Source organism: Desulfobacterales bacterium (assembly GCA_034520365.1).
Taxonomy (GTDB): Bacteria; Desulfobacterota; Desulfobacteria; order Desulfobacterales; family Desulfosalsimonadaceae; genus M55B175.
In genome coordinates, this window is record JAXHNP010000003.1 from 345,189 (window position 1) to 575,874 (window position 230,686).

The following is a 230,686-nucleotide window of genomic DNA, read 5'->3' on the forward strand; positions in this document are numbered from 1 at the left end:
GGCGGATAAGCATCGTAGGGCGGATAAGCGCCAGCGCATCCGCCAATAACCAGCGCATCCGCCAAAAATAATTTGTTCTAACCGCAAAACCCATAACCACGGTCCTGTTAACGGACAATTAGTCGGCACGGTGGCCGACTCTACAACGCATGTGGCCGTAGTACAAACCACCCTACGCTTGAATAAGGTCGGCACGGTGGCCGATGAATAAGGTCGGCACGGTGGCCGACCCTACGCTTCCATACCCCATCGTAGGGCGGATAAGCGTGAGCGCATCCGCCAAAACGTCGATAGGACAGACCACCATGCCTGCCTGAAAACAGATAAAACCCATTCACCGTGACCGTGGGTGGAAAAATCGAGACTGTGGCAAAATCGAGACTTGACAAAGCGCCTTTATGCCGTTACTTATAAACTATAAATTATAGCTTTAACAAAAAAATATTTACATTTCCACACAGGCGGCCAAAAGGTCGTCCCTATATTAGATGTGCTGTTATCGCCGGTATACCAAGATTTTTACGCTAAGGGTACGGGCAATGCAGCTGTTCAACATTTTTAACACGAAAATCGGGGGGTAGCATGAAAAAAACATGTTTCATAATCGCATTAACCTTTATCTCCATATTAATGTTCGGCGAGGGTGCCTTTTCTGCCGACTTAACCGGCGCCAGAATAATCCCTGAAAATCAGGTAATTGTTCAACAGGATGGCAAAACAATCGGAAAGTATACCAAGGAAGCCGCACTGCCGACAGGCGCCGCCATGTCCTGTGAAGGCCGCTGCGGCATCCGGCTGACGGACATATCCATGCTTGCCGAGGATCAAAGCATTTTTGCCATGGGCACGGAGTCAGGCAGCCGCTACATGCACATTAAAAAAGGAAAAATTTATTTTGCATTGTCCAGGCTTGACGGATCATTTGTTTTTGTAACCCCCAAGGGCGCGGTGTCCGCCGACCAGGCGATAAGGAATGCCTCAACCGACTCAGGGATGATCAAGGGATACATCCAGGTTGACGACAAAAACAGCGAAATCGGCATTATCGAGGGCGGCTCCCTTAAAATAGCGACGAAAGACAAGGATGAGCTGCTTGAGCCCGGCCAGAAATTCATTCTGGCCCAGGCGGATGTGGGCACTGGTACACAAGAAGAAGAAGAGGAATCCGACAGGCGCAAAGGCGCCTGGTGGAAGCTCTCCGGGGGAAAAATTGCCGGTTTTACGGTGGCTGGTGTCGCAACCGCCGGTGCACTTATCGGCATCGGCAGCGCAGCCTTTGACGACGACGATGATGAAGCAAGAAGTCCGGCGTTTCCAGAATAAACAACAGTTTCATAGCAAATAACCAACAACGGCGGCCCGCAAAACTTAACTTGTGAGGCCGCCGTTTTCATTCATTAAAATTTAAAGTATTCATCCGATGAATCAGAACATTTTTAAACCCGTCACACTTCTTTTCATCCTGCTCGCTTTTATCATGGTATGCGCCGGATGCGGCAAAAACAAGCCCGCGCCGGAGGAATTAAGCGCCAAGGAATATACTTCCAGCCAGTCCGAAGAAACAGATATGCTGAACACCCAGCTGTTTGCCTCGGCAAAACTCAACCAGGACCGCAGTGAATACCTCCTCGGTCCGGGGGATCTCCTTGAAATCAAGGTATTCGAAGCGGAAAAATTAAACACCACGGTGCGGATAAGCTCCAGGGGCAATGTCTCACTGCCCCTTCTCGGTGAAGTGTCACTGGATGGACTGACTGCCGCGGAAGCCGAAAAAATGATTGAGGACAAGTACATGCAGACCTATATTAAAGATCCGCATGTCAGCATCTTCATAAAGGAGCATTTCATACAGCAGGTTACCATCGTGGGAGAAGTCAAAAATCCCGGCACCTATGACTACAGCTCCAGACAGCGGCTCCTGGATGCCATTGCGCTATCCGGGGGATTAACCGACAAGGCGGGGAACAAAATCCAAGTGAGACGATCCGCTGAGCAGATGGAGGAAACCGGCCAAACGCTTGTTGTTGACCTTTTTAAATTGATAAACGAAGGCAAAACCAACCTGAACGTCAAAATCCGGGGCGGAGATATGATCTATGTGCCGGAAGCCGGCTCCTTTTTCGTGGACGGCGCCGTGCGCCGGCCTGGCAAACACCACATCCGCAGGCCGCTTTCCATAAGAGAGGCAGTCCTGGCTGCCGGTGGCTTTGCCCCCTACGCCGACATAGGGGATCTTATTCTGATTCGGGAAACCGAAACCGGTGAAAAAAAAGAGATAGAGATCAATCTTAAAAAAAATCCAGAAGATTCAGACGAACTGACTGTCAAAAAAAATGATATCATCATGGTAAACGCAAGCTTCTGGGGAAAAATCATGCACGGGTCCGGTATCAATATCGGTGTTCCCGGATTTGGTGTCAGCTACCGCAACCCGTCCCGCTGAAACACAAAGAGCGGCACCGGGAAACCTGCACCCGCGTGCCGCTCCTAAAAAACGATCCCCCTCATCCCGGCCTTCTCCCGCAAGGAGAAGGAGACTGAAGGAATCATCCCATAACCACCTAATCACCTAACCCCATAATCACTTTTAATCTATTTTATCCCTCATCCCAGCCTTCTCCCGCAAGGAGAAGGAGACTGAAGGAATCACCTAATCACCTAACCACTTAACCACCTTCTATTCTTCATCAAACCTGTAAGACAGCTTCCTGATCAAATACGACGTTTGCTGCGGCACCAGCGACATCGTTATCCTGCCCTCGTATTCATGCCAGTTCTGATTTTCCGGCTTCCGCCATTTCAAGGAAAACCGGCCGTCCATTATGACTTTTCTTTCATCCAGATGGCAGGTAAAATGCTTAAGCCTTATCCGGTAATCCACGGCATCCAACACATTGAAATTCCGGCGGTACTGCGGAATCATTTTTTTAAAAGGCTCTTTGTTTTCAATCGCGTTGTCAGTGAAAAACCTTTTAAATGCGTCCAGGTTCATGCTTTCATAAGCCTCGCAGTAATCGCGCAAAAAGGCATTCAACTGCTTTCTCATGTTCGCGGAGTCAAAAGGGGTAAACGGATTTGGCGGGGGGGGGGCCTTAGCGTCTTCCCGGTCGGACGCGCCTAAAGCCGCCATCTCTTCATGGGATTTCTTAACCGGTTCCTCGTTCACCGGCTTTTCAGCATTTTCTTCATCATCTGCGGCCGAGGCTTTTACCGCGGGGAAAACAGTCTGCGGCTTGTCATATCTGCGGTTAAAAACCTTTAAATCCGGCTGGGCCGAGTGTTCCGCCATTGCTGCGGCAAATGCAACATTCGCGTTCTGCCGCGGCTCTTTGGGCTTCTGCTGATCCGAAGGCGAAGGCCGGGGATCATCAAGCGAAGGCCTCTCTGGCGGCTCCACACCTGCTTTTTCACGGCCTGCCGCTTCTGTTCGAGCCGGTTCGGCCGCCTCTTGCTCAGCCCCCTTTCGAGCAGGCACCGCTGTTTCCTCGGTAAAGAATTGGCCGCCGCCCTTAAGTGAGGACTCCTGGAAGCCACGGTCAATTAAAATGCTCAAAAGAATGAGAAACAAGATGAGCCCGGCAAAATAAACAGCCTGGCGGTTAAAAATCCGGGCGGCAGGACCTTTTTCGGGTTGGGACCTGGCCGCATCCTCAGACCAGGACCAGCCGGCTGACTGCTTTCGACTGATATCATACTGCCGGCGCAGGGACTCATCAGACAGCACCTCATAGGCATTCCGGACATTGATAAAATTTTCCGGCTCCCCCTCATGCGTATCCGGATGCGTTTGGCGGGCTTTGTGCCAATAGGCTTTTTTGATTTCATCGCGGCTCGAACCCGAAGAAATACCCAGCACATTATAATAATCAGCCTGAAACCCCTCCTTTTTGCCGGATGAAAGCCCGAGGGCGACCGCCACGGGGCCCAGTTTATGCTGAAGCTTCTCATAGGCACAATTCTGCCTGGCCGCCTCCCTTGCCAGGGCCTTTTCGATTTCCCCGTGTTCCGCATCTTCACTCGGCTCTGCCGAGGTCATGATTGCGCAGTATAGGAGATATCGCCGATTTTCCGCAATTTCCCGGATCAGCCGGGGTGTATCATTGGCCCTGGCGGCAAGGCGGATATATTCCCGAATTGACGTCGCCTGGTCATCCCTCTGCCGTCGGCTGTGTTTTCCCGGAAAGCTCATCCCCGCCTTTTTTCGATCATTTTAACCCTCATCCCAGTTAACCCTCATCCCAGCCTTCTCCCAGAGGGAGAAGGAGACTAAAGGAATCACCAAATCTTTTCTACCCTCATCCCGACCTTCTCCCACAGGGAGAAGGGGACTAAAGGAATCACCTAATCTTTTCTACCCTCATCCCAGCCTTCTCCCAGAGGGAGAAGGAGACTAAAGGAATTTCCCTGTTCCCTGAACCACCTAACCACCTAACCACTTAATCACTTAACCACTTAATCACTTTTCCCCCTAATCACGTTTTTTTCTCCTTCTGATCCCCATAATCATAATAATAAGCCCGGTAGTATTTATAATAGGAGCGGTATCCGTATCTCTGATCCAGGTTTACCTTGTTGACGACACAGCCTAAGATGTTGCCCTGCACATTCTGCATGCCCTTCTTAAAATGGCGAAGTCCGTCGCGGGTAGTCTCCCCGATGGAGGAAACCAGAATCAATCCGCCCACCTTGCGTGATAACACCAGCACATCGGCAAATCCCTGATGCGGCGGTGCATCCAGAATGATCCGGTCAAAGCGTTCGGACAATTTTTTGAGCAACATGGAAAACCGATTCGAGGCCAGGAGTTCCACCGGGTTCGGCGGAATCGGACCGGAAGGAATCAAATAAAGGTTGTCCACGCTGGTTTTAGCGATAAACCTATTGTTGATCACCCCGGCCAGGAAACTCGAAAGCCCGTTGCCGTCGTTGGCAACCGACGCCTTTTGGAAAACCTTATTAAGCCTCGGTTTCCGAAGGTCCGCGTCAATAAGGACAACTTTTTCTCCGGCGCCGGCAAATGTCTGCGCCATATTAGCGGCAATCGTCGTCTTACCTTCGCCGGGGGCCGTGCTTGTAATGGCAATGCATCTGGCATTGGCATCCGAGCCGGAAAGCTGAATCGACACCTTGGATGTGCGAAACGCTTCAGACATTGCGGACCGGGGATTGTTGATAAAAGTCTTTTCCACCGGATACTCATTGCTCTCTTTTACCAATGGAATAACACCAAGTATGGGGAGCTGAAAGCGGTCGGTAATCTGGTCCGGATTGGTGATCGTGTCCGCAAAATACTCCATCACAAAGGCCGCGCCGATACCGCCTATCAGGCCCAGCACGATGGCCAGCAGAAGATTTCTTTTAACATCCGGCTTGGCCGGAAAAATCGGCAGCGACGCCTTGTCCACAACCTGAATGTTGGTCGGCGACACCCCGGCCATGGATTCGATCTCCTTGGCGCGCTCTAAAAGGCTCTGGTAAATGGCCTTGTTGGTCTCAACCTCGCGCTCCATGATCTTATATTGGGTAGCCCGCTGGTTGAGCGCCAGCGCCTCCTGCTTTCTCTCCTCCATTTTTTCCTTCAGCGCTTCAACCCGGCTTTGGGCCGCCAGGTACTCATTTTCAATCGAGTCGATGATAACCTGAATTTCGTTTTGTATCCGCTCCTCGAGGCTTCTCATCCGGCTTCTGATTTGTTTGACATCCGGATACTCGGCGTGAAATGTCTCTTCAAGATGGTCATACTCGGACTGCAGTTCGGCATACTGGGATTTTAAATTTCCGATCAATTCACTTTCGAGTACCTTAGGCAGACTTTCCCGCCCGCCTTTCATGGCCTGCTCATACCTGGCCTTTTTTTGGATAAGCGCCGTTTCGGCCTCGCTCAACGCATTATTGATGTCTTCCAGCTGCTTAAATACGCTGTTCAGACGTGAATCCATGGACACAATCCCCGCCTGGCGGGCGAATTTATTCTGCTGCTCCTCCGCATTTTCAAGGTTTATTTTGGCCTGCTCGATCTGCTTCATCAAATATTCGCGCGCTTTTCTGGAGGATTTGAGCTTCTGGTCCATCTTCCAGTCAACAAACTCCTCCATCACAACGTTTACCGCGTTGCGGGAGAACTCCCGACTGGTGGATCCAAAAGAAATGCTTATCATCGTGGAATTCTTCTGGGTCGAGACACTGAGATGGTTTTTAAAAAAACCTATATACTTCTTTTCGTCTATGGCTTTTGAAATTTTATTTTCGGGGTTCTCCGCGGCATTGGTGGTGCCGAACGGAAGCAGCGACTTGATAAATGATTTTACTTGCTGAAAAATCTTTCCATTCTTCTTCTTTTCAGATTGTTTTAAGTAGCTGGCTATATCCAGGTTTTCAAGCGCGCGGGCGGCCACCACATCGCTTTTAAGCAATGCCACCTGCGTCGAAATGTAAGCCTTGGAGTTCAGGTTTTCCTCCACCACATCATCGAACTTGGTCACCTTCTGGGTGGTCGGACTCACCTGGAGCGTGCCAGAAGCCCTGTAAATCTTATTTTGAGACAATGTAGAAATCAAAGAAGTGGTAAAAACAACCAGCAGCACAAACAGCAGCAGCCATTTACGCCGGAAGACCACGTCAATGTAGTCCCTGATGTTTATTTCCTCGTCATCATAATCGGGAATCGCGTCCCGGTACTCGGCAGCCGGCAGATTCTGATTGCCCGAATATTCGATGATGTCTCCAAAGTTTCCATTTTTCGGCATAATGATTTTGTCCTTATTTTTAAAATCCCCTCTGCCCCCCCTAAGGTGGGGGGAAAGAGGTGTGGCGCTTAACCACCTAACCACCTAATCACTTTATCTATTTTGTCCCTCATCCCAACCTTCTCCCACGGGGAGAAGGAGACTTAAGGGATTCCCTTAATCACATAACCACTTAACCACCTGAACCTTCTTCTTTTATCACCCGAAGATCAAAATCGTCAACAAATAGCTCGCCCCTGATCTTGCTGTCAAACTTGCGGCTCGGCTTCCGGCGCAAGGTAATCTTTACCGCGTGGCAGCCGTCCGGCGCCTTAAAATTAACCACCTGCTGCTGCCAATCCGTATCTGGGTCAACCATGCCGCTCTGCCAGCGCCCCTCGCATGCATAGCCGGAAACCGCTATAAACGGCCGATTGTCTGTCGAGAGCTTTCGACTCTTCCAGTAAAAACTTATCTCGTAGGACGCGCCCGGCTGCACGGGCACCAGCTGACTGACATGGGAGAAATTGATATTTTTTTGGCCATTGAAAACTATGCGCAGCGCATGGCTTCCCCGGAGGGCTTGAGCCGTCGTGCGTTCTATTTCCCACAGCCCCTGCCGGCTCTGCCGGTAACTCCAGCCGAAGACCCGGCCCGAGAGCTCCGATTCAAAGCCCGGGTTAAAAACCCCGTCAACGCCGGAGTGTTCCTGCCATACAGAAACGGCCTTTTCAATTTCACGCTGCCTTAGAAGAAACCGGGCATACGGCTCATAAACAGCCTCCAGAGCCCTTTTTTCTGCTGTGATTTCCTGCCAGATCTGCCATGAGTCCTCGGTCCGCTTCCAGCGCATCAGCCACTCCAGATAATCATCCAGCCGGTCCGAGGATAAAACCGCCACAATCCTGTCAATCTCCGCCTTAAAATGCTGGTCCAGCATCATCAAGGCATCATTTTTGAGCCCGGGCACCCCGATCACCGCATTGATATGCTCAATAAAAATATCTTCAGCACCCAGCTCACTGGCAAGCAGCACCTGATCCCATTTATAGTTCGAAGTGTCGGCTGTCTCACGGTGCACAAACCTCAGGAGGCGAGCCGCCCGGGCTTTGTTTCCAAGCGCGGCTTCAACCTGAGCCAGCTTGAGCCAGGCCTTCATGTTGAGCACATTGCCGTAAGCAGACTGTATAAAATAATCCCTCGCCCGCTTATGCTGATTATTCTGCCAGGCATTCAAACCATAATCATACATCCCGTCACTGAAAGACCGCGCTGGTCCCGGGTTCTTTTTAAACTCATGGGCCTTGTGGTGAACAATCCAGCTTGCCCCGCCGTACCACAGGAGCCAGCCGGATAAAATAAGCAGCCCCAGTATAATGCCGGTTTTCTTTACCAGGGAAGCCATGCGGGTTTTTTCCGCTTACCGTTTTTGGGCCGTCCCACAGGCGCGGGAGAGAGCAGCCGCCTGCCGGCAAGCACCCGGTCCGGATTCTCGTATGCAAGGAGCCGCAGGTTCTCACCGCCGATTCGGTTCTTGAGAACGGTTATTGCCTCAGATATACTGCCCGGCCCCCGGTCCGCGGCATTGTGGCTGTCCGTGGCCAGGCAGTGAACCATGCCATTCTGCGCCAGATAGGAAGCCGCCTCTTCAGGCCCCGGCCCGTAGGCGCCCAGAAACGCATCATAATTACATTGAAACCAGGCGCCGGCCTTTGCCAGCTTCTCATAGAGCCCGGGATGGGCCATCATCTGCTCACACCGCTCCGGATGCGCCACCAGAACCTGGTACCCTCTTGACTGCACTTCAAAAAAAACCTGCTCCCAGCCCAGGGGCAGCCGCTGAAACGGCAGCTCAATTAAAACAAAGGGCCCATCCGCAATGGAAATAATCCGCTTTTCATCCATCAGCCGGCACAAATCCGCGTCCAGCGCGATCTCCATACCCGGGTAAATTTTGAGACCGACGCCCTCATTTTCCAGCCGCCGGTTTAAGGCATCAACCTTTTCATAAACCACCTCCGGCCGAGACATCCAGGCAGTGCCCGGAATAGCATGCGGCGTGGCTGCAACATTGGTAAAACCGGCCTTTACATAGGCTTCCGCCATGGCAAGGCTTTCATCCTCGCTCCCCGGCCCGTCATCAATACCCGGCAGTATGTGGCTATGCAGATCGATCAACATATTTTCCCCAAAAGCAGCCCCATACAATCCCGCACAAAACAACAAAGTAGAGCAGGTTCGCCGGAATCTGGAGGTTAAAATCAAACACGCTGTGAAAGGCCATGGAAACAATCCCGCTTAAAGCCCCGATACCCACCAAAAAACGAAAATCATCCATCCGGCGGCCCGCCTGATAAATTCGCATCACACTTTTCCCAATAAACCACAAAAACCCGGTCATTATCAACACAAATCCCGGCCAGCCGGTCTCGATCAAAAGCTGGAGGTAATCGTTGTGCGCATAATAATATTTTCCGGTAATACCGCTTAGCGAATCGTAAACCGGAAACACGTCCGCGTAATTGTGCAGCCCGATGCCCAGCGGATGATCCTTCACAATCCCGAAGCTCTCCCGCCACAGGGCCACGCGCGACGCCCCGTCGGAGAGCTTCAAAAACCGTTCAAAAATGCTGTCCAGCCCGATGTTCAGACTGTATACGAAAAGCAGACAAAAACCGGCCCCGCCAAAAGCCCACATCCCCGGCCCGATCCGCCGCCTGCCCAATCTTAGCAGAACCAGAAAAACGCAGAACCCGATAAACGCCGCCGTAATCCCGGCCCTGGAGCGCGAAAAAAGAAGCGCCAGTATGATCAAAACCATGGCAAACACCAGGATGAACTGCCGCCCGAACCAGTCTGTTGAAAAAAGCCATTTCAACCGCTTAATCCGGCTGCTGCCCGGCAGCTCACGGGCATGTTTCTTTGCCTGATAGATGATAAGCCCAAGCCCCAGCGGCCACACCATTCCCAGGAAGCCGGCAAAATGATTCCGGTTGATAAACGTCCCCCGGGCACAGTCTTCAGCGCCGACCGCTTTTGACCACAGCACCTCCACGCCGGGTACAAACAGCTGCACCAGCCCGTACAAGGCCTCAGCAAAGGCTACCGCAAGCATAACCCACGCCATCTGCCGCAGAAACCCCTTGTCTTCAAGCCTTCCCTTTAACACAAAAAAGAACAGCAGCACCGCAAACAAAAGTCCGGCCCAGGCAGAAGCGGCCAGCCAATCATAGGAAAGACTCTCCCACCCGACAGACGCCCCCAGCAACCCGCTGCCCGCCTTCAAAAGTCCATACCGCTCCGGGCTCAAAAGCTCAAGCAAAAAACCCGGCAGCGGCACGCACAAAAACACCGAATACACCAGAAAACCGCCCGCAGTTGCCAATACCCACGGCCCCCCGATCCGAACCCTGCCCTGCCAATACGCAATCCCGAACACCCCCATCATCAGAACCGCATACACCGCCCACACCCACGGCTCAATCGCCCCGTAAAGCAGCGGTACCGTTCCAATAATAAAAAACAGCACTATATTTATAATCGACACTGCATTCCCCCCATAGAGCGGATAAGCATCGTAGGGCGGATAAGCGCCAGCGCATCCGCCGAATGACCCATTCCTTATCGTAGGGCGGATAAGCGCCAGCGCATCCGCCAAATGACCCATTCCTTATCGTAGGGCGGATAAGCGCCAGCGCATCCGCCAATTGACCCATTCCCCCGCCCCCTCGTAGGGCGGATAAGCCCCAGCGCATCCGCCAATTGACCCATTCCTTATCGTAGGGCGGATAAGCGCCAGCGCATCCGCCAAATAACCCATTCCCCCGCCCCCTCGTAGGGCGGATAAGCCCCAGCGCATCCGCCAATCACCAGCGCATCCGCCAAACACACATCCGCCAATCACCTTGACTTCCCGCCCCCACCCCTATATCATAACCCCATGAACCCCGAAAACACCAAATCCATTATCAATAGACACCTTGAAGCCCTCCGCCGCTTTAATAAATGGGAAGAAAGCCGCGCTGAAAAAATGGAAGACGCCCCAAACATGGCGGCAGTATTTGAACTATACGAACTGATTCCAAAGGAAGCCCGGCAACGACCGGTAGATGTGAAGGGTATCATGAAAATGCGCAGGGCATTGGCATGCCTGAAATAAAACCCTTTGAAAAAGCCCTCGGCGATATAGCCGCCTTATTTGACAGGCATAAGATCGACTACATGGTTATCGGCGGCCTTGCCAATGCGAAATGGGGCCGGCCGCGGGCCACATTGGATATCGATATCATCGCCTGGGCGCAGGACAGCGAAATTGAAAATCTCATTTCAATTCTTCAGAAAACCTATACCATCCGGGTGGACAAGCCGCTTGAATTCGCAGCAGAAACGCGGGTGCTGCCGATAAAAACCCATGAAGCTCAGCAGATCGATATCATTCTCGGGACACTGCCATTTGAACAGCAAGCAATAAAAAGAGCTGTCAAAGTAAAAATTGGCAATGCAGACATTAACTTTTGCACTGCCGAGGATTTAATCCTGCTCAAAATTATATCCGATCGCCCCCGGGATCTTGAAGATGTGGAGGGTATAATCAAATTCCAAAAAGAAAACCTTGACTACGGATACCTTGAGCCAAGAATCCTTGAACTATCCAACCTCCTGGATCGGCCTGAAATAGCTCAGCAGTGGCAAAATTGGAAAAAGAAACATTCATAAAATCCGATCGGCGGATGGGGTTTTATTGGATCGGCGGATGGGGTCAAGGGCTTGGTGGATGCGCTATCGCTTATCCACCCTACTACAATGCTCCCCGCCCCTCGTAGGGCGGATAAGCGCCAGCGCATCCGCCAAATGACCCACTCCCCGCCCCCTCTGCTATCCATCCATTCTACTCAAACAACCCTGCCCTCCTGATAGCCCTCCTTACTGAACGAAAAACATTTTCAAAAGAAGGCAAAGTAGTCATCTGGGAGCTTAAACGGACTTCCCAAAGCTTCCTATAGCGAGGCTCTTTTTTATCAAAATCATCGGCCAGTGTATCAAAGCTGCGCCCCCGAAACTTAAGCTTATTCATTATTTCAGGCAAAAGCATCGCCAAATCAACATGGTGGTTTGAAACAAGGTACCAAAAATCGTATAAATCACGCGGCTCATTACGCGCCCGGTCTGTAAGGGCCAAAAACTTCTCTACGCAGATTTCGTTCAGGGAATAAGCCCTGATTATATGGCCTTCAACAATGTCTTCATATTCATTATACCCGCTGAGAACCGGGCAATTATTAATCGGAAAGACAAATCTTTCCTTCACAGTAATATCCACCTTGACTTTTTTGGGCGATGAAACCGGAAGAGGGCCTTCATAAGTCAAATAAAAACTATAACTGTTTTGATGCCTTGCCCGATCCTCGCCGCCGAAACCAAAAACTATTCCACTGTCGTTTTTAACCTGAAGATAAACATCTTCAAGGCCTTCAAGAAGGTCCTCAAAAGAGATGCTCTGGGATAAGCTGAAATCCAAATCCTCTGAAAAGCGATAATCAGGGAAATAGCAACGTTTCAAAGCGGTCCCGCCTTTAAATATCAAATATTCTCGAAGGCTTGTTTTCGAAAGGCCAACAAGAAACCAAGCCAGACAATAATCGAGTTCCAGGACTTTTTCAGGGACACGTCTTTGACCTTTACGGGCAAGTCTGTTGGATAATGCCGAGATATTGCGCTGTGGTATCATATCAGGTGCTGACCAGAGAAAACAATTCATCCGGATCAATGTTAAGCCTGAGTCTCCATCTGGCAAGATATCTGCCCTCATCCGGCAGCACAGGATCTAAAATTGCGTAAGAATCTGTGAGCCGCTGCCGCAAACTGTAGATATGATCATCCGAGCCCAAGCCGAATGTCTCCAGCAAAAAGCCAAGCCGACGTATCACCGCGCCAATATCAAGCCTTAAAGCATAGTCGATCAGCCTGACCAGGGCTATCTCATCTTTTTTTATCCAAAGCCCCTTGGCCGCCTCGCTGACCCCTCCGCAGTACTGTGGGAACCTGAGTCCGTCAATAACTGTACGCTCTGGATCACTCACCCGGACCTTTTCTGTTTTTGTCACCCAATGATCCTCAATGCCGAAAAAGTGTTCCGGCTTGCAGCGGACAAAGAAAAATTCAACACCCAAAACAAAGCGGGGGCGTATGGGCTGAGTAACCGATGCATAAATCTTAAACTGGGGCTGGGTAACCATCTGGTGAATATCCATGGCAGAGCCGTGAGAGATATAATAGTTTTTCCTGCTTGCCAGTTCTCTGGCAATAACGTAAGGGTTGCCCATGTATTCCCGTTCAAAACCCAGTTCATAGGGAACCAGAATAAAAAGGCCGGGTTTTAATCTGGCCGCCACACCCCGCTTTACAAGAGACGCCACAAAATTCCGGGCGGATTTCGGTTCAAGCCCCGTAATTTCCATGACATCGGCATTGGAAAATACAGGCTTCCCCTGTTCGTAAAGCACCCCCACCAGATAAGCCGCCCGGGGGCCAAGGGTTTTAAGTTTTTCTGTATTATCATTACTCATATGCACAACGCCTATTTTTGATAGGCATTATGCACTTAAAAGATAATTTTGTCAAATCCTTTACCAGCCCCATCGCCTGAGCAAGAAGGGCGGATAAGCAAACTGATTGGTGGATGCGCTATCGCTTATCCACCCTACAATGCTCCCCCGCCCCCTCGTAGGGCGGATAAGCGACAGCGCATCCGCCGAATGACCCATTCCTTATCGTAGGGCGGATAAGCGACAGCGCATCCGCCAAAACCTTGATAGGGCGAACCACCGGGCCTGCCCGAAAAACCGATAGAACCAATTGACCGTGCCGACTCTTGCTTGACAATTCCGCTTATTCGTTATATTTCTAAAAATCATCATATTTGCTGCATAACTGAAACAGATTATGAACTGGATTGAATTTAAAAACAAAATGTTTGACCTCGGCTGTTTCAGCATTCATCAGGTATATGCCTGGCGGCCGGGATTTGATCGCAATAATTTGGTCCGCTGGACCAAAAAGGGCTACCTCGTGCATCTGCGGCGCGGATGGTACGCCTTTCCCGAATACAAGGATAAGCCGGATTTCGCCGAATATATCGCCGGCAAAATCTACAGCCCCTCCTACATCAGTCTGCACTCGGCCCTCGCATTTTATGGATTGATTCCCGAATCCGTAGTCCAGATAACCAGCGTCACATCACTGAAAACCGCTTCGTTTGCAAACGATTTTGGTGAATACGCCTACAAAAGCGTCAAAAGCGATTTGATGTTCGGCTATTTCCGCCGACCGCTTGCAGACGGCCGGGCAATCCCCTATGCGACCATGGAAAAGGCCCTGCTGGATCTGCTGTATCTTTATCCTTTCTATAATACGGAGTCCGAGCTGCTCGAACTCCGGCTCGATCGGGATATACTGGGTGAGAGCCGGGACCGGCGGGCATGGCTGTCAATGGGAAAACGATTCCAATGCGGGCGTCTTGAAAAGCGCATGCAGTTGCTTGAAAAGGTGTATGACTTATGATCTCAATCGAGCAGATCAAAAACTACTATCCGGCCCCAATGGCTGAAAATGCCGTCTTTCAAAAGCACATTGTCAAAGAATATGTACAGTTATTGATCCTGGATTATCTTTCCACCACAGAGCACATCCGCAAAATGACCTTTATCGGAGGCACAAACCTGCGCCTGGCCAGGGGCATCGATCGTTTTTCCGAAGATCTGGATTTTGATTGCAAAAACCTTACCGATGAAACGTTCATCCGGATGTCAGATGATGTTCTTGCCTTCCTGCAGCGCAGCGGATTTAACGTGGAGGCCAGAGAACGGGAGAAGAGCCGGTTGAAGGCGTTTCGACGCAGCCTTTATTTCCCGGAGCTTCTGTTTAACTTAGGTCTTTCCGGTCATCGGGAGGCGCGTTTCCTGCTGAAAATCGAATCCCAGGATCAGCAGACACCCTATGAACCCGTCATGGAATTCATCAGGGGCTGCGGTTTTTTCTTCCCGTTTCCGGTTCCGTCCGAAGCGGTGCTGTGTGCCATGAAGATTGCCGCCATGCTTAACAGAGGCAAAGGGCGTGATTATTACGATGTCATGTTCCTGCTGTCACGGACGGAACCGGATTATCAGTTTCTTACCAGCCGCTGCGATATCGGCAACCTTGCCGAATTAAAGGCTTCTGTTGAAAAATCCCTGCAAGCGGTTGATCTGCGCCAAAAACAAAAGGATTTTGAACACCTCCTGTTTCATCGTGACAACAGCCAGCGCATCTTGCATTTTGCCGAATTCATACGTTCCCTCTAATATCCCGATAGTCAGGGATCGGCGCATTGGGTTAAGGAAGGGATCGGTGGATGCGCTATCGCTTATCTCATTGGTGGATGCGCTATCGCTTATCCACCCTACAATGCTCCCCCCACCCCTCGTAGGGCGGATAAGCGCCAGCGCATCCGCCAATTGACCCATTCCTTATCGTAGGGCGGATAAGCGCCAGCGCATCCGCCAATTTTAACACTTATTACCCTTGACAATTACAGCCCACCAAAGCATAGTTTCAAATGTACAGAGAATATCAAATACTTCATAAATACCAATTAAAAAGGCAATTAGTATGGCGACAAAACCATTTTTTATAAGAGCCGAATGGGACGAGGAAGCTCAAGTATGGGTTGCAAGCAGTGATGATGTGCCCGGGCTTGCCACTGAAGAAGAAACCCTGGAAGGCTTGATCCAAAAACTAAAAATAATGATTCCTGAACTTCTTGAGGCCAATGGAACTGAAACCGATCAGGAGGTTTCATTTGAATTGTTTACCCGAAGGTTCGAGGTCACCCAACGGGCGGCTGTCTGATGTCCGATTATACCGGCGATTTGAAAAAATACTTACGCAAAGCAGGCTGTTCATTTGAGCGACAAGGAAAAGGCGACCATGAAATCTGGTACAGTCCCATCACCAAAATCCATTTCGTAGTCGATAATTCAATTAAATCCCGACATACCGCAAACGCTGTGCTCAAGCAAGCTGGCCTGCCCAAACACTTTTAAAGAGCAATAGGCACCCCACCAATAACCAATAACCAATAACCGCCCTTCCCCATTAATCAATAACCATTAACTCGCCCTCACCTGTCCTGCCCCCCCCCCACTTAAACCTTAATCACTTAAAACGTAACACTTCTTAGTTTATCCAGTTCTTAACCATAGAATGTTCCCCCCTGCAAACTGATCGGTGGATGCGCTATCGCTTATCCACCCTACAATGTTCCCCCGCTACAATGCTCCCCCGCCCCCTCGTAGGGCGGATAAGCGTCAGCGCATCCGCCAAATAACCCATTCCTTATCGTAGGGCGGATAAGCGTCAGCGCATCCGCCAATTGACTATGGGTTTCATCGCATGCCCCAGCGCTTTTCTTAGTTCATCCAGTTCTCAAGCAGCAACCCTGGCACTCGTTCGAATCCCTTAATATTATTTGTTATCAGTGTCAGACCCAATGCCCTGGCGTGACCGGCAATCATCATATCGTACGGTCCAATGGGCTTACCCATATTATAAAGTGCAGCCCGTATTTGTCCGAAATGATATGCTGCTTTATTGTCAAAGGGCAGTACTTCAAGTCGGGCAACCATTGCCTCAATATCTGTCAGGTTCCGTTCCACCTGTTGTGAATGTTCCGCACCAAAAATCAACTCTCCCAGGGTGACGCTGGAAATACACATCTGGCCTTTGTGCTGTTTGAAACGCCTTCTCACCTGCTGCGGACGATTTTTCATGGTGTAGATGACAATATTGGTATCCAGCAGATACTTCAGCATTAGAAGCTCTCCCGAATCTGATCCTCCGGCTGGCAGCGATTTATCATAAAGTCACTGGAAACCCCCGGGCCATCAAACCATTCATCCCAGGATTGATCTGCCGGTGCAATAATACGTTTGTTGCCAATTGCTGTTATTTCAACTTCCTTTACTGATTCCGGGAAAGCAACATTTTTAGGCAGCCGGACAACCTGACTCCGGTTGCTTTTAAAAATTTTTGTCAGCACACTATTCATTACGATGCCTCCAGAAAAGAATTTACCTGTATTTTTACATTATAAAGTTAATCAGGGATATGTCAATGAGATATCCCAAGTGCTGACTCTCGAATGAATTTTCAAAGTCAGGGGCGTGGGTTTGACCCAGCGCCCATAGATGGGCCACTCTTCCCCCGCTGTATTCTGATTGGTGGATGCGCTATCGCTTATCCACCCTACAATACTACAATACTGTCCCCGGAATTGGTGTCATTTGATTGTTGGATCGGCGGATTGGGTTAAGGGATTGGTGGATGCGCTTATCTCATTGGTGGATGCGCTATCGCTTATCCACCCTACAATGCTACAACGTCTCATCTCTCCCCTCGTAGGGCGGATAAGCGCCAGCGCATCCGCCGAATGACCCATTCCTTATCGTAGGGCGGATAAGCGTCAGCGCATCCGCCAATTGACTGTGGGGAAAATTACTTTTATAAAAACTTTTCCACCGAAACATCAAAAAGCTCAGCCAGTCTTTTTGCCACAGATTTGCTGATACCCCTGTGTCCGCGCTCCATATTGGAAATATTTTGTCGGGTAAAGCGGCCAAGTTTTTTACCCAATTCTTCCTGAGTCAAATTGTGCAGCCGGCGATATACGCGCATATTCTCGCCGGGCGTAATCTTCGCACGAATATCTTTGTACCAGCTGCTCTTTGTTACTTCTATTAATTCGTCATCTTCGTTTTCAATTACCTCAACATCATCATAATGCTTTCTCAGATACTCAATGAGATCGGAAGATATCTCCCCTTCAACCCTAATATGGGGCCTTTTCACGACTACCTGCATAACAGACCTCTATTTCCATATATTCCTTCTCTGCCCGCCAACATGCAACCCATGAATAAGACAAATGGCAGTGATATTCATTTTTCTTGAGTTGACCAAAATCTGGCCACTCCGACCTTATGCTGTCCCCGGAATTTGAATGAATTGTGGAATTGGAATTGGAATGGAATTTAATTCGGAATTTAATTGTAAAAAAAAAAAGGAAACATCAAAACCTGACATAATGCTTTGCGGCTTCTTCTGCAGAACGTTCATAGTGCTTAACAATCGCTTTTATCCGTTCGTTTATTTCTTCCTGTTTTTTTTTATACTCTTCGGTTGAAGGAGACGATATTTTTTCACCCTTTACCTGCTTTTCTATTAATTTTTTAGAGGTCATGATCAATATCCCTTCAGGTTGTTTATGTATGTGGAATAAGGCTTGATTTGAATATCCAGCCTATACCATTGATCAATATCACTGTCAAAATATAAAACGCATTCGTTATCATGCAACAATAGCCACGGTTCAGCTTCATATGTTCCGGCCGTTGCATCAATGATTATTCTGCTGAATGTATTGTCAAATCCATCTTCTGCCGTCATAAAATCCGCACACCATACGAACTGGGGGGTCGGCAGCCTCAGCAGGATGTTTTTAAGGTCGGCATTCATACTGTTATTTGAATAAGCCTGCCTTTTAAGAGAGCGGGTAGAGGTCAAATAGGGTCTGCAGACTGCGTTCGGCGGTATCTTCAGCCCGTTTGATTCAATCAGGTACCGGACGCGCTCAATCACCACGTTTGCGTTTAAATACATTTTTTCATAAAGGGGGATAACGATATAATCCAAATCCTCAAAGCAATAACTGCCTTCGGTCCCGTCCCTGGAAACAGATGTAAACGGCAGGTGGTTGTCGTCAGATATAATGAACTCATCAATATAGTCGGCACTCCATTGAAAAGTGTCCTTGTTTTTTATCGAAGGAACATTCTTGAGCGGGCCATGTCCCATTATGGCCACGGCGTGCTCCATTTTGGTCATTACTCCAACCAGGGGAATTCCGGATTCAATATAAGCATAAATTGCTTGAAAAAACGGCCTGGGATCTTGGGGGTTTTTTTTGAGAAACAATGGATAAAATCCGGCTTTTGTAAGCAGCGTGGAAATCTGTAGCAGATTCAATCCTTCAGAAGGGATCGTCCTGCCCAGGAAACCCGGTACTTCAGCAGCAATTTCCGCTATGGAAAAGCTTCTGTATCGCGAATATTTGACTGCATAATAATTGATTATAGACCATACTGCTACATGCGCGCATACTGCTATATCCGTTTCCTGTGCCATCCAGGGAAATGATTCCACCGTAAACGGCTGGCCAAAAAGATGGGCTGTTGAATTTGCCGTGACAATATAAACAGGCTCAGGCTTTTTAACCGCCTTGGGAGATATATGGCTTCTACCGCGCTGGTCCACCAGGCTGGGGCGCAGTGTCATAAATCCGTAGTAACCGGCTTGCTGGATTTTATTGCCAAAAAAGTGCATGCGCAGGCTTTCTCTGCTGACACGCCTGTGTTTTTTCGTATAAAACATCGAATACGTGCTGCTAAAATCGAAATCCCTGTAAGGATATTCGACAACGATCTGGGAAATGTCAGGGGATAGCCGGGTTTTTAGCTCATCAATAATGCCTGGATTCAAAGTGCCGAAGCCAATGTTTTTACACAACTGTTTTAACTCGCCAGGCCAACCGGCATCGGATAGTTTAATGAGCCCTGCATTTATCATCGCGCCAGAATCTCCGTCCACATCAAATCGAATTGAAAGTGCCGGGTCCCACCAAAACACCAAAGCACAGCCATTTAAAGGATGGGAAAGGCAGTAGTGAATTGTGAGTTATTTTTTTTGCAAGTCGTCAATCGAAAGCTCAGTGTCTCTGAGTATTTTGCGCAAAAGCCCTTTTCCGAGTTTTTTTCGTATCGAGTGAAAGCATGGCGGCAGGATTAGTATGGGGCATTCGGTGAAGATTTGTCAACAACGACTGTAAGTAACACTAACAAAATATACCCGCTAAAGTCAGGGATCGGTGGATGCGCTATCGCTTATCTCATTGGCGGATGCGCTACCGCTTATCCACCCTACAATGCTCCCCCGCCCCTCGTAGGGCGGATAAGCGCCAGCGCATCCGCCAATTGACCCATTCCTTATCGTAGGGCGGATAAGCGCCAGCGCATCCGCCGACTTGGCTTTTTTTCCCTTTCCCCTTGAACCTTTCCCCCTTTCCCCTCTTCTTAAAACTTAACACTCCTTCTACAAAAACACCCTGTAATCCACATTAAGGGCTTTTCCGAGCTTTTTGGCAATTTCTTTGCCAATAGACCGCCTGCCGTTTTCCATCTCAGAAATATGGCCCTGGGGAATGCCAGTTATTTCAGAGAGTCCCTTCTGCGTAATATTTTCTTTTGCTCTTGAACCCTTAAGCGCAATCGCAGGGGAGGCGCCTTCTTCAAATTCCGGGAAAAGCTCTCGCCAGGGAGCGCTATCGGAAATATCTTCCAGATCAAGGGATCGTGCCAGTTGATCAATCTTCTCAATTTTTTCTCGTGGACCGTAATAGCGCACTTCGCGGCAATTTTTAGTATGGCGCTTTTTCGTGGCTCCCGACATATATCACCTCAATAATTTTTACTTTTTCATCGACCGCTTCCCACACCGCAACATATGTGGGCTGCCCCTTCTTTAGGTGGCAATGATGTCGATTTTTTCCAAGCTTTCCATAGTTTGGCCAATTTCCTCTGACCGGTCCACACTTCTCAATTTCCAATAATAAAACGAATAAACTGGCTTTCACACTTTGCGGAAGCTTTGCAATCTGCTTTTGTAATTTTTTGCTCGAAAGAATCGTCCAACTCATTTGCAAACCAAAATATACCATTTATGGAATAATGTCAATGCTCAGCCCACCCAAAGCAAAAAAGACGGGATCATCCCCGCCTTTTTCAAACCGAACCACCCCTTTCCCCTGTCTTTTTAATCACTTAACACTTCTTACCGATGATAGCAAATAACGGTTGGCGCAAATATTGCGGTGGGGCAGCAGAAGGGATCGGTGGATGCGCTATCGCTTATCCACCCTACAATGTTCCCCCACCCCTCGTAGGGCGGATAAGCGCCAGCGCATCCGCCAAATAACCAATTCCTTATCGTAGGGCGGATAAGCGCCAGCGCATCCGCCAATCAAAAGCATCCCCCCCCTCACTCAAAATCCAACCCCCGAATCCCTGCCGGCTCCACGCACCCCCACGAGGCGTCATACCACCCGCGCTCCACACACCGCGCAAAACTCGACCACGGCCAATCCCACGGCCGGCTCACCAACTGATGCCTGACGGGATTGTAATGAATATAATCCATATGCCGCCGCCAATCCGCCTCGTCGCGAATGGCATGCTCCCAAAACCGCCGCTGCCAAACTTTGCGCTCATTTTCGGCATCCGAATGCGGACCAATGGCCCGCGAGGCGGCCTTCTTGATTTCCCGCCAACGCCCGGAAAAATCACCGTCCCCCTCGGGCAAACGCCAAATACAATGCAGGTGATCCGGCAAAATCACAATGGCATCGATTTCAAAGGGCCTTATCGCCCGAACCCGGCGAAACGCACGGCGCAATGCATCAACCTTTTCATCATTGGTAAAAACCTGCCGGCGCCGGTAAGTCACCACCGTGAAGAAAAACACCCCGCCGGGAATCAATGCGCGACGATAATTGCTCATGTCATTTGATTGTTGGTTCGGTGGATTGGGTTAAGGGATTGGTGGATGCGCTTATCTCATTGGTGGATGCGCTATCACTTATCCACCCTACAATGCTCATTGGTGGATGCGCTACCGCTTATCCACCCTACAATACTACAATACTACAATGCTGCTGAAAAATTTTATTTCTTGATTATGGCCATAAAGATGGCTATAATTTTTAAAAACAGCCTATAGCAAGGAGAGGAGGGCAATAATGCAAAAGCAATTTTCGATAGCTGAAGCAAAAAACAGACTTCCCACAATCATTCATTATGTCGAAAAGGGACCGTCTGTCGAGTTGACCAGACGGGGAAAACCGGTTGCAGTATTGCTGTCGATTCAAGAATATGAACGGATCAGCCGCAAATATACGGGTTTTTGGAATGCCTTTTCGGAATTTCGGCGAAAGGCGGCTGAAGATGAAGCAATAGAGATTTCTGACACGGATTTCAAAGGGCTTCGAGACTTGTCCTCTGGAAGAGAAGTCGAGTTCAAATGATGAAATATCTCATTGATACAAACGTACTTTCAGAGGCGGTGAAAACAGTCCCTGACAAATCGGTCATGCGTATGCTTGAAAAATGTCAGCACGAAATGGTCACTGCTGCGCCGGTTTGGCATGAACTTCAATTTGGTTGTCAGCGCCTTGCCCGGTCCCGGAAACGTGAAATTATTGCTTCATTTCTTAACGACGTTGTCAAACGCACAATGCCTGTTCTTCCTTATGATGACAGAGCAGCAGAGTGGCATGCAGGGGAACGTGCCAGATTATCGTCAAAAGGCTTGACCCCCTCATTTGTTGATGGACAGATTGCGGCGATATCCGTGGTAAATGGCCTGATTCTGGTAACACGGGACATTGACGATTTTACACATTTTTCAAGGCTGAAGTCTGAAAACTGGCACTCCCCGAAATCTGGATAAAATTTGCACCAGGTATAGATTATTACCACCACCCTTTTGCACTACTCTCCCCACCCCTCGTAGGGCGGATAAGCGCCAGCGCATCCGCCAATTGACCTCCCCACCCCTCGTAGGCCGGATAAGCGCCAGCGCATCCGGCAAACAATCACTTGCTGGGGTCAGACCCCGCTATTCACACCATGAAGAAAAACACCCCGCCGGGAATCAATGCGCGACGATAATTGCTCATGTCATTTGATTATTGGATCGGCGGATTGGGTTAAGGGATTGGCGGATGCGCTTATCTCATTGGTGGATGCGCTATCGCTTATCCACCCTACAATGCTACAACGTCTCATCTCTCCCCTCGTAGGGCGGATAAGCGCCAGCGCATCCGCCAATTGACTGGTAAAACCGGATTCTTCAAAAACTTCATCAAGGGTTCCCATTTCTGAACATTCCTCAATAAAGATTTCCACAGCTTCTACAAGAGCTTTTTTGGCTTCATCTATTGATTCTCCAAAGCTGGAAACATTTAATGAAGGGCAAAGCGCTACATAGAGATCGTCTTCTTCAAAAACTTCAACTTTTATCTTCAGTTGATGCATATGATTTAGCTCCCCCTATTCTTACTCAGAAATTTAGATCATAAATCGGCGCATGTCAATAAACTGCCCCGAAGCTTTTACATGGCCTGCCGCAGCAGCCGCTCAACAAGCTAACAAGCCAAGCCTGACCCCCAACCCTCTTCACTCCGTTCTTCACATTCTGCCACACCAGCTACTTCCTCCAGGAGCCGGAGCTGATCTGCAAGCTTCAGGTTTTTTATCTCGGAGATAAGATGTTCATGTTTTATTTCTGTCATGATCTATCTGCCTTCAGTCTTCCGACCTCCGCCCTCCGACCTCCAACTACAACAAAAACCGATAATCCTCCACATGCAACGCATCTGCCAGCTTACGGGCGCGCTCTTTACCAATGCCGCGCTTGCCGTTTTCCATCTCGCTGATGTGCCGCTGCGGAATACCCGTTAATTCAGACAATTGTTTCTGCGTAAATCCTTCACGAATCCTATAGGCACGCATAGCCACGTGCTGTTCGCGCCCGATATATTCGGGAAACACTTCCTCAACCGAATATGTACGTTCTTTATCAGACTCAACAGCCCTTGCATACTCCCGAATCCTGGCTGCATTACGTCTGCTGACCCGCAGCGTCAGGGTCACGATTTCATCATCAGTATGGTGCTTTTTCGTGGCTTCCGGCATAAATTACCTCCACAACCCGGATGCTGCCTTCCACTTCCCGCCAGACAGCAACATAGTTTGGTTTACCCTTCTTTAAGTGGCAATGATGTATATTGGCGGATAGTTTGGAATAGTTGGGCCAATCTCCCCGCACAGGCCCCGCCTTTTCTATTTCTTTCACCAGTTGAAACAACACCGCCTGCACCCTGCGGGGCAGTTTTCCTTTCTGTTTTCTCGCCCTGTTTGTAAACTCAACAACCCAACTCATATTAAATATACCCCATAAAGGTATACTGTCAACACAAACCCTTATGTGCCTTCTCCCTTCCGTCCTCAGTCCACTGACTACTGACCTCTTCCCTTGCTCCTTTACCCTTTACCCTCGGCTCTTGACATAAATCCCTCTCTGCACCCGTGAATTCGAAAGAATCCCCGATGATCTGCAAATTGAGGCCTGGACTTCCTGATCCCCCTTTCAATCCCTTCCGGCTTCCGACGCCTTCTGCCTTCCGCCCTCTGTCTTCTGCCCTCTGTCTTCCGCCCTCTGTCTTCCGCCCTCCACCTGCACCTCTGCTCCCGTTTCCACAATATGCTTAACAAATGGATCGTTTTCAGAAAAATCTTCAGCACAGAACGGCAGGGGAGAAAGCATGGGGCTGACTGACAGCGTAATTCTTCTGATTTTGTCCTTGTCCTTATATCGAATGCCTTCAAAATCTCTGGAAACAAGGGCTATGTCGATATCGCTCCAATTATCTGCGCCACCCCTGGCCCGGCTCCCGAAAACCAGGGCTTTTTCAACATGGATATTATTATCACGTAATTTTTATAGAAATTGATTTACAAGATCTCTTACTTCAGGTGTGATTTTATCCATGAGAAAAACTCCTTTATCTTTGAAAGCTGGCTTACATTGAGGTTTTAAGCATTAAAAAGTGCATTTTAAGACAAAATTAATGCTTTGCATATAATATTTATCCAATCAGCTCAAATAGTTACATGGGTCCGACCCTACTATTACCACATTCCCCCGCCCCCTCGTAGGGCGGATAAGCGTCAGCGCATCCGCCAATTGACCCATTCCCCCGCCCCCTCGTAGGGCGGATAAGCGCCAGCGCATCCGCCGATTTACTTTTTAAAGCGTGGATAGACAATTACTTCAGGCATTTTGCAGGTCCATCAACATTTCTTCTTCTTCAAGATCAATCATAGGGACATTGAAGCGATGAAGATTAAGCAAAAATCCGGTTCTGCTGCCCCCCGGCCACTGCCGCCGCCATCCCGGCCGAACCCCGTTTTAGATTCATATGAAAATAGGTATACTGTCCCCGGAATTACACGAAAAAAAAGCCCCTGCAGTCAAAAAGACCCAGGGGCTTTTCAAAAACTTGAAATCCACCCTTCTTTGCCACCACAGCACCAAAAACCCACACACCATCACCGCCGCATAAAAACTTCACACCACCGGCTGCACCGCCCCAAACACCAGCGGAATCGTCCCGATTATAAAAATAACGATCCACATATTATACAAGCTGAACTTTAAATATTTACGGCTTAATCGAAAATATTCAGGAGTTGTACATCCAACTGCTTGAAATCTTCCACATTACGGGTCACAAGGATTAAATCATTCACCTGGGCAGTAGAAGCAATAAAATTATCCGGAATTTTGATTTTTTTTATCTTCCTGTTCTTAAGGCACTGAATGGCAACAGCTTTATTGGTATCTAAAACAGTGAATTGATCAAGAAGCTCTCGCACCTGGGAAATCTCTTCCTCGGTGTAATCAAAAGATAGAACTTCCACAAAAGTAATTTGAGATATTGCGCACCTGACATTATTTTCAGCTATAAAATCTGTAGCTGTTGATTGACCGTTTAAATGGTATATTATGATATTTGAATCCAACAGATATTTCATTATCGGTCTTCCCACTCAGCCCTAATTTTTTGCTGCCATTTTACAGGATCAATGTTCTTGCCGGCCAATATGCCGGAAGTCTTTCTAATTATGTCTATACGTTCATCAATTTTATTTTCTGTTGGCAGCACAGGAGACACCTGAATCATAATATCTTGATTTAAGTATTCCTTGGGTAATTTTATGGTATAATTTTGTGTTGTTGGCCTGATGATTTCTTTAATCATAACATGCTCCTTTATTTCTTTCGTAATCCCGAGACCATAACTTAACTCACCTATATTAGATTAGACAGAGCCCAAGACCCTGTCAATGCTGTTTGAGGTTTTATGAATGAAAGCTACAGAAATACCGCACCTGCGTCCTTACCGGCCGCCTCAAATACGCCATCGGAAAAGCGCAAGACGAAGCCGTACGCCCTCTGCCTTCTGACCTCTTCCCTTGCTCCTCGGCCCTTAGCCCTTAGCCCTTACATTTACATGGGTCCGACCCCAGACTGATCGATTATCTCATTGGTGGATGCGCTATCGCTTATCCACCCTACAATGTTCCCCCACCCCTCGTAGGGCGGATAAGCGCCAGCGCATCCGCCAAATGATCAATTCCTTACCGCCGGCCGGATAAACGCCAGCAACCGCCAATAAAGCCATTGAATAGGAGGTTTTTTATGAACAAAGAACCAGCAACAAAAAATCAGGACCCTGCCAGCCGGACCGCCCGATTGTTCAGAAACGGCAAAAACCAGGCCGTGCGCCTGCCCAAGGAGTTCGAAATGAAAGCCAGTGAAGTGATCATACGCAAACAGGGCGCAAGTTTAATACTGACCCCCAAACCCCAAACATGGCAGGATTACTTCGCTTCCGCCCAGCGCCTGGCGGAAGACTTCCCCGAGGATATCAGCGATCTTGCATTTGCTGCAATGCCACAATGTTTCGTCCCTTCGTAGGGCAGGCCACCGTGCCTGCCAATAGTCAGGTGTCGGTGGTGAAGGAGGGGGCGGTTTTGCCCATGCCTCCCTTAAATTTGCACAAACCGCCCACCGACTACCGCCTACCGACCACTGCCCACTGCCCACTGACCACTGCCCTCTTCCCTTGCTCCCTGGCTCCCGACTCAAGCCACCTCATATATAGCCGGGCGGTAGCGGGGGGAGGGAACAGGCTTGCCTTCGGCCCAGGCAGCATCCAGCCAAAGTTTTTTGGCTTCCAATGCCTCCCTCAATGCCTCTTCAGGCGTTTCCCCAAAAGCGCAGCAAGCTTGAAGATCGGGAATATCGGCTATATATCCCTGGTCTTCTTCGGAATAAAAAATATTAATATGATAATCTGACATGTTATTCTTCCTCCAAGTGCAAATTATATTTTTCTACTTATCTTATGAATTGTTTGACCTGATAGGGCTTCGCTTCGCCTTTTACATCCTGAAGATTTACAGGTTCCGGAATGTCCGGATGAATAAAGATATGGTGACTACCCTTGACCCTGGACAAACGAAAACCGAATCCCTCAACCAAGTTAACCATATCAACAAATCGTATGTTCTTGGAACCTTCGATTATCTTTTGTAACAATCTTTATCTTTTCATTGAACCTCAAATGCAAGCTACAGGTGCAACAGTTGATCATCCCTCCGCAGACGGCAAAGCCGTAAGCCCTCTGACCACCGCCCACTGACCACCGCCCACCGACTACTGACCACCGACCACCGACTACTTAATTCACAATTCAAGGTTTGACACCAATCCCTACAATGCTCCCCCACCCCTCGTAGGGCGGATAAGCGCCAGCGCATCCGCCAAATGACCTTATCGTTGGTTCGATATTGACATTTGGTATAATTATTATATATTTTTTATACCATGAATTTTGAATTTGATGAAAACAAAAGCCTTGCAAATAAACAAAAGCACGGAATTGACTTCATTGAGGCTCAGGCTCTATGGGAAGCCCCTGACCGGGTGGAAATTCCCGCCAAAACAATCGATGAAAACCGATTCTTACTGATCGGTAAAATTTCCAAAATTCATTGGTCTGTCATTGTTACCTACAGGCAAACAAAGATCAGAATTATTTCAGCAAGAAGATCAAGAAAAGAGGAGATCGAAATTTATGAAAGCTGAGGATCTGGATAAAAAATTCGACAAAGGCGAAAATATAACCCAACACCTGGATCTCACGAAAACACGCCGTCCTGGCCAGGAGTCAAAAAGAGTGAACGTGGATTTTCCCGAATGGATGCTTCACAGCCTGGACAAGGAGGCCAAAAGGCTCGGTGTGCCCAGACAATCAATCATTAAAATATGGATCGCCGAACGGTTAAAGGAATTATCTTAACACTGGGTCTTCCGCCAGAAAAGCCGCCACCCCCTGGTTGGCCAGCCTGTAACCGGCCTCAATGCGCTTGCTGCTGCCCCTGAACACAATAACCGCATCCGATTTTCGCCCGTCCTTCTCCAAACACAGCACCCACCCAAAGTACACCACCTCCGCAACTCCAATAACAAGTACCGGAATTAAAAAAAACAGCATACTTTCACCTCCCAGCCCATAAACACCCAATTCCATTATAAACAATCGACAACCACCCAACCACTTAACCACTTAACCTTATCACCAACGAGCCCGCCAGCCCGACTGCCAGGGCTCTCGATGCCATGCTGGAAGGCGATCTGATTTACCTTTTGTCTGCCGAACTATTGGCTGAATACAGAGGCGTTTTGCTTCGACCCGGGCTTGTCCGCCTCCATGGGCTCAACGAATCCGAAGTTGATCATTTCCTGACGGAAATCACGGCCAACGCTATCTGGCGCGAGCCGCAGTCCGATCCGTATCACGCATCTCCGGATCCACAGGACGCCCACCTGTGGGCGCTTTTCGCCTCGGAACCAACAGCTGTTTTGATCACCGGAGATCAGGTGCTGATTAAAAACCCTATGCCGCAAAGCTCGGTCATCTCGCCCGCAACATGGGCATTGAGGTTTTAAGCATTAAAAAGTGCATTTTAAGACAAAATTAATGCTTTGCATATAATATTTATCCAATCAGCTCAAATAGTTATATGGGTCCGACCCCAAACTATGAATAATAGGAGAGGAATTACTTATCACTACCATATTGGAGATCTTCCTGCAGTTCCTGCTCAAAATAATGACGCTCGATTCCCCTCTCAGCCAATCCCGCTATGAAGGCCCATTTGTCAAGCCCCGCCAGTTTTCGCGCATTGCCCATGGATAACAGCCTGCGCTGGTAAAGAGAGAAGGCCATCTCTTTGGTTAGCTCCTGTTTGGCCCTATCCGGCGGTAATTTTACTGTTTCCATGATATCATCAGGGATTTCAATGGAGGTGGACATATTGAATCTCCTTGCTATAAATACACTTCATCTTCATACTATTCTTTTCAATATATTATCATGCTCTCAGAATAACAAATCAATTCGGTGGTCGGCCGCAAAAATCTGGCTCAACCGCGGGAGGTTAAAATCCATTTTTCTTTGTTTGCTGACAGGATTACAAGATGATTAACCATCTCTTCCGAGGTTGTATTCTGTAAAAAAGGCACGAGGAGGTTTAAAATGTTTTTGGAAGTAGTGGGGTTTACTTTCAGCCGTATTACCCCGGCATGTTTGTCCAGAGGCAAAACAGCCCAGTCTCCGAAATGATCGTCAAGAGTGACCAAAGTTCTTCTTTCCAAAACAGCCTTGTAGGGCGGATAAGCGTCAGCGCATCCGCCAATAAGTCTTGAAGCCATCTCTTGAAAGCACTTCTGCCACATGTTTCTGTATCATCTGATCAAGGTAGAGCCGAAGGCCTTCAGGCATGAATTTCCCTTATTTCAGCATTATCAATACTTTCCCTGGCATATACCAATGCTGCCTGAATATCTTCTCTCTGCAATTCCGGGTAATCGTTCAATAACTGGTCCCAGGATACACCCTCTGCCACTTGTTCCAAAATAACCGATACAGGAATCCTCGTCCCTTTAATCACCGGCTTTCCGTTACAAACCTTTGGATGCAATTCAATTCGGGATTCTTTTATCATTTTATTTGCCCCCTAAATAAATACCTCTTTTTTTGAATATACTACCTTCTCCTTAAAACGACAAGCCGATTCGGTGGTCGGTGGTCGGTGGTCGGTGTTCGGTGTTCGGTGTTCGGTGTTCGGTAGGGCAGGCCACCGCCCGGAACAACAGCACGGCGGTAATTGCTCATGGTAGTTGCACCTTTGATTGGTAGGTGATGGCGGAGGTTGACTCGTGGTGGATGCGCTACCGCTTTTTTGATAGGTGGATGCGCTATCGCTTATCCACCCTACAATGTTCCCCCACCCCTCGTAGGGCGGATAAGCGCCAGCGCATCCGCCGAATGACCCATTCCTTATCGTAGGCCGGATAAGCGTCAGCGCATCCGGCAATAAGTCTGATGTTTTTTAGGCTTGGAGAAATTTAAAATGTTGTGCAACAAAAAGAAGAGTGGGAGTCTTGTAGTAGGGCGGATAAGCGTCAGCGCATCCGCCGAATGACCCATTCCTTATCGTAGGCCGGATAAGCGTCAGCGCATCCGGCAATAAGTCTTGAAGTGATGATAAAGTAAAAGCCGGCCGGATAAGCAGCCAGGCATCCGCCCATAAAACTCAGCCGAGAAAATACTGCCGGCTGATTTCAAGCGTTCTTTGTTCCCGCAAACGGTCCTTTTCAACGTTTTCCTGAATGTTTTCCTTCAGCTTGCGGTCGATATGCTCCAACTTTTCCTGAACGTCCTGATCCGTTTTCATTTCACGGCTTCTGTTACTGGCTTCCATCATTTTCTTCACCCATTCCATGATAGGCCTCCGCTAAATTGTGCCTGTAAATTGGATCTCGAATATTATCAAGTTCCACTGAGTTGCCTTCGCAAATAAACAAATTGCCAGTTCTGGCCGAAATCATCATGTCAATCCCGGCATATTCCATTGCCGTGGCGTCGAAAATAAATCTTGAGTGCACATGATCAGGGTATTCCGGTTTGGCAATGTATTCGGCAACCCATATAAATTTGGGCATTTGTTGCAAAAGTAAATGACCCTTCTGCTCGGCAAAGGCATCCGGGGCAATATAGCCCCTCCCCAGGTTAAATGGAGAGGTGTTTCTTAATGTAAAAAAACCGAAATATTCTTTTTCACCGAATAAATGAACACGATATGAATTCCGGTCAATTATTTTATGTCTTTTTGAAAAGTCACTATAAAAAGCATGATCGGTGGATCGGTGGATGCGCTCTCGCTTATCCACCCTACAATGTTCCCCCACCCCTCGTAGGGCGGATAAGCGTCAGCGCATCCGCCAAATAACCCATTCCCCCCACCCCTCGTAGGGCGGATAAGCGCCAGCGCATCCGCCAAATAACTTTTTCGCGGCTTCCGGCCTTAATTACCCGCCCAATCTATTTTTTCCTAACCACCCCACCACCTTATCTTTTCACCCCTCATCCCAACCTTCTCCCCCGGGAGAAGGAGACCAAAGGAATCCGCTCACCCCCCCCCTCAACTCCCTAAACACCTAATCACACAATAACCTGAACACTTTTTCACTATAAAAGTTTCTCTACATTCAGGCGCTTCCGACCCCGATCCCGGTTTTCAGAATCTCACGAATTTGCCGCACAGGTCTCAGCAGTGCGTAAAGCATAGCCATTCGAGGACTCAAGTCGAACGCCATCCAGTCTTTTTTTCTCGGGCATAACAGCCGATCCAAAATATATCTTATCTTATCGGCAAGCCGCTGCCTCAATTTCAATTGATATGGGATACTTGCAAGCTCTTCCATAATAGAGCTTTTTGGCTGCTGTTTTTGCAGCATATTCGCAAACGCGGCGTTAGCCAGTTGAAAAACAGCTTTGTCGCACTCAATTTTGCTCCAAATATTTTCTGGAACAGAAATATTAAAAACGTCTTTTGCCAGAAAAACCCCCAAGTATAACATTCGCTCACAATGTAGCTGCCCCGCAAGTCTGTGAACCAGCTCCCAGTCTAAATCTGGATGCTGATCCACATATTCAGCAACACACAATACCATTTCCAAATATGCCCAGACAGCATTAGCCCCATGGATGCACAGATGTAAAACCGTATCTTCATCAGATAAGCGCAAGGCATCCTTTCCCTGAAATACCAGAGGATTTAACCGGTCGCGGCAAAAATCAAAACCATACGACCGGCGCAGATGGCTAGTTAAAGCCCAATGAAAGTCGATAAAAATTCGGCTGCCGCAGTAAAAATCAACCTCGTTTTCATATTTCATATACACTGCAAAATGCTCAGCCGTGAAATGCCTAGACTGTGGCTCGCAGCCGGATTGGCGAAGCAGTTTCCAGCCTTTTACCGCTTCACTTCTCGGGACCAGAATGTCCAAATCTGAAAAAAGCCTTAGCCCTGTGTCTCCATAAATAAGCTGCGCCAAAAGCGGACCCTTGAAAGGCACCACCGGTATTTGATGTTCATTTAAGAGCGCAATTATCTCCTCCAGCCGACGTACAAGCCGCAAATTGGTTCCGACTACTTGCAAATATCTGGCTTTCAATGACTGCGCAACATCAACGGGTAGGTATCCCGTCAGGCCATTTTTCTTCAGGTTATGATATAAAATTGTCAGAATCCGCTGCGTTGATGCAAAAAAGAGAATACTGTGCCAGTCCCAATTAGCCAGCCGGAAAAAAACAGCATTATTACTCTTGGTTGCGGAAAAATCAGAACGGACAATTGAAAGAAGCAGCTTTAATTCAGACTACTGGGCGGTAGGCAAGTACTTTTCATAGAGGGGCATATCAGATGAGCTGCATCAAAGGAGTGTTATGTTTTATTGGGATATTTACAATCACCCGAGCTGTCATACCAGACATATTCCGGCACAAGGCGTTTCAGATGCTTTCGAATGCCTTCTGCATCCTGTTTTTCTGCTACTTGGTAGAGCAATTCAATCTCTCTAAAAAGCCATTCATGAAAGGCATTCCGATTCGCAAGACCATGCCAATCGCCATTACTTTTCAATACCATGACCTTCTCATGCTCAGTCTCCACAACACCTTCGCCTTCGGCAATAAGCTCCTCACAGAGCTTTTCCCCTTGACGCAGGCCGGTGAAAACAATTTTAACATCCTTTTCAGGTTCTTTGCCGGACAAACGAATCAGATCCCTTGCCATATCGGCAATCTTTACTGGGGTCCCCATCTTAAGAATAAAAATTTCGCCCTCAGATTCAAGTGTAACGGCCTGAAGAATCAGCTGGCAGGCCTCGGGTATGGTCATAAAATAGCGAGTTACTTCCGGATGGGTTACCGTCACCGGACCGCCACGAGCAATCTGACTTCGAAACAGGGGAATCACGGAACCGGATGACCCTACTACGTTGCCAAAACGGACGCCGGTCATGCGGGTTCCGTTCCCTTTATGGGCGGCGAGGATCAGCTCACCCACCCGCTTGGAGGCCCCCATGACATTGGTGGGCCGTACTGCCTTATCCGTCGAAATCATGACAAAATCTTCGACTTTATGCGCCACACTCATCTCAATAATATTCTGGGTGCCATGGATGTTATTCCAAACCGCCTGCCAAGGATTCCGCTCCAGTATGGGCACATGCTTATAAGCTGCCGAATGAAACACCACTTGGGGACTCAGCTTTTGCATTATCCTATCTAATAAATACCGATCCGCCACGCTGCCTAAAATCGTGAAATAATCCAAGTATTTCGCGTCGTGCTTCAACTCCATCTGGATGCTGTAGAGGTTGGCCTCGTTGGCATCTATAAGGATCAGCTGTGCAGGGTAATATTTTAGGATCTGCCGGCACAGCTCGCTTCCAATAGAACCGCCTGCGCCGGTAATCATCACCCGTTTGTCCTTAATCAAGCTAGTAATATTTTCCACATCCAGCTTAATCTCCTCGCGTCCCAAGAGGTCTTCATATCTTACATCCCGCAATGCCTTGATACTGACTTTTCCATCAATTAACTCATAAATCCCCGGAAGGATTCTATAAGATACATTTGCCTGTTCGCACAGATTGACCACCTGTCGGATGATTGAGCCGTTCATTGCAGGCATGGCGATAAGCGCCTCTTTTATCTTGTGGGTCTTTACCACATCCGGCAGTTTAGACAAAGGCCCGAGCACAGAAACGCCATGGATACTTCGGCCATGCTTTCCAACGTCATCATCCAAAAAGCCCTCCACCCAAATATTTAAATCCGGATTTTCTTTGATTTCTCGAAGGGTTTTTTCCCCAGAATCCCCTGCTCCTAATATCAATATACGTTTGCCCTCCGCAGGGCTTCTAGAAACAAATGGTTGCCATTTTTTAAAATCAACCGAATAACCTTCCTGGTAAACTGAGCGGATGATCATACGCAGCCCGGCGCAAAACCCTACCGTCAAAAAGTAATCTATTAAAAAAACAGACCGTGGATATCCCTCAAAGCGATTGACAAAAACCATCACCCCGACTGCCAAAAGAGAGGCTGTGGTTGATGCCCTCAAAAGATTCCAGATATCAGCCAACCCCGCATAGCGCCACATGCCCCGATAAATGCGGAAAATTAAAAACACAAAAATTTTTAAAGGCACCAGCCAAATCAAAATTCCGAGCAGTTGAACGATTAACTGTTGATTTAAGTTAAATTCAAACCGCAGCAAATAAGCGAAGATCATCGCCAGCGCCGCAAGCCCAATGTCTGCAGAAAGAATTATGTAAAAATTTAAATTTTTAAGCTGTCTCTTCATTGCTTTCTCGTAATATTTTATCTACATTAAAAAAATTAACTTCTACAGCCTTTTTGTTTATTGCCTAAACTTCTATGAACTCAATAATTCATGAATTTTTTCTATAATATAGGACAACTCAGTATCAGAAAGAATGGGATAAATAGGTAAGGAAACGATGCCTTTCCAGATTATTTCGGTATTCGGATAGTCTTCAGGATTTAAATTATAACGTTCTTTGTAATAAGTCATCCGGTGGAGCGGCTTGTAATGGACTGATGTCCCTATACCCGCTTGTGACAGTTTCTTGATAAAGGTATTTCTATCAATTGGTGCGTTGTCTTTTATTACTACAGGGTATAAATGCCATGAGTGGTCTGAGTAGGCACAAAAACGCCAAGGTAAATCAATACAATTAATGCCTGCCAAGTGCTTGTCGTAAAACCGGGCGCAGCGCTCTCGCTGCATGCGAAATTCCTCAGCTCTCTCCAATTGGGCAAGGCCGATGGCAGCATTCACATCCGGCATATTGTATTTGAAACCAGGTGCCACCACGTCATATTCCCAGCCTGGCTTATTCGCAGTAAATCGATCCCAGACATCGCGGTTAATTCCATGTAGACGCATGGTTTTAACCCGTTGAAATATATCTTTATTATTAGTAACCAACATCCCCCCCTCGCCGGCGGTGACGGTCTTATTCGCATAAAAGCTAAAGCAGGTCACATCTCCAAAACTGCCGATATGCCGCCCGCCTAATCGGGCCGGAAACGCATGGGCAGCATCCTCGATGATTTTCACACCCTGACGCCGGCAAATGGACAAAATCCCCTCGCTGTTTTCGTTGTCGGTCATCTGCGCCGGATGGCCGCCGAAATGAACTACCACCAATGCCTTGGCCCGAGGATTTTGGCGCAACCCCGCAGCTACGATTTCGGGGGTAAGCAAACGCGTGCCGTAATCACAGTCCAAAAAGACAGGGTCTGCACCCAAGTAACGAACAACCTCGGCTGAAGCAGTAAAAGTCATACTCTGCACCAGCACTTGATCTCCGGCTTCAATGCCAAGGCTTTCCATGCCCAAGTGAAGGGCCGCGGTGCAGGAGTTTAAGGCACAGGCATAACGGGCTCCAACCCAGTCAGAAAATTTTGCTTCAAATTCCTGGGCTTTGGATGCTGTGGTCAGCCATCCGCTTTTCAATACGGCTTCGAGATAGGCCATTTCGTTGCCGCTGCAATCCACTTTGGAAAAAGGTATATGATGCATTTGGTTCTTAACCTTTATTTTTCCCCCAAAATTCCAGTAATCGTCGCCGCCATAATTTTTGCATCTGTCTTAAATGAAATATTCTCCACATACTGTTTTGCTAAACGCAATTTATCCGGCAGAATAACATCTTGATAATAAACTTCCGGTTCATTTTGCGCCGCTAAGATGACTTCTTCATTGCGGTATTTGATGGAAGCAAAATCAGACAATCCGGGCCGGGCCTGCAGAACCTTCCCAAAGTCATCCGGATAAATCGCCACGAAGCTGGGCACCTCAGGTCTCGGGCCAATGATGCTCATCTCCCCTTTCAGAATATTAAACAGTTCCGGTAGTTCATCGAGTTTGGTGCTGCGCAGCATTGCGCCGATACGTGTCACACGGCAGGTATCTCCGGGGTTGAATTGAGTGGACCCATGTTGGGTCTGGCAGGTCATAGTCCGGAATTTATAAAGCATGAAAGAGCGGAGTTTTTCCCCGACGCGCCTTTGAGCGAACAAAACAGGTCCAACCGAGTCAATGCGAATCAGCAGAGCAATAATAAGCAAAAACGGTGATAAAAATATTAGCGCAGTGAAGGCCAAAATTTTGTCCAGAGTATGTTTTATAAACGGATTGTAGGAGAGACTTTCCAAAACAGATGGCAACCCCATGAAAATTTATATAAATGTCCGAATTTGAGCGTTCACCAAAAAGAACACTCAGAAAAGGATAGACAATTTGGCTTTCCAGCGATTTCTAATCGTTTTGCGGAAAAGAGATCAGCGCGTTTCGACTTTATCAATTGCTGGGTTTTTGAACCCAGCACAGAACGTGGGTCCTAAGGAAAGTAAGCGCATTGAAAACTGAATAAAGCCCGGGGTGGATTCTGGTTACAAATCGACTGATCGGCGGCGCCAGAGTTAACTTCCACTTGCTGATTTGACCGTTTGGAAACAACTCTCGTATACGGCGGATTCCGATACCACGAACATCGGGATTGTTCGGATTATTGTAAATGAAATCGTACCATAGAACACCACCACCGGGTTTTGCCAGATCCCACATTCGCCCTGCCAATTTTGACTGAAACTCGCTGTCCAGTATTGATGTAAAAACGGTTGACTGAAAAACGATGTCAAACGACTGCTCGGGCAGATCGATGGTTAAGGCATCACCTGAAATAATCCGTGTTGACGCCGGCATCATTTCCCGGGCCTTTTTGGAGCGTTCTTCCAGCAGTTCATTGCCCACAAGGTTCTCCGGGCGAAAACCCAATTTTAAGAATTGAAGGAGATTGCCCCCACCCCCACAGCCGATTTCCAAAACGTTTCGGTTTTCCACCGGTGCCAGGCCGCAGGTTTTAATCCACCGTATCAGGGCGCGTTCTTTTTCCTGTATGCAAAGATAATGTGATGGGTTCAGCGGGCTGTACAGGGATGATTCGGGTAGTTGCCGCCTGCGATCATATCGAGCGCGCACTGCATCAATTTCTCTGCTCATGGCTTCCCTGCCCGCGTAAGTGTTGAAAAGGATCGGGTGCCCCGCCTCCGCAAGATTACAAAGTCAAATACGCCTCTTAAAAACCCGATACCATAGCCGAAGTGATAACAACCAAACACCAGCGGCATGACCGGCAGATATTGCCAATGGATAGGCTGCCGACAGGTAATCAAAGAAGCACCGAAACTGGCAATCGCATAACACGCCAGCAAAACGGCAAATGCCCATGCGGCAGGTTGTATAAAGAGAGATAAAACAGCCAGAATTAGCAGTGTAACAACGAATCCGCCGGGGATCAAATGCCGAAAAGATGCCGGCAATTTATGTTTTTGAATAACCCGGACTTTCCAATATCCATATTGCATGTATTGTTTGAACAATGCTTTAAGTGATGATCGCGGATAATACCACGACCGGATTTTCGGGGTTTGCCATATTTTACCACCGGCGCGCCTTATCCGAAGATTCAACTCATCATCCTGATTCCGAACCAGCTCTTCATCAAAAAGGTCGATTTTAAGCAATGTGGTTTTTTTCCAGCAACCATATGTAACGGTGTCGACATACCCCTCATAGTCCGGATCATGAAATTTTGCTCCCCCCACAGAAAATGGAGAATGGTAAGCTAAAGTGTTTGCCACCCCCATATAACTTTTTGCCAGGGTTAACGCAGGACCGCCGACATTGTCAGCCCCGGTTTGGGTTAACGCATCCATGCATTGAGCAATGTAATCCTTTGCATATTCTGTATGGCAATCCATGCGAATGATGATTTCGCCTTTTGCAGCTTTGATAGCCGCATTCAATCCTGTTGAGACGATTTTGCCCGGATTATCGATAACTCGAATTCTTGAGTCTCTATCCGCGATATTTTCTAAAACAGTACGCGTGCCGTCATCGCTCATTCCATCGGCAACCAGAATTTCAAACGTGCCGTCAACGCCACCTTGGTTGATGATGGAAATCAGAGCACTTTCTATATATGATTTCTCATTTCTGCAGGGTACAATAACGCTAATTTCAGCCTCAGGACGCGTTTTGATTGGATCTGTCATTTATTACCCGCAATTTCAGTAAGAATTTAATTTCCCGTTGGTCTTGCATCAGAAAACGCACTATAATTCGTGTTGCTTCGATTTTCCAGCACCTGTTCATATATTCTTTTTATCCGTAACGCATTGGCGGCAGCCGTATGACCCTGAATAATAGCCTTCAGATTGTCTGGACGCTCGCGCGCCAAAACGTCCATCATTCCGTTTGCAATTGAATCCGGATTGCGCTCGGTGAGAATGCCCGCAGATGGGTGATCAGATATCAGCTCTTTTAAATCCCCTACCGGAACGGAAACCAAAGGCAGGTTACAGGCCAGGCTTTCTCGAACAATATTCGGTGAGCCTTCCTTATCAGACGTCACTAATAGACAATCTGCAGCACTTAAAACCCAGGGCACCTTTTCGCGTGCAATGCCTTTAAGAATAAACAATTTTAGTGACGGGAACGATTTTCTGGCTACCGCAACCGCCTTTTCAGCAAGATCCTGCCGTTTTACGGCTTCGCTGTTATTATTACAAAAAACGACAACCGGTTCGTCAACCCACCCCAATTTTTCCCTTGCCTCCTGTCTTGAGCGTTGAAAAAAAAATCGGGTATCGACGCCCATGGGCGCAACCCATGTTTTTGGATGAACCGCTGAGGGGAGTCTGGCTTTCATTTCATGGGACATCACGATTACAGCACTTGCGGACCTCGATAATTGGCGGTTGAGCCGGGCTGCAAGTGAAAAAAGGATTTGTCTTGCAATATTACTGCCGTTTTTGGATTTCAAAGAAACGCCGTTAACATCCGTACCATGAAATGTTGCCACAACCGGGAGGTTCTGAAATAAACTCAGCACCAGCGCCGATAAACCATAATGCACATGAACCAAGTCATATTCAGAATTCCTCAAGGATTGTCTGAGTTTGGATAGCGCATTCAGCAGTTCTGTTCTATCTTTCGGCCTAAGGTGCACCAAACCGGTCTTAACCCCCAACGCCTCCAGGGCCTGCCGCTGAGCTTCAACAATCGCCCCGTTAAGGGGATTGATCAAATTGGGATACATTCCCGTTAAGAATAAAACCTGCAATTGAAAATCTTAAATCTCTGTGTTTAAAAACTGTATGAGTAAATCCTTGGCAAACAGTAGTCCAATCGGATCATGCTAAATGTGGCTTCAAAGATCTATTTTGCGATTGCAAATATATTTCTCCAGCAAATATCGCAGTACCCAGCCCAAAAACAAAAGGACATGCGGCAAGTCGCATTGCAGCATGCAGCATGAATATCATGGCCCAAAATTGGAAAGAAAGACTTAATGCCCTTCCAAAAACGCCACCTTTACTGAAATTTTTCAAAATTATAAAAAACAGCAAAATAATGGCCAAGGCACCAAAAATGCCATGTTCAGCTAAAAGTCTAGTGTATTCCGTATGCGCATGAGAAGCTTTAAAATAAAGTGCGCGCAGATCATAAGCCATTCCAGGCCCAACACCAAAAATGGGATTATCCTTAAATACCGCCCATTCCGATCTTATTATTTTATCTCTACCCGTGAGGTCTGTACTTTGCATACGAGAGGATACCGAACCTTGCGTTAATTGCTCGATACCTGGAAGAACTACCAACTGGATAACAATTAAAGACAAGGCCAGCGTCACCAACAGGTACTTTTTATACTTTCTTGATTGTAATAAATAAAACGATAATATCGCCATGGCGCCTATCGCACTCCAGAAACCTCCTCTGGAAAAGGTCAACGCACATTGCGTTAGCATCCAGATACATATGCATGCCATCAGTATTGAAAAAGTCCTTTTCTCTTTAGTCATTAAGGTCAACAGAAAAGCAACCAAAGCACCTAATCCAAGCATTGAAGACATTTGATTCGGGCCATACCCTGCAGAGGTGAGTTTGCTGGATTCAGTGATAGTGACGTGACCAAGAGCCATAGTGCCGGATGTGGCAAGAAAAGCTGCTCCGATTAGAGGTGCCAACAATGCTGTCAACAGGATAACAGTCTGATGCTGATTAAATTTTACCGTGCTGAAGTACAATACGGCAAGAGATAACAAAAAAGGGCCGCTCAAATTGAAACTGATCAATTCTCTATCAAAATATGGCATGACAAATATGGATGGAATTAAAAGAAGGAAATAAATTAGCGCCTTTTGATCAGACCTTTTGATCCTTTTTGTTTTAAGTAAAGCGAAAACAAGCAGAAAACCGATCCCGTACTTACCATATTCCCAGAATACTTTTGCATGCCCCATTCGCCATAAAACTTCGGCACTGGACATGTAGGAAACAAGGCAAATGAATTTGAATTCATTTGAGCGTTTGGATAAATAAGACAATCCTAAAAATAATAAAAAAAGTGCGTAAGCAGTTGCAGCATAGGCGCTTTTATTTACCAGATAAGCCAAGGGAATGTGGGCGAAAAGGAAAAATAATGTCCGATCCCCTACCGGCAGGCGTTTAAAATTTGTTCTCGTGTTATTTGCAATCATTATTTCAAGTACTGCTGATCGACCCCAGTATCCATGTTCTGGATATGAGTTTCGTAATTGATGTATTTTTATTAGGCTGCGGCATCGTTGTCACTGTCGCCCAATACCCAATGCTGTTGCTTCATCATTGATTTCATCAAAGTATCATTGTCACTGTGACAACAAAAACGTCCTGTCGTTCTGACAAAAAAACACAACTGACGCCATACCGGATTCAAAGCCAGTAAAAAATTAATTGCTGTCACCTGGGCGGCATCTCTTTCTATTGCGTCCTGAATTGATAATGCCAAAGCCTGCCGAAAACCTCCAATATCTTTCAAGTCGCCGAAGATATCAAGAATACGCATAGATGGGATACCATCTGTTTGCAAGCTACGGGTTACTAAGCAGTGCGAAGGAGAATCGGGGTTTCCCGCAAGGTAAAAGGAAAGCTCAGATCGATAGGGGGCAGATAAATAGCGCCACCGCCAAAAAGACTCATCCCGGTAAATTGTTACCGGGTACTGAAATTTAAATCGTTCAAACAGATCAGCAAGTACCGATGGCGATGGATTCGTTATGCATCTGGCATTATCCGTTCTTTCAGCAAGGATTCGTTTTCTCCACCACCATGCAGCGGGCAGCATAATTGTTGCTGCTGTTCGCAGCAAAACACCTGTCAGCCCCTTTGACCTTCGGATCTTATTAACCTTAATAGGGCGCAATGGCAAGAGCAGGACATCCCCGTCTTCACGCACGACCCAGTCGTGCTTTCGATGGATTTTTGCAGCCAGGGCGTTGGGAAAGCCTAACTTAATGCCTCCCACCTCGCGCATGCGCTGGTCAATCAGTGTCTGAATGCCCTTTCCCCGATATTTAGGATGAACTATCAGGTCAACCCACCATAGTGCAGATTCCGGCATTCCGTATAGTGAACAAAGCACGGGAATCACTGCACAATATGCCACAATCTCTTTATCTGTCTGCACAATCCACTGGTTAACACCTCCCCGGTATAGCCATTCGCCATGATTCATTACGAATTGATATTTTTCCGGAGAATATACGCGTTGAAGAAAATGTGCCAAACTGGTTTTATCGACATCATCTCCGGTCACAATCGTAAATGGTTTTGTCATGCCAAAGCAGCCTTATATGCACGTCCCAACTCAGACGCGACTACCGAGCTTTCAAATTTATTCATTACCATTCTCTTTGCTTTACCCGAAATACGATTTCTTAAGCTTGAATCAGTCAAAACACGCCTGAGCGCGGCACTTAGCCCTTCGGCATCATCAGGGGCCACTAAAAGACCAGTTTCTTCATGAGTTATCAGCTCCGGTACACCTCCAACTGCTGTCGCCACCACGGGCCTGCCTGCCGCCATTGCTTCGATCAGCGCATTTGGTGTGCCCTCCATGGAAGATGTTAAGCAGGAGACGTCAAAACGATGAAGCAGGCTGAATATGTCGGATCTGAAGCCCGTCATGATAACTTTGCCGGTCAAACCCAGTCTATCAATATGTTGCTGCAGAAAAGCAGGATAATCCGGGGCATCAGGCAGCGCCTGACCAACTATTAGCCCGCGTGTCTCCGGGAAGTGATGCGCAAGGCGGGCCATTGCCTCTATGAAAAGTCGATGATTCTTAACCGGCCGAAGATTTCCAATCAATCCGATGACCTTATGGTGATCGGAAATTCCAACGTCTGAAAGATCAACCGGCGCTCTAAAGTCTGTAGCCGGCTCAACAGCGTTGCGGAGAAAAAAAATGCGGGGTCTCGCAACGCCTCTGGCTGCTAATTCCTCGACCAGAGATTTGGAATTAACAACATGGCATTTGACACTGTGCAACGAGAGCCATTTAAAGACTGATGACATTTCGTGAAACCCCGGCAGATTCAGAGAACCCCTTAGCGCCCCCCACCGAACAGGCACCCCCGAGAGCCAGCCGACGATACCGGCGTAAGGATTGTCGTTTAGCGTCCAGGAATGAACCACATCAGCTCGCAATTGGCGTAATAATCTAAATAAATAAAGCATGCGCCTTGAAATGCTTCGGCATTCGCTTGGCATAGCCCAGACATGCACGCCTGCCGATCGGAGCTGCTCATCGTAAACATCATATGAGCTGGGATTAAAAACAACGACATGCCGGTTGAACTGCCTGGAGTCAAGGTGACTCATGATCAGCGTCAGTTGCCGCTCCGATCCGCCGCGGCCCAATTGACCGATCAAAGCGACAACAGTAATTTTTTGAGGCTCCCTAATCATAAATGGTTGAAACCGGCTTCTGATGTAAACCGCTTAATTTAGCAGCAAGGTAAGCGGTTTCAGACCGGTAAATACCAACTCGCGGTATTTCATAAGCGGGCAGCCCGATATTTTTTGAAAGCTCAGCAAAAGCCGCTCGATATCCTGCCGACATAACCGCCTCTGCAACACTCCGGTCATAATCGCCGGTGGGGTACGCAAAATAGTCAACTCTCTGCCCGGATATATCTTCGAGATATTGCCGGGACGCCTCAATTTCATACTTAAGCTGGCTCAAGTCGCATTGTGTTAAAAAGGGATGCGAAACCGTATGGCACCCTACAGTAATTAGTGAATGCGCCCCGGCTTTAGCTAATTGTTTTTCATCCATGCCATTGAAAAGTTCATAGGTATGCTCATCAAATTCGCCTTTCGGCCAGTACTGATCAGCCAATTTGCGGTTGGCGGGCAGCCAATCAGCGGGTTGAGGGACATGCTGCGTGGACACAAAAAAAATAGCCGGGGCTTTATAGCGTTCCAAAATAGGAACGCCACATTTAAAGGTACTGGCTAATCCATCGTCAAAAGTGAGCAGTACCCCAGGGGCAGATCCTTTTAAAAACTCTTCAGGAGTTAAAAATCGAAAACGACCCCCAACCCATTTCAAAATGGTCGAAAGTTCTTCAGCGCTTAAACCGGGCTGGGCGTCGGCAGGCAGCTTGGAACTCCGATGGCTAAAAATACCATGGAATTCAAGAACAAAACGTCCCTTTTTCCCGAACAGGTGGCGAGATAGTTCCAAGATACCGATTCGCCAGAGGCATCGTGTACCTGCATCGCGAAACTCCATTATGAGACCATTTCCTTCGCTTTACCACGAAGCGGTTGCCCCCAGGCCGCCTTCAGCCGATCAGCGATAATGCTTTGCCATTTTTCAAGGGTGAATTCGCGGCTGGTTTCTTGCGCGGATTGAACCATCGCATAAAATTGTTCCGGTTCAGAAATTATTCTATTAACGGCATCGCTCAATGCCTCCGGAGTAGGGTTGTCCAGCACTATCCCATTCCGTTGGGCGATCAAATGGGGCAAAACCGACACTGCAGTGGCAATGACAGGCAATCCGCAGGCAAGAGCTTCCAGAACGGCCTTTGGGAATCCTTCTTTTACCAGGGTAGGAAACAAAAAGAGATGACCTTGATGCAGGATTTCCATAACCCGGTCATGCGAAACATTTCCATGGAACTTAACATTTTTACTGACTTTCAGTACTGCTGCTTCGCTTTTTAAATAACCCAACGCAGGGCCGTCACCGACAATATGTAGGATGGTGTTGCTGTAGTGTTTCAAAATATCAGGTAATGCCCTGATGGTTGCTATCATATTTTTTTCATTCGTAACCCGGCCAACCGTTACTAGATGAAGGGGCATTCCAGGCTTCCAGGCTCTCTTCTTTGGTATTTGGTCAAGCTCATCGCGGGTAAGGGTGGTTGAGTGTATCCATTTTATGTGGAGATTTCTCTCGGAAGGCGAGATGGCACCGCCACCGGTGGCCATTACGACATTTCGTCCGCCTGCGATACGTTCCAAGAGCCACAAAAGGAAGTGATCTGCAATTGTTTTTGGTTTTCCCCATGTCCCGCAATGCCTCACAAAAAGCGCCTTGCGCTGCATCAGTGCAAGCAGGAGCCCAATCATCCCGACATCTCCTGGCACAAGTGCATGCACGGCGTCTGCCCGCCGGATTGATTTCCAAATCACAGGCAGATATAAAGGCAGCCAATAAAGCATTGCAATCTTGCGAGAAGTGTTTTTGCCGGCCGGTTCGGGTAGCGCAATGATCCGACGAAGGCCCCGACCGCTAAGAGGTTGTACACCGCTAATAGGCTTAGCACTTCGCAACGTAGCGATTAAACAGCTAGAATCAAATAGCTCTGCACATGCTCGCAAGTGGTAAGGGAAGCCGCCGACCGTGACGTAGCGACCGGGGTCATCCGGATCAGCCCACATCTCCTTGTGAGAGATCATCAATAAATTCATGCTTGGTTTAGTAACTCAACAGTCTAAAGTTTAAATGCCTTATGCCGCAAGCGGCATTTCGCAATCATTGGCCTTTTTGCCCTTTGACATAATTATTCGGTAAATCGCGCTATTCCTGAAAAAGCGAAAATTATGGTAGTATTCCATCTGGATGACGGCCTGCACCACTTCTTCCGATGGTATCGCCGAAGTGACGGTTCGCAGCCACCCTTGGTATTTCTTCCAGATCGATTGGTGGCAATTCAATGCCAGGATCTGAAGCATGCCGGTGGCGATACAGCCAAAATTAACAAAAGCTTCAAGCGCATCAATTGCTTCCCGAACCAAGCGTTTAGACCGAGGGTTATCGATTGCCGACAAATCACTTTTGGTTTGCCTTCCGGCCCGCGGCCACACACTGGTCCAAAACCGATAATAAAAAGCACCGATCAGATGCTTGAGAACTTTAAAACTGACCTCGATCTTGAATCGATAACTGTAGGCCCGGATGATATCGGCTGCCGGAAGCTTTAAATCCGAGCACATCAGAATAAATCGTTGGTCGCCATCGCAAACAAGTACAAATCGGACTTTCTCCTGAATGGGCCGCCAGATCAGGTCAAGGCATAAAACGGATATGATTTTGCTTTGCCCATAAATCTCAAGGCGCACCTGCTCGAATACTTCGGTTTCGAACAAATCCGCAAGCTTTCGTTTGGGGCCATATGTCCGGGGCCTGCCGCGTTTGCCGGTGCTTGGCGGCGGCGGCTCGTAGCCAACAACGTTGCTTTTGGCCATGGTAATCACATGAAGCAGGCGGTGGCCATTGTCATCCACGAGTTTCCTCACGATCGAAAATACAGGACCCACGGCAAAATAGGCGTCCAGAACGATGATCGCTTTCTTGCCCATGCGCCTGGTTATGTCGACGGCCATTTTGGCCATCAGGCTCGTCACGCTGACCCTTGGCCGGCCATTGACCAGCGGCGCTGGCTTACCCTGGAACTCTCGGAGCTCTTCTACCCCTTCATGCAACTCTGCACAAAGGGGGATGCAAAAGATTTTTTTTTACCCAGCCGGCCATGAGCCCGATGGCCCCATAATGATGGCCGTAAATATACGGGGCTTTGCCGGAGTTATCCGATTCCTGATGCAGTTTTTTAATCCCCGGCATCTTTTCGGCCTCCTTGCAGATTTTGATGCCGTCGCCGGCAAGGAGCATGCGATCTTTGATATAGATCAACGGGCAATGCGAGAGAACAAGTTGCCACCATTTTTGTAAAATGTCGGTGAGCTTCCAGGAAGTGGCTCTGAAGAACGCCAGCATGGAGGTATAGAATGACGGTTTCAGTTGGAGCCACCGTACAAAGGAGCTCACACCATAATGGTCGAGCCGGACCATGAAGCCGAAAATAACGACGACGAACCAGTTAAACGCCGCCGTTCGGGCAAAGCAGCTGCGAAAAGCAGATAACATATGGCTGATGACATCTATCATGATAGCCCTCCTGTTTCCTTGGAGGGCGCTTGTTTTACCGTAAATGTGTTGGGCCCGGTTTTAATAAACATTTTACCGGCTTTAATCTTTTTCAGGATAGCGGAGACCACCGAATCCCTTTCAAGTGTGACCTGGAACTGGGTTTCAGCCAGATCGATGATTTCAGAGACATGTAAGGGGCGATCGGCGGTGCTGAGTACGTGCCGAATGATTTCAATATTTGACGTACGTTTTTTGGGCTTCTCTTTAGCCCGCCCCTGAAATCGGTCAATGATTTTGAGTGTTGCTTCTGCAACCTCTTTTTGATACTTCAAATAATCGTCAAATTGGTCCATTTTGCATCCTCCTTTCGATTGTTGTTGAATTGGAGGATACAGGGCAAAAAGACGTATGTTAATAATTTTTTACGTAAGTTTAAATCTTTTTAAAAGCCCTTAAAACAGGCAATAATCAGAAAAATTTGAGTACGTATTATATAAAACACATAAATCGAACATTTTGCAACTTTAAACAGAACTTTGGACTGTCAAGTTAGTAATGATAATAATAAAAAGTTAAATTATCTATTTGATATGTGTTAATAAAAACGCATCATAGATACCTAATATTTTACCAGTCACTGCTTCCCAGGATTTTTTTTTAGGTTGGTTAAGAGCAGCATTAAGGTAAATAATCAATTGTATGCATTGCACAAGCCAGAAACGTAATTCCTGTCTGATTGTCCGATTTGGGACTATTGTTATAAATAGGTACCGATGATTAATTGCCGTTTTTCTGGCCACCAGATGTCCGTCTTCCCGCCCCTCGCGGGCATGCAGATGCTGGCAATGGGCTAGTCCATGTTCGAGCAAGACCCAATCGCGTTTTGCACGGAGAGACATCTGGGCATCTTCCAAAACCCCGAACCCAACAAAAAATTCATCGAAACGTAGCCCTCCTTCAAAGACCTGTCTGCGCCACAAAGCGGCGCCAGAGGATAAAAAATCCACCTCCCGCAAAGTATCATGTGGAGGCTGGAGGTAACGGTTGATGGGGTAGCCGGTCTGATAATCAAAACGACCTGGTTCAAAGGTTGTGAATAGTTTCAAGCGGCGATACCATTTCCACCGCTTTGAAGTGGTCGGATCAAGGTGTTGATTGGTGATGTAGCCAGTGACACCGCCGACTTTATTATCAACATCTTCCGCGAAAGCTTCAAGCATCAAGGTAAAAAAATCCGGTTCCAAACGAATATCATCATCGATGAAAGCAATATATTCCCCCTGTGCCGCATCAATGCCGATATTGCGCTGAATAGCCGTTCCTCCCCCACGCCGAATATAATTGACCGCAAAGGGCAGGCTGGGAGCCGATCTTTCAATTACCCTTTGCGTATCATCCTCGCCGGCAGGCGCGCCATCCACCAAAATAAGCTCATGCGGCAGATGCTTCTGCCGACTAAGGTTTGTTAGTAAGGCGCGTACTTGCTCTGGCCGGCGAAGGGTAGGCGTGACAACTGAAATGGATGGATCAGGCATAACAAAACCTCTCGCGGTGTTCGCGTGTCAGGTCGGCAACCTGTTCGCGCTCAGCGCGTGCAATACGCTCTTCTTGGAAGCGGTTGATCCCTGGTTCCAAAATATCGTATACCTGATCAAGGGCAAACCAATAATGGTCAAAAGCCGGCAGGCTTGTGCCATGCGTGCCATCCGGCAGAAAATGTGGCTTGGCTCGGAATCTGACTTTATCCACTTTACCCGGATCGAGGCCGGCCAACTGGTGAAGGCGCGGAATCATGGTTTGTGGGTCTGAAAGGATGTCCTCAAAACGAATGATGTGATAGCAAGGGAAGCGTTCTTGGTCGCTGACAGCGCGATCTACAAGCCGGTTGTAAAATGCGGCAAATTCCTGAGGGCTTTTGAAGATGTTTCGCCGAAGGTGGCTCTCATAAAGGGGAACCGGATCGCGTAGAAGTGCAAAAAAGGTGGCATCCGGGTACATCTCCGAAAACATGTCACTTAAAAAAGAAAGGCCATTGTTGTTTTTTGTCACTAACCGGGCGCTATGGACTTCATTCCGTGTATATAATTCTCCTTCAGCCTTAAAGCGCATATCAGGGTCGGAAAAAGTCCGCAGTTTGTGCCGATACAAAGTGGCATCAATGAAATTTTTAGTCCATGCGGAAACAGGTCGGCGAGGTTTTAGTTTCCACTGATCGAACAATAATGGTTGCCCACTGAGCAAAGCCGCTACATAGCCTTCCCAATGGGGGTCTCGCCAATTCGTACGGAAAATTTCGAGTGTTTCACGGATGGGTGAACAGGCATCTGGATGCGAGAGAAAAATATTCCAGAAAATATTGCTGCCGCCTCGCGAAAGACAATTGAGGAAAATAGGTGCTTTGTTTTTCATGATTTAAGAACTGCCAAACGAATTAATTCATCAGCCACACGCTGGCCGGATTTACCATCCAATGTTTCCCCAAAAAAGGCTTGCAGAAAACGTTTTCGTGCCAGTCTATCAGCTTGGGGGGTGGACAGGCCTCGGAGGATCATAGATTTCAGGTCGTCAAGCGAACGGGCCACCATAACGCCATCGCAGGCAGCGACCGGACGGTAATGTTCATAATCGATGTGCCTGGAAAAGCGCATGTAATATGGCAAGTTACTTCCCGGAGGTTCAAAGGCCAGGTTTACCACCGGCTTGTCCATCATCATCAACTCGAGCGTGACCGTGGACGCGCCATTAATGCCCATAGCGCAGTGCCTGAGTAGGTTGGTGTAAATGTACAGGTCTTCATGTAGAGGCATGACCCATTGTTTGTCCCACAGGATTGGCGGGAAGACCACATCAGGATGGCCACGCATTTCATCCTTAAGGGCGAGCATTTCCGCACTGTTGCCTTTTATGTAGGTCCGCACCAGCAATTGGGGACGTTCTTCATGATTGAAAGTTTGCAGGAACTCGATCACTGCCCGAACTGTTCGGTGCTCTTCGGCAAAATCAGGGTTCATACCGGTTGTATAAAGAATAAAGCGTCTCGATGGATCAAGCCCGACCCGGCGGCAGAGTTCTTCACGGGACAGGTGAAAATCCGTATTGAAGTGGAAGTCGAACTGCGGCGTGCCGGTCACGGACACACGCTCCGGGGCTATATGCGGATATAATTCTAAAAATTTCTTCTTAATGTTTTCTGTCCAAACCAGAAAATAATCATAGGGTACCATAATGCGTCCGCGCGAGGTCAGGTTGTCCCAAGAAAATAGGAATGCAGCCGTTTTGAAGCCCAGTCCCTTGGTTACTCGCATCGGAAAATCGGCTTGAGGGCCGTGGATATGGGAGCAGTTAAAGACCAAGTCCGGTTGAAGTTGGGTCAACAAATCATCCATTTCGCGTGTTGGCCGCAAATACCACTGCAGCCATGTGTCGACTTTTGTACCTGCCCTCAACATGGTGGAGTTCATAAACAAGGTGGAAAAAGTGCGAGTCAGGAAAAGTTTAAGTTTCTCCCGGCGGTTACCCCGCACCCGATTGTTGTGCTTGCCCCAATAGTATTTGGCCGCTTCCGTCCACATCCAACGATAATGGGCGGTATTAATAATATCGTGAAAGAACGTGACCAAGCGATTGGGCTTGTAGGTCTTGAGCGGCAGGATGCGCTCAGCATAAGGCCGCGCCTGGGCGATTACATCACCATGGTCCACAATCGAAAGCAAAGTAACACGGGCATACCCACTGAGAACACGCAAAGTATCCGAAAAAACAAAGTTGCGGATGGCTTCACCGCGCGCAATGACCATGACAATATGAGGACGACGATCAGTAAACATAAATTTTCAACAACTTAGGTGGCTATTTTACTTATAAAAGAAATTACGCCAATAACCCGCTGAAGTCAGTAGAGAAGGCATCAGCAAGGCTGCCCGAATCATTGCAAAAGGCGATTGGGGAAAACGTTGGATCGCCCTGGCGTATTTAACGTAGCCCCTTGCGATGCGGTAGGCAGCCATTTTTCTGCGCAAATGATCCAGCTGCGGGGCCCCCGAGATGGCATCTTGATAGAGTTGACCAAATTCGCGCGCAAAGGGCAAAACATCGGCCACGCTTTTGCTATCGGCATGACGTCTGAAAATACTATAGGTCTGATTAGATAGCGCCACTGGAAAACTGCGACAGACGCGGTAAAGCAATTCGCGATCCATGACGTACTTCATATCCTCACGCACACGGCGCCCGACAGTATCCAGCGCAGATCTCGTATAGAAAGTGCTAACCTGGTGCAAACGATAGACAGAGGGCGGCCCTAATGTAAGATCACAGGGCGAAGGCTTTTCCAAAAAGGGCGTTATAGGCTCGCCAGGGTACGACTGCCCGGGATCCCAAAAGCAGAATGCGCCAACGATAGCCCCGACCTCTTTTTCCCGTTTGTAGATTTCGGCCACGTCAGCAAAGGCGCCGGGTAGATATAAATCATCACTGCTCAAAAAAGTTATAATCTCGCCGCTGGCACGCGCAAAGCCCTTATTGATGGCTTGGCTCTGGCCTGAATCTGGTTCGCTCACCCAAAATGCCAACCGATCTGAATATTTTTTAATGATTTCGACCGAATCATCAATACTGCCACCGTCAATCACAAGCAACTCAGTGGCGGAGTAATCCTGTTCCAGCACCGACTGAATAGCCCCTTCAAGGTATTCCCCTTGGTTAAAAGAAGGAATGATGATGCTGAAAACCGGAAATTCCATTATAGACCGAAGTTAAGGACGCGAAAAAAAAAGCGTCGCGCGACTACATTCAGAGTGGCTGATATAAACGGTTGGCGTTTCCTGGAAAGGGTATAACCGAGGGTTTCCATTTGATCGCCAAGCAAAGATTCAATGCGGCCCAGTTCACTTGGCTGTAAATAGTGTTCCCATTTTCGGGCTGCATCTTTATAAATGAAACCTTTTTGTTTTTTACCGCTTTCAGGATTGCCACCCCAAGGCACCCGCCCAAACCCTTTGGAGGGTGAAAGCAGACATGGCTGGAAATTAATATCTAAAAACTTGGCAATGGATTGCATTATGCTCTGGGGGTTATAAATAAGATCCTCATAACGCAATATATAACGATTTTTTGTGGCAACCATGCTCTGGCAATCCTGCATCGTGCAAAATGAATTGCTCCATGTCAGAGAAAATTTTTCAACAGATGTAGTACGGCGTTTGTTTTTGATGTCCCTTTTTTTATAGGATGTGTATACATCTCGTGGGTCCCGGATCACGTATATAAATTTAGCGTTTGGCCACCACTGGAGGTAACGATAAAATAAATACTCATAAGAAAGAGATTTATCCACCCAACACCTTGTTTCCTTTGTCAGGTGGCCGGACGCCAGGCCAAGAGCATGGAAATATGACTGAATAAAATCTTGGGGGCGTTGATCTGAGGCCATTGTTAAGGATCGAAATTGCTTTTTAAGCCCATCTATCGAGACATGCGAGAGAAAATCCTGATAATAGCGGCTTTTCTGGTTAAAAATGTAACTGATCATAATTGCTTCGGCAAAATCCAGCCGTTTCTCAAATGAATCAGACCAGGTTTTCAGCCGGTCTATCCAGCGATAATAGCGTTTATACCAAGACACAAAATGAGAGTCAGCAACATCCACAAGCAGCTGCGGGTGGCCATCCAGCAAACTTTGCAATAATGTGGTGCCGGAACGAGCAATACCGAGTATAAAAACAGGGGTAAGGTTGTCAAAATTTGTTTGCTTCATTTGTAGATATAAGTCTCCCAAAAGTCGCGATTCCATTTGGCCCAGGCATGAGCGCCAAATGGCATTTGTCGATTGTTTTGTTCAAAACAGGTCATGGGGTGTGCATCGAAGGCAAAGCCTAAGGCTATATCGGAAGGCGCAATTTTGAAGTTCGGATGAAACAGATGAGCGCGATCAGACCAGAAAAGGTCTTCGTTAAGACTGTAATGTGTTCTATACCATTCAATTCCACGACGAGCGTCGCGGATTACACGCAATTTCTTGGACCAGCGCGCCGGAAGGGGGAACTTTTTCAGATCAGGCAGATTGGCGGTCAGAACAGCACTCCATGGGGGAATATGTTCTGTATTTAATACATTCAGAAAGGACTGAACGCGCCGCAGGGAGAGGCCTCCATTGCCGACCCGCGAGATACGTGGCGGCTGGCTTTCTTTTTCGAATAGCGGCGCGCCTATATAGTCATAGCCCATTTCACACCAGCTGCGCAGGTTATCGGAAAAGACCAGGCAATCCAACTGATAGATCAATACGTAATCATATTCTACAAAAGTTTCATAAAATTCCGGGGAAAGCAGAAGCTTGCTGTAATTTTTAATATTTTTAAAGTAATGGGCAGGAAATTCCCGCAATTCGACCCCCTCCAAGCATTTTCCCAACCCAACTGGTTGTATCGCAAATTGGGGAAAATCATTTAAGTAATGCGAAAGGTGGCGTAGAGATATTTTCTCTTCAGCTGTTAGATCAGGTTTATAGTTAGGGACAACTATGGCGATTTTAGATTTCATATTATTATGGTTAAGTAGATAAGCGATAACCAGCCCGCTGCATTTCTTTAGCAAATTTAGCTTCTAAGGATAGCAGGGATTCAGCGTCTAACTCTTGTTTCCATCCTCCAGCCAAACCTTTGCGCACAAACCGCTCTTGCCTGTTTTGCAATTTCTCAGAGGTTCCGTAGCGGTCTTCAAGTGTTTGCATACTTTTGAAGCTAGAGGATTTTATAGCAGTAGATATTTGCTTATTACCGTATGTAATCCCTATGAAATCTAAAACTTTTTTTAGACAATATTCGGGGTTTTGTTTTAAACTTTCGTAATAAACAAATAATATATTCGTTTTATTAGGAGCGTTTAACCATCCAGCTACATGTGAATCCCACCTACAAGGCCAGATATCATCTAACTCAATAAAGCTTTTTAAATCTAGAAAAAAGTTTTTATTACACATTCTTTGATAGTGCCAATAAGAAATCATAACATCCCGAGGGTCCCGTAATACATAAATGACTTTCTTTAACAAAGGATCGTAGGGGGAATGAACTTTGAAGATGCGCGGCGATTGCATTTGATTAAAAGTCTTTAAGCTTCCATGCAAATAACCTTTTCTTTTTAAGTAAACTTTATTGATATCAGGAATATAATTAATTGAATTTTTCAAATTTAACACCGTTAAATCATCTTTTAGAATATTGGCCACTAAAAAAGAAAGCCAAGTTGTGCCAGATTTTGGATAAGATACTATGAAGGTATCGGTTGGTCGAATAAAAAAACGAAATCCCCAGTAACTATAAGCCGATTTGATTTGTTTTAAAATTCTTTGAAATATTTCATTATTCATATAAAAATCGATAAGTCATTAAATTGAGTTTTTTAAAAAGAGATCGAACGAAGCGGTTTCCTTTTAGATAAGCAAGCCAGGCATTTGACTTATGAGGCACAAATTTTTTATTTTGGCAGGAAATACTATCACTGGATAACCAAAAAAGCTCTGATTGAAGGTCAGGGATTTTGTTCCCCATATGGTGAACGAGATAATCTACTGTTGATAACCTCCAATACCCTTTTTGGTTCAAGCGAATCTCAAATACTGGACTGTAAATCGGATCAAAATATTCTTCTTGCCTAACATTATTAATTGGCAAAACATCTCTAAGCGCTTTTGATGTAGTGAGAAATTGGAAATCAGCAGCAGAAACAAAAGCGCCCACCGAGTTCCGTTTTACAAGGATATCTTTACGCCCTGCAAGCCGCTGAGTATATTTATCCCACTCTATGCCTATGCTAGTCGCATGAGCAAACAAAAAATCTTCTGAAATCAAATTGCTTCCATGCTCAACGGAAACAGTTGAAGACTGTTCAATTCCAAAAAGCGTGCCTGAATAACGAGAGCCTAAAGAGTTAGCCAAAGGTAAAGCCGTAATTTGGCCGGCTTCAGGAAAAGTCTCCATTATCTTGAGCGACTCCTCCAACCAACCAGGGAGAAAATATACATCACTATCTGCAAAGGCTATATATTCGCCGGGCGCGGCAGAAAGAAGATAGTTGAGCGCACCGAGTTTTTTCAAATTTTGGCTTGAAAAAATTAAATATTGGATTTTACCTTCTTGTTGCAAGCCTATTAAATAATTTTTGACCTCTTCGCATGAACCATTATCAAAAACCATCAGGTCGAACGGCTCATGGGTGTTATCGTAAAGACTCTTGAAAAAGAGTTTTAGCACCTCCAAACTTTCACTCCAATAACCAGAAAGCATTGGAATATAAACGATGGTTGTGACTGTGACCTTCTGGTGAACAACGGGTTCATCTTTTATGCTTTTATTTTTTAGGGGGTGGCGTCCTATTCGAGGCATATCTATACAGACCAGTGATTAAAGTTTTTTCCAGATAATTCTCTAAATTTCTGAATATCTTCCTCTAAATACCGAGCAAGGATTTTTCTTTCAGCGCTTTGAAGCTCCGGTAAACGGACCGCACGCTTGAAAAATATTTTATTAACCTTATGAAGGAAAAGGGGAAAATGAATTTTTGATAGTATCGTATTGTTTTTAAAATGACGAAGTGCAGTTATGATATTTATCTCTCTTTTCTTAACTGAACTATTGTTTATCGAACGCTCAAACTTTGGGGAATAGAATGAATCTTCAACGTTAAGGAACCGAAAAACCCCTTGCATCGTCTCGCGTGGATTCGTTTTTAAATCCCATAAGTCAACAATATATATCGATTGTTGCCCAAACAAATTCCAAAAGGGCAAAATTTTTTTGTAATATTTACTCAGATCGATGAAAAGATTTTTCGGATCAGAAAAAATAGCTTCTTGAAAAGTTCGGTTTTCTAAATGTTTTCGATAAGCATTAGCATAATGGGAACGGATCCTGTCAATTGGGTCGCGAACCATATAAATCAATTTGACATCTGTAAGGGTATGAGCGATTCTTTCAGGGACTTCTTGCCAATCTGCATCTTCGGTGTATGAAGGGGAGGATTCTCCCAATATGTCATTTCTAATAGGCCAATTTGACTCGTACCAGTTAATGCCCCTTTTCCATGCCCTATTCGAGTTAAAAAAAGAAAGTTCTTTTATTTTGGACATGGTAATTTGGGGGTGTAAATCTAGATAATCATGAATGGCACTTGTTCCACATTTCGCTATTCCAAAAATTATTAGGTTTGGTAGGTTGCCCAAGTTTATAATCCTCTGACTTATTTTTCAGTTTTCGCACACAAAGCCTTATGAGGTGATTATGTACGATTAAAGCTGGAAATCTATGCGGAAAATTCAGGTAAGCATTGAATTTTATATATTGTTCTTAGGGGATTACATCCTTTGTATTCGGTGGAATGGAACTGTTTGAAGCGACAAAGATGTACTTCGCGAGCAAGCTCCCTAAAATGGCAGATGAAAGAGGGCGAGAGTAAAAATGGTCATACAAAGCACGTCCCCTCTCTGAAAGACGCTGCAAAGAAGATGGATCAATAACTGAGGAAGTTATTTGAGCGGCAAAATTTTCAGGTGTGTCCTCAATCAGAATATTTTGCCCCGGTTGCAATCCAACAATTCCTTCAGCGGCGTTTGAAACGCTCAAAACAGGAATACCACAAACGAAAGACTCAATTATGCGCGTGCGCAGACCAGTTGCCACAGAATTACCCACTAGATGCAGGTCACATTGTGTATAGATATCCCGTATATTATCTACAAAACCCAAAAACTTTACCTGTGGATACTTTTGGGCTAATTGCCGAATTCGTCCGGAATAAGGCGTATCTTTTATTTTGCCGACAATCCACAACTCAAGGCGAGAAAGAATGTCTTGTGGCAGTAGCGGATAGACATCTTCGAGGATAAAGTTTAAGGAGTAGTAACCCACCATTGCATCGGGACTACCGACATGCAGAAGTCGTATCATCCCATCTTTAGCCCAAACACGGGAGCGACAAGGCGGACATTCATCAGGCCAACTTATAGGAAGTAGTTCAGCCTTGTCAATACCAAGCTTCTCCCGAAAAATGCGTTTTTCATGCTCTGAAATCGTCATTACCAGACTGATAGCCTTTGCAATCCGTTTTTCGATTTTTTTGGCATAGAGCAATCGCCTTTTTCTTTCAAAAAATGGCTTTCTCCTACCCGCTTCTTCACGCATTCTTGAGAGTTTCAGGTAACGATCTGATTCCCAGTCATGGCAACTCCAGATCAATTTCAATTTTTCCCCCTGCAAAGAAATAGCTACATTCGCCGTAGAAGGATACTCAAAGTGGTGAATAGCGCCAGGGGTTTTCTTCTCATTTTCCAATACAGCGTGTATGATAAATTGCCGATCAGGGTATAAAACATGCAAGACATCTTCGAATGGAAAGCCAATTTTATAGGCAATGCGATGACGCCATCCCACCATGGCAGCATCTGGTTTGATTGGATAATACTCCGCGCCGTCAGGTAGAGTGGCACTCTTATAAGCTGGTTTCTGTGTAATATGAATAACCTTTACTTGCATTCCCAGGTCGAGATAAGCCCGTATATTGGTAAACTGTCGGATTTGAGTGCCTGACCCAAATGGTGCTATGAGTGTATGAGTATAAAAATATACGGTCATTCTTTAGGATCTATTTATCAAATCAAATTATTAAGGAGATAGGTTGCACAAACTGTTCAAAACATTTAAAAAAAACCTGACGAGAAAAAATGGCTTTTTGAGCAATCACGCCATTAAGAGCACTATTAAAAAGATCGCCGTTAAAAACCAAGTTTTCAAGCTGATCTGCAAAGGATTTCGTTTCGGGTTTGGTACAAGCCAAACCACAATCATAATCATTTAGATATCTTACTACCGTACTGTCAATCGGGCCCAATGCCAACATTGGTACTTGCGCCTGGATATATGTTGTTATTTTAAGAGGTAGTGAGGTCCGCCGGGTTTCTGCCATTTCCGGTGCAAAATCCCAGTTAAGAAAGCCGATATCAATTCGCCTTAACTGGCTTTCAAATTCTTTTTCCGGCAGCCATCCAGTAGCTTCCACATCCTCAGTTATTAAAAGATCCCTGGAAGGCCTGCCGAGATGCAATATGCGGAATTTCCCTTTACCGTGCCGCTGGTTTAGCAAATTCACTGATTCAACCAATATATTCCAGTTTCTTTTGGAATTAATGCTGCCAACTGAGCCAATGATGATTGGCGATTTTTTGGAATCGAGTGTGCGTGGCGCTAAACATTTTTCCTTTTCCACACCCGGAAACAGGGTGATGGTTTTCACCCCATAACGCTTCTGGTAAATTTCTCCCATATAATCCGAGATGACGGCACAGCTTTGAGAAGTCCTGAGGGTCTTTTCAAACTCACGGTGGTACAAATTGACCAGCCAAGAGGGGTAATTTTTAACTCGAATACGGTTAACCGGGTCGTCATGCACCATTGAAAGCAATGGCACACCCAAAATCCGAGCAGCTACCCGGCCGGCGACAACCGCTTCGAACGCCAGGTCGGCCAGCACCACCTGGACCTGATGGGTGCGACCAAAATCAGCAGCTTTTTTCCCTGCGTACCAGGCCCAGGGAAATAATTTGATAAATTGTTTCAAATGCGGATAACGGGTCAGACGCTGAAAAGATTCGGTAAAACCGTATGGGATATCAAATGGATTTGGCGTTTCCGGCTCCGGTGCTCTCAGGGAAAACCAGGCGAATAAGTCAGGGTATTTATCAAGAAGAACACCCATAAATGCCTTTGATGCAGAACGGGGGGCTTCAAGAGGCATACATGTTATGAAAAGGATTTTTGAAAATTTCATGCAGTACAAGAAGTCAAAATGCCTCGGATACTTTTAAGGCTTTGTCATAGAGTTCGGTGGATAGCAAATCAATTCGTCTTATCTCATCTTGAGATAAAATCTCTTTATATCGATTTATTGTTTGTTTCTTTAAATTTTTCTTTTCATTAAAACTTGAGTTTGCTTTTATACTATGATTATTAAAAGTAGGGTCCAGCATTGAATTAGTAAATTCTATGCCCAGCTTACCAGCTAAGCCTTCCATCACTCCCTCCGTATTCTGAACAAGAGAGTCAAATCTTATTAATATCACCCTTTCTTTGTGCTCTCTCCAAAGTTCAATGGCGTTATTGGTAGATTTTTTCCAATAATTCTGTATGCTTGATTCGATTTCTCCATATATTTTTGGGCGGTAACGAGAAGCCGAAGCATACCAGCTAAAAGGGTCACGAATAACAGAGATAAATTTCCCATCGGGATAAACTCCAAAAAACTTTCTAATGTTCTCTTTTTCAAGAACCATTTGGGGGGCAAAAGCCACAGTAAATTTTTTTAAAGACGGGCTATAAAGATTTTGATTATCAACCCACGCGTTGAAAAATGCTGTCATATAAGAATTAAATATGTTTCTCTGATTGATGGCTGAATGTCTCAGGTCAACCACGCATGTGTTAAATATTTTTTCACATAACAATGGGCAAAAAATAAATGGGTAGGTTTCTTTATCCTGTGGCCAATACCGGAAATCATTCTTCAGCCATCTCCATACGTGTATCTGAACAAGAGACTTGAGCCAAGTTTCTGGAGTATCATTTAAGTTTATTTCTGGCCACGGATAATCATAGATATCCGGTTTTATTCCCATTGCCAATTCTACAGGGTATGTATGGCACTCCGGATGACTATCAAATAACCTGTGCAGCATCGTGCCGCCGGATCTAGCAGCCTGAGAAATAAGCACCATGGGCTGGTCTACATGCACAAGGTGATTCAAACGAGAGCGGTATACATTATGGTATTCCTCTCTTTTACGAGTTTTTTTAAAGAATGTCGCCCTTATTCTCTTATATTTTGTCTCACTATCCACCCGAAAATGGCCCAAAATTTTTTCTCTTATAGCTTGATATCTTTTTTCACTTAAAAAAAGTCTTCCCAGTCGGCTTAAAACCTTTCGTATCAAGCTATATTCCATCAGTATCAACTATTTGCATCTGGGCCGTTTTGAAAAGTTCAAAACTTAACATAAAATGAATATTATCCTTTAAATCGGTTAAAAATTCGTTTAACGAATTTCTTAAAATTATTTTTTGCAAAACTCCCCTCATTGAAGTGCTTAGTTCTCCAAGAATCATTAATGCCTTCCCTTGGGTTTAAAGGATGAGGGGGATAGATTGTGGAGCACTTTAGAGGTATCAAAGACAATCTAATTAAATCTGTAAATGTTCGGCAATAGAAATTATTTTCTTTAAGCCTACCAGCTTTAAAATATCCATATTTCTTCATGTATTGATCAATTATCTGATTGGATTTAGCATCATTGGCTTCGACAATTAAAACACGAGGCTTATAGTGGGATATATCGAATCCTTCTAGTACAAGCTGTTCTGCTCCTTCAACGTCTATTGATACGAATTCTATAGGTACTGGAGCTTTTGCTTTTTCTAATATCTCGTCAAGTCTATTAATGGGAACGATAATTTTCTTATAATCTTCGACTTTATTTTTAGCTTTTGCACGCTCCGCATTACTATTTATCAATGTTGAAAAATCTCCATTTTTATCGGCATAAAAATCTATATACCCATTCTCATTACTTGCCGCTCCTTCAAAACAATAACTATTGGGACGATTCTTTGATAGAAGTTTAAAATATTCAGGTTGAGGCTCAATGCATATACCTTTCCAGTCTTTGCTCTCGAAGAAATATGTATTGCTAAATCTTATACCATCTAAGGCACCAACTTCCACAAAGAAACCAGGTTTTTTTAGGTTTTCAAATAGCGACCAAAGAAGAAAATCCTCACCATTTTGACTGTAAAATTTATGCATAACTCTGTGCGTTTTCTTTCAATTTAGAGGTGTTAAAAATTCAGAAACTCATGATCTTATCGTTGCCAATCTACCCCCAATTGGGTCTCCGATAAAGGTACGCTTTATTATTTCTGTGTTTTCAAAAAATATAGGTCTTCGCATAGCAAAAGAAAGAACTATGCGCAAAAGCGCTGATAACCTGCCGCTATTTTATATTTGGCAATTATATGAGTAGAGGGGGTTATCATAGGGCTTCCTGGCTTCCTTTTTGATGCCCAACGGTGATTTTTTTATACACGTCAACTTGATGAGGCATGGACTTTTAGACCCAAGGCAAAAAGCCAATGCTTATATTTCTGCTGCTTTATAATTTTGAAAACACCCTGCCCAGGCATTAATTGCCTCTAAGTTTTGATCTTATCGGCATTTCACTCTCATACACTTTCTTAACACCGTCCCCCAATGCCTTTTCAATAACCCGGATATCCCGCACCAAGCGCATCAGGCCCCAGGGTTCCACGGAAGCCGCTTGATCACTGCCCCACATGGTGCGGTCCAGGGTGATATGCCGTTCAACAAATGACGCACCTAATGTAACCGCGGCATAAGTCGTTTGCAACCCGACTTCATGACCGGAATAACCAATGGGATAGTCAAACATATCTTTTAAGGTTTTGATCATCTGGAGATTGAGTTCCTCCGGCTTACAAGGATAGCTGCTGGTGCTGTGGGCAATCAAAAGTGGGGAGGTGTTCACCGCAGGAATCGCCTGTTTGATTTCCTCCATCTTTGACATTCCAGTTGAAAGCATAATCGGTCTGCCCGTTTTCCGGATATGTTTTAGAAGATCATTGTCGGTGAGTGATGCAGAAGCGACTTTATAGCAGACCGGTTCAAACTGCTCCATAAAATCCACCGCTGTCTTGTCCCAACAGGAAGCAAACCACGCAATCCCCTTTTCTTTGCAGTAATTGTCTATTTGCCTGTATTCCTCCTCGCCGAACTCCACGCGATACCGGTACTCCATGTACGTCATCACCCCCCAGGGCGTTTCCCGTTCAATATCCCTCTGGTCAGGAGGAACACATTCCTCTGGGGTCCGTTTTTGAAATTTAACCGCTTCGCACCCTGCCAGTGCGGCAGCGTCGATCAGTTTTTTGGCGATATCCAGGTCCCCATTATGATTCAAACCGATTTCGGCAATTACATACGCGGGCTGTCCTTCCCCAATTAAACGGCCTCCAATTTCGACAGTTTTTGGCATAAAATCCTCTCTATTTGGCATATTTTCTCATTTAAACATTAATCGAAAGCATCTGTAGAAAAAATTTATAAAATCATCGTCTTTTTATTTTTGCATTATCAAATCAGCCAGTTCCCGGATGGCGCCATTGCCGCCATTTGCTTTAAGAATAATGGATGCATGGGTTTGCGCATCCGGGTGCGCATCTTTCACCACCACCGGGCACCCCACGTTTTTTAAACAATCGAGGTCATTTACATCATTTCCGAGGTAGATCAGGTTCTTAAGTACTGCCTGTTGCGCAGTTGCCCAGCGGTTTAATTCCCGGAGTTTGTCGTCAACGCCATGAACGTATTCTATATTCAGTTTTTTGCATCGGGCGGCGACGACAGGATTTTTTTCCGTTGAAATCACGACCATGGGAATGCCTGCGCGCCGCATTTCAGCCATTCCCCAGCCATCGCTTCGGCTGCAATTGACTCCTTCATTGCCTTTTTCATCAATAAAGACCCGATTATCAGTAAAGACGCCGTCAAAGTCAAAAACAATGCCGTCAATTTTATCCGGCAATCTTTTGACTGCCAACGACGTATCCTTTTGCCTCATCAGCATTTCAGCAATACGCAAATCAATAGGTTCGTCGATTTCCCAGCAACGCTCTTTAGGCATGACATACATTGCTGTTTTGCCGAAAAACCGATGGCCCACATTCAAAAACTCAGGGGCTTTCATGACATAAACAGCTCCGGCCTCAATATATTGGGGGAGCTGCTCCTGTCGCATGAGCCGTCTGCCTTTATCGTGATTGATACCCACGGTGTTGCCTGAATTGTCTTTTTTCCAGAGAAAATAATGGAATGGCGCAACCGAAAGTGCGGAATCCGAATTTTCATCAATCAGGGCATTGACGGTGCCGTCAATGTCTTCGGCAATTGTCAGCGGAGAAGTGCATTGAAGAAAAACGATTAAGTCAGGACAGTAACTTTCAGTATCACCCAAATGCCGCAGCGCATGCAAAAGGGCGTCTTCGGATTTGGCGGCACCTCCGCTGATGTCAGCGGGCCGCCGGATGACATCAGCACCATACTTTTGTGAAATTTCCTCTATTTCTGGATCGTCTGTCGATACAATGGTTCTATCAACCAATTGGCTCAATTTTGCGGCCTCAATGGAATGTGCAATCAAAGGTTTTCCAGCAAGTGATTGGATATTTTTCCGAGGAATACCTTTCGATCCGCCTCGGGCCGGGATGATCGCCAATATTTCCAAAATTCAGCTAACTCCTTTATCTTAACGTTTAAGGCGCAACAAATATTTCTTAAATAGAGGACGGCGGTTTTAATTGAAACTAAAACCTTGTCAATTAATTCGATTGGGCCATTTGCCGGAACTCATCATGCAGATCGATGAGCTCATCATATTTTCCGCTAATTTCGACTTTTCCATCTTTCATAAAATACAAGGTGTCGCTGTTTTGAACGGTGGACAGGCGATGGGCAATCATAATGATGGTTTTTTCACCCTTAAGCTGAGAAATGGATTTTATAACCGCCTTTTCCGTGGCGTTGTCCAGGGCTGAAGTGGCTTCATCCATTATCAGGATCTCCGGGTTATGGTACAGGGCCCGAGCTATGCCGATGCGCTGGCGCTGGCCGCCGGAGAGCTTGATGCCGCGCTCGCCAATTACGGTATCAACACCTTGGGGCAGTGTTTGAGCAAAGCCATCCAATTGGGCGGCGCGGATGGCCTGCCAAAGCTGCTCTTCATTAATTTGTGCATCGTCTATCCCCAAAGCGATATTCCTGCGGATGGAATCATCGGTTAAATAAATAAACTGCGGGATATAGCCGATATTTGTCTGCCAGGCACGCAGGTTGGAATAAATATCGCGGCCATCCACTGAAATGCGCCCGCATTCAGGTTCCAAAAGGCCGAGGATGGTATCAACCAGAGTGGTTTTCCCGGAACCGGTCTGGCCTACCAGGGCAATACAGTGGCCCTTGGGCAATGTTAAATTCACATCTTTAAGAGCGTATTCACCGCAATTGGGATAACGAAAGCATATGTCTTTCAATACAAGCGCTTCTGTCATATGCCAGCGGCGCTGCTCGCCGGCATTGGATTTTTTCAGCTCATTTTTCTTCTTCCTTTGCTCCAATAGCATCAGATCATTGTAGACGGGCTGAATACTTACTAAACCAGAGTTGAGCTGGTTGACGCCGCTAACTACAGCACTGATACTGTTTTTCAGCTTGACAAATGAGACGGCAAACAGGGCCAAAGTAGGGGCCACGGACTCTGCTTTCTGGCCCATCACTATCAGGGAGAGGGTGATGCCAAGAAGACCGGCCACTGCCACAAATTCCAAATATGGGGCAGTAATTTTACCGGTAACACCCTGAAAGCGCGCTTCTTTTATCGTCTCCCGCAGGCTGCGAACAAAGCTGGCCACAAAATGCTTTTCCCTGTGAAGGATGCGAAGCTCCTTGATAACACCAAGCCCCTGCTGAATGGATTTGAACATCAGCTTGCGGTGCTCCTGGGCAGCACGGCTGTATGCAATAATTTTCTTTTTAACCAACCATTGAAAGCCGCCGCCGGCGAAACCCAGTACGGCTCCTGCCACGGTTGCCATGACTGGCTGCACGGCTAACAACAAAACCATTATTGACACCCCAATCATTCCCTGCATGGTTAAGGAAAGAAGCGGCATTAAAACTCTGTTTATGATTTGACTTGATTCGGAAATGGTATTTCGTAAGAATTCAGAGGAGTTGCGCTGGATATGAAACAGATAAGGCGCGCTCATATAGGCGGTGAACAGGCGGCGGGTAAGCTGAAACCGACGGTTTTGCGCAAAACGGATCTGTAAATAGTATTGAAAGCAAAGATATAAGGTCTTGATTGTAAATACAAATAAAAGGGCAGCACAGCCCCAGATGAGAATGCCGCGGGTATCTGTGATGCCCAGAAAGCCGAGGATCGCTTCGGCCGGCGCATACTGCAGGATTTTTTCCGGGTTCATGGCCGCGCTGATAAAGGCCGGGATCATGCCGATACTGAAGGTTTCCAGAAAGGCGCCAATAATCATTCCGACCAAAAGAATGAGAAAAACAATCTTATCCCGACGGTTGAAGAGGAAGCGGAGGCGGTTTAGAGACGTGAGCAGGCCTTCGGTGTTGGGTTCTGTAGTTTGTTTTATCATATCGTTAAAAGCAATGAGTGCCGAGCAATGAGCAATGAGTTATGAACAATGGGTTATGAGTTGTGAAGTATATTTTATTGTTTTTCGTGTCAAGTTTTGCAGATTGAGTTATTTTTGTTTTCGGACTGAGGCTTTTAGGCCACCGATGATTCGGGCAAGCTCTGAAGCGGCTTTATGAACTGTTTGAAATTTTTCTTTTGAAATATAGCCAACATCCAGAGCCACATAGAGCTGGGATCTTAACTCAGCACATGATGCTTTGGCGATGGTCAGAAACTGGTGGAATTCAGAGCTGCTGCCGCGTTCAAATCCTTCTGCTAAATTGGACATAACAGAGACGGATGCCCGCTGGATTTGGTTCGTCAATCCAAAACCTCTACAAAATGGTCTTTCTAAGGTGACGTCATGGCGAAGGAACTCAAATTTGGGGTTGTCCATCAAATGGTAGATGTTGGATTTATTGCCGGTGAAGCAGTTATCCACGCAAATGAGTTCATCGCCGTTTTCAAGCAGGCGTTCGCATAGATGGGAGCCTAAAAAGCCGGCGCCGCCGGTGACGAGTATACGTTTGGGTATTTTTTTCATAGATAGAATGTGGTTATGTGGTTTAAAATAAAGGGGTAAGAAAAAAGTGATTTTATCTGCCCATGGATAGCCATTGTTTTAATTGATAATCAGTATTCCCCTGGTTGAAGCGCGAGGTGTAGCTGGCATCAAAGAGATAGGATTTGATTATGGATGATATTGCTTTGAGGGTCTGGCCAAACCTTACAAAATAGCTTTTAAGTATCATACGATTATTTTTGGGTTTTATATATCGGTTGGCCATAAACTCCCGGGGCGGCAATAAGATTTCTTTGATAAATTGCGTTTTTGCCAGCCATCCCCGGCGGCTGCGCCATTTGAAAAGATGGCGGTGCAGCGGCGCAAGTTCCCTTTTGGTAAAAACCCTTTCTTCTGCCGCGTCAACCATTTCACTGGTCTGAAAATTTTGCAATACAAAATCCGGGATGTTTGCGTGAAGGTATTTTTTCGTAAAATAAAGTGACAGCATGAGGCAGTTAAGCGTGCCCCAGGTTTGCGAACGGGTGATCAGTTTCTGCCAATCGATTGACTGGTGGTGATGCTCAAAAGTTATCGCGATGTCATAAAGCGTGCTCAACCCAAAAGCGAATAGGTGGTCATATGCGGCATGGAGGCAAAGGTATATGATTAAATGTTCCGGGGATAAGAGATAGACCGGATTGTCATTTAACGCAGCCGGCCGGGCATCCTGCCACAGATCGGATGCGGGTATGTTAAAAGGGCCGCCGACTTCTGTAATGAAGCAATGGATTTCGAGCAGGCATTTTGTTTCCGGGTGGATCAGCGGCTGAAAATGCTTGTAATGTTTCAGGATGTCGTAATGGTAGTTCGCGTCATTTTTTTCATGGGCATTGTTTTTATCGTAAAAAAACCGGTAGCCGGCGTCAAAGGCGGTTTGGACGGTTTCAGGCAGATGCTCTTCTTTTACCAGGATGTCCAGGTCTGACATGGGTCTGGCGGCAATGTCCTGGTAAACGAATTCTGCCAGGTGCGCGCCTTTTAAGAGAATGACCGGGATGTTTTTGTTGTTGAGCCGGGTCAGGAGTTCGTCTAGCTGGTGGAAAAGCGCCATATTTTTGGCGGCAGTGGCCAGGTATTTTTTGTGGAGCTGCCGGAGTACATCCGCCGGGAAGAGAGATTCGGCCCGGTTGTGTTTGATTTTGCTATAGAGCAGCGGGGCGATGCGGTGGCGGTTGGCTTCGGACAGGATTTGGGTCCGGGTTTCCGCGTTTAAACCTTCCAAAGAGGCTTTTTGAAAATCATTGTTTAGAAAGGTTAGAAGGATTTGGTGTTTAGCAAGCATTAAAAAGTTTTGATTTAAAGTTTTGAGCCGGATGGGCCAGTTTGGTGGATGCGCTGGCGCTTATCTGATTGGTGGATGCGCTTCGCTTATCTGATTGGTGGATGCGCTGGCGCTTAAGTTATTGGTGGATGCGCTTCGCTTATCTGATTGGTGGATGCGCTGGCGCTTGGGGTTTGGTGGATGCGCTGGCGCTTATCTGATTGGTGGATGCGCTGTCGCTTATCCACCCTACGAGATTATCCTGATTGGTGGATGCGGTGGCGCTTATCCACCCTACGATTTGCTACGAGATTATCCAGTTATTGGTGGATGCGCTGGCGCTTATCCACCCTACGGTTACTACGGTTGCTTAATAAATTCGGCCGGCCCGGTAATGGAGCGGTCCACGTGGGATTCTGCGGCCAGGTGCATGACCGCATCGAACCGGTGTTTGTCAAACAGGCCGGCCAGGGCCGATGGGTCGCAGATATCGATCTGCTCAAACACGTGTCCGGGGCTTTCCATGACATCGGCCAGGGAATCGAGGTTACCGGCATAGGTGAGCTTGTCCACGTTGATCACGCGGCAGCTTGTGCGGCCGATCAAGTAGCGGACTAAGGCTGAGCCGATGAAGCCGGCGCCGCCGGTGATTAGAATATTCATTGTGTTAAGTTTTAAGTTTTAAGTGTTAAGTTTTAAGTGGGTTCAGGGTTTGGGGGTTATTCGTTGTAGTCAAAGGTGTCAACTCAACTTTCCAGATCGGCACGTGTCAATCCTTCTGCGTTCAGTAAATCTTCAAGGTTAACTCCGGGGCGGCTGTTTTGTCTGTTTTTTATTATCTCTGAAAAATAAATATGCTCCAGCAAGTCTTTTGCTTCTTCCATCCGCTCCCATTCCTCAAAAGGAACAATTGCAGCAGTTTTATTTCCTGAAGCATCTGTTACAAATTGTACTTCCATGATTTACCCCTATTGTGGATGCGGTTCGTTTAAGTTGGTGGTGGTGGTGGTGGATGCGCTTCGCTTATCTGATTGGTGGATGCGCTGGCGCTTATCCACCCTACGGTTGCTTATCCGGGCTGCGGGTTTAGGTTTTTAATATAGTTCGGGTGTAGGGCGGATAAGCGGTAGCGCATCCGCCGAATGATTATTCCTTATCGGTGTCGATCCGGTTTGACAGCATTTTCTTTATTTCTTCAACATCCATATCAGTGAGCCGGGCAATTTCTTCAATGGACATGCAGAGGTGGGGTCGGACCCGGCTAAGTGTTTGTTATTAATAGGGAATCAATTCAGAAACAGGGGGTTTTTGCTCTTAAAAGGCGCTTTTTGGGGGCAAAAAGTGCCTTTTAAGAGTTGAGATGGCATTGGTTTTCAGCTTATCAGAAATGACCACGAGTTGTTACTGTTCTTTGCCTGACAGCAGGTGCAGCGGGATTTCGACAGGTTCATTATTCAGTATTTTTCTGACCAGGGTGATGTCCAGGTTGGCTATCCGGGCGATCATTTCTTCGGACAGCCCATTTTTTTTTGCATTGCGGACCAATGTGATCACAGTTTCATGGCTGCCTTCCTGTCTGCCTTTCTGCATGCCTTCCTGTCTGAGTTTTTCTGCGGTTGTCATGGCAATATCCCCTCCTTTATCTGAAATGCAGGCAATTGATTGAACAATTTTGGCTGTTTCAATCTCGGTTGCCTGTAGTAGGTAGTTTATCACAGCTTTCTGAAACGGGGTCGGACCAGCATAACAAGCTCAAATATCATTCAATACATCCCACAAGAGCCTGTTTTAACGCCTTAGATGGTTAATGGTGAATGGTTATTGGTTATTGGTTATTCGTTAATGGTTAATGGTTAATGATAGCCGATAACTGGTAACCGATAACTGATAACTGAGATTCTCTAATGGGGTCGGACCTATATAACGCTCCGCATAACCCGCCGAGGGAAGGAGGTCGGGTTGATGCGGTTAGGAGTCTGTGTTTAATTTAGAAATTTTTTGTTGGTGGATGCTTTTTCGGTGATCAATTGGTGGATGCGCTGGCGCTTATCCACCCTACGGCTGGTGGTGGATGCGCTGGCGCTTATCCGCCCTACGCGCTACGAGATTTAATTGCTCAATTGGTGGATGCGCTGTCGCTTATCCACCCTACGCGCTACTGAGGCACGGTAAATTTGTTCTATCTATTTTTCAGGCGGGCACGGTGGCCCGCCCTACGAATGGGGAAAAACCCGATTCATCGTAGGGTCGGCCACCGTGCCGACCATAAATTCTTGATTTCATTAACCTAATACCTAATACCCAAAACCTAAAACCCGATAAATTACTTAGAAGCGTTTAAAATTTTAATGCCTATGATTCTCCCTTTGGATATTGCTGTCATGTTTTGACCGCTTAAGGGTTCAAAAGGAGCATGAAATTGGCGTCAGGGTCGCTCTAACAGCTTTTTAGCCAAGCTGTGCAGATCAGTATTTGCAAGCGCCACCACCTTTTTTTTGACTGCCCTGGAAAAATATTCCTGTTCTGTCTTGGTTAGCGGGTAACCTTCCAGCTTTTTTTTAAACAATTCCTTTTGTTTTTGAGAAAAAACCTGTGACATCGCATATTCCAGGGAAAGCTCGGTAAACCTTTCCTGCCGCAGTTTTTCTCTTTCTGCTTTTTGTTCAAAATACAATTCAAAGAGTTTTTTTACTCTTTCTGAATCAAGTTCTATATCGTTTATTTTTAAGGGGTGATTTTTAGCTAAATCGGTCTTCCTCGCTGAGACCATATATTTATCTTCCTGGGAAAGATTTTTTTTCAGATTATTCCACCATGAAAATGAAAGATGATAAAAAGAAAAAAGAGCGGCGGATAATAGCATGAGTTGATGAAAGCGGTCTTTATACGTTTTGCTTCCCAATTTCTGAGCAACCTGTTCAGGATCGAATTGATAGTTTTCACCTGCGTTTGCCAGAAGCACAGGAAATCCTTCCAAAAGCCGGGTGTCTTGGCTTTTCACTATCTCAGCCAATGTTTCATTTGCATCCTGTGAATCGCTGGGCTCGAACATGGGGAATCCGAGCTTCGATAAACGGCTCAAAAGCTCTTTGTCATTCATGGCCGTCCTTTTCCTGCAACAGCTTTAGGAAATGATCGAGATTTGATCTTAACCTTTCTTCAGCGATATCATAGGAAACCAGCTCCTTGAAGTGCGATGCAAGCAGCTTTAAATCAAGGTCTGAACGACAGGCTATGGCTAATGCCAAACAGTCCTCGAAATCAACCTTTGTCCCCCTTAACAGCTTGCTGCTGATCAAGTCGTAATGATTTAAAATTCCAACATAAAGATGAGAAAATTCAATCAAGACGGAGTGCCTGCCCTCCTCAAGCGGAGAGTCCGGAAGTTCTGTTGTATGGATGCGGTTGCCTCTGAAAATATCAAAATGGAATTGCTCGCCATGTCTTTGCCATCCAGGGCCGGTAACCGATTTATAGCCCATTGCCTTTAATTGTTTGATCAGGTAATCATACTCTGCTGGTTGAGGGACCATAAAGTCAACATCTTTGGTCGAGGCTTTCGCGCCAATCAAGGTCATGGCTGTTCCGCCGCAAGCTATTAGGTGTACCCTGCGATTCAGGAAATAATTCCAACCTTTCAAAATATCAAAAAGTTGATCTTTGTTTAAAGCATAGTGCATTTGAGTTAAAATATACAAGTTTTTGTATATATAACAACAAAAACTTGTATAAAAATATACAAAATCAATTGGAAATAGGGTCGGACCTACATAACTAACTCATAAATCGAAAAATATTTGCCACAGAAGCCTGTTTTCATTCCTTAGAATTGCCTTTCTGCAATCAAAATTGACATTGTAAGGAACTGTTGCTTCTTTCAATGCATAAGCAGCCCCTGAAACATAGTTGCTGATACGTCTGTACTTGGCCTTTATCCCAAGCTTGGCTTTGATACACTCAACAAATTCGGCGGAACCGGCTGTTACGGATTCGGTCCAGAGAAACGCGTGAGGTTGGACCAGCATAACAAGCTCAAATATCATTCAATATATCCCGAAAGAGCCTGTTTTAACTTCTTAAATGGTGAATGGTGAATGGTTATTGGTTATTGGTTAACGAATAACGATTTATTCAAGGGACGGTATCCCGTTTTCATTTAAATTGTTTTTTCGAGGTTATGGGCAGCAGGCGGAAAAGGGCGCCGGTGCATAATTGTTTTCTCATGGGCGAAATGGCAGCGGCAAAAGGTTTTTGGTGGATGCGGTTCGTTTAAGTTGGTGGTGGTGGATGCGCTTCGCTTATCCACCCTACGGTTGCTTATCCGGCCTACGGTTGTCAAAATTATAATTATTGGTGGATGCGCTGGTGATTGGTGGATGCGCTGTCGCTTATCCACCCTACGGTTGCTGCGGTTTCCAGGTTTTTGGTGGATGCGCTGGCGCTTATCCACCCTACGATTATGCTGGCTGGCGCTTATCCGGCCTACGGCTCATGTAGGTGCAGGGCTTCATGGCCCAAATTGCAAAGAAAGCGACCCGTACGCGGGGAAATGCCCATATCTGCTTGGTTTTATTCTGGTTGAAGTATGTGGCCGATTACCCATGTTGCAAAGAATTGGGGCGCCCCAGCAGGATATCTTTGGCGATCATCTGAATGCGCTGATGCAGTTTCTGACAATCTACCGGCTGTGTCCATTTTATTCTCTGAAACACATCGGCGGGGATATCATGACACAACTCTGAAATCGCGACAGGCTCCACCCACAAATCCTTTTGCCGGGCCTCTTCGATAATCTCTTCCCAATCAAACGGATATCTTCCAGCAATAAAGATGATATCGGCAAAATCTTTAGCTTCCTGCCGGCTCAGGGCACAGATTTTATTGGATAAGATATTGCGCCAGCTATCGATACGCGGAAAGATGGCACTTTCAAGGAGTTCACCGAAATGGGTTTCAATATCGTTGACAAAATCCATTTTCAGGCGCAGCTCGTCCTGTTGCAGAAAAATTCGTATAAAATCATTCGCTCTGGCGCCGAGATCAAACCGCCAGGCACTTTTTTTGAGAAAACCGATTATGGTTTCCACCTGCGCTTGAAAGTCTTCGGCGTTATTAATGAAAAAATCCAGATCATCGGAAAAGCGGTGCTCCAGATATACCCGGCTTAAAGCGGTTCCGCCTGTTAAATAAAAGCCGGTTGTCAACGATCCAATCGATTGCAAAATCGTATCCTGAAACGGATACAGTTTATTGACATAAAACGGATCGGACATACTGATATTTTCTTTGCAAATCTTTTGGGAAAAGCCCCTGAAGCACATTGTCCTGAAGCAGGAAACGCACTTTGTCAGCCGGTAAGATTTTCAAGATTGTATACCAATCCAGGGAGGTAAGCATACGCCGGTAGATATTTATTTCTTTAACCGGGGATTCTTCGTGCCCGGGCTGGTTATAAAGAAGGGCGTAAATCTCTTCCGCGGATATCTGCAAATCCCAGTACAAATTGGACAGTATGTCCAGTTTTTGTTTTTTGGATAAGGGTTTCATATTTCTTCCCCGATCTCGACAGTCCAAAGTTCTGTTATTCGGCGGAAATGACAGGCTTTCGGCCGATGCGGTTCGTTTAAGTTGGTGGTGGATGCGCTGGCGGTTATCCGGCCTGGTGATTGGTGGATGCGCTGGCGCTTATCCACCCTACGGGTTATCCGGGCTGCGGCTGATTCCAGATTGGTGGATGCGCTGGCGCTTATCCACCCTACGGGTTATCCGGGCTGCGAGCTACTGTTTAAATGAAAGCATCATTTCAGGTGGGAGTGATTTGATAAAGTGACGATCATTTGAAATAAACAAGTCAGCCTGGTTATGCAGGCCTGAGGCCACAATCAGGGCGTCTATTGTCCTCAATGTTTTCCAGTTTACCTGTTCATGCTGCCCCACACTGTCTAAAACCTCAGTGGTAATTTGCTGACAATGGCTGTTGGGGAAATTGAGAAGATAGTTTTTAACGGCCGCGGCGACATCTGTTTTGCCGGCTCTCAGCGGCCCCTGCATGACTTCGGATATAGAAAGGATTGATATGACGGCATTGCCGGCACCTTCTTCAATCATTGAAAATAATTCCCGCGACAATTCATGGTAAGGCGCTATCTCCTCGGTTAGATAGATTATGATGTTGCTGTCAATCAGCACCTTTTTGTCCCTGACGGATTCTTTCAGCGCTTTAACATCAATCATTCTCCCGTTCCTTCCGGGATGCGTCAAGGAATGCATCTACGCTTTCAGGTGTATCCCCAATCGTTTTTTGTGTTAATCCAGCTAATTTTTGTGTAAAAGAGGGAACAGTTTCCAGGGTCAGACGACTTTTCTCTTTATGAATCAAAACCTTGCTGCCCGGCTTGATATTCATTTCTTTCCGGATGTGTGCCGGCAAAACAATATATCCTCTTTTGGACACAGTAACGGTTTCTGATTTCATGCTGCAAATCTCCTTTTATGCATTTATTTTTATTATATGCAGCATAAATTTTTGCGTCAACTGTTTATAAAAATTGCAGTTGATTGGTGGATGCGCTGGCGCTTATCCGGCCTACGAGATTATCCGGGCTGCGGCTGATTCCAGATTGGTGGATGCGCTGGCGCTTATCCACCCTACGGTTTATCCACCCTACGGGTTGAGGTTTTAGGTTTTGCCGGATGCGCTGGCGCTTGGGGTTTGGTGGATGCGCTGGCGCTTATCCACCCTACGGGTTTTAAAACTTATTGATCGGTTGGGAGCATTTCAAAACCTGCAGTTATGAAATGCTTATCAGCGGTCAATGCTTTTGTGACACCAAGTTCCTTCATCAGCACAAAACTGGTACAATCGGTGAAAGAAAAGGATTGATCCTGCCAGTCAAAGAACCATTGAATGGCTGTTTCTTCTCTTTCAGGAGTTATCCAGTACATTTTGCAGCGCGGGCTTTTGGAAACCATCGCCCACCATTTTTTCGCCGCATCCAAGCCGATACGCATCCGAATCAATGTTAAAGTTTCATCGACAATATAATTGGACGTGGCTAAAACCCCCTCATTTTCAAGCCACTGATCACGTGCGGCAATTGCAGCAGCATTAAGAGGGTCTTTACGATCCGCCATTGCCATCCAGCCTGCGGTGTCGACAAACAAACAATTCATTTTAGCTGATCAAGAATACAGGAGAGTATCGTGGTCTGCTCCACTCAGTCCGTCAGAAGATTCTCCGATGGCGATAGCTTGATACAAGGGGTCATTCGCGAGTGGACTGGTAATCTCGCATTCTTCCTCAATCGGCACAATTCGAAAAGCCGGACGGCTCCTGTAGAGTACAGTATATTTTTCTCCTTTACGGACGCCTTCGACTATTTTGGGAAGAGAGGAGCGAAGCTCTTTGGTGTTAATTATATGTTGCATTTTTATAGCCTGGTAAATACAAAACGATTTATAAGTTCATCTTAAGTTTAACCAGCTTGATGCGCCTTGTCAACACGCTCAATTTGGGCCCCATCTATTTTTCGGGCAGGCACAGTATAGATAATTGGCGGATGCGCTGGCGCTTATCCGGCCTGGTGATTGGTGGATGCGCTGGCGCTTATCCACCCTACGGGCTACGGGCTGAGGATTTTAATATGATTCGGGTGTAGGTGTAGGGCGGATAAGCTGGAGCGCATCCGCCGAATGATTATTCCTTATCGGTGTCCATTCGGTTTGCCAGCATTTTCTTTATTTCTTTAACATCCATATCAGTGAGCCGGGCAATTTCTTCAATGGACATGCCGTTTGATTTCAGCCTGGACATCAATTCCAGTTTGCCTTGCTGCATGCCCTGCTGCATGCCCTGCTGCAATCCTTGCTGCAAACCTTCTTCTCTTAATTTTTCAGCGGTGGTCATGGCCAATTCACCTCCTTTTGGCGAGATTTGGTTTAATTGATGCCTGACCGTTGATTTCGCAAAATTTAAATCGAGGTGTTGGTTTTGGTGGATGCGCTTCGCTTATCCGGCCTACGGGCTTTACGGGCTGGTGGATGCGCTGGCGCTTATCCGGCCTGGTGATTGGTGGATGCGCTGGCGCTTATCCACCCTACGGGCTACGGGCTGAGGATTTTAATATGATTCGGGTGTAGGTGTAGGGCGGATAAGCGGGAGCGCATCCGCCGAATGATTATTCCTTATCGGTGTCCATTCGGTTTGCCAGCATTTTCTTTATTTCTTCAACATCCATATCAGTGAGCCGGGCAATTTCTTCAATGGACATGCCGTTTGATTTCAGCCTGGACATCAATTCCAGTTTTCCCTGCTGCATGCCTTGCTGCATGCCCTGCTGCATGCCCTGCTTCATGCCCTGCTGCATGCCTTGCTGCATGCCCTGCTTCATGCCCTGCTGCATGCCCTGCTGCAATCCTTGCTGCAAACCTTCTTCTCTTAATTTTTCAGCGGTGGTCATGGCCAATTCACCTCCTTTTGGCGAGATTGAGTTTAATGCGGCGGCCATTTTGTTTTTGTCGATTTCTGTGGATCGATAAATATATTTTATTACAGTCTCAAGAAATATCAAGCCCCTATCATCTTCAAAATAAATCCTGCCGACCTCGAAAAATTCCTTCAGGGACTTTTCGAGCGCTTCGGGATTGGAGATATATTTGAGAACCAAAAGGGCCATCTTGACTGAGGCCAGATCAAACAGCCGGTCCTTGATGACCTCAATGGAATATTTGGATAAATCAATAAACTGATATTTGAAAGCCGGTGTGTAGCTCAAAATTTGGGCATCAGACCACTTAAAGCAGTCTGCGATGCCGCCGGGCGCCCATTGCTGGCGGCCGTGATAGAGCACAATCGGAATAATCGGCGCCGGCTTTTTGCGTTGTTTGATTTGTTCATTCCATATGCAGGCGAGGTAACGGAGGAGCTGAATTGGTAAATTTGCATCCGGAATGCTCTTGTGTTCAAAAAGCAGGCTGACTTTGACACGATGGCCCATATACTGACAGGAATAAACCAGATCGGAGAAATGGTAGCGCAAATCATTGTCCGTGTATGAGGTATTTTCAAGCCGCAGGCTTTGCAGGTCAAGGTTGTCCCGTAAGTCCGGGGGCAGCATGTATTGGAGCAAATCCGCAATATGGGCCTTTTGGGAGAAAATTTCTTTGAAAAACTGATCATGATTGCCGGGTTTTTCCATTCAATTGATGCCTGAGCGTTGATTTCGCAAAATTTGAATCGAGGGGGTTGTTTTTGGTGGATGCGCTGGCGCTTATCCACCCTACGGGTTGGTCGGCACGGTGGCCGACCCTGATTGGTGGATGCGCTGTCGCTTATCCACCCTACGGGTTGACCGGCCTACGGGTTGCTACTGGATGCGCTGGCGCTTATCCGGCCTACGGGTTGTTGATTGGTGGATGCGCTGGCGCTTATCCACCCTACAAGCTACAAGCTCTGCGGCTGTTGTTGCGTTTAGGATCACGCAGAGGATTATGGTATCTGCCTCATTTTTGGGTTATGGGTTATGGGTTATAGGGGATGGTTTCCAGGTAAAGGTTTTCATTGCTTTCGGCGATTTTTAGGAGAACGTCTGTAAAGCCGGATTGGCTAAAAATGATGTAGTGCCTTCGGGTTTGCGCATCGGAAGGCACTTTTTTCGATTTTTCGATCAACTGGTAAAAAATGTTTGCGTCAATTTTTTGTCGGCTGTATTTGCACTCACCGAAAATCATATCCGACTCGTTTTCGGCGATGCCGACGAGGTCAATTTCTGTGTCTTTGTCCCACCATCTGCCGACTTTCAGGAGATTTAAAGGTATTTTTTGTTCGCTCGTCAAATCCATTAGACGGTTTCTACAGATATCTTCATAGATGAAGCTGACGTGATTTTCCCTGAAATTGGCTTTGATTTTTTCGATCACCGGCCCTGAATTCTCAATTTCAAGATAGCTTCGGTATGGATAGACGAACTTGAACCAAAAGCTGATGAAGTTGTCTTTAATCCTGTAAAGGCCCTTCTTGCTTTTTTCCGGATTGCTCTCCGTAACCGGGACTTCTCTTGTGATAATGTCCAGATCCTGAAGCGTTTTTAAATATTTGGTAATTGCCGATTGGCTGACACCGAGGGCCGATGCGATTTTGCCCAGTTTTGTCTTTCCCGCGGCAATGGTTTTGATGATCGAAAAATAGGTGCCGGTTTCCCCGAACTCCTGCTCAAGCAAAAAAACGGGTTCTTCGTATAAAAAACTGCGCTTGGAAAGAATATTGTCTTCGATGGTCTTAAAAATATTTTCAGCAGGCTTTAACAGTTCAATATATTTTGGCACTCCTCCGGTAACAGCGTAATATTCCAGCAGGTTCATCGCCGACGGGTTGTCATAAAACAGGTGGTAATGCGTAAAAGGTATCTGGTTCAGCCGGATTTGCCCGGTCCGTCTGCCATACAAGGGGCTTGAGTAAGAAAGCGTCTGCTTAATCATCATGCCCACAAGTGAGCCGCATAAAATCATCATGATATTGGCTTCTGCCAGGCAATGGTCCCAGATTTTCTGTAAAATGGAAGGAAAGGAGGGATTTGTCTTTCCCAGGTATTGAAATTCGTCGATGACGACCACTTTTTTGACATCCGGCTGATAGTCTCTCAATGTGGTCAGGATTTCTTCCCATTCCAGCACGACGTCTTTTTTTAAGAATCGATTTCCCGTGAAGTCGGCAACATTTACCTGGACATTTTTTTTGTTTTCCCTTTCGGATTCTTCCGTGGCCACAAAATAAAAAGCGGTTTTGTCTTCAATGAAATGCTTGACCAGGGTGGTTTTTCCAATTCGTCTTCTTCCGTACAGGATTACAAGGGAGGCCCTGTCTTGACGGAATTCATCTTCAAGGAATTGGAGTTCATTGGCTCTGTTGATAAATTGGGTCATAATTATTATACTTTCAATTATAATAAATGAGAGTATAATAATCTTTGATTGGAATCAAGTGAATTTTCTAATTCGGTATGTAATTCGGGAACAGTATATGAATTTTAATTTAAGTGCTTAGATGATTTTGTGATTATGTGATTCCTTCAGCTGATTGGTGGATGCGCTGGCGCTTATCCACCCTACGGGTTGCTACGAGATGTAAGGCGGATAAGCGGGAGCGCATCCGCCGGGCTTAATTTTTTAATGATTCCGGGCGCCCTTCTATGGGATGTGCCCGGGACCAAACCTCGATAGGGGCGGCCACCGGGCCGACCGTTTGCTCGATTGGACGCACTTCGTCCCTCTCGGGGGCAGCGGCTTTCCCGACAAGGTATTGATTGACTGAAATTACGAAACCTTAACGGCCCTGTGGATAGGCAGCCATTAAGGAATTTTTACCCTCAGCCCGCCCTTCTCCCGGAGTGAGAAGGGGGCGACGGCATCTTAAGTTATTAAGTTAACGGCACTGATTTAGGCTCAGGTTATGGGCTCCACCATGTCTGCGTCTAGGGTGACGGCCATGGCCTGCATGATGGTGGATACCGATAAAACCAATCGGCAGTGCCTGTCCTTGCGTTCAATAATGCCTTCTACGTCTTTGAAGGGTCCTTTTTTCACCCGGACCATCTGCCCCTCTGACACGTAATCATACGGGTATACGGGGGCTTCTGCGGAAATGACCTGCTGGATGCGGCTCAATTCACTGACCAGCTGCCTCGGTGCCTCAACTTCGATAATCCGGGCGATCTGATCGGAGCGCAGGGCCTGGTGGCGCTCAAAATCATCCGCCCTGAAAAATAAATATCCGTTAAAAAGCGGCATGAGGCTGTAGCGCACGCGGTTTTGGCTCGTTTGGCGGCGCTTGTACATGGGCAGATAGTAGCCGATGCCGGCCTCCGCCAGGTACTTGGCAAGGGCCTTTTCCCGGCGGCTTTTGGTGTGCGCCACGCGCCAGGGCTTGTCAGCGGCCGGGCGGCTCAGAAGATCCGGCGGAAAAATCGGCTCCGGATTTTGGTTATCTGCCAATGTCATGTTATTATTATTATATTTTTCAGATAGTTAACAGTTGTCCCCCGAGCCAATTTACCGCGCACCATTGATCTGCCTTCTATCCGGGTCTTAATAAATTTTACCGAAAAAAATTTTTATAAAATGTCTAAGGCGGGCTTAAGATCGAGTACGCGGCTAGTAATAAAAATAAAGCCGGTTTCTCTATTAATTTTTGTATTAATACAGTCTCCATTTAAAGAAATAATGATCATTTGGTTATTTCCAAAGCGTAGAATGTATAGTTTAAAATCAAAGGATTTGTCAAGAATTGATTATTAAGAAGTAAAAACCTTAAGTGCTTGTCAGACAGGAGATGACAAACTTTTGCGGCATGCTTGAAAAATGAGTCAACTTTGGTTGAAGCTTTTAATTCAATAACGAGGGTTTATTTTTTCTTTAATAAGCTGTATATGGCTGGTATGGTCGGCGAAATCGTTAATTTTTTAACCATATAAACACATGATAGCTTAACCTGTTTAAAAAAATCTTTATGGAAAATCATTCAATTGCCACAAAATACGACCTGGAAACCGTGCCCATCGGCATTGGCGGAAAACGCATGGAGTTTTACCGGGTGGGCAACTTAGAGCCCTTGATCGAAAAAATATTTGCCAATGAAAACAGCAAGTTCACCGATTTCCCGGTGTGGATTAAAATCTGGGAGGCATCGCTGGTGCTGACGGATTATCTGCTGGATGAGGTGCTCAGTGAACCCAGGCATATTTTAGAGATCGGCGCCGGCATGGGGATTACCGGCATGTTTCTGGCCGCCTTCGGCCATCAGGTGACCGGCACGGACAATGAGGACGACTGCCTGGATCTGCTCAAGCTCAATAAGGCGCATAATGGGTTGAACAACCTAAACATCCGGAAACTGGACTGGCACGAGGCGGAGCTGGCCGAAAAATTTGATCTCATCTGCGGCTCGGAAATCATTTACAAGGAATCAGCCATTAAGCCGGTTGAATCCTTGATCAAAACGCATTTGAAGCCGGATGGCACCGTTTACCTGGCCCATGACCAGCAGCGGATGAATGTCGGGAAATTCCTTGAGCAATTGTCTGAGGACTTAACCGTTGAGGAAATTGCAAAAACTTTTACCGGCAAAGATATGGCCAGGCGGATTCTGATTCATGTTATCCGTTATGCATAATCACTTTCGTCCTTTTTCTCCAGAAACCCCGGCTGGGCGTAGGCTGGATCGGGGTATGTGTAAAAGCCCTGGCCTGTTTTGGCGCCCAGGCGGCCTTCGTCCACATATTGTTTCATAAACTCCGCATTGGCCAGCGCCTGCTTGTCCTGGAGTTTATTGGCCCAGTAGTCGGTAATCTTCCAGACCGTATCCAGGCCGATTGAGTCCATCAGGCCGAAAGGGCCGATCGGCGTATACATCACGCCCATCCAGGCCCGGTCAATATCCTCGACAGAGGCCACACCCCTGGCAGCCAAAGACTGGGCGGATTTAAACAGCTCCATCAGCATGGCATTGAACACATAGCCGTTATTTTCCTTTTTCAGCATGATGGGCACCAGTTTATTGCGTTTGGCAAATGCTTCGATCAACGCGACGGTTTCCCGGGCGGTGCCGGGATGGGGCATGATATCGACCACCGGGGTTACCCGCAGATCATGGAAATGGAAGGCGGCAAACTTATCCGGCCGGCCCGTGGACTCGGCAAACGTAGAGGGCTTTAGAGAGGAGGTATTGGTGGTAAAAATGGTGTGTGCGGGGCAGATTTCATTAAACTGGGCGAAGACCCGGCCCTTGAGCTCCGGATCCTCCGGAATGGATTCGCTGACAAAATCAGCTTTCTGACCGGCTTTTTGGGGATCCGTGCTGGTGTGAAGCCTTGCCAGGGCCGCATCTGCCTCTTCCCGGGACAGCCGATTGGACTTCACATATCTATCTGCCAGTCTTTCCGCCCGTTTCATGGCTTTATCCAATAACTCCTGGCTGATATCATAATAGATGACATCGTAGCCGCCAGCCGCACAATGAAAGCCGATCTGCTGGCCCATAGTCCCGGAGCCGATGATCAGCACCTGTTTGATGTCGTCTATTTGCATGATGTGCTCCTTTTATCTTTTTTACCCTCATTTTTACCCTCATCCCGACCTTCTCCCAGCGGGAGAAGGGGAACCAATTCCGCAAATCCCTCCTTTTTCAAAGCGCTGATGGTGGATGCGCTGGCGCTTATCCACCCTACGGATTGCTCAGGGCGTAGAAAACGTAGGGCGGATAAGCGGGAGCGCATCCGCCGGGCTTTATTTATTAATGATTCCACGGCGCCGCCCTTTTTAATGGCGGGCACGGTGGCCCGCCTTACAATGGGATTGTGCAATTTAAAAAACCGTCGATAGGGTCGGCCACCGTGCCGACCGGCCGCGGCTGTCTCTTCTACAACTCCAAATAGTAGGGCGTAGGGCGTAGGGCGGATAAGCGTCAGCGCATCCGCCAATATGCCGTCACGCAGGCAGTTACATATCAAACTGTCATTTCAAGGAGCGCGAGCGACGAGGAATCATGAATATAAGATTTCTCGCTGCCGCTCGAATGACAGGGGCGAAAATTTTTAAATCAGGGCTGATGGTGGATGCGCTGGTGGTGGATGCGCTGGCGCTTATCCACTTATCTGGCGGTGGATGCGCTATCGCTTATCCACCCTACATAGGCTACGGGTAATTGCCGGATGCGCTGGCGCTTATCCGGCCTACGGGTAATTGGTGGATGCGCTGACGCTTATCCACCCTACAAGGGCTTATCCACCCTACAAGCAGATGTAGGGCGGATAAGCGTCAGTAGCGCATCCGCCGGGCTTTATTTATTAATGATTCCACGGCGCCGCCCTTTTTAATGGCGGGCACGGTGGCCCGCCTTACAATGGGATGTGCAATTTAAAAAACCGTCGTAGGGTCGGCCACCGTGCCGACCGCTCATGGCTGTCTCTTCTACAATTCCAAATATGTCACGGATTTGGACATGGGCAGATTGCGGAGCGCATCCAGGATTTCATTGGAGAGGGCCGAGTCGGTGCGCAGAAAGACAATATTTCGCTCGCCGGCTTCTTCCTGTCCCACGGTCATTTTGGAAATGTTTATACTATTGTCTCCCAAAAGGGTGCCGATGCTGCCGATCTCGCCCGGAATGTTCAGGTTATGGATCAGGGTGAGATACCCCTCCGGCTTCATCTCCAGGCGGAAGTCGTTAATTTTGACCACCCGGGGATAATTTCTGCCGAACACCGTTCCCGAGACCACGCTGCTCATCTCATCGGTAATCACCTCTATGGTCAGCAGGTGATTATACTCCATGGCCTCGTCGCTTTCGGATTCGGAGACCTTAATACCGTCTTCCTTGGCGATATACGGGGCATTAACCGCATTGACATCCTCCATGGAGAGCACATCCAACAATCCGGTTAAAAAGGATGTGGTCACCGGTTTCAGGTCCACGTCCTCGAAATTGCCGTTGTATTCGATTTTTATCTCCTTGACATGCCCGCTCACCAGCTGGGCCTGCAGGCAGCCCATGCGATCGGCCAGGAATATAAAGGGATTTAACTTTTCCAGCTCTTTACCGGAGACAGACGGCGTATTCAGAGCGTTTTCCACGGTGCTGGTTTTGAGAAAATTAATGATCTGTTTGGCCACCATGACCGCCACATTGGTCTGGGCTTCAGCCGTGGAGGCACCTAAGTGCGGTGTGGCGATCAAGTTGTCAAGCTGCAAGAGCGGCATGTCCGCCGGCGGTGGCTCTTCGCTGAATACGTCCACGGCCGCGCCGGCCACTTTGCCGGACTGCATGGCCTCGTAGAGGGCATCCTCGTCCACGATCCCGCCCCGGGCGCAGTTGATCAGCATGACGCCTTCCTTCATCTGCTCAAAGGCTTTCTTGTTAATAAGCCCAGCGGTCTTTTTGGACTTCGGTACATGCACGCTGATATAATCCGCCTGGGCATAAAGCTCATTTAAGGATACGCTCTCACACCCGGCCTTTTCAATCTTTTCCGGGGTGACCACCGGATCATAGACGACAACCCGCATCTTTAAGCCCCGGGCCCGGTTGGCCACAATGGAGCCGATCTTTCCGAAGCCGATCACACCGAATGTCTTGTTGTAGATTTCCCGGCCCTGGAGCTTCTTTTTATCCCAGCGGCCCGCCTTCAGGGAGGATGTGCCCTGGGGGATATTGCGGGTAAGCGCCATCATCATGGCAATGGCATGCTCGGCCGTGGTCACGACATTGCCGGTGGGGGTATTCATAACGATAATCCCCCGCTTGGTCGCCCCCTCCACGTCAATGTTGTCCACCCCGATGCCGGCCCGTCCGATCACCTTTAAATTCTCGGCCGCCTCCAGGATTTCCTCGGTCACCTTGGTGGCGCTGCGAATGACCAGGGCATCATAATCCTTGATCACCTCTTTCAGCTCCTCGGGCGACATACCGGTTTTAACATCAACATCAATTCCGTCTTCTTCTTCAAATAATTTGACCCCGGCATCGCCGAGTTTATCACTGACCAATACTTTCATTTTGATACCTCCTTGTTTATAACTTTAAACGGTCCTCACGATAGGCCGTCAGATAATTCGAACAATACTCATCATTTCCGGACAGGGTTTCGGCTGAGATGATATTTGCCATCATCCGCTTGTCCAGGGGATTGATAATGGCGGCGTCCAGTTTCTTGGCAATGGCCATTACCGCAAATGTCTGGTTGATGAGCTTTCTCTCCGGCAGGCCGAAGGAAATGTTGGAAAGCCCGCAGATGGTATGAACGCCCGGAAAACCGGTCATTATGGCCTCAACGGCATTCATAAACTCCGTGCCGTAGGAATCCTTTGTAGAAATAGGCTGCACCAGCGGATCCACGAAAATATTCTCAATGGCCACATTGTTTTTCACCAGACTGTTAATCAGCTCATCCGCAATCGCCACCCGGTCATCCTTGGTCTCGGGCATGCCCTTGTCGCTCATGCACAGGGCGATCACTTTTAAATCCGTCCCGGCGATGACCGGCAGCAGCGCATCATAGCGCTCCTTTTCAAGGGAAATGGAGTTGATCATGGGGGTTCCCTTATGCACGGCGGCGGCGGCTTCAACCACCTTGGGGTCCGGGCTGTCAATGCAGCACGGCGCATCCACGGTTTCCTGAACGGTCTTTACCAGCCACTGCATGTATTCGCTTTCCTTGCCGACAAAGGTGCCCGCATTGACGTCAATGAAATCCGCCCCGTGATCGTGCTGATCTTTGGCGATTTTCTGGATTTCTTCGGCGTCCTGGGCTTCAACAGCCGCCTTGATGGGCTTTCGGCTTGAATTGATTAATTCTCCAACAATTAGCATGGGTTTTCTCCTTCGTTTTAATTAAATTTATCGACCGAATCATACTCACATATTTTGCAGAGCCTTTTGATACCCCGGCAAATTGGTTCTAACTATCTTTCAGGCAGGCACGGTGGCCTGCCCTACGCAACTTTGTAAAAAACGATTAATGCCGCTGCGATGGCATTTTCTGCAGAAAGTAACTAAAAAGGCCCCTCAAAATCAGTCCATACTGTCATTTCGAGCGGCAGCGAGAAATCTTTACAATAAGATTCCTCGTCGCTCGCGCTCCTCGGAATGACAGGCGCTATTGCCGTCATTACTTGAAGGCAAACGGCACGCCAAAATATAAACAATCCACTTCACAGTAAAAACGGTTTCTGAGTAACGGCTGTGCCCGGCGGCAGGCACAAGCAAATTGGTTCTAACTATCTTTCAGGCAGGCACGGTGGCCTGCCCTACGCAACGGGATAACCGCAAAATTTTGTAGGGTCGGCCACCGTGCCGACCTTACATGCGAAAAACCCTATGGTTATAGGTTTTATCGCCAGAACAAATTCCCCGTGTTTTAATACCGGCACCCCCTATGCAGGGAAAGCCCTTAGGCTTTCTGTTTAAAGCGTTCATGTATCACAGTAAAAACGGCCTCTGTGTCACCGGCGTCTCCGGCGGCAGGCACAAAAAATCCGGGGGCGCATAGGGGCCGAACAGTATTTTTCGGAAATAATTTCGGCTGCCCTTGATTTCCGTGTATTTTTTATCAAGAAACCGGGCGTTTTCCCTGGCCCGCGCGCGCAGGGATTCGACATCCGCCACCTGCGTGTCGATCAATGCGATATGGCTGTAATGCTTTAATTCCTCGTTTAACCCCCAGACCGCATCCTCACGACCCATGCGGGGGATGTATTCGTTCTCCAAAATCCCGATCGGGTCCTTTTCCTCCTTGACCCAGCCCGGGGTGATGTAATAGGTGCCGGCCCGCTCCCGGAATGCCTTTTTATACGCCTCTCTGGAGCCCAAAAGCAGGGCCACGCAGTCATGCACATGGGGCACATACAGATACTGCCGGGGCGCATACACCCCGACAATGCCGTTTGAACAAAGTCCATAGCCCAGCACGAATTCATCCGCGGTGTCCGCCAGGCTGTCGATTTCGTTCTGTATAATCGCGGGCATCCGGTCCGGGGTCCGGTGCAGCTGCTGATCCATAAACCGCAAATCCAGTTCGACATCTGGCGGGCATTCCGGCCGCAGGGCATTTAACTCCTGCTCCATCACCCGGCAGGCAAGAACCACCCGATTTATAATCTTTTTCTCTTTACCCATGATCAGTGTTCCGGTTCATTATTTCGCGGCAGCGGCGGATAAGGCGGATTTTTCCGGAAACTCCATGCTCTCCACATAGAGATCCATAAAATCCGGCCGGGTCTCGATGGAGACATGCTCAACCCGCTGCATTCGTGATTCCAGAAAACGGCGGTTGCTCACATTGCGAAGCAGACGCACGCACCCGATCCGGCAGGTATTGCCCGCGAAAAAGACCTTGGATGCCATGCCGGGCGGCAATAGCCCGATGCCCTCAAGATTCTCCGGCCGCAGGGAATAGCCGAACCCGCCGGCGATAACCACCCGGTGAACGGCTGCTGACGCTATGCCGGCTTCTGCCATAAGGATATCCATGGCCGCGCGGATCGCACTTTTGGCAAGCTGCACCTGGCGCACATCATCCTGGGTAAAATAGACATCCCCCTCAATATGGAAGGCCGCCTTTTCATTTAACTCAACCAGCCGGGCCGCTATTTCCTGGCTCAGCCCTTCGGTTTCCCCGGGCCGGCGCATGCGGCCGGACCCGTCAATCACCCCGGTTTTCAGCAGGGCGGCGGTCATATCAATGATGCCGGAACCGCAAATCCCTTTAACCGGCGCATTCCCGATGGTTTTAAACGTGAGCGTGCGGCCGTCGGTGCTGACCCGCTCCAGGGCCCCGAGCTGCGCCCGGGTGCCGCTTGAGATGCCCATGCCCTCAAAGGCGGGGCCAGCGGCGGTGGAGGTCATCAGGCATTTGCCGGCGGCATTTAAGCCCATTTCCCCGTTGGTGCCGATATCGATAAAAAGGACCGACGCACTCTGATCGAAAAACCCATGGCAGACCAAAAGACCGGCGCTGATATCCCCGCCGATATAGGCATGCACCACCGGCGGGACATAGATCCGGGCCTCCGGGTGAACGGCCAGCCCGAACTGGTCGGCCGGATAGGTCTGCCCGCTTTGAATTCCCACGGTAAAGGGCACCCGGCCCAGCGGCTCCGGATCGATACCTGCGGCCAGCTGCAGCATGGTGGTATTGCCGCCGATCACCACGTCAATGATATCATTGACATCTGCTTTGGAATCCTCACACACCTCTTCGATCAGTTCATTCAAGCCGTCGCGCACGCACCGGGATAGCTCTGCCAGGCCTTCAGGCGTAGAGCCCGCCTGGATGCGGCGTACCACGTCATGGCCGAAACGGATCTGCGGGTTTAAGCTCGAGGCCGTGGAAAGCTCCTGACAGGTATCCAGGGACATCAATGTGACCACCAGGGTGGTGGTGCCGATGTCAATGGCCAGGCCCTTGGGGGGGTTGCCCGGGCTCCATCGGCTCAGGCGCTGCTGGGGCTCCCGATCATAATCCAGCCAGAAACACCCCGCCTTTTCTGTTACCCGGGCGGCCGGTCGGTATTGCCTGGCCGGTGCGGTAGTTTCCGCTGTCTGATTTTCCCCGGTATCCGCCCGGTCATCCGGATAGCGGTTGCCCTCGAGTATCCGGTACTCGTCCCGGACATACTCGGATAATACGTGAATGGTCATGTCTTTCCGGGTTTTTAACTGGCAGGCCAGGCGGATACCCTCCGCCGCCTGCTCCGGGGCAATCTCCGGATGGGGCGTTTCCTGAACCGATTCCGGGGACTCCACCCGCACCAAACATTTGCCGCAGATCCCCTGCCCGTTGCAGGGCGTGTCCACTTCCACGCCGGCGCGGTACAAGGCATCGCGCACGGTTTCGCCGCGGCGCATCTCAATGGATTCGCCGATCGGGTATATGGTTAGTTTTGACATAATATTATAGATTAAGGTTCCGGCAGTCGGGTCAGGGAAATCATTTCCTGGAGGTCTTCGGCCAGGAATTTCAAATCCTTGCGAAGTTCCTCGCCGTCCACCTCGCGCGGGACCACCACACTGGTGCGCATCAGGAAGATGGGTTTGCCGTCTTTGGCCCGGGACTCGATTTTGGTTTCCAGCTCAACGATATTGATGTTTAAAGACGCCAGGAGCTGAGTCGTCCGGTAAACAATCCCCATCCGGTCAACGCCCTTGACCCGGATTTCATAATTGGGCTCGGTCTCATTGCGTTTCTCGCCCGGCACATCCACCGGAAAAAGCGTGACCTTTAAATCCTTCTCCTTATCCAGCCGTTCGCAGGCGGCTGCCAGGTCATCGCACATCTTTCCGGTTGTGGCGGTGACCAGAATCATCAGGGCAAAATGATTGCCTAAAAGCGTCATGCGGGAGTCCTCAAAATTGCACCCGCAGTTGTATATCTCCTTGGACACCGTGGCCACAATACCGGTGACATTGCGGCCGACCGCTGAAATGATAAATTCCTGTTTCATAATTCCTCGTTGTTCATTGTTATAAACTTTGTGGCCTTTGATCCTGCGTAGGCTCAACCCAACCTACAATTGGTTTAACAATTCCGATGGTCATTTCGAGCGGCAGCGAGAAATCTTTTACAAGCAAGATTCCTCGTCACTTACGTTCCTCGGAATGACAGCCGAATTTATATGGGGCTTAATTCTGCCTTTGCACCTACACATAAAACGGTTGGCATAGGGCTTCCAGTGCGCTGCCCGGAATTTTGTAGGATTTGTCGTGAACGCCGGGGTTGAAATAAATATAGTCGGTTTCAACCAGCGCTTTTTCCATGTAAACGGCCATATCCGTAAAATGGCCGAACGGCGGCACGCAGCCCACGTCACAGCCCACCGTTTCCTTGACCGCTTCGGGCTTGGCAAACGAGACCTTCTTGCTGCCGGCCGCACGGGCCACCTGCTTCCAGTCCACGCGCCGGTCGCCCGGCAGCACCATCACGATCATGTCCCCTTCTTTGGTATTTAATACCAGGGATTTTACGGTTTCCGATTCGGTGACATGCAGGGCCTCGGCCATGGCCGGGTTGGTGTAGACCGGCTCATGATCGACCACGTCATATTCAATTTCCTTATCCGACAATATCTGCCGGATATTTTCTTCAAGTGTCATCCGTGAAAATTTCCCTTAAAATTATCTCGGCATAACCCCCCATTGCTCGGACAACCGGGGGTTGCCCACGGCGCGGGCCTGGATCCGTTCAATCGCGCCTTCGGTTTTTACCTTGATGCTGACCTGGGGCGATATGGCGCCCGAGGCCTCCGCGCTTTCAATGGCCAGGTCCCTGACCTTTTTCTTGGCAAAGGCAAAGGCATCCTCATATTCGGAAAAATTTTTGCGCTGGTCCCCGATCTGGACGATATGGGCATGGGCGCCCTCGCTTTCCTGCACGTAGATAAGGGCCTCCTTATCCGCCATGACGGAGCCGGCCACCGCACCCGCCGCATTGGCCACATGGGCATGCTCCGGCAGCACAAACGGGGCCTTGAGGCTCTCGGCCACTTTTTTGACAAATATGCCGGCTGGCGCGCCGATGCCAATAACCGGAAAGCGGCTGGCAATATTGACCGTCACATACTCGTTTCTGCCGCTGATGGCCTCATCTATCATCCACCGGCCCCAATTGCCGTCCACCATCTCCGGCAGATCCGCCTCATCCTCCTGCCGGGCCAGGAAAACAATGGCCTCCTCCACCATGGTGGCCACGATAAACTCAAGGGTGTCTGAGACAAACTGCTTGGGATTTTTATCATGGATATGGCAGGCGCATTCAATGGCCTGGCGCGCCGCCTCGATGTCCCACACATCCATCTGGCCGTTTACATGCAGAAGATCCGTGGGGGTCAAGGTGGCCTGCTCAATCAGCCCCTGGCGGAAAAACTCGTCCGCATTCAGCTGCACCGCATGATAGACCTCGAGCACCTTTAAAATCTCGGTGACACTGCGGGGCGATTCATTTAACAGCCCGAAAAGCGCCACATGTTTGGGATCGCTAATACCTGCGTCTTCCGGGTCAATGGTTTTATGCAGAAACCAGTAATCCAGATCATTCTGGCTCCAGGTGTTTTTCCCCTTTTGGCTTAGATTGGCGATGGTTTTTTTGACGTGGCTATATTGGGCCGCCAGCCTGGATAGCGGAACCACCCGGTCCGGTCCCACCACGGCTTTTCCGCCCTGACCGAAGGAAATCCGGCTGTCGCAGCCCACGCAGGCCGTACGGATACGGGCCGCCTTAACCGCGGTTTTGATATCACCCACCCGGGCGCCCTCATCCGTTATGGTCATCTGGGAATCCTGAATCAGGGCCATATCCGTGGTGGTGCCGCCCACATCGATCACCAGGGCGTTGCCGTGCCTTGAGAAAAAGAGTCCCCCGATGGCGCTGGCCGCCGGGCCGGAAAGAATGGTTTCAACCGGTTTTTCGGCGGCCTCGGCATGCGGCATGAGCGAGCCGTCGCCTTTTACAATCATAAGCGGGGCATTGATTTTCTGATCCTTTAATGATTCCTGAACCGCGGCGATAAATTCCTGCATCACGGCCACCAATGAGGCATTCAGGCAGGCGGTGGTGGCCCGCTTAATGGAATCAATCTGGGTGGAGAGCTGATGGCCCAGCACCACCGGCAGATCACAGACATCCTGAATGGCATCAAACACCGCCTCCTCATGGGCGGGGTTTAAGGGACTGAAATAGCTTGAGACCGCAAAGGCATCGACTGTATCCCGGTATTCCTTGACCCAGGCCTTGATGCCGTCCAAATCCAGGGGCGCATTCTCCGCCCCCTGCGAATTGTGCCCGCCGTCAAAATAGGCAAAATGCCTGGTGGAAAAATTGGCCGCCAGCCCATAGGACTGAATTAGTTCCGGATCATAGCCGATCAGTAACAGGCCCACCTCACGGGCTTTTCCCTCGGCAATCGAATTGGTGGCCAGGGTGCTTGAAATCCCAACCAGCTTGACGGTGGCGGGATTTTCGATATTTAACATTTTAAGAACGGTGATAACGCCGTCAGCCAGGTTCGCCCGGGTGGTGAGGGTTTTGCCGGATGCGACCACCCGCCGGGTCCGGTAGTCCATCAGGACCCCGTCCGTATATGTCCCCCCGGTATCAATGCCGACCACATAGTCACCGGAAAATTTCTTCCTGCCTGCACTTTCATTCCGGGATTGCAATGATTTCTGTTCCTTTGCGTACATTGATCGTGTTAACCATCCGTCCCGTTTGACGGATAGCCGGCTCCTTTCGTGCTTCATTTGTCAAGACTTCGCAAAAAGTCCAATATCTTAGTTGCGCTGCCTCCCTCGGGATTTGCGCGCCGCGATCTTGAACATTTTGTTTTGCCATCCAAAAATCGAATCTTAAGGAACGAAATAATATATTTCGTTATTCCAGGCCGTTCCGCCACTGTCATTCCGAGGAGCGCGAGCGACGAGGAATCTTATTGTAAAGATTTCTCGCTGCCGCTCGAAATGACAGTATGGACAGGTTTTCAAAGCCTTTTTGAGCTACTTTCTGCAAAAATGCCATGATGGCGGCATCAACCGCTTTTTACGAATCCGTCGGAGTTGATGGTTTTGATGATCGAAAGCCTGCTGGCTCCGCCGTTGGAGCGAACAGGCTTTCCATCAATTTATTTACCGCAATTCTGTGCGGCCCGGTGGGCCGCCTAGTTGCTCTTGACGCGCTCTTCGGCTTCGGCCAGGATCTTTTCGATATCCTTTTTGGCCTCAGGCGGCACGCGCTTTGAGGGGCCTTCGTAGTTTTCCATGATATCGCGGCCCTTCTTTAAGACCCGGTCCTTCATGGTGGTCCGGCCCTGGGCATCCCAGTCCTCGTAGCTGTTTCGATCCATCAGGGTGGGCTGATAGTGCTTACGGAACCACTTCATGGTGTGGTCCTCATAGAGGTAATGCCCGCCGGGACCCACATTGCAGATCTGTTCCACAGCCATGGTCTCCTCGTTCACCTCCAGGCCCCCGGCAATCAGACGGCTCATGCCGATGATCTCATCATCCATAATCGTCTGATAAATATCACCGGTCATACCGGACTCGGTATAGCCGTTATCATGGACGAAGTTCGCCCCGGAGAGCATCGCCATATGAATCGACAAGGCGGCCTCTATGCCGGACTGCAGCTCCAGGCACTTGGTATCCGTGCAACCGGAGGTTGAGTACATGGGCAGCCCCACGAACTGAAGCATCTCTGTCAACCCGGCGCTTAAGATACTAAGCTCCGGTGCCCCATAGGAGTAGATCGTATGCCGCATATCCAGAATGGACTGCACGCCGCCGATGATAATGCAGGTGCCCGGATTCAAGAGCTGGGAGACCACGACGCCCACCATGGATTCGGACATGGCCACAACCAGCTGACCGGCATGGGTCGCCGGCACCGTGCCGCCGCCGATGGCGCAGGGGCTGTAGACCTGCGGAATCCGGTGTTCGGCATTGTACATGCATTTGTCGATCGCGTGGAAGTCACTGACCAGCGGGGAAATCGGCTCTCCGTAGCTGATGTAGTTGGGCCGCTGTTTAAAGGCCTCTTCACCGCCGGCCATGACAATGCCGACCCGGTGCTCGTCGCGAACCCCGTCCCGGCCAAAAGCCCAGTTCATAATGATCTTGCGGGTATTCTGGATCATGTCCGCAAACTCATAGATGTCCGCCAGCCCGTTGGTGACGTCGCTGATTGAGCCCAGGGACTGCACATAGCCGATATTGGGCAGGGCATCACAGACCCGGGCCACGGTGGTGGCGTCTTTTCTTAGATACGGCCGGCGCTCCAGGGTTTCGGGATCGATAAAATTGGGCGGCGTGGGGCCGGGGCCGAAATAGCTGCGGCCGCGCTCCACATAGCACATCTCCTCGTTTCCGTCCCAGGAGTAAAGCGTTGTCGTGGGCGGAAGGCTCTGCAGGGCCTGCCTGACAATCTCCGGCGGAATCCGTACGCGGATGCCGTCCACCTTGCACCGGTTTTTGGCCAGAAGCTCCCGTGCACCCTCATGGTGGACATCCGCACCGGTGTCATTCAAGGTTTTAATGACCCCGTTGAAGATCCGCTCCTTCTGGTCCTCTGACATCATGGAGAAGCGCACGGTTTCATTGGTAATATAGTTGGTTACTTTATCGTGAATCATATTTGACTCTCCTTATTTATCCGTGCCCATGCAGCCAACGTCTTTCCCCGGCGGCATGGCGGTTGTCAACCCGGTTGGATTATTTGGAATGGCGCTTTTCCGCATCATCGATGATCTTTTTAAGATCCTTTCGGATCCCGTCATCAATGGGCTCCGGCTCATATTCATCAAGGATGCGCTGGGTTTCCTCATTGACCCGGTCGAGCATGGTCTTTTTGCCGTTCGCACACCAGGTCTCCCAGTCCGATCGGTCCTGGAGTTTGGGGAAATACCATTCCTTCCAGTACTCGTAGGTGTGATCTTTTGTCACATATTCCCCGGCCGGTCCGGTCTCGTTGATCAGCTTCAGGGCCAGATGTTCGGGATCCGTGTTAATGCCCTTGCCGACCTGGCGCACCATGCCGATGATTTCCTCGTTCATGACCAGGGATTCCAAAGAGGCATTGACGCCGGAGTCGATATAGCCCACATCATGGACCAGATTGGCGCCGGAGAGGAACGCGTTTAATACGGAGAGCGTGGATTCCGCGGCCGCCTGCTCATCAACACACTTGGAGTCGCTGCAGCCGCCGGTGGAGAACATCAAAAGCCCCAGCCATTTGGATATATCCGTGTTTGCGGCAGATGCCAGGGACAGCTCCGGCGAGCCATAGGAATAGGTGGTGGTGCGCATGTCCATGACCGTGGTCACCCCGCCCATGATCAGCGGCATGCCCGGTTTTTTTAGGTCACAGAGCACCACGGCCAGAAGCGTTTCCGCCAGCGACTGGACCAGCATGCCCGGAATGGTGGCCGGTGCGGTGGCGCCGGAACTGGGGCACGGGGTATACATGGCCGGAATCCCCTTTTCCGCGGCGAACAAGAGCTTCTCCACCGCAGTGCGGTCATTGGTTAGCGGTGAGATCGGCTCGATATAGGCCACGAACATGGGATTTAAGCGAAACTCCTCCTCACCGCCCTGGAACAGGCAGGCCATTTTCCAGAGATCCTCCAGGCCTTCGCCGTCCACACTGGTGACCACCATGGGCTTGGTGCAGCCCTCGAGCATGGCCATGAACTGGTGCCGGTCGTAGGTCTGGGGATTGGGGGCATCGCCCACAATGCCGTGGGACATAAAAAAATCGTAGTTGGACAAATAATCGACAAAGCGGCCCGCATTGACCACATCTTTATACAGGGTCCGCCGGCGCTCGCCGGACTCCCGGTCATAGGTAAACGGCAGGTCTGAGCCGGTGCCGAAATACACGTGATCCTTCTGAAGGGCCACGGAGCGCTTGCCGTTTCTGCCTTTCAGCGTAATTTTCCGGGGATAGTTCTTAATCGCCCGCTCAACCATTGAAGCGGGGACACGGACACGATTTTCCCGGACCACGGCATCGGAATTTTTGAACAGCTCTATGGCCTCTTCCTGCAAAACATCCGCGCCGCATCGCTCCAAGACTTCAAGGGCTGAAAAATATATTTTTTCGATCTGCTGATCCGTCAGCACCCGGAAAACCGGGGTCTGCTGGATCGTCTGATTCATTTTTTCCATGGGTTAACTCCTTCGCCCGAATTTTATGTGTCAAAGCAAGGTCTTATTCTGCATGCATCCGATCAGGGGAACCTGGAGAACACCGTGCTTTTCTTTATAAAATGCCGGTGCGGCCTGATCCTGCTGCCGCCCCGGCCATTTATTTTTCGATCAACTATATAAAACTATATAAAAGGATGTTTACCTAAAGCCCGAGTTCCGCCCTGGCCTTGTCAACGGAATTGGCCGCATTGGCGCCGTAGAGATCCGCGCCGATTTCCTTGGCGTATTCCTCGGTCACGGGCGCCCCGCCGACCATGATCTTGACCTGGTCTCTGACGCCGGCTTCCTTCAGGGCATTAATCGTTTCCCCCATTTTCGGCATGGTCGTGGTCAGAAGCGCTGACATCCCCAGCAGCTCCGGTTTATGCTCTTTAACGGCATCCACAAATACCTGCGGCTTTAGATCAATACCCAGGTTAATAACCTTAAAGCCCGCGCCCTCAAACATCATGCCCACCAGGTTTTTCCCGATGTCATGAAGGTCGCCCTCAACCGTGCCGATAACAAAGGTGCCGGCCCGCTTGGTATCTCCCTCTACCAAAACCGGGCGGAGATGCTCCATGCCGGCGCTCATGGCCTTTGCCGAGCGCAGCACTTCCGGGATAAACATGTCTCCGGCCTTAAACCGCTGGCCCACCACATCCATGCCGGCGATCAGGCCTTTATTCAAAACCTCATCCGGATCCAGGCCGCTATCCAGAAATTCCTTGGTCATATTGCCGACTTCCTCGACCTTGCCGGCGATCAATAACTCTGCCATTTTCCCTAAATCTTCAGCCATGTGTAGTCCTCCTTCTATTTTTAATTATTGCGTTATTCGCTCCTTGCTGCAAAAGCCATACGCTTACATGCGCTCAGCTTGGAATCTTTCGCTTTTACGATTTGCGGAAATGAAACACGCCCCAGGCCAAATACCCCTTATTGCCGCCATCCACCCAATGGCGCAGGCCTTTTTTCATATTCTCGATATATTCCTGACTGATCTTGCCCTTGACTTCGCCTTCCCGTTTTTCCAGCTCCTTGAGAATCCGGGCATAGCTTTTGGTTAGATGCGGGGAGAGGTTTTCAAAGCCGACGACCTCAAAACCGATCTTCTTGGCATACTCCTGGTAAAAACCGGGCGAACCCAGACTGGTCAGATGGATGCGGTCATAGATGGGCTGCAGCACATCCTCGGGGCAGTCATCCGTCTGCATAGGGTCGGTAAAAATCATTTCCCCGCCGGATTTTAATACCCGCTTGGCCTCATCAAGGACTTTCTGCCGGTTGTCGCTATGAAGAATGGCATCCTGGGACCATACAATGTCAAAGGATTCATCCGGATACGCAATGGTGTCAAAGCTGCCGTCAATGACCGTAATCAAATGATCTAGCCCCTGCTCCTTATTCATCTGGCGGCCACGGGTGTTTTCCGTTTCACTCAAATTTAAAACCACCACTTCCCAGCCATAATTTTTTGCCAGATACCGGGCCGAGCCGGAGAACCCGCCCCCCAGATCGATCACCCTGGCCTTCTGGTTCAAAAACTTCGAGCGGGAAGCCATATGATCTATAGTTTTACGACTTGCCTCATATACGGACTCATCGCCGGTTTCATAAAATCCCAAATGAAGGTCCTCTCCCCCCCATATAGTATAGTAGAAAGTATGGGCATCCTCACTATCGTAGTAATCTTTTGTAACTTTTACGGTTTCGGAATATTCCTGATTGCTCATGCATGCCTCCTTTATTTGGCCTATAAGCTGTTTAAGCCCTATGATTAATGAATCAAAAGATCAGGCTTGTGCCTGACTTACGTTTTTCGCACCAGTAAATTTGTCTAATAAATTTTAATATTTAACCTATATTTGCGAAATGTTTTTTCTAATTCAACTGTATAATAAATTGAATATATTAATTTAAAATTTTATGATTGTCAACCTCTTTTTCCGAATCACCTGTATACAACAGAATATTCACGGGCTTGTAACAATCAAAATATACTTGACAAGGGCCTTTAAGTTATATTAATTGTCTCTATTCGCGAACCCGACCAATTTTAGAAAACTTTATAGCTTTTATATTAATAAAATTTTCTATAAAATTCAATAGATTAAAAAATTTTTATAACTTTCCGACGATGATTCTTTTAATAAAGGTAAGTATAGGTCCGGACCAACAGATCTGCACTGCTTAAACCGGGTTGGGGTGCGAACCCAACATGGCAGTCGGAATTTTCGACCGTCTGCTGTTAATGTGACTGGAAACAATTATATTTAACATATGGCCTGATACATTTTTGTTTCAAAATAATTATTCTTAATATATATACCAATGTTCAGGGAAATCAAAAAAATAAAACCCAAACTCAAACAAACAGGTTGAATTTATGGCAGATATTTTTCCGTTCCGGGGCATCCGGTACAACATTGACAAGATCGGCGATCTGGCCAAAGTGGCCACACCGCCCTATGATGTCATCTCCGAAGAAGAGCAGGACATGTATTATGAGCGCCATCCCAACAATGTCATCCGCTTAGACAAGGGCAAACCATCGGCAAATGACGACGATCAGGACAATCCTTATACCAGGGCGGCGGAATATTACAAAAACTGGCTGTCTGAGGGCATACTGGTCAAAGATGAATCGCCCTGCTTCTATCTCACCTCAGTCGAATTTAGCATCAACGGCCAGACGTTTACCCGCTACGGTCTGATTGCCCGGGTTCGGCTGGAGCCTTTTGAAAACGGCGTCATCCTGCCGCATGAGGAGACTTACTCCAAAATCAAATCCGAACGCCTGGAACTGATGAAGGCCTGCCACGCCAATTTCAGCCATATCTTCTCCATTTACACGGACAAAGACAATATTATGGGGCGGCTGAAATCCGCGATTGCCGATGCGCCGCCGGAAGTTGCGTTCTCAGACGATGCCGGCCATCATCATCAAATGTGGCGCATCACGGATGAAAAAGTCCAGGCATCGGTGACTGAGAGCATAAAAGAGCGCCGGCTGTTCATCGCGGACGGCCATCACCGCTACGAAACCGCGCTTTCCTTTCGGGACTGGCTGGCCGAGCAGACCCCGGATTTCGGGCCGGACCATCCGGCCAATTTTATCATGATGTATCTTTGCTCGATTGAGGACCCGGGACTGATTATCCTTCCCACCCACCGCCTTTTAACCGATGTTTCCGCCGCCGAACGCAACACTTTTGTGCAAAAGGCAGAGCCTTATTTTACGGTTAAGCGCTTCGCCTTTGATAAGGACCGTGAGGATCAGGAGACGGCCCGGTCCCAGATGCTTGGCGAAATGAAATCCGACCCGGATAAACACGTCATCGGCGGCTATATAGAAGGATATGCCGAATTCTACACGTTCACCCTGAAGCCTGATGTGATGAAGCAGAAGTTTGAGGCGGAAATTCCGGAGCCCTTACGCGAACTGGATGTCACGGTGTTAACGCGCATTGTGTTGACCGAACTGCTTGAATTTGATCATAAGGACTTAGATGACGAAACCCTGCTCAGCTATACCAGCAGCGCAGCCGAAGCAATTGAGGCGGTGGATAACGGGGATGCAAAAATGGCATTTATTCTAAACCCCCCTTCCAACGAACAGGTCCGCCAGATCGCGGAGGCCGGCTATACCATGCCGCGAAAAACGACCTTTTATTACCCCAAAGCCGTGACCGGCCAGGTGATGAACAGCTTAACAGAATAAAAGGGGGTTTGCGATCGACGTCATCCGGACCATAGCCGATGCTGCGGACCGATCCGAAAAATTGCGGCAAAAAGGGCATACCATCGCCCTGGTCCCGACCATGGGGTTTTTCCATCAGGGCCATCTCGATTTAATGCGCGAAGGCCGCAAACTGGCCGATGACTTGGTGGTCAGCCTCTTTGTCAACCCGACGCAGTTCGGTCCGAACGAGGACTATGCCACCTACCCCCGGGATACGGACCGGGATCTGGCGCTGGCGGCAGAAACAGGTGTGGATGCCGTGTTTATGCCGGATGCTGAGGAGATATATCCCGAAGGATTTCAGACTTATGTCGATCAGACGGATTTGCCGAATCACCTCTGCGGCTTAAGCCGGCCCGACCATTTTCGGGGAGTCATGACAGTGGTCGCCAAGCTGTTTAACATTATCCGGCCGCATATCGCCGTTTTCGGGGAGAAGGATTACCAGCAGCTGGCTGTTATCCGGCAGATGGGCCGGGATTTAAATTTTAACATCGATATCCGCGGCCTGCCAACGGTCAGGGAAACGGACGGGCTTGCCATGAGCTCCAGAAACACGCGGCTTAGCCCGGAACATCGAAAAGCGGCCTTAAGCCTTAACCAAACCCTTCAGGCCATGCAGGAACAAGTGCGAAATGGCGAAACCCGTGCAGATAATCTGATCGATGCGGCCGCCGGGATCATTAAAGCATATCCCGAAACAGCCATTGACTATATTCAAATCAGTGACCCGCAAACCCTGGAAGATGTGCGGATGATTGACCGCCGGGTGTTAATGGCCCTTGCGGTAAAAGTCGGCGATGTTCGATTGATCGACCACACCCTGCTCGACCCGTATGCTTGAACGCGCATGTGCTGGGGATCTTTTGCGCTTCAGGAAAGTTAGACCCACTCAATTTGAATGCATGAAGTTCAAATTTAATCAAAGGAGAAGAAAATTATGACTGGAAATCGTGTATTATTCACATCAGAATCCGTCACAGAGGGACATCCGGACAAGGTGGCTGATGCCATATCCGATTCCATCCTTGACGCGATCATGGCCCAGGACAAAAAATGCCGCGTGGCCTGCGAAACTTTGGTCACCACCGGGCTTGTATTTATTGCCGGCGAAATTACCACGGAATGCTACGTGGATTTTCCCCAGGTGGTCCGGGAAACCGTCCGGGATATCGGCTACAGCTCCTCCCGCATGGGATTTGACTGGGAAACCTGCGGGGTGATTACCAGCATTGACCAGCAGTCCCCGGATATTGCCCAGGGGGTCAACGAAGGCCAGGGCCTTTTTAAAGAACAGGGCGCCGGCGACCAGGGGCTTATGTTCGGATTCGCCTCGGATGAAACCCCTGAGTTTATGCCCATGCCCATCATGTTTGCCCACAAACTCACCAAGCGGCTGGCCCAGGTCAGAAAACACGGCTCCGTGGATTTTCTGCGGCCGGACGGCAAGTCCCAGGTGACCATCGAATACGAGGGGGGCGCTCCCAAACGGGTGGACACGGTGGTTGTTTCAACCCAGCACAAGGGCGACGTGAGCTATGAAGAAGTGCGGGAAGCCGTGATTGAAGAGGTCATCAAAAAAATTATCCCCAGGGATATGATTGACGGGGACACCCGGTATTTCATCAACCCCACCGGCCGGTTTGAAATCGGCGGCCCCATGGGCGACTGCGGGGTTACCGGCCGCAAAATCATCGTCGATACCTATGGGGGCCAGGGCAGCCACGGCGGCGGGTGCTTTTCCGGCAAGGACCCCTCAAAGGTGGACCGCAGCGCCTCCTACATGGCGCGGCACGTGGCCAAAAACCTGGTCGCCGCCGGGCTTGCCAGAAAATGCGAGGTCCAGCTCGCCTATGCCATCGGGGTGGCTGAACCGGTTTCGATCCTGATCGATTTTCTGAACACCGGAAAAATCCCCGAGGAAAAAGCCGCAGACATCGTAAACGAAGTATTTGACCTGCGGCCGGGCGCCATTATCCAATACCTGGATCTTCTGCGGCCCATCTACAGAAAGACTTCGGCGTACGGCCACTTCGGCCGCCACGACGAGGACTTCACCTGGGAGCACACCAATAAGGCCGAGGAGATCAAGGCCAAGGCCGGGATTTAACCTAAATTTGATGGCTTCGCAATTTGTTCTATCTATTTTTCAGGCAGGCACGGTGGCCTGCCCTACGCGATTGCCGACATTTTGTAGGGTCGGCCACCGTGCCGACCTTACATGCGAACAACACCATGGTTATGGGTTTTATCGCCAGAACAAATTCACCGTGATTCCGCCACGGCGGTATTTTTGCAGAAGGTAATTTTCTGTTCGTACTCGTGCTCGTCCCCTTTTTTTGCCCCCCCCTTTTGAAAAAGGGGGGTTGGGGGGGATTTAGTTTTAATCCGTCACCACAACCACCCGGCATTTTTTTAAAAATGCCAAATGCTCAACCGAGCCGCGCAGTCTGGCGGCATCAGTTCCGCTGATCATAATATCTGAGGCGCCCGGCGGGTGAAGCTTGATCCCTTTGACCACCAGAGGGTGGCTGCCCACCCGGGGATTTTCCCTGATATCGGCAACATTTGACACATACTGGCACATGCCGGCAGCCACCGCATTCTCGCGGTCGGCATAGGCCGGCCCGTAAACCTCCTTGCCGTCCTCATCCAGCACCTGAAAGCACATGGCCGGCACCACCGGCAGTCCCCGGGCATCGACAACCACCCCGGTATACTCAGAGGCTTTGTCAACAGCTTCGGATTTCCCGGATGCGATTGCTTCGAGCCGGGTGATCGTATCCGGAAGCAGCATTTCTGAAAATTCGCCGGTTATCTGAAATTCCAGGGTAATCTCCACCGCGCCGGTGGACAGAAACTCTGTCTGATGAATTTGTGCGGTCTTTAAAAGGTTTTCAAACGCGGCCATCTGCTTATCGTTTCCTTTTAATGCCTCGGCCACTGTCAATCTCGGGGTCAGTTGGATGGACTTGCCAGCATCAAGAAGATGACGGTAGGCGTTCTGCCGGGCCTTTGCCAGGGTTTGGAACGGTTTGTGGTGGGTCGCGCCAAAATCCTGGACCTCGCCCCGCCCCGTCGCGCGGATAAAATGATCGGTCCAGTTGATAAAGGTCTGCGCATCACCCGGCGCATGATTTCTTTGGCGCCCCGAATCCGGCCTGGTAATGACCTCATTGGCGATTAATGGTCCGGCGGCCGCAATCAGCACAGAAAGCGCCAGCAGGTATGCTAAGCCCCATTTCTTCATGGTATTTCTATCATCGGTCTTCAATAAAATGCCTTCACGGCGGCATAAATCTTTTTTACGAGCCCATCACTGTAGGGATCTAAATTTTTATATCAAATTCAAAATATTATACAAATTATTGAACAGAGAGTCAAATCAATAACCGTTTGAAACGACCGACTCAGCGTATTGGCAGACTTTTTCAAAGGCTTCGGATATCTCTTGCGTATGCGGCAGGAACGCATAGAGGCGATTGATGTAGCCCTTCTCCAGCATGGCTTCCACGGTAGGGACAAAATTTAAATCATAAACCCAGGAGATCTGCAGCAGTTTAAAATCATTTAAGGTTTTCATCTCCTGCATACGAACGATTTTTCGATCGCGTACGGCTGCCAGGGCTTTTGCCGAATATTGGGCACTGTCCGGCAGGCCGAGGGATACGCTGTCGGCAGCGGACCTGGCTTCGTTCTCGTAGTATTCCCCGAATACTTTCCAGATATCCAGTTTATCCGCATCTCTTAGAAGTTTTAGGAAAAAGCGCTCCCGATCGGACAGCCCGTCAGGAATATCCAGCGCATTGTGGAACTCAATAGCTGTTAAAACCAACCGGCGATCCGCTTCCGGGAGCCCTTCCAAAAAATCATTGGCATTAATTTCAGCGACGCTTAACGCCGCATGATTTTCTGAATCCGCATCTTTAAAAGTCTGATAAACCCGATACTGCTTAAATCGGCCCACATCATGGAAAAGCGCCATCACCTCGGCAAGCCGGGTGTCTTTTTCTGAAAGCACCAGCTTGTTGGCAAGCATCCGGGCATTCCGGCACACCCGGCGGGTATGGTCCCGTTTTAATTGAATCGGCTGATCTTCAGCCGCATCATTAACATAAAACCGGTCCACATAGTCGAAAAATCGCTGCCTTAACTGCTCAATCAGCATTACTCTGCGCCTATTTTAATAACACGGTCTGCTCAATCACATCCGCCAGCTCAGCCACCTGATCAAACCCAAGGCGTTTGACCGGGGCATCAATTTCCGCCTCGGTTACCACGGCAATCACCGATCCAATGCTTTGGCAAAGCGGCGCTGTCCCCCCAGTCTCCCGATATACTTCAATTTTAGGGCAATCGCCGGCTTTAAACCCCTCTGCCACCACCACATCGACATCCGCAAAATAAGGAGCCAGCGACTGAAGATCCGGCGCTGATTCGGCTGAAAAGGACGGATACCGTTTGAACATGGCAAGGAGGGCTTTTGAATAGATCATGGAAATATCTGCACCGGCACCAAAATGCCGCCAGGAGTCTTTTCCGGTTTTATCGAATTCCGGTTGATGATGGGTGTGCTTGACAGTGCCGACGCGATACCCCCGGCGCTTCAATTCCGGCACCAGCTTTTCGATAAGCGTAGTTTTCCCGGCACCGGAATAGCCGATGATGGCAATGAAATTTCCCATGATAGATAGTTGTAATGCCTTAATGGGGCTTTGCCCCTAAACTGCTGAAACATCGCCCGGAAATTTTTTCCGGCGTCAATCCACAGGCACCATAAATCCCGCTTAAACCGCTTGTCAAGGCAAATAGCGCGCGCCCGCCATAGAGCGCGATCCCAGGGCTAATTTGTTCTGTATCCAAATCGAAATCGCTATCGGGATCGGGATCGAAAAAAATATGCCCCTTGGACGCGAAAAACTGGACGTCTATCGCCTTTCAATAGGCTACGTTGCATGGGTTTACGAGAAGGCCGACAGCCTGAACGGAGTTTATCGGCCCGCCCGGGATCAATGGCTTCGGGCCAGCCAGTCGATACCGCTCAATATCGCCGAAGGTAATGGCAAGACCGCGGAAGCCGACCGAAGGCGTTATTTCGAAATCGCTCGTGGCTCCGCGTTTGAGTGCGCGGCAATTCAAGATGTGCTGGTTGTCGGCAAGGCGCTGGACAAGATGGAAAGCCGGAACCGCAAGGATGAACTCGACCGTATGGCCGCGATGCTCAGCCGTCTCGGCGGAAGAGGATACCAAGTTCGAGAGGATCAGGAAGTCTACAGCATCGATTTCGATCCCGATAGCGATTTCGATCCCGATTTCGATCCCGATAGCGAAGAAAACGAATCCCAACCTTAGCGTTAACAGGACCGGGGGTATGGATTTTGCGGTTAGAACAAATTAGCCGTGAACGCGATCCGTTCTTGACTTCATAAGGGATATAAATTATGAATAATTAGGTAAATTTAATGATGCAACAGACGAAGCCCCGCGATTGAACATGCCCGTTAAAATGATACGCACCCGTTCACTGGGCCGGTTGGCGTTCATTCTCCTTTTCCTGGCGCTTGCCGGGTGCCCGTCCAAAGATAGCTCTTTATCCCGTATTCTAAACCGCGGGGAAATCACCGTTATTACTGATAACAGCGCCCATGGCTACTATATCTATCGGGAGGAGTCCATGGGGTTTGAATATGATCTGGCCAAGGCATTCGCGGATTACATCGGGGTGGAGCTAAACGTGATCACCCCGGGCTGGAATGCCATGTTTACAGCCCTTAAATCCGATAAGGGCGACTTTATTGCCTCAAGCCTGACCCGGACCGAGAACCGGGAGGCCAGGGTCGATTTCTCACGGGAATATATGGCGGTCCAGCAGCAGGTGGTGGTGCGCAAAGGCAGTTCCGGCATCGATGAAATGGCGGACATAAACGGCCGCACCATCCATATCCGCAGCCATACGTCCTATCATGAGCGTCTTCGCGCACTAAAGGAGCGGGGGATTTCGCTGGCCATCAAACTCCATGAGAATATTCCCACCGAAGAATTCCTCAGGCAGGTCCAGGACCGGGAGATTGACTTAACCGTGGCCGATTCCAACATTATCCAGCTCAACCGCCGATACTATCCGGACATTTACCCGGCTTTTCCGATTTCCGAGAAACAATCCCTGGGATGGGCCGTCAAAACCGGAGACCGGGCGCTGCTTGAGAAAATCAATGCGTTCTTTGACCATATCAAAGAAACCGGCACGTATGCCAAAATATACAACCGCTATTATGCGGGCACTGAAATTTTTGACTACGTGGACATCAAAAAATTCCATCGCCGCCTGAAAACACGACTGCCCAAATACCAGGACACGATTGTCAATGTTTCGAAAAAATATAATTTTGACTGGCGCCTGATTGCCGCCCAGATCTATCAGGAATCCCATTTCGACCCGCAGGCCCAAAGCTATTCCGGCGCACTCGGCTTAATGCAGCTCACCGGGGTCACAGCAAATGAGATGGGGGTTTCTGATCGCCTGGATCCCGGCGCCAATATCCGGGGGGGCATTAAATACCTTCATGTCCTGTATCAGCGCTTTGACAAAATTCCGCCGCCGGAGCGCATCAAATTTGCGCTGGCCAGCTATAATGTCGGCTACGGACATGTGCGGGACGCCCAAAAGATCGCCCAAAAACAGAATTTACCGCCAACTTCATGGAAAACCATGGAGACCGTGCTGCCGCTTCTGCGGTATCCCAAATATTACCAGCAGACTCGATACGGCTATGCCCGGGGCACGGAACCGGTTCGCTATATCAAGCGAATCTATAAATACTATGATATCCTGCGAATGACAGACGGGGTGGGAGACACCCGGTTTACCGGTATTGCCGGACCGGATGCGGACGATAAAGAATTGTAGTTTGAATGCCATGGTAAAAACCTTTAGAAACTTCATCATTACTTACCGGCTGGCCCTTTTGGCCATGGTGCTCTGTTTGGGCGTCCTGTTTTATGTCCTTCATCGCGCTCCTTTTTCCAAAGCGGCTGAAACCAAGCATTCTAAAAAGACAGCGAGCCAGGGAAAAAAGGATATACCGGCTGTCCGGGAGATCTCCGAAAACTGGTTTGAAAGCCGGGAGTCGATCTATTTTGATATCCCGGCCCGGATTCTGATCAAACACCCGAAGAATAAAAATAATGTTCGGGAAATCATCAATACGGGCTGGGAGGAATTCGAGCGCATCGGGAAAATTTTTAACCCCTATGATCCGGACAGCGAGGTGGCAGCGATCAATCAGACCGCCAGCTCCGGAAACATCCGCGTATCCGGGGACATGTATGAGGCGCTGAAAATCTCCAAAAACCTTTTTATCAAAAGCCAGGGGCATTTCGACCCCACATTTCTTTCGATCAAAGAGCTCTGGCGGCATGCGGAGGAAACGCAAAATATCCCGTCAGAGCGGGAAATCCTTAAAGCCCTTGGGCACACCGGATTTGAAGACGTCCTTATAGACACCGGCCGAAGCGGCAATATAGGGCTTAATAATCCGGACATCCGATTTGACTTTGGCGGCATTGCCAAAGGGTATGCGGTTGACCGGGTACGAAGCGTCTTAAAAGAAAGCGGCGTCTCCCGCGGCCTGGTTCAACTCGGCGGCGAAATCGCCGCATTCGGCAAAAATAACGAAGATCCATGGCGCATCGGCATCCAGCATCCCCAAAATATGCAGGATGTCTGGGGGATCATCGCCCACGAGGGGGGCATCCGGGTGTCCACCAGCGGCAATTATCGCCAGCCGATTGTGATCCGGGGGCACAAATTTTATCACATTTTCAGCCCCAAAACCGGGAAACCGGTTTCAGAAAAAGTCCTGGGGGTTACCACCATCGGGATAGAGAAATCACACTCAAACGCTTTGATCGACGGCGCGGCCACGGCTATCACGGTAATGGGGACGGCCGATGGCCTTCAATTTGCCCGAAAACTGGGCATTGAGGCGCTTATCCTCACCCGGGATCGGGACAAGGAGATTGGCGAGCATATGACCCCGGGGTTTAAAAAATTTTACGAGCGGCAATAAGAATTATACCTAAATTTAAGTAAAAGATTTTGGCATTCCGGTTTTTCTTAGATATAATCGGTTTACTTGGCAACGATTATCCATAGGAGCCTTTCATGAGCCATATCAGGGATTGGGACTGGAACAGAGGCAAACGCGTCATCTCGGATATCCATCAGTGGCGGGAAACCTACGGCTGGGTGGAAGAGCCGCATGCCAGCCCGGACGGCGAATCCGTCGCCGCCATTGTAAAAGTCGATGAAATGGCGTTTTCCGTATGCGAAAACGGCAGCCCATGGGAAAGCAGCTTTGATAAAGTCTGGTTTCTGCGCTACGGGCCGGATAACCGGGCCGCCGCCCTGGTGTCGGATACCGCCATGTGGACGGTGGCTGTTTCCGGAACCCCCTGGGAAAACTGGTTCGAATTCGTATGGGACACCAAGTTCGGCCGTTTTGACGGCCACATCAGTGTTTCCGCCCAGAAGGATTTTGCCTATTTTGCCGTAACCGATGACACCCCCTGGGAAAACACTTTTTACACCATATCCCATTTAAAGGCAAGCCCCAGCGGCCGTTCCGCGGCGGCAACCGTTCAAACAAAGCCGATCAATGAGGCTGATATCGCAGCATTTCAGAAAGGCTGCTTTACGGTGGCGGTCAACGGGCAGCCCTGGACGCAGAATTTTTTAAATGCCTGGGAAATCGCCTTTGATGCCAAAGAAGAACACGTGGCCGCGGAGGTTCGGTTAAGCCTTGAGGATTACACCATCGTGGTGGACGGCATCCCGTGGAAGAGGCATTACGCCTCCGTATGGGAGCCTGTATTCAGCCCGACCGACGGCTCGGTGACCGCCCCGGTCCGGCTGGCGGACGGCTGGGCGCTTGCCCAAGACGGCGAAATCATATGGAAAAACCGATACTTTCAGCTATGGCACCATATCTACAGCATTGACGGCAGCCGGATTGCCGCCATCGTTTCCTCCAAATTCGGGCGATGGACGCTGGCCATAGATGACAAGCCCTGGAACCTGACCTTTAAAGACCTGGTGACCGATCCGGCGTTAAGCCCGGACGGCCGCCGCGCCGCCTGTGTCGGCAAGACCGACGGCAAATGGATGATTGCCGTTGACGGGACCGCCTGGAATGACACCTATGATATGGCCTGGCCCCCGATATTTTCACCGGACGGCAGAAATGTCGCCGCAAAGACGCAAAAAAACGGCATCTATCGGATGGTGGTCAACGGCCGGCCGATTCAAACGAATTATAAAACCCTGTGGAACCCGGTATTCAGCCCGGAAGGGGACAAGCTCCTAATCCGGGGCATTGAAACCGGTGCCAATGACGGCAAATATACCCGAACCGTCCTGTCATTAGCTGAAATCCTGGGATAAACGGAGGCGTTTCTATGCATGCCATCTATGAAATCATTAGCGGACCGATGGTCTGGCTGGCATTCGGCATTTTTATTTTGGGCAGCCTCTACCGGCTGTTTTCCATGGGCCGGCTGGCGCTTAAAAAGGATGCCGTAGTGTTCAGCTATATGAGCATCTATTATGCCCTGCGTTCCATTGTCCACTGGATCGTGCCGTTCGCCAGCGTCAACATGCGCAAGCATCCGGTCATGACCCTAGTGGCCTTTGTGTTCCATATCTGCCTGTTTGTCGTCCCGATTTTTCTCTTCGCCCATATTATCATGATCCATGAAGCCTGGCAGATAAACTGGGTTTATATCCCGAATCTGGCCGCGGATGTGATGACCCTGGCTGTGATCGGGGCCTGCATATTCTTTTTCTGCCGCCGGCTGATCCTTCCGGAAGTCCGTTATTTGACCACCTATTCGGATTTTTTGATCCTTGCCGGCGTGGCCGCCCCGTTTATTACCGGATTCTGGTCATTCCACCAGTATCCCGGCCATGTAGCCGCCGGAATACTCCATATCCTGTCCGGAGAAATCATACTGGTGATGATCCCGTTTACCCGGCTGAGCCATATGCTGTTTTTTCCGTTTACCCGCGGATATGCCGGCTCTGAATTTGGGGGGGTTAGAAATGCCAAAGACTGGTAAAACTCATAAAACGAGGAGCAGCCCGCATGAAAGCACCGGCTGAAAAGAGCTTCGAAGAAAAAAAGAAAATTCACGACAAGGGCATTGAAGAGGGGGCCGCGCAGCTCACCCAGGAAAAGGTCCACCAGGTGGTTCAGCAAATGCTCTCCGCCGAGGGGGGCGCCCGCCTTAAAGCCTATATCGAAACCTGTTCCCATTGCGGGCTGTGCAGCGAAGCCTGCCATTACTATCTCTCCAACGATAACAACCCGATCTATTCGCCGGCGGGTAAAGTCAAACAGACCATCGGTGAAATTGTTAAAAAAAAGGGCAAGGTATCGGTCGATTTTATTAAAGAGGCTTGCGAAATCAGCTTCACCGAATGCAACCTCTGCCGCCGCTGCGTCATGTACTGCCCCTTTGGCATCGATGTGGCCTATATGATGCTTTTCATGCGGCGCATCTGCCATAAGCTGGGCGTTGTGCCGCAATACATACAGGATACGGCCCACAGCCATTCCGCAACGCTCAATCAGATGTGGGTGAAAGAGGACGAATGGATCGATACCCTGCAGTGGCAGGAAGAAGAGGCCCAGGATGAGTTCCCGGATCTTCGGATTCCGATTGAAAAGGAAGGGGCGGATATATTCTATTCGGTCATCGGGCCGGAGCCCAAATTCCGGGCGCAGCTCATCTACCAGATGGCGGTGATCATGTACGCGTCCGGTGCTGACTGGACCATGCCGGCCACGCCCGGGTGGGATAACAGCGATATGTGCATGTATACCGGGGATGTGGAAATGGTGGCCCGGTTAAAGAAGGTCCATTTCGAGACCGCCATGCGGCTTAAAAACAAGCGCATCGTGATGGGCGAATGCGGGCACGCCTTCCGCTCGGTCCATGACGTGGGCAACCGCTTTCTGGGATGGAAAATGGCCCCGCTTCCGGTGGTGCACGCCATTGAGTTCTACTATGAACTCCTGCGCGACCGCAAAATCCGTATCAAAAACAAGCTTTCCCAGCCGGTCACCTTCCATGACCCCTGCAATATCGTCCGCGGCCGCGGACTGCACGAAATGGGCAGATACGTGATCAATGAAACCTGCAAAACATTTATCGAAATGCATCCCAACCGGGAACACAATTTCTGCTGTGCAGCAGGCGGCGGAGTGATCAACTGCGGGCCGCCTTTCCGGAACAAGCGCGTCACCGGCAACCGCGTCAAGGCGGATCAGCTGGCCGAGGCCAAGAAAAAAGGAGCGGAAATTGTAATCGCCCCCTGCCATAACTGTCACGGCGGGCTTGAGGACATCATCAAGCACTATGAACTGGGCATGGAATTGAAATTTTTGGGCGATATTCTCTACGAGGTTATGGAGAAGTAGGTATTGGGTTTTGGATATTAGGTATTGGGTATTGGGTTATAAAAATTTAACAGACCACAACACCTATCATCACCTAACACCTAATACCTAACACCTCTGAATCAAAGGAGTCGCGCATGGGCATGAGACAAGTACTGACGCTATTATCGATAATCGGGGGGATGCTCCTGCTTACCGGGATTGCCGCTTATTCACAAGGAGACATCCGTTTTGTAAAAGACAGCGCCTTTGATGATCCCATGCGTCCGCCCGTGAAGTTCCACCATGATGCGCACAATCAGAAGGCGGGCATCACTGAATGCAACGTTTGCCACCATATGTATGAGGATGGTGAAAAACTCGAATACGAGGCATCAATCGGCATGGAGTGCTCCCAATGTCATCTGTCTCAAAATGATAACTCCAAAATGGATTTGATTCGGGCCTATCACCTGCAATGCCGGGGATGCCACTTAAAGGAATCCGCCGGGCCGGTGCTTTGCGGGGAATGTCATCAGAAAACGGACCAATAAAATATTGCTGCCGGCCAAACAGGTGCCTCTATCCGCAAAAATAAAAATAAAACGGAGCTTTTCATGGCCAAAAAAATTCTAGTCATCGATGATGATCCATACACCGTCAGGTACTTGGAAACCCTGTTTCAGGACAATGGATATGAGACGTGCAGCGCGGCAAATGGCGTAGAAGGCCACGATGTGGTCAAAGCTGAAAAGCCGGATCTGATCACCCTGGATTTGGAGATGAGTCAGGAGTGGGGCACCCGGTTTTACCGGAAACTCTCCAAAGAACCGGAATTAAAGGATATCCCGATTATTGTGATCAGCGGCATGCCCAGCAGCCACCTGGCCATCAAAAAGGTGGCGGCGTATTTCAGCAAACCGTTTGATCCGGATGAAGTTCTGAAAAAAGTTAGAGAAATTATCGGGTAACAGGGTGGTTAATGGGTAAATTATTTAATACCCTCCGTGACCATCTGGCGACCAAGCTGATCGTCTCCGTCGGCATTGTACTGGCACTCTCCCTGAGCGCCTGGACCTGGTTCAACATCCAAAATCAGCGGGAAAAGTTGACCCACAACGTCACCCAGGATATTGACCGGCTGAGCAACACCATTAAACTCGGCACGCACTATGCCATGATGCTAAACTCCCGCCCGGATATCACCCAGATCATCAACAACATCGCCCAGCAAAAGGAAATCAAAGCGATCCGGATCTATAACAAATCCGGAGAAATCAAATTTTCCAACAAATCCGAAGAAATCAACCGGGAAACGGCAATTACCGACGAGGCCTGCCACATATGCCACCGCAGAGATCCGCCCCGGCAGCATCTGACCCTGGATCAGCGCACGCGCATGGTTAAAAGATCAAATGGCCCCCGCCTGATGGGCATTGTGAGTCCGATCCGCAATGAGCCGGACTGCACCACCGCTGCCTGCCATTCCCATCGGGAGGAGCAGACGGTGCTCGGGGTATTGGATGTTGTGGTGTCGCTGGAAAATACGGATAAATTTATCCTCACGCTGGAAAAGTATACCATCGGTTTTACTGTCATCCTGTTTATAGCCATCGCGCTTATCATCTGGCTGCTTGTCATGCGATTTGTCAACCAGCCGATACAGAAGCTGATCCGCGGCACCCGCCTGATTGCAAAAGGCGACTACCACTCCAAGGTGAATATCCGGCAGTCCGATGAAATGGGCAAACTCGCCCAGGCGGTCAACCAAATGGCCAATGAAATCGACCGGAAGCAGGGGGAGGTCAACAAGCAGAAACAGGAGTATCAAAAGCTGTTTGAACAGGTACCCTGCTTTATTACCGTGGTGGACAGAAATTTTCGTCTGAACCAGTTTAACACGGAATTTGCGGAGCATTTTGAGCCCAAGTATAATGATTACTGCTATTTAGCCTATAAGGGCCGAAACAAGAAATGCGAACACTGCCCGGTGGAAAAAACCTTTAACGACGGAAAGCCCCATTTCGGCGAGGAAACCGGCATTGACAAATCCGGGGAAACCAAGCACTGGATTGTCCGGACCGCCCCGATTACCAATGAAAAAGGGGAGGTGATTGCCGCCATGGAGATGTGCCTGGACATCTCCCCCAGAAAACATCTGGAAGAGCAGTTAAAATCCTCGGAGGAAAAATACTATGCCATTTTCAACAACATCCCCAATCCGGTGTTTGTTTTGGATAACAATACGCTGGAGATTCTGGACTGCAATGAAAGCGCCGAGGCGCTTTACGGATATACCAAATCCGAACTGATCAGCCGGCCGTTTACCGCGCTGTTCAATGAAAACGAAGTCGAATATTACCAGGATAAAATCCACACCTCCGCGGTGATTAACAAGGTCAAACAATTCCATAAAAACGGGGATCGGCTCTATGTCAATATACGGGTCTCGCCTTCGGAATTTGCCGGCATTAAAGTCTATTTGATCACTACCAGCGACATCACCCAGCGGCTTGAAACCGAACAGCAATTGGTCCAGGCAAGCAAAATGGCCACCCTGGGGGAAATGGCCACAGGCATCGCCCATGAACTGAATCAGCCGCTTTCAGTCATTAAAACCGCCAGCGGATTTCTGTTGAAAAAGCAGCAGTCCGGGGCTGAACTGGCGGCTTCCACGTTTCAGTCCATGCTTGAAAAAATTGACAGCAACATTGACCGGGCCACCAAGATCATCAACCACATGCGCGACATTGCCCGCAAATCCGATCTGCAGCTTCAGCCCATGCAAATTCTGGATGTCATCACCAAAGCCTACGAGATGTTCCAGCAGCAGTTAAAACTCCGGGAAATATCGGTTGAATGGGACCTGCCGGAAGACCTGCCCACGATTAACGGTGATCCGGACCGGCTCGAACAGGTGTTTATCAATCTGTTTGTCAATGCCCGGGATGCCATCGAGGAAAAATGGGGGGGCACGGCGTATACCGAAGAAGACAAAAAAATCCGAATCACCGGCAGAACCGAAAACCGCTCGGTTATTATTGAATTCTCTGATACCGGCGCCGGCATCCCGAAGAACATGGCCGACCGCATCTTTGAACCCTTTTTCACCACCAAAGAGGCGGGCAAAGGCACGGGACTCGGGCTCTCCATCAGCTACGGCATCATCCGGGACTGCGGCGGCCATATTTCTGTTGTCCCGAGTGAGGCCGGCGCCCGATTTATTCTTAAATTTCTTGTAAGGCGAACAAATGAAGAATCCGCCGATTTTAATCGTTGATGATGAACCGGATATCCGGGAGGTTTTGGAAATCACCCTGACCGATACCGGCTACACAGTGTACACGGCTGAAAGCGGGGCAGCGGCAATGGATATTTTCCGCGAGGTGCAACCGCCGATCGTGCTGACAGACATCAAAATGCCCGGCATGGACGGGATCGAACTGCTGGAAAAAATCAAAAACGAAAACCCGGAAACCGAAGTGATTATGATCACCGGCCACGGGGATATGGATGTGGCGGTTAAAAGCCTTCACCATGACGCCACGGATTTTATTACCAAGCCCATTAACGACCATGCCATGGAAGCCGCGCTCAAAAAGGCCCGGGAGCGGATTGCGGTTCGGGAGAAAATGCGGGAGTATACGGAAAATCTGGAAAACCTGATCCTTGAAAAATCCAGAGCCCTCTCATCCTCAGAGCAGCCGTCTGAAGCAGAGGGGGATCGCTTCGGCCTTTCCGACAGCTCGGTGTTTGATGAACTGCCCTGCTTTATCGCCATTCTTAACCGGCAATTCTATTTTATTACCACAAACCGCTGGTTCAAGGACACTTTCAACAGCGAGATTTCCAGCCGGCGCTGCTATCAGATTTTAAAACAGGCGGAGGAGCCCTGCAAGGAATGCCCGGCCGCGGCCACATTCGGCGACGGCCAGCCCCATGAGGCCAAAGCGGATTATACCACCGCCGAGGGCCGGAAGTATCCCGTACTGGTCTGGACCTCGCCGATTCGAAATGCCGAGGGCGTTATCCACCGGGTGCTGGTCATGGCCACACCGATCGATCGGCTGACCGATCTGCAGGACCATTTAAGCTCCCTGGGGCTGATGGTGGGCTCGGTCTCCCACGGATTAAAGGGGTTGCTCACAGGCCTTGACGGCGGGATGTATATGCTGGACTCCGGGCTTGAAAAAGAGGATACTGCCCAGGCCAAAGAGGGCCTCCAGATGGTTAAATCCATGACCGAACGGATCCGCAACATGGTGTTAGACCTATTATTCTATGCCAAAAAGCGGGAATTAAAGACCCAGCCGGTTAATGTGGCGGATTTTGCAAAGGATGTGGCGGATGTGGTGGCCGCCAAGCTGGAATGGCAGCACATTGAATTTATACGGGATTTTCAGAACGCCGGCGGCGAATTTAACATTGACGCCGGGATGCTCCGCTCCGCGCTGGTCAATATCCTGGAAAACGCCATGGACGCCTGTCTGGCGGATAAGGAGCGGGCCTCAAAAACCACCTTTACGGCCGAAACGCGGGAAAATGAGGTAGTTTTTGAAATTGAAGACAACGGCATCGGCATGGATGAGGAGACCCAGAACAATATCTTTACCCTTTTCTATTCATCCAAAGGCAAACAGGGCACCGGCCTCGGCCTCTTTATCGCCAACAAGGTGGTCACCGAGCATGGCGGTGAAATCCGGGTGGAAAGCGAAAAAGGGGAAGGGTCAAAGTTTACTGTCACGATTCCCAAATAAAAAGGCCATCCCCCGACGACCGATGACCGCGAGGGATGGCCTATTGGTCAACAAATATTTAAAATGCTTCTAAGCAACTTCACGGGTATTAGGTTTTGGGTATTAGGTATTAGGTTAATGAAATCAAGAATTTATGGTCGGCACGGTGGCCGACCCTACGATGAATCGGGTTTTTCCCCATTCGTAGGGCGGGCCACCGTGCCCGCCTGAAAAATAGATAGAACAAATTTACCATGCCTCAGTGCCTTTAAAGTTATTTATAGGCTCGGTCCCGGGCGGCGGCCCGGGGGGAATACTTCTAAGCACTAAATAAAAGCGGATACACTGGAAAGGTTCATCTCGATGGAGAGGTTCCTGGGGTCGATGCCCATGGCAAGGCCCAGAAACTGGGGGAGATAAAGAATGGGGCGGTGAAGGTCCTGATGGGCGGATCGGGAGACCTGGTTCTGGTAGCCTTCGAGGTTCATCTGGCACATGGGGCAGACGGTTACGATGGCGTCCGCGCCGCTGGCGCCGGAAAGAATGGCGGCCACCATCTCCTGGGCGATCTCCGGCTGGATGTTCATCAGGGACGCCCCGCAGCATTTGGCCCCCATCCGCCAATCGTGGATGCTGGCCCCGGTGGCCAGAATCAGTGGTTCCATAGAGGTGGGATCTTCCGGGTCATCAAAAACCTTATAAGGTCTGAGGCACTGGCAGCCGTAGTAAAGGGCGACCCGGTATTGGTCCATACTTGATTGGAGGTAACCGGCCAAGCCCTCCGCGCCGATATCGGAAACCAGAACATCCAGCAGGTGCCGGACCCGTTTAGCGCTCTGGAGCTTCAGCCCCTCGGGTTCCAGTGCCTGGTTTACCCGTTTTAGTAAATCGGGATTTTTCCGCGTTTCTTCCGCCGCCCGCCTTAAATTGAGATAACAGGCACTGCAGGGGACCAGGATATCCTTTATTGACTCGTCCATGGATTCGGCAACGGCCAGATTCCGGGCCGGCAGCGCATAGGACAGCAGATCACTTTCCGCCTCGGCCGCGGAGGCGCCGCAGCAGGTCCAACCTTCGATTTCAATCAGTTCTATCCCTAAGGCCTGAAAAAGCGCCCGGGTGGAGCGGTCGTATTCAAGTGCCGTGCCCTCAAGCGAACAACCCGGATAATACAGGTATTTCATTTCGCTTTCTCCAGTTCTTCCACGCGCCGAAACATTCGGTCCAATGGATGCTCGGGCTTGCTTTTATCCGGAAATATTGAAATTTTGCCCTTCCGCAGCAGCCGGAGACCCAAGGGCGTAAATTTTAGGGGAATGGCGGGATTTTTCATTAAAATAAAGTAGCGGCGCATGAACTCCATTTCGTTTACCCGGCCGTGCCGGCGCACACTATCCAGAAAACTTCCGTAAAACCGGGCACTCGGCCGGTATTCGGCAATATTTTCATGGGCTGCAGCCCGTTTCAAGGCATGCATGGCTTCTGTCAGAGGGAGCCCCCGGGGGCATCGGAGTGTGCAGTAATAGCAGGCCGAGCATAGGGCAAAAGTTCGGCTGTGAAACACCTCTTCGGTGTTCCCTGTGAGCACCAGCCGCCAGAGCCTTCGCGGGGTGAAATCCATCAGATTCGCGTTTCTGCACGAGCCCGTGCAGGTCCCGCACTGGATGCAGGCCAGCAGCTCCTCGCGTATGGGCGCCAGAATGGCATCCGATATTTCATGGGGCTTTGCGCGCCTGGCTGTTTTCATTTATCCCGACCCCCCTTTTATAAGGATGCCATGGCGGCATCGATCACCTCAAACATCTCAAGCTCGGATCCGCTGGAAAGAATGGTGGCGCTATTCGGACAGACGGCCGCACACGCCCCGCAGCCCTGGCATTTAATGGCATGCACGACGATCTCCCCGGTTTCGGGATCAACTGCCCGGGCGCCATAGGGGCATGCCGAAATGCACAACTGACAGGCCGAGCAGAGCGCATGGCGGACCACGGCCACCCGCTGCCCGGCGTTTATCCGCTGGCGGGAAATCATGCGCACCGCCCGCATGGCCGCGGCCTCGGCAGATGCCATACTGTCATCAACGGCGCGCGGGGAAAGCGCCAGGCCGCAGGCAAACACCCCGGCCGCCAGGGACTCCACCGGCCGCCACTTAAAATCCGCTTCCTTGAAAAACCCCTGCTCGTCAATTTTGGCATCCAGTTCCGGCAGCAGCGCATCCGGCAATGCCGGGCGGATGCCGGTGGCGAGAAGCAGCAGATCCGCATCAATCTGAACGCTTTGCCCGAGAATGGGGTCCTCCGTCATAATCCGCACAGCGCCGCCCTCGCCTTCAGCCCCTTCGGGCAGCACAACCTCAGGCTTGGCATCTGTTGTGTATGGAAAAAAGATGATCCCCTGCTGCCTGGCCCGGGTATAATAGGTTTCGTAAAACCCGGGGGTCATCATATCCCGGTAAAGGACATAGACAGATATATCCGGATTTTCCTGCTTCAGGTAAAGGGCATGTTTTAATGCGGAGATACAGCAGATGCGGCTGCAGTAGTTCCGGGGCGCCTCCCGGCAGTCCACGCACTGGATCATGGCCACACATGAAAGATTTGCCGGATCGATGTCGCCTTGTGCGCGGGCGGTTTCAAACGCCTTCTGCGTCATCACGGCCGCACTTTTTCCGTGGCCGTAGCTCTCGGTTTCCGCCTCAACGCCGCCGGTGGCCAGGATGGTGACGCCATGGGAGACCGGGTTTTCATTCTCGCCGTCACTGATTTTGCTCTGGAACCGGCCCACCGTCCCCTTCGCATCCATCACCTCTGAATTCAGGTGCACGTTAATCAGGGAATGATCATTTACCCGGGCAATGGTGTTTTCAAGCAGCTCACGCACATCCGTCCCACTAATCATGTAGGTGAGCCAATTCAGGTTGCCGCCCAGGTTTTCCGTCTTTTCCACCAGATCCACCTGGAAGCCATGGTCGGCAATGGATAGCGCCGCGGTCATTCCGGCAATCCCGCCGCCGATTACCAGCGCTGACTGATAAACATCCACATGCGGCGAACCTGTCAAATCCGCCCGCTTTAGCCCGGAAATTGCCATTTTGAGGTTCCGGGCCACATAGCCGGTATTTACGGGCATCTGATCGGCGGCCGCGGAATCCGCGGCAAACCATTCGGCGAGATAAATATCCTTTATTTGCACGGCCGCTTCCGGCAGGCCCGCGGCATCGGCGATCTCTCCCCGCCGATGCGCATAGGCATTGGGCGAGCAGGTGGCCAAAAGGATCCGGTTTACGGTTTTGTCTTTTACTTCTTCCAAAAACGCCATCCAGCCATCATCCCTACAAAGCTGATCCAGTTCCAGGCACCTTGCAACCGCCGGCTCGGCTTGCATTTGCTCAAGCAGCGCCGCCATATCAATTATCTTGGGCAGGCGGCCGCCGCAGGTGCATAACACGACCAGAACACCCGGCATTTCCCGGCGGATATCACGGCTCTGGCGCTCAGCCGTTTCAACCGCTTCCAGGCTGCCGCCGCTCCGATGGATGGCCAGGGAGGCACCGCAGGCGGCTGACTGGGCGCGAATCACCGCGTCATTAATATCGGTTAACCCGGATACCGCACCGCCGAGAAAAACCCCGGGCTTTGCGGTTCGGGTAAGGGAAAACGGCCGGGGCGCGAGATACCCCCATTGATTAAGATCCAGCTCCAGCATCTCTGAGAACCTGCCCGCGCTATCCGCCGCCCGCTGGCCCACAGACAACACCACCAGATCAAACCCGCCTTCCCTGGCCCCTTCGGCATCCACATACCGGATCATAAGCTTTGGGCTATCATCATCCGTGGGGCTCACCGAGTGGACCCGGCAGCGCTGCAGCATGACCCCGGCATCCAGCGCCTCATCCAGATACTGCTGGAACGGCTTTTCAAACACCCGCATATCCATGTAAAAAATGACCGTTTCCACTTCCCCGCCGCTCATTTCACGGGCCAGCATCGCCTCCTTTAAAGCGGACATGCAGCAGATACTGGAGCAGAAATCAGAATCGGTCTGAAGGTCCCTTGAGCCCACGCACTGGATCCAGGCGATTTTTTTGACCGGCTGCCTATCCGACGGCCGCAGGAGCTGACCCCCAAAAGGACCGGTGCCGCTGATCAGCCGTTCAAACTCCAGGTGGGTGACCACATCCGGGTAAACCCCGTAACCGTAAACATCCTTTTCATCCGCCGGGTTAAAATAGCGGCAGCCGGCGGAGATGACCACCGCGCCCACGTCAAGGACGCGCTCGAGGCTTCCGTCGCTCTCTTCATAAAGCCGGTAGATCTGGGGCAGGAGCGATGTCTCCTCAAAGGGTTTCACCAGGTAGTCCACCGCGCCTATCTTCATGGACTCCACCGCGGTCTCGATGGTGGCGTAGGCTGTCATCATCACCACCCGGAGCTCCGGCTGCAGGGTCAAAGCCTCTTTCAGGACATCCACGCCTTCCATACCCGGCATTTTGATATCCAAAAGCATCAAATGAAACGTATCCGCCTTCAGCTTCTCCAGCGCCTCTTCACCGGATTCGGCCATGTCGGCAAAAAACCCTTCATCCGCCAGAAGCGCCCGCAGGGAATCCCGGACGATCAGCTCATCATCCACCACCAGGATTCTAAACTTCTCCCGGTCTGCGGTGGCCATACGGATCGCCCCGGTGGGACATACCGGCACGCATTCACCGCAGTGTGTGCATGCGGAAAGATCGATCACGTAAGTCCCGGGCAGCATCTGGGGGGCGGGCCGGTATATGGCTTTTCGGGTGGAAAGCCCCGCATTGAAATCATCTTTGACCTCGACCGGGCAGGCGGCCGCACAATCCCCGCAGCCCGCGCACCGCTTGGGGTTCACCAGCGTTGGGGGCTGGTGCAGGGTGGCGGAAAAATTTCCCGCTTCACCCGAAATATCCGTTACTTCGGCGGCAGTCAGCACCTCGATGTTGTCATGGAAAAGCCCGCGCCGCAGACATTGCTGAATGGCCTGATCCGGTTCCGCGGCCGGCAGCATTTTGCACATGCCGCAGCGGTTGGTCGGAAACTGGTGATCCAGCTGCTCAAGTATCCCGCCGATATGCGGGGCCTTGTCCACCAGGTAGACCTGGTAGCCGGTTTCCGCCAGATCAATGGCCGAGCGGATGCCGCTGATGCCGGCCCCAATAACAAGCGCTGATCCGGATTTCGATGCCATTATATGCCTCCGTTATTCCCCGATGCCCACAATTTCGGAAAACTCCTCTTCCTTGAACACCAGAAGCGGCGGCGCCTCCTCCGTGCTCCGGCCGGCCTCATAATCAAATGCCGCCTGGGTGCGATGCGAAACGGTCCGAAAAAGCTCGGTTAGGGGGATATCATTGGGGCATGCGTTGGAGCACTGCCCGCAGCCCACACATGCCGTGCTCATGTGCGTTAGCCGCGTTATGTGATAAAATACGGTGTCCGTCGGCATCTTGAGCGCCCCCTTGCGATCCGCCCACTGGAGGTATTGCATGGGATCATGCTCGAACACATCTGTTGTGAATACGCATTCCCGGCAGTAGCAGGCCGGACAGGCCACCCGGCAGTTATAGCAATTCACACAGTCCGCCAGGTAGGCGGCCAGTTTCTCAATGCTTGACACTGCCGCCGCGGTTTCTTCAAACACCTGATCCCGGGCGGCGATGCGCTCATCGATTAAATTTTGGACCACTTCGGCCCGATCCTTTGGCGCCTCGGCGGGGCTTGCGCCGATCTTTTCCAGAATCTCCCGGCCGCGCTCGGTTTTGGCCTGCAAGAAAAGCCCGACGGCCAGATCCACGCCGTAGAGTCCGATGATAATGTCAGCCGCCTCCGGCACCGGGTGCTCGCAGATCCGGCAGGCACTATTCATAACCGCCGGCTCCGGCGGATCGTTGCCGGAAAGCCTTGCCTTCTGGAAGACGTCACTTGAATTTTCCGGATTTTCCGCGGCAAACTTCGGATAGGAGCGATTGGTCAATGCCCCCAGACAGTCCATGCCTATCAGGATAACCGGCTCTTTCTCGCTCTGATGGAGCTTGATTAGTTCCACAAATGCCCTTATTTCGCAGGATCGCATCACAGCGGCGATATTTGCGTCCAGTCCTTTGCGCGTTAAGCGGGATAAGTTTTTGGCCGAATTCACTGTAAACGCGGGCGCCAGGGGATCGGCATCATCTAAAAACCCGGGCCGGGACACCAGGGCCGGCATTACCGTATCTTTGACAGGCAGCCGCCGGGGGACCAGCACCCCGCTGATCCCGTCCAGTTCAAGCACGGATTTTAAAAATCCCTGGATATCGGTAAGAAGCTCATCGCCTTGCCGGTCGATCTTGTACCAATCGCTCATGCCAACTCTCCATACCTATTCGGGTAAAACCTAGATCACCATTTGCTGTTTGCACGCATTCGGTCCGATTTGCTTGATTTGCGACACCATTTCCTTGATGGTATCGGCAAACTGGATGCCGTCGCTGGCCCCGATCCAGGTGAGCCGAAGGCGTTCCGGTTCAAAGCCGAACCCGGGAAGAATCTCCTTTAACAGCCGCATCCGCCGGCGGGCCTTGAAGTTGCCGTTGATATAATGGCAGTCCCCGGGATGACAGCCGCTCACCAGTACCGCGTCCGCCCCGTCCAGCAGCGCTTTGATGATATATTTGGGATCCACCATGCCGGTGCACATGACCCGGATCAGCCGGACATTCGGCGGATAGGTCAGCCGGGAAGTGCCGGCCAGGTCGGCTGCGGTATATGTGCACCAGTTACAGACGAATGCGATGATGGTGGGCTCAAATTCTTCTTCCATGGCTCCTCCCTTAAATTCATTGACCAACCGCATAAATGGCATTAAACAATCCGTCCAGCTCCGACATGAGCTGCTTTTCCTTAAAATGCCGGACCTGGGCCGCCCCGCTGGGACATATCGCTGCACAGCTGCCGCAGCCTTTACACACCGCCTCATTGACCACCGAGATTTTGCGCCGCCCGTCAAACTCGATCGCCGAATACGGACACAGCGCAATACACATCTGGCAGCCGGCGCACAAATCCGGATCAATCGAAGAGATGGCGGACGGAATCTGAACCTTTCCCCGGGTCGCAAGGGCGAGCGCTTTGGAGGCTGCGCCCGAGGCCTGGGCCACTGTATCCGGAATATCCTTGGGTCCCTGGCACGCCCCGGCGATGAATACCCCCCCGGTCGGGGTTTCCAGCGGGCCCAGCTTGGGATGCTCTTCCAGAAAAAAGCCGTCCGCTCCGACACTCATGCCGAATGTGCGGCTGACTTCCTGGGCGTCCGGCCGGGCTTCCATGGCCACGCACAGAATCACCATATCCACCGGCACCCGTATGGGGCGGCCGAGCAGGGTGTCTTCGGCGATTGCCACCAGTTTTCCCGTCTCTTCCGGGGTCCTTGCCTCATCAGTGATTTCAGCGACTTTTCCCCGGATAAAGGTCGTGCCCTCTTCCTGGCATTTCCGGTAAAACGCCTCGTAGCCTTTACCAAAACAGCGCTGATCAATGTAGAAATCATAGACCGGGGTATCATGGCCCACCTTGTCTTTGATCAGGTGGGTAAATTTCAAGGCATACATGCAGCAGACCCGGGAGCAGTACTCATGGTAGTTCACATCCCGGCTGCCGATGCAGTGCAGAATGGCGACACTCTCCGGCTTTTTGGTGAATTCGCCCTTTTCATCTTTTATCAGGATCTGACCGCCGGTGGGGCCGGTGGCGTTGCTTAGGCGCTCGAATTCAAGCCCCGTATAAACATTCGGATACTTGCCATACCCATAGGGCTTCATGGGGGTGGGGTCCATCAAATCATAGCCCGTGGCCACAATCAAACTGCCCACTTTGACCTCGCGAATTTCAGGGGCCATCTGATGATCGATGGCATTGGCCTGGCAGGCGTTAACGCACTGCATGCACTCGCAGCAGCCGCCGCAGTTTAAGCACCTGGCGGCCTCTTTCCGGGCATCGGCGTCCACAAGCCCCGCACTGACTTCGGAAAAGGACTGAATCCGCTCCGGCGCCGCTTGATGTGAAGGCGAACACCGGGATTCCGGCTTCAGGTTCTCGGGTATGGGCTTCCAGTCGCTCCCCGGCGCCGGCTCTTTGGCCAGTTCTTCGGCATAGGCTGCCAAATCCGCCCCTTGGATATAGCGGTCAATGGCGGCCACTGCCTTGTGGGCCTGGGCCACGGCCTCAATGACCGAGGCCGGCCCGGTCACCGCATCCCCGCTGGCAAATACATAGGGAATTGACGTCTGCAGCGTATTGGGATCAACGATCAGGGTGCCGCGCCGGGAAATCTCGATCTCCGTATCCTTCAGCTGATCCGCCAGCCCCGTGCTTTGCCCGATGGCCGGTATAACGAGATCACAGGAGATTTCAAATTCAGAGCCTTCCACCGGCACAGGCCGGCGCCGGCCGCTTTGATCCGGCTGGCCGAGTTCGGTCCGGATACATTGCAAGGCGCTTGCCCGGCCGCCCTGGCCCATTATTTGAACCGGCGCGGTGAGATAGTATATGCGCACGCCCTCGGCTTCAGCATCCGTTATTTCTTCCTCATAGGCGGGCATCTCGGCGCGCGATCGCCGATAGACCAGCGACACCGAATCCGCGCCCAGGCGCCTGGCAGACCGGGCTGCATCCACGGCCACGTTGCCGCCGCCGATCACCGCCACGGATTTGCCGGTCTCCGGGGCCTCCCCCAGGTTCGCCCGGCGCAGAAATTCAATGGCATCCATAACACCCGTCTCGGTGTCCTCGCCGGCAATCCCCATTTTCATGGGAAAATGGGCGCCGGTGCCCATGAACACCGCGGAAAAGCCCTCTTCTTTAAGGCTTTCGAATGTAAAATCCCGTCCCAGCCACTCTCCGCAGCGGGTCTGGATTCCGGTATTTAACAAAAAATCAATTTCGCGGTCCAGTACAGACGGCGGAAGCCGATAGTCCGGAATGCCCAGCCGCAGCATGCCGCCCAGCACCGCCTGGCCCTCGAAAATGGTAACCGGGTAGCCCTTCAGCCGCAGATAGTAGGCAGCGGTCAGCCCGGCCGGGCCGGCGCCGATCACCGCGATTTTCTCCGGCCGGTCTTCGATTTCCGGTACGGGCAATTCGGAAAGATCCACCTGGTCCGCGGCAAACCGTTTGAGTTCCCGAATGGATACCGCACTGTCCACCTCGGCCCGCCGGCAGACAGACTCGCACGGATGGGGGCATACCCGGCCGAGCACGCCGGGCAGGGGCAGGCGCTCCATGATCAGCTGCACGGCCTCACGGTATTTGCCCTGGCCAATTAACTGCACATAGCCCTGGACATTGATGCCCGCCGGGCAAGTCGTGGTGCAGGGCGCCCTGTCCTTTTTATCAATCACATAGGTAATGGGCACCGCCTGGGGAAATGAGCGGTAAATGGCTTTTCGCTCGGCAAGTCCTTCATCCCAGCCGCTTGGCATGGAAACCGGGCAGACGCTCATGCACTCGCCGCATCCGGTGCAGACACCTTCCACCACGTACCTGGGCTTTCGCCGCACGGTGACCGTGTAATTGCCGATATAGCCGCTGACCTCCTGAACCTCCGAATAGGAGAGGAGCTCAATGTTGTCGTTCTGGCCCACTTCCACCATCTTCGGGGTGCCGATGCAGGCGGCGCAGTCAAGCGTTGGAAAAGTTTTGTCGAACTGGAGCATATGGCCGCCGATGGTGGTATCCTTTTCCACCAGGTAGACCTTATGCCCGGCACTGCCAAGATCAAGGGCTGCCTGCATGCCGGCGATGCCCCCGCCGACCACCATGATATCCGGATGAACACCGACTTCCCGGGTTTCCAGGGGATAGTGGAACTGCACCCGGTTGACCGCGGCGGCGGCCAGGGTTTTCGCCTTTCGGGTCGCGACATCCGCGTCTTCGGTTACCCAGGAGACCTGCTCGCGCACCGAGGCCATCTGAAAATAATAGGGATTAAGCCCGGCCCGGCGGCAGGCGCCCTGAAAGGTTTTCTCGTGAAGGCGGGGGGAGCAGGAGGCCACGACCACGCGGTTTAAGCCGTGTTCCCGGATATCGGTTTCAATGAGTTCCTGGCCGGGGTCCGAGCACATGAACTTGTAATCCCGGGACACCGTGACATTTTTTAAATGGCTGACATACTCGGCAACCTCTTCGACCCGGACTTTGGAGGCAATGTTGATGCCGCAGTGGCAGATATAGAAACCGACGCTAAGGGGCATTGAACCCTCCTGGCAGAGAGGATGAAGGGGCTGGCGGAACCTGTCCGGTCGATCTGCGCGATAGAGGTGGTATGGAGGTGATGAGCACCGTATGGGTTGTCAAAAGCGGCCAACCCCGCTGTTTTAATTATGATAATTTTAAGCATATGCCATAAATTCCCATGGGTCAAGAACAGATCCGCGCCCAGAACAGATCCGCGCCCTATTGATTTTCCGCCGCAGGCAGCTCCAGGGTAAAGCAGGCGCCCCCGGCAGGTTCATTGGCCGCGGAGATACTGCCCTCATGATGCTTTACAATACCGTAGACCGTGGATAAACCAAGGCCGACACCGTAGCCCGCATTCTTGGTGGAAAAAAAGGGTTCAAAAATTCGGGGCAGATCCGACTCCTTAATCCCCGGGCCCGAATCCCGGACCCGGATAACCACCCTATCGCCCGCCTGGCCGGCCCCGGCTGAAATCTCAAGCTTTCCGCCGTCCGGCATGGCATCCACGGCATTGAATATCAGATTGATGATGCACTGCTGGAGCTGGTTGAAATCTCCGTAAATGGGGGGGAGATCGTCTGCAATGGAAACCCGGCAGTCGATATGCTGAAGTTTTAATTTATGCTGGGAAAGCAGCACGCAGCGATTCAACAGCTCTGATGCCTGGATATTTAAAAAAACCGGCTGGGATGTCCGGGCAAATGAAAGCAGGCTGGAGACAATTTTAGAGCACCGGCTGGTCTCGCTTTCAACCAGAGCGAGGTGTTGCTGAAACTGTTCATGGGTTTTGCCGGAAACCGGCCCCCGATCCAGGATCCGCTTCATCAGGTGCATGTAGTTTAGCATCCCGGAGAGCGGATTATTGATTTCATGGACAATGCTTGCGGCCAGACGACCCAGGGACATCATTTTATCCTGATGCAGAATCCGGCCCTGATCGGCCAGTTCCTGCTCAAGCCGCCGGATTTCGCGAAGATCGCGAAAAAAGCAGACCAAACCGGCGATCTTTGCCTCTTCAAACATCCGGGTGGCAGACACCTGCATGGGGACCCGCTCGCCTGATTTTGCCGCCAATTCGGTTTCAAAGAGAAACAGCCGATCCCTGCCGCCATAGCCGGGGCCGTCCAGGGCATCAAAAAAGAGCTGATAATTATCGGACGGTAAAACATCCGCGAGGGTTAATGCCTTAAAATCGGTTTCCCGGCTGTAGCCCAGCATCTGCTGGAGGCTTTGATTAAAAATGATGACCTGCCCGGTTTCATCGCAGCCAAGGATGCCGTCCATTGAATATTCGATCAGCTTGTCCCGGAAGGCATGGCTGTCAATCAGCTCCTGTAGCGTTTTAGCGTTCTGCTGCTCTAAAAGCGCCGTATATTCGCGGATTTCTTTTTTGGACAGGTACCGGTCTTTGGCGCGATTTAAGGCGACATCCAGGGCGGTTTCATTGATGGGCTTGGTGATAAAATCCGAGGCATCCAGCTGAAGGGCGCGGATCGCCACCTCCATATCGCTGAAGGCGGTGATCACGATCACCTCCATATCCGCGTATCGACGCTTTATCTCTTCCAGCACCCCTATCCCGTCAATACCCGGCATCCGGATATCCGTGATCACAATATGGGGCGGGCGGGCTTCGCAGCGGGCCAGTCCGGCCTCTCCATCCTCAGCGGTTTCCACCTGAAATCCGGCGTCTTCGAGAACCATCCGCAGAATATCCCGAATATCCGCCTCGTCATCAATAACCAGAATCCGCCATTCAGGGGACTGATCGGTGCTTGGGGACATGGGGCCTTCTCTCCTGATTTGCATTCGCCATGGCTATGCGCAAGGGACAAGGTTTAAGGTGTAAGGTATAAGGTATAAGGTGTAAGGTGTAGGGTGCAGGGTGCAGGAGTTCGCAGTTAAATTCCAAATTTCAATATTTCCTCAACCCCCTCAGTGCCTCAGTGCCTTAATGCCTTACACAAAACCATGTATACATATCTATGTTTGCTACAAGATACCCTGTTTGTAAATAAAAAATACCGTTTACAGCTATTGACAGTGTTATTTATTTTTAGTAATCAATGTAAGGTCTGATTTTCCATAATCCATTGGCATTTCTGAAATTATGACGCCTTGTCCATATAAGTCTCATCACCGGAGGGAATATGCAGCTCAAAAATAAACTCGCGGCCGGGAAATTTGTTCTGCTTGCTGAAATTGAACCGCCAAAAGGTGTGGATGTCACCCATATGCTAAACAGCGCGGGGAAAGCAAAAGAGGAGGTCAGCGCCTTTGTCATCCCGGAAATGAGCAATGCCGTGATGCGGATGAGCGCCCTGGGGGCGGCCATGATGGTTCAAACCAAACGCATGGAGACCATCATGCAGGTCTCATGCCGGGACCGAAACCGGATTGCCCTCCAGGCCGACCTTCTGGCTGCCTATGCCTGCGGTATCCAGAACATTATGGCGGTCACCGGCGAAGACCCCAGCTACGGGGATCATCATCAGGCAGCAGCCGTCTATGATATTGATATTGATCAGCTTTTGGGCGCCATTGCCGCATTGCAGACGGGAAAAGATATGGCCGGCATTGAACTTGACGGAAAGCCCTCATTTTTTGTCGGCGCTTTTGCCAATGCCGGGCTTTCCGGAAGCGAACTGGACCGGGAAATCGACGCGGTGAAAGGCAAAATCGATGCCGGTGTCCGGTTCCTGATCACCCCGCCGCTTTTTGACACCGAATCGATCCAGCCCTTTATCGAAAAACTGGACCGCCCGGACGTGTTTATTATTCCCACGGTCTTGCTCTTAAAATCCGTGGGCATGGCCCGCTATATGGCCCGCAACATGTCAAATGTCCATATTCCGGATGAGATGATCAAACGGATCCAGAAGGCGCCGGATAAAGCCCGGGAGTGCACGCGTATTGCCGCTGAAACGATAAGGGCGCTTAAATCCAAAGGATTCAGCGGCGCCTTGATCGCGACCATCGGCTGGGAAGATAAACTTCCGGAGATCATATCCGGAATTAAATAAGCGTTCCCGCAAAAGGGCCGCCAGAAAAATGGATGGCAAAACAATCTGCCGTCAAATAAAGCAGGAGTATCATTAATGACACAGCATTCGTCAAGCGAGCAATCCCCCCAACCCGTCGGATCTGTAATGGTGGTCGGCGGCGGCATCGCCGGCATGCAGTCCGCCATTGATCTGGCCAATTCCGGATATTACGTTTATCTGCTGGAAAAATCATCCGCCATCGGCGGCATGATGTCCCAGCTCGATAAGACATTTCCGACAAACGACTGTGCCATGTGAGTGATCTCGCCGAAACTGGTCGAGGTCGGCCGGCACTTAAACATTGAGCTTAAAACCGGAACGGAAATCATGGGACTGGAAGGCGAACCGGGCCATTTCAAGGCCCGAATCCGCCAGGAGCCCAGATATATCGACACATCAAAATGTACCTCCTGCGGGGAGTGCACCAAGGTCTGCCCCATTGAGGTTTCCAATGAATACGATCAGGGGCTGTCCACCCGCAAGGCCATTTACAAGAAATACGCCCAGGCCATTCCCGGGGCATATGCCATCAGCAAACGGGGCACTGCCCCGTGCAAGGCCACCTGCCCCGCCCATGTGAGCATTCAGGGCTATATCGCACTCATCAATGAAGAAAAATACGAGGAGGCGCTGAAACTCTTTAAGCAGGATCACCCGTTTCCCGGCATCTGCGGCCGGGTCTGCCATCACCCCTGCGAAGGCGTCTGCACCCGGAGCGACTATGATGAGCCGCTCGCCATCCGGGAGCTCCACCGCTTTCTGGCGGACTGGGAGAACAAGCAGGACAACCTTTACGTGCCGGAGATCCCTGAAGAGCGGACGGAAAAGATCGCGGTGATCGGTTCCGGCCCGGCCGGGCTTTCCGCCGCCTATTTTCTGCGGCGCCAGGGCTATTCGGTCACGGTTTTTGAAAAACTGCCCACCGCGGGCGGCATGATGGCCGTGGGTATTCCGGAATACCGTCTGCCAGGGGATATCCTGGCAAACGAGATCAAAGTGATCGAGGACATGGGGGTTGCCATTCAAACCGGGGTTTCCTTTGGTGAGGACATCACCCTTGACAGCCTGAAGGCGGATGGGTATTCCGCCGTATTCCTGGGCATCGGCCTGCACGGCGGCCGGAGCTTAGGCATTGAAAACGAGGATGCCGAAGGGGTCCTGCAGGGGGTTGATTTTCTGCGCGATGCGGCTATGGGCAAAGAAACGCCCCTCGGAAACGACGTCCTGGTGATCGGCGGCGGTAACGTGGCCATTGACGTGGCGCTTACCGCCAAACGAAAGGGCGCGGAGAACGTCAAGATGGTCTGCCTGGAGCGCCGTGAGGAGATGCCGGCCTGGGAGCATGAAATTGAGGACGCCCTGGAAGGTGAAATCGAGATTGTCAACAGTTTCGGGCCCAAATCCTTTTTTATTGACAAGAATAACCGGTTTTCCGGCATTGAATTTAAAACCTGCACAGCCGTGTTTGACGAAAACGACCGGTTTTCACCCCAATATGACGAGGATGCCTGCCAGTCCTTTTTCGGGGATACGGTGATCATCGCCATCGGGCAGAAAGCGGAACTCTCCGGCATTACCGAGCAAAACATCCCCCTTTCAAAACCCGGCGGCTTAGAAGCCGATCCGGTGACCCTTCAAACGCCCATTGAATGGGTATTTGCCGGCGGGGATGCGTTCTACGGGCCCAAGTCCGTTGTTGACGCCGTAGCCTGCGGCCGGGAGGCGGCTGAGAGCATTCACCGCTACATCAACGGCCTGGACCTTCACGAGAACCGGGAGAAAGACTGGACCTACGAGAAGCCGGATGTGATCGGCGAACCCCATAAGCCGCGCGTGCCGGTCCGCTGCCTGGACCCGGAAGCCCGGGAGTGCAATTTCCTGGAAGTCTCCTTCGGCTACGATGCGTCCGAGGCGCAAACCGAGGCTGACCGGTGCCTGAAATGCGGCATCTGCTCGGAGTGCTACCAGTGCGTGGATGCCTGCCTGGCCGAGGCCATTGATCACAGCCAGACGGTTCTGGAAGAAGATCTGGACGTGGGATCTGTGATACTGTGCCCGGGAAACGATGTGTTTGATCCCTCTGCCCTTGAGGATATCTACCACTACCAGAGCAGTCCCAATGTTGTCACCAGCCTTGAATTCGAGCGGTTCCTGAGCGCTTCGGGACCCACCATGGGCCATCTGGTCAGGCCTTCGGACCACACGGAGCCCAAGCGCATCGCGTGGCTCCAGTGTATCGGCTCACGCGACACCAACCGCTGCGGCAACGGCTACTGCTCATCGGTCTGCTGCATGTATGCGGTTAAAGAATCCATGATCGCCAAGGAACATTCCAAGGCGGAACTGGATGCGGTGATCTTTAATATGGATATCCGGACCTTTGGCAAGGATTATGAAAAATACTACCTAAGGGCCAAGGATGAGGCGGGCGTGCGGTTTGAAAAGGCACGGGTCCATACCATTGATGAAATCGGGGATTCGGGTAATCTGAGGCTCCGATATGCCAGGGAAAACGGGGAACTGGCGGAAGAAGAATTCGATATGGTGGTGCTCTCCGTCGGGCTCCAGGTTTCCGAATCCACTATTGAAAATGCGCGGCGCTTAGGCGTTGAACTGGATCGGTACAATTTTGCGGTGACCTCCCCGTTTGAGCCGGTCTCCACCAGCCGGCCGGGCGTGTTCGCCTGCGGGGTTTTTCAGGGGCCCAAGGACATCCCGAGCTCGGTGACCGAGGCCAGTGCGGCGGCCTGTGCGGCGGGCAGAAACCTTGCCGAGGGACGGTTTTCAAAAACCAAAACGGTTGAAATACCTGAAGAAATTGACGTTTCCGGCGAGGCGCCGCGCATCGGGGTCTTCGTCTGCGACTGCGGCATCAACATTGCCGGCGTGGTGGATGTGCCGGCCGTTCGGGAATATGCGGAAAGCCTGCCCAATGTGGTCTATGCCGGGGAGAACCTTTTTACCTGCAGCCAGGATGCCCAGGATCAGATGAAGGAGACCCTCAAGGAATATAATATCAACCGCGTGGTGGTCTCCTCCTGCACACCGAAGACCCATGAGCCGATTTTCATGGACACGTTGGAAAAATGCGGCATCAACAAGTATCTCTTTGAAATGGCCAACATCCGGAACCAGGACTCTTGGGTCCATGCGAATGACCCGGAAAAAGCCACCCAAAAGGCCAAGGAACTGGTACGCATGTCCGTCGCCCGGGCCGCATCACTAATGCCCCTCAAGGAGCGGCAGATCCCGGTGACCCGCCGGGGTATGGTGATCGGCGGCGGGGTCGCCGGCATGAATGCCGCCTTAGGCATTGCGGACCAGGGCTATGAGGTGGTGCTGGTGGAAAAAGAGGCGGAACTGGGCGGACTTGCCAACCGGCTGACCCAAACCATCGAAGGCGCGGACATCCCGGCCTATATTGCGGATTTAAGCCAGCGGGTCAAAAATCATCAAAATATCCAGGTGCTCACCAACTCCCTGATCGTCGATTTCTCAGGCTTCAAGGGCAACTTTAAGACAGAAGTTCTGGTGGGGCCGGGTATGTATGAGCGAAAAATCGACCACGGCGCTCTGATCCTGGCCACCGGCGCAGACGAATATCAGCCCGGGGAATACCTTTACGGTGAGAACCCGCATGTGCTGACCCAGATTGAGCTGGGGGCAAAGCTTGAGGAAGAGGGGGCCGCCGATAACCTCGATCAGGTGGTGATGATCCAGTGCGTGGGCTCAAGAAACGAGGAAAACCCCAACTGCTCGCGCATCTGCTGCCAGAGTGCGATTAAAAACGCCATTCATATCAAAAAATTAAATCCCGATACCCAGGTCTACATCCTTTACCGGGATATCCGGACCTACGGGCTGCTGGAAGATTATTATACCGAGGCCAGAAAACTGGGGGTGATCTTCTCCCGGTTCGACCCGGAAAATCCGCCCCAGGTGACATCCCTGGATAATGGCGTATCGGTGACTTTCCATGACCATATCCTGGACCGGGAGCTTACCGTGGATGCCGATATGCTGGCCCTGAGCACCGGCATGCGGGCGGCGGACACGGAAGAACTCGCCTCGATCATGAAGCTTGGCAAAAACCCGGAGAACTATTTTATTGAGGCCCATGTCAAGCTAAGACCTGTGGACCTGGGGACCGAAGGCATTTTCGTCTGCGGCACGGCCCACAGCCCCAAACTGATTTCCGAATCCATTTCCCAGGCATATGCCGCCGCCGCCCGGGCCACCACCTTCCTCGCCCAGCCGCACTTGACACTGTCCGCGGTCACGGCCAGGGTGGATCCGGATAAATGCGCGGCCTGCCTGATATGCGTGCGTACCTGCCCCTACGGGGTACCGCGCATCAATGAGGAAGGCGTCAGCGAAATTGACGACGCCCTTTGCCAGGGCTGCGGCGCCTGCGCTGCGGAATGCCCGGCCAAAGCCATTGAGCTCTCCTGGTACGAAGACCAGCAGCTCCTTACCAAAGTTGATGCATTACTGGAGGATATCCTATGACCGAAGATTTTGAACCCACTATCGTGGCCTTCTGCTGCAACTACTGAGGATATTCGGCTGCGGACCTGGCAGGTTCGATGCGACTGAATTATCCCACCAGCATCCGGATTATCCGGGTGCCCTGCACCGGTAAGGTGGATGTGATTCACATCCTGCGCGCCCTTGAAAAAGGCGCTGACGGCGTGGCCGTGGTTGGCTGCATGGAGGGGGACTGCCACTTTAAAACAGGCAATTTCAGGGCCAGAAAACGTGTGGAGCAGGCCCAGAAATTGCTCGATATTGTCGGGACCGGCGGTGAACGGGTGCAGATGTACAACCTCTCCTCCGGCGAGGGGCCCCTGTTTGCCCGATATGCCGAAGAGATGTATGAAAATGTTAAGGCCCTGGGGCCGAATCCGATCAAAAAACATAAGCGTAAAAAAGATGCTGCATAAAATATAAATAGTGAGGTCAATCCATGATTGTCGCGGATAAAAAACCGATTGAAGAAATTATTGAACAAATCAAGGACTGCGGAAAAACCTTGATCCTGGGCTGCAATGAGTGCGTTACGGTCTGTGAGGCCGGCGGCAAAAAAGAGGTCGGGGTTCTGGCCTCCGCCCTGCGTATGTATTTCCTAAACCAGGGCCAAGAGGTAAAAATTGATGAAATCACGCTGGAGCGGCAGTGCGACCATGAATACCTGGAAGAAATCCGGGATGCGGCGGATCAATATGACGCCATTGTTTCTCTGGCTTGCGGGGTCGGGGTTCAGTTTATGGCCGAAAAATATCATTCCCAGCGCATCTACCCCGGCGTCAATACTTGTTTTCTTGGCGCTACCGAACAGCGGGGCCTCTGGACCGAGCGCTGCCAGGCCTGCGGCACCTGCATTCTGGCCTATACCGCAGGGATTTGCCCGATTTCCCGCTGCGCCAAACGGCTTTTAAACGGCCCCTGCGGCGGCTCCTCAGACGGCAAATGCGAAATCAATAAAGAACTGGACTGTGCCTGGCAGCTGATCATTGATCGATTGAAGGCGTTGGGCAGACTTGAAGATTATGAAAAACTTTTTGAAATAAAGGACTGGTCGACAGACAGGGCCGGCGGGCCCCGCAAAGTGGTCAGGGAGGATGTACAAATATGAGCGATACAGCGCGGAGCAAACTACAGCGGATCCTATCACAAGGCCATCTGGCCGTCACCTCGGAATGCGGACCGCCCCGCGGCAGTGATCCGGAAGCCATCAAAAAAAAGGCGGAAATGATTAAGGACCACGTGGACGCGGTCAATATAACGGACAACCAGACTTCTGTCACCCGGCTCTGCAGCCTGGCGGCCTGCATCCATTTGAAACTTATGGGCGTTGAGCCGGTGCTGCAGATGGTCACCCGGGACCGAAACCGGATCTCGATACAAAGCGATATTTTAGGGGCGGCTTCTTTTGATATCCCGAATATGCTCTGCCTGTCCGGCGACCACCAGAGCTTCGGTGACAGCGCCCAGGGCCAGAATGTCCATGACCTGGACTCCATGCAGTTACTCCAGACGGTCCGCCAAATGCGCGACGAGGGAAAATTTCTGGGCGGCGCCGAGATTAAGCGGCCGCCGAACATGTTTGTCGGAGCGGCGGCCAACCCGTTTGCCGATCCCTTTGAAATCCGGGTGCCGCGGCTGGCAAAAAAAGTTGCGGCCGGGGCGGAATTTATTCAGACCCAGTGCATCTACAATCTGGATAAGTTCGAAAAATGGATGAAGGGTGTGGTCGACCGGGGGCTTCATGAAAAAGTGTATATTCTGGCCGGTGTGACCCCGTTTAAATCCGCAGGCATGGCCAAGTTCATGAAAAACCGGGTGCCGGGCATGGATGTGCCCGATGATGTGGTCAAACGCATGGCCGATACCCCCAAGGAGAAGCAGGCTGAAGAAGGCATTAACATCTGCATCGAGAGCATTGAGCGTTTAAAAGGCGTTGAAGGGGTCCGCGGCTTTCATATTATGGCCATTGAGTGGGAGGAGAAGGTGCCGGAAATCGTTGAGCGCGCCGGATTGCACCCCCGACCACAAATTGATTGATTCATTGCCCGAGATTATATAGAATATACTCAAAACATATAACCAGCAGCCCGAGGTATCCATCCCCGACATCTGGCGCGAAAAGGAGGGAAAAGATGTCCGATAAAAAAAGAATTCTTGTTGTTGATGATGAACCGGATTTTGTCTCGATTGTGAAAAAGAACCTCGAAAAAGCGGGCTTTGACGTGGAAGTGGCCTATGACGGCGTGGAAGGTATGGAAAAAGTTCAGGCAAACCCGCCGGATGCGATTGTTCTGGATGTGATGATGCCTGAAAAAGACGGATATAAGGTTTGCTCGGAGCTCAAACGGGATGAGAAATATGCCGATATACCGATTCTGCTGCTGACGGCCGTGGCGGATCATGTCTCCTCCACCCGTTACTCCCACTATGACGGCATGAGCACCGAAGCCGATGACTACCTCCCCAAACCGGCATCAGCCGAGGATATTCTGGATTCTGTTCAAAGCCTGCTGAATATGAGCTGATCATATCATGCCGGCGATTCACAAATGCACCAGTAATAAATCGCTGCCGCTGGAGACACAGCCGATCAGGGTGACCCAGCGGCGTTATCTTTTTTATGAATGGATCTAACAGCGCCGTTCTGCCCCCTTATCAGCCTATGCCCACGCCAACCAACCAATTTCACCGCGTGTTTTGTATCATCAGCGATGAACGGGTCTTTGCCTCTAAATCGCCGGCGGTATTTAACCGGGTAATGACCAAGGCCGGGATCAACGGGACCTATGTGCCTTTTCAAGTGAGCCCCAAATCCCTCGGGGACGCCGTTCGAAGCCTTAGAACGCTAAATATTACCGGCGCCAATATTGCCGTTCCGTATAAGGAGGCGGTGATCCCCTATGTGGACGTGCTCTCCGAGAGCGCCAATATTATCGGGGCGGTAAATACCATTGCCATGGCCGGCGATCAACTGAAAGGCTATAACACCAATGCCATCGGCATCATGGATGCTCTGGAGGATCTCGATTTTAACCCGGCCGGCAAAAAGGCGTTAATCCTGGGCGCCGGGGGCGCGGCCAGGGCGGTGGCCTTTGTGCTCAACTGGCTGAAGGCGGAAACCATATACATTGCCGGCAGAAATGCCCCCAAAACCCGAAATGTGGCCAGCCGCGTGCGCGGGGTACCGCTTTCTTTAGAAGATCTGGCCACTGATGAGTTCCCGGCCCAGATCCTGGTCAATGCCACCACGGTCTCCAGTACGGCGGAATCCCCTGAAATGGCCGATCTTGCCCAAAAGCTGAATATCTCGGGCGGAGAACTAATCTTTGACCTAAACTATGGCCGGCAGCCAAATATCTGGCAAGCTCTGGCCGAAAGCCGGGGCCTTCGTTTTATGGACGGCCTGCCTACCCTGATCCATCAGGCCCGTAACAGCCTGGCCCTCTGGACCAACATTGATGTGAGTGTCGAGGATTTTAGAAATGCACTGACGGATTAGCCGCGTCCGCATCCGTCTCGGCCGGTGTTTCCAAAGGCAGGTATACGGTAAAAGTGGAACCGCTCCCCGGCTCGCTGTCAATCTCGATTTTTCCGCCCATACTGTCCACCAGCCCTTTCACAATGGGCAACCCAAGTCCGGTGCCCGTGATTTGGCGGGTGTGTTTATCCTTCACCCGGTAGAATCGCTCGAAAATTTTGTCCTGATGCCGCTTTTCAATGCCAAAGCCGGTGTCCGAAACCGCCACCCTGATCTGTTTGTCCACGGTTTCCACCGTAAGGGTGATTTCCCCGCCTGAGGGCGTGTAATTGATGGCATTGGTGGCCAAATTACCGAAAATGCTCTCCAGGGCCATGGGATCCGCCGTTATCTCCGGAATGGGCGAATTTCCCGTATTAAATGTCAGGGTCTGGCCTTTGCCGTCTGCCCGGCTCTTCATGAAATCAACAATGCTCGAGAGAAGTTCCGTAATCCGGACCGGCTTTTTATTTTCCGTCAGCGAACCGGCCTCGATTCGGGATAAATCGAGCAAATCGCCGATTAATGAAATCAGGGCATTGGTTTTTTCCTTGGCCCTTTCAATGAGGTCCTGGCCAACCTCGGACTCCTCTGAGGTCATGTCTTTTAACACGGTGGCCAGCTGCTCGTGAATGGTGGACAATGGCGAGCGGAGTTCATGGGAGACTTTGGCCACAAACTCGGATTTTAGCTGATCGAGCATTTTAAGGCTTGTAATATTGGACAGGGTAACCACCGCGCCGATGCACTCGTTTTTTTCATTCATAACCGACCGGCCCCGGGCCAGCAGGTATTTATTATCCCCCACGCATAGCTCATAGCCCGGGACCTCGCCATCCAGACTGTATTCGCCGATGGAAAGCTGCCGCACAAACTGGCAGAACCCGTCATCTGTCACGCAGGCATCAATTGACTCGCCCGCTTCCGGATCTTTTTCGAGTTCCAGGCTTTGCAGAAAGGCCGGGTTTTTTAACACCACCTCGCCGTCCGGATTGGTAACCACCACCCCGATGGGCAGGGATTCGATGATGGTCCGGGTCCGGCTTTTCTCCCGGTCCAGATCCATCAAGGTCCGCGCCCGTTCCGCCTGCAGCGCTTCGGCTTCCCGGGAAAGCCTGATTTTCTCGATGGCCCGGTTGACCACGATCTTTAGATGATCCGGCTCAAAGGGCTTGGGGATAAAATCATAGGCCCCCTGCTTCATGGCATTGATGGCGGTTTCAATGGTGGCATAGCCGGTGATAATGATCACCACCACCCGATCGTCAATTTCGCGAATCCGCTGGTGAAGCTCCATGCCATCCATGCCGGGCATTTTCAAATCCAGAATGGCAATTGAAACGGGCTCGGTCTTTAAAATATCAAGGGCCTCCTCCCCGTTTTTGGCGGTTAAAACCTTATTGCCCACCCGGGAGAGGACCCGGTCCACACCTTCCCGGATGCTTCGCTCATCATCGACCACCAGAATATTATATTGATCCGCTGAATCAGCCAATTTTGTCCTCACTCTCCTCCATTTCCGCTACCGGGAGTTCAATATGAAACGTAGCCCCCCCGCCAGCCTCGCTTTCCGCCCAAACCGTGCCGCCATGACTTTCAAGAATCCCGTAGACCATGCTCAAGCCCAGGCCGGTTCCTTTTCCCTGGTCTTTGGTGGTATAAAAAGGTTCAAAAATATGGGGCAGAACATCTTCGGGAATCCCCGGCCCGGTATCCGCGATTGAGACGCGAACCGTTTGGTCTTGTGCAAAATACCAGGTTTGGATGCTCAAAATGCCGCTGCCTTCCATGGCATCCGCGGCATTTAGCACAATGTTCATGATCACGTGATTTAACTGCTGAACATCACCGCTCACAGGGGGTAAATTCTCGGCAAGGGATTCCTCGATTTTAATGTTGTGAAAAATCGATTGATTTTCCAGCAGAAATATGGTGCGGGAGACAATCTCATTAATATCCTGGGGCTGCATTTCCTGACTGGTCTGGCGGGCGAACTCGAGCAGTTCCTTGACCGTCTCCTTCGCCCGTTCCGAATCATCCAGCACGCGTTTTAAGTCTTCCATGGCCTCAGCGGGCAGGTCGTATTCCTCCATTACCAGTTTGGTATAAAGGATGATGCCGCTTAAGGGATTGTTCAGCTGATGGGCCACGCCTGCCGCCATTTTGCCGAGGGAGGCCATTTTCTCCGCCTGGAGGAGCTGCACCTGGGTTTTTTCCAGTTCCTTCTGCATTCGGATTTCATCCCGGCGGTCATGGAAAAACCCGATGGTGGCCACCTGCTCCCCATTGGCATCATAGACGATGGAGGCGTTCAGACTGATGGGGATGGTTTCGCCATTTTTATGCTGACCGTTGATGCGGTAGGATTTTAACTTTCCGACCCCGCCGTACTCCTCGCTCAAAAGCATCTGCATCACCTCCCGGGCCCCGTCGCCGGGATAGACATCCCGGATGGTGATTTCATTTAGCGCCTCTTCCCTCGTATACCCCGTAATTTGTTCCGCCGCCTCATTAAATATCAGTATCCGGCCCTTGATGTCCGCCGCGATGACCGCATCTACCGCACTGTTAAGAAGGTTTCTCAAAAAGGCATTGGATTCAAGCCGTTTTTGCTCCATATGCTTTAATGCCGGCAGGTCAAAATCCAGCATGACCATGAATTCCACCTCATCCCCCTGGATAACGGGATAGGAAAACAAACACAGGTTCTCATCAAAATTAAACGAATTGTCCATATGATCATATCGAAGCGATGCTTCACCTGTGTGCCTTACTTCATCCGCCGGACAATGGAAACAGGGACGATCCCAGTCGAGCAGGGCTTTATAACAGGTCCGGCCGATCAAAGACGCGCGCGGATTGGCCTGCAGGGCGGTTGCGTTGGCCGCCAAAATCGTGTGATCCGTGGAAATAATGATAATCTTTCGGTTGAACGCATCAATGGCGTCCAGCAGATATTTTTTCTCTTCTTCCGTGCGATTGGCCACCATATTAAAGTCCGGAATGCTAAAGGGTTAAGGGATATGTAGAGAAAGTACCTGATGAAACACTGTTAGTCAAGGAGAACCCTGTGCATGAAAGCCCCATCAAGGCATGCCCGGCGTCTGCCCACCGGCAGTGCCGGCAAGGAACCCGGCGCCGGCATATTTATGTTGCAAGGACTTTTAAAGACATGATATCCCGGTTGGCAATATCTCATGATTAGACAGGCCATGATATCCAAAAAATGCAGAAATCTTTATTTGCCCTATATAATGCGGGATGGCGGCTGGCCAGACCGCTTCTTAAACTAACCCCCCGTCTGAAAGACGGATATGCCGAACGTATGCTTAATCCGGCCCCGTCCGGCCCGGTGGATATCTGGATTCAGGCCGCATCGGCCGGTGAAGCCTATCTGGCCGAGACCCTGATAAAGGCGCTGCCCGGCATCCGGCCGTTGGACATACGGGTCAGCACCAATACGCGGCAGGGCATGGAAATTCTGGAAAAAACGATTCCGCTCATCCGCGAAAAACGGCCGGAACTAAATATCCGGGCCGGCTATTTCCCCTTTGACCAGCCGGCCATTATGGATGCGGCTGTCCGGCAAATCGATCCGAAGGCTATGGTGCTGCTGGAGACCGAATTGTGGCCGGGGCTTTTATACGCATTGCACAAACACGACAGCCAAATCCTTATCATCAATGCCCGGATGACCCCGAAGAGATTGAAGCGCTATCTGATGATTCCCGACTTGTGGCGCGCATTGGCCCCGGATCGGGTGCTCGCCATCTCCCGGGCGGATGCGGACCGATTCGCCGGACTCTTCGGCCGGGAGATTGTTGATGTTATGCCGAACCTCAAGTTTGACCGGGTCCAACTGGATGAACCATCCGATGAGAAATCCGCTGACCTATCCCATCTGCTTCCCGCCAATGCCCCATTTCTGGTATTGGGCTCTATCCGGCAGGAAGAAGAGGCGGATATCATAAAAATAATCGACGAACTGAGCCGGCGGTTCCCGGATCTGGTGATCGGCATTTTCCCCCGCCACATGCACCGGCTTTCGGCATGGGTGCAATACCTGAAAAAACTGCAAAGGCCCTGGGTTCGCCGGTCCTCCCTTGGCACTGAGGCGGCCGAACCCGGCACGATTATCCTATGGGATGCGTTTGGGGAATTAAATGCCGCCTATGCCAGGGCCACGGCTGTTTTTGTGGGCGGAAGCCTTGCGCCGCTGGGCGGCCAGAACTTTCTGGAGCCTTTGATCCATGGCGTGGTTCCGGTGATTGGGCCGTCCTGGGAAAATTTTGCCTGGATCGGGCCAAGTGTTTTTACGCAGGGCCTGGTGCATAAAACGCCGCACCGGCAGGCGGCTGCCAACGCATTGATGCGGCTGGTGGCCCATCCCCCGCCCAAAGATAAACTCCGGGCCATGGCCGCAGATTATATCAAAACGCGACAGGGCGGCAGTGAACAGGCCGGCCGGGTGATCATGCAAACCCTTAAAAACGATTCACGGAGCCATTAGAAAATGACAGAAAAACCGGCCGGCTACGGTATTATCCCGGCAAGGTATGACTCCAGCCGATTTCCGGGCAAACCCCTGGCGGATATCTGCGGAAAGCCCATGTTCTGGCATGTCTATTCGCGGGCAAAAAAATGCCCTGATATCACGGATGTCTATCTGGCAACAGATGATGAACGGATTGCCGGGGCGGCTGAAAATTTGGGGGTGCCGGTGGTGCTCACCCGCCCGGATCATCCCAGCGGAACAGATCGGGTGTATGAGGCGGCAACAAAATTAAACATTCCGGCCGGGGATGTGGTAATCAACATCCAGGGGGATGAGCCGGTTTTGAACCCCTTGATGCTTGCCGAACTGATCCGGCCCTTTGAAGATTCCAAAGTCTTTGTTACCACCCCGGCCCGCGAGATGACCCCGGAAGCCGCCGAAAGTCCGGATCGGGTCAAGGTTGTGTTCTCCCATGCCAACGACGCCCTTTATTTTTCCCGGGCCCGCATCCCGTTTCCCCGGGAAGGGGGACAGGCCCGATTTTACGGCCATATCGGCATGTATGCCTTTCGCATGGCGGCCCTGGAAAAATTCGTCGCCCTTCCACCCGGCCGGCTGGAAAGCATTGAAAAGCTTGAGCAGCTGCGGCTGCTTGAAAACAATATTCCGATTCGGATCGTGATAACTGAATACGAGAGTCTAAGTGTGGACCGGCCTGAAGATTTGGAATCGGTCATCCGTCACCTGACAAAACTTTCGGCGTAAACCGCTAAAACGCCCTTTTAAGGAGAGCATATGGCATTTCATCAGGTTAATGAGTTCTTTAACAGCCGAAAGGTGCGAAAAACTTTTCTAAAACTCAGATACCCGCTGTTTCTGGTGCTGCTGGGGCTTCTGCTCACCCAGCTCAAACCCCAATGGTTTATCCCCGGGCTGATTGTATCCATACTTGGCGAAATCATTCAGGTGTGGTGTTTTTCAACCATTAAGACCCAGAAGCAGCTGACCCGGATCGGGCCTTATATGTTTGTCAGGAACCCCATGTATATCGGCCGGTTTTTTCTTATCTTCGGCATCCTGATGATGACCGGCAATATCTGGATATTGATCGCCTACACCATCCTTTACTATTTCTACATGGTCAACCGCGTCCGGCGGGAAGAAAAAAAGCTTAGTGAAATATTCGGGGCAGACTATGAAAAATACTGCCAGACCGTGAACCGCTATATACCCAGCCTAAAAGCCGTTAACCCGCAGAAACTGCTGTCCGTGTCATCCATGAGTTTTTTCCAGAACAATGCCCATTGGAACATCCTGCTGGTCCTGATCTGCTATATTATTTTATTTTGCGCAACCTTTGTCTGGCCGATCGGCTGATTGGACAGGACAAAACGGTCAATCAGGACCGTGGGGCTTTGCGGGTGCCCAGCGGATAGCCCCGGAGCACCCATAGAAACCGTTTTTTACCAAATTCCGTAAGCCTCTGCTTCCGCGCTGCATCCATGGTTTCGGGTTTTTTGAGCTGCCACAGCTTATAGACACCGGATAAATCGATTTCTTTCAAAAGGCTATGAAAATTCCGGGGGATCCGGTCCAGATTCAGACTGGACTGAAAATCAAGGAGCGCCGGCCGGACGCCATCGGTGATTAACACATTGCGCCGGTTTCTGATATCCAGATGCACCATATTCCGTTCATGCATCGCCTCCACCACCCGCTCAAGCTGCTTGAAAAAGGCCGCATCAATCATTTCGGCCGGGGTGTCCCGAAGCGTGCTGCCGGGGATGTAGTGATACCCAAGGGCATAGGCATCCATCATAAATGGGGATTCCGGAATTCCCGGAATCCCGGACAGGGTATAGAGGGCGCGGAATTCCCGCTGGATTAAAAATCGTCCCCATGTTTTGCGAACCATCGGGGTGCATGGCAGAAAATCCTTGACCACCCACGCCCTGTCTTTTGTCTGATACAGATAAAGGTCCGCATTGGCCCATCTGCCCTTGCGCAGCACGCTGCACCCGTCTGTGGCTAAATCCTCTCGAATCAAGGGCTGATTCATGATGCATCCGTTTGACGAATAACAAGCCGGGAATTCAGAGAATTATTGATAAACCCCCACAATGCATCCCGGTCAGGTCCAAAATCCATATAAATGCCGATAACCACGAGAGCCACCGGCGCTTCCAAACCGTTTTGAAGCCGGGCATAGTCTTTTTGGGTGGTAAGCAGATAATCCACCGACAGATCCGCGGCGCACCTTACAATCCGATGCCAGTCTGATTCAGTGTAATAATAATGATCCGGAAATTCCAAAAAGTCAACCAGGCTGCCGGCCATTTCCGCGATCATCCGCTGAAACTCCGTGCTTCTGGCAATCCCGGAGAATCCCAATACCCTGGCAGAACGCAGAAATCGAAAATCCGCTGACTCGGCCGGATGGTACATATCAGTCGTCAGATCGCGCCCCGCTTTGACGATGCCGTATACATACGGCCGATTGACGGACCGGAATACCGGGATGCGGGGAGCTATCTGAGATATTTCCGCTTCAAGCAAGGGTGCCGGCCGCACCGACCGGGTCAGCACCACGGCATCGGCCCGGGCCAATGCCGCCATGGGCTCCCGCAAAATCCCCCGCGGCAGCAGATATCCGTTTCCAAACCCCACGGCGGCATCCACCAATACCAGATCCATATTTCGGCCCAGCCGTCGATGCTGAAACGCATCATCCAGGATAATGACATCCGGAGAAAACCGGGCGATTGCGAATTTCCCCATGGCATAACGGTCCGCTCCCACAAGAAACGGCACATGCCTTAGCTGGTTGGCCATCATAAACGGCTCATCCCCGGCATCGACCGGTCCCAGCAGAACATTTCTGCCATCACTGACAACCCCGCCGGTTTTTTCGCTTTTCCCTTTGTATCCCCGGCTGATGACCGCCGGGGAGTACCCGGCCTGAACCAATATCTCCGTCAGATAGAGAGTCATGGGGGTTTTGCCGCTGCCGCCCGCCGTCAGGTTGCCCACGGATATGACCGGGCGGGGCAGCCGGTGCTGCCTCAGCCTGCCATTATCATAACCTTTATTGCGAATGCGCATAATGCCGCCATAGATGCGGGATAAAAGCCATAAGGTCTTCTCCAAAGCACTCCGGTTACCCGCGGCTGAGTTCTGCATGCAGGCCTGCACCCGCTGCTGGATTCGCATAAAAATCTGAGGACTGCTTTGGCTACTCAAGGTTTAACACCATCAATCCGGCAATGCAGAAAAAAATCAAATTGGCCATCCAGGCGGCAAGCCACGGCGGGAGAAGCCCTCCGTAGCCAAGCGACAAACAGAGGCTGTAAAGGGACCAATAGACGAATGCGGTCACAACCCCGTAGGCAAAACTGATCGCCATACCCTCCCGGGTTTTTCCCCTTAAGGCAAGGGCTGAACCGATTAAGCACATGATCAGACAGATAGCCGGAAACGCGGTTTTGGCATAGAGATCCACTTTGGATTTGGTGGCATCATAGCCCTCCCGCTCAACTTTCTGAATATAGCGATGCAGCCGGTTAAACCCCATTTCCTCGGCGCTTCTGGCCACCCGCTTTAAATCCGCCGGCGAAAAATTGAGGGCCGCTTTTTTCTCGTCAAAAAAAGAGACATCAGAAGTCTGCTCTGCTGTTTCAAAATACTGGATCATGCCGGAATAAAAAATCCACTGCCCATCCCGGTATTCCCCCCGCTTGGCATCAATCCGCCGGGTCATATGGAATTCTGAATCGAAAACCATCATGGATACCCCGTAAATCACGTTTGCCGCCGGATGGAAATGCTGAATATTGGTAATTCCCCGGTGATGACGCAGCCATATATTTTTTCGCTGTGATGCGACCATCGCCCGGCTGCCGGGTGCTTTTTCCTTCTCCAGTTGATGCGTCCGGGCAATGGTTGCGGGGACAACAGCCTCGGAAAAAATAAAAAGCCCCCCGCTGAATAAGAGTCCGATTACCACAACAGGCAGCAGCAGATACTTCAGGCTCACCCCGGAACTCTTTAAGGCGACGATTTCATTGTGTTTTGACATCAAACCGAATGTCACCAGCACCCCCAGCAATACGGCCACCGGCGTGATCTGGGAGATGATCAGAGGCAGCTTATAGCCGAAATAGAGCACCATCTCCAGCGGCCGCAGATCCGCCGCCATCAGATTGTCCACCTTTCCGAAAACATCAATGGAGAGGTAGATGGCAATCACCATGATCAGGACAACACCGAAAAATTTAAAGAACATCCGGCTGATATAGCGATGGATGATGGTCATGGGCATCCGGATACCTCTTATTTTTCCCGGGAATACTTGATAAAAATGCCGATCAAGCGGTTTTTGACGCTGCGGATCGCTTGCCCCAGCCAGATCGGTTGGTCTTTGGCGGCTTTGACAAGCAGATACACACCGCATCCGCCCATAACGACATTCGGGACCCACATTCCGATAACAGGCGGATAGATGCCCGCCTCGCCCATCACCATTCCGGCGGATAGCAGCAGGTAATAAATTAAGAAAGCAAACAATCCGATGCCCAGCCCGGCCGACCGGCGGGATGAGGCGGAGCGCACCCCAAGGGGCACGGCCAAAAGCGCCAATGCAATACTGGCGGCGGGGATGGAAAACTTTTTATGAAACTCCAGCAAGACGGAATAATAGCGGGGGGACGAGGATTGATGGCTCTTTAGATAAGCGGTGAGCTCAGAAAGGCTCATCTCTTTTTCGTCTTTTCTGCCGCCTTTAATATCCGAGACCATGCTCTTAAAATTCAGCTGCAGATCATAGGTATCAAACCGAATGGTATGGGCGGATCGTTCATCCAGATCCACCCGATTGATCATGCCTTCATAAAGCCGCAGCACAAAGCTGTATTCTTCCGCCCCGCTGAAGATATGGCCCTTTGGGGCCACCACTGTGCTGCTCATACCCGCCTTGCGCTGGTCCTCAATAAAAACATCCTCAAGCATCCGGTTCTTTAAATCGACCTGGTTCACGTAAAAGGTCACATCGTCAAAACTGTCGTTAAACTGTTTTTCCTTCAGGCCAATATTGAAATTCGAGCGGGCCGCATCCAGGGCCAGCATTTTATGGGCATGGCTGCCCCAGGGCATCCCGTAAACGGCCATAAAAGCGGTTAAGATGGCGCAGAAAACGCCAAACACCAAAACCGGCGGCAGCAGCTGGTAGAGGCTCACCCCCCCGGCTTTTAATGCGGTGATTTCATTGTCGCCGGACATTCGCAAAAAACTCAGCAGAACGCTCATCATCACGGCCATGGGAATAATATAGACCAGAAAATACGGCATGGAATAGATCAGCATGAGGCCAAACGTCATGATCCCCACCTGGTAGTTGACGATGAGGTTGGTGATCTCAAGAATCTGCTGCATCAGAAAAATAAAGGAAAAAAACACCAGGCTGAGGACAAAGGGCGGGATCAGCTCTTTTATCAGATATCTATGGATTATCGTATTAAATCTCATGAGGGGTATGCCACCCTATGCCATTGCCCCTTTTGAAGAGGCATCGGCCGGGGCTTCGGCAAACTGCATTCTGTAGAGGTTGTAATACTCTCCTTTGCGGGCAAGCAAGTCCGAATGGGTTCCCTCTTCAACGACTTTCCCGCCCGCCAGGACAATAATACGATGGGCATAATGGACGGTTGACAGGCGGTGCGCAATCACAAAGGAGGTTCGGCCTTGCATCAGATTTTCCAGGGCCTTCTGAACCAGCCGCTCCGATTCGGTATCCAGCGATGCGGTGGCCTCATCCAGAATCAAAACCGGGGCGTCCTTTAGTAAGGCCCGGGCGATGCACATCCGCTGCTTTTCCCCGCCGGAGAGCCGGCTGCCGAGTTCTCCGATATTGGTATCCAGTCCATTGGGCAGAGATCTTATAAAATTAAGAATATAGGCCGCCTCAGCCGCCGCCTCAATGTCGCGATCCGATGCCGCTGTATTGCCGTAGGCGATATTGGCCCGGATGGTATCATTAAACAAAATAGGCTCCTGGGTCACAATGGCAATTTCTCGGCGAAGATTTTTAATAGATATATTGCGGATATCTATGCCGTCAATTTTAACAGCCCCGGCGGTCACATCATGGAACCGGGGGATCAGATTGACCAGGGTGGTTTTACCCGCGCCGCTGGCCCCGACAAGGGCCAGAATTTCGCCCGGAGAAACCGTTAAGTTGATGTCCTGCAAGACCGGAGCCTCGCCGTTATAGGCGAATGAGACGTTTTCAAATGCGATCCGGTGAGATTGCCGCCGCAGTTCTTTTGGCACCGCCGGCTCCTGAATATCCGGTTCGGTTTCCAGGATTTCAAAAATCCGGTCGGCTGCGGCAAGCCCCTGCTGCATGGTATTATTGAGTTTACTCAGCTTTTTGACGGGGGGGTAAAGGAGCATGACAGCCGTCATAAAAGAAAAAAAGGTCCCCGGTGTGGAAGTCCCGTTAATCACGCCGTAGCCGCCATACCAGATCACCAGCGCGATGCCGACGCCGCCGAAGGCCTCCATGACCGGCGAGGTCAGCGCCCGGGCCCGAATCGATTTAATTTCAAACCGAAAAACCTTCTGATTTTTTGCATAAAAATTTTGTTTTTCGTAAGGCTCCATGCCGAATGCCTTGACAATTTTATTGCCGGCAAAGGTTTCATGCAGGAATGCATTTAAATCGCCCATGGATTCCTGACTGCGGGTGGAAAACCGCCGAACCCGGCGGCCGAACTTGACCACCGGAAAAAAGGCGCCGGGCAGCACAAAAATGGCGATTAATGCGAGCTGCCAGTCCCGATAGAAGATAACCCCGACCAAGCCTATGATGGTGAATACATCCCGCAGCGCCCCGGTGATCGCCCCGGAGACCATATTTTTGATAATGTTGACATCATAGGTGATCCGCGACATCAGTCCGCCGGTTTTCTGGGACTGAAAAAACGATATGGGCAGGTCGATGATCCGGTCATACAGGCTGTCGCGAAGCTGTTTGATGACCGTTTCGCCCACATAATGCATTAAAAACTCCTGCCCGTACATGCCGGCCCCGCGCAACAGATAAATAATGATAATCAGCGCGGGCATGAGCTTTAACATGAACTCGTTTTTATTGAGAAAAACATCATCTAACACGGGCTTGACGATAAATGCGGTGGCCGAGGTGGTGGCGGCCACCACCACCATGCAGATCATGGCCAGAATCAGCTTGGCCCACTGATCCTTTAGATAGGCAAGCAGCTGCTGGTTTCGTTTCCGGATGACCTGTTTTCGATTTTTATCTGCCAATTCAGTGCCCAAGGGGTTATCCAATCAGTCAAGCATATTCAATGCGATATCCGCGGTTCGCTCGGCAGCGCCGGGGGTGCCCAGGCGATGGCGCACGGTTTTCAATTTCTGCCGGATCTTCTGCATCCGCTCCGGGCGGCTTAAAATATCGCCTGCCTCCCGGGCGATAGCCGCCGGGCTGGCCGCCTCCTGGATAAGTTCGGGCACAACCCGCTCATCGGCAATAATGTTGACCAGACCAATGTGATTGACATTGACCAGCGCCCGGCCCAGGCTGTAACTGATGGCCGAAATCCGGTAGATAATGATCATGGGAACACCGAAAATGGCGGTTTCCAGAGTCACGGTGCCTGAGGCGGCCAGAACAAGGCTGCTGTTTTCAAATACCCGACGCACCGATCCGCCCACTTGCTCGATACCTACATTTTTCCTGTAAGGATCAATTATTTGAGACATCCATTGCCGGTCAATTCCCGGGGCAATGGAAATCAAAAACCGGATATCCGGGAAAGCCTCCCTGATCCGGGTGGCAGCAGCCAGCATGACGGGGAGATTTTTTTCGATTTCACTGCGCCGGGACCCCGGCAGGATGCCAATGGCCCGGGCTTTTTGGCCGTCGATTTCAAATGCGGTATCATGCTCGGTGTAATAATCCAACAGCGGATGCCCCACAAACGTCGCCGCTACATTATGCTTTTGATAAAAATCCTGTTCAAACGGCAGGATTACGGCCATCTGATCCACATACCGCCGGATCTTTTCAATGCGCCCGGCGCGCCAGGCCCAAAGCTGGGGGCTGATATAGTAAAGCACGGAAAGTCCCTGCTTTTTGGCAAGTTTGGCGATATGCAGATTAAAATCCGGAAAATCAATCAGAATCACCAGATCGGGCCGCCTGCGCTTAAATATTTTCTTAATCGCCGAAATACCGGCGAACACCCTGGGGAGTTTGGATATGACCTCGGTAATACCAACCACCGAAATCTCATGGGCCTCCATCAAAAGCTCGACCCCCTGGGCTTTCAGCCGCTCACCGCCGATGCCGCAGAAATATATATGCGGATCTCTTTGCCGCATGGCGCCAACCAGATGCGCCCCGTGAAAATCCCCGGAGGTCTCCCCGGCAACAATCAGCACACATTTCTCTCTTTCAGGTACGGTCATAGCCAATCATCCCATGAACCGGCGGCTGGACTCCCGGATTTGGCGGGTAATACTTAGCGCAAGATTCAATGCCTCCCGGCCCATACGGCCGGAAACTTCCGGTTCACTCCGCGTGCTGACCGCATCCAAAAACGAAAGGATTTCATCGCGCAGGGCATCGCCCTGCTCAAAGCTCAACTCTTCCATCTGCATCCCCGGTACCGGCGCGCTTTCCCCGTCTTCACCGGGCCAGATATGCATAATTGATCGGTTGGCAAAATCCAGGGATAAATATCCGTCCCTTTGGAAAACCCGGATTTTGCGTTCGCTTTTACTTGAAATCCGGCTGGCCGTGACATTGGCCACCGCCCCGTTTTCAAACTCCAGGTGCGCGTTGGCGATATCCACGTGACCGGATACCACCGGCGCGCCCATGGCATGGGAATAGGCGATTTCCGAGCGGACAAAGGTTAATATGATATCGATATCATGGATCATCAGATCCAGCACGACGCTTACATCCGTTCCCCGGGGCTGATAGAGACTCAACCGGTTGGACTCAATAAAAATGGGCTGTTTAACGATATCCTTGACCGCTTTCACCGCGGGATTGAACCGCTCCAGATGGCCGACCTGCAGGATAAGACCCTTTTTTGCGGCAATCTCAACCAGCTCATCCGCCTCGGCGATGGTGGTGGTCATCGGCTTTTCAAGCAGCACATCAACGCCGTTTTCCAGAAATACCTTGGCGATTTGATAATGATAGGGGGTGGGAACAACGATGCTCACCGCATCCACCCGGCCCAGAAGCTCCCGGTAATCGGTCATCGCCCGGGTATCATGCTTGTTTGCAATGCTATCAGCCTGCTCCGGGTCTGTATCCACAACCCCGACCAGCTCCGCGTGTTCGGCGGCAGCGAATTTTTCTGCGTGAAATTTGCCGAGGTACCCGACGCCGACCACCCCGGCCCGAATTTTATCCATTATTTAAATCCCTTAACTAATAATTGACTGATAATTACAGGAAATAGAAGCACCTATGCGCCCGGCGCATCCGGACGATTTAAGGCGACGATTGAAATCTTGTTCCGGTTGGCCAGGGCAACCATATCGGATTGATCAAAAACCAGTGATTTGCCGGCGTCAATGACCAGCACCGACACGCCGGCCGCACTCATGGTTCGGATGGTCTCCGAGCCCACCGCTGGTACGTCAAAGCGAAAATCCTGGATCGGCTTGCATACCTTGACCACCACGGCATTGCCGTTGGCCAGTCCGCCGCCGCGGCGAATGGTGCTGTCCGTGCCGTCAACCGCCTCAACCGCCAAAACGGAGCCGTTGGCCACCACCACGCATTGGCCGATATCAAGCTTGCCGATGGCTTTTGCCATCTTCCAGCCCAGCTCGATATCCGGCTGCTCATCCTTTGTCGGGGCGCGCCGGGTCCAGCAACCCTCCTGCGCAAGCAATTCCGGGAGCAGAAAGGTCGACGGCCGAATGTAGATACCCTCATCCTCAAGCGCCTTGGCAAACAGCCGCAGCACCCGGTCATCATGGGAGTTTTTCCGCATGCCGGCATAAAGCGAGATGGCCTTGAGATCCGGACGAATCTCGGCAATGGAGCCGGGCTTTTTAATCGCCCCGATCATGAGCGCATCGGTTATCTGGTGGCTCTTGAAAAACTTTAGCAGCCGCTTGATCTGACCGATATAGATTATTTCCAGCGCCTCAACCCGGTCGGCGAGCGCGGGATCGGTCTCGTCGTGATAGCCCACCGCATATACCCGGTAGCCTTTTTCCCTGGCTTTATCTGAAAAAATCAGCGGAAACGGTCCGCTTCCGGCGATCAGACCAATGCGCTGCCCCATTGCGATTAACTACCTTGTAATGCCCCGTTGGGTGGACTTGATGAAGTGAACCAAATTTAAGACTTCAGGGGTATTTTCAACCTCGGCCAGTACGCGCTCCACTGCCTCATTGACCGTCAGCCCGATCCGGAAAATAATCCGGTAGGCCTTTTTCAAACTGGACAAAGTATTTTCTGAAAATCCGTGACGTTTCAGCCCCACTTTATTCAGCCCGTGGAGCATGGCGCGATCGCCGGCGGCAATCACATAGGGCGGGATATCCTTGACCACCGCGGATTTTCCGCCGATATAGCCGTAATCCCCGATCCTCACAAACTGGTGGATCGCCACCAAACCGCCGACGATCACATAGTCGCCGATGGTGATGTGGCCGGCAAGTGTCGCATTATTGGCGAGAATCACCCCTCTGCCGGTTTTGCAGTCATGGGCGATATGGGTGTAGGCCATTAAAAAATTATCCTCGCCCACCTCGGTCACCCCGCCGCCGAATTCCGTGCCCCGGTTTAATGTGGCAAACTCCCGGATAATGGTATTTCGCCCGATTTTGAGATAGGTCTTCTCGCCCTTGAATTTGACCGCCTGCGGCACCGTCCCTATGGAGGCATACTGGAATATCTGGCACCCCGGCGCAATTTCAACATAGGGGTCAATGGTGACATGCGGGCCGATCACACAGTTGGCGCCGATGGATACGTTGTCCCGGATAATGGCGAATGGTCCAACCTCTACTGTTTCATCAATTTCCGCCCCCGAATCCACAATTGCCGTCGGATGTATCATTGGTCTCCTCCGATTACCGCCATAAGGTTCGCCTGTGCAACCTGATGGTCTTCGACATCGGTTTTGCCGGCCATCTTGATCACATTTGACCGGTGCCTCATGATTTCAATCGTAAATATCAATTGATCGCCCGGCAATACCGGCTTTCTAAACCTTGCCCCGTCAATGCCGGCAAAACAAATCTGATCCTTATCAATTTCGGGCAGGGTTTCATATAAAAGCAGTGCCCCGCTCTGGACCATCCCCTCGACCACCAGCACACCGGGCATTATCGGTTTGTCCGGGAAGTGCCCCTGAAAAAAGGGCTCATTGATGGATACATTCTTTAGTGCGACAATCCGCTGGTTGGGAGTCACCTCCAGGACCCGATCCACGAGAATAAACGGGTACCGGTGGGGAAGCACGGAGAGAATTTTCCGGATATCATATGCTGGGATCATTTCATGAAGCCCTGCGCCAATCGGTTAAATCACCTGTTGTCATTTTGTCCGGTATCATCGCTGCCGGTGAGATTTTTGACAGCCGCCTCAAGCTTTTCAATCCGTTTTTTGAGATCCGGCAATCGCGGAATGATCCGGTGGACTTTGAGCCACTGCCGGTGCGGCATCTCCGGCGTACCGGAGACCACCCGGCCCGCCTCCACAGATCGCGTGACCCCGGCCTGGGGCCCGATGGTGGCAAAATCGCCGATTTGGATATGCCCGCCCACCCCGGCCTGCCCGGCCAGGGTCACATTTTTTCCCACGGTGGCGCTGCCGGCGATCCCGACCTGGGCGACGATCAGGGAATTTTCCCCGATGGTTACATTATGGCCGATATGGACCTGGTTATCGGTTTTTACCCCCTGCCTGATCCAGGTGCGGCCGAAGGTCGCCCGGTCAATGGTATTGCAGGCCCCGATTTCCGCATCATCGTCAATCTGAACAATACCCACCTGCGGAATTTTAAAATGCCGCTCCCCGTCCGGGACAAAGCCGTAGCCGTCACTGCCGATCACCGTTCCGGAATGAATAATCACCCGGCAGCCGATACAGCAGTTAGCATAGATCACTACATTCGGATAGACTTCTGTGTCATCCCCGATCCGTACACCATCTCCCACCACGACCCCGGGATGGATCCAGACCCGGTCACCGATCGCTGCTTTGTCGCCGATGACCGCTGCCGGGCCTATGGAGACATCCCGGCCGCACTGAAAATTATCCCCGATACAGGCCCTTGGGCTGATGCCGGCGGCCGGCCGGGTTTTCGGATAAAACCAGTGCAATGCCCGGGCAAACGCCAGACGCGGTGAATCGGAATAGACCAGATTGGCTGAAACACAATAAGTGTCCCCGCGCGGAACAATAACCGCGGCAGCGGCTGAATCATCAATTTTTTTGAGGGTTTTGGCGTTTTCCGCAAACGTGATCTCATGAGGCCCGGCCGCATCAAAGGGCGCGATGCCGCGGATCACTTGGCGGCCATTGCCGGCCAGCTCCCCGCCGATGATATCCACCAGATCGGCTAGCGCAATCTCCATGTCAAATAACCTCCGGCGGGCTTATAAAAAAGGCCATCCCATAGTTTTTGGCAAAGCCCCGAATTTATCACGAGTCCGAATATGTGGCGTTATATTTTTCAATCAGCCTGTCTGTTATGTCAATGGAGTTAGGATAATAAATGGCCGCGCTTTTTTCGATGATCAGCAGATACCCCTCCTCCTTTCCGATCTCCTCGGCCAATGAAAAGATCTCGGTCTGAAGCTTCTCAAGCAGCTTGGTCTCAAGCTCCCGCAGCTCGGATTGATACTTTTTCTGCTTGGATTGAAAATCATACTTTTTAATATCCAGTTCCCGCTGTTTTTCCTCGCGCTTTTTCCGGCTCATCACCATGGACTCGCGGTCTAGCTGCTCCCGCAGCTTTTCGATTTCAGTGCCGAGTTCCCGGATATCACTTTCCATTTCACGCCCCTTTTTCTGGAGCTGCGCCTGGATGTCTTTACCCGCCTCGGATTCCGTAAGAATCCGCTGAAAATCCACAATGCCGATCTTTGCCACATCCGCTCCCCATGCCGGGACTGCGCACACAGCCGCCACTGCTATACATGCAAAAACGGAGACAATCACTCGCTTCATATTTCCCCCTTATTTTCAAAGTATTCCACTAATACCTAATACCTAACACCTAATACCTTTCTATATCAAAAACTGCCGCCAATGGAAAACTCCCATCGTCCGCTGTCCTCGCCCTCCCGGCGGTCCAGAATATGGCCGCGCTCCAGGCGAAGCGGTCCCATGGGCGAATACCAGCGGATCCCGTATCCCCAGCTCTCCCGCATGTCATCGAATTTGATCGGGCCGTCGGCATAGGCGTTTCCCGTATCATAGAACACCAGCCCGACCAGCCCCTGCTCCATCAGTAACGGCACGAGGTACTCCACATTGAACTGAACATATTTATCCCCGCCGAACTCGATGCCGTCCTCATTTTCCGGACTCACATCCCGCCAGTCAAATCCGCGCAGGGAATTGATACCGCCCAGATAGAACCGTTCATAGTCCGGCAGAATCTTGCCCGTATTCCGGGTGATATACCCGGTTTCCCCATGCAGAAATCCCACGGTCTTCCAAAACAGCGGGAAATACCAGCCGGTTTCCGCGGTAATTTTGGTAAATCCAATATTCCCGCCAAGACCGGCATATTCCAGGGTCAGCCGGTGCTTTGATCCTTCGGTGGGATTAAATTGCCGGTTCCGGGAATCATAGACCAGACTGGTGGATACGCTGCTTTCAACAAACTCGCCCTCTTCGATGATGGGCTTGTAGACTTCGGTTACATTATCAATGGTGCTCACATCATAGGCGTATTGAATATAGGCCCGGGTATAGTCAAACACCTCATACCCGAACCGGAGGGCGCCGCCCCGGCTGTCCCGGTCATACTCATCATAGTCGCGCTCCCATTTATTGGCTTCGATGGTCATGGAAAGCGGGATATCAAACAGCCAGGGCTCCGTAAACCGGGCATCAAACTGCTGGGAGGAGCCGCCCGCCTGTACCCTGAAATCCAGGTGCTGGCCCCGGCCGAACAAATTGCGCTCTGAGATGGAGGTCATGACATACAAGCCGTCGATGCCGCTGTAGCCGCCGCCAAAACTGAAGGTGCCGGTGGGTTTTTCCTCCACCGCAATGTTTAGAATCATCTGATCGTCCGCGCTTCCATCCTGCCGCCGCACTTTGACATCCTTGAAATAATCCAGCCGGTACAAATCCCGGATACTTTTCTTAAGCCCGGAGCCGTCATATTTTTCGCCTTCATAGACCTCAAGCTCCCGGCGGATGACTTTATCCCGGGTCTTGGTATTGCCCTCAATGACGATACGTTCAAAATAAACCGGCTCATTCTTCTGGATATGAAATACGATATCAATCGCCCGGGCCTCTTCCGGCTTTTTGATCTCCGGCGCAATATCGGCGCGGGCATACCCCTCATCCGAATAGATATCAGAAAGGGTCATCACATCCTGGCGAATGGCCTGCCGGTTGAAATATTTTTCCTCAGGGGAGGCCAGTTTTTCGTGCAGACTTTCCGCCGGCTGAATCAAGTCCCCGGAAAGACGAATTTCGCCCATCTCAAACCGTTTGCCCTCTTGGATTTTAATTATAATCTCAATCCAGTCATCCTCGTAGATGATTTCCGGCTCCCCGATACGGGCTTCGGCATAGCCGTTATTATGGTAAAAATCAGACAGCTTCATCCTGTCCTGGTTCAGGGTCTCCGTATCCAGATCCCCTGAGCCGGTAAGCCAGGAAAAAAATCCTTTTTCCGATGTCTTGATTTTCTTTTTAAGGGTCTTGTCATCAAAGTCCTGGTTGCCTTCAAAACGGATCTCCCGAATCCGAAGCTTCTTGCCCTCTTCGATTTTAAATTCCAGGTTGGCCTGGTTGTGGTCAAGGGATTCGACCGCATACGTGACTTTGACATTATGGTAGTTTTTGTCCTGATAGAGGGTCTCGATCTGCTTAATATTGCGTTTAATACGAAAAATATTGAGGATCGAGCCGGTGGTGATATCAATATTATCCTTGATTTCCTGATCATCATAAACGCGGTTGCCGGAAATCTCAATCAGCTTTATGGTCGGCTTTTCCTTGACCCGGAAAATGACAATCTTGCCCTCCGGCCCGGATTCGCTTTCCACCCGGATATCATCGAAATAGCCCATGGAAAATATGGCTTCAAGGTCCCGGGACAACTGCTCCGTATCATAGGGATCCCCGGGGCGGGTCTCAACCACCCGCAGAATGGCATCGTCTTCGATCCGTTGATTGCCCTTGACCTGGACCTCAGAGACCGTCTCCGCCGCTTGTACAATATGGGTTGCAAAAACCAGACAGCCGAAAACCGCCAGCATCAAACCAATAAGTTGCCTTTGCATCAAACCTCACTTTAAATCCACCAGTTTGCCTTCAGAAAGCGTTAACTGGCGACGCATATAATCCGCTAAGTAAAGATTGTGGGTGACCACCACAATCGTCATGCCGAACTCTTCATTTAATTCAAGCAGCAGATCATGGATCTGCCGGCTGTTTTTTTTATCCAGGTTGCCGGTGGGTTCATCAGCCAGAAGTATTTCGGGCTTTAACACCAGGGCCCGGGCCAGGGCCACCCGCTGCTGCTCGCCGCCGGACAACTGGGATACCCGATGATGCAGCCGATGCGAAAGCCCCACACGCGAAAGAATCGACTCCGCCACCCCCTGGACTTCGCTTCTTTTCAAGCGCTTAATCAATCCGGGCATCATGACATTTTCAAGGGCGGTAAATTCTTCCAGCAGATAATGGAACTGGAACACAAATCCCATGATGCTGTTGCGGAAGGCGGCCAGACGTGTGCTGTCAAACCCGCTGATATCGGTTCCGTTATAAATGATCGCCCCCTCATCCGGGGGCTCAAGGGTGCCCAACACATGCAGAAAGGTGGATTTTCCAATACCGGATTCCCCTAAAATGGCAATGGTTTCCCCCGCATGGATGTCAAAGGACAAATTGTTTAAAATCTCGATAACCGCACCGCTGCTTTGAAACTGCTTGGATATCCCCTGCAGCCGGATTAGGGGAGCGCCTGTTTCAGGCGCTTTGTCTTGAAAATTTTGGCGCCGCTTGCCGTTTTTATCCATATCGCAGGGCCTCCACCGGATTTAACTGCGAGGCTTTATAAGCCGGATAAATGGTGGAAAGAAAACAAATCGCCATTGCCGCCGCCACAATGACCAGCACATCGAGAAATTCCAGCTCTATGGGCAGGGTGGTAAAATAGTAGACATCGCCGGGCAGTTCAATAAACTTGTAATGCTTTAAAAGAATGCAGCCGGCGATGCCAAGCACCGTCCCCAGCGCCGTTCCGATCGTCCCGATCACCGTGCCCTTGAAAACAAAAATTTTCCGAATGCTGCGATGGGTCGCGCCCATGGCCTTTAATATGGCGATATCCCGGGTTTTGCCCATCACCATCATGATCAGGGTGCTGGCAATATTAAAGGCCGCCACCAGGATAATAAGGGTCAGAATGATGAACATGGCCTTTTTCTCAAGTTTTAACGCAGAGAAAAAGTTGCGGTTCATCTGCATCCAGTCGGTCGTCCAAAAGGGGTATCCCAATTGTTCGGAAATCTGACTGGAAACCTGATCCGCAGCGTATATATCCTTGATCCGCAATCCAACGCCGGTGGCCGCATCCCCGATTTTCAGCAAATCCTGGGCGGTCTGAATGTGAATATAGGCAAGGGAGGCGTCATACTCATAAAAACCGGACTCGAAAACGCCGGTCACTTCAAAGCGTTTCATCGTCGGCATATGCCCGATGGGCGACATCATGCCGCGGGGGGATATCAAATACACCATGTCCCCCTTGCTGACGCCAAGTTTTGCAGCAAGTTCCTGGCCCAAAATGATCCCCGGCACCTGGACCTCATCCCCTGCGCTCTGCTGCGGGGTGAGTTTCTGTTTAAGCGCTTTTCGGTCATAGCCTTTTATCGGGTTGCCTTTTGCTGATGGGTCAAGCCCCCGTAAAATGGCGCCGGACAACCCCCCCGGCGCCCGAAGCATGACTTGCGTATAAACAAACGGGGCGGCGGATGTGATTTCCGGGATTTGCTCAAGTTCTTTTATGATATTCTGATAATTATCAATCGGCCCATTATGCTTGCGAACAATAACATGGGATTCAACCCCCAATATCTGTTTTTTAAAATAGGATTCCGCGCCGGACATCACCGCAATGACGATAATCAGCGCCATAACCCCGACGGTAACGCCGGCGACCGAGAGAAAAGTAATAAAAGAGATAAACGCCTGTTTCTGCCGGGATCTGAGATACCTGGCGCCTATGAAGTATTCAAAAGCCATGGATAAGCGTCACCGGAATCAGCCCTTGTCCGAGGGGCGCATATGAGGGAACAGGATGACATCACGGATCGATGCGCTATTGGTCAGCAGCATGGCCAGCCGATCAATGCCCACCCCTTCACCGGCGGTCGGCGGCATGCCGTACTCCAGAGCCTGAATATAATCTTCATCCAGCATGGGCGGATCATCATCTGCTTCGGACTTATTCTTCAGCTGCCGCCAAAATCGCTCCTTTTGATCCACCGGGTCGTTTAATTCAGAAAACCCGTTGGCAATTTCGCGGCCCGCGATAAACAGTTCAAATCGATCCGTGATATCCGGATTCTCTTTATTTCGGCGGGAAAGCGGGGAGACTTCCACCGGATAGCCGGTAATAAATGTCGGCTGCTTAAGCTTCGGCTCAACCAGCGCATCAAAGACCTTGGTCATCAGCTTGCCGTGTCCGATGGTTTGGCCGGCGTGATCGGGTTTTATTGAAATCCCCTGTTCTTGTGCGAATGCCTTGAGCTTATCGGGGTCTTGTATCGTTTCGGACGGCACCCCGCCGATTGAATAAATCGCCGCCTCAAGGGTCAGGCGCTGCCAGGGGCTGTTAAAATCGATTATTTCATCCTGATATGCCACTTTCAAATCGCCGCAGACAGCCATGGCAGCCGCCTTAACCATTTCTTCCGTCAAACTCATCAAGTCCTCATAAGTGGCATAGGCCTGGTAAAACTCCAGCATGGTGAACTCGGGATTGTGCTGTGTGGAGATCCCCTCATTCCGAAAATTGCGATTGATTTCAAAGACCCGCTCAAATCCGCCGGCAACCAGGCGTTTCAGGTAAAGCTCCGGAGCGATGCGCAGATATAGATCCATGCCCAGCGCATTGTGATGGGTCTTAAACGGCCTTGCATCCGCCCCCCCCGGAATCGGCTGCATCATCGGGGTTTCCGCCTCCAGATAATCGCGCTCGATTAAAAACTGGCGAATAGTTTTGATCAACAAGCTGCGCTTGACAAAAACCTCCCGCACCTCCGGGTTCATGATCAGATCCAGGTAGCGCTGCCGATATCTTTTCTCCGGGTCCTTTAAGCCATGGAACTTCTCCGGCATCGGCCGCAGGGACTTGGAAAGCAGTCTGATTTCATCCGCCAGAAGGGTCCACTCGCCGGTCTTTGTCTGAAACATTGTTCCGGCGAGCCCGATGAAATCCCCCACATCAAACTGTTTAAATAATGCATATGCCTCCTCGCCCACTTTGTCCTGACGCACATAGGCCTGCAGCTGTCCGGTCCGGTCCCGGAATCGGATAAACGCGGATTTGCCGAATCGATTGACCGCCATGATGCGGCCGGCCGAATGCAAACTTGCGGTTTCTTTTCCCATCTGATCCGGATCCGCATCGATCATTGCCAGAATATCCCGAACCGTATGGGAGACCCGAAAATCATTCGGATATAGTTCAATTCCATTCGCTTCCAGCGAGCGGGCCTTTTCATGCCGTTTTTCAATAATATCTTTTGTCTGTTCCATTACAGCCGCATACCTTGTCAATTTCACGCGGTAATTAAATAGCGCCTGACCGCTTTCCAGCCACCGTTTCTCGTTAACCGGCTTGCTATCCCATTTCCCGTTGCCTGTCAAGATTTTGTTGGACAGGGGTGGGGGGTCAATTAATTGGAAAAAAAGTTAATTTCTATTTAGAAGGTTCGTTTGGCGGGGAGGAGACGCGGGCCAGCGGCAGCTTGACGGTAAATGTGCTGCCCTGCTCCGGCTTGCTCTGCACATCAATCAACCCGTCATATGAGGTTAGAATCCGCTGGACGATGGAAAGACCCAGCCCGGTGCCCTTGGCCTTTCCGGTAAAAAACGGATCAAAAATCGACTGCTGAATCTCTTCAGACATGCCGCACCCATTATCTGAAATAACCATACAGGCATATCGGGACGCCTGGGCATACAGGACAACATCGATGCGGCCCGACTTGCCCGTGGCTTCCATGGCATTTAAGAGCAAGTTCCAGACAACCTGCCGGAAGTGCTCCGGATCGATTTCAACCGGGATGTCCGCATCAATGCGTTTGCGAATGTCAGGCCGCTGCTGCGGGTTGCTTGTCTCAAACTGCTTGACAATCTCTCTGAGTTCACGATCCAGGAAAATAAGTTTTTTATTTCCCGGCTGGGGACGTGCAAACATTAAAAATTCATTGACCAATGAACTGATCCGGTCGGACTCCCTTAACACGATATCCATCAAGCGGGCATGGTCCCCGTTGTGTAAGGCTTCATCCTTTAGCACCTGGATGGCCCCGCTCATTGACGCCAGCGGATTTTTGATTTCATGGGCCAGCCCGGCAGCCATTTCTCCAATCGCGGCAAGCTTCTCCACCCGCTTGACCTGTGCCTCCATTGCCCATAGATCACGCTTTGCCCGCTTTTCCTGCTCTGAGAGGTAACCGGCCAGAAAAGCCACGGCAAAACAGGCGATGATGGTCATTAACAGCCTGAATATGACATAATTCCAGTCGTAATTGGCCATCATAAAATTCGGCCCCGCATCAAAGGGATGAATAAGGCCGTAATATTCGAGATCCACCATCACTCCGTACAGGAGACTGCAAAAAACAGCGGTTACCATGCCGCCGTTTCGGAACAGGATCATACTGGCATAAATGATCACCAAAAGATAAAGGAAGGAAAATATGCTGGAAAAACTGCCGGTCAGAAAAATAATGCCGGTCACCAGCAGGGTATCAATGATGATTTGGGCATAGCCCAACAGCACCAGCCGGCGGGTATATTGGAGAATGATCCGATACAGGAGGGATAACAGGATGGCCAGGCCGGCGATGGTGTTTAAAAAAAACAGGGGCGGGGTGAAAAAGGTCTGCTGCTCCCGTATACCGGCAAATGTTGCTGAAGCCAGAAGCACCAGGGCAAAGAGCACCCGGAAGAAAATCAACCACTTGAGCTTGCGGTAAAGGTCGAATTCAGGGGTATTTTTTTTAAAAATCATTCAACAGCGGATTTTTTTATAGATTCCCCGCCATCTTAAATATCGGCAGATACATGGAAACCACAAGTCCGCCTATTACAATGCCCAAGAAAACCAGCATAAACGGCTCAATCAACGCGGTCATATTTTCAACCGCCTGGTCAACCTCTTCTTCGTAAAAATCGGCAATCTTTTCCATCATCGCATCAATGGCGCCGGTGGACTCGCCCACCGCAATCATCTGGCAGACCATGGGCGGGAAAACACCGGTTTCCGCCAATGGATCGGCAATTGTCTGGCCTTCCGCGATACCGGAGCGCACGTGGTAGACCGCCTTTTCGATGGATTTATTGCCTGCCGTCCGGGCCACAATATCCAGCGCCTCCAGTATCGCCACCCCGCTGGCCAGCATGGTGCCCATGGTTCGGGTAAACCGGGCAACCGCGGATTTTCTGATCAAAATGCCGAGAACCGGCATTTTCAACATCAAATCATCGACAATGGCCTGGCCTTTCTCGGTTTTATAAAACCTTCGGAAGGCATACACAAACAACACGATACCAATGATAATATACAATATATTGTTCTGAACGAATTCACTCATCGCAATGACGATCTGCGTCGGCGCCGGAAGGGCCCCGCCCATGGTCGCAAACATTTCCTCAAATACCGGAATAACAAAAACGAGAATGACCGCCACCACAACAATCGCAATAATGATCGTCACAATCGGATACGTCATGGCCCCTTTAATCTGAGATTTTAATTTGGCGGCTTTCTCCATATAAGCCGACAAACGCCGCAGGATCACATCCAGAATACCGCCGGCCTCGCCCGCCGCCACCATATTCACAAACAGGGCGTCAAACTGGTTCGGATATTTTTTCAGGGCCTCTGCCAGGGTCTGCCCGCTTTCAACAGACCCCTTGATGTCTTTTAACATCTTTTTAAATGTGGGGTTTTCCTGCTGGGCCTGCAGGATATCCAGGCACTGAATGATCGGTAACCCGGCATCGATCATGGTGGAAAACTGCCGGCAGAATATAATAACATCCTGCTCCTTTACCTTGGGCTGGAGAAAGGAAACATTCTCGAAAAGGTCTTTTGGCTTTTTCTTGACCTTATCCGGCGTTATGCCCTGCCGCTGGAGCCGGGTGCGCACTTCCTGTTCATTGGAAGCCTCCATTTCCCCTTTTGTAGCCGCGTTATTTCTGCCACGGCCCTGCCATTGATAAACCGGCATGCACTTACCCCCTATCTATGATTAATGAGAATGGATAGCAGCAATTGAATGACACAAGCATCCTTACTTAAAAGGCCATACGGAATGTGATTCCGTCCCGTCAGCGGGACAAAATCCTACACGGATCTATTTTGTGTCTATCATAAATACTCCTTGATTACAAATAATTTCAAATCCCATGTCAAATCCTATTATTTTGATGAAATCGCTTGAACCTGTTTGCATAAGCCATATTTTTTCTGCTAATGAAGAATTCCAAATACTTGTTTTTCAGCCGGAAAGGAAGCCGAGCAAGGGCAGCCCATGAACCACACACAAGATGGATTAACAGTGATCACCACCCATTTGAACGCGGATTTTGACGCGGTGGGCTCTATGCTGGCCGCCCAGAAATTATATCCCCATTCGGTGGTGGTCTTTCCCGGATTCCATGAAAAATCCTCCAGACATTTCTTTGTCGATGCCATGGCCTATCTCTTTAATATGACGGATGCCAAATCCATTGCGGACGCTCAAATCAAAAGGCTTGTTGTTGTGGACACCAAGCAGGCATCCCGCATCGGGGATTTAAGCCACCTGCTGGATCGAAAGGACATAGAAGTTCATGTGTTTGATCACCATCCGGCGTTGAAAAATGACATCAAGGCGGATTATGAAGTCTGCCGTTTGACCGGGGCCAATGTAACGCTTCTGACTGAAATACTTCGTGAACAAAATCTTGATATCCTCGCGGATGAAGCCACCATCATGTGCCTGGGCATTTTTGAGGACACGGGGTCTTTCACATTTCCGTCCACCACACCGGAAGATTTTGCGGCGGCCGGCTATCTGGTGTCAAAGGGGGCCAACCTGACCACCATTGCCAACCTGACGGCCAAAGAGATGGATCCGGGCCAGATCGCCCTGTTAAATGACCTGATCCACGCCGAGGTGCATCATCATATCAATGGGGTTGATGTGGCCATCAGCACGGTCTCCTGCGAAGAGTATATCCATGATCTGGCCTTTCTGGTCCAGAAAATACTCAAGATCGAAAATTTAAACGCCATCTTTGCCATCGCCCAGATGAAAAACAAAATATATTTGGCTGCCAGAAGCCGAGCGCCGGAAGTGGATGTGGGGGCCATTGTAATGGAGATGGGGGGCGGAGGCCACAGTTTTGCCGCTGCGGCCACGATAAAAGACAAAACCCTGGTTCAGACGGAACAGAAGCTTTTAGAAATCCTTAGAAGAAAGGTAAAGTCCAGGCAACGGGCCCAGGACATCATGTCCACCCCGCCCATCCAGGCGCCGCCGGATATCTCCTGCGCCCGGGCGCGAAACCTCCTCTCCCGGTATAATATCAATGCGCTCATGGTGGTCCGGGAAAGCGATGAGTCGCCGCAATTACAGGGGTTTATCACGCGGCCGGTGATTGAGAAGGCGCTTCACCACAAACTGGACACCATCCCGATCAGCGAATATATGACCACCGAATTTGCCGTTGTCGCCCTTGATGCGGACGTTTTCGAAATCCAGGAAAAAATTATCGAAAGCAACCAGCGGGTACTCCCGGTCATGGAAGACAATCAGCTTGTCGGGGTCATCACCCGAACGGACCTGCTGAACACGCTTTTTCATGAATCCCAGGAGAAACTGATTCAGCCCCACGATCCCCTGAAAGAGTCACCGCCTCCCCGGACCAAGCGAATTGTCGGGTTTATGAAGGAACGGCTTTCGGAGCGGCTCTATGAACGGCTCGCCAATATCGGGCATGTGGCTAAAGAGCTTGGCTTTAATGCCTATGTGGTGGGCGGCTTCGTCCGCGACCTTTTTTTGTATCGCCATAATGAGGATGTGGACATCGTCATCGAGGGAAACGGGATTGAATTCGCCAGGGAATTTGCCAAACGATCTGGGGCGCGAATTAACGCATACGCCAAATTCGGCACCGCCGTGGTCATATTTCCGGACGGGTTTAAAATCGATGTGGCCTCTGCCCGGATGGAGTACTATAAATTTCCGGCGGCATTGCCGACGGTTGAAATGAGCTCCATCAAACTCGATCTTTTCCGGCGGGATTTTACCATCAACACCCTGGCGGTTTTTTTAAATCCCGAAAAATTCGGCAAACTGATCGATTTTTTCGGCGGCCAGCGCGACATCAAGGAAAAAGCCGTCCGGATTCTGCATAATCTAAGCTTTGTCGAAGATCCCACCCGGGTCTTTCGCGCCATAAAATTTGAACAGCGTTTCGGATTTACCATCGGTAAACTCACCTCCGGGTTGATCGAAAACGCGGTCCGCATGGATTTTTTCAGGCGCCTTTCCGGACGGCGCGTATTCTCGGAGCTCTGCCAGATTTTAAAGGAAGATGCCCCGCTTCCCGCCCTGTCCCGGTTACATGATTACAACCTGTTGACCGTCATAGATCCGGGCATTCAATTCAATAAATCAATGGTGGCCCGGTTGAATGCCGCGCGCAAGGCCATTTCCTGGTTTGAGCTTCTCTATACCGAAGAGGATTACATGCGCTGGGCGATCTATTTTCTCATCCTGCTCAGGCATAAGGATGAGCCCACATCATCGCACATCTGCCAGCGGTTCGAACTGGGGCCGAAGCATCAAAAAATCTTTATCAAAGAACGGCTTGCCGCAGAAGACTGCATCCACCGCCTGCACCGGGAACCGCCCCCCGCCAAAAGCGAGTTATACTGGATGCTCAAAGAGTTCCGCATCGAATTGATATTGTACATGATGGCCCTGACCGACCACGAGACCATCAAAAAAATGATTTCCCATTACGTTACCGATCTCCGGGAGGTGCGCCTGTCAGTGGGCGGAAAAGACCTTAAAGCCCTGGGCGTCCCGCCGTCTCCGGTATACAGCAAAATCTTAAATGCCGTCCTTGAAGCCAAGTTAGACGGCAAAGCCCAGACAAAGGACGAGGAGCTCGCCCTGTTGAGGAAATATGCTATCGAATATTAATCCAATCCAATTGATCATTGTTTTTCTGCCGCTTTTGTTCGCCATCACGATTCACGAAGTGGCGCACGGCTATGTGGCGCTGCGGTTCGGGGATATGACCGCCAAATTCGCCGGCCGCCTTACCCTGAATCCGGTTAAGCACCTGGATCCGTTCGGATCGGTGCTGCTGCCGCTTTTGCTTAAATTTTCCGGCTCTCCGGTCATATTCGGCTATGCCAAGCCGGTGCCGGTGGACTTCAGAAACCTCCGAAACATTCGGATCGGCACCCTATGCGTCGCGGCTGCCGGGGTGGTCGCCAACTTTATAGCAGCCCTTGGCTGCGCGGCCATTCTTCAGGGCATCCGCCTGTTTCCCGGGTTTTTGACATCCTCCGCATCCTCGCCCATTGGTACCCTCCTGATCCAGCTTCTGGCCTATAGCGTGATGATTAACCTGGTACTGGGCATTTTCAATCTGATTCCGGTGCCGCCGCTTGACGGCGGGCGCATCCTGAGTATGCTGCTGCCGCAAAAATACAGCCGGCAGTTCCAGACCATTGAGCCCTTCGGCATCCTCATTCTGATTGTTCTGCTAATGACGAATTCTCTTGATCTGTTTATATCTTTTTTTATATCCCCGTTGATGAACTGGATGCTTCAAGGCTATATATAATGGAAACAGGAGATTTTTAATGACTGCAAAAAAACGGATTGTCAGCGGCATGCGGCCAACCGGCGCCCTTCATCTCGGAAACCTCCATGGGGCGCTTAACAACTGGATCAGCATGCAGGATAAATTTGACTGCTTCTTTTTTATCGCTGACTGGCATGCATTAACCAGCGATTATGAAAATCCGGGGCATATCAAAGAGTTCAGCCGGAACATGATGATTGACTGGCTCGCGGCCGGGCTTTCACCGGATAAAAGCACGCTTTTTGTGCAATCCCATATCAAATCCCATGCAGAGCTGTTCCTGCTGCTCTCCATGATTACCCCGGTGCCCTGGCTGGAGCGAAACCCCACATACAAGGAACAGATTGCGGAGCTGAAAAACAAGGACTTGTCCACCTTCGGTTTCCTGGGGTATCCGATTCTTCAGGCGGCGGATATTATTATCTATAAGGCCGAAGGTGTGCCGGTGGGCATCGATCAGGCCCCGCACATAGAGATTACCCGGGAAATCGCCCGGCGGTTTAATTACTTTTATGGCCATGTCTTTCCGGAGCCGGAGACGATTCTCACCGAATCCGCCAAAATCCTGGGCACGGACCGCCGGAAGATGAGCAAAAGCTATGACAACGCCATTTTTATCTCTGACACGCCAGAGGCCATCCGAAAAAAAGTGGCGACCATGATCACCGACCCCCAGCGCATCAAAAAAAGCGACCCGGGGGATCCGGATGTATGCAACGTGTTTTCATTTCACCAGATGTATTCAGCAGCGGATATGATATCGGAGGTCAACAAAGACTGCCGGAGTGCGGCGATCGGATGTGTTGCGTGCAAGCAGAAAATGGCGGAAAATCTGATTGCCGCCCTGGCCCCGATCCGGGAGAAGACCGAATACTATAAGCAGCGGCCGGATCTGGTCGAAGACATTATCGCCCGGGGTAATGAAAAAGCCGCAGCCGAGGCGCAGCGGACCATGGAGGGCGTACGGGAGGCCCTGAAAATCTAAAAATGAACAATGAACCCTATAAAATAAAACTCCAGGACATTTTTGAGGGGCCCATGGACCTGCTCGTCCATCTGATTAAAAAAAATGAGGTGGACATCTATGACATCCCGATTGCGTTTATTACCGACCAATTTCTTGCCTACCTGGAATGGATGAAATCCCTGGATGTCGATATTGCCGGGGATTTTCTGGTCATGGCCGCCACCCTGACGCACCTGAAGTCCCGGATGCTGCTTCCTTCCCGCCATGTCGACGCGGATACGGAGGAGGAAGACGACCCCCGGAAGGAGCTTACCGGTCCGCTGCTTGAATACATGCAGATGAAATCCGTGGCGGAAAAACTGGCCGCCCAGCCCATGCTGGACGAGGACGTCTTCACCCGGAGCGTCGAAAAATCGGATCTTATGCCCGATCCCCATGAGGAAACCATTCAGGCGGATCTTATCAGTCTTTTCAATGCCTACCGCTCCCTTTTAGATAAAATGGCGGATCAGACGGAGCTTCATATCACCTTTGAAAAAATTTCCGTAAAAGAAAAAATGACGGAAATTTTTGACCGGATCAAAGAAAAAGGGGCGCTTGCCTTTGATGGGCTGTTATCGGAAAACCCCGATCGAAAGGAGATCATCGTCACATTCCTGGCCATCCTTGAAATCGTCAAACTAAACATGGTCCGCCTGATGCAGAACGACCCATACAGCAGCTTACGGCTTATTTACCGGGAATCCCCTGATGCAAAGCTCATCGACTAATCCGGCGGCGGATAACCCGGATACGGCTTCACTCCAATCGATCATAGAAAGCCTCCTGTTTGTCTCAGAAGGGCCGTTGAGCGTGGATCAAATCAAAAAGGCGGTGCCCGAAACCGGCACCGAGCAGATAAAAGCTGCACTGACAGCCCTGAAAGAGGAATTTGAAAACAGAAACGGCGGGTTCGCGCTCCATGAGGTGGCCGGGGGCTTCCAGTTCAGAACCCGCCCTGAGTCCAAGCCATACATCCAGCGACTGTTTCAGCCCTCCCCGGCCAGACTCAGTAAGGCCGCCCTGGAGACCCTGGCGATTATCGCCTACCGGCAGCCGGTGATGCGCAGTGAGATCGAGCACATCCGGGGCGTTAATTCAGGAAACACCATCCGCCTGCTGCTGGACCGCAAACTCATCCGGATTCTGGGAAGACGGGAAATTCCCGGTCGCCCCATGGTTTACGCCACCACGCAAAAATTCCTTGAAACATTTGATTTAAAAGACTTAAAGGATCTTCCCACCCCCAGGGAAATCGATGACCTCCAGACGCCCGCCAAACCCAACGAACAGGCCCTGCCGTTTAAGCCCGATGCCAATGATCCGGCCGATACTGACACCAACTCCGAAAATAATTCTTGACTTGATAATGAATGAGCCATTATTTTTGGGGACACATAAGGGCGGTTAACTCAGTGGGAGAGTGCTACCTTCACACGGTAGAAGTCACTGGTTCAAATCCAGTACCGCCTACCAGGAAATATAAGGCTTATGGGGCTGGTCCCTCATAAGCCTTTTTTTATGACGGCTTCGCAAAAAGTCCAATATCTTTGTTGCGCTGCATTCCTCGGGATTTGCGCGCCGCGATCTTGAACTTTTTTCTTTGCCGTCCCAGAATCGACATTTTACGAGTCCATCTTTTTATGGCTGCAAAAATAGTTTCACCGTCCAACTTTACAACTTCCTGATTCAATGTTAATTTTATTTTTTAATCAGGCCAAAATTGAGTAATTTTCAATACAGGCCGGGGTATTGTACGCCGATTTGAACCCGAATGAAAACAGGAGTCATCCATGGATTACATCAAAATCCGACTGGCAGATGATTTTGATCGTTTAGGGGCAAAATTCCAAAAAACCATCAACGACATGTTTCACTCGATGGGCCCTATGTACTCGTTTTCCAAAAATACATGGTATCCGCCGCTGGATATCTTTGAAACGCAAACTGAAATCATTGTGATTGCCGAAATGGCCGGGGTTAATAAAGAGGATCTGGAGCTTGAGATAAACTCGCGGGCCATCCGCATGGCCGGCCGAAGAATCGGCGTGCCGCCGGCGGAAAACGGCAAATACCGTCTGGCTGAAATTCAGTACGGCAATTTTGAGCGCGTACTCTATCTGCCGGCTGCGATTGATACGGATTCAGTTAATGCCATATACAAAAAAGGGCTGCTCTATATTCGGGTCAACAAGTTGACCCAGAAGTCCCGGCATAACGTCCCCATCAATGATGAATGAACCGTTTTTGAAAAAGCCTGAATAACGGTGCGCCCGCTTAGCCCGCTTCACGGCATGAGAGGGCTTTACATGCTTATCCAAGAGTTAACATATGTGAGTTCTGGAGGCAGCAAATGACACAAGACGCTGAGCAGCAAGGATATTCACCAGAAAAAATACCGGACATAATTCCCGTAATCCCTTTGTATGATGTTGTTTTATTTCCGAAAATGGTGCTTCCGCTGATTGTCATGCAGGAGTCCTCAATTCAGCTGATCGACGAGGCCATGTCCAAGGACCGGATCATCGGCGCCATCACCTCAAACGTAAAGGAAGCCAAGTCCGAATATCAGCCGGAAGACCTTTATACATACGGCACCAGCGCCGTAATCCTTAAAATGGCCAAAGCCGAGGATAACAAGGCGCAGCTGATTCTGCAGGGATTGGGTCGGTTTCAAATCGATGAATACACCCAGCATAATCCCTATTTCAAGGCCCGGATTGCCTCCCTGATGCCGGAATGGGAAAAAGACAAGGAAACAGAAGCCCTGATGGCGAACCTGACCAATCAGTATGCGCGGGTCGTTGAGCTTTCCTCCGGGCTGACCCAGGAGCTGATCACCATGGCCAAATCCCTGGAAGAACCGGATACCCTGGCGGATATGGTCACCTCCACCATCAATTCCACCACCCAGGAAAAACAGAAGATCCTCGAAATTTTAGATGTCAAGGAGAGGCTCAAAAAGGTGACCCAGCTGGTCAACTACCAGCTGGAAATCCTTGAAATCGGCAATAAAATTCAGTCCCAGGTCAAGGGGGATATGGAAAAACAGCAGCGCGAGTACTATCTTCGCCAGCAGCTGAAAGCCATCAAGGAGGAACTCGGGGAAACCGACGAAACCACCGCCGAGATGGAAGAGTACCGCGAAAAAATCCAGGAAAAAAATCTGCCCGAGGCCGCAGCCAAGGAGGCGGAACGGGAGCTGAACCGATTGTCCCGGATGCATCCCTCGTCCGCGGAATACACCGTGGCCTTGACCTATCTGGACTGGCTGATCGCCCTTCCCTGGAACGAACAGACAGAGGACCACTTAGACCTTGACAAAGCCCGAAAAATCCTGGACCGGGATCACTACGGCCTGGAAAAAGCCAAAAAGCGAATCCTTGAATATCTCGCGGTCCGAAAATTAAATCCGAATATCAAGGGACCGATCCTCTGCTTTGTGGGCCCGCCGGGCACCGGCAAAACCTCTTTGGGCCACTCCATCGCCCGGGCGCTGGGCCGCAAATTCATCCGCATTTCCCTGGGCGGTGTCCGGGACGAGGCGGAAATCAGGGGGCACCGGCGGACTTACGTAGGTGCCATGCCGGGCCGTATTATTCAGGGCCTGCGCCGCGCCGGTACCAAAAACCCGGTATTCATGCTCGATGAAATCGACAAGGTAGGCAGTGATTTCCGGGGCGACCCCTCTTCCGCATTGCTTGAGGTGCTGGACCCGGAGCAGAACAATACGTTTGAGGACCATTACCTGGATGTCCCCTATGATCTGTCCTCAGTGATGTTTATCACCACAGCAAATATTCTGGACACGATCCCGCCGGCCCTTCGCGACCGGATGGAGGTCCTGCGCCTGTCCGGCTATCCCGTGGAGGATAAGATAAAAATCGCCTCCAGATATCTGGTCCCCCGGCAGCGGGAGGCCAACGGATTGAAATCCGATCAGATTCATTTCACCCGGGGCGCCATCAAACAGATTATCACCGGGTATACCCGTGAGGCGGGGCTTAGAAATCTGGAACGGGAAATCGCCACGGTCTGCCGCGGCGTGGCCAGCCAGGTCGCCTCCGGGGAGGCGGAATATGTTAAAATTGATGTCAAAAATATTCCGGATTATCTGGGCCCGGTCCAATTTACCCAGGAGGAAATGAAAAAACGCGTTTCCACCCCCGGTGTGGTCATGGGCCTTGCCTGGACCGAGGCGGGCGGGGATATCCTGTTTATTGAGGCCACGGCCATGAAAGGCAAAGGCAACCTCACGCTTACCGGGCAGCTGGGCGAGGTCATGAAAGAGTCCGCCCAGGCGGCCTTAAGCTACCTGCGAAGCAATGCCAAATCCCTGGGCATTGATGAAACCTATTTTCAGGAATATGATCTGCACATTCACATTCCGGCAGGCGCCATTCCCAAAGACGGCCCCTCCGCGGGCGTTACCCTGCTGACGGCGCTTGCCTCGATTTTAACCAACACCACTACTTATAAGGATCTGGCCATGACCGGTGAGATCACCCTGCGCGGCCAGGTCATGCCGGTTGGCGGGATTAAGGAAAAGGTGCTGGCCGCCCACCGGGCGGGCATCAAAAGCATCATCCTGCCCAAATGGAATGAAAAAGACCTGGAGGATGTGCCGGAGAATGTCAAAAGCGCGATTCAGTTCCATTTTGTGGAAAAGATGCGCAATGTGCTCAAAATTGCCCTGAACAAATAGTCAATGATTCCGAATGGCTCGATATGCTTAAACATTCGGTATTCTTAGACCGCGATGGCGTCATTAACCGGGATTCCCCGGATTATATCAAATCCTGGGCGGAATTCGAATTCATCCCCGGAAGCCTGGACGCCATTAGGGACTTAACCCGCGCGGGCTGCCCCATTTTCATCATTTCCAACCAGTCCGCGGTGGGCAGAAAATATATGGACCAAGCGGAACTGGACCGCATCACCCAAAACATGGCCCGGCGTATTTTAGAGCACAGCGGGCGGTTAACCGATATTTTTTACTGCCCCCATCAGCCGGCGGATCACTGTGCCTGCAGAAAACCCAAGCCCGGCTTGATTTTTAAGGCCTGCGAACGATACGGCATTGACCTTTCTACCGCGGTCATGGTGGGCGACAGCCCGAAGGATATCCAATGCGCCAGAAATGCCGGCTGCGGCGCCGCCGTTCTGGTAAAGACCGGGTGTCATAAAATTGATCCGGAAGCGCTTCGCCAAAACAATCACCAGCCGGATTACATTGCAGCAGATCTGCGAGAGGCGGCCGCATGGATCATTCAGCGCCTGCCGGATAATTCTTTTTCCCTATGAGCAAACTCGACGGCCGGATTCATCACATCACCTATCACAATGCCGAAAACCGCTTTACGGTGGCACGGCTTATCTTGGATCAATCCCGGACGCCGGTCACCGTGGTCGGCCCCATGCCTTCGCCTGTGGCCGGAGAAAATGTCCGGCTCACCGGCCATTGGACCACACACCCCAGATACGGAGAGCAGTTTCGCATTGAAACCATAGAATCGCGGCTTCCCGCCACCATCGAGGGCATCAAAGATTACCTCACCGCCGGTGTGATAAAAGGCATCGGCCGGGCCACTGCGGAAAGCATTGTTAAAACATTCGGGACCGACACCTTTAACATCATTGAGACCGCGCCGGAAAAATTAACGGCGGTCGAGGGGATCGGCGCGGCCAAGGCCAACGCCATATACGAACAATGGCAGGCCATGCAGGCATTCCGCCAAATCATGGCCTATCTCGAACAAAACGGGGTAAGCGGCGTGTATGCCGAAAAAATATTCAATCTTTACGGCCCCGCTGCCATAGACATCATCCGGGAATCACCCTATCGGCTTTGCGAGGATATCCGCGGAATCGGATTTGCCATTGCGGACCGTATCGCCATCAGCGAAGGCATAGCCCCGGAAACACCGGAGCGGGCAACAGCCTGCGTGCGCCACCTGCTGCAGGAGGCCGCGGGCAAGGGCCATGTGTTTCTGCTTGAGGACGACCTTTTGGACCACGCCCAGCGGCTTTTTGAAATCGAAAGGGAAGATATCCGGGCGGCCATCCATGCGCTGACAGATGCAGATGAAGTGGTGGTCGACGCCCTTCCGGAAGCAGAAGCCAGCCGGCGGATTTATCCGAAAGGTTTATTTGAGGCAGAAGCCGCCATTGCCGCCCGAGTATCCGCCCTGCTCGCTTTACCGGTGGCGCCTTTACCAATGACCGCGGATCAGCTGCTCGAGCGCATTCTCTCCTCGCTTCTGGTTGAGCTGACCCCGGAGCAGCGCAATGCCCTTGAAACAATTCTGACCCATCGCGTGGTCATTATTACCGGCGGGCCGGGCACCGGCAAGACCACCCTGATCCGCGCGATTTCCGCGGTTTTCAGGCAGCTCGGCAAGCGGATCTGTTTGGCCGCGCCCACCGGCCGGGCAGCCAGGCGCCTCTCTGAGATGAGCCATATCCCCGCCCATACGATCCACAAACTCCTGGAATATAATTTAGCGGACAACTTTTTCGGCCGCGATCAGGATAAGCCGATTGATGCGGATGCCATCATCATTGATGAAGCCTCCATGGTGGATGCGCCGCTCATGCATCACCTTTTAAACGCGGTCTCCCTTTCCAGCCGGCTCATCATTGTGGGGGATGCGTTTCAGCTCCCGCCTGTTGGCCCCGGCAATATTCTGGCGGATCTCATCAATTCCGGGATCCTCCCGGTCTGCCAGCTGACCGAAATTTTTCGGCAGGCCGCGGAAAGCCGGATTACCTTAAACGCCCATCGGGTGAGAAACGGGGAGTTCCCGGAATTCCCGGAAAACGACCCGTTTGATGCGGCAGCCACCGAAAACGGGGATTTTTTCTTTCTGGCAGAACAGGATCCAGAGGCCATTGCAAACACCATCTGCCGTCTTTGTACCGAGGTGTTGCCCAAGTCCTTTGGCATTGATCCGCTAAAATCCATTCAGGTGCTCTCGCCTATGCATAAGGGCGTGGCGGGCACCATCAACTTAAACCAGAAGCTCCAGGCCGCTTTGAATACCGGAAACCCTCCGATCCCCGGTACCGGCTTCCGGACCGGAGACAAGGTCATGAATCTTAGAAACAATTACCAGAAAGAGGTGTATAACGGGGATATCGGCACGATTATAGGCGCCTCGCCCGCCAATTCAGAATTAACCATCGATTTTTACGGCCGGCAGGTTGAATACGCCATGGATGAGACCGGAGACTTAACCCTCGGCTATGCCATCTCGGTGCACAAATCCCAGGGCTCAGAATATCCCGTGGTCATCCTTCCCCTGATTACCCGCCACTATATCATGCTCCAGCGCAATCTTCTCTATACCGCCATTACCCGGGCGCAATCCCTGGTCTTTCTGCTGGGCAGCCAAAAGGCCCTGTCCATCGCCCTTGGCAACAACAAGCCGGAAATGCGCCTGTCCGGCTTAAGGGAGCGGCTAAGCGCGCTCGCAGCGAAATGACCGGATTTTTGCTGACCGGATTTTTGCTTGAATCCCCGAAAAAATTCATATATATTAACCACTTTTCAAAAAGCAAAATAAATATAAAGGGTTATGCCTGTCCCGGAATTTAACATAATGGAGAACCATGCCATGCGAATTCTTATCGGCGTTTTTGTCAGCCTGCTCATCGTTGCCGCACCGGCAGGCGCCGCAACCAAATACGTGGATGACCTCCACCAAATAACCGTGCGAAAGGGCCCCGGCATCAAGTACCGGGTTATGGAAACCGTATCCTCAGGCACCAAATTTGAGGCCCTTAAAACCGAGAACGGCTGGACACGGGTCCGGCTTTCAGACAACCGGGAAGGCTGGGTGATCAGCCGCTATTTAACCGATGCCGTACCGGACAGCAAAAAGTATGAAACCCTTAAGGCCAAATACGATCCGCTGGAAAAACAGGTCAAGGAACTTCAAGCGGAAAACAGCACCCTGCGCTCAGACAATCAGCTTCTTTCCCAGAAGATTGCCCAGACCCAGGATAAGCTGGCAGAAATCCGCACCGAGTACGAGGCGCTGAAGGAAGCCTCAGCAGATGTATTAAAACTCAAAAACGAAAACGAGAGCCTCGCCCGCCAGATTGAAGAAAAAAATCAAAAAATTGCATCCCTTGAAGCTAAAATATCCGACGCCTTTCTCTCTGAAGCCCTCAAATGGTTTCTGATCGGCGCAGGCGTTTTGCTTGTGGGGATCATTCTTGGCGCCAGCGGCAAACGTAAACGATCATCCCTGTTATAAAAGAATCGGCTCATGGAATACCATTCTGACTTTCTGGTTATCGGCTCCGGCTTAGCCGGCCTGCTTTTCGCCATCAAGACCGCGGATCATGGCCGGGTCCATCTCATCACAAAAAGAAATATGCAGGAGAGCAACACCGCTTACGCGCAGGGCGGGATTGCCTCTGTTTTCGGCCAGGAGGACTCCTTTGACCTGCATATTTCAGATACCCTGGCCTCCGGCGACGGCCTGTGCCATGAGGACGTGGTGCAAATGGTGGTCAGGCAGGCGCCTGAACGGATCCGGGAGCTGATCAATCTGGGGGTTGAATTTAACCGGGACAACTCCCAGGCCAGCGGGCTGCACCTGGATTTGAGCCGGGAGGGCGGGCATTCGCAGAACCGGATCGTCCATGCAGCGGATCTCACGGGTCTTGCGGTTGAAAAGGCGCTGATCGAAAAGGCCAAACAGCACCCCAACATCCGCATATTTGAAAACCATATCGCCATTGACCTCATTACCCGCTCCACCCGGTTAAAACGGGGGCTCATCATCACCACCCATGAGGACTACTGCTATGGTGCCTACGTGCTGGATCGCTTTTCCCTGGAAATTCATACATTCTGTGCCAAAAATGTGGTGCTGGCCACCGGCGGGGCCGGAAAAGTCTATTCGTATACGAGCAACCCGGATATCGCCTCCGGCGACGGCATCGCCATGGCCTACCGGGCGGGCGCCATCGTGGCCAACCTGGAATTCGTCCAGTTTCACCCCACCTGCCTGTTTCATCCGGCGGCCAAAAACTTTCTGATCTCCGAGGCGGTGCGGGGCGAAGGCGGCGTTCTGTTAAATGCGTCAGGGGATCGCTTCATGGAGAAATACACCCCGCTAAAGGAACTGGCCTGCAGGGATGTGGTGGCCCGGGCCATTGACTCGGAATTAAAGAAACGGGGGGATGACTCGGTTTTTCTGGATATCTCCCATAAGCCGGCGGATTACATTCAAAGCCGGTTTCCCAACCTTTATCAAAAATGCCTGAAATTCGGTATTGACATGACCACGGAGCCCATTCCGGTGGTGCCGGCGGCGCATTACATGTGTGGCGGGGTGGTGACCGATATTTACGGGCGAACAAACATCCAGCAGCTTTTTGCCATTGGAGAGACCGGCTGCACCGGCCTTCACGGCGCCAATCGCCTGGCCAGCAACTCCCTTCTAGAGGCCCTGATATACGCCAATCAGGCCGCACTGAAAACGGTTGAAGAACTGGATTCTATTGAATACGAAACGCTGCCCGAAATCCCGCCCTGGGATGATCTGGGCACCCTCGACAGTGACGAAGCCATTATGGTCTCCCATACCTGGGATGAAATCCGGCGATTCATGTGGAATTACGTGGGGATCGTCCGCTCCGACAAACGCCTGGCCAGGGCGCAGCGGCGCATTGAAATGGTGCAGTCAGAAATTGAGGAGTATTACTGGAATTTTAAAGTCACCCCGGACATGATCGAGCTCAGAAATATCGCCCTGGTGGCCGAGCTCATCATCCGCTGCGCCAAACACCGGAAGGAGAGCCGGGGGTTGCATTATAACATCGCCTATCCGGAAAAAAACGACCTGCGCTGGAAAAAAGATACGGTGCTGCGCAGGCCGTTCGTCAGCTAACTTGCCCTTGACGGCTTCGCAAAAAGTCCAATATCTTTGTTGCGCTGCATCCCTCGGAATTTCACGTACGAGTCAGTATAGCTCGACATCATTTTCCTTGTATCTGCGGCAAACTTGAAAATCGCTCAATTTAGGTTCTACATTTTTGCGATCATCCGAAGAGGGAGAATTTTAAGCAGCGGACCGACCGCGGCCCATGGATAGGCCGGCACGCAGGCGGATTTGACCCGCTTCTCAATCAGCCGGCAAATAATGGCCGCCCCTTTTTCCACGGATATCAGAAAGGGGCGGCTGGGCAGCATTTGATTGAGCGGAGTGTCAATATAGCCCGGATACAGGACGGTGACATCGATATTTCTCTTAAGGCATTCCGCCCGGACCGCCTCCAGATAGATGGCCAGCCCGGCCTTTGACGCACTGTATGAAGAGCTTCGGGGAAAACCGCGCAGGGCGGCGATCGAACTCGTCCCCACCACGTGGCCGCCGCCCTGAGCCAAAAAAAGACTGATCGCGGCGTCCACCGTGGCCATGGCACCGATCAGATTAACCTCAATTGTCTTACGGGCCTTTTCAAAATCGCCGCTTCCTACCTTTTCCCCCAGCCCGATGCCGGCATTGGCAAAGACGATATCCAGGCGGCCGAAAAAATCCCCGATTTCGGATACCGTATTGAACACCGCACCATGATCGGTCACATCCAGGGCCCGCGAAATGATTTGCGGGGGATGATGTCGGGCCCTAATATCTTCTCCGATCTCATCAACAAGATGCTGCCGCGGCGCCGTCAGGGCCACGGCGTAGCCTTTTCGCCCCATTTCATGGGCAACGGCCTTACCAATACCGGAAGAAGCCCCGGTGATCAGAATCGACTTTTGCATGATTTCAACGTCCTATGCATCTCTTATTCTGCTTTATACTCAATGTTTGCGAATACACGACTCATCATCATCATAATAGGTTATCCTAAAACATCAACAAGTAAAACAAAAACATCTGATTATGCTGGAGGCCGCATTTGCCGCAGGCGTTATCTGCGACAAATTGATTTGCAAAGATTCACACCTAATAAAAAATTATATAAACTCAATGGATTATTTTCAATCCTGAATCATGCTTGAGTATTTTAAGGAATTAAGGAATTAAGGAACCCGCAGTTTGACAAAGCAAGAAAATTTTAGTAAATAAATTTATTTGAAACCCTTAGTTTCCAAAAATTTACGGACAACTCAAAAATTTATTTTTTGTCCGCGAACTATTTTTTTGTTTTTTTTTCGAAACACGTTATTTTTAAATACAGCTAAAATTGAATGATATCTGGAAAATATGGAGCAGACTCCCGGCAGCAGAGAAGTTTTGGTTTTCCATGGACGGCTGCACGACCGAACGGGTTGGATGCGCACCTCTTCAACACTAAGTAACCAAGAATTCACTTAGAGGATAGAAATTATGGCAACTAATGGGAACAATGCGCAAGAGCGGCTGCGGGTGGAGAACGCCTTTAAAATTTTTGGCGGCGATCCCCAACCCGCATTTGAGCTCATTAAGCAAGGGAAAAAAAAGGATGAGATCTATAAACAGACCGGCCTGACCATCGGGGTCCACGATGCGAGCTTCGAAGTCTATGCCGGTGAAGTCTTTGTGATCATGGGGCTTTCCGGCTCCGGCAAATCCACCCTGGTGCGGCTGTTAAACCGGCTGATTGAGCCGACCTCCGGAAAAATTATTGTCGAGGGCCAGGATATCACCCAAATGGACAAAAATGAACTCATCCAGATGCGGCGGGATTACATGAGCATGGTATTTCAATCCTTTGCACTCATGCCCCATTTAACGGTGCTTGAAAATGCCGCTTTTGGCCTGGAGGTAATGAAAATCCCTGAAAAAAAAAGAAAAGACCGGGCCATGGATGCCCTCGAACAGGTGGGTTTAAGCCATGTGGCAAACAGTTATCCGAGCGCATTGTCCGGCGGCATGCAGCAGCGCGTAGGGCTTGCCCGGGGCCTTGCTGTGGATCCGGATATCATGCTGATGGATGAGGCGTTTTCAGCGCTTGACCCCTTGATCCGGACAGAAATGCAGGATGAACTACTGAAACTGCAGGAAGGCAGCGAACGGACGGTGGTTTTTATCTCCCATGACCTGGATGAAGCCATGCGCATCGGTGATCGGATCGCGATTATGGAGTCCGGCCGGATTGTCCAGATCGGTCCGCCTGAAGAAATTATGAGAAACCCGGCAGATGACTATGTCCGGGCATTCTTCAGGGGCGTTGACCCCACCAATGTTTACAAAGCGGGCGACATCGCCACGACGACCCAGGTCACTTTACCGCTGCATAAAGCCGGCCTCCGGGCGGTCCGCCAGCGGCTGAATGAATTTGACCGCGAATATGCCTATGTACTCCGCAAAAACCGGGAATACGTTGGCGTCGTATCACTCACCAAAATCCAGGCAGCCCTAAAAGACGAATCCATCAATTCAGAAGATATTTCCCCGGCCTTCTTAGAGGGGATCGAGCCGGCCAATGATGATGCGACCCTGCAGGAACTTCTGCCGAAACTGACCTCCTATGAATGCCCCGTGCCGATCGTTAACACGGAAAACAAATATGTCGGCACGATATCCAGATACCTGTTCCTGCAGACACTAACCCGGGAGGCGGCGGAGGATGAAACCGGGAGTTCGTATACCGGGTCAGCGGCTGCAGCGAATGAGACGGAACCCGCGCCCCAGTCCCAGGAAACCGCGGACGCCGAGAGCTAATCCACAAAAAGTAAGCCATTAGGAGGCATAGATGTTTGATATATTTAAATACACCATTCCACTCGACGATTGGATTGAATTAGCGGTCGAGTGGCTTGTGGGCAATTTCAGACCCCAGTTCCAGGCCATCAAAATACCCATTGAAGTTATGTTAAACGGCATCAATGATTTGTTATTGTGGGTGCCTGCAGAAATCATTCTGCTGGCGTTTCTGGTCATCGGGTGGAAAACAGCCGGCTGGAAAGTCGGCATATTCAGCATCGCCGCCATGGCATTTATCGGGTTTACCGGCCTGTGGGATGAAACCATGACCACACTGGCCATGGTGATCTCAGCCGTTGTCGTGGATGTTTTAATCGGGGTGCCCCTGGGCATCATATCGTCCCGCAGCAACAAGTTTGAAGCGGTTTTACGGCCGGTTTTGGACGCCATGCAGACCACCCCCGCCTTCGTCTATCTGGTACCGGTTGTCATGCTGTTCTCCATCGGCACCGTGGCCGGGGTTATCGCCACCATCATTTTCTCCATGCCGCCCATTATCCGGCTCACCAACCTGGGCATCCGTCAGGTCCACCCGGAACTGATCGAGGCCACTTACGCATTCGGTGCCACCAAGCGGCAGGTGCTGTGGAAAGTTCAGATCCCGCTGGCCTTGACGACCATCATGGCCGGCTTGAACCAGACGATTATGCTCTCGCTTTCCATGGTCGTCATTGCCTCCCTGATCGGGGCCGGCGGCCTTGGTGTGCCGGTTTTTGAAGGCTTGAACAGTTTGCAGGTCGGCCTCGCCGGTATCGGCGGTTTAGGCATTGTGCTGATGGCCATGGTCTTGGACCGCATCACCCAGGCGATGGGCTCTACCCAGGATCAGGAATAATTCCTGCCTGGCATTAATAAAGCAATTAACAACCAAAAAGGAGGTTTTACATGAGACGCATTTTAACACGAACCGGATTGGCTTTACTGATTTTCGCCGCCTGCCTGATGGCATTTCCCGGGGGCTCCGTTGCCGAGGATCTGCCCGGCAAAGGCAAAAAGGTTGAACCGGGAGCCGCCACATGGACCACGGGATTTTTCCTGGAAGCGCTTTATTCCAGAGCCTGTGAGCAGCTTGGCTATGATGTCGAAGAGGCTAAAAAGCTCGGGGCGCCCATCTTCTACCGGTCCCTGGCAGAGGGCGATCTGGATTTCTGGGCTAACGGCTGGTTCCCGCTGCATGCCGAGTTTCTGCCCAGAAACTGGTCGGAAAGAATCGATATGGCCGGCACCGTCGTAAGGGCCGGCGCGGTCCAGGGCTACCTGGTATCCAAGGAGCATGTCGAGGAATACGACATTAAATCCCTGGATGACTTTAAACGCGAAGAGGTCAAGGAAGCATTCGACGCCAACGGCGACGGAAAAGCCGACCTGGTGGCCTGCCCGCCCGGCTGGGGTTGCGAAAAAACCATCAAGTTCCACATGAACACCTATGACCTGTGGGACCACGTCAATCTCATCAAGGCCGGTTACAGCGCCAGCATGGCGGACGCGATTGCCCGGTATAACGAGGGCGAGCCCGTCTTCTTCTATACCTGGACGCCGAACTGGACGGTTTATAAGCTGAAACCCGGCGAAGACGTGATGTGGATCAATGTGCCTGAAATCGTGCCCAAAGAGGGTCAGAAAGGCCTTGAAGAGGATATGGTTGCCAAGGGCCTGACCGGCACGGTTACCGACCCCTGCAAGATGGGATTTGTGGCAAATGATATCCGGGTGGTTGCCAACAAGAAATTCATCAACAACAACCCGGCCATTAAAACCATGTTTTCCCTGATGTCCGTTCCGTTCAGCGATATCGCCGAACAGAACAATAAGATGTTCGAGGGCCAGGACAAGCAGGAAGACATCGAGCGGCATGTGGATGAATGGATTGAAAAAAACCAGGGCAAGTGGGATGCCTGGATCGAGGCGGCCAAAGCCACTGCCAAATAAGCGAAAACCGAAGCCAGGGGGTGTAAAAACCCTTGCAATTTGCTTTAATTTCAAGTAAAAGCTGAAATCTTAAGAAACAACCGGGTTAACCCCCCACAGGATCGCCAAATCCTCTGGGGGGTTAATCTGCAAATGGAGGGGACCCCTCCATGAAGAAAGCCAGGGGGGCTTTTAATATTTGAATGAGGATAATTAAGGAAAAACGTTTTAAGGAGAAAGGAGAACGACTGATGAAGAAATTAGGATTAGGTGTATTATTTTTAGCCGCTTTTTTAATGTGCGTGCCGGCATCCGGCAGCGCCATGTCAGCCGAAGAGTTCGCCAGAATGTATGATCAGCTGGAAAAGATCGACATCGGCGGCGCCCTGCGCGTTCAGTATAATTACAAAGACTGGGATGACGCACAGGATGAAAAGGTCGGGGATTTTGGTTTTGACACGTTTCGGTTGAACCTGGACGGTGAAATCGGTGACATGATCATGTCCGCTGAATACCGGTTCTATCCGCAATACAACTTTCATGCGCCCCATCATGGTTGGGTTGGTTACAACTTCAACGAAAACTGGCAGGGCCAGATCGGCGTCCACCAGGTCCCCTTCGGGATTCAGCCCTATGCCTCCCATAACTTCTGGTTTACCGGCGCCTACTACAACGGGTTCGAAGATGACTATGACATGGGTATCAAGGCGCTGTATAATAATGGGCCGTGGGACTGGGCATTTGCCTTTTATAAAAATGAAGAATTCGGGGCCTCAGATCCCGGCCGGTACTCCATTGACGTCCTGAATACCGGCAACGGCAATGAAGAAACCAATCAGGGCAACATCCGATGCGCCTATACGTTTACCCATGATGAGAACAACAGCACGGAATTCGGACTTTCCGGCCAGTATGGCCAGCTTTATAACACCCAGACTGAAGATACGGGCGACGGCTATGCCGGCGCCGCTCACATTGTCGGAAATTACGGCAACTGGAATATTCAGCTGGAAGGCATCCAGTATGAATATGATCCGGAAAATCCGGAAGGCGCCAATGACGATGTGATAACAGTAGGCGGTTACAGCTTTACATGGGGAGCCCCCACGGAGGCCACCATGGGCATTGCCAACGTTGCCTATACGCTGCCGGTCGATGTCGGCCCCATCAGCAGCCTGACTTTCTACTCCGACAACACGGTCATTGAACCGGATAATGACGACTGGAATACGACATGGCAGAACGTCGTCGGCTGCCTGGTGGCTGCTGGCCCGGTCTATACTTACATTGATGTCATTTCAGCTGAAAACATGACCTTCATGGGCGGCTCCATGGTGGATAATCTGGACGGCTGGCAGGCATCAAACAACCGCAACACCCGGTTAAACATCAACGTCGGCTACTACTTCTAATAGCCAAACCAAGAACTTACCTTCTCAACGCCCGGATCTTTAACGGTCCGGGCGTTTTTTTATCTCCTGCGAGCAAAACCGCGTGAATTGTTATCTTATCAACTTGTTACAGACATCCACAGCGCCTCCAATTGTTTCCGCCAGGTCGTATCGATTAATTCAGGACCGGCGCTGACGGTCGGCAGGTCACCAGCAAGCATCAATGCCCGCCGCAGCCGCACCCGCAATCACCGCCGCAGGCCGTGGTACCGGCCAGTGCCCGGACCACCTCCCGTTGATCCGCCTCTTGAACATCAGTTAGCTCGATGGTTAAATAAAAACGCGCCTGATCGATCGGCATCTTGCCCATATTGGAAAGCAGATGGCCGAATGTCTCAATGACCCGCGCTCGCTCCACCCGGTATTGAATGCGATCCCCAGGGGATTTATCCGCAAGCGCGTATTCAAAGGGCGTCAGGCCCTCGGGGGCGATGCCGTAAATAAACTCACAGGACTCTGCCGGACTGATCAGATCATCACTACCTTCTGCGGTACCGGCGGTGTATTTCAGGGTTATCTTTTTCATTGGCTCGACACTTTTATTTTGCGCATGCATTAGCAACCTCTTTTTAAAAATTTTTTGAATTTAAATAAAAAATATATATCTTGTTTCAAAGAGTGCAAGTATTGTCCGAATACGAGGAGAGGAGAATCTGATGAAATGTCCGCTATGCCGGTACCAGCGTTTTTATCTAAAAGACCCGGATGATGAGTATGAAACCTATGGATTCAGCTGTGAGTCCGGAGATATATGCTTTGATCCGGATCTCAATGAGTCAGAAATCCCGGAATTAACCGATGAAACCCCTATCTATTGCGATAACTGCGCATGGAACGGAACCCTAAACCAGATTAAACCCTGAAAGGAGAGATGATGAAAAAATACGAATGCCCGTGCGGCTATGTTTATGACCCGGATGAAGGTGATGCGGAAAGCAATATTTCGGCGGGAACAAAGTTCGAGGATCTGCCGGAAGACTGGGTCTGTCCCAAGTGCTTTGCCGAACAGGAGTACTTTGAAGAACTCGATTAGTTTTAAAATTCATAATTCCAGATAAGATCTGCCCCGGCCGTCTGCTCTTCGTCAATCTGGGTTTCGATGCTGAAGTGCCGGTTGATCTCATAGTCAACTTCCAGCCGGCGGGGGCTTTCTTCTGAAAACCCCTGACGGTAGGTGACAAATACTTTGGGGGTGACGTATTTGCCCATGGCCACCGACCCCTGACGAAGATCCCCGCTGCCGGTGCTGATGTTTAAATAATCAATATACAGGACATCCCCCAGCAACTGCCGGAGCTCATCTGCAGCGAGCTGGCCGGTAATGCTCAGCGCGGCCTGCTCCGCTTTAAAACTTTCCTCGGATGAAAGCTCGGCGCTAGGCCGGCCAAAGGCGAGATAAGAAATGATATCCACCTGCTCCATGGCCGGGATGCTCTCGAACTCAAGGTTTAACTGCTGAAACGTCCCGCTTAAATGGATAATAATGGTGACGTCCTGTATTTCCGTCTCCGCCTGAAACCGGACAGGCGGATTAACGGTTTCCTGACCGATAAAGTTGATCTCGCCCTGGGTGATCTCAAACAGCTTGCCGCGGAATCGGTATGTCCCCCGGACCACATTTAAAGGCCCGTAAATCAGAAACTGCCCGCCGGGCTCTTTTTTCAGGTCAATATTCCCGGCAATTTCCACGATCTGATCCTTGCCGCGGAACCACATTTTACCGGGAATGATAACTGAAATATCAGCGGCCAGCGGATCAATCAGCTTAAGCCGGGCCGGGCTCTTATCCGGAATCCGGAGCATCCCGTTTTCGGCTTTAGGCAGCTCAATCACCCGAATCTCCGAGGGCTGCTTTTCCAGAAACAAATCCAAATCCACGCGTCCCTGGGTGATTTTCACCTCGCCGCTCAGCTCAGGCTTTGAGAGGCTGCCGGCAAGATGAAGATCCGGGCGCACCCTGACATCCGCCCCTCTGCGGTAGGGCACGTAAAAATCCCGGCCGGCTATATGAACATCAAAATTGCCCAGGGAAAAGCCCTCCAGCCCGGCCTGTCCGTTTATTTTAAGACTGCCCTCCCTATCCCCGGCAATGCGGGCATCAGAAATGATGACGCGTTCCGGGGAGAACCGGAGCTGCGCCTCAAGCGTTTCATAGGTGAGGCCCTGATCACTGAAATTCAGATACCCGTCTGTCAGATCCAGCCGGCCGGATATTTTCGGCTGGATCGGGCTGCCCAGAATATCTGCCTGCCCGGAAAGCGTGCCGTCAAACCCGGCCTCGGAATGTTTCAGCATGGGGATATCAGACAGCTTAAGCCCGGAAAGCGTCGCATGAAGGTCCACCAGGCTTTGCCGGGGATTGAATTTAAATGGGATTAAAGAGATCTCTGTTTGAATGCGGCCTTTGGTGCTAAAAAGTTCCTGATCATTTTGAAACCCGGTAAACGCCAGGTTGGCTTTTCCGCTGCGATAATCGACGGATCCGGCGATCTCGGATACTTTTATCCCGTAACAGTCACAGTGTTTAAGGGATAGCTCCGCATCCAGTGCCGGCTCATCTGTTGTACCATTTACTTTGATCCGGCCGGAAAGCATGCCGCCAAGCGCCTCCTGCAAACCCCAGACGCCCATGATCCGGCTTAAATCAAGATTCATCAGCCCGAATTCAAGGGCCATGTCCCCGGTTCCGGACAAAGGCAGTGCCCCGGCCACATCCACGCTGGCCTGCCCGGAATTTAAATGCATATCCCCGATCTCGAGACGGTCCCGGTTGATGCGGATAAAAATCGGCCGGTCATTTACCAAAGCCGGCTGATCAAACGCGGAAAGCGCCATTTGATGGATAGTCACCTGCTTTTCCGGTGCCAGCCACTTAGCCACCCTCGCATTTAACACCATCTTTTCACCACCCGGCCCCGTCCCTTCAAGCTCGATTACCGCCGCATCCAGGGTTAAACTCTTTTTCAGATGAAGGGCCGGGAACCGGGCGCCGTCAATTCTAAGCCCTTCCACATCAACCGTGTCCGAGAGATGAAACTGATCCATCCCCCCCTGCCAAACCCCGTTAACCCGGCACTTATCCGCCCTGATGAAATCCTTCCAGCCAATGCGCCGCCCGTTCGCCGTAAACGTGATATCCGGGGCCGCCCACGGGCCATCAATACTTGCCGTCAAATCAAGGCTTCCGGATAAATGGGGATCCGCCATCTCAAACGGCAATACGGAAGCGAGCTTTTCTAAACTTGGAACCCGCACGGCCGTCTCAAGCCGGCAGGCGCGGTCTTTTAGAAAGATCCGGCCCCGGCCGTCAAATTCACCGGCATCCGCCTCAACCGACAGGTGATCCACAGTGATTTGATGCGGCTCCAAAAGGGCTGAGACACGGCCCTGTGTAACGGCCGCATCGTAGATAACAGAGGGCTGTATGTCAGCGCTTACCCGGACAAAACTTTCTGCCAGGGAAAATGTTTGGGGCAGAAAGGCATAGGCTTTAAATTTTAAGTTGAGTTCTGTCGCCAAATCCGGCAGTGATTGCGGGAAAATGGCGGCCGGCCTGAGCGCCTGCAGGGTGCCTGTTATGTCAAACCGCTTGTCTTTTTCTGCATCCAAAAGCCCGGTGATATTGCCGGTGCCGGAGATATCCCCATAGGGGGTTTGGGCGGAAACCTGAGAGATCATCAGATCGCCGCCCAGAAACTTCGCCCTGATCTCCGCCTGGTCGATGGGTCTGTCAAAAACTTCCGCGCTGTCAACCGCCATATCCAACCGGCCCTTGCGGCTTGCCTGGCCGAGGTGGCTGCCCTTAAAAACAAAGGCCGCATCAATAGTGCCGGGCACCTGCTTTAATTCGAGAAACGGAAATTTTGCCGGATTAAACCGGCGCATGGTGCCGGTTATATCCATCCCGGTGTCTTTAAAGCTTTCCAGATTCAAGCGGCCGCTACTTTTGATTTCACTTTCTGAATAGCGAAGCAGCAGATCATGGGAAAGGTCTCCCGGGAGTCCGGAAAACTGCAGCCGACCGGAAAATTTGCCTTGTTCCGCCGAATCAGCGGCAAACAGCCGGCTTAGCTCAGCCACCGCCAGACTTCCAAAATCCGCAGCCACATCGTATCTCGGGCCATTCGGAACAAACCGGATACGGCTGTCAATCCGTATCTCGGATTGGCGGGTTTCAACCCGGCCGTTTTTAACTTTGATATCCGCATTCTGATAATCATAATCCACCCGCATTGAACTTTTGATCACGGAAATACGGGGCGCTGCCATATCAAATGCCAGATGACCGATATCTGCCTGTATGGTTTTGCCGATTTTGAGATCGGTTCGGCACTCAGCGGATCGAAACTTGCGGAACCGCCCGTTTGAATCATTTAACGGGGCAATGGTTAATGTGGCATTGGTCAGGACCAGGTCCCGGATATTAATGGATAAATCATTCGACCCGCTGTCATCCGGGCTGTCTGCATTATTTTTCCTGGGCGTAAACGCCCATAGATTCCAGTGACGCTCATTAAACTGACGGATATCCGCGCTTAATCCGTCAACCGCCAGATGATTGACCCGAAAAACCCCGGCAAGCAGCATGGGCAGGCTGTAGGCAGCCTCAATCCGATCGATCGAAAAGACCGCGGTTTCAGAAACAGGGTCCACAAACCGAACATCATGCAGCGTCAGCCCGGCAAGGGGGTTACCGCTTAATTTGCCGATATGAAACCGGACCTTAAGCCTTGACTCAACCGCATTTTTAATGCCCTGCTCCACCCGGCTCAAAACCAGCGGCGACTGCAGTAAAAGCAGGCCGCAGACAATCAGGGCCAGTAAACCGCCGGTAACCACCATCCAGGGCCTAAGTTTTCGTTTTGTCTGTTCTTTGTTCAACTAAGCCTCTTCCATGATATCTCAAGATTACTTGCTGCTTATAGCATCTATTGTTGGGTTTCGTTCCTCAACCCAACCTACAATTGGATTCCGCAGCTGTCATTTCGAGGAACGACAGTGACGAGAAATCTTTAAAAATTATTTAATTACAAGATTTCTCGCTGGCGCTCGAAATGACAACCGAGCCGATTTTTACTCTTAAGTAAACGACATTGAGTTTAGAGTAAGAGTAAAATTAAGAGCAAGATTAAGAGTAAGACGGATTTGCTTAACCTCTCGTGTCAAGAACCCTATACCTTACACCCTACACCCTACACCCTACACCTTATACCTTATACCTTACACCCTACACCTTACAGCCTAAACCTTCTTAAAACGCCTGCCCGATATTTATGTGCAGCCGCCACCGGTCTGCGTCGGCCAGACTCTGGATCTCCGGATCATCGCTTTTTGCGTTATCCGGTGGATTAAACTTATAGCCCACATCCACCTGTATCGGACCGATTATCGTATTATACCTCAGCCCCAGCCCGCCGGTATATCGCATGCGGTTCAAATTATACCGGAAGGCTTCATTATCCAGCAGCCCCATATCCACAAACGCAACCCCTGAAAATTTTTTATATATGGGATACCTAAGCTCAATATTGGCATTTAGCGAAGACAATCCGCCGGCTGCGAGAACATTGTCGTCACTGTCCACCACACCGAGCTGCTGATAGGCATACCCCCGGACGGTTTTGCTGCCGCCCAGAAAGAGCTGTTTAAAAATCGGAATTTCATCCGTATCTTCGGCAGCCTCAATATAGCTCATCCGCAGACGGCCGGCCAGCACCATCTGCCACGGCAGGGGAATATAGGCCCGGGTTTCGATGCCGGGCCGGGTGTAGTCGATCTCAGAGCCCAGGTATTGGGACGCTTTTTCCACGCCGATGCTAAAAACCGTCCCATCCGAAGGATTTAATGCGTTGGTCACGGTATTTCGCTCCAGCTCCAGCCGCATATTTGAAATCCGGTAGTTCTCGTTAATCTCATAATCGCCGTCCATTTCTAATATATCGATACTTTCGGGTCGGTTGCCCGTCAGGCCGTAGCCCAGCCGGGCGCTCCATTGGTTGCCCAGCTGATGCAGAAGATCGGCGGTGAGAAAAATCTTGCGAAGCGTGTAAAACTCCGCCTCATTCTCTTCATACCCGCTTTTTACGGTAAGATTGTTTCGGGCGCTTAAAAAATACGGGTAAAAATATTCCCCCTGAAACGTCTCTTTAAGGTCCGAGCGCTTGGCACTGATGGAAAACCGGTCCGCGTGGCCGGACAGATTCCGATAGCTCCAGGCACCCCGCAGCCGCAGGCCATCCTCAGTGCCGTATCCCACCCCGAGGCGGAGGTTGTGCTGCTTCCGGGGTTTAACCCGGATGTTTACCGGCACCGTATGGCCCGTTTCGTCCGGCTCGCCCGGCTCAATTACGGCGGTCTGAAATACGCGCAGATCAAACAGGTTCCTGCGGCTTTCATCCAGGGCCCTGGCTTCGTACTGCTTTCCGGGCCGAAATGCCAGCGACCGCTCGATGACCGTTGGCGCGATGTAGCCTTCATGGCCGGAAATGTTGATATCCCCGAAATAATACCGTTTGCCCGGATCCACGGTAAAGCTTACCTCTGCCGAATGATTGGCCAGCCTGACCACCGCCTCCCCTTCTACCCGGGCAAACGGATATCCCTTATTGCCCAGCAGCTCCCGGATGACCTTTTTGGCGCGCTCATACTCTCCGGCGGTAAATATATCCCCGGTGTTAAACGGCAGCACCGCCTTGATCCGGGACCGGGACACCATGGGTATGGGATTTTTACAAATCAAATCGATCGATCGGAGGCGCACCGGTTTGCCCTCGGTTATCTGAAACAGCACATCGCAGCGGCACAGGGATTTGCGCTCGGGGGCGGCAGCGCCATTTTCCGCTGTGTTTTCAGCGGCCGGCGCCCTCTGCGTTTCCTGGCATTTTTCCGGACACTTGAGCGTATAATCCGCAGATGCCTGATAATAGCCCTGACTCCGATAAAACTGCTCAATTCTCAGCACATCATCGGAAAGGGTCTGCCGGGAGACGACCGGGTGTTTTTTCCAGAATTTCCATACAGGCGGCGAGTTGGCAGCAAGGGATGCGGCCAGGGCCTTTTTATCGATACGCGAGACCCCGGAAAAATTAACATCTCCGACGATAAAGCGGGACGCATCAGCCCCCGCCTCCGGGGCCAGATATACAAAAAGAAACAGAACAGGCGCAATCCACAGCCACCGGATCGCGGCGGAATCAGTCTTTGGCAATCCCGTTACTCCTGTTTACCAGATCGAGCATTGAGACAGTGCCCAATTGTTGGGCCTCGGTGGACTGCTTTTCCTGAATCAGTTTTTCAAGCGCCTGGTTTGCCGTTTTTTCCGAAACATGCCAGGCGGCTTCCCCGCCGCTGCGCATGGCCTTGCAGACATCCAATGCACTGATCAGGCCGGGGTTTTTGGCGGGCTGGAACCGGGGGTCGTCTGCGTATAACTCCTGAACAAGGCCTTTTGCCGATAACTGATCGATAATTTCCCTGACCAGGCGCACGGGGATGGAAAGGGATTTGGACAGGGTATCCGGCGTCAGCGGCGGCTTTCCGTGGTGGAATTGCTCAACGATTTTGAGCATGATGTTTACCGCCATCTCTTCGCGCTGCTCCTGGCCCACACTATAGGTTCTGAATCGCTGTTGATGGGCGCGCACGTTTTGGATGGCATACGACATCTGCGCGCCGATCAGCACAATCACCCAGCTGATATAGAGCCAGATGATAAAAATCGGCAGGGCGGCAAAGGTTCCGTAGATGGTATTATACCGGGCCACGCCGATGTTGAAATCCGTATAAATCCGGAAGGCGAACTCCCATATGCTGCCGCAGATAATGCCGGCAATCAGCGCCGGCAGAAACCGCACCCGGGTATTGGGCATCAGAATATACATGGCGGTAAATGCGATCCAAAGCGCCGCATGCGGAAGTATGGTGTTAAACAGCACAAAGAACTGCTCGAACACTTCATAGCGGGAAAGCGTCTGAACTAGGGTATGCGAAGATACGGTGGTCATCATGGCGGTTGCAATGACCATCAGCAAAGGCCCCAGGATCAATACGCTGATATAATCGGAAATTTTACGGGCAATCCGCCGGTCCCGGGTCACCCCCCATAAATCATTGAAGGTCCGCTCCACATTGGAGAGCATCATCAGCACCGCAATGATCAAAAGCCCGGTGCCGAAAGCCCCAAGCGCCTTGAAATCCGTTTTGGAGATGTATTCGATGATCTTGCCGGTTACCTCTTCCTGCTCAGCCGTTAAATAGTTGACCAGCAGGTGCTCAATCCGGCTGTGGACCCCCAGGCCCTTCATCATGGAAAATGCGATGGCCAGGAGGGGAATGATGGCCAGCAGCGTGCTGTAGGAAAGCGCCGAGGCCCGGAGGAGAATCATCTGATCCCGCAGGCGGTTTATAGTCAATAAAAAAACCCGGATGGTCTGATAAAAAAGGAGTTTAAGCTGGCCCGCTTCTTCCGGGTCCTGCCAGACGTCCGCCCGCATAAATCCGGCCACCTGCTGCATGCGGCTTGCCAATTTATTCCGGATGCCCTGATAATTGGTTTGTCGGCTCATAATTGCCTCTTTCACCGGGTTGAGGATACTGACTTATTTATAAAAATTTGATAGTCCCGTAAAAAGTTGATTCTGCGATGGCAAAGAAAAATGTTCAAGATCGCGGCGCGCAAATCCCGAGAAATGCAGCGTACATAGAGTACGTGAAATTTCGAGGGATGCAGCGCAACAAAGATATTGGACTTTTTGCGAAGCCATCAAATTTGATCAAAAAAATCATTCCCCTTATCATCCACGATAATAAAGGCCGGAAAATCCTTGACCGTAATCCGGAAGACCGCCTCCATGCCGAGCTCCGGATATTCCAGCACCTCCATATCCGTAATGCACTCCTTACCCAGCCGGGCCGCCGGCCCGCCGATGGAGCCCAGATAGAATCCCCCGTTCGCCTGGCAGGCCTCTGTGACCTGGCGCGTGCGGTTGCCCTTGGCAAGGGTTACCAGCGAGCCGCCGTATTTCTGAAATTCCGCCACATAGGGATCCATCCGGGCGGCCGTGGTCGGTCCGAATGCGCCCGAGGCATAGCCATCCGGCGTCTTGGCCGGACCGGCGTAATAGATGATATGCTCTTTCACATACCAGGGGAGGTCCCCCTCCGCTTTTAATCGCTCGTAAATCTTTGCATGCGCAATATCCCGGGCCACCACGATCTTTCCGGAAAGCCGAAGGCGCGTAGCCACCGGATACTTGGAAAGCTCTTGGCGGATTACATCCATGGGCTGATCCAGATCAATATCCACCGCATCAGCGGCGATCTGATCCGGGGCCGGCAGAAACCGGGCCGGATCACGGTCCAGGTTTTCCAGAAAGATCCCGTCGCGCGTGATCTTTGCCTTGATGTTTCTGTCCGCGCTGCAGCTCACCCCGATCCCCACCGGACATGAGGCCCCGTGCCGCGGCATGCGGATGACCCGAACGTCCAGACAGAAATGCTTGCCTCCGAACTGGGCGCCGATCCCCAGTCCCTGGGAAATCTCCATCAGCCGCGCTTCCATCCCATGATCCCGGAATGCATAGCTCCCCTTTTCGCCCTGCTCCGGCAATCCGTCCAGATAGCCGGCAGAGGCGAGCTTAACCGTCTTTAAATTGGCCTCCGCCGAGGTGCCGCCCACGACCACCGCCAGATGATAAGGCGGGCAGGCGGCGGTGCCCAGATACGTCATCTTCTCTTTTAAAAAGGCTTCCAAAGAAGCGGGGTTTAAAACCGCCTTGGTTTCCTGAAAAAGAAAGGTTTTATTGGCTGAGCCCCCGCCTTTGGCGATAAACAAAAAATCATAGGTGTCGCCTTCGGTGGCGTAGAGCTCGATCTGGGCCGGGAGGTTGCAGCCCGTGTTTTTTTCTTCATAGAGGGTCAAGGGCGCATTCTGGGAATAGCGCAGGTTGTTTTTGGTATACGCGTTAAAAACGCCCTTGGAGAGCACCGCCTCATCGGAAAAACCCGTCCACACCCGCTGACCTTTTTTGCCGATGATCACCGCCGTGCCGGTATCCTGGCACATGGGAAATTCAAATTCGGATGAGATCACTGCATTCTTTAGCATCTCAAAGGCCACATATCGGTCGTTTTCCGAAGCTTCCGGGTCATCGATAATTCGGGCCAGCTTCTCCAGATGTGGCGTCCGGTATAAATGGGCCACATCCGTAAAAGCCTGCTCGCACAGCATCTCAAGGCCTTCAGGGGCCACCTTGATAATATCCGTGCCGGCAAACTGATCCACGGTCACATGATCCGTGGTTAAACAACGGTATTGGGTGGTATCCGGTTCCAGGGCGAACATGGGCTGATGGACAAATTCAACCATAGCAGTTTATCCTTCCTTGATTTCAACTCAAACTTTTAAGTAACTTCACAGGTATTAGGTATTAGGTATTAGGTATTAGGTTAATGAAATCAAGAAGTTATGGTCGGCACGGTGGCCGACCCTACGATGAATCGGGTTTTTCCCCATTCGTAGGGCGGGCCACCGTGCCCGCCTGAAAAATAGATAGAACAAATTTACCGTGCCTCAGTGCCTTTAAAGTTATTTATAGGCTCGGTCCCGGGCGCACGGCCCGGGGGAATACTTCTAAGTAACTTCGAGTTCACAGTTCACAGTTCACGGTTTAAAAGACTCAGCGCCTGTGGCTTTGGAAAAGGCTTATAAAAAAGGGCAATTTCCTTTAAGTCCCCCTTTATTATTGCAAAGGGGGATTTAGGGGGATTTTTCATCATCCTCGCCAAACGCCCGGGCATGGGTCTTTAATGCACAGAAGTCGCCGCACATGGTGCAGACATCCCGGTCCTTGTCCTCGCTTTGCGACCGCATCTGCCGGGCCTTTTCCGGATCCACGCACAGGTCGAACATGGTCTGCCAGTCAAACCGGTTGCGGGCCTCGGTCATCCGCCGGTCTTTCTCCCAGGCGGATGCAATGCCTTTCTCCAGATCCCCGATATGGGCGGCGATTTTTGAGGCGACCACCCCTTCCCGCACTTCGGCCACACCGGGCAGCGTCAGGTGTTCGGCCGGTGTCACATAGCAGAGAAAATCCGCGCCGCTGGCCGCGGCAATGGCCCCGCCGATGGCCCCGGTAATGTGGTCGTAGCCGGCCCCGATATCCGTGGGGAGCGGGCCCAATACATAATAGGGGGCCTCCTCGCAGATGCCCTTCTGAAGTTTCATATCCCCGGCAATCCGGTTTAAAGGCACATGCCCCGGCCCCTCGATCATCACCTGAACCCCCGCATCCCGGGCGCGCCCGGCCAGCTCGCCCAGAATAATCATTTCCGTAATCTGCGCCCGGTCCTCGGCATCGAAAATGGTGCCCGGCCGCAGCCCGTCGCCCAATGAAAGGGTAACATCATGGGCACGGGAGATCTCCAGCAGACGATCGTATTCCTCATACAGGGGGTTTTCCTTTTGGTTGTGCATGATCCATTCCGCCAAAAGACTCCCGCCCCGGGAGACGATACCCATGCGCCGCTCGCAGGATTTAAGCACAGACAGGGAATGCCTTGTGATGCCGCAGTGCACGGTGATAAAATCCACCCCCCCTTCGGCCTGATGCTCGATCTCGGCAAATATTTCATCTGTACTAATATCCCGGCATTTCCGGCCTTCCGAGAGCGCCTTGCTCACGGTTTTATAAATTGGCACGGTCCCGATCATGACGGGTGAATGCGCGATGATCCGGGCTAACGTGTCATCCAGATCCCCGCCGGTAGATAGATCCATCACCGCATCCGCCCCCACATGAACCGCCATGTCGAGCTTTTCAAGCTCCTCTTCAAGGTTGAAGTGGCTGGGCGAGGTGCCGATATTGGCATTGACCTTGGTGGTAAGCCCCCGGCCGATGCCGCGGGCGGAGAAGGCATGGTGTATGTTTTTGGGTATGACCACCACGCCGTCAGCCACCTTCTGCCTGATATCCTCGGGCGCCATATGCTCAAATTCAGCCGCCTCCCGCATGGCATCGGTGATGATGCCGGCACGGGCGTCTTGTAATTGTGTCATGGTTTGTTTACCTGCTTTTTATGGTTTTACAATCCGAGGCACGCGAGCGATGCGGCATCTTTTGAAAAAGATTTCTCGCTGCCGCTCGAAATGACAGCAGCCAACGATCCGCCAAGTGCCTGAGTGCCTTAGTGCCTCAGTGCCTCATCAACCCAGCTTTTCAATCAACTCCCCGGCCACCTTTTCGCCGGAAAGGAGCATCCCGCCGAATATCGGCCCCATGCGCGGGCCGCCGGCCACGGCATTGGCCGCCATCCCGGTGACATAAAGCCCGGGATAGACTTCTTTGGTATTGTCCAGGGTCAATTTCTCGGCCTGATCCGCCCACATGGATTTCTCCCCCTCTATCCGGCCGGTGGGCGTGTTTAAGTGGCCGGGAAATTTCCGTTCCACCACCTTGACCACTTCCGTGGCATGGCCGGTGGCATCCACCACGTACTTGCACCGCATGGTCAGCGGATCAATATGCAGGCCCGCCATCTCAACCGGCGACCAGTTTATCACCAGCCCTTCCATCCGATCCGGCCGCATGACCACGTCTTCGACGGTCACGCAGTTAAAAATGGTCAGACCGGCCCGGACCGCATTCCCGACAATCAAGCCCACGGATTCCACCGCATCCGCCGTATAATAGTCATCCTGATAATTCACCGTACGCACGCCGAATTCCTCAAGCACATGCAGGGCGGATTTCTGCACCACGATTTCATTATACATCATGCCGCCGCCCCACATGCCGCCGCCGATACTTAATTTGCGCTCAAACAATACCACCTTTTTACCGGCCCTGGCAAGAAAGTAACCGGCCACCAGCCCGGACGGACCGCCCCCGACAATGGCCACATCCGCTTCAAGATTATCCCTTAATTTTTCGTAATACCGGTCCATAATCGCCCGGCTGATGACAATTTCATCAAGTGCCATAATATTGCTCCTCTTTTTGATAGGTATTAGGTATTGGGTTTTAGGTATTAGGTATTAGGCCTAACACCTAACTGCTACCCAACAAAAAAGCCGCTTTCCTCATAAAGGAAAACGGCCGACATTTAAAAAATTTAAAGTCGTTTCCCTTCGCAGGAATTATCCTGATCAGGTTCCAAGGGTTATCCGTCAAGCGGATTCTCAGTTGCGAAGCAACACCCCCAACGGGATTATTTACCTATAAACCCAATATAAGCATTGTTTTAGGTTGTCAATAAATGGTTTTGCCGCGGCGAATTTGCTCTATCTGTTTTTCAGGCGGAGCACGGTGGCTGACCTTCTATAATGAGTTGGGCCGGCGGATAACCGTCGTAGGGTCGGCCACCGCGCCGACCTTAATTGATGGCGGGCACGGTGGCCCGCCCTACACTCGTAACCGAGAAATTTAAAAGCCGATTACGAGTACGAGCACGAGTACGAATCATAAGTTATTTATAGGCCCGGTCCCAGGAGCTGCGTCCCGGGGGAGCCAGTTGAGCCGTTTTTGATTAAGATTAAGAGTAAGAGTAAGACGGCTTTACGCGGCCATCAAGCCATGCCGGGTGCTGATCTCTTGGCATACCGCATCAATTTCCGGCAGCCGGGCGGAGAGAATCCGGCCTTCCAGGCTGTCTAAGAAGATTTCATTGTTCTTGGGAATTCGGCCGATCACGCTCTCCCCATCCAGATAGCGTAACATGGCCTCTTCGATGTTGGGCTCAACCTTGTTCAATACAAAATAGGCCGCCGCATTGGCATTCTGCGCCATTTCAGTAATTTTTTCAGCCATCCGGAAGGATTCAGCCGTGGGGTCCACAACCCCCAGCACAATATCGGCTTCCCCGGCCATTCCCCGGCCGAAATGCTCCACACCGGCTTCGGTATCCACGAGAATGATCTCACCCTCGCGGGTTTCAAGACTTGCCAGAAATTTTTTGGACAAAATCCCCATGGGGCAGGCACATCCTTCGCCAAAATGATGGATTTTGCCGATGACCAGAAACTCCACCCCGTCTTCGCTGGTCACGCAATCGGCCGGTAGATCATCAATGGTCTGTCTGCCGGAAAAAATGCCTGCCGGGTTGTCCATCATCATCTTCTGGTTGAGCTTTTCCTTAAACCCCTTCTTGCCGCCCAGAAAATCCATCAGGTGCACCGGCGCGGTATTTCCGGCCAGGGCGTGCTGCAGGCCCATATTCGATTCATCCGCATCCACCAGCAGCACCCGGAACCCGGCCCGGGCAAATGATTGCGCCATGAGGGCGGCCAGCGTACTCTTGCCGCTGCCGCCTTTTCCGCAAACTTCTATTTTCATATGAGAACCTTTAATATTGGGTATTAAGTTTTAGGTCCCCGGAGACCCGCTGGCGGAGCCAAAATCTCCGACCAGATCACCGCCTGGCGCAGATCCTGCCGGGACAGCCGCGCCTGTTTTGCCGGATGCGGCACCTTCTTGACCTTTTCAGGCGCCGCTTCCCGGGCGAACGATCTGGGCTCCCATTTTTTGAAGCCCCGTTTCTGCCACTGTTTCTCCTTCTCGGCAGACGCGGCTTCTTCGGAGGCCGCCGTCTTCCCCTTTGATTCCGCTGAAACCTGTTCGCTTTCAGCCTGTTTCGCGGGGCTTTCTTCAGGCATTAAATCTTCCCACCAGGATCGATGGCGGGCAGGCTGTTCCAAAGGTTCCGCAGACTCTTTCTGCGGCTCCATCTCCTGCCTGAATTCCTCCAGCAGATTCTCCAGGCCCTTTCTCCAGCCGGATGATGGCTTTTTATCCCCTTTTGCCGTTTTCCGGGCCATCTGCTTGAGGATCTGGGTAAACAGCATAATCCCTACAATAATGAATAAAAACAGAATTTCAAAATTCATCAAAAACTCCTCTTGCGAAGCCATTACTCTTCAGAATCCGGTGTTTCGGGATACTCCTTACCGTCTTCGGTCTTGCCGATGGTATCGCGCATGGTGGTATCCGCCTCGATGTTCTTCATCCGGTAATAATCCATAACGCCCAGATTGCCGCTCCTGAAGGCTTCGGCCATGGCCAGTGGCACCTCGGCTTCGGCTTCGACAACTTTTGCCCGCATCTCCTGGACTCGTGCCTTCATCTCCTGCTCGGCGGCATAGGCCATGGCCCGGCGCTCCTCGGCTTTGGCCTGGGCGATTTTCTTGTCCGCCTCGGCCCGGTCGGTTTCAAGCTCCGCCCCGATATTCTTGCCCACATCCACATCCGCGATATCAATGGATAAAATTTCATAGGCGGTGCCCGAATCAAGCCCCTTTTCAAGCACCCGGCGGGAGATGCTGTCCGGATTTTCAAGCACGTTCTTATGGCTGTCCGAAGAGCCGATGGTCGTGACAATGCCCTCGCCCACCCGGGCCAGAATGGTTTCCTCGCCGGCGCCGCCGACCAGCCGCTCAATATTGGCCCGCACGGTGACGCGTGATATGGCCCTAAGCTGGATGCCGTCCTTGGCCATGGCCGCCACCATGGGCGTTTCAATCACCTTGGGGTTAACACTCATCTGAACGGCTTCCAGGACATTTCTGCCGGCCAGGTCAATGGCGACCGCCCGGTTGAAAATCAAATCGATATTGGCTTTATCCGCGGCGATCAATGCCTGAACCACCCGCATGACATCGCCGCCGGCCAGATAATGGGACTCCAGGTCATTGGTGGATATCTCCAGGCCGGCTTTTACCGCCATGATTTTGGCGTTTACGATTAATTTGGGCGGAACTTTTCTAAACCGCATGAACACGATATTGAAAAGTCCCACAGAGGCGCCCGAAACAAGCGCCTGTATCCACAGGGAAATCGCCGATCCAATAAAATAGATAAAAATAATAACGGCAATAAAAAGTACAATAAATAGAATATGGGTCAGTGTCATGATACGCTCCTATTTGTTTAGTTTTGCCATAAACTTGACGGCTTCGCGGCCTTCTTGCAGAAAGTAGGTTTAAAAGGCTGTAACAATCCGTCCATACTGTCATTTCGAGCGACAGCGAGAAATCTTAAGATTCCTCGTCACTCTCGTTCCTCGGAATGACATCATCAAAAAATCTTGGAATAACTGTATATATTTTTCATCAGCAGAAGTACAAACCTGAACACTGAAACCTTATACCCTACACCCTATACCCTACACCCTACACCCTATACCCTGCACCCTGCACCCTGCACCCTGCACCCTGCACCCTGCACCCTACACCCGTGAAGTCATTCCCCCTCCCGAACCACCACGCGGTTGCCCTCCACCGCGATGACGAGAACGGGCTTGTCCTTTTCGATAAACTCCCCCCGGCTCACTACATCCACCCGCCGGCCGTCAATCCGCGCCGTGCCCGCCGGGCGGAGGTTGGTCACGGTGGTTCCGGTTTTTCCCATATACCCCCCCAATTTTTCAGACTGGGAGGTCACACCGTCCGTCTTTTTTAACGATTTACGCAGTGCCACCGGCGAATAGGCGAGCAGCTTGACTCCGGAAATCAAAACAATGGGCAGAATAATCACATCTGCGGCCACAAACATCATGCCTACAGACATGGACACATTGGTAAACACCGAATAAAGCGAATAGCCGAAGCATCCCAGGGCCAGGATGGTTAATACCCCGCCGGAGGGCAGGATGACCTCGGCCAGCAAAACAAATATGCCCGCCACCTGCAATATAATGGGAAACCCCAACTCGATAATCATTCAGACGTATTCCTTGCAACAATCACCCGGTTGCCGGATATTTCTGACACCACCACCGGCGCGTCGCGCTCGATAAATTCATTGTCCGTCACCACGTCAAACACATCCGCCCTGATTTTCACCTTGCCGGACGGCCGAAGTGCTGTCATGGCCACGCCGGTATCCCCCACATGCACCCGGCGGGTCTCCCGGGAATCCGAATGCGCATCCTTTAAACTCGCGGTCAGGTACGGACCCCCGGTCGCCGTGGAAAGCCGCGGCAGCACATACCGGATAAACAAAAGTCCCAGAATAAACGAGACCACATAGGCGCCCACCACCTTGATGATATTATTTAAAAGAATCTCCGTCTCCCAGGGAATGGCGGGGTCGGGGATGACAAAATCCTGAAATGTGAGGATCAGGCCGATGACAATGCATATCATTCCGACAAACCCGGCAATACCGAATCCCGGCAGCACAAACACCTCGATCGCCATCAGGATAATCCCCAGTATAATAATCAAAAGTTCGGTATAGTCGGCCAGGCCCACCATGTATTGATTCAAAAAAACAACCCCCAGGCAGATCAGCCCGAGCAGGCCCGGAATGCCGAATCCGGGGGCCTTCATCTCCATGTAAAGGGCGGCCAAACCGATCATCATGAGAATCGGGGCGATGCTGCCGATGTAGCGCACCATGGCCTCGGACCAGGAAGGCTCGATCCGTTGCCGGGCAAACGGGCCGCCCCCTTTTTTCTCAAGCATTGCATCAATGCCGGATACGGTCATGGACGAAAATCCCAATTCAAGGGCCTCCACTGCAGACAGGGTCAGAAGCTCGCCTTTTTCCACCACCGTGGTCCGACTCGTCACCCGCTCCTTTTCTTCCGATGTCAGGTCCTCAAAGGCCTGCGCATCCATATATTTTTTTTCCCCATCAATTTCCACGGCATACACGACCTTTTCCGGCGTGACCATGGCCTCGGCCAGGGCCTCCGGGTAGCCGTTTCGCCGGGCCAGGGCCCGGAATTTGGCCCGGATCGGGGATTGAAACTTCTCCCCCATCATTTTCGGGCCCTCCTGGGAATAAACAATGGGGGCGGTGTCGCCGATGGTGGTGGCCGGCCGCATGACCAGATCGCCGCAGGAAAGCGCGATCAGGGCGCCGGCGGAAATCGCCTTTTTTTTCACAAATGCGATGGAGCGCTCGGCCGGCACGGTCAGCAGGGTATCCACAATTTCAAGCGCCGAGTCCACCCGCCCGCCGAATGTGTCGATTTCAATCACCACCAAGCTCTCTGGCGTTTGGAGGGCCTCACGGCAGGCCCGGTCAATAAATGCCGCCATGCCCGGATCTACCGTTCCGGCAACCGGGATCACAAAAACCGGGCGTCCCTGGGGCTGTTGGGTTTCTTCCTGGGCATGGGCGGGAAACGATACAATTAGGGTTACTGCCGCAAAAAAAACAGGCACCCGGCAAAGTCTCTGAAATATATGGCGAACCTTCATACAGGTAAGTTTCCTCTGTGGGGACAGGCAAAAAGAACTGTAATCTTGACAAGTTAAAATACAATTAGAGCCGATTCGGTGTCAAGCCGAAAAGCAGCGGGGAAAATCTGTTTGCACCAGTTTCAGCATATGTTAGATTATAAACAGTGTTTATGGGAAACTTCTGAGTTCGAATCCCACGGTAAATTTGTTCTATCTATTTTTCAGGCGGGCACGGTGACCCGCCCTACACGACAATGCCGATTTTCAGGCGGGCACGGTGGCCCGCCCTACGCGACAATGCCGACATTTTGTAGGGTCGGCCACCGTGCCGACCTTACATGCGAGAAACCCCATGGTTATGGGGTTGTTCGCCAGAACAAATTCACCGTGGTTCGAATCCACCCTGCTGCCTGACGGAGGCAAGAACATGCAAACCAGTTACTGGCCGGATGAATATATAGAAAAAAAGCGGACCGCAGAAGAGGCGCTCAGTACGCTCCGATCCGGCCAGCGGATTTTCATCGGCTCATCCTGCGGCGAACCCCAGCACCTCGTCCAAACCCTTGTCCAGTCGGACAAGATGTTCCCGGATCTGGAAATCGTCCGGCTGATGAGCATCGAAAATTCGCCGATCACGCGCCTTGCCCTTGACAGCAAGAATGAAAACTTCAGCATCCGGAACATCTACCAGGGCTCGGCCACCGCCAAGCATTTAGCCGCCAACCGCCCCTTTATCACCTCCATGCACATATCGGCCGTGCCGGGGCTGTTTTTAAAGCGGCACCTGCCGATAAACGCGGCCCTTATCCAGGCCTCGCCGCCGGATGATTTCGGGTGGATGAGCATGGGCATCTCAGTGGACGTCGGTATCGCTGCCGCCCGGGCCGCGGATACGGTCATTGTTCAGGTAAATTCGCACATGCCCCGGGTGTTGGGCCACAGCTTTATCCATGTCAATGACGTGGACATGATCGTTGAAAAGGACGAGGAGCTGCTGACGCTTGACAAGCTGCCCGAGTTTGAGACCGCGCACAGCATTGCCAAAATTGTGGCCAACCTCATCGAGGACGGCTCCACCTTTCAGCTGGGCCTGGGCGCCACCCCGAAAGCGATTTTGCTTGCGCTTTCCGAAAAAAACGACCTGGGCGTGCATACCCAGTTTATCATTGACGGCATCATGGACCTCGTCTCCATGGGCGTTATCACCAATCGCTACAAAGGGATCAATGACGGTAAAGCCGTGGCCAGCAATGCCGTAGGTTCCCGGAACCTCTATGATTTCGTCCATGACAACCCGGCCATCGAGTTCTACCCCTCCGATTATGTGAACAACCCGGCGATCATCGCCCGCCACAACCGGATGGTGTCTGTCAACATGGTCATGGAAATGGATTTAACCGGCCAGGCGGCGGTGGATGCCCTGCCCCACAACTATTTTGCCGGGGTTTCCAGCATGCTTGATTTTATCAGGGGCACCGACGCCTCTCCGGAGGGCAAATCAATTCTGCTCATTCCCTCGACCTCCATTGACGGGAGCATCAGCCGCATCGTGTCCACCCTGGAAAGCGGCGCGGTAGTGGTCCCCCGAAGCGATGTCTCCTACGTGGTCAGCGAATACGGCGCGGTCAACCTCTTTGGCAAAAACCTTCAGGAGCGGGCCACAGCCATGATCAGTCTGGCCCATCCGGATTACCGGGATGAGCTTTTTCAAAAAGCCCGGGATCTTGGCCTGATGAGCCCGGGCCGGAAACTCAGCGAATCCCTGCGCAGCGTCTATCCGGTCGGCCTGGAGGAGGTTCGCAAATACGACGGGCAGACTGTAAAGTTCCGGCCGGCCAAGCCCGTGGATACCCGTCGCATTCAGGAGCATTTCTACAGTCTTGACCGGAAAGATGTTGTCGCCCGGTTTTTCTACGAAAAAACGGCCTTTTTAAAAGATGATGTGGAATCCATGGTGGAAACCGATTACATCAAAAATCTGACCATCCTGGCCATTACCGGAGAATTCGGATTCGGCACCGTGATCGGGCTGGGTGCCTATATGCTGGAGCCCAAAAAAAATATCGCTGAAATCGCATTCTCCGTGGCCCGGCCGTGGCAGGGCAAAGGGATCTCCTCGGTCATCCTGAACAAACTGGCTGAAGCGGCGCGGAATAACGGCATCAAGGGGCTTGTGGCCTATACGTCGCCGGAAAACAAGGGCATGATCAAACTGTTTCGGAAACTGCCCTATAAGGTGCATTCATCCCTGGATGACGGGATGATCATATTAACCTGTTATTTTGAAGAGCCCGAAAATAAACAGGCCTCAGAAAAACCCAAATAAGCATGAAGGAGGACGTCCATGACGGAAACGTATGATGCCCACTTGGAGGAATACCAAAAAATCGCATTCATCAATAGCAGGGACCAATACAAGGAGCTCTATGACCGCTCTGTCAAAGACCCTGAGGGATTCTGGGCGGAGCAGGCCCGCAAATACCTGACATGGGACAAGGAATGGGACTTTGTTCTAAAATATGATTTTCATGAGGCCAATATCGAATGGTTCGGCGGCGGCAAGCTCAATGCCTCGGCCAACTGCCTGGACCGGCACATGGATACCTTAAAAGACAAAGTGGCTCTCTACTGGGAGGGGGATAACCCCAATGAATCCAGAGCCTATACCTATGGCGATATTTATCAGCGGGTCAACCGGTTTGCCGGGGTGTTAAAATCCAGGGGGGTCAAAAAAGGGGACCGGGTGATTATCTACCTGCCCATGATCATTGAACTGCCCGTAGCCATGCTGGCCTGCGCCCGCATCGGGGCCATTCACAGCGTGGTATTCGGCGGATTCAGCTCCGAGGCGATCGCGAACCGGATTACAGACTGCGGGGCCAAACTCGTGATCACCGCAGACGGCGGATACCGGGCCGGAAAGCCCGTCCCCCTGAAGAAAAATGTGGACGCCGCCCTGGAGTCCTGCCCGGATGTGGAAACCGTGATCGTGGTTAACCGCACCGATTCGGACGCCCGGCTGGACGGCAAAAAACAAATCTGGTGGGCAGATGCCGTAAAGGACCCGAATCTCCCGGATTATGTGGAACCCGAACCCATGGATGCCGAAGATCCGCTGTTTATCCTCTACACCAGCGGCAGCACGGGAAAACCCAAAGGCGTGGTCCATACCCACGGGGGCTACCTCCTGTATTCGGCCATCACCACACGCCTGGTGTTTGACTTAAAAGATGATGAAATCTTCTGGTGCACCGCGGATATCGGCTGGATTACCGGGCACAGCTACATCGTCTACGGCCCGATGATAAACGGCCTCTCCGGCGTAATGTTTGAAGGCGTGCCGAGCTATCCGGACTTCGACCGGTTCTGGGCGATTGTTGAAAAATATAAAATCAACAAGTTCTATACCGCGCCCACGGCCATCCGGGCGCTGGCCAAGGAAGGCGACGAACACGTGCACAAGCACGACATCTCCTCACTGACTCTTCTGGGAACCGTGGGTGAGCCCATCAATCCGGAGGCCTGGCGCTGGTATCTGCATCATGTGGGCCGGGACTGGTGCCCGATCATCGATACCTGGTGGCAGACCGAGACCGGCGGGCATATGATCACCCCGCTTCCCGGAGTTGGGCCCATCAAACCGGGCTCCTGCTCCTACCCCTTTTTCGGGGTGGAGCCGGTGATTCTGGATGATACCGGGGAGCCGGTCAAGTATCCGAATGAAGAAGGCATTCTCTGCATCCGCCAGCCCTGGCCGGGTATCGCCCGTACGGTTTACGGGGACCATGAGCGTTTCCGGGACACCTATTTCAGCCACGCGCCCGGCATGTATTTCACCGGCGACGGCGCCAAACAGGACGAGGACGGCTATTTCTGGATTATCGGCCGGATCGATGATGTAATCAATGTCTCCGGCCACCGCCTGGGCACGGCAGAAGTGGAGTCCGCCCTGGTGCTCAACAAGAACGTAGCCGAAGCCGCAGTGGTTGGCGTCCCCCACTCTATCAAAGGCCAGGGCATCTATGCCTTTATCATCTTAAAAAGCGGGGTCACGCCTTCGGATGACCTGAAAAAGGAGCTTGTCGGTCAGGTCAGAAAAGAAATCGGCCCGATCGCCACCATTGACGTCATTCAGTGGACCGACGGATTGCCTAAAACCCGGAGCGGAAAGATCATGCGGCGGATTTTGAAGAAAATTGCGGCCGGCAAACTGGACGAACTGGGGGATACCTCAACCATTGCCGATGAATCGGTCATTGACAAACTGATCGAGGAGCGGGTTGATATCTCCTCTTTATAAGAAAAACCGCCGGCCATGGGGATAAAAATTGGCATTGCAAGGGATGACCGGTTTTTGGCGCATAAAACCGGTCATTTTCATCCCGAACATCCCAAGCGGCTGGATGCCATCTACCGGATGCTGGACCGGGAATTTGCCGGCCGGCTCCAAACCTATACGGCGCTGCCTGCGGCCATGGATCTGGTGGAAGCGGTCCATTCGCCGGAGCATATCCGGCGGATACTAAAAACCGCGGAGCAGCATGTTACCAACCTGGCCCCGGATACGCCGGTATCGGCAAAATCCTACATGGCGGCCTGGCTGGCAGCCGGCTCGTGCATTCAGGGGGTGGATGCCCTGTTAAACAGCGAATGCACGTCTTTTTTTGCCCTGCTCCGTCCGCCCGGCCATCACGCGCTGGCCAACCGGGCGGGCGGCTTCTGCATCTTCAACAACGTGGCCATAGCCGCCAGATATGCGCTAAACCATCACCGGCTGGAGCGGATCCTGGTGATTGACTGGGATGTCCACCATGGAAACGGCATTCAGGCGCTTTTCTATCATGACCCCCGGGTGCTCTATGTATCCACCCATGACCTGATGCTATACCCCTATTCCGGCGAGCCCGAGCAGACCGGCACCGACTGGGGCGAAGGCTACACCATCAATGCCCCGCTGGGCCGATCCATGACCGATGATGACATCATCTGGCTGTATCAGGCGATCCTCTCACCGGTGATTGAATCCTACCGACCGGAATTGATCATGGTATCCGCCGGCTTTGACGCGCACAGGGATGATCCGCTGGGCCGGTCCCAATGGACGGAGGCCGCCTATACGGGGATTACCCGGCTGCTCATCCATGCCAAAAAAGGGGTTGGGGACCCGCCCATATTTCTTGCCCTGGAAGGCGGGTATAACCCGGGCGCCCTTGTCAGCTCGGTTCATTCTGTGTTATTGGAACTTTTTGAGAACGAAAGCCGAATGCCGGAGGTATCACCCACTTATGAAAAAACCAGGCATCTCGTCCACCGGCTGCTTAAAATTCACTCAAAATACGGACTTATGGCATGATTAAGGCAAGAATTCCGGCGCACGATACGGCATCCGCCAACCTGCAATCCTATGAGGAAACCCGGCGGCAATTTGATTGGACCGAAATTGAAAAGGAATTTTCCTGGTACGGCAAAGACCGGATGAACATCATCACCGAATCCATTGATCGGTGGGCGGCAGACCCGGAACGGACCGATCATCCGGCCATGATTTTCCAAAAGCAGGGGGTTATTGAAGCCTACACCTACCGGCAGCTCAAGGAAAAATCCTGCCAATGGGCGGCCATGCTTTCCAAACGGGGATTTACCCAGGGCGACCGGCTGATCACCCTGCTTCCGCCCTCACCGGAAACCTTTTTTGCCATGGCCGCCTGCGCCCGCATCGGGGTGATTTTCTGCCCCATATTCGCCACCGCCGGCTTTTATGAACTTGAAATTCGTTTAGAATCCACAGCCCCCAAAGGCGTGCTCACCCATCCGGACCTGGTGGAAAAGCTCTCCTACGAGTTTGCCTCAAATGTTGAATACATCTTCTTAACCCAAACCACCGGGCCCGGCCTGTTTTCCAATGAAACCCCGCTGGCGGCGGAAATCGATGCCATGCCCAAAGAATTTCCGGCAGAACCCCTGCCGGGAAACGCGCCGCTTTACATGATTTTTACCTCCGGCTCCACGCGCCCGCCCAAGGGCGTTATCCATACCCATCAGGATATGACGGGGATTCTGGCCTCCGCGCGATGGGTCCTGAATGTAAAGCCGGAGACAATCCTGTGGACCGATGCGGACCCCGCCTGGGTCACGGGCACGGTATACGGAGGGCTCGCCCCGTGGCTTTGCGGGATTACCTCGGTGATCCAGGGCGATCCGTTTACCGCGGCCAACTGGTACTGGACCATCGAGCGTCACCGGATATCGGTCTGCTATACCACCCCCCGCACCATCCGGGACTTGATGGAGGCGGGCGATGATCTGCCGTCCCGGTATGATTTAAGCTCCCTCAGGCATATGGCCACTGTGGGCGCGCCGCTGGTGCCGGATCTTTTCTACTGGGGCGGCAAATACCTCAACTGCTATCCGCATGACAACTGGTGGATGACCGAAACCGGCATCATCTGCATTGCCAACCTTCCGAGCCTGGATATAAAGCCGGGCGCCATTGGAAAGCCGATTCCGGGCATCAAGGCCGCCATTCTGGATGAAGCCGGCGAAGAGCTGCCGCCGCTTTCCCTGGGCGAACTGGCCTTAAAAGCGCCCTGGCCGGGCCTGATGCATGACCTGTGGCATGACAGCGCACGATTCCAGAAATACTTCAGAAACGACCAGTGGTTTGTCACCGGCGATATCGCCCTCTGCGATGAGGAGGGCTATTTCTATCATCAGGGCCGAAACGATGATCTCTTAAAAGCCGGGGGGGACAAGCTGATCGGCCCCTTTGAAATCGAACAGGTCCTGACCACCCACCCGGCGGTGGCGGAAGCCGCGGTTATTTCCAAAGGCAGCGAACCCGGCGAAGGGAGCTCCTACCTCAAGGCCTTTTTGACCTTAAAAAAGGGTTATATCAGCTCAAACCGGCTGAATTATGAAATCAAAGCCTACCTTAAGGCCAATTTCAGCAAGGATATCGAGCTGCGGGAAATCGTATTCCTCGACGCGCTTCCCAAAACCCGAAGCGGCAAGCTCCTGCGCCGCGTATTGCGGGCTTGGGAGCTGGGGCTGCCCGGGGGCGATGTCATCAACATGCAGGACTGATGGCAAAAATTGAGCGCTATCTGCTTTCTGGTTGGGGCCATCGAAATCGAAATCGGGATCGGGATCGCTATCGGGATCGACGCATCATGACGCTAGGACACGAGAGACTTGACGTTTACCATCTATCGATCAGCTACGTGGCCTGGGTATACGAAAAGGCCAAGGGGTTGAACGGCGTCCATCGCCCCGCACGGGACCAATGGCTTCGCGCGAGCCAGTCGATCCCGCTGAACATCGCCGAGGGCAACGGCAAGACCGCCGACGCGGACAGGCGGCGCTATTTTGAGATTGCGAGGGGCTCCGCGATAGAATGCGCCACCATTCAGGATGTTCTGGTTGTCGGCAAGGCGCTGGACAAGACCGAGAGCCGGAGCCGCAAAGACGAACTCGACCGCATGGCGGCGATGCTCAGCCGACTGGGCGGAAGAGGATACCAGGTTCGGGAGGATCATACATTCTATGGCCAGGAGGCTACAGGCGATTTCGATCCCGATAGCGATAGCGATTTGGACGGAGAAGGATCCTCGTCCCCCCAAGGGCCGGCATATCATTTACAACACCCTTTCCAGCGGACTTCTTAAATTGATGGCCGTGCTTTTCAACCGCCGGCCGTGCCACCCAAGCGGAGAATTCGCCTAAATGCGTGATCAACCCGCCATAGAGGGACTGTTTTCCTCTCCAGTGGCGCTTAAAGCCCTGATTGATGAAATACCCATGGGCATCCTTATCCTGGGCCCCTATCGTCGCATTATCACCATGAACCGGGCCCTTGAGGCCCTGACCGGGTTTTACCGGGAGGAGGCCGCGGGTATCGGCTGCCATCACATCCTCCGCAGCCGGATCTGCTTCAAGGAATGCCCGCTGCTGAAACTGGATAAACACTCCGAACCGCTCTCCTATGAAAGCGACATCATCAACAAGGATCGCCAGCGGATTCCCATCCGCGTCACCATGGCCCCTGTCATTGACACCTCCGGCGAGATCACCGGCTACATCGAAACCGTGGAGGACATCCGGGCCATCAACACCCATGATGCGGAAATGCATCAGGCATTCAGCTATTCGCATATCATCGGCAAAAGCCCAAAGATGGAAAGAATCTTTCAGATGCTCCCGTTGATTGCGCAGAACGATTCCTCGGTACTGATTACCGGAGAGACCGGGACCGGCAAGGACATGCTGGCCGAAGCAATCCATGAGTCCTCAAGCCGGGCAAAGGGGCCGTTTATCAAAGTCAACTGCGGGGCCCTGCCGGAAACACTGCTTGAATCCGAACTTTTCGGCCACAAAAAGGGGGCGTTCACCGGGGCGGTAGAAAACAAGCCCGGCCGATTCCGGCTGGCCCAGAACGGCTCCCTTTATCTGACGGAAATCGGGGATCTGCCGCTCGCGCTCCAGGTCAAGCTCCTGACCTTTTTAGACGATAAGATCGTTTACCCTTTGGGCAGCTCAAAAGGCGTTCATGTGGATGTCCGGGTCATTGCCGCCACCCACCGCCACCTGGAGCAAATGGTGAAAGCCGGGGAATTCAGGGAGGACCTTTTGTTTCGGCTGAACGTGGTTCGCCTGCATCTGCCGCCGCTCAGGGAGCGGGAGGAGGATCTGCGGCTGTTGATCGATCATTTTTTTAACCAATTTACAACCCATTTCGGCAAATCCGTTAAAGGATTTACCAAGCGGGCCTTAGACATTTTAAAAACCTATTCATATCCCGGAAACGTCCGGGAACTAAGAAATATCATTGAATATTCCGTCAATGTCTGCCAGGATGAGCACATTGACAGCCGCCACCTCCCGGCCTATCTGACCGAAACACCGCATGAGCCGAAACCCCGGAACGAAGCCATGGAAGCGCCCCAGCCCATGCAAACGCCGCCCCCCCGGGCGGCGGAATCCGTTCAGGGCAAAAATTGGGCGGAAATTGAAAAACAAATGATACTTGACGCCCTGTATCAGGCCGGCGGCCGGCGCAGCAAAGCCGCAGAAATTCTCGGCTGGGGCAGAAGCACCCTATGGCGTAAGATGAAGCATTATAAGATAAGCTGATGAAAAAGATTCTGATACCGATTTTCGGCAATGATATCTCCCCGCGATTCGACCTGACCGCTGAAGTTTATATCCTCAATGTTGACAAAAGCGGCCATTACCAGGATGAACGCATCGTGGTCCTGCCCCAGATCTCCGCCGAACATCTCTGCCATTTAATCCTTACGGAAAACGTCCATGTGGTGATCTGCGGCGGCATTGAAGATGAATATTACCAGTATCTGGCCTGGAAACGGATCACGGTTTACGACTCGGTAATCGGCCCGTGGCAGGCGGCAGTTTCGAGATATCTTGACAATTCCCTCCACTCCGGCGATATACTTGATAAGCTAAAGGAGGATTCCATACATGAGTGAGACTCTGACTTCGGAACGTATGAATGGCCGGACAAGCGAGAAAAAGACCCGGCGCAAACTCCAGCACCGATATCTCCGCCTCCGCCGCAATATGATCATCATTATGGTGCTTGTGACCATTGTGCCCCTGACCCTGATGCTGTTGATCAATGCCTTCCAGTATCAGTCCAAAATCAAGTCTGAGCGCATTGAACCCATGCGGGCCATCGTCAACAAGTCCACCCATTCCTTTGAACTGTTTCTGGAAGAGCGGATTTCGGCCATCCGGTTTCTGGCTTCCAGTTACACCTTTAAACAGCTTTCTGAGCAGAAAATATTGAACCAGGTCTACCATGATCTGCGCGACACCTTCGGCGGATATGTGGATCTGGGGCTAATCAACAGCAAGGGCATCCAGGTAAGCTATGCCGGTCCCTATGAGCTCTTGAATAAAGACTATTCTGAGCAGCAATGGTTCCAGGAGGTTCAGGTCCGGGGCACCTATATCAGCGATGTCTTCATGGGGTATCGAAAATTTCCGCACATCGCCCTGGCCGCCCAGCACCTGAAACCTGACGGCACCTTCTGGGTGCTGCGCGCCACCATGGACACAAAAAAATTTGACAACCTGATTGCGGCCATGGGGTTAAGCCCGATCAGCGACGCCTTTATCATCAACCCAAACGGCATTCTTCAAACCGAATCCCAGTTTTACGGCGATGTGCTTGAAGAATGCCGCCTCTCTGTCCCCCGGGGCGGCGCCGGCACCCATGTAACGGAAAAAACCGACCCGAACGGGAGAGAAGTTTTCCAGATTTCGTCAAATTTTTTAAAGCATGACTACACGCTGGTCACCGTGATTCCACGGGAGATCATTTTAAAATCCTGGCACTCCCTGCGCCAGGAGATGATCCTTATCTTTATCATCAGCTTTGTGGCCATCCTGATGGTCATTTTCTGGGTTACCACCCAGCTGGTCAAGCGCATTCAGGATGCGGATGAGCGCCGGGAGGCGGCATTCAGAAACCTGGAATACACCCAGAAGCTCTCCTCCATCGGGCGTCTGGCCGCAGGCGTGGCCCATGAAATCAACAACCCCTTGTCCATCATCAATGAAAAAGCCGGGCTGTTAAAAGATCTGGTCGAACATGACCGCTATCAGGACAAGGATAAACTCCTTAAAATGACCGCTTCCATCAATCAGTCCGTCAACCGCTGCAAATCGATCACCCAACGGCTGCTGGGATTTGCCCGTCAAATCGGGGTACATTATGAAATGCTGGATGTCAATGAGGTGCTCAAGGAAACCATCGGATTTCTGAAAAAAGAGGCGATTTCCAAAAACATCCATACCCGGTATGAACTCGATGAAGAACTGTCCAAAATATCCTCGGACCGCGGCCAGCTCCAGCAGGTTTTTTTAAATATCATTAACAATGCCTTTGCCGCGGTTGAGAAGGGCGGGGAGGTAGCCCTCAAGACCCGGGAGGTGGATGCGTATACGATTGCCGCCTCCATCAGCGACAACGGGACGGGTATGACCAATGAAACCCTCAAGCAGATATTCGAGCCGTTTTTCACCACCAATAAACAGTACGGCACCGGCCTCGGGCTGTCCATCACCTACGGCATCGTCAAAAAACTCGGCGGTGACATCAAGGTTCAGAGCAAACTTGGTGAAGGCTCCACATTTACCATCTATTTACCCAAAAAACAGGCGGGAGAGCAAAATGAATAAGGTGAAGGTCTTACTTGTGGATGACGAGGAAGAGTTCGTCTCCGCCCTGGCTGAGCGGCTGGATATTCGGGGGATTGAAGCGCATGTGGCTACAGACGGGGAACAGGCCCTGGAAATGATCGAAAATGATACCTTTCCGGTGATCGTCCTGGATGTGATTATGCCCGGCATCAGCGGCCTTGAAGTAATGCAGCGGATCAATGCCAAACAGATCGATACGGTGGTGATTCTGCTCACCGGCCACGGCTCCACCAAGGAAGGCCTTGAAGGGATGCGTATGGGCGCATTCGATTACCTGATGAAGCCTCTTGACATTGATGAACTGATTTCCAAAATGCATGAAGCCATTGAATCCAAAAACTCATAGAAGAGGTAAAAATGTCCGAGTTAAAGGGAAAAGATGTTGAATTCTTCGGCAAGATAACCGCCTCCATGACCCATGAATTCAAAAACGTGCTGGCCATCATCAAGGAATCCGCCGGCCTGATGGAGGATATCACTAAAATTGCCCCGCTATCCGAAAGCAAGCACCAGGAAAAATTCGACAATGCCCTGAGCACCGTCAAAAACCAGTTAAACCGGGGCATGGAACTGAGCACGGTTTTCAACCGGTTTGCCCATTCGCCGGACAAGCCTCAGACGGAAATCAACCTCAAAGACCTTGCCGAGCGCGTGGTAACACTCTCTGAACGACTTGCCCGGTTAAAGCATATTACCCTTACCGCCGCCCCCGATGACAAAGCGGATAAAGCCTTAAACATCACCGGCAACCCCGTATGGGCGCAAATGGCTGTTTATCAGGCCATTGAATGCTGCCTGAACCAGCTATCCCCGGAGTGTGAAATTACCCTGACCAGCAGCAGTATTGACGGGCATAAAGGGATTCGGATCGATTGCGCCAATGTTCAAACCGATGCGGCCGAATTCTGCCGGTCGCTTGAAAACGCCGAGCATTGGCAGGAACTGGAATCCGTTATGGAGGCTGTTAACGGCCGTGCGCAGACCTCAGAGAAGGGGCCTGGCATCAGACTGTTATTTGATTAGACCGGTTTCCCCCCTTCCGTCCGCCCCAAACCGAATGTTCTCTAAGCCGTCTTCGTGCGAGCAATTTGTTTTATTTTGTTTCAAAATGTTTCTTTCAAAATGTTTTTAATTGTTTCATAACGCTTCACCCACCGCCCCAACCTTCCCATAGAAATTCAAAAACCATTGCACCGTGCGATTCTCTATAGTTGGCACAAAAGATGCTTTAGAATATTATAAAATATAATGATTAATTGCCAATAATATCATTTTTTTAAGGAGGATTGACATGGCACGAATCAACTTTGAAAACACATTTGCGGCGGCGGCTTTTGCCGAAGCCGGGGAGCATGAAACAGCCATGAAAATGGCCGGCATTACACCGGTTTATGAGAAGGTCCGAAAATTTGCCGATGCTGTTCAACAGTGCTTTGCTGCGGTTGGCTTTGCCGAAGCCGGCTGCCATGCCGAGGCGACTAAAATGGCGCATACCGAAACGGTATGCCGGAAAAACAGCGAAACCCTGGACAACTTCCTTGAAAACGTGGGACTCAGCAATGTCCGGGTCTGCTACGGGCTGGCGACGGTATAGCACGCCTTGCTTCTCGCGATGAGAATCAATCTGTTGCTTATTGAAACCGACTATTTATACCGCATCAATTTGAGCAACCGTCTGGCCCAGGGAGATTTCCGCATTTTTTCAGCGAACCAGCCCAAAGAAATCAACCGCCTGATCAAAAAGAAAAAAATCGATGTTGCACTATTGGATCTTTCAGGGTTAAAATTAGAAGGATTAAAAATATTGTCATTGATCAAAAAGCTCAACCCGTTGACGGAGGTAATTACACTTAACGGCTCCGGCAATATGGCATTATCCATAGACGGGATGAAGCGGGGCGCGTTTGATGACCTTTTGATTCCGTTTGATATGAAAACCTTGATGGAGCGGATCAAAACAGCCTATGCGCAGAAAAGTGAGCGCGAGGCCGAAACCGCCATCAGCGGATATCAAAAGGTTATGATGGCTGCTGCATTCGCTGAAGCGGGGGAAAGTGAAACCGCTAAAGCGTTAATGGATAGTTGCAAAAGAAAATCTGTTGACCCAAACTCAAAAGGAGAACGCAATGGCGGATAAAGACAACATTAAAATTCTTCTGGTCGATGATGAGGAAGAATTTGTCAAAACCCTGTCCGAACGGATCAAGATGCGGGAACTGGGCACCAATATTGCACATAACGGGGAGCAGGCCCTGGAGCTTGTGGACAATGAAGTCCCGGATGTCATGGTGCTTGATTTAAGGATGCCGGGCATTGACGGCATGGAGGTCTTAAAGCGGGTAAAAAAAACCTATCCGGATGTTCAGGTCATCATTCTGACCGGCCACGGCTCGGAAAAGGATGAAGAAGAGGCCAGGCGGCTTGGTGCGTTTGAATATCTGCAAAAGCCGGTAGAGGTTGACACCCTGGTGCAGAAAATCCAGCGCGCCTATCGGCAGAAAATCGAAACCTCCATGATGGCCGGCACGTTTGCTGAGGCCGGGGAGTTTGATACCGCCCAACAGATCCTTGATCGGGACAAAAAGAAAGATAAAAAAAAAGATAAAAAAAAAGACAGGTAGCCCGAAACTGATGCGTTAAGCTTACCTTTACACACGGAACAGAGCCTCGGCATAGCCATCTGCCCTGACAGATCACTATGCCGAATTTTTATGAAGCTGCCATTTTAAAGACCAGGAGCTTATGAATGAAGGAAATACTTGTTAAAGACTTGATGGTTCCCCTGGAGGAGTACGCGACCATCCACGAAAGCGCGACTCTCTATGATGCGGTCCAGGCCCTGGAGCAGGCGCAGAAAAGCTGGGAAAAATCCCACCAGACCTATCTCCATCGGGCGGTTCTGGTTTACAACGATAAAAAAGAAATTGCGGGTAAATTAAGCCAGCTCGATCTCCTCAAAGGTCTGGAGCCCAAATATCACCAGGCTTCTGCACAGGGCGGCCGGATGATGACCAGCGGGTTCAGCCAGAGCTTCCTGCGCTCTCTCATCCAACAATTCTCCCTCTGGGACAAGCCGCTCGCGGATATCTGCAAAAAAGCGGCTAAAATGCAGGTAAAAAACTGCATGTATATTCCGGAGGAGGGCGAATACGTGGATCTGGAGGATACCCTTGATGTCGCCATCAACCAGCTGGTACTGGGCCACCATCAATCCCTGCTGGTGACCAGAAACGGGAAAATCGTGGGTATTCTTCGGCTGACCGACGTTTTCAAAGAAGTCTGCAATATGATTAAAGCGTGCAGCATCTAACCGGATTGAGCCAGAAAAGCCCGATTCACAGATATTTGCGTGATTAAAGGGGGACTACATGAAAATTCGTATCCTATTGGTTGATGATGAGGCCAGCTTTGTGGAACAGCTGGCCGAACGCCTGAAACTAAGAGACTATGATGTCACCACCTGCCTGAGCGGTGAAGAAGCCGTAGAAAAAATCAAAAAATATAATTACGATGTGGTGGTCCTTGATGTGGCCATGCCCGGCATTGACGGAACCGAGGCGCTGCGCCAGATTAAATCCATGAAACCGCTCATCGAGGTCATCATGCTAACCGGCCATGCCACAGTGGAGTCTGCCATTGAAGGCATGAAACTGGGGGCCTTTGACTACTTGATGAAGCCCTGTGAAACCGATGAACTGATCCAAAAAATCAACAATGCCCATGAGCGAAAGGCCGCCCAGGAGGAACGCATCCGGTCGGCAAAAGCGGAAAAATATTTCACCTCTCCGCGCTCGGCGCTGAAAAACGATGACAAATGAGTTTGAACCTGAAACACAGGAGAGTGGTAAATGAGTCATGATATCGAAACTCCGGGCGGCAGCGGGCTGCTCGCAAATAAAACCTTCTGGTTAATCGTTGGCATTGCCGTTTTTGTTCTCGTCGCCTTTGTCCTGCCCACGCCGGACAGCCTGACGCAAATTATCGGAGAGCGCGGCATTGATAAAAAATTAATCGACTGGGGCGTGGCCACAGATCTTGAAAACGCCGCAGATAAAGCCATGACTGTCTTAGGAATTATTCCTATGGCGGTCATTTTTTTTGCCACTGAAGCCATTCCCATTGGACTCACCGGCATATTGATGCCAGTGCTCGCCTACTTCCTTAATTTACTCCCCAAAGGCATGATCGGCAAAACCTTTGCAGGCGATGCCCCGCTTTTTTTGCTGGGGGTCCTGGCCATGGGCGTCGCCGTGGTGGATGTCGGCCTTCACAGACGCCTGGCCGCCTGGATTCTCGGCTGGACCAAGGGATTTTATACGCCCATCTTCGTTCTCTGCATCAGCATGGCGGTGATCGGCTCCTTTATCTCCGCCCACGCCATGTGCGCCTTTATGACCCCGGTCATGATGGCGGTCTATTTCGGCGTGGTCCAGTCCAATAGCCCTTCCGGCGAAATCCAGCATGATCCCAACCTGGCCAAATTTTTACTCTTTACCCTATGCTTTGCTTTAAACGTGGGCGGCGTGGGATCTCCGGCCGCCGGCGGCCGAAACGTCATCATGATGGGCTACTGGCAGGGCTACAATGTGCCCATGGACTTCTTTACCTGGATGAAGTACGGCTTCCCGCTGGTGCCGGTCATGGGGCTTCTGGTGGCTGTTTACATGCTGGTGGTATTTTCCCGCAAACTCAAACACAAGGATCTGACCCCGGGTCTGACCGCGATTAAAGACGAAAACCGCAAGATGGGGAAAATGAAATACGCCGAATATGTCACCTTTGCCATGCTGATCGTCATTCTACTCTTATGGGTTTTCGCCTCAGGCACCCTTGGCCTCGGCGGACCGGCACTGCTGGCACTATTGATTCCAGTCATTTTTCGAACCACGGACTGGCATAAAATCTTAAACGGCATTTCCTGGGATGCCTGGTTCATGTACTGCGGGGCCCTTACCATGGGCGCACTCTTAAAAGAAAGCGGCGCCGCCCTGTGGCTGGCCCAGAGCGTCATGGCCGCTTTAAGCAATCTGGGCATGAGCCAGGGATTCGGCCTCTGGGTGGGGTTGTCCTCATTTTCCGGTCTGATGACCAACTTTATGTCCGATGCCGGTACCACCGCCCTTTTGGGACCGATCGTCATTCCCATGGGGATTATGTCCGATGTGGCGGGTGAACCGTGGGCATCCGGCATGGCCGTGGCGTTTGCCACATCCTTTGCCCATTTCCTGATCGTAGGCACCCCGAATAACGCCATCGTCTACGGGCTGGGCACCTATCCGGATACCGGAGAGCGGGTCATCCAGCCCATCGACTTTGTCAAATATGGATTCGTGCTGTGGCTCCTCTGTCTGGTGGCCGTCTGGCTCCTGGCATTCCTCGGGACCTTCAACCTGGTCGGTTTTCCCGAAGGCATCCTGGAGACCGCCAGAGGCGTATTGCAGAGCGGGGCGGAAATCTCAGAAGTATCCGGCGGACACTAATTCGAATCAACCATAAACTAATACTTGCCCCGGGTGAGAGCCGACAGTCCCGCCTCCCCCGGGGCAAACTTTCCTGCCGATGATGCTTCATTTGCCAAAAACCGGTCAAAAACGCCCTTTCTGGGTATGGCTCATCTTTGCATTCTATCTTTTTTCCGGGGTCATGAATCTCTCCATGCTCTGGCTGATACTTACCGGTGATGTCAATCTTTCGCCTGAAGAGCTGAGCATGGCCAGAAAAACCTCCCTGGCCTGGACCCTGGGGGGCCTTCTGCCGCTGGCGAATATCGCCGGGGCGGTATCGATTTTCCTGCTCAGAAAAATGGCTTTCTATATTTTTTCAGGCATGTTTATCGCCGGGCTGGCAAACGGCATGCTGCAGTTTGTGCTGTTGGACTGGTCGCTGCAGACGGTTTCCGGGCAAGGCTTGAGCCAGGTGGGCATCGGCTATCTGATCACCCTTGCCGTCTGCATCTATACCTACCGACTCAAAAAACAGAATATCCTCATATAGCGGAAAGCCCAAGGATCGCTCGATTCAGGTTTCAACCGAGTCCCCCGCTATCTTATGTCATATGGTTAAAATATATCTTGAATTCTAAACCGTGCGGTCAATTCTCACATGGCTCCGCTGTCGTCTTGTTCTTTGAATTCCAGCCCTTCCCATGAATTTTTTCAATGAATTGATCGATATTGATTTGCGGGCCGACAAAAACAAGTGTGTCACCCGCATGAATCAACTCCAAGGAAGAGGGATTGTATATCCGGGTGCCATCGGCCCGTTTTATTGCCACAATAATCAGGTCAAATTCGTTGCGGATGTTTGCGTCCATCATTGACTTGCCGACAAAGGTGGCCGTTTCAGGGATTTCCAGCTCTTCGATGGCCAGTTCGATCTCTTTTCCGGAAATCGTTGAATCCAAAAAATCGGTTATGGTCGGACGGAGGATATTCTGGGTGATGCGCAGCGCCGCGCTGGCATAGGGCGAAACCACATAATTGGCCCCGGCCCGTAAAAGCTTTTTTTCAACGCCCTTGCTGCTGGCGCGGGCGAAGATAGACATATCCGGATTCAGTGCCCGGGCCGTCAAGACGATAAAAACATTATCCGCGTCGCGGTTCACGACTGAAATAAGCCCCTTGGCCCTTTCCACCCCGGCTTCTTTAAGGCTTTCCTCTTCCATGGCATCCCGCCTGAGATGCGCGACGCCAAGTTCCTTGCACTTAAGAATGGCCCTTTCATCATTATCAATAACCACCAGCGGCATACCGCTGGCCAACAGTTCAGCCGTAACGATCTGGCCCACCTGGCCATGGCCGCAAACCACATAATGATCCGTAAAATTTTTCAGCTTTTTACGCACTTTTCGCCTCCGATAGAGTTCGAGCGTATTGCCATCCAGAAACATATTGCCGAGAAGCGCAGCTGTCGCAGCCACCAATCCGAAACCAAAAACGATAAGCACAATGGCGAAAATACGGCCGCCATCGCTTAACTCGAAAGGCGCCACAGTAGTGAGGGTGCCGATGGTCAAATACATGGCTTCAACCGGAGTCCGCTCTTCCACGAGCATATAGCCGCACATGCCAAACAAAAACAGGCAAACCAGGGAAAACAATAATAGCGCAGCAATCTTATTTCTAGTTGAAAAAAATACGTGTCTCATGGCCTGACAATATCAAAATTTTAAAAATTTGGAACGCTCAATTTAGGTTTGATAATATTGAGTGGATTAATAGCCGAAAAAGTCGGCCATATATTTGAGAGCGGTAAAGAGGATAATGCCTGTCAGCATCCACTTAATCTTTGCGGCTGGAACATATTTCTGGCACCGGGCACCCAGGTACATGCCTGCCATTCCGCCGAATCCGAACAAAAGGCCCAGCGCCCAGTCCGGTGCCACAGACATGGCTGGATAAAACGGGGCAATGCTTTGGTAGAAAAGGACTCCAGCCACAGAGGTCACAAAGGTGCCCATAAGCGCGGCTCCGGCCACGGTATAGACCGGCAGGCCGAAAAAGGTTACGAAGAACGGGGCGATGATGGAGCCGCCGCCGATGCCGTAAATGCCGCCCACAATGCCCACCACAAAGCTGAGACTGAAAAGACCCCAAAAGGAGACATCAAAGGATTCATCATAAAAAGTATACCCCAGTCGTTTCAGATTAAAATAGTCCACTCTGACCGGTTTAACGGCCATTTCCTTTCCGTCAGCCTTTGCTTGGCGGCGGCGGATCATCTCGTGAAATCGTCTTTCGCTTGCAGCCGTGCTGCTTTGGACAGAATTCTTACTCACCAGTTCCCGACCCATTTTTGCACCGATATACAATAGCACGCAAGCAGCAAAAAGTTTAAAGTGCTGCGGATCAGGCAGCCAGGATACGCGTACAATAGCACCGATCAGAACTCCGGGCAGCGTGCCGATGATTACAATCCAGGTCAGTGGCCAGACCATCCGGCCTTCTCTGAAGTAACGATAAACGCCGCTGGGAATAGCCACAACGTTGAAAAGTTGATTTGTCGCACTCACCGAAGGGTTTGTGTAACCCAGGAACGTCATCTGGAATGGTAAAAGGAGAAATGCTCCTGAAACGCCGCCCATAGAAGTAAAAAATGAAACTATAAAGGCAACAACAAAAGGTATGGCCGGATTTACCTCTACGCCTGAGATGGGAAACAGCATGCTGGGTTCCTTTTTAAAGACAGATTTTTTCGGGTTGCAGACCAAACATGAATAATAAATGAAACTCATATAATCCAAACCGTATGGTATCTGCCGACTTGCACGACCTTTTGGCAGACCCTTCCCATGGCAAAATCCTGGACTTTGGAGTGCCCGCGCCGGCCCACTGCGATGGTGCTGTAATCGCCAAACTCAGCCTCCATAACGATGGCGCCGGAGCGGGAATACGCGCCGGTGACGATTTTTTGTGTGATATTTTCGGATTTCACCCCGGCGGATAGGAGTTTTTCCCGCAGCCCTTTAAAATGCTCATGCATGTGTTTTTCTGCCATCTCCAGGCTCACCGGTCCCATGTCAAGGTCCGGGTAATCCGGCATGCTTTTGCCGAATCCCCGGATGACATGGATAAGGCCGACGGCATAATCGTAACTCCCGATTTGCGCGGCCACATAATCCACTGCCTGAGCGGCTGCCTCAGACCCATCAACGCCGATCAAAATTCTGTTGTTTGGCTCCTTCCGGCCCGCTACCTGGATGGGTAAAAAAATGATTTTTGCAAGCAGTTTTGAGGCCACGCTCCCCATTGAAAGCCCCTCGAGTTCCGTCATTCCCCGCCGGCGCAGCACGATCGCATCATAATCCTTTTCGGCCTCCTGCAGAATATCCCGGGCCACTCCCTGCTCGCGGTCATGAATTTTTACCTCAACGGCTGATTCGTCAAATCCGGCATCGATTAGACGTTTGCGGGCGTGCTTCATATAGGTGTCCATGCTATACCGTTTTTCTTTTCCCCATGTTTTTAACTCTTCAGAGCCATGAACGTTTGCCGGCTCCTTTCCCAGATCCCGGTAGCTTTCCGGAATACCGCTGAAAACATGGTAAAGTACAATTTGATTGCCGTGGAACATGAGCATGCGGCTTATATAGTCCACAGTCATTAAGGAACGCTGCGAACCATCCAATAATACGAGCACTTTTGGGGGTTTTGCCATCTTCATCCGCTTTTCATTTTTTACTAAACATTTAAAATACAGTTTTCCGTGCCGAATCTGTTTCGGCACTTGTCCGGATTTTCTGTATCCAGACGCCATTTCCCATCAACCTGAAACTTATATTCATAACAGCCGGGGGCAAGCATCAGGGTTTTTTCCCAAGAGCCGTTTGAGTTTCTGCGCATGGGATGCTTATCCGCATCCCAATCGTTGAAATCTCCCACCAGACAAACATGCGCGGCATCCTTTGCATTTAATTGAAATTTGACCCGTTTTTTCCCTTTGTTGTTTTTGGCCATTCTCAAACCTCCTTTATCAAGAAGTGCGCCCATAACCATGATTGCAGAATCCTCATCTGCATTTCTTTGCATAGGTTATGCCAGGTATGAGCAAAAACACGCCAAGGATAAAAATCTTTAATTCCAAAAGATTATAGGTAGTGCAGAAAAAAAATAAATGCCGCTGGTAAATCTTATCTCGTGCGGCATCGACTCAATTTTACATTCTGTAAAAAAACCTGGCAGCAAGCCTGGCCCAAACACCGCCTTTTTCATATAATTTTATAATTATATCATTTGGTTAAACAAAGACCTGCATGGCACAAATATTGCTGTAGTTTTGAGCAGTTGCCCGATAAGGGCCGCATGCCAGACATATCGTGCCTATGGACCCAACAAACAAAAAAAAGGGGGGGATGCTGGAAAAATGATGAAACACTAATCCCAAAAAAAACATTAATTACAAAAATCAAAGGAGAAAAATGATGAAAAGCATACTGAAAAACCAAAAAAGAAAAACAGTAACGCTCTGCTCGGCACTCCTGTTTTTCGTTAGTGCCTGTATTTGCCTGAATGGTGCCTTCATGCAGTGCGAGGCCAATGAGGTGCTGCGGTATTCCTGTTCAAACCAGGTTTATGAGGCATTTGAAATGCAGCGTCTGGACGAATTTACCAAAAAAACCGGGATCGATATCGATTTGACATTATGCTCATCCCCTATGGCCATTTCTCGATTGATGAGCGGCTACAGTGATATTGCCAGTACAGTTCAGCAGCTCTTGCCGGTTCAACGGCAAAGCGGATTAATTGAAACACCATTTTGCAAAGATCCGCTTTCGGTGATCACACACCCGGGCGTCCGTGTTTCCAGCCTGAGCGATAACCAAATACAAGGTATTTTTAGCGGACAAATTACCAACTGGAAACAGGTGGGCGGGGATGATGCTGAGATTATGGTGATTGTGCCGGATGAAGAAACAGGTTTATACAAAAATTTTAAACGCGAAGCGATGAAAGGCCAGGATTTAATTTACCACATCAAAACTCATGCTTCTACCAAAGTGATCGAGGCTGCACGGCATTTCCGGAATTCCGTTACTTTTATCGCTCAGGGCGCCTCGCGCCGGGGCAAAGAGGGCCTCAAAACAATCGCAATCAACGGTTATAAGCCAGGAGATCCAAATTATCCCTACGCCCAGGTATTTTCATTTGTTACAATCGGCCGCCCGGAAGGCCCTGCTAAGGCGTTTATCGATTTTGCCCTTTCACCGGAAGGCAAGGAAATCATAAAAAGTCGCGGCATGGTGCCCTTCCCGGAAACCAATAAATAAAGGCACCAAATCAATGAGGTTTAAAAGGGCGCTTCTCTGGCAAGAAAGCGCCCTGCCCCCCGTTTTCTCTAATTATCACCCCAATTTTTCATGATTTGAATTTGGAGGCCGGAGGGGACAAAGCGGCCTCAGCCGCCTTTGGTCAATCATTCAAGTCTTTTCGCCGGCGTCAATCTCCCTTAACCGCCGCAGGATATCCCGGCTGGAGGTCGTTTGGGAGATCTTTAGGATCTCGTTCATCCGTTTCTCTTCAATCTGATTTTTATTCATCACCTTCTGCTTATAGGCGTTCTTCAAAACCTCCAGCAGCTGCTCAAAATCACACGGCTTCTGCAAGTAAGAATACGCCCCGCCCTGGGTGCATTCAACCGCCGAGTCCACACTGCCATGACCGGTCAGGATGACGATTTCCATCCATTTATGCTCCTTCTTCAAGGCCTTAAGCGTCTCCTCGCCATTCATGCCCGGCATTTTCAGATCCACCAGCGCCACATCAAAGGGCGTTTTGCGGGCCGCTTCAATCGCCTGTTCGCCCCGTTCAACGGCCACCACATTAAAATCCCGGGTTTCCAGGCGTTTTTTCATGGATTCGAGAAACTGACGTTCATCATCCACAAACAACAGATGAATTTTTTTCTTATCCATTTTTACAACCTTTCTTAATTGATAGATTCAATTAAAAATTAATTCGTTTGTTTTTAAAGCGCCCTCTATTTGATCCTGACTCATATAAGTTGGGCAAAAAATATTTTGGCAGGCACTAATAAACATTGCCGCCTTTTCGCAGAAGAGACCGCTGTTCGGCTTTTCGGATCCGTTCCTCCTGCTCCTCTTTTCGCTTCCGCGCCCCCTCAATTTTGGTGGTAATTTCTTCCACATCCGCCGGTTTCAGCAGGTATTCATAGGCGCCCAGCTTCATGCCTTCGACCGCGGTTTCAATCGTGCCGTGCCCGGTCAGCATGATCACCTCCACGATGGGATAGCGTTTCTTGATTTCCTGAAGCGTCTCTATGCCGTCCATTCCGGGCATCTTGATATCCAGAACCACCACGTCGATATATTCTTTTGCCAGGAGGTCCAGGCTTTCTTTTCCGCTGTAGGCTCTGTGGACGCGCTCTCCGGCTTCCTCCAGCCGCAGGCCGAACATCTCCACAAAATCTTTTTCATCGTCTACGATCAGGACGTTGGTCGGAATTTTGATCATGATTCGGGCTCTCCCTTTATTCGATTTAAAATTTCATAGCATATATTTTCGTTGTCTGTGATTTCCCCTTCGACCGGCGGCTGGCAGCGGGGCAGCTCAATCACGATCTTCGTTCCACGGCCCACCCGGCTGTCAACCCGCATTTTTCCGCCCAGGCGGCCAACGATGCCCCGGCTGACATACAGGCCCAGGCCCGTCCCCTGACCGGGCGGCTTGGTGGTAAAAAAAGGCTCGAAAATTTTATCCAGGTTCTCTTTGGGGATGCCGCTGCCGGTATCTGCCACTGTCAAAGCCACCCCCTCCCCCTGGTCTTCAATCCTTATGGTGATGCGGCCGCCGGCCGGGGTCGCATGGATGGCATTGGTCACCAGGTTGATCAGGACCTGCCGGATTTCATAGGGATTGCTCCAGATAACCCTCTCGCCGCCGGCCTCGATACTTATTTCAATATTATTCTGCCGGGCCTCCTTGCCGAGAAATTCAAGGGTTTCATCCGCCAGCGCCTTAAGGTCGGTCTCCATAAAGGATTTTTCCTGCTTGCGGACAAATCCCAGCAGCTGATGCGTAATCCGCCGGGTGCGATCCACCGCCGCCTCGATTTTATCCACGGCATTAGAAAGATCCTTTTGACGGGGAATGCCGCTCATTTCATCTTTGTTCAGGACCAGGCGCATATATCCGGCAGACTCCTTTATAATCGCCAGGGGATTATCAATTTCATGGGCAATGCCGGTGGAAAGGGTCCCCAGTGAGGCCAGACGTTCCGTGGCAACCATCTGCTGCTCCATCTTTGTCCGAAACTCGGCTTCCCGTTTTTTTTCAATCTCGCGGCGGCGTTTTTCAGTCGCCTGATTGATCTTGCCGGCCAGATGCGTCAACTCTATGGGCTTGGTGAGATAGTCAAACGCCCCCTGCTTAATCCCCTCAACCCCATCCTCTGTTGAGGAATGCCCGGTCAGAAGAATCACCTCAATTCCTTGAAACCGCTCCTTTATCCTGGCCATGGTATCAATTCCGTTTAAACCGGGCATCTTCACATCCAGCACCACCACGTCGATGGGGTTGGCTTCAAGGTAATCCAGGGCCTCTTCGCCGCTGCCGGCCTCATGAATTTCAAACCCCCGGCGATCCAGGCGTTTGGCAATGGGGCGCCTGAAATCCGCTTCATCATCAACCAGCAGGACACGAATTTTCTCCATTTCTGAACTCCCCGGACCCTGATTGTCCATACCCACCTACACCAGCCCCAGAATGTTCCACCAAATCATCGCCATAATGACGAGTATCGTGAGAAGTACCGGCATTACCACCACGCCGAGCTTGGTCAGATCCACGGATTTGAAATACCGATAGCTGTAGGCAATGGCATTGGGCGGGCATCCGATAACCAGGAGCATGGCAAAAGAACAGGCCATACCGAGGCATAAGGCAAGTACTGTCGGATCCACGCCCTCCATTTGGGCCATGGGAATAACAATCGGCAGAATCAGCGCCGCTGCCGCCACATTCGCCATGGCATTGGTCACAATGGCACCGAATATGCCGACCCCGATAAACAGGCCCAGCCATCCGGTCCCCTGAACCACCGGGAAAAACAGGTTGGCAAAATACTCGCCCGCCCCTGAATAGCCCATGGCAAGACCAAGCGATATGCCGCCGCCGAAAATAAACAGCGCGGTTCCCCATTCCAGGTTGTCATTGATATCCTCCCATTTAAGACAGCCGGTCACCGTGAGCACGGCAACCCCCAGCATACCAGTAATCGAGTAATGGATCCCGTGAACGCCCTTGGTCAACCAGGTCAGAAAGGTCAGGCCGACAATGATCAGGGTGACAATTTCCGTTCGGGTAAGCGGCCCCAGTTCCTCGTCCAGCTCCGGAAGCCTGAGGTTCGGGTCCGGCCGATAGACCAGGTAGACCATAAAAACAGCCGCCGGCACCGTTACCAGGGCCATAGGCATGGCATACATGATCCACTCAAAAAAAGTAATCTCAAGTCCGGTAAATTCTTTTAAAAATGCCGCAGCCACCATGTTTCTGCCCCCGCCGACCAGGGTCCCCATCCCGCCGGCTGAGCAGGCAAACGGAAGCGAGAGCATCATGAACTTGGCGGTTTTTGTGTGGGGCTCAATGCCGGCGGCTCGCATCATGGGCAGCATAGTGACAAGGCCCACCGCACAGGCGGCGGCATCGTGCATAAACCCGGAGGCCCAGCCAAGGCCGATTGAAATGATAAAGGTAAAGCGGGTCACGCTGGTGCCAGCCTTACGAATGATAAAATAGCCCAATCGTTTGGTAAGGCCTGAGCGATCCAGGGCAATGGCAAATATCAGGCAGCACATGATAAACAGCACCACCGGGTGCATATAGGGCGCCCAGGCCCCCTCCACACCGCTCACCCCCATGACCACAAGCCCCACCCCGATCAGGATGGCCGTAATTTCCAGTGGAATGGGCTCTACCACAAACATAAAGATCAAAAACACCAGCAGGGCCAGAAAACGCTTTGCCTTGGGGGACAGGCCGTCCACATAATCAACGGATACATCCGCTAATCCGGCTGCTGCAATCTGCTCTTTCAGGTAAATACCATTTGCATCTGCCGCGCCCGGCTGCTTGCTTTTGAGCACATATCCGCCTCTTTTCGCGGGTTGGAGTTCAAAACTGTCGCTTACCTGCGCATACAACTTTTGTCCGGCATCTCCGGTGATTTTATATTGCGTCCCTTCCGGCCGGGGGATAAGAAAGACAATCACCCCGAGCAGTATCCCGATGCCCAGCTTAAACAGATTGGATTTAAAAAACATTGATTCCACTCCTTATTCCGAAGCCGCCAGCGATTGATAGGCCGCTTTTATCTTTTCCAGAAGATCATTGAGTTCACAGGGTTTTGTCAGGTAATCGAATGCCCCGAGCTGCACCCCCTCGCGTGCCGCCGCCTGCGACCCATGTCCGGTCAGCATGATGACTTTCATCCGGAGCCCCATGCGATTGAAGATCTTCAGCACTTCAATACCGTCCATGTCCTCCATCTTGAGATCCAGAATGACGACATCAAAGGTTTTCCTGGCGGCTGCCTGGATCGCCTCAGCGCCGCTGTAGGTCTTGCAGATATCAAGACCGCGCCGTTTCAGCCGGTTGGCCAACACATTGACGTAGCCTTCCTCGTCATCCACGATCAGAAGCCTGATCGGTACGCCGGTTTCAGTTGAATCCCCAGACATTAGGCCCTCGATATTCCCATACCTTTCTAACACATATCTAAATTGAATGTTTCTGATCTTTAAAAAAGGCGGCGTTTCTGATATTTGTTCATACGCCCCGCGTTGACATCACCTTTTCGATTCTCGCCTTTTCAATCTTTTCCTCATGGGCATACTTCTTTCCGGCCGCCTCTTCCACCTTGGCTGTCAACACATCCATCTCGCAGGGCTTCATCAGGTAATCGAAGGCCCCCAGCTTCATTCCCTCTATGGCTGATTCCACGGTGGCGTGGCCGGTCAGCATGATCACCTCGATCAGGGGATACTGTTTTTTGATCGCCTGCAATGTTTCAATGCCGTCCATCCCCGGCATTTTAACATCAAGGACCACCACATCGAGGTTGCGATGGTTAGCCAGCTGCTTTAATGCCTCCTCGCCGCTGTAAGCGGCAAGAACTCGATATCCGCGCTTGTCCAATCTTTTTTGCATTGGTTCGACAAAAGATTCTTCGTCATCAACCAGCATGATAAAAGGTTTTGTCATTTTCCCTCTCCTTTCATTATCTTGATATTAGATTTTTCCTGGCTATTTCTGGACCGGCAGCCAAATCCGAAACCGGGTCCCTTCGCCCACAGTACTGTGCACATCGATTTTTCCGCCCATCTTCTGAACAATCCCGTAGCAAATCGAAAGACCTAAGCCCGTACCGCGCCCGACCGGCTTGGTGGTAAAAAAGGGTTCAAATATCCGATCCAGGTTGGATTCGGGAATCCCCGGTCCGTCATCCTCCACAATGATAACAATATGATCCTTTTCCAAACGGCTTAATTTGGTAATAATTTTGATGGTACCGCCGCTCTTGCCCATGGCATCCATCGCATTATTAATGAGGTTTAAAAGCACCTGCTGCATTTCTGAGGGCGAAATCGTAATATAGGGCAGATCCGGCTGCAGCCCGGTTTTTATAGCCACCTTGTTATATCTGGCCATCTGCTCGGAGAGCCCCACGATTTCCTGGATCAGTTGATTGACCTGTACATCCTTTAATGTGGTATCGGTTTTTCTGGCAAAGCTTAACAGCTTGTGGGTAATCTCTTTACAGCGCTGCCCCTGAGTATTTATCTGTTTGAGCGCGCGTTTGAACTCTTTTAAATTTTCACTCTCCTGAAACTCCTCATCCTCCAGCAGATCCTCAATCCAGCCGGCCTCTTCCACCATAATCGCCACCGGATTATTGATTTCATGGGCAATTCCCGCTGCCAGTTCCCCCAAAGATGCCATTTTTCCGGTTTCAATGATCTGCTTGTTCATCATCTCCGTCTCTTCATCCGCCCGGCGGATCCTCCGCACCATCTGCTTTGAAGTAACAAAGGCCATGCCGATAATTCCCCCGCCGCCTAACAAAAAAATGAGCAGGGCGATATTGGACATCCGGCTAAGATCGGAAAATGCGTCAGCCACACTTTGTTTGACGATCAGCAGCCATTCCCCGTTTTTGAGGCTGCCCACGGCATACAGGCTCTCTTCGCCGCTGTCCGTGGTCCACCGGGTAATCAAAATATTGTTCTGTGTCTTTTCCACCGCCTCCCAGAAAAAGGAATAGCATCCGCTGCAGGGGTCAATGTCCTTTTTGGGCGAAGCCTGAAATTCTCCTTTTCGGTTGAGAATAAACGCAAATCCGGTCTGCCCGACCCGAAAATTTTGGACCAGCGAATTAAATGCGTTAAAGTTTACGGTTGCCCGCATCAGCCAGAATCCGCCGTTATGCTCAATTCGGGTGGCAACGATAAAATGCGGGAATCCGCGGAGGCCTGAAAAGACATCACTGATAAAATGCGGCTCGGAAATCGCCTTTTCAAACCATTCCGCCTTATGGTAATCGGCCGCCTCCAGCTCATAAGGGCCGGCATATGCCCGCTGGATGCCGTTTTCATCAACCAGCCCAAGATCGACGAACACATTCTCATAGTCCCGTCTCAGTTCAATAAGGAGATCGTATAGAAAATCATTGTCTTTGAGCGCTGAAAACTTTTGGCTGGATGCCAGAAACTCAATTGTTGACAGCCTCTCTTTTAAAAAGGAGTCGATATTCTGCTTATGTTTTTGAACCAATTCGGTTAGATGCGCATGGGTTTTCGCATGATATGACGCAGAGAACTGCTGCAGCAGAATGGCAATGACAAGCACCATGGGGGTAAAGGATACAATGATAACGGTGAAAATCATTTTCCGCGTGAGCAACCGATAATAATGCCTGCGATCCCCTTTTTGTTTGGCCATTTACTGTCCAGCTCATTTTTTTTGTTTGCGACGTTTAGCAGAGCGGCCGAAAACTTCTTAACACAGTCAATGGAATCGGCCTGAACACCATGAAACATTTCAATTAGCATGCCAACAGCCACAGGAGAACCTGCGGCGGTCATTTAATAAGTAACTGTAAAAACTAAACAGAAATTATTTTCGGGGGGATAAAATTTGATGGACTCATAAAAAGAAAACTAACGCGGGGGGCACACCGATGGACCGGCCCGCAGGGGTAACTTAGATTTTATCTATAAAATGAATGGTCAAATGACATGGAAAAGGCATTTGATAAGCCCCTATAACAGTTCAAACAGTGTTCAGATGCCCATAATTTTTCCAGCTTGTAAAAAAAATTGACACCCGGAAGGCGCGCCTTAAGAAAAGCCTCCCATGGTTACCTGGCGCATGTCTTAAAGAAGTAAAAAAAACGAATGGGGGAAACTACAACAAACCAAAATCAAGCTTATTGAACATGCTATTCGGCCATTTCAAAAATATTATCCAAGCTAAATGAGCGCATGAGCACTTCGTTCTCATACTCCAGATATGCCTGCAGATCCTGATAGGAAAAATTGAGAAGTGCTTTCAGCGCGGCCACCGAAGACAGCGGCCTTTGTGCAAATGCTTCGGCCCGCTCAAAAGCGGCGCGTTCGAGATCGGCAAATGGCACCACCTCGTTGACCAATCCCAGTTCCCTGGCCTCATGGGCACTGAGATCGCTTTTTGACAGCATGATCTCATATGTTTTAGCCCGCCCGATCAGCTTCGGAATAAAATATGCCCCGCCCCCCTTTGCAATAAGGCCGACATCAACACAAGGATTCTGTATAAGGGCATCCTCTGCAAGAATCCGATAGTCGCAGGCCAGTCCGATATTTAGAAATGAGGCCAGTACTCTGCCGCTGTTGATATAAACAACAAACTTGTTCATCTCTGCCAGCCTCAGAACCAGTTGGCTGATCACATTATACATTCGATGCACTAAGGTCGGATCCATCCCTGATGCACCGAATTGCCTGAAAAAATCCACAAACTCCTGCCTCCCCTTGGCATCGGGAGAACCGGCCACGACCAGCGCCCTAATGGATTGATCCGCCGAAACCCTTTCAAGAAAAGTCAGGGCTTTGTCCCGGTCTTTCAGATTGGCAGTGCGCAGCAGAAAATGCGGCTGGAAGCGCAGCGCCACGATCGTCTCCTTATGGCGGCTCGTCGTAAATGTCTCGCAAGTGATTTCGTAACTGCCCATCTGCTACCTTCCCTCTTTCCCGTTTTTCCTATCCATATGAATTATCGCTGCCTTGGCACTTCCTTTACCTAAATTTTAAGCAAGTAGCAGGCCAAGCATTCAGAAACTTCCTCGATACCCGATAAGTTTGCATCCATGGCACCATAATTGCTAAGCATATAAATAGACATCTCGATCGGACGATTCCCCTAACAAATGGCTAAACATTTTTCAAAAGGAGGGATTTAAATGGCAGCTAATTTTCGAATTACCAGTCGCCACAAAGGAGGCAACCTTCATTTAAAACTCAGCGGGAATTTCGACGGCATGGCCGCAATGGAACTGATATACGCTCTAAAGGACAGCCTCGACTTTGCCCAAAAAATCTATATTGAAACCAATGACTTGAGCACTTTGCATCCTTTCGGCCAGGATGTATTTCAAAAAAATTTCATTTTCTCCCCGGCAGCATCAAAAAAAATATACTTTTTCGGGGACTTCAGCCGGGCCATCGCCCCCAGGAACGCTTATTGCGTTAATGATCATGGCAGCTTCCGGATGTCTGATGCGATAAAGCCATCTGCAACCTCAAGCATAAAAAGGGCCGGCAATGAAGCGAGTATTGATTATCGGCAATAAAGCCCAAGATAGAGAATTGGTTAATCAAGCGCTGGAGTATATCATCGCCTCAACGCATGTAAATAAATGGCACCGGATTTTGCTGTCCGTCCAGTGCCGGATGGGCCGGATGCCGACCAGTTCGTCGCCATTGCTGATTCGAAAGCAATCTTCCACCTGCCAGCGATCA

216 protein-coding genes, 1 tRNA gene and 1 riboswitch (1 of these 218 running past the window's edge) are annotated in these 230,686 nt (G+C 50.9%); of the genes, 76 read left to right on the top strand and 141 right to left on the bottom strand.

Annotation, left to right across the window (positions count from 1 at the left end):
* The first annotated feature begins 582 nt into the window (after positions 1 to 582).
* Positions 583 to 1,323, top strand: coding sequence for a hypothetical protein (locus tag U5L07_04825; protein MDZ7831050.1), 741 nt, complete (start codon positions 583 to 585; stop codon positions 1,321 to 1,323).
* 97 nt (positions 1,324 to 1,420) lie between these two features.
* A complete protein-coding gene (locus tag U5L07_04830) occupies positions 1,421 to 2,443 on the top strand; it encodes a polysaccharide biosynthesis/export family protein (protein MDZ7831051.1) in 1,023 nt (340 codons plus the stop codon).
* A 234-nt stretch (positions 2,444 to 2,677) separates the two neighbouring features.
* Here the strand turns inward: U5L07_04830 and U5L07_04835 are convergent, their stop codons facing one another.
* The 5 genes from U5L07_04835 to U5L07_04855 all read right to left on the bottom strand — a co-directional run bounded on the left by U5L07_04835 (position 2,678) and on the right by U5L07_04855 (position 10,272).
* A complete protein-coding gene (locus U5L07_04835; GenBank protein MDZ7831052.1) occupies positions 2,678 to 4,189 on the bottom strand; it encodes a J domain-containing protein in 1,512 nt (503 codons plus the stop codon).
* 283 nt (positions 4,190 to 4,472) lie between these two features.
* Entirely contained in the window at positions 4,473 to 6,746 is a 2,274-nt protein-coding gene (locus tag U5L07_04840; protein MDZ7831053.1) for a polysaccharide biosynthesis tyrosine autokinase, read from the bottom strand.
* Positions 6,747 to 6,918: 172 nt separating this feature from the next.
* Complete coding sequence (locus tag U5L07_04845; GenBank protein MDZ7831054.1) at positions 6,919 to 8,130, bottom strand: hypothetical protein; 1,212 nt, start codon at positions 8,128 to 8,130, stop codon at positions 6,919 to 6,921.
* Positions 8,115 to 8,906 (bottom strand): CpsB/CapC family capsule biosynthesis tyrosine phosphatase, encoded by a 792-nt coding sequence (locus U5L07_04850; protein ID MDZ7831055.1) that lies wholly within the window; start codon positions 8,904 to 8,906, stop codon positions 8,115 to 8,117. The genes U5L07_04845 and U5L07_04850 overlap by 16 nt, the downstream gene beginning before the upstream one ends.
* Positions 8,887 to 10,272, bottom strand: a complete 1,386-nt coding sequence (locus U5L07_04855) for an O-antigen ligase family protein (protein MDZ7831056.1) — start codon at positions 10,270 to 10,272, stop codon at positions 8,887 to 8,889. Before U5L07_04855 ends, U5L07_04850 begins: the two co-directional genes overlap by 20 nt.
* Before the next feature lie 599 nt (positions 10,273 to 10,871).
* Here U5L07_04855 and U5L07_04860 point away from each other — a divergent pair.
* Positions 10,872 to 11,441, top strand: a complete 570-nt coding sequence (locus U5L07_04860; protein ID MDZ7831057.1) for a nucleotidyltransferase — start codon at positions 10,872 to 10,874, stop codon at positions 11,439 to 11,441.
* Between the two features lie 172 nt (positions 11,442 to 11,613).
* Here the strand turns inward: U5L07_04860 and U5L07_04865 are convergent, their stop codons facing one another.
* Positions 11,614 to 12,519 (bottom strand): nucleotidyl transferase AbiEii/AbiGii toxin family protein, encoded by a 906-nt coding sequence (locus U5L07_04865; GenBank protein MDZ7831058.1) that lies wholly within the window; start codon positions 12,517 to 12,519, stop codon positions 11,614 to 11,616.
* Positions 12,455 to 13,291, bottom strand: coding sequence for a hypothetical protein (locus U5L07_04870; GenBank protein MDZ7831059.1), 837 nt, complete (start codon positions 13,289 to 13,291; stop codon positions 12,455 to 12,457). Before U5L07_04870 ends, U5L07_04865 begins: the two co-directional genes overlap by 65 nt.
* A gap of 376 nt (positions 13,292 to 13,667) precedes the next feature.
* Here U5L07_04870 and U5L07_04875 point away from each other — a divergent pair, with 376 nt between their 5' ends.
* The 4 genes from U5L07_04875 (at position 13,668) to U5L07_04890 (ending at position 15,805) form a co-directional block, all read left to right on the top strand.
* Entirely contained in the window at positions 13,668 to 14,285 is a 618-nt protein-coding gene (locus tag U5L07_04875; protein MDZ7831060.1) for a hypothetical protein, read from the top strand.
* Positions 14,282 to 15,064, top strand: a complete 783-nt coding sequence (locus U5L07_04880; protein ID MDZ7831061.1) for a nucleotidyl transferase AbiEii/AbiGii toxin family protein — start codon at positions 14,282 to 14,284, stop codon at positions 15,062 to 15,064. The genes U5L07_04875 and U5L07_04880 overlap by 4 nt, the downstream gene beginning before the upstream one ends.
* A gap of 307 nt (positions 15,065 to 15,371) precedes the next feature.
* Positions 15,372 to 15,611, top strand: a complete 240-nt coding sequence (locus tag U5L07_04885; protein ID MDZ7831062.1) for a DUF1902 domain-containing protein — start codon at positions 15,372 to 15,374, stop codon at positions 15,609 to 15,611.
* Positions 15,611 to 15,805 carry a type II toxin-antitoxin system HicA family toxin gene (locus U5L07_04890; GenBank protein MDZ7831063.1) on the top strand — a complete coding sequence of 65 codons (195 nt, stop codon included), beginning with the start codon at positions 15,611 to 15,613 and terminating at the stop codon, positions 15,803 to 15,805. Before U5L07_04885 ends, U5L07_04890 begins: the two co-directional genes overlap by 1 nt.
* Positions 15,806 to 16,171: 366 nt before the next feature.
* Here the strand turns inward: U5L07_04890 and vapC are convergent, their stop codons facing one another.
* The 7 genes from vapC to U5L07_04925 all read right to left on the bottom strand — a co-directional run bounded on the left by vapC (position 16,172) and on the right by U5L07_04925 (position 21,371).
* On the bottom strand, positions 16,172 to 16,573 hold the full coding sequence (gene vapC / locus U5L07_04895; GenBank protein ID MDZ7831064.1) for a tRNA(fMet)-specific endonuclease VapC: 402 nt from the start codon (positions 16,571 to 16,573) through the stop codon (positions 16,172 to 16,174).
* A gap of 688 nt (positions 16,574 to 17,261) precedes the next feature.
* Positions 17,262 to 17,621, bottom strand: coding sequence for a helix-turn-helix transcriptional regulator (locus tag U5L07_04900; protein ID MDZ7831065.1), 360 nt, complete (start codon positions 17,619 to 17,621; stop codon positions 17,262 to 17,264).
* 208 nt (positions 17,622 to 17,829) lie between these two features.
* Complete coding sequence (locus U5L07_04905; GenBank protein ID MDZ7831066.1) at positions 17,830 to 18,000, bottom strand: hypothetical protein; 171 nt, start codon at positions 17,998 to 18,000, stop codon at positions 17,830 to 17,832.
* A gap of 2 nt (positions 18,001 to 18,002) precedes the next feature.
* The gene (locus U5L07_04910) at positions 18,003 to 19,445 is read right to left on the bottom strand and encodes a hypothetical protein (GenBank protein ID MDZ7831067.1); all 1,443 of its coding nucleotides are present in this window, start codon (positions 19,443 to 19,445) and stop codon (positions 18,003 to 18,005) included.
* Between the two features lie 462 nt (positions 19,446 to 19,907).
* Positions 19,908 to 20,264 (bottom strand): helix-turn-helix transcriptional regulator, encoded by a 357-nt coding sequence (locus U5L07_04915; protein ID MDZ7831068.1) that lies wholly within the window; start codon positions 20,262 to 20,264, stop codon positions 19,908 to 19,910.
* Positions 20,233 to 20,511: a hypothetical protein gene (locus U5L07_04920; protein ID MDZ7831069.1), complete on the bottom strand. Its 279-nt coding sequence runs from the start codon at positions 20,509 to 20,511 to the stop codon at positions 20,233 to 20,235. Before U5L07_04920 ends, U5L07_04915 begins: the two co-directional genes overlap by 32 nt.
* A gap of 341 nt (positions 20,512 to 20,852) precedes the next feature.
* Positions 20,853 to 21,371 (bottom strand): transposase, encoded by a 519-nt coding sequence (locus U5L07_04925; GenBank protein MDZ7831070.1) that lies wholly within the window; start codon positions 21,369 to 21,371, stop codon positions 20,853 to 20,855.
* 238 nt (positions 21,372 to 21,609) lie between these two features.
* Here U5L07_04925 and U5L07_04930 point away from each other — a divergent pair, with 238 nt between their 5' ends.
* A complete protein-coding gene (locus U5L07_04930; GenBank protein ID MDZ7831071.1) occupies positions 21,610 to 21,894 on the top strand; it encodes a type II toxin-antitoxin system Phd/YefM family antitoxin in 285 nt (94 codons plus the stop codon).
* Positions 21,891 to 22,319, top strand: coding sequence for a type II toxin-antitoxin system VapC family toxin (locus U5L07_04935; GenBank protein ID MDZ7831072.1), 429 nt, complete (start codon positions 21,891 to 21,893; stop codon positions 22,317 to 22,319). The genes U5L07_04930 and U5L07_04935 overlap by 4 nt, the downstream gene beginning before the upstream one ends.
* 230 nt (positions 22,320 to 22,549) lie before the next feature.
* Here U5L07_04935 and U5L07_04940 read toward each other — a convergent pair whose 3' ends face one another.
* From U5L07_04940 to U5L07_04960, 5 genes are all read right to left on the bottom strand, one after another.
* Complete coding sequence (locus U5L07_04940; GenBank protein ID MDZ7831073.1) at positions 22,550 to 22,906, bottom strand: hypothetical protein; 357 nt, start codon at positions 22,904 to 22,906, stop codon at positions 22,550 to 22,552.
* 303 nt (positions 22,907 to 23,209) lie between these two features.
* Positions 23,210 to 23,566, bottom strand: a complete 357-nt coding sequence (locus tag U5L07_04945) for a helix-turn-helix transcriptional regulator (GenBank protein ID MDZ7831074.1) — start codon at positions 23,564 to 23,566, stop codon at positions 23,210 to 23,212.
* Positions 23,535 to 23,813, bottom strand: coding sequence for a hypothetical protein (locus U5L07_04950; GenBank protein ID MDZ7831075.1), 279 nt, complete (start codon positions 23,811 to 23,813; stop codon positions 23,535 to 23,537). Before U5L07_04950 ends, U5L07_04945 begins: the two co-directional genes overlap by 32 nt.
* A gap of 1,289 nt (positions 23,814 to 25,102) precedes the next feature.
* On the bottom strand, positions 25,103 to 25,468 hold the full coding sequence (locus U5L07_04955) for a type II toxin-antitoxin system VapC family toxin (GenBank protein ID MDZ7831076.1): 366 nt from the start codon (positions 25,466 to 25,468) through the stop codon (positions 25,103 to 25,105).
* On the bottom strand, positions 25,468 to 25,695 hold the full coding sequence (locus tag U5L07_04960; GenBank protein ID MDZ7831077.1) for a hypothetical protein: 228 nt from the start codon (positions 25,693 to 25,695) through the stop codon (positions 25,468 to 25,470). The genes U5L07_04955 and U5L07_04960 overlap by 1 nt, the downstream gene beginning before the upstream one ends.
* Before the next feature lie 440 nt (positions 25,696 to 26,135).
* On the opposite strand from U5L07_04960, the gene U5L07_04965 reads away from it, so the two are divergent.
* Entirely contained in the window at positions 26,136 to 26,414 is a 279-nt protein-coding gene (locus U5L07_04965; protein MDZ7831078.1) for an antitoxin, read from the top strand.
* 167 nt (positions 26,415 to 26,581) lie between these two features.
* On the opposite strand, the gene U5L07_04970 is transcribed toward U5L07_04965, so the two are convergent.
* Complete coding sequence (locus tag U5L07_04970; GenBank protein ID MDZ7831079.1) at positions 26,582 to 26,800, bottom strand: type II toxin-antitoxin system HicB family antitoxin; 219 nt, start codon at positions 26,798 to 26,800, stop codon at positions 26,582 to 26,584.
* Positions 26,801 to 27,326: 526 nt separating this feature from the next.
* Between U5L07_04970 and U5L07_04975 the strand changes: the two genes are divergently transcribed.
* Positions 27,327 to 27,587, top strand: a complete 261-nt coding sequence (locus U5L07_04975; GenBank protein ID MDZ7831080.1) for a BrnT family toxin — start codon at positions 27,327 to 27,329, stop codon at positions 27,585 to 27,587.
* Positions 27,577 to 27,801, top strand: a complete 225-nt coding sequence (locus U5L07_04980) for a hypothetical protein (GenBank protein ID MDZ7831081.1) — start codon at positions 27,577 to 27,579, stop codon at positions 27,799 to 27,801. Before U5L07_04975 ends, U5L07_04980 begins: the two co-directional genes overlap by 11 nt.
* On the opposite strand, the gene U5L07_04985 is transcribed toward U5L07_04980, so the two are convergent.
* Positions 27,793 to 27,996, bottom strand: a complete 204-nt coding sequence (locus tag U5L07_04985) for a hypothetical protein (protein ID MDZ7831082.1) — start codon at positions 27,994 to 27,996, stop codon at positions 27,793 to 27,795. The genes U5L07_04980 and U5L07_04985 overlap by 9 nt on opposite strands.
* Before the next feature lie 80 nt (positions 27,997 to 28,076).
* Between U5L07_04985 and U5L07_04990 the strand changes: the two genes are divergently transcribed.
* The gene (locus U5L07_04990; GenBank protein ID MDZ7831083.1) at positions 28,077 to 28,451 is read left to right on the top strand and encodes a PIN domain-containing protein; all 375 of its coding nucleotides are present in this window, start codon (positions 28,077 to 28,079) and stop codon (positions 28,449 to 28,451) included.
* A gap of 112 nt (positions 28,452 to 28,563) precedes the next feature.
* On the opposite strand, the gene U5L07_04995 is transcribed toward U5L07_04990, so the two are convergent.
* The 53 genes from U5L07_04995 to U5L07_05255 form a co-directional block, all read right to left on the bottom strand.
* A complete protein-coding gene (locus tag U5L07_04995; GenBank protein ID MDZ7831084.1) occupies positions 28,564 to 28,818 on the bottom strand; it encodes a UPF0175 family protein in 255 nt (84 codons plus the stop codon).
* A gap of 110 nt (positions 28,819 to 28,928) precedes the next feature.
* Positions 28,929 to 29,216: a hypothetical protein gene (locus tag U5L07_05000; GenBank protein MDZ7831085.1), complete on the bottom strand. Its 288-nt coding sequence runs from the start codon at positions 29,214 to 29,216 to the stop codon at positions 28,929 to 28,931.
* 62 nt (positions 29,217 to 29,278) lie between these two features.
* On the bottom strand, positions 29,279 to 29,509 hold the full coding sequence (locus U5L07_05005) for a DUF433 domain-containing protein (GenBank protein MDZ7831086.1): 231 nt from the start codon (positions 29,507 to 29,509) through the stop codon (positions 29,279 to 29,281).
* Positions 29,510 to 30,100: 591 nt separating this feature from the next.
* Complete coding sequence (locus U5L07_05010) at positions 30,101 to 30,241, bottom strand: hypothetical protein (protein MDZ7831087.1); 141 nt, start codon at positions 30,239 to 30,241, stop codon at positions 30,101 to 30,103.
* A gap of 13 nt (positions 30,242 to 30,254) precedes the next feature.
* Positions 30,255 to 30,737, bottom strand: coding sequence for a hypothetical protein (locus tag U5L07_05015; protein ID MDZ7831088.1), 483 nt, complete (start codon positions 30,735 to 30,737; stop codon positions 30,255 to 30,257).
* Positions 30,738 to 31,055: 318 nt separating this feature from the next.
* Complete coding sequence (locus U5L07_05020; GenBank protein MDZ7831089.1) at positions 31,056 to 32,216, bottom strand: nucleotidyltransferase family protein; 1,161 nt, start codon at positions 32,214 to 32,216, stop codon at positions 31,056 to 31,058.
* Between the two features lie 77 nt (positions 32,217 to 32,293).
* On the bottom strand, positions 32,294 to 34,222 hold the full coding sequence (locus U5L07_05025) for a nucleoside-diphosphate sugar epimerase/dehydratase (GenBank protein MDZ7831090.1): 1,929 nt from the start codon (positions 34,220 to 34,222) through the stop codon (positions 32,294 to 32,296).
* 72 nt (positions 34,223 to 34,294) lie between these two features.
* Positions 34,295 to 35,422, bottom strand: coding sequence for a DegT/DnrJ/EryC1/StrS family aminotransferase (locus tag U5L07_05030; protein MDZ7831091.1), 1,128 nt, complete (start codon positions 35,420 to 35,422; stop codon positions 34,295 to 34,297).
* A 59-nt stretch (positions 35,423 to 35,481) separates the two neighbouring features.
* A complete protein-coding gene (locus U5L07_05035; protein MDZ7831092.1) occupies positions 35,482 to 36,102 on the bottom strand; it encodes a sugar transferase in 621 nt (206 codons plus the stop codon).
* Positions 36,103 to 36,247: 145 nt separating this feature from the next.
* On the bottom strand, positions 36,248 to 36,949 hold the full coding sequence (locus U5L07_05040) for a class I SAM-dependent methyltransferase (GenBank protein MDZ7831093.1): 702 nt from the start codon (positions 36,947 to 36,949) through the stop codon (positions 36,248 to 36,250).
* Positions 36,946 to 38,004 (bottom strand): glycosyltransferase family 2 protein, encoded by a 1,059-nt coding sequence (locus tag U5L07_05045; GenBank protein ID MDZ7831094.1) that lies wholly within the window; start codon positions 38,002 to 38,004, stop codon positions 36,946 to 36,948. The genes U5L07_05040 and U5L07_05045 overlap by 4 nt, the downstream gene beginning before the upstream one ends.
* Positions 38,005 to 38,030: 26 nt before the next feature.
* Entirely contained in the window at positions 38,031 to 39,074 is a 1,044-nt protein-coding gene (locus U5L07_05050) for a glycosyltransferase (GenBank protein MDZ7831095.1), read from the bottom strand.
* 70 nt (positions 39,075 to 39,144) lie between these two features.
* Complete coding sequence (locus U5L07_05055) at positions 39,145 to 40,494, bottom strand: O-antigen ligase family protein (GenBank protein MDZ7831096.1); 1,350 nt, start codon at positions 40,492 to 40,494, stop codon at positions 39,145 to 39,147.
* A gap of 71 nt (positions 40,495 to 40,565) precedes the next feature.
* Complete coding sequence (locus U5L07_05060) at positions 40,566 to 41,612, bottom strand: GNAT family N-acetyltransferase (GenBank protein ID MDZ7831097.1); 1,047 nt, start codon at positions 41,610 to 41,612, stop codon at positions 40,566 to 40,568.
* On the bottom strand, positions 41,609 to 42,745 hold the full coding sequence (locus U5L07_05065) for a glycosyltransferase (GenBank protein ID MDZ7831098.1): 1,137 nt from the start codon (positions 42,743 to 42,745) through the stop codon (positions 41,609 to 41,611). Before U5L07_05065 ends, U5L07_05060 begins: the two co-directional genes overlap by 4 nt.
* Entirely contained in the window at positions 42,738 to 43,574 is an 837-nt protein-coding gene (locus U5L07_05070; protein MDZ7831099.1) for a polysaccharide deacetylase family protein, read from the bottom strand. The genes U5L07_05065 and U5L07_05070 overlap by 8 nt, the downstream gene beginning before the upstream one ends.
* Positions 43,574 to 44,761 carry a glycosyltransferase family 4 protein gene (locus U5L07_05075; protein MDZ7831100.1) on the bottom strand — a complete coding sequence of 396 codons (1,188 nt, stop codon included), beginning with the start codon at positions 44,759 to 44,761 and terminating at the stop codon, positions 43,574 to 43,576. The genes U5L07_05070 and U5L07_05075 overlap by 1 nt, the downstream gene beginning before the upstream one ends.
* Before the next feature lie 39 nt (positions 44,762 to 44,800).
* Positions 44,801 to 45,676: a hypothetical protein gene (locus tag U5L07_05080; GenBank protein MDZ7831101.1), complete on the bottom strand. Its 876-nt coding sequence runs from the start codon at positions 45,674 to 45,676 to the stop codon at positions 44,801 to 44,803.
* Positions 45,677 to 45,767: 91 nt separating this feature from the next.
* Positions 45,768 to 46,238 carry a hypothetical protein gene (locus tag U5L07_05085; GenBank protein ID MDZ7831102.1) on the bottom strand — a complete coding sequence of 157 codons (471 nt, stop codon included), beginning with the start codon at positions 46,236 to 46,238 and terminating at the stop codon, positions 45,768 to 45,770.
* Positions 46,235 to 46,573 (bottom strand): HTH domain-containing protein, encoded by a 339-nt coding sequence (locus U5L07_05090; protein MDZ7831103.1) that lies wholly within the window; start codon positions 46,571 to 46,573, stop codon positions 46,235 to 46,237. Before U5L07_05090 ends, U5L07_05085 begins: the two co-directional genes overlap by 4 nt.
* 228 nt (positions 46,574 to 46,801) lie before the next feature.
* Positions 46,802 to 47,755, bottom strand: a complete 954-nt coding sequence (locus tag U5L07_05095) for a glycosyltransferase family 2 protein (GenBank protein MDZ7831104.1) — start codon at positions 47,753 to 47,755, stop codon at positions 46,802 to 46,804.
* A complete protein-coding gene (locus U5L07_05100; protein MDZ7831105.1) occupies positions 47,748 to 48,629 on the bottom strand; it encodes a sulfotransferase in 882 nt (293 codons plus the stop codon). Before U5L07_05100 ends, U5L07_05095 begins: the two co-directional genes overlap by 8 nt.
* Positions 48,626 to 50,047, bottom strand: a complete 1,422-nt coding sequence (locus U5L07_05105; GenBank protein MDZ7831106.1) for a hypothetical protein — start codon at positions 50,045 to 50,047, stop codon at positions 48,626 to 48,628. The genes U5L07_05100 and U5L07_05105 overlap by 4 nt, the downstream gene beginning before the upstream one ends.
* 27 nt (positions 50,048 to 50,074) lie before the next feature.
* On the bottom strand, positions 50,075 to 50,962 hold the full coding sequence (locus U5L07_05110) for a glycosyltransferase family 2 protein (GenBank protein MDZ7831107.1): 888 nt from the start codon (positions 50,960 to 50,962) through the stop codon (positions 50,075 to 50,077).
* Complete coding sequence (locus U5L07_05115; protein MDZ7831108.1) at positions 50,962 to 51,975, bottom strand: sulfotransferase; 1,014 nt, start codon at positions 51,973 to 51,975, stop codon at positions 50,962 to 50,964. The genes U5L07_05110 and U5L07_05115 overlap by 1 nt, the downstream gene beginning before the upstream one ends.
* The gene (locus tag U5L07_05120; GenBank protein ID MDZ7831109.1) at positions 51,972 to 52,814 is read right to left on the bottom strand and encodes a DUF5672 family protein; all 843 of its coding nucleotides are present in this window, start codon (positions 52,812 to 52,814) and stop codon (positions 51,972 to 51,974) included. Before U5L07_05120 ends, U5L07_05115 begins: the two co-directional genes overlap by 4 nt.
* On the bottom strand, positions 52,771 to 53,589 hold the full coding sequence (locus U5L07_05125) for a sulfotransferase domain-containing protein (protein ID MDZ7831110.1): 819 nt from the start codon (positions 53,587 to 53,589) through the stop codon (positions 52,771 to 52,773). Before U5L07_05125 ends, U5L07_05120 begins: the two co-directional genes overlap by 44 nt.
* Positions 53,582 to 54,472, bottom strand: coding sequence for a glycosyltransferase family A protein (locus U5L07_05130; GenBank protein ID MDZ7831111.1), 891 nt, complete (start codon positions 54,470 to 54,472; stop codon positions 53,582 to 53,584). Before U5L07_05130 ends, U5L07_05125 begins: the two co-directional genes overlap by 8 nt.
* Before the next feature lie 134 nt (positions 54,473 to 54,606).
* Positions 54,607 to 55,440 (bottom strand): sulfotransferase, encoded by an 834-nt coding sequence (locus U5L07_05135; protein MDZ7831112.1) that lies wholly within the window; start codon positions 55,438 to 55,440, stop codon positions 54,607 to 54,609.
* Between the two features lie 124 nt (positions 55,441 to 55,564).
* Entirely contained in the window at positions 55,565 to 56,848 is a 1,284-nt protein-coding gene (locus U5L07_05140) for a glycosyltransferase family 4 protein (protein ID MDZ7831113.1), read from the bottom strand.
* 22 nt (positions 56,849 to 56,870) lie between these two features.
* Positions 56,871 to 58,040 carry a glycosyltransferase gene (locus U5L07_05145; protein MDZ7831114.1) on the bottom strand — a complete coding sequence of 390 codons (1,170 nt, stop codon included), beginning with the start codon at positions 58,038 to 58,040 and terminating at the stop codon, positions 56,871 to 56,873.
* 13 nt (positions 58,041 to 58,053) lie between these two features.
* Positions 58,054 to 59,199 (bottom strand): sulfotransferase, encoded by a 1,146-nt coding sequence (locus U5L07_05150; protein MDZ7831115.1) that lies wholly within the window; start codon positions 59,197 to 59,199, stop codon positions 58,054 to 58,056.
* Between the two features lie 74 nt (positions 59,200 to 59,273).
* Complete coding sequence (locus U5L07_05155; GenBank protein ID MDZ7831116.1) at positions 59,274 to 60,068, bottom strand: FkbM family methyltransferase; 795 nt, start codon at positions 60,066 to 60,068, stop codon at positions 59,274 to 59,276.
* A 376-nt stretch (positions 60,069 to 60,444) separates the two neighbouring features.
* Positions 60,445 to 61,314 (bottom strand): N-acetylneuraminate synthase family protein, encoded by an 870-nt coding sequence (locus U5L07_05160; GenBank protein MDZ7831117.1) that lies wholly within the window; start codon positions 61,312 to 61,314, stop codon positions 60,445 to 60,447.
* Between the two features lie 84 nt (positions 61,315 to 61,398).
* Complete coding sequence (locus tag U5L07_05165) at positions 61,399 to 62,562, bottom strand: acylneuraminate cytidylyltransferase (GenBank protein ID MDZ7831118.1); 1,164 nt, start codon at positions 62,560 to 62,562, stop codon at positions 61,399 to 61,401.
* A gap of 94 nt (positions 62,563 to 62,656) precedes the next feature.
* Positions 62,657 to 64,318, bottom strand: a complete 1,662-nt coding sequence (locus U5L07_05170; GenBank protein ID MDZ7831119.1) for an ABC transporter ATP-binding protein — start codon at positions 64,316 to 64,318, stop codon at positions 62,657 to 62,659.
* Positions 64,319 to 64,606: 288 nt separating this feature from the next.
* Complete coding sequence (locus U5L07_05175; protein ID MDZ7831120.1) at positions 64,607 to 65,083, bottom strand: four helix bundle protein; 477 nt, start codon at positions 65,081 to 65,083, stop codon at positions 64,607 to 64,609.
* A gap of 52 nt (positions 65,084 to 65,135) precedes the next feature.
* The gene (locus tag U5L07_05180) at positions 65,136 to 66,386 is read right to left on the bottom strand and encodes a nucleotidyltransferase family protein (protein ID MDZ7831121.1); all 1,251 of its coding nucleotides are present in this window, start codon (positions 66,384 to 66,386) and stop codon (positions 65,136 to 65,138) included.
* A 339-nt stretch (positions 66,387 to 66,725) separates the two neighbouring features.
* Positions 66,726 to 67,028: a GDP-mannose 4,6-dehydratase gene (locus tag U5L07_05185; protein MDZ7831122.1), complete on the bottom strand. Its 303-nt coding sequence runs from the start codon at positions 67,026 to 67,028 to the stop codon at positions 66,726 to 66,728.
* An 83-nt stretch (positions 67,029 to 67,111) separates the two neighbouring features.
* The gene (locus U5L07_05190) at positions 67,112 to 67,324 is read right to left on the bottom strand and encodes a hypothetical protein (GenBank protein ID MDZ7831123.1); all 213 of its coding nucleotides are present in this window, start codon (positions 67,322 to 67,324) and stop codon (positions 67,112 to 67,114) included.
* Positions 67,325 to 67,766: 442 nt separating this feature from the next.
* Positions 67,767 to 67,988, bottom strand: a complete 222-nt coding sequence (locus U5L07_05195; protein MDZ7831124.1) for a hypothetical protein — start codon at positions 67,986 to 67,988, stop codon at positions 67,767 to 67,769.
* A gap of 802 nt (positions 67,989 to 68,790) precedes the next feature.
* Positions 68,791 to 69,465 (bottom strand): hypothetical protein, encoded by a 675-nt coding sequence (locus tag U5L07_05200; protein ID MDZ7831125.1) that lies wholly within the window; start codon positions 69,463 to 69,465, stop codon positions 68,791 to 68,793.
* Positions 69,458 to 70,045 carry a DUF6036 family nucleotidyltransferase gene (locus tag U5L07_05205; protein MDZ7831126.1) on the bottom strand — a complete coding sequence of 196 codons (588 nt, stop codon included), beginning with the start codon at positions 70,043 to 70,045 and terminating at the stop codon, positions 69,458 to 69,460. The genes U5L07_05200 and U5L07_05205 overlap by 8 nt, the downstream gene beginning before the upstream one ends.
* 99 nt (positions 70,046 to 70,144) lie before the next feature.
* Positions 70,145 to 70,408, bottom strand: coding sequence for a hypothetical protein (locus U5L07_05210; protein MDZ7831127.1), 264 nt, complete (start codon positions 70,406 to 70,408; stop codon positions 70,145 to 70,147).
* 552 nt (positions 70,409 to 70,960) lie between these two features.
* The gene (locus U5L07_05215) at positions 70,961 to 71,638 is read right to left on the bottom strand and encodes a nucleotidyl transferase AbiEii/AbiGii toxin family protein (GenBank protein ID MDZ7831128.1); all 678 of its coding nucleotides are present in this window, start codon (positions 71,636 to 71,638) and stop codon (positions 70,961 to 70,963) included.
* Positions 71,613 to 71,912 (bottom strand): hypothetical protein, encoded by a 300-nt coding sequence (locus tag U5L07_05220; protein ID MDZ7831129.1) that lies wholly within the window; start codon positions 71,910 to 71,912, stop codon positions 71,613 to 71,615. The genes U5L07_05215 and U5L07_05220 overlap by 26 nt, the downstream gene beginning before the upstream one ends.
* Positions 71,913 to 72,143: 231 nt before the next feature.
* Positions 72,144 to 72,599: a PIN domain-containing protein gene (locus tag U5L07_05225; GenBank protein ID MDZ7831130.1), complete on the bottom strand. Its 456-nt coding sequence runs from the start codon at positions 72,597 to 72,599 to the stop codon at positions 72,144 to 72,146.
* A complete protein-coding gene (locus U5L07_05230) occupies positions 72,592 to 72,840 on the bottom strand; it encodes an AbrB/MazE/SpoVT family DNA-binding domain-containing protein (protein MDZ7831131.1) in 249 nt (82 codons plus the stop codon). The genes U5L07_05225 and U5L07_05230 overlap by 8 nt, the downstream gene beginning before the upstream one ends.
* A gap of 281 nt (positions 72,841 to 73,121) precedes the next feature.
* A complete protein-coding gene (locus tag U5L07_05235; protein MDZ7831132.1) occupies positions 73,122 to 73,538 on the bottom strand; it encodes a PIN domain-containing protein in 417 nt (138 codons plus the stop codon).
* A 523-nt stretch (positions 73,539 to 74,061) separates the two neighbouring features.
* Positions 74,062 to 74,277: a hypothetical protein gene (locus U5L07_05240; GenBank protein MDZ7831133.1), complete on the bottom strand. Its 216-nt coding sequence runs from the start codon at positions 74,275 to 74,277 to the stop codon at positions 74,062 to 74,064.
* 265 nt (positions 74,278 to 74,542) lie between these two features.
* A complete protein-coding gene (locus U5L07_05245) occupies positions 74,543 to 75,562 on the bottom strand; it encodes an Rpn family recombination-promoting nuclease/putative transposase (GenBank protein MDZ7831134.1) in 1,020 nt (339 codons plus the stop codon).
* A gap of 322 nt (positions 75,563 to 75,884) precedes the next feature.
* Complete coding sequence (locus U5L07_05250; protein ID MDZ7831135.1) at positions 75,885 to 77,285, bottom strand: ATP-binding protein; 1,401 nt, start codon at positions 77,283 to 77,285, stop codon at positions 75,885 to 75,887.
* Between the two features lie 519 nt (positions 77,286 to 77,804).
* A complete protein-coding gene (locus tag U5L07_05255) occupies positions 77,805 to 78,353 on the bottom strand; it encodes a transcription termination/antitermination NusG family protein (GenBank protein MDZ7831136.1) in 549 nt (182 codons plus the stop codon).
* 514 nt (positions 78,354 to 78,867) lie between these two features.
* Here U5L07_05255 and U5L07_05260 point away from each other — a divergent pair.
* On the top strand, positions 78,868 to 79,530 hold the full coding sequence (locus U5L07_05260; GenBank protein ID MDZ7831137.1) for a methyltransferase domain-containing protein: 663 nt from the start codon (positions 78,868 to 78,870) through the stop codon (positions 79,528 to 79,530).
* On the opposite strand, the gene U5L07_05265 is transcribed toward U5L07_05260, so the two are convergent.
* The gene (locus U5L07_05265) at positions 79,521 to 80,444 is read right to left on the bottom strand and encodes a 3-hydroxyacyl-CoA dehydrogenase (protein MDZ7831138.1); all 924 of its coding nucleotides are present in this window, start codon (positions 80,442 to 80,444) and stop codon (positions 79,521 to 79,523) included. The two genes, U5L07_05260 and U5L07_05265, sit on opposite strands and share 10 nt — an antisense overlap.
* 457 nt (positions 80,445 to 80,901) lie before the next feature.
* Here U5L07_05265 and U5L07_05270 point away from each other — a divergent pair, with 457 nt between their 5' ends.
* The gene (locus tag U5L07_05270; GenBank protein MDZ7831139.1) at positions 80,902 to 81,060 is read left to right on the top strand and encodes a hypothetical protein; all 159 of its coding nucleotides are present in this window, start codon (positions 80,902 to 80,904) and stop codon (positions 81,058 to 81,060) included.
* 266 nt (positions 81,061 to 81,326) lie between these two features.
* Here the strand turns inward: U5L07_05270 and serA are convergent, their stop codons facing one another.
* From serA to U5L07_05325, 11 genes are all read right to left on the bottom strand, one after another.
* Positions 81,327 to 82,910: a phosphoglycerate dehydrogenase gene (serA, locus tag U5L07_05275; protein ID MDZ7831140.1), complete on the bottom strand. Its 1,584-nt coding sequence runs from the start codon at positions 82,908 to 82,910 to the stop codon at positions 81,327 to 81,329.
* A 16-nt stretch (positions 82,911 to 82,926) separates the two neighbouring features.
* Entirely contained in the window at positions 82,927 to 83,724 is a 798-nt protein-coding gene (locus U5L07_05280) for a methyltetrahydrofolate cobalamin methyltransferase (GenBank protein MDZ7831141.1), read from the bottom strand.
* 609 nt (positions 83,725 to 84,333) lie between these two features.
* Positions 84,334 to 85,029, bottom strand: coding sequence for a DUF1638 domain-containing protein (locus tag U5L07_05285; GenBank protein MDZ7831142.1), 696 nt, complete (start codon positions 85,027 to 85,029; stop codon positions 84,334 to 84,336).
* A gap of 18 nt (positions 85,030 to 85,047) precedes the next feature.
* Positions 85,048 to 86,802, bottom strand: coding sequence for an ASKHA domain-containing protein (locus tag U5L07_05290; GenBank protein ID MDZ7831143.1), 1,755 nt, complete (start codon positions 86,800 to 86,802; stop codon positions 85,048 to 85,050).
* 11 nt (positions 86,803 to 86,813) lie between these two features.
* On the bottom strand, positions 86,814 to 87,356 hold the full coding sequence (locus U5L07_05295; GenBank protein MDZ7831144.1) for an ACT domain-containing protein: 543 nt from the start codon (positions 87,354 to 87,356) through the stop codon (positions 86,814 to 86,816).
* Positions 87,357 to 87,552: 196 nt separating this feature from the next.
* Positions 87,553 to 88,005 carry a YbaK/EbsC family protein gene (locus U5L07_05300; GenBank protein MDZ7831145.1) on the bottom strand — a complete coding sequence of 151 codons (453 nt, stop codon included), beginning with the start codon at positions 88,003 to 88,005 and terminating at the stop codon, positions 87,553 to 87,555.
* Between the two features lie 21 nt (positions 88,006 to 88,026).
* Positions 88,027 to 90,090, bottom strand: coding sequence for a hydantoinase/oxoprolinase family protein (locus U5L07_05305; GenBank protein MDZ7831146.1), 2,064 nt, complete (start codon positions 90,088 to 90,090; stop codon positions 88,027 to 88,029).
* A gap of 470 nt (positions 90,091 to 90,560) precedes the next feature.
* The gene (locus U5L07_05310; protein ID MDZ7831147.1) at positions 90,561 to 92,033 is read right to left on the bottom strand and encodes a trimethylamine methyltransferase family protein; all 1,473 of its coding nucleotides are present in this window, start codon (positions 92,031 to 92,033) and stop codon (positions 90,561 to 90,563) included.
* Positions 92,034 to 92,112: 79 nt separating this feature from the next.
* Entirely contained in the window at positions 92,113 to 93,567 is a 1,455-nt protein-coding gene (locus tag U5L07_05315) for a trimethylamine methyltransferase family protein (GenBank protein ID MDZ7831148.1), read from the bottom strand.
* 184 nt (positions 93,568 to 93,751) lie between these two features.
* Positions 93,752 to 94,390, bottom strand: a complete 639-nt coding sequence (locus U5L07_05320; protein ID MDZ7831149.1) for a corrinoid protein — start codon at positions 94,388 to 94,390, stop codon at positions 93,752 to 93,754.
* A gap of 94 nt (positions 94,391 to 94,484) precedes the next feature.
* The gene (locus U5L07_05325; GenBank protein MDZ7831150.1) at positions 94,485 to 95,324 is read right to left on the bottom strand and encodes a methyltransferase domain-containing protein; all 840 of its coding nucleotides are present in this window, start codon (positions 95,322 to 95,324) and stop codon (positions 94,485 to 94,487) included.
* A 653-nt stretch (positions 95,325 to 95,977) separates the two neighbouring features.
* On the opposite strand from U5L07_05325, the gene U5L07_05330 reads away from it, so the two are divergent.
* The 3 genes from U5L07_05330 (at position 95,978) to metK (ending at position 99,443) form a co-directional block, all read left to right on the top strand.
* A complete protein-coding gene (locus U5L07_05330) occupies positions 95,978 to 97,312 on the top strand; it encodes a DUF1015 domain-containing protein (GenBank protein MDZ7831151.1) in 1,335 nt (444 codons plus the stop codon).
* A 22-nt stretch (positions 97,313 to 97,334) separates the two neighbouring features.
* A complete protein-coding gene (gene panC, locus U5L07_05335; protein ID MDZ7831152.1) occupies positions 97,335 to 98,177 on the top strand; it encodes a pantoate--beta-alanine ligase in 843 nt (280 codons plus the stop codon).
* Positions 98,178 to 98,273: 96 nt separating this feature from the next.
* Complete coding sequence (gene metK, locus U5L07_05340; GenBank protein ID MDZ7831153.1) at positions 98,274 to 99,443, top strand: methionine adenosyltransferase; 1,170 nt, start codon at positions 98,274 to 98,276, stop codon at positions 99,441 to 99,443.
* A 273-nt stretch (positions 99,444 to 99,716) separates the two neighbouring features.
* On the opposite strand, the gene U5L07_05345 is transcribed toward metK, so the two are convergent.
* From U5L07_05345 to mobB, 3 genes are all read right to left on the bottom strand, one after another.
* Entirely contained in the window at positions 99,717 to 100,607 is an 891-nt protein-coding gene (locus tag U5L07_05345; GenBank protein ID MDZ7831154.1) for a hypothetical protein, read from the bottom strand.
* Between the two features lie 111 nt (positions 100,608 to 100,718).
* The gene (locus U5L07_05350) at positions 100,719 to 101,501 is read right to left on the bottom strand and encodes an HD domain-containing protein (GenBank protein MDZ7831155.1); all 783 of its coding nucleotides are present in this window, start codon (positions 101,499 to 101,501) and stop codon (positions 100,719 to 100,721) included.
* A gap of 10 nt (positions 101,502 to 101,511) precedes the next feature.
* Complete coding sequence (mobB, locus tag U5L07_05355) at positions 101,512 to 102,018, bottom strand: molybdopterin-guanine dinucleotide biosynthesis protein B (GenBank protein MDZ7831156.1); 507 nt, start codon at positions 102,016 to 102,018, stop codon at positions 101,512 to 101,514.
* Positions 102,019 to 102,181: 163 nt separating this feature from the next.
* Between mobB and U5L07_05360 the strand changes: the two genes are divergently transcribed.
* The 10 genes from U5L07_05360 to U5L07_05405 all read left to right on the top strand — a co-directional run bounded on the left by U5L07_05360 (position 102,182) and on the right by U5L07_05405 (position 113,528).
* Positions 102,182 to 102,685, top strand: coding sequence for a four helix bundle protein (locus U5L07_05360; GenBank protein MDZ7831157.1), 504 nt, complete (start codon positions 102,182 to 102,184; stop codon positions 102,683 to 102,685).
* A 154-nt stretch (positions 102,686 to 102,839) separates the two neighbouring features.
* Positions 102,840 to 104,240, top strand: a complete 1,401-nt coding sequence (mltF, locus tag U5L07_05365; GenBank protein ID MDZ7831158.1) for a membrane-bound lytic murein transglycosylase MltF — start codon at positions 102,840 to 102,842, stop codon at positions 104,238 to 104,240.
* Between the two features lie 10 nt (positions 104,241 to 104,250).
* Positions 104,251 to 105,402: an FAD:protein FMN transferase gene (locus U5L07_05370; protein MDZ7831159.1), complete on the top strand. Its 1,152-nt coding sequence runs from the start codon at positions 104,251 to 104,253 to the stop codon at positions 105,400 to 105,402.
* Between the two features lie 95 nt (positions 105,403 to 105,497).
* Positions 105,498 to 106,775, top strand: a complete 1,278-nt coding sequence (locus tag U5L07_05375) for a WD40 repeat domain-containing protein (protein MDZ7831160.1) — start codon at positions 105,498 to 105,500, stop codon at positions 106,773 to 106,775.
* A 14-nt stretch (positions 106,776 to 106,789) separates the two neighbouring features.
* Positions 106,790 to 107,449, top strand: coding sequence for a nitrate reductase (locus U5L07_05380; protein ID MDZ7831161.1), 660 nt, complete (start codon positions 106,790 to 106,792; stop codon positions 107,447 to 107,449).
* 26 nt (positions 107,450 to 107,475) lie between these two features.
* A complete protein-coding gene (locus U5L07_05385) occupies positions 107,476 to 108,813 on the top strand; it encodes a (Fe-S)-binding protein (protein ID MDZ7831162.1) in 1,338 nt (445 codons plus the stop codon).
* 116 nt (positions 108,814 to 108,929) lie between these two features.
* A complete protein-coding gene (locus U5L07_05390; GenBank protein ID MDZ7831163.1) occupies positions 108,930 to 109,325 on the top strand; it encodes a cytochrome c3 family protein in 396 nt (131 codons plus the stop codon).
* A gap of 63 nt (positions 109,326 to 109,388) precedes the next feature.
* Positions 109,389 to 109,742 (top strand): response regulator, encoded by a 354-nt coding sequence (locus U5L07_05395; protein MDZ7831164.1) that lies wholly within the window; start codon positions 109,389 to 109,391, stop codon positions 109,740 to 109,742.
* Between the two features lie 11 nt (positions 109,743 to 109,753).
* Entirely contained in the window at positions 109,754 to 112,051 is a 2,298-nt protein-coding gene (locus tag U5L07_05400) for a PAS domain S-box protein (GenBank protein MDZ7831165.1), read from the top strand.
* Complete coding sequence (locus U5L07_05405) at positions 112,023 to 113,528, top strand: response regulator (GenBank protein MDZ7831166.1); 1,506 nt, start codon at positions 112,023 to 112,025, stop codon at positions 113,526 to 113,528. The genes U5L07_05400 and U5L07_05405 overlap by 29 nt, the downstream gene beginning before the upstream one ends.
* Before the next feature lie 305 nt (positions 113,529 to 113,833).
* On the opposite strand, the gene U5L07_05410 is transcribed toward U5L07_05405, so the two are convergent.
* The 7 genes from U5L07_05410 to U5L07_05440 form a co-directional block, all read right to left on the bottom strand.
* Positions 113,834 to 114,691, bottom strand: a complete 858-nt coding sequence (locus U5L07_05410; protein MDZ7831167.1) for a CoB--CoM heterodisulfide reductase iron-sulfur subunit B family protein — start codon at positions 114,689 to 114,691, stop codon at positions 113,834 to 113,836.
* The gene (locus U5L07_05415; GenBank protein ID MDZ7831168.1) at positions 114,688 to 115,254 is read right to left on the bottom strand and encodes a 4Fe-4S dicluster domain-containing protein; all 567 of its coding nucleotides are present in this window, start codon (positions 115,252 to 115,254) and stop codon (positions 114,688 to 114,690) included. Before U5L07_05415 ends, U5L07_05410 begins: the two co-directional genes overlap by 4 nt.
* Positions 115,255 to 115,271: 17 nt before the next feature.
* Entirely contained in the window at positions 115,272 to 118,721 is a 3,450-nt protein-coding gene (locus tag U5L07_05420) for an FAD-dependent oxidoreductase (GenBank protein MDZ7831169.1), read from the bottom strand.
* Positions 118,722 to 118,733: 12 nt separating this feature from the next.
* The gene (locus tag U5L07_05425) at positions 118,734 to 119,876 is read right to left on the bottom strand and encodes a Coenzyme F420 hydrogenase/dehydrogenase, beta subunit C-terminal domain (protein ID MDZ7831170.1); all 1,143 of its coding nucleotides are present in this window, start codon (positions 119,874 to 119,876) and stop codon (positions 118,734 to 118,736) included.
* Positions 119,877 to 119,906: 30 nt separating this feature from the next.
* Complete coding sequence (locus U5L07_05430; GenBank protein ID MDZ7831171.1) at positions 119,907 to 120,332, bottom strand: hydrogenase iron-sulfur subunit; 426 nt, start codon at positions 120,330 to 120,332, stop codon at positions 119,907 to 119,909.
* 16 nt (positions 120,333 to 120,348) lie between these two features.
* Positions 120,349 to 123,759, bottom strand: coding sequence for an FAD-dependent oxidoreductase (locus U5L07_05435; GenBank protein ID MDZ7831172.1), 3,411 nt, complete (start codon positions 123,757 to 123,759; stop codon positions 120,349 to 120,351).
* Positions 123,760 to 123,961: 202 nt separating this feature from the next.
* Positions 123,962 to 125,530, bottom strand: a complete 1,569-nt coding sequence (locus U5L07_05440; protein ID MDZ7831173.1) for a response regulator — start codon at positions 125,528 to 125,530, stop codon at positions 123,962 to 123,964.
* 365 nt (positions 125,531 to 125,895) lie between these two features.
* On the opposite strand from U5L07_05440, the gene U5L07_05445 reads away from it, so the two are divergent.
* From U5L07_05445 to U5L07_05475, 7 genes are all read left to right on the top strand, one after another.
* Entirely contained in the window at positions 125,896 to 126,768 is an 873-nt protein-coding gene (locus U5L07_05445; protein ID MDZ7831174.1) for a methylenetetrahydrofolate reductase, read from the top strand.
* Positions 126,769 to 126,843: 75 nt separating this feature from the next.
* The gene (locus U5L07_05450) at positions 126,844 to 131,298 is read left to right on the top strand and encodes an FAD-dependent oxidoreductase (protein ID MDZ7831175.1); all 4,455 of its coding nucleotides are present in this window, start codon (positions 126,844 to 126,846) and stop codon (positions 131,296 to 131,298) included.
* A complete protein-coding gene (locus tag U5L07_05455; GenBank protein MDZ7831176.1) occupies positions 131,295 to 131,732 on the top strand; it encodes a hydrogenase iron-sulfur subunit in 438 nt (145 codons plus the stop codon). Before U5L07_05450 ends, U5L07_05455 begins: the two co-directional genes overlap by 4 nt.
* Positions 131,733 to 131,755: 23 nt before the next feature.
* The gene (locus tag U5L07_05460; protein ID MDZ7831177.1) at positions 131,756 to 132,424 is read left to right on the top strand and encodes a methylenetetrahydrofolate reductase C-terminal domain-containing protein; all 669 of its coding nucleotides are present in this window, start codon (positions 131,756 to 131,758) and stop codon (positions 132,422 to 132,424) included.
* A complete protein-coding gene (locus U5L07_05465) occupies positions 132,421 to 133,353 on the top strand; it encodes a methylenetetrahydrofolate reductase (protein MDZ7831178.1) in 933 nt (310 codons plus the stop codon). The genes U5L07_05460 and U5L07_05465 overlap by 4 nt, the downstream gene beginning before the upstream one ends.
* Positions 133,354 to 133,448: 95 nt before the next feature.
* Positions 133,449 to 133,841, top strand: a complete 393-nt coding sequence (locus U5L07_05470; GenBank protein ID MDZ7831179.1) for a response regulator — start codon at positions 133,449 to 133,451, stop codon at positions 133,839 to 133,841.
* 95 nt (positions 133,842 to 133,936) lie between these two features.
* Positions 133,937 to 134,815: a hypothetical protein gene (locus U5L07_05475; GenBank protein ID MDZ7831180.1), complete on the top strand. Its 879-nt coding sequence runs from the start codon at positions 133,937 to 133,939 to the stop codon at positions 134,813 to 134,815.
* Here U5L07_05475 and U5L07_05480 read toward each other — a convergent pair.
* Together U5L07_05480 and U5L07_05485 are read right to left on the bottom strand one after the other, a co-directional pair.
* Positions 134,793 to 136,328, bottom strand: coding sequence for a response regulator (locus U5L07_05480; GenBank protein MDZ7831181.1), 1,536 nt, complete (start codon positions 136,326 to 136,328; stop codon positions 134,793 to 134,795). The two genes, U5L07_05475 and U5L07_05480, sit on opposite strands and share 23 nt — an antisense overlap.
* On the bottom strand, positions 136,321 to 137,823 hold the full coding sequence (locus U5L07_05485) for an ATP-binding protein (GenBank protein MDZ7831182.1): 1,503 nt from the start codon (positions 137,821 to 137,823) through the stop codon (positions 136,321 to 136,323). The genes U5L07_05480 and U5L07_05485 overlap by 8 nt, the downstream gene beginning before the upstream one ends.
* 236 nt (positions 137,824 to 138,059) lie before the next feature.
* Between U5L07_05485 and U5L07_05490 the strand changes: the two genes are divergently transcribed.
* The 3 genes from U5L07_05490 to U5L07_05500 are packed head-to-tail and all read left to right on the top strand — an operon-like array spanning position 138,060 to position 140,705.
* Positions 138,060 to 139,343, top strand: coding sequence for a glycosyltransferase N-terminal domain-containing protein (locus U5L07_05490; GenBank protein MDZ7831183.1), 1,284 nt, complete (start codon positions 138,060 to 138,062; stop codon positions 139,341 to 139,343).
* Positions 139,344 to 139,346: 3 nt separating this feature from the next.
* On the top strand, positions 139,347 to 140,093 hold the full coding sequence (kdsB, locus tag U5L07_05495) for a 3-deoxy-manno-octulosonate cytidylyltransferase (protein MDZ7831184.1): 747 nt from the start codon (positions 139,347 to 139,349) through the stop codon (positions 140,091 to 140,093).
* Positions 140,094 to 140,123: 30 nt separating this feature from the next.
* Positions 140,124 to 140,705, top strand: a complete 582-nt coding sequence (locus U5L07_05500) for an isoprenylcysteine carboxylmethyltransferase family protein (protein MDZ7831185.1) — start codon at positions 140,124 to 140,126, stop codon at positions 140,703 to 140,705.
* Positions 140,706 to 140,727: 22 nt separating this feature from the next.
* On the opposite strand, the gene U5L07_05505 is transcribed toward U5L07_05500, so the two are convergent.
* The 18 genes from U5L07_05505 to U5L07_05590 all read right to left on the bottom strand — a co-directional run bounded on the left by U5L07_05505 (position 140,728) and on the right by U5L07_05590 (position 161,054).
* Entirely contained in the window at positions 140,728 to 141,387 is a 660-nt protein-coding gene (locus U5L07_05505) for a hypothetical protein (GenBank protein MDZ7831186.1), read from the bottom strand.
* Positions 141,384 to 142,538, bottom strand: a complete 1,155-nt coding sequence (gene lpxK / locus U5L07_05510) for a tetraacyldisaccharide 4'-kinase (GenBank protein ID MDZ7831187.1) — start codon at positions 142,536 to 142,538, stop codon at positions 141,384 to 141,386. The genes U5L07_05505 and lpxK overlap by 4 nt, the downstream gene beginning before the upstream one ends.
* A gap of 22 nt (positions 142,539 to 142,560) precedes the next feature.
* Positions 142,561 to 143,646, bottom strand: a complete 1,086-nt coding sequence (gene lptG / locus U5L07_05515) for an LPS export ABC transporter permease LptG (protein ID MDZ7831188.1) — start codon at positions 143,644 to 143,646, stop codon at positions 142,561 to 142,563.
* An 11-nt stretch (positions 143,647 to 143,657) separates the two neighbouring features.
* Positions 143,658 to 144,848: an LPS export ABC transporter permease LptF gene (lptF, locus tag U5L07_05520; protein ID MDZ7831189.1), complete on the bottom strand. Its 1,191-nt coding sequence runs from the start codon at positions 144,846 to 144,848 to the stop codon at positions 143,658 to 143,660.
* Between the two features lie 15 nt (positions 144,849 to 144,863).
* Positions 144,864 to 146,651 carry a lipid A export permease/ATP-binding protein MsbA gene (gene msbA / locus U5L07_05525; GenBank protein MDZ7831190.1) on the bottom strand — a complete coding sequence of 596 codons (1,788 nt, stop codon included), beginning with the start codon at positions 146,649 to 146,651 and terminating at the stop codon, positions 144,864 to 144,866.
* 24 nt (positions 146,652 to 146,675) lie between these two features.
* Complete coding sequence (gene lpxB, locus U5L07_05530) at positions 146,676 to 147,815, bottom strand: lipid-A-disaccharide synthase (protein ID MDZ7831191.1); 1,140 nt, start codon at positions 147,813 to 147,815, stop codon at positions 146,676 to 146,678.
* A 6-nt stretch (positions 147,816 to 147,821) separates the two neighbouring features.
* Complete coding sequence (locus U5L07_05535) at positions 147,822 to 148,778, bottom strand: Gfo/Idh/MocA family oxidoreductase (GenBank protein ID MDZ7831192.1); 957 nt, start codon at positions 148,776 to 148,778, stop codon at positions 147,822 to 147,824.
* A 53-nt stretch (positions 148,779 to 148,831) separates the two neighbouring features.
* Entirely contained in the window at positions 148,832 to 149,662 is an 831-nt protein-coding gene (gene lpxI / locus U5L07_05540; GenBank protein MDZ7831193.1) for a UDP-2,3-diacylglucosamine diphosphatase LpxI, read from the bottom strand.
* A 9-nt stretch (positions 149,663 to 149,671) separates the two neighbouring features.
* Entirely contained in the window at positions 149,672 to 150,442 is a 771-nt protein-coding gene (gene lpxA, locus U5L07_05545) for an acyl-ACP--UDP-N-acetylglucosamine O-acyltransferase (GenBank protein ID MDZ7831194.1), read from the bottom strand.
* Positions 150,439 to 150,882, bottom strand: coding sequence for a 3-hydroxyacyl-ACP dehydratase FabZ (gene fabZ, locus U5L07_05550; GenBank protein ID MDZ7831195.1), 444 nt, complete (start codon positions 150,880 to 150,882; stop codon positions 150,439 to 150,441). The genes lpxA and fabZ overlap by 4 nt, the downstream gene beginning before the upstream one ends.
* 29 nt (positions 150,883 to 150,911) lie before the next feature.
* Positions 150,912 to 151,964 (bottom strand): UDP-3-O-(3-hydroxymyristoyl)glucosamine N-acyltransferase, encoded by a 1,053-nt coding sequence (gene lpxD / locus U5L07_05555; protein ID MDZ7831196.1) that lies wholly within the window; start codon positions 151,962 to 151,964, stop codon positions 150,912 to 150,914.
* 67 nt (positions 151,965 to 152,031) lie between these two features.
* Positions 152,032 to 152,559 carry an OmpH family outer membrane protein gene (locus U5L07_05560; protein ID MDZ7831197.1) on the bottom strand — a complete coding sequence of 176 codons (528 nt, stop codon included), beginning with the start codon at positions 152,557 to 152,559 and terminating at the stop codon, positions 152,032 to 152,034.
* A gap of 65 nt (positions 152,560 to 152,624) precedes the next feature.
* Positions 152,625 to 154,862 carry an outer membrane protein assembly factor BamA gene (gene bamA, locus U5L07_05565; protein ID MDZ7831198.1) on the bottom strand — a complete coding sequence of 746 codons (2,238 nt, stop codon included), beginning with the start codon at positions 154,860 to 154,862 and terminating at the stop codon, positions 152,625 to 152,627.
* Positions 154,863 to 154,868: 6 nt separating this feature from the next.
* Positions 154,869 to 155,603 (bottom strand): ABC transporter ATP-binding protein, encoded by a 735-nt coding sequence (locus U5L07_05570; GenBank protein ID MDZ7831199.1) that lies wholly within the window; start codon positions 155,601 to 155,603, stop codon positions 154,869 to 154,871.
* Entirely contained in the window at positions 155,596 to 156,831 is a 1,236-nt protein-coding gene (locus U5L07_05575) for a lipoprotein-releasing ABC transporter permease subunit (protein ID MDZ7831200.1), read from the bottom strand. Before U5L07_05575 ends, U5L07_05570 begins: the two co-directional genes overlap by 8 nt.
* A gap of 18 nt (positions 156,832 to 156,849) precedes the next feature.
* A complete protein-coding gene (gene lysS / locus U5L07_05580; GenBank protein ID MDZ7831201.1) occupies positions 156,850 to 158,349 on the bottom strand; it encodes a lysine--tRNA ligase in 1,500 nt (499 codons plus the stop codon).
* Positions 158,350 to 158,512: 163 nt separating this feature from the next.
* Positions 158,513 to 159,832 (bottom strand): ATP-binding protein, encoded by a 1,320-nt coding sequence (locus U5L07_05585; protein ID MDZ7831202.1) that lies wholly within the window; start codon positions 159,830 to 159,832, stop codon positions 158,513 to 158,515.
* 16 nt (positions 159,833 to 159,848) lie between these two features.
* Positions 159,849 to 161,054 (bottom strand): type II secretion system F family protein, encoded by a 1,206-nt coding sequence (locus tag U5L07_05590; protein ID MDZ7831203.1) that lies wholly within the window; start codon positions 161,052 to 161,054, stop codon positions 159,849 to 159,851.
* A 303-nt stretch (positions 161,055 to 161,357) separates the two neighbouring features.
* On the opposite strand from U5L07_05590, the gene U5L07_05595 reads away from it, so the two are divergent.
* The 12 genes from U5L07_05595 to nadB all read left to right on the top strand — a co-directional run bounded on the left by U5L07_05595 (position 161,358) and on the right by nadB (position 175,605).
* Complete coding sequence (locus tag U5L07_05595; protein ID MDZ7831204.1) at positions 161,358 to 164,021, top strand: CBS domain-containing protein; 2,664 nt, start codon at positions 161,358 to 161,360, stop codon at positions 164,019 to 164,021.
* Entirely contained in the window at positions 164,005 to 164,673 is a 669-nt protein-coding gene (locus U5L07_05600) for a site-2 protease family protein (protein MDZ7831205.1), read from the top strand. The genes U5L07_05595 and U5L07_05600 overlap by 17 nt, the downstream gene beginning before the upstream one ends.
* Positions 164,674 to 164,692: 19 nt before the next feature.
* Entirely contained in the window at positions 164,693 to 165,679 is a 987-nt protein-coding gene (trpS, locus tag U5L07_05605; protein MDZ7831206.1) for a tryptophan--tRNA ligase, read from the top strand.
* Between the two features lie 2 nt (positions 165,680 to 165,681).
* Positions 165,682 to 166,431, top strand: coding sequence for a segregation/condensation protein A (locus tag U5L07_05610; protein MDZ7831207.1), 750 nt, complete (start codon positions 165,682 to 165,684; stop codon positions 166,429 to 166,431).
* Complete coding sequence (gene scpB, locus U5L07_05615) at positions 166,412 to 167,062, top strand: SMC-Scp complex subunit ScpB (GenBank protein ID MDZ7831208.1); 651 nt, start codon at positions 166,412 to 166,414, stop codon at positions 167,060 to 167,062. The genes U5L07_05610 and scpB overlap by 20 nt, the downstream gene beginning before the upstream one ends.
* 39 nt (positions 167,063 to 167,101) lie before the next feature.
* Positions 167,102 to 167,176 (top strand) — tRNA-Val (locus tag U5L07_05620).
* 317 nt (positions 167,177 to 167,493) lie between these two features.
* Complete coding sequence (locus U5L07_05625; GenBank protein ID MDZ7831209.1) at positions 167,494 to 167,940, top strand: Hsp20/alpha crystallin family protein; 447 nt, start codon at positions 167,494 to 167,496, stop codon at positions 167,938 to 167,940.
* Positions 167,941 to 168,053: 113 nt separating this feature from the next.
* Complete coding sequence (gene lon / locus U5L07_05630) at positions 168,054 to 170,405, top strand: endopeptidase La (GenBank protein MDZ7831210.1); 2,352 nt, start codon at positions 168,054 to 168,056, stop codon at positions 170,403 to 170,405.
* Between the two features lie 23 nt (positions 170,406 to 170,428).
* Positions 170,429 to 171,004, top strand: coding sequence for a D-glycero-beta-D-manno-heptose 1,7-bisphosphate 7-phosphatase (gene gmhB, locus U5L07_05635; protein ID MDZ7831211.1), 576 nt, complete (start codon positions 170,429 to 170,431; stop codon positions 171,002 to 171,004).
* Positions 171,001 to 173,184: an ATP-dependent RecD-like DNA helicase gene (locus U5L07_05640; GenBank protein ID MDZ7831212.1), complete on the top strand. Its 2,184-nt coding sequence runs from the start codon at positions 171,001 to 171,003 to the stop codon at positions 173,182 to 173,184. Before gmhB ends, U5L07_05640 begins: the two co-directional genes overlap by 4 nt.
* A 132-nt stretch (positions 173,185 to 173,316) precedes the next feature.
* Positions 173,317 to 173,961: a TIGR04211 family SH3 domain-containing protein gene (locus tag U5L07_05645; GenBank protein MDZ7831213.1), complete on the top strand. Its 645-nt coding sequence runs from the start codon at positions 173,317 to 173,319 to the stop codon at positions 173,959 to 173,961.
* A gap of 12 nt (positions 173,962 to 173,973) precedes the next feature.
* Positions 173,974 to 175,605, top strand: a complete 1,632-nt coding sequence (gene nadB / locus U5L07_05650; protein ID MDZ7831214.1) for an L-aspartate oxidase — start codon at positions 173,974 to 173,976, stop codon at positions 175,603 to 175,605.
* 137 nt (positions 175,606 to 175,742) lie between these two features.
* On the opposite strand, the gene U5L07_05655 is transcribed toward nadB, so the two are convergent.
* Positions 175,743 to 176,483 carry an SDR family NAD(P)-dependent oxidoreductase gene (locus U5L07_05655; GenBank protein ID MDZ7831215.1) on the bottom strand — a complete coding sequence of 247 codons (741 nt, stop codon included), beginning with the start codon at positions 176,481 to 176,483 and terminating at the stop codon, positions 175,743 to 175,745.
* A gap of 568 nt (positions 176,484 to 177,051) precedes the next feature.
* Between U5L07_05655 and proV the strand changes: the two genes are divergently transcribed.
* The 4 genes from proV (at position 177,052) to U5L07_05675 (ending at position 181,730) form a co-directional block, all read left to right on the top strand.
* Positions 177,052 to 178,368, top strand: coding sequence for a glycine betaine/L-proline ABC transporter ATP-binding protein ProV (proV, locus tag U5L07_05660; GenBank protein ID MDZ7831216.1), 1,317 nt, complete (start codon positions 177,052 to 177,054; stop codon positions 178,366 to 178,368).
* A 31-nt stretch (positions 178,369 to 178,399) separates the two neighbouring features.
* Positions 178,400 to 179,245: a proline/glycine betaine ABC transporter permease gene (locus U5L07_05665; protein MDZ7831217.1), complete on the top strand. Its 846-nt coding sequence runs from the start codon at positions 178,400 to 178,402 to the stop codon at positions 179,243 to 179,245.
* Between the two features lie 50 nt (positions 179,246 to 179,295).
* Positions 179,296 to 180,339 carry a glycine betaine/L-proline ABC transporter substrate-binding protein ProX gene (gene proX / locus U5L07_05670; protein ID MDZ7831218.1) on the top strand — a complete coding sequence of 348 codons (1,044 nt, stop codon included), beginning with the start codon at positions 179,296 to 179,298 and terminating at the stop codon, positions 180,337 to 180,339.
* A 230-nt stretch (positions 180,340 to 180,569) separates the two neighbouring features.
* Complete coding sequence (locus U5L07_05675) at positions 180,570 to 181,730, top strand: hypothetical protein (protein MDZ7831219.1); 1,161 nt, start codon at positions 180,570 to 180,572, stop codon at positions 181,728 to 181,730.
* A 199-nt stretch (positions 181,731 to 181,929) separates the two neighbouring features.
* On the opposite strand, the gene U5L07_05680 is transcribed toward U5L07_05675, so the two are convergent.
* Entirely contained in the window at positions 181,930 to 182,295 is a 366-nt protein-coding gene (locus tag U5L07_05680; protein MDZ7831220.1) for a hypothetical protein, read from the bottom strand.
* Between the two features lie 130 nt (positions 182,296 to 182,425).
* Between U5L07_05680 and U5L07_05685 the strand changes: the two genes are divergently transcribed.
* Together U5L07_05685 and U5L07_05690 are read left to right on the top strand one after the other, a co-directional pair.
* On the top strand, positions 182,426 to 182,632 hold the full coding sequence (locus U5L07_05685; protein MDZ7831221.1) for a hypothetical protein: 207 nt from the start codon (positions 182,426 to 182,428) through the stop codon (positions 182,630 to 182,632).
* An 11-nt stretch (positions 182,633 to 182,643) separates the two neighbouring features.
* Entirely contained in the window at positions 182,644 to 182,802 is a 159-nt protein-coding gene (locus tag U5L07_05690; protein ID MDZ7831222.1) for a rubredoxin, read from the top strand.
* 2 nt (positions 182,803 to 182,804) lie between these two features.
* On the opposite strand, the gene U5L07_05695 is transcribed toward U5L07_05690, so the two are convergent.
* The 11 genes from U5L07_05695 to U5L07_05745 form a co-directional block, all read right to left on the bottom strand.
* Positions 182,805 to 186,650, bottom strand: a complete 3,846-nt coding sequence (locus tag U5L07_05695) for a translocation/assembly module TamB domain-containing protein (protein ID MDZ7831223.1) — start codon at positions 186,648 to 186,650, stop codon at positions 182,805 to 182,807.
* A gap of 370 nt (positions 186,651 to 187,020) precedes the next feature.
* On the bottom strand, positions 187,021 to 188,976 hold the full coding sequence (locus tag U5L07_05700) for a BamA/TamA family outer membrane protein (protein ID MDZ7831224.1): 1,956 nt from the start codon (positions 188,974 to 188,976) through the stop codon (positions 187,021 to 187,023).
* The gene (locus U5L07_05705; protein MDZ7831225.1) at positions 188,963 to 190,333 is read right to left on the bottom strand and encodes a YihY/virulence factor BrkB family protein; all 1,371 of its coding nucleotides are present in this window, start codon (positions 190,331 to 190,333) and stop codon (positions 188,963 to 188,965) included. Before U5L07_05705 ends, U5L07_05700 begins: the two co-directional genes overlap by 14 nt.
* 197 nt (positions 190,334 to 190,530) lie before the next feature.
* On the bottom strand, positions 190,531 to 192,135 hold the full coding sequence (locus tag U5L07_05710) for a fumarate hydratase (protein ID MDZ7831226.1): 1,605 nt from the start codon (positions 192,133 to 192,135) through the stop codon (positions 190,531 to 190,533).
* Between the two features lie 390 nt (positions 192,136 to 192,525).
* Entirely contained in the window at positions 192,526 to 193,824 is a 1,299-nt protein-coding gene (thiC, locus tag U5L07_05715) for a phosphomethylpyrimidine synthase ThiC (GenBank protein MDZ7831227.1), read from the bottom strand.
* A gap of 147 nt (positions 193,825 to 193,971) precedes the next feature.
* Positions 193,972 to 194,748, bottom strand: coding sequence for a sulfide-dependent adenosine diphosphate thiazole synthase (locus U5L07_05720; GenBank protein MDZ7831228.1), 777 nt, complete (start codon positions 194,746 to 194,748; stop codon positions 193,972 to 193,974).
* Between the two features lie 125 nt (positions 194,749 to 194,873).
* A riboswitch (TPP riboswitch) is annotated at positions 194,874 to 194,978 on the bottom strand.
* 344 nt (positions 194,979 to 195,322) lie between these two features.
* Positions 195,323 to 196,099: an AAA family ATPase gene (locus U5L07_05725; protein ID MDZ7831229.1), complete on the bottom strand. Its 777-nt coding sequence runs from the start codon at positions 196,097 to 196,099 to the stop codon at positions 195,323 to 195,325.
* A 23-nt stretch (positions 196,100 to 196,122) separates the two neighbouring features.
* Positions 196,123 to 196,650, bottom strand: coding sequence for a hypothetical protein (locus U5L07_05730; protein MDZ7831230.1), 528 nt, complete (start codon positions 196,648 to 196,650; stop codon positions 196,123 to 196,125).
* Positions 196,651 to 196,673: 23 nt separating this feature from the next.
* Positions 196,674 to 197,672: a flotillin-like protein FloA gene (floA, locus tag U5L07_05735; protein MDZ7831231.1), complete on the bottom strand. Its 999-nt coding sequence runs from the start codon at positions 197,670 to 197,672 to the stop codon at positions 196,674 to 196,676.
* 329 nt (positions 197,673 to 198,001) lie between these two features.
* Entirely contained in the window at positions 198,002 to 198,481 is a 480-nt protein-coding gene (locus U5L07_05740) for an NfeD family protein (GenBank protein ID MDZ7831232.1), read from the bottom strand.
* On the bottom strand, positions 198,478 to 199,971 hold the full coding sequence (locus tag U5L07_05745) for an NfeD family protein (protein MDZ7831233.1): 1,494 nt from the start codon (positions 199,969 to 199,971) through the stop codon (positions 198,478 to 198,480). The genes U5L07_05740 and U5L07_05745 overlap by 4 nt, the downstream gene beginning before the upstream one ends.
* 409 nt (positions 199,972 to 200,380) lie before the next feature.
* On the opposite strand from U5L07_05745, the gene U5L07_05750 reads away from it, so the two are divergent.
* The 17 genes from U5L07_05750 (at position 200,381) to U5L07_05830 (ending at position 217,170) form a co-directional block, all read left to right on the top strand.
* Positions 200,381 to 202,279 carry a GNAT family N-acetyltransferase gene (locus U5L07_05750; protein MDZ7831234.1) on the top strand — a complete coding sequence of 633 codons (1,899 nt, stop codon included), beginning with the start codon at positions 200,381 to 200,383 and terminating at the stop codon, positions 202,277 to 202,279.
* An 18-nt stretch (positions 202,280 to 202,297) separates the two neighbouring features.
* Positions 202,298 to 204,253, top strand: a complete 1,956-nt coding sequence (gene acs, locus U5L07_05755; protein ID MDZ7831235.1) for an acetate--CoA ligase — start codon at positions 202,298 to 202,300, stop codon at positions 204,251 to 204,253.
* A gap of 15 nt (positions 204,254 to 204,268) precedes the next feature.
* Complete coding sequence (locus U5L07_05760) at positions 204,269 to 205,306, top strand: histone deacetylase (GenBank protein MDZ7831236.1); 1,038 nt, start codon at positions 204,269 to 204,271, stop codon at positions 205,304 to 205,306.
* On the top strand, positions 205,303 to 207,036 hold the full coding sequence (locus tag U5L07_05765; protein MDZ7831237.1) for an AMP-binding protein: 1,734 nt from the start codon (positions 205,303 to 205,305) through the stop codon (positions 207,034 to 207,036). Before U5L07_05760 ends, U5L07_05765 begins: the two co-directional genes overlap by 4 nt.
* Positions 207,036 to 207,617 (top strand): four helix bundle protein, encoded by a 582-nt coding sequence (locus U5L07_05770; protein ID MDZ7831238.1) that lies wholly within the window; start codon positions 207,036 to 207,038, stop codon positions 207,615 to 207,617. The genes U5L07_05765 and U5L07_05770 overlap by 1 nt, the downstream gene beginning before the upstream one ends.
* 58 nt (positions 207,618 to 207,675) lie before the next feature.
* The gene (locus U5L07_05775) at positions 207,676 to 209,082 is read left to right on the top strand and encodes a sigma 54-interacting transcriptional regulator (GenBank protein MDZ7831239.1); all 1,407 of its coding nucleotides are present in this window, start codon (positions 207,676 to 207,678) and stop codon (positions 209,080 to 209,082) included.
* Positions 209,082 to 209,438, top strand: coding sequence for a NifB/NifX family molybdenum-iron cluster-binding protein (locus U5L07_05780; GenBank protein ID MDZ7831240.1), 357 nt, complete (start codon positions 209,082 to 209,084; stop codon positions 209,436 to 209,438). Before U5L07_05775 ends, U5L07_05780 begins: the two co-directional genes overlap by 1 nt.
* On the top strand, positions 209,431 to 211,155 hold the full coding sequence (locus tag U5L07_05785; protein ID MDZ7831241.1) for an ATP-binding protein: 1,725 nt from the start codon (positions 209,431 to 209,433) through the stop codon (positions 211,153 to 211,155). Before U5L07_05780 ends, U5L07_05785 begins: the two co-directional genes overlap by 8 nt.
* Positions 211,148 to 211,522 (top strand): response regulator, encoded by a 375-nt coding sequence (locus U5L07_05790; protein MDZ7831242.1) that lies wholly within the window; start codon positions 211,148 to 211,150, stop codon positions 211,520 to 211,522. Before U5L07_05785 ends, U5L07_05790 begins: the two co-directional genes overlap by 8 nt.
* 11 nt (positions 211,523 to 211,533) lie before the next feature.
* Complete coding sequence (locus U5L07_05795; GenBank protein MDZ7831243.1) at positions 211,534 to 212,199, top strand: hypothetical protein; 666 nt, start codon at positions 211,534 to 211,536, stop codon at positions 212,197 to 212,199.
* 268 nt (positions 212,200 to 212,467) lie between these two features.
* A complete protein-coding gene (locus U5L07_05800; GenBank protein MDZ7831244.1) occupies positions 212,468 to 212,770 on the top strand; it encodes a hypothetical protein in 303 nt (100 codons plus the stop codon).
* A 33-nt stretch (positions 212,771 to 212,803) separates the two neighbouring features.
* Complete coding sequence (locus tag U5L07_05805; GenBank protein MDZ7831245.1) at positions 212,804 to 213,313, top strand: response regulator; 510 nt, start codon at positions 212,804 to 212,806, stop codon at positions 213,311 to 213,313.
* A complete protein-coding gene (locus tag U5L07_05810; protein MDZ7831246.1) occupies positions 213,303 to 213,797 on the top strand; it encodes a response regulator in 495 nt (164 codons plus the stop codon). Before U5L07_05805 ends, U5L07_05810 begins: the two co-directional genes overlap by 11 nt.
* 125 nt (positions 213,798 to 213,922) lie before the next feature.
* A complete protein-coding gene (locus U5L07_05815; GenBank protein ID MDZ7831247.1) occupies positions 213,923 to 214,486 on the top strand; it encodes a CBS domain-containing protein in 564 nt (187 codons plus the stop codon).
* A gap of 58 nt (positions 214,487 to 214,544) precedes the next feature.
* The gene (locus tag U5L07_05820; protein MDZ7831248.1) at positions 214,545 to 214,994 is read left to right on the top strand and encodes a response regulator; all 450 of its coding nucleotides are present in this window, start codon (positions 214,545 to 214,547) and stop codon (positions 214,992 to 214,994) included.
* A 30-nt stretch (positions 214,995 to 215,024) separates the two neighbouring features.
* Positions 215,025 to 216,656, top strand: coding sequence for an SLC13 family permease (locus U5L07_05825; protein MDZ7831249.1), 1,632 nt, complete (start codon positions 215,025 to 215,027; stop codon positions 216,654 to 216,656).
* Positions 216,657 to 216,735: 79 nt separating this feature from the next.
* On the top strand, positions 216,736 to 217,170 hold the full coding sequence (locus U5L07_05830; protein ID MDZ7831250.1) for a hypothetical protein: 435 nt from the start codon (positions 216,736 to 216,738) through the stop codon (positions 217,168 to 217,170).
* A 97-nt stretch (positions 217,171 to 217,267) separates the two neighbouring features.
* Here U5L07_05830 and U5L07_05835 read toward each other — a convergent pair whose 3' ends face one another.
* The 4 genes from U5L07_05835 to U5L07_05850 form a co-directional block, all read right to left on the bottom strand.
* The gene (locus tag U5L07_05835) at positions 217,268 to 218,275 is read right to left on the bottom strand and encodes a potassium channel protein (protein MDZ7831251.1); all 1,008 of its coding nucleotides are present in this window, start codon (positions 218,273 to 218,275) and stop codon (positions 217,268 to 217,270) included.
* Positions 218,276 to 218,389: 114 nt separating this feature from the next.
* The gene (locus tag U5L07_05840; GenBank protein ID MDZ7831252.1) at positions 218,390 to 219,409 is read right to left on the bottom strand and encodes a sulfite exporter TauE/SafE family protein; all 1,020 of its coding nucleotides are present in this window, start codon (positions 219,407 to 219,409) and stop codon (positions 218,390 to 218,392) included.
* Entirely contained in the window at positions 219,406 to 220,431 is a 1,026-nt protein-coding gene (locus U5L07_05845) for a universal stress protein (protein MDZ7831253.1), read from the bottom strand. The genes U5L07_05840 and U5L07_05845 overlap by 4 nt, the downstream gene beginning before the upstream one ends.
* Positions 220,356 to 220,631 carry an isoamylase early set domain-containing protein gene (locus U5L07_05850; GenBank protein ID MDZ7831254.1) on the bottom strand — a complete coding sequence of 92 codons (276 nt, stop codon included), beginning with the start codon at positions 220,629 to 220,631 and terminating at the stop codon, positions 220,356 to 220,358. The genes U5L07_05845 and U5L07_05850 overlap by 76 nt, the downstream gene beginning before the upstream one ends.
* Before the next feature lie 464 nt (positions 220,632 to 221,095).
* Between U5L07_05850 and U5L07_05855 the strand changes: the two genes are divergently transcribed.
* Positions 221,096 to 221,941, top strand: coding sequence for a substrate-binding domain-containing protein (locus tag U5L07_05855; protein MDZ7831255.1), 846 nt, complete (start codon positions 221,096 to 221,098; stop codon positions 221,939 to 221,941).
* A 150-nt stretch (positions 221,942 to 222,091) separates the two neighbouring features.
* Here the strand turns inward: U5L07_05855 and U5L07_05860 are convergent, their stop codons facing one another.
* From U5L07_05860 to U5L07_05895, 8 genes are all read right to left on the bottom strand, one after another.
* Complete coding sequence (locus U5L07_05860) at positions 222,092 to 222,586, bottom strand: response regulator (protein ID MDZ7831256.1); 495 nt, start codon at positions 222,584 to 222,586, stop codon at positions 222,092 to 222,094.
* Positions 222,587 to 222,701: 115 nt separating this feature from the next.
* Entirely contained in the window at positions 222,702 to 223,145 is a 444-nt protein-coding gene (locus U5L07_05865; protein ID MDZ7831257.1) for a response regulator, read from the bottom strand.
* Positions 223,142 to 224,344, bottom strand: a complete 1,203-nt coding sequence (locus U5L07_05870; protein ID MDZ7831258.1) for a response regulator — start codon at positions 224,342 to 224,344, stop codon at positions 223,142 to 223,144. Before U5L07_05870 ends, U5L07_05865 begins: the two co-directional genes overlap by 4 nt.
* Positions 224,345 to 224,380: 36 nt before the next feature.
* On the bottom strand, positions 224,381 to 225,952 hold the full coding sequence (locus tag U5L07_05875; GenBank protein MDZ7831259.1) for a DASS family sodium-coupled anion symporter: 1,572 nt from the start codon (positions 225,950 to 225,952) through the stop codon (positions 224,381 to 224,383).
* Between the two features lie 12 nt (positions 225,953 to 225,964).
* Entirely contained in the window at positions 225,965 to 226,369 is a 405-nt protein-coding gene (locus U5L07_05880; protein MDZ7831260.1) for a response regulator, read from the bottom strand.
* Between the two features lie 88 nt (positions 226,370 to 226,457).
* Positions 226,458 to 226,892: a response regulator gene (locus tag U5L07_05885; GenBank protein ID MDZ7831261.1), complete on the bottom strand. Its 435-nt coding sequence runs from the start codon at positions 226,890 to 226,892 to the stop codon at positions 226,458 to 226,460.
* Positions 226,893 to 226,934: 42 nt separating this feature from the next.
* Positions 226,935 to 228,629 (bottom strand): ATP-binding protein, encoded by a 1,695-nt coding sequence (locus tag U5L07_05890; GenBank protein ID MDZ7831262.1) that lies wholly within the window; start codon positions 228,627 to 228,629, stop codon positions 226,935 to 226,937.
* A gap of 499 nt (positions 228,630 to 229,128) precedes the next feature.
* Positions 229,129 to 229,899 (bottom strand): enoyl-CoA hydratase/isomerase family protein, encoded by a 771-nt coding sequence (locus U5L07_05895; protein ID MDZ7831263.1) that lies wholly within the window; start codon positions 229,897 to 229,899, stop codon positions 229,129 to 229,131.
* A 228-nt stretch (positions 229,900 to 230,127) separates the two neighbouring features.
* Between U5L07_05895 and U5L07_05900 the strand changes: the two genes are divergently transcribed.
* Positions 230,128 to 230,517: a hypothetical protein gene (locus U5L07_05900; protein MDZ7831264.1), complete on the top strand. Its 390-nt coding sequence runs from the start codon at positions 230,128 to 230,130 to the stop codon at positions 230,515 to 230,517.
* Positions 230,518 to 230,583: 66 nt separating this feature from the next.
* A protein-coding gene (locus U5L07_05905) for a hypothetical protein (protein ID MDZ7831265.1) crosses the window boundary here: on the top strand, positions 230,584 to 230,686 show its 5' portion. It continues 80 nt past the right edge of the window; only the first 103 of its 183 coding nucleotides appear in the window; the start codon lies at positions 230,584 to 230,586; the stop codon falls past the right edge of the window.

Bases quoted from the DNA above. Each gene is read 5' to 3' on its own strand.
- U5L07_05350 (MDZ7831155.1), bottom strand. From the start codon at position 101,501: ATGCTGATTGAGCAGTTAAGGCAGCGATTTTTCGACTATGTGGACCGG.
- U5L07_05600 (MDZ7831205.1), top strand. From the start codon at position 164,005: ATGCTATCGAATATTAATCCAATCCAATTGATCATTGTTTTTCTGCCG.
- U5L07_05645 (MDZ7831213.1), top strand. From the start codon at position 173,317: ATGCGAATTCTTATCGGCGTTTTTGTCAGCCTGCTCATCGTTGCCGCA.
- U5L07_04930 (MDZ7831071.1), top strand. From the start codon at position 21,610: ATGCAAAAGCAATTTTCGATAGCTGAAGCAAAAAACAGACTTCCCACA.
- U5L07_05775 (MDZ7831239.1), top strand. From the start codon at position 207,676: ATGCGTGATCAACCCGCCATAGAGGGACTGTTTTCCTCTCCAGTGGCG.
- U5L07_05180 (MDZ7831121.1), bottom strand. From the start codon at position 66,386: ATGCTTGCTAAACACCAAATCCTTCTAACCTTTCTAAACAATGATTTT.
- U5L07_05170 (MDZ7831119.1), bottom strand. From the start codon at position 64,318: ATGAACCCGGAAAAAATCCTGCAGTATGCGCCGGCCGAAGCGATCCTC.
- U5L07_05885 (MDZ7831261.1), bottom strand. From the start codon at position 226,892: ATGACAAAACCTTTTATCATGCTGGTTGATGACGAAGAATCTTTTGTC.
- U5L07_05025 (MDZ7831090.1), bottom strand. From the start codon at position 34,222: ATGAAGAGACAGCTTAAAAATTTAAATTTTTACATAATTCTTTCTGCA.
- U5L07_05420 (MDZ7831169.1), bottom strand. From the start codon at position 118,721: ATGGCATCGAAATCCGGATCAGCGCTTGTTATTGGGGCCGGCATCAGC.
- nadB (MDZ7831214.1), top strand. From the start codon at position 173,974: ATGGAATACCATTCTGACTTTCTGGTTATCGGCTCCGGCTTAGCCGGC.
- U5L07_04925 (MDZ7831070.1), bottom strand. From the start codon at position 21,371: ATGAGCAATTATCGTCGCGCATTGATTCCCGGCGGGGTGTTTTTCTTC.
- U5L07_05310 (MDZ7831147.1), bottom strand. From the start codon at position 92,033: ATGATTCACGATAAAGTAACCAACTATATTACCAATGAAACCGTGCGC.
- U5L07_05195 (MDZ7831124.1), bottom strand. From the start codon at position 67,988: ATGACAACCGCAGAAAAACTCAGACAGGAAGGCATGCAGAAAGGCAGA.
- U5L07_05005 (MDZ7831086.1), bottom strand. From the start codon at position 29,509: ATGATAAAAGAATCCCGAATTGAATTGCATCCAAAGGTTTGTAACGGA.
- U5L07_05055 (MDZ7831096.1), bottom strand. From the start codon at position 40,494: ATGATTGCAAATAACACGAGAACAAATTTTAAACGCCTGCCGGTAGGG.
- U5L07_05785 (MDZ7831241.1), top strand. From the start codon at position 209,431: ATGAGTGAGACTCTGACTTCGGAACGTATGAATGGCCGGACAAGCGAG.
- U5L07_05705 (MDZ7831225.1), bottom strand. From the start codon at position 190,333: ATGAGCCGACAAACCAATTATCAGGGCATCCGGAATAAATTGGCAAGC.
- U5L07_05060 (MDZ7831097.1), bottom strand. From the start codon at position 41,612: ATGACAAAACCATTTACGATTGTGACCGGAGATGATGTCGATAAAACC.
- U5L07_04870 (MDZ7831059.1), bottom strand. From the start codon at position 13,291: ATGAGTAATGATAATACAGAAAAACTTAAAACCCTTGGCCCCCGGGCG.
- lpxI (MDZ7831193.1), bottom strand. From the start codon at position 149,662: ATGGGGCAGCGCATTGGTCTGATCGCCGGAAGCGGACCGTTTCCGCTG.
- acs (MDZ7831235.1), top strand. From the start codon at position 202,298: ATGACGGAAACGTATGATGCCCACTTGGAGGAATACCAAAAAATCGCA.
- U5L07_05745 (MDZ7831233.1), bottom strand. From the start codon at position 199,971: ATGAAGGTTCGCCATATATTTCAGAGACTTTGCCGGGTGCCTGTTTTT.
- U5L07_05610 (MDZ7831207.1), top strand. From the start codon at position 165,682: ATGAACAATGAACCCTATAAAATAAAACTCCAGGACATTTTTGAGGGG.
- U5L07_05085 (MDZ7831102.1), bottom strand. From the start codon at position 46,238: ATGATAGATGTCATCAGCCATATGTTATCTGCTTTTCGCAGCTGCTTT.
- U5L07_05415 (MDZ7831168.1), bottom strand. From the start codon at position 115,254: ATGAAAACAGCCAGGCGCGCAAAGCCCCATGAAATATCGGATGCCATT.
- metK (MDZ7831153.1), top strand. From the start codon at position 98,274: ATGACTGGAAATCGTGTATTATTCACATCAGAATCCGTCACAGAGGGA.
- U5L07_05895 (MDZ7831263.1), bottom strand. From the start codon at position 229,899: ATGGGCAGTTACGAAATCACTTGCGAGACATTTACGACGAGCCGCCAT.
- U5L07_04970 (MDZ7831079.1), bottom strand. From the start codon at position 26,800: ATGTCAGATTATCATATTAATATTTTTTATTCCGAAGAAGACCAGGGA.
- U5L07_05205 (MDZ7831126.1), bottom strand. From the start codon at position 70,045: ATGCACTATGCTTTAAACAAAGATCAACTTTTTGATATTTTGAAAGGT.
- U5L07_05690 (MDZ7831222.1), top strand. From the start codon at position 182,644: ATGAAAAAATACGAATGCCCGTGCGGCTATGTTTATGACCCGGATGAA.
- lptF (MDZ7831189.1), bottom strand. From the start codon at position 144,848: ATGAGATTTAATACGATAATCCATAGATATCTGATAAAAGAGCTGATC.
- U5L07_05295 (MDZ7831144.1), bottom strand. From the start codon at position 87,356: ATGAAACAGGAATTTATCATTTCAGCGGTCGGCCGCAATGTCACCGGT.
- U5L07_05190 (MDZ7831123.1), bottom strand. From the start codon at position 67,324: ATGGAAGTACAATTTGTAACAGATGCTTCAGGAAATAAAACTGCTGCA.
- bamA (MDZ7831198.1), bottom strand. From the start codon at position 154,862: ATGCAAAGGCAACTTATTGGTTTGATGCTGGCGGTTTTCGGCTGTCTG.
- U5L07_04850 (MDZ7831055.1), bottom strand. From the start codon at position 8,906: ATGTTGATCGATCTGCATAGCCACATACTGCCGGGTATTGATGACGGG.
- serA (MDZ7831140.1), bottom strand. From the start codon at position 82,910: ATGAAAGTATTGGTCAGTGATAAACTCGGCGATGCCGGGGTCAAATTA.
- thiC (MDZ7831227.1), bottom strand. From the start codon at position 193,824: ATGACACAATTACAAGACGCCCGTGCCGGCATCATCACCGATGCCATG.
- U5L07_05285 (MDZ7831142.1), bottom strand. From the start codon at position 85,029: ATGGGTAAAGAGAAAAAGATTATAAATCGGGTGGTTCTTGCCTGCCGG.
- U5L07_05250 (MDZ7831135.1), bottom strand. From the start codon at position 77,285: ATGACCCAATTTATCAACAGAGCCAATGAACTCCAATTCCTTGAAGAT.
- U5L07_05815 (MDZ7831247.1), top strand. From the start codon at position 213,923: ATGAAGGAAATACTTGTTAAAGACTTGATGGTTCCCCTGGAGGAGTAC.
- U5L07_05400 (MDZ7831165.1), top strand. From the start codon at position 109,754: ATGGGTAAATTATTTAATACCCTCCGTGACCATCTGGCGACCAAGCTG.
- U5L07_05110 (MDZ7831107.1), bottom strand. From the start codon at position 50,962: ATGGAATTTCCGGTTTTCAGCATCATCATTCCTTCTTTTAACCAAGGG.
- U5L07_05900 (MDZ7831264.1), top strand. From the start codon at position 230,128: ATGGCAGCTAATTTTCGAATTACCAGTCGCCACAAAGGAGGCAACCTT.
- fabZ (MDZ7831195.1), bottom strand. From the start codon at position 150,882: ATGATCCCAGCATATGATATCCGGAAAATTCTCTCCGTGCTTCCCCAC.
- U5L07_05105 (MDZ7831106.1), bottom strand. From the start codon at position 50,047: ATGTTTACTGATCGTCGTCCTCATATTGTCATGGTCATTGCGCGCGGT.
- U5L07_05230 (MDZ7831131.1), bottom strand. From the start codon at position 72,840: ATGAAATCAGAAACCGTTACTGTGTCCAAAAGAGGATATATTGTTTTG.
- U5L07_05655 (MDZ7831215.1), bottom strand. From the start codon at position 176,483: ATGCAAAAGTCGATTCTGATCACCGGGGCTTCTTCCGGTATTGGTAAG.
- U5L07_05145 (MDZ7831114.1), bottom strand. From the start codon at position 58,040: ATGAAATTTTCAAAAATCCTTTTCATAACATGTATGCCTCTTGAAGCC.
- U5L07_05595 (MDZ7831204.1), top strand. From the start codon at position 161,358: ATGAACCACACACAAGATGGATTAACAGTGATCACCACCCATTTGAAC.
- U5L07_05890 (MDZ7831262.1), bottom strand. From the start codon at position 228,629: ATGGCCAAACAAAAAGGGGATCGCAGGCATTATTATCGGTTGCTCACG.
- U5L07_05140 (MDZ7831113.1), bottom strand. From the start codon at position 56,848: ATGACCGTATATTTTTATACTCATACACTCATAGCACCATTTGGGTCA.
- U5L07_05030 (MDZ7831091.1), bottom strand. From the start codon at position 35,422: ATGGCCTATCTCGAAGCCGTATTGAAAAGCGGATGGCTGACCACAGCA.
- lysS (MDZ7831201.1), bottom strand. From the start codon at position 158,349: ATGGAACAGACAAAAGATATTATTGAAAAACGGCATGAAAAGGCCCGC.
- U5L07_05325 (MDZ7831150.1), bottom strand. From the start codon at position 95,324: ATGAGCAATCAGGAATATTCCGAAACCGTAAAAGTTACAAAAGATTAC.
- scpB (MDZ7831208.1), top strand. From the start codon at position 166,412: ATGCAAAGCTCATCGACTAATCCGGCGGCGGATAACCCGGATACGGCT.
- floA (MDZ7831231.1), bottom strand. From the start codon at position 197,672: ATGACACTGACCCATATTCTATTTATTGTACTTTTTATTGCCGTTATT.
- U5L07_05765 (MDZ7831237.1), top strand. From the start codon at position 205,303: ATGATTAAGGCAAGAATTCCGGCGCACGATACGGCATCCGCCAACCTG.
- lpxB (MDZ7831191.1), bottom strand. From the start codon at position 147,815: ATGACCGTACCTGAAAGAGAGAAATGTGTGCTGATTGTTGCCGGGGAG.
- U5L07_05770 (MDZ7831238.1), top strand. From the start codon at position 207,036: ATGGCAAAAATTGAGCGCTATCTGCTTTCTGGTTGGGGCCATCGAAAT.
- U5L07_05780 (MDZ7831240.1), top strand. From the start codon at position 209,082: ATGAAAAAGATTCTGATACCGATTTTCGGCAATGATATCTCCCCGCGA.
- U5L07_05490 (MDZ7831183.1), top strand. From the start codon at position 138,060: ATGCAGAAATCTTTATTTGCCCTATATAATGCGGGATGGCGGCTGGCC.
- U5L07_05675 (MDZ7831219.1), top strand. From the start codon at position 180,570: ATGAAGAAATTAGGATTAGGTGTATTATTTTTAGCCGCTTTTTTAATG.
- U5L07_04880 (MDZ7831061.1), top strand. From the start codon at position 14,282: ATGATCTCAATCGAGCAGATCAAAAACTACTATCCGGCCCCAATGGCT.
- U5L07_05395 (MDZ7831164.1), top strand. From the start codon at position 109,389: ATGGCCAAAAAAATTCTAGTCATCGATGATGATCCATACACCGTCAGG.
- U5L07_04985 (MDZ7831082.1), bottom strand. From the start codon at position 27,996: ATGCTGTTTTTTTTAATTCCGGTACTTGTTATTGGAGTTGCGGAGGTG.
- U5L07_05830 (MDZ7831250.1), top strand. From the start codon at position 216,736: ATGATGCTTCATTTGCCAAAAACCGGTCAAAAACGCCCTTTCTGGGTA.
- U5L07_05315 (MDZ7831148.1), bottom strand. From the start codon at position 93,567: ATGGAAAAAATGAATCAGACGATCCAGCAGACCCCGGTTTTCCGGGTG.
- U5L07_05860 (MDZ7831256.1), bottom strand. From the start codon at position 222,586: ATGGATAAGAAAAAAATTCATCTGTTGTTTGTGGATGATGAACGTCAG.
- U5L07_05370 (MDZ7831159.1), top strand. From the start codon at position 104,251: ATGGTAAAAACCTTTAGAAACTTCATCATTACTTACCGGCTGGCCCTT.
- U5L07_05375 (MDZ7831160.1), top strand. From the start codon at position 105,498: ATGAGCCATATCAGGGATTGGGACTGGAACAGAGGCAAACGCGTCATC.
- U5L07_04945 (MDZ7831074.1), bottom strand. From the start codon at position 23,566: ATGCCGGAAGCCACGAAAAAGCACCATACTGATGATGAAATCGTGACC.
- U5L07_05585 (MDZ7831202.1), bottom strand. From the start codon at position 159,832: ATGATTTTTAAAAAAAATACCCCTGAATTCGACCTTTACCGCAAGCTC.
- mobB (MDZ7831156.1), bottom strand. From the start codon at position 102,018: ATGGGAAATTTCATTGCCATCATCGGCTATTCCGGTGCCGGGAAAACT.
- U5L07_05680 (MDZ7831220.1), bottom strand. From the start codon at position 182,295: ATGAAAAAGATAACCCTGAAATACACCGCCGGTACCGCAGAAGGTAGT.
- U5L07_05075 (MDZ7831100.1), bottom strand. From the start codon at position 44,761: ATGAATTTATTGATGATCTCTCACAAGGAGATGTGGGCTGATCCGGAT.
- U5L07_05485 (MDZ7831182.1), bottom strand. From the start codon at position 137,823: ATGGTGGCCAATCGCACGGAAGAAGAGAAAAAATATCTGCTGGACGCC.
- U5L07_05160 (MDZ7831117.1), bottom strand. From the start codon at position 61,314: ATGCCAAAAACTGTCGAAATTGGAGGCCGTTTAATTGGGGAAGGACAG.
- lpxD (MDZ7831196.1), bottom strand. From the start codon at position 151,964: ATGGAGATTGCGCTAGCCGATCTGGTGGATATCATCGGCGGGGAGCTG.
- U5L07_05710 (MDZ7831226.1), bottom strand. From the start codon at position 192,135: ATGGTTGAATTTGTCCATCAGCCCATGTTCGCCCTGGAACCGGATACC.
- U5L07_04955 (MDZ7831076.1), bottom strand. From the start codon at position 25,468: ATGAAATATCTGTTGGATTCAAATATCATAATATACCATTTAAACGGT.
- U5L07_05470 (MDZ7831179.1), top strand. From the start codon at position 133,449: ATGTCCGATAAAAAAAGAATTCTTGTTGTTGATGATGAACCGGATTTT.
- lpxA (MDZ7831194.1), bottom strand. From the start codon at position 150,442: ATGATACATCCGACGGCAATTGTGGATTCGGGGGCGGAAATTGATGAA.
- U5L07_05070 (MDZ7831099.1), bottom strand. From the start codon at position 43,574: ATGGAGTTTCGCGATGCAGGTACACGATGCCTCTGGCGAATCGGTATC.
- U5L07_04840 (MDZ7831053.1), bottom strand. From the start codon at position 6,746: ATGCCGAAAAATGGAAACTTTGGAGACATCATCGAATATTCGGGCAAT.
- U5L07_05825 (MDZ7831249.1), top strand. From the start codon at position 215,025: ATGAGTCATGATATCGAAACTCCGGGCGGCAGCGGGCTGCTCGCAAAT.
- U5L07_05215 (MDZ7831128.1), bottom strand. From the start codon at position 71,638: ATGTCCGATCCGTTTTATGTCAATAAACTGTATCCGTTTCAGGATACG.
- U5L07_04920 (MDZ7831069.1), bottom strand. From the start codon at position 20,511: ATGAGTTGGACGATTCTTTCGAGCAAAAAATTACAAAAGCAGATTGCA.
- U5L07_05330 (MDZ7831151.1), top strand. From the start codon at position 95,978: ATGGCAGATATTTTTCCGTTCCGGGGCATCCGGTACAACATTGACAAG.
- U5L07_05425 (MDZ7831170.1), bottom strand. From the start codon at position 119,876: ATGAGCGATTGGTACAAGATCGACCGGCAAGGCGATGAGCTTCTTACC.
- U5L07_04885 (MDZ7831062.1), top strand. From the start codon at position 15,372: ATGGCGACAAAACCATTTTTTATAAGAGCCGAATGGGACGAGGAAGCT.
- U5L07_05125 (MDZ7831110.1), bottom strand. From the start codon at position 53,589: ATGAATAATGAAATATTTCAAAGAATTTTAAAACAAATCAAATCGGCT.
- U5L07_05720 (MDZ7831228.1), bottom strand. From the start codon at position 194,748: ATGGCACTTGATGAAATTGTCATCAGCCGGGCGATTATGGACCGGTAT.
- U5L07_05465 (MDZ7831178.1), top strand. From the start codon at position 132,421: ATGAGCGATACAGCGCGGAGCAAACTACAGCGGATCCTATCACAAGGC.
- U5L07_04935 (MDZ7831072.1), top strand. From the start codon at position 21,891: ATGATGAAATATCTCATTGATACAAACGTACTTTCAGAGGCGGTGAAA.
- U5L07_04825 (MDZ7831050.1), top strand. From the start codon at position 583: ATGAAAAAAACATGTTTCATAATCGCATTAACCTTTATCTCCATATTA.
- U5L07_05385 (MDZ7831162.1), top strand. From the start codon at position 107,476: ATGAAAGCACCGGCTGAAAAGAGCTTCGAAGAAAAAAAGAAAATTCAC.
- U5L07_04960 (MDZ7831077.1), bottom strand. From the start codon at position 25,695: ATGATTAAAGAAATCATCAGGCCAACAACACAAAATTATACCATAAAA.
- U5L07_05800 (MDZ7831244.1), top strand. From the start codon at position 212,468: ATGGCACGAATCAACTTTGAAAACACATTTGCGGCGGCGGCTTTTGCC.
- U5L07_05435 (MDZ7831172.1), bottom strand. From the start codon at position 123,759: ATGCCCCTTAGCGTCGGTTTCTATATCTGCCACTGCGGCATCAACATT.
- U5L07_05095 (MDZ7831104.1), bottom strand. From the start codon at position 47,755: ATGCCTGATCCATCCATTTCAGTTGTCACGCCTACCCTTCGCCGGCCA.
- U5L07_05500 (MDZ7831185.1), top strand. From the start codon at position 140,124: ATGGCATTTCATCAGGTTAATGAGTTCTTTAACAGCCGAAAGGTGCGA.
- U5L07_05440 (MDZ7831173.1), bottom strand. From the start codon at position 125,530: ATGTCCCCAAGCACCGATCAGTCCCCTGAATGGCGGATTCTGGTTATT.
- U5L07_05080 (MDZ7831101.1), bottom strand. From the start codon at position 45,676: ATGGCCGTCGACATAACCAGGCGCATGGGCAAGAAAGCGATCATCGTT.
- proV (MDZ7831216.1), top strand. From the start codon at position 177,052: ATGGCAACTAATGGGAACAATGCGCAAGAGCGGCTGCGGGTGGAGAAC.
- U5L07_04980 (MDZ7831081.1), top strand. From the start codon at position 27,577: ATGAAAGCTGAGGATCTGGATAAAAAATTCGACAAAGGCGAAAATATA.
- U5L07_05590 (MDZ7831203.1), bottom strand. From the start codon at position 161,054: ATGCCGGTTTATCAATGGCAGGGCCGTGGCAGAAATAACGCGGCTACA.
- U5L07_05790 (MDZ7831242.1), top strand. From the start codon at position 211,148: ATGAATAAGGTGAAGGTCTTACTTGTGGATGACGAGGAAGAGTTCGTC.
- U5L07_04995 (MDZ7831084.1), bottom strand. From the start codon at position 28,818: ATGTCCACCTCCATTGAAATCCCTGATGATATCATGGAAACAGTAAAA.
- U5L07_05380 (MDZ7831161.1), top strand. From the start codon at position 106,790: ATGCATGCCATCTATGAAATCATTAGCGGACCGATGGTCTGGCTGGCA.
- U5L07_05560 (MDZ7831197.1), bottom strand. From the start codon at position 152,559: ATGAAGCGAGTGATTGTCTCCGTTTTTGCATGTATAGCAGTGGCGGCT.
- U5L07_05185 (MDZ7831122.1), bottom strand. From the start codon at position 67,028: ATGAATATTCTAATCACCGGCGGCGCCGGCTTCATCGGCTCAGCCTTA.
- U5L07_05575 (MDZ7831200.1), bottom strand. From the start codon at position 156,831: ATGGCTTTTGAATACTTCATAGGCGCCAGGTATCTCAGATCCCGGCAG.
- U5L07_05665 (MDZ7831217.1), top strand. From the start codon at position 178,400: ATGTTTGATATATTTAAATACACCATTCCACTCGACGATTGGATTGAA.
- U5L07_05260 (MDZ7831137.1), top strand. From the start codon at position 78,868: ATGGAAAATCATTCAATTGCCACAAAATACGACCTGGAAACCGTGCCC.
- U5L07_05535 (MDZ7831192.1), bottom strand. From the start codon at position 148,778: ATGGATAAAATTCGGGCCGGGGTGGTCGGCGTCGGGTACCTCGGCAAA.
- lptG (MDZ7831188.1), bottom strand. From the start codon at position 143,646: ATGCCCATGACCATCATCCATCGCTATATCAGCCGGATGTTCTTTAAA.
- U5L07_05270 (MDZ7831139.1), top strand. From the start codon at position 80,902: ATGAATATAAGATTTCTCGCTGCCGCTCGAATGACAGGGGCGAAAATT.
- lpxK (MDZ7831187.1), bottom strand. From the start codon at position 142,538: ATGCGAATCCAGCAGCGGGTGCAGGCCTGCATGCAGAACTCAGCCGCG.
- U5L07_05875 (MDZ7831259.1), bottom strand. From the start codon at position 225,952: ATGTTTTTTAAATCCAATCTGTTTAAGCTGGGCATCGGGATACTGCTC.
- U5L07_04940 (MDZ7831073.1), bottom strand. From the start codon at position 22,906: ATGCATCAACTGAAGATAAAAGTTGAAGTTTTTGAAGAAGACGATCTC.
- U5L07_05220 (MDZ7831129.1), bottom strand. From the start codon at position 71,912: ATGAAACCCTTATCCAAAAAACAAAAACTGGACATACTGTCCAATTTG.
- U5L07_05725 (MDZ7831229.1), bottom strand. From the start codon at position 196,099: ATGAAAATAGAAGTTTGCGGAAAAGGCGGCAGCGGCAAGAGTACGCTG.
- U5L07_04830 (MDZ7831051.1), top strand. From the start codon at position 1,421: ATGAATCAGAACATTTTTAAACCCGTCACACTTCTTTTCATCCTGCTC.
- mltF (MDZ7831158.1), top strand. From the start codon at position 102,840: ATGATACGCACCCGTTCACTGGGCCGGTTGGCGTTCATTCTCCTTTTC.
- U5L07_05865 (MDZ7831257.1), bottom strand. From the start codon at position 223,145: ATGATCAAAATTCCGACCAACGTCCTGATCGTAGACGATGAAAAAGAT.
- U5L07_04835 (MDZ7831052.1), bottom strand. From the start codon at position 4,189: ATGAGCTTTCCGGGAAAACACAGCCGACGGCAGAGGGATGACCAGGCG.
- U5L07_05570 (MDZ7831199.1), bottom strand. From the start codon at position 155,603: ATGGATAAAAACGGCAAGCGGCGCCAAAATTTTCAAGACAAAGCGCCT.
- U5L07_05810 (MDZ7831246.1), top strand. From the start codon at position 213,303: ATGGCGGATAAAGACAACATTAAAATTCTTCTGGTCGATGATGAGGAA.
- U5L07_05000 (MDZ7831085.1), bottom strand. From the start codon at position 29,216: ATGGCTTCAAGACTTATTGGCGGATGCGCTGACGCTTATCCGCCCTAC.
- U5L07_05040 (MDZ7831093.1), bottom strand. From the start codon at position 36,949: ATGAGCAGAGAAATTGATGCAGTGCGCGCTCGATATGATCGCAGGCGG.
- U5L07_05430 (MDZ7831171.1), bottom strand. From the start codon at position 120,332: ATGGAAGAAGAATTTGAGCCCACCATCATCGCATTCGTCTGTAACTGG.
- U5L07_04900 (MDZ7831065.1), bottom strand. From the start codon at position 17,621: ATGCAGGTAGTCGTGAAAAGGCCCCATATTAGGGTTGAAGGGGAGATA.
- U5L07_05225 (MDZ7831130.1), bottom strand. From the start codon at position 72,599: ATGATTGATGTTAAAGCGCTGAAAGAATCCGTCAGGGACAAAAAGGTG.
- lon (MDZ7831210.1), top strand. From the start codon at position 168,054: ATGACACAAGACGCTGAGCAGCAAGGATATTCACCAGAAAAAATACCG.
- U5L07_05845 (MDZ7831253.1), bottom strand. From the start codon at position 220,431: ATGGCGTCTGGATACAGAAAATCCGGACAAGTGCCGAAACAGATTCGG.
- proX (MDZ7831218.1), top strand. From the start codon at position 179,296: ATGAGACGCATTTTAACACGAACCGGATTGGCTTTACTGATTTTCGCC.
- U5L07_05115 (MDZ7831108.1), bottom strand. From the start codon at position 51,975: ATGAAGCAAACAAATTTTGACAACCTTACCCCTGTTTTTATACTCGGT.
- U5L07_04890 (MDZ7831063.1), top strand. From the start codon at position 15,611: ATGTCCGATTATACCGGCGATTTGAAAAAATACTTACGCAAAGCAGGC.
- U5L07_05740 (MDZ7831232.1), bottom strand. From the start codon at position 198,481: ATGATTATCGAGTTGGGGTTTCCCATTATATTGCAGGTGGCGGGCATA.
- U5L07_05305 (MDZ7831146.1), bottom strand. From the start codon at position 90,090: ATGTACGCAAAGGAACAGAAATCATTGCAATCCCGGAATGAAAGTGCA.
- U5L07_05405 (MDZ7831166.1), top strand. From the start codon at position 112,023: ATGAAGAATCCGCCGATTTTAATCGTTGATGATGAACCGGATATCCGG.
- U5L07_04860 (MDZ7831057.1), top strand. From the start codon at position 10,872: ATGCCTGAAATAAAACCCTTTGAAAAAGCCCTCGGCGATATAGCCGCC.
- U5L07_05625 (MDZ7831209.1), top strand. From the start codon at position 167,494: ATGGATTACATCAAAATCCGACTGGCAGATGATTTTGATCGTTTAGGG.
- U5L07_05280 (MDZ7831141.1), bottom strand. From the start codon at position 83,724: ATGCTAATTGTTGGAGAATTAATCAATTCAAGCCGAAAGCCCATCAAG.
- U5L07_05090 (MDZ7831103.1), bottom strand. From the start codon at position 46,573: ATGGACCAATTTGACGATTATTTGAAGTATCAAAAAGAGGTTGCAGAA.
- U5L07_05290 (MDZ7831143.1), bottom strand. From the start codon at position 86,802: ATGTCAAAACTAACCATATACCCGATCGGCGAATCCATTGAGATGCGC.
- U5L07_05410 (MDZ7831167.1), bottom strand. From the start codon at position 114,691: ATGAAATACCTGTATTATCCGGGTTGTTCGCTTGAGGGCACGGCACTT.
- U5L07_05760 (MDZ7831236.1), top strand. From the start codon at position 204,269: ATGGGGATAAAAATTGGCATTGCAAGGGATGACCGGTTTTTGGCGCAT.
- U5L07_05175 (MDZ7831120.1), bottom strand. From the start codon at position 65,083: ATGAAAAAAATACCCAAACGTATACTCGTCACCGGCGGCGCCGGCTTT.
- U5L07_05640 (MDZ7831212.1), top strand. From the start codon at position 171,001: ATGAGCAAACTCGACGGCCGGATTCATCACATCACCTATCACAATGCC.
- U5L07_05235 (MDZ7831132.1), bottom strand. From the start codon at position 73,538: ATGAATTGTTTGTTTGTCGACACCGCAGGCTGGATGGCAATGGCGGAT.
- U5L07_05010 (MDZ7831087.1), bottom strand. From the start codon at position 30,241: ATGAAAACGGATCAGGACGTTCAGGAAAAGTTGGAGCATATCGACCGC.
- U5L07_05265 (MDZ7831138.1), bottom strand. From the start codon at position 80,444: ATGCAAATAGACGACATCAAACAGGTGCTGATCATCGGCTCCGGGACT.
- U5L07_05880 (MDZ7831260.1), bottom strand. From the start codon at position 226,369: ATGTCTGGGGATTCAACTGAAACCGGCGTACCGATCAGGCTTCTGATC.
- U5L07_05820 (MDZ7831248.1), top strand. From the start codon at position 214,545: ATGAAAATTCGTATCCTATTGGTTGATGATGAGGCCAGCTTTGTGGAA.
- U5L07_05100 (MDZ7831105.1), bottom strand. From the start codon at position 48,629: ATGAAAAACAAAGCACCTATTTTCCTCAATTGTCTTTCGCGAGGCGGC.
- U5L07_05245 (MDZ7831134.1), bottom strand. From the start codon at position 75,562: ATGGAAAAACCCGGCAATCATGATCAGTTTTTCAAAGAAATTTTCTCC.
- U5L07_05155 (MDZ7831116.1), bottom strand. From the start codon at position 60,068: ATGCATAAATTTTACAGTCAAAATGGTGAGGATTTTCTTCTTTGGTCG.
- U5L07_05840 (MDZ7831252.1), bottom strand. From the start codon at position 219,409: ATGAGTTTCATTTATTATTCATGTTTGGTCTGCAACCCGAAAAAATCT.
- U5L07_05390 (MDZ7831163.1), top strand. From the start codon at position 108,930: ATGGGCATGAGACAAGTACTGACGCTATTATCGATAATCGGGGGGATG.
- U5L07_04975 (MDZ7831080.1), top strand. From the start codon at position 27,327: ATGAATTTTGAATTTGATGAAAACAAAAGCCTTGCAAATAAACAAAAG.
- U5L07_05730 (MDZ7831230.1), bottom strand. From the start codon at position 196,650: ATGAATTTTGAAATTCTGTTTTTATTCATTATTGTAGGGATTATGCTG.
- U5L07_05870 (MDZ7831258.1), bottom strand. From the start codon at position 224,344: ATGGAGAAAATTCGTGTCCTGCTGGTTGATGATGAAGCGGATTTCAGG.
- vapC (MDZ7831064.1), bottom strand. From the start codon at position 16,573: ATGCTGAAGTATCTGCTGGATACCAATATTGTCATCTACACCATGAAA.
- U5L07_04965 (MDZ7831078.1), top strand. From the start codon at position 26,136: ATGAACAAAGAACCAGCAACAAAAAATCAGGACCCTGCCAGCCGGACC.
- gmhB (MDZ7831211.1), top strand. From the start codon at position 170,429: ATGCTTAAACATTCGGTATTCTTAGACCGCGATGGCGTCATTAACCGG.
- trpS (MDZ7831206.1), top strand. From the start codon at position 164,693: ATGACTGCAAAAAAACGGATTGTCAGCGGCATGCGGCCAACCGGCGCC.
- U5L07_04845 (MDZ7831054.1), bottom strand. From the start codon at position 8,130: ATGGCTTCCCTGGTAAAGAAAACCGGCATTATACTGGGGCTGCTTATT.
- U5L07_05685 (MDZ7831221.1), top strand. From the start codon at position 182,426: ATGAAATGTCCGCTATGCCGGTACCAGCGTTTTTATCTAAAAGACCCG.
- U5L07_05320 (MDZ7831149.1), bottom strand. From the start codon at position 94,390: ATGGCTGAAGATTTAGGGAAAATGGCAGAGTTATTGATCGCCGGCAAG.
- kdsB (MDZ7831184.1), top strand. From the start codon at position 139,347: ATGACAGAAAAACCGGCCGGCTACGGTATTATCCCGGCAAGGTATGAC.
- U5L07_04915 (MDZ7831068.1), bottom strand. From the start codon at position 20,264: ATGTCGGGAGCCACGAAAAAGCGCCATACTAAAAATTGCCGCGAAGTG.
- U5L07_05850 (MDZ7831254.1), bottom strand. From the start codon at position 220,631: ATGGCCAAAAACAACAAAGGGAAAAAACGGGTCAAATTTCAATTAAAT.
- U5L07_05475 (MDZ7831180.1), top strand. From the start codon at position 133,937: ATGAATGGATCTAACAGCGCCGTTCTGCCCCCTTATCAGCCTATGCCC.
- U5L07_05445 (MDZ7831174.1), top strand. From the start codon at position 125,896: ATGCAGCTCAAAAATAAACTCGCGGCCGGGAAATTTGTTCTGCTTGCT.
- U5L07_04950 (MDZ7831075.1), bottom strand. From the start codon at position 23,813: ATGAGTTGGGTTGTTGAGTTTACAAACAGGGCGAGAAAACAGAAAGGA.
- U5L07_04875 (MDZ7831060.1), top strand. From the start codon at position 13,668: ATGAACTGGATTGAATTTAAAAACAAAATGTTTGACCTCGGCTGTTTC.
- U5L07_05505 (MDZ7831186.1), bottom strand. From the start codon at position 141,387: ATGAATCAGCCCTTGATTCGAGAGGATTTAGCCACAGACGGGTGCAGC.
- U5L07_05200 (MDZ7831125.1), bottom strand. From the start codon at position 69,465: ATGAATGACAAAGAGCTTTTGAGCCGTTTATCGAAGCTCGGATTCCCC.
- U5L07_05065 (MDZ7831098.1), bottom strand. From the start codon at position 42,745: ATGATTAGGGAGCCTCAAAAAATTACTGTTGTCGCTTTGATCGGTCAA.
- U5L07_05210 (MDZ7831127.1), bottom strand. From the start codon at position 70,408: ATGATATTTGAGCTTGTTATGCTGGTCCAACCTCACGCGTTTCTCTGG.
- U5L07_05300 (MDZ7831145.1), bottom strand. From the start codon at position 88,005: ATGACACTTGAAGAAAATATCCGGCAGATATTGTCGGATAAGGAAATT.
- U5L07_05460 (MDZ7831177.1), top strand. From the start codon at position 131,756: ATGATTGTCGCGGATAAAAAACCGATTGAAGAAATTATTGAACAAATC.
- U5L07_05045 (MDZ7831094.1), bottom strand. From the start codon at position 38,004: ATGACAGATCCAATCAAAACGCGTCCTGAGGCTGAAATTAGCGTTATT.
- U5L07_05750 (MDZ7831234.1), top strand. From the start codon at position 200,381: ATGCAAACCAGTTACTGGCCGGATGAATATATAGAAAAAAAGCGGACC.
- U5L07_04905 (MDZ7831066.1), bottom strand. From the start codon at position 18,000: ATGACCTCTAAAAAATTAATAGAAAAGCAGGTAAAGGGTGAAAAAATA.
- U5L07_05795 (MDZ7831243.1), top strand. From the start codon at position 211,534: ATGTCCGAGTTAAAGGGAAAAGATGTTGAATTCTTCGGCAAGATAACC.
- U5L07_05855 (MDZ7831255.1), top strand. From the start codon at position 221,096: ATGAAAAGCATACTGAAAAACCAAAAAAGAAAAACAGTAACGCTCTGC.